Source organism: Azospirillum doebereinerae (genome assembly GCF_003989665.1).
Taxonomy (GTDB): Bacteria; Pseudomonadota; Alphaproteobacteria; order Azospirillales; family Azospirillaceae; genus Azospirillum; species Azospirillum doebereinerae.
This window is the reverse complement of the sequence record NZ_RZIJ01000007.1, coordinates 55,961-247,106: the sequence shown is the minus strand read 5'-3', so window position 1 is coordinate 247,106 and position 191,146 is coordinate 55,961. Positions and strand designations below refer to the sequence as shown.

Annotated in this window: 168 protein-coding genes and 1 riboswitch (1 of these 169 only partly in view); of the genes, 104 read left to right on the top strand and 64 right to left on the bottom strand. The window is 69.1% G+C overall.

The genetic code is table 11. The features are described from left to right. The 3 genes from EJ913_RS11680 to EJ913_RS11670 form a co-directional block, all read right to left on the bottom strand. On the bottom strand, positions 1 to 569 hold a 569-nt coding region (locus tag EJ913_RS11680), incomplete at its 3' end, for an NAD(P)/FAD-dependent oxidoreductase (RefSeq protein ID WP_185909758.1). Beyond that, on the bottom strand, positions 559 to 2,412 hold the full coding sequence (locus tag EJ913_RS11675) for a LodA/GoxA family CTQ-dependent oxidase (protein WP_126997930.1): 1,854 nt from the start codon (positions 2,410 to 2,412) through the stop codon (positions 559 to 561). The genes EJ913_RS11675 and EJ913_RS11680, both read right to left, overlap by 11 nt. Before the next feature lie 65 nt (positions 2,413 to 2,477). Continuing rightward, positions 2,478 to 3,791 carry a ferritin-like domain-containing protein gene (locus tag EJ913_RS11670; RefSeq protein ID WP_126997928.1) on the bottom strand — a complete coding sequence of 438 codons (1,314 nt, stop codon included), beginning with the start codon at positions 3,789 to 3,791 and terminating at the stop codon, positions 2,478 to 2,480. A gap of 430 nt (positions 3,792 to 4,221) precedes the next feature. Here EJ913_RS11670 and EJ913_RS11665 point away from each other — a divergent pair, with 430 nt between their 5' ends. After that, a complete protein-coding gene (locus EJ913_RS11665) occupies positions 4,222 to 6,069 on the top strand; it encodes a di-heme oxidoredictase family protein (RefSeq protein ID WP_126997926.1) in 1,848 nt (615 codons plus the stop codon). 180 nt (positions 6,070 to 6,249) lie between these two features. Here the strand turns inward: EJ913_RS11665 and EJ913_RS11660 are convergent, their stop codons facing one another. Next, positions 6,250 to 6,915, bottom strand: a complete 666-nt coding sequence (locus tag EJ913_RS11660) for a TetR/AcrR family transcriptional regulator (RefSeq protein ID WP_211098932.1) — start codon at positions 6,913 to 6,915, stop codon at positions 6,250 to 6,252. Positions 6,916 to 7,128: 213 nt separating this feature from the next. On the opposite strand from EJ913_RS11660, the gene EJ913_RS11655 reads away from it, so the two are divergent. The 9 genes from EJ913_RS11655 (at position 7,129) to EJ913_RS11615 (ending at position 15,876) form a co-directional block, all read left to right on the top strand. Then, on the top strand, positions 7,129 to 7,878 hold the full coding sequence (locus EJ913_RS11655) for a PIG-L deacetylase family protein (RefSeq protein WP_126997924.1): 750 nt from the start codon (positions 7,129 to 7,131) through the stop codon (positions 7,876 to 7,878). Further along, a complete protein-coding gene (locus EJ913_RS11650; protein WP_126997922.1) occupies positions 7,875 to 8,588 on the top strand; it encodes a 4-carboxy-4-hydroxy-2-oxoadipate aldolase/oxaloacetate decarboxylase in 714 nt (237 codons plus the stop codon). Before EJ913_RS11655 ends, EJ913_RS11650 begins: the two co-directional genes overlap by 4 nt. A gap of 67 nt (positions 8,589 to 8,655) precedes the next feature. After that, positions 8,656 to 9,843 carry an ABC transporter substrate-binding protein gene (locus EJ913_RS11645; RefSeq protein ID WP_126997920.1) on the top strand — a complete coding sequence of 396 codons (1,188 nt, stop codon included), beginning with the start codon at positions 8,656 to 8,658 and terminating at the stop codon, positions 9,841 to 9,843. A gap of 186 nt (positions 9,844 to 10,029) precedes the next feature. Next, positions 10,030 to 10,896, top strand: coding sequence for a branched-chain amino acid ABC transporter permease (locus EJ913_RS11640; RefSeq protein ID WP_244939325.1), 867 nt, complete (start codon positions 10,030 to 10,032; stop codon positions 10,894 to 10,896). Between the two features lie 21 nt (positions 10,897 to 10,917). Next, positions 10,918 to 11,943, top strand: coding sequence for a branched-chain amino acid ABC transporter permease (locus tag EJ913_RS11635; protein ID WP_211098931.1), 1,026 nt, complete (start codon positions 10,918 to 10,920; stop codon positions 11,941 to 11,943). Further along, entirely contained in the window at positions 11,943 to 12,698 is a 756-nt protein-coding gene (locus EJ913_RS11630) for an ABC transporter ATP-binding protein (RefSeq protein ID WP_126997916.1), read from the top strand. The genes EJ913_RS11635 and EJ913_RS11630 overlap by 1 nt, the downstream gene beginning before the upstream one ends. Then, positions 12,691 to 13,404, top strand: a complete 714-nt coding sequence (locus tag EJ913_RS11625) for an ABC transporter ATP-binding protein (RefSeq protein WP_126997914.1) — start codon at positions 12,691 to 12,693, stop codon at positions 13,402 to 13,404. The genes EJ913_RS11630 and EJ913_RS11625 overlap by 8 nt, the downstream gene beginning before the upstream one ends. Positions 13,405 to 13,444: 40 nt before the next feature. Beyond that, on the top strand, positions 13,445 to 14,344 hold the full coding sequence (locus EJ913_RS11620; protein ID WP_126997912.1) for a DUF1932 domain-containing protein: 900 nt from the start codon (positions 13,445 to 13,447) through the stop codon (positions 14,342 to 14,344). 224 nt (positions 14,345 to 14,568) lie between these two features. Next, complete coding sequence (locus EJ913_RS11615) at positions 14,569 to 15,876, top strand: gallate dioxygenase (protein ID WP_126997910.1); 1,308 nt, start codon at positions 14,569 to 14,571, stop codon at positions 15,874 to 15,876. A gap of 74 nt (positions 15,877 to 15,950) precedes the next feature. On the opposite strand, the gene EJ913_RS11610 is transcribed toward EJ913_RS11615, so the two are convergent. Next, entirely contained in the window at positions 15,951 to 16,841 is an 891-nt protein-coding gene (locus EJ913_RS11610; RefSeq protein ID WP_126997908.1) for a LysR substrate-binding domain-containing protein, read from the bottom strand. 468 nt (positions 16,842 to 17,309) lie between these two features. Here EJ913_RS11610 and EJ913_RS11605 point away from each other — a divergent pair, with 468 nt between their 5' ends. The 14 genes from EJ913_RS11605 to EJ913_RS11540 all read left to right on the top strand — a co-directional run bounded on the left by EJ913_RS11605 (position 17,310) and on the right by EJ913_RS11540 (position 32,576). Beyond that, the gene (locus EJ913_RS11605) at positions 17,310 to 18,482 is read left to right on the top strand and encodes a CaiB/BaiF CoA transferase family protein (RefSeq protein ID WP_244939324.1); all 1,173 of its coding nucleotides are present in this window, start codon (positions 17,310 to 17,312) and stop codon (positions 18,480 to 18,482) included. 35 nt (positions 18,483 to 18,517) lie between these two features. After that, positions 18,518 to 18,982, top strand: coding sequence for an FAS1-like dehydratase domain-containing protein (locus EJ913_RS11600; RefSeq protein ID WP_185909757.1), 465 nt, complete (start codon positions 18,518 to 18,520; stop codon positions 18,980 to 18,982). An 11-nt stretch (positions 18,983 to 18,993) separates the two neighbouring features. Beyond that, complete coding sequence (locus EJ913_RS11595; RefSeq protein ID WP_185909756.1) at positions 18,994 to 19,401, top strand: MaoC family dehydratase; 408 nt, start codon at positions 18,994 to 18,996, stop codon at positions 19,399 to 19,401. Beyond that, positions 19,398 to 21,557: an acetate--CoA ligase family protein gene (locus EJ913_RS11590; RefSeq protein ID WP_126997900.1), complete on the top strand. Its 2,160-nt coding sequence runs from the start codon at positions 19,398 to 19,400 to the stop codon at positions 21,555 to 21,557. Before EJ913_RS11595 ends, EJ913_RS11590 begins: the two co-directional genes overlap by 4 nt. A 126-nt stretch (positions 21,558 to 21,683) precedes the next feature. Further along, positions 21,684 to 23,285 carry an ABC transporter substrate-binding protein gene (locus EJ913_RS11585; RefSeq protein ID WP_185909755.1) on the top strand — a complete coding sequence of 534 codons (1,602 nt, stop codon included), beginning with the start codon at positions 21,684 to 21,686 and terminating at the stop codon, positions 23,283 to 23,285. 167 nt (positions 23,286 to 23,452) lie between these two features. Then, entirely contained in the window at positions 23,453 to 24,370 is a 918-nt protein-coding gene (locus EJ913_RS11580) for an ABC transporter permease (RefSeq protein WP_126997896.1), read from the top strand. Further along, the gene (locus EJ913_RS11575; RefSeq protein ID WP_126997894.1) at positions 24,367 to 25,272 is read left to right on the top strand and encodes an ABC transporter permease; all 906 of its coding nucleotides are present in this window, start codon (positions 24,367 to 24,369) and stop codon (positions 25,270 to 25,272) included. The genes EJ913_RS11580 and EJ913_RS11575 overlap by 4 nt, the downstream gene beginning before the upstream one ends. 2 nt (positions 25,273 to 25,274) lie before the next feature. Then, positions 25,275 to 26,255 (top strand): ABC transporter ATP-binding protein, encoded by a 981-nt coding sequence (locus EJ913_RS11570; protein ID WP_126997892.1) that lies wholly within the window; start codon positions 25,275 to 25,277, stop codon positions 26,253 to 26,255. Next, positions 26,252 to 27,280: an ABC transporter ATP-binding protein gene (locus EJ913_RS11565; RefSeq protein WP_211098930.1), complete on the top strand. Its 1,029-nt coding sequence runs from the start codon at positions 26,252 to 26,254 to the stop codon at positions 27,278 to 27,280. Before EJ913_RS11570 ends, EJ913_RS11565 begins: the two co-directional genes overlap by 4 nt. 177 nt (positions 27,281 to 27,457) lie before the next feature. Next, positions 27,458 to 28,261, top strand: coding sequence for an acetoacetate decarboxylase family protein (locus EJ913_RS11560; RefSeq protein WP_126997890.1), 804 nt, complete (start codon positions 27,458 to 27,460; stop codon positions 28,259 to 28,261). Positions 28,262 to 28,276: 15 nt separating this feature from the next. Further along, positions 28,277 to 29,686 (top strand): FAD-binding oxidoreductase, encoded by a 1,410-nt coding sequence (locus tag EJ913_RS11555; RefSeq protein WP_126997888.1) that lies wholly within the window; start codon positions 28,277 to 28,279, stop codon positions 29,684 to 29,686. A gap of 103 nt (positions 29,687 to 29,789) precedes the next feature. Beyond that, entirely contained in the window at positions 29,790 to 30,764 is a 975-nt protein-coding gene (locus tag EJ913_RS11550; protein ID WP_126997886.1) for an NAD(P)H-dependent flavin oxidoreductase, read from the top strand. A gap of 10 nt (positions 30,765 to 30,774) precedes the next feature. Next, positions 30,775 to 31,986: an alpha-hydroxy acid oxidase gene (locus tag EJ913_RS11545; RefSeq protein ID WP_126997884.1), complete on the top strand. Its 1,212-nt coding sequence runs from the start codon at positions 30,775 to 30,777 to the stop codon at positions 31,984 to 31,986. Positions 31,987 to 32,030: 44 nt separating this feature from the next. Then, positions 32,031 to 32,576: a lytic transglycosylase domain-containing protein gene (locus tag EJ913_RS11540; protein WP_244939323.1), complete on the top strand. Its 546-nt coding sequence runs from the start codon at positions 32,031 to 32,033 to the stop codon at positions 32,574 to 32,576. 16 nt (positions 32,577 to 32,592) lie between these two features. Here EJ913_RS11540 and EJ913_RS11535 read toward each other — a convergent pair whose 3' ends face one another. From EJ913_RS11535 to EJ913_RS11490, 9 genes are all read right to left on the bottom strand, one after another. After that, positions 32,593 to 32,964 carry a hypothetical protein gene (locus tag EJ913_RS11535; RefSeq protein WP_126997968.1) on the bottom strand — a complete coding sequence of 124 codons (372 nt, stop codon included), beginning with the start codon at positions 32,962 to 32,964 and terminating at the stop codon, positions 32,593 to 32,595. Between the two features lie 20 nt (positions 32,965 to 32,984). Next, positions 32,985 to 34,166, bottom strand: a complete 1,182-nt coding sequence (locus EJ913_RS11530; protein WP_126997882.1) for a type II secretion system F family protein — start codon at positions 34,164 to 34,166, stop codon at positions 32,985 to 32,987. A 22-nt stretch (positions 34,167 to 34,188) separates the two neighbouring features. Then, positions 34,189 to 35,697 carry a type II secretion system protein GspD gene (locus tag EJ913_RS11525; protein WP_126997881.1) on the bottom strand — a complete coding sequence of 503 codons (1,509 nt, stop codon included), beginning with the start codon at positions 35,695 to 35,697 and terminating at the stop codon, positions 34,189 to 34,191. After that, a complete protein-coding gene (locus EJ913_RS11520; RefSeq protein ID WP_185909754.1) occupies positions 35,685 to 36,155 on the bottom strand; it encodes a hypothetical protein in 471 nt (156 codons plus the stop codon). The genes EJ913_RS11525 and EJ913_RS11520 overlap by 13 nt, the downstream gene beginning before the upstream one ends. Before the next feature lie 347 nt (positions 36,156 to 36,502). After that, positions 36,503 to 37,225 (bottom strand): hypothetical protein, encoded by a 723-nt coding sequence (locus tag EJ913_RS11510; RefSeq protein ID WP_244939322.1) that lies wholly within the window; start codon positions 37,223 to 37,225, stop codon positions 36,503 to 36,505. Positions 37,226 to 37,393: 168 nt separating this feature from the next. Then, positions 37,394 to 37,849 (bottom strand): hypothetical protein, encoded by a 456-nt coding sequence (locus EJ913_RS11505; RefSeq protein WP_126997877.1) that lies wholly within the window; start codon positions 37,847 to 37,849, stop codon positions 37,394 to 37,396. Positions 37,850 to 37,859: 10 nt separating this feature from the next. Continuing rightward, positions 37,860 to 39,416, bottom strand: a complete 1,557-nt coding sequence (locus tag EJ913_RS11500; RefSeq protein ID WP_126997875.1) for a GspE/PulE family protein — start codon at positions 39,414 to 39,416, stop codon at positions 37,860 to 37,862. After that, positions 39,404 to 41,071, bottom strand: coding sequence for a hypothetical protein (locus EJ913_RS11495; protein WP_126997873.1), 1,668 nt, complete (start codon positions 41,069 to 41,071; stop codon positions 39,404 to 39,406). Before EJ913_RS11495 ends, EJ913_RS11500 begins: the two co-directional genes overlap by 13 nt. A 173-nt stretch (positions 41,072 to 41,244) precedes the next feature. Continuing rightward, positions 41,245 to 41,907, bottom strand: a complete 663-nt coding sequence (locus tag EJ913_RS11490) for a hypothetical protein (RefSeq protein WP_126997871.1) — start codon at positions 41,905 to 41,907, stop codon at positions 41,245 to 41,247. Positions 41,908 to 42,291: 384 nt separating this feature from the next. Here EJ913_RS11490 and EJ913_RS11485 point away from each other — a divergent pair, with 384 nt between their 5' ends. The 6 genes from EJ913_RS11485 (at position 42,292) to EJ913_RS11460 (ending at position 50,334) form a co-directional block, all read left to right on the top strand. Then, the gene (locus EJ913_RS11485) at positions 42,292 to 43,290 is read left to right on the top strand and encodes an ABC transporter substrate-binding protein (RefSeq protein ID WP_126997869.1); all 999 of its coding nucleotides are present in this window, start codon (positions 42,292 to 42,294) and stop codon (positions 43,288 to 43,290) included. Positions 43,291 to 43,297: 7 nt separating this feature from the next. Next, positions 43,298 to 44,122, top strand: a complete 825-nt coding sequence (locus EJ913_RS11480; protein ID WP_126997867.1) for an ABC transporter permease — start codon at positions 43,298 to 43,300, stop codon at positions 44,120 to 44,122. 161 nt (positions 44,123 to 44,283) lie between these two features. Continuing rightward, entirely contained in the window at positions 44,284 to 46,539 is a 2,256-nt protein-coding gene (locus EJ913_RS11475; protein WP_126997865.1) for a TonB-dependent receptor family protein, read from the top strand. A 562-nt stretch (positions 46,540 to 47,101) separates the two neighbouring features. Further along, entirely contained in the window at positions 47,102 to 47,875 is a 774-nt protein-coding gene (locus tag EJ913_RS11470) for an ABC transporter ATP-binding protein (RefSeq protein ID WP_126997863.1), read from the top strand. Further along, the gene (locus EJ913_RS11465) at positions 47,872 to 49,086 is read left to right on the top strand and encodes an NnrS family protein (protein WP_126997861.1); all 1,215 of its coding nucleotides are present in this window, start codon (positions 47,872 to 47,874) and stop codon (positions 49,084 to 49,086) included. The genes EJ913_RS11470 and EJ913_RS11465 overlap by 4 nt, the downstream gene beginning before the upstream one ends. A 48-nt stretch (positions 49,087 to 49,134) precedes the next feature. Further along, on the top strand, positions 49,135 to 50,334 hold the full coding sequence (locus tag EJ913_RS11460) for an NnrS family protein (RefSeq protein ID WP_126997859.1): 1,200 nt from the start codon (positions 49,135 to 49,137) through the stop codon (positions 50,332 to 50,334). 26 nt (positions 50,335 to 50,360) lie between these two features. Here the strand turns inward: EJ913_RS11460 and EJ913_RS11455 are convergent, their stop codons facing one another. The 10 genes from EJ913_RS11455 to EJ913_RS11410 form a co-directional block, all read right to left on the bottom strand. Next, positions 50,361 to 51,386 carry a DUF6925 family protein gene (locus EJ913_RS11455; protein WP_126997857.1) on the bottom strand — a complete coding sequence of 342 codons (1,026 nt, stop codon included), beginning with the start codon at positions 51,384 to 51,386 and terminating at the stop codon, positions 50,361 to 50,363. Beyond that, positions 51,383 to 52,177 (bottom strand): ABC transporter ATP-binding protein, encoded by a 795-nt coding sequence (locus EJ913_RS11450; protein ID WP_126997855.1) that lies wholly within the window; start codon positions 52,175 to 52,177, stop codon positions 51,383 to 51,385. The genes EJ913_RS11455 and EJ913_RS11450 overlap by 4 nt, the downstream gene beginning before the upstream one ends. Further along, the gene (locus tag EJ913_RS11445) at positions 52,177 to 53,193 is read right to left on the bottom strand and encodes a FecCD family ABC transporter permease (protein ID WP_126997853.1); all 1,017 of its coding nucleotides are present in this window, start codon (positions 53,191 to 53,193) and stop codon (positions 52,177 to 52,179) included. The genes EJ913_RS11450 and EJ913_RS11445 overlap by 1 nt, the downstream gene beginning before the upstream one ends. Further along, positions 53,190 to 54,041: an ABC transporter substrate-binding protein gene (locus EJ913_RS11440; protein WP_126997851.1), complete on the bottom strand. Its 852-nt coding sequence runs from the start codon at positions 54,039 to 54,041 to the stop codon at positions 53,190 to 53,192. Before EJ913_RS11440 ends, EJ913_RS11445 begins: the two co-directional genes overlap by 4 nt. Beyond that, positions 54,038 to 55,960, bottom strand: coding sequence for a TonB-dependent receptor plug domain-containing protein (locus EJ913_RS11435; protein WP_126997849.1), 1,923 nt, complete (start codon positions 55,958 to 55,960; stop codon positions 54,038 to 54,040). The genes EJ913_RS11440 and EJ913_RS11435 overlap by 4 nt, the downstream gene beginning before the upstream one ends. A 117-nt stretch (positions 55,961 to 56,077) precedes the next feature. After that, positions 56,078 to 56,304: riboswitch (cobalamin riboswitch) on the bottom strand. An 80-nt stretch (positions 56,305 to 56,384) separates the two neighbouring features. Further along, positions 56,385 to 58,598 carry a response regulator gene (locus tag EJ913_RS11430; RefSeq protein WP_126997847.1) on the bottom strand — a complete coding sequence of 738 codons (2,214 nt, stop codon included), beginning with the start codon at positions 58,596 to 58,598 and terminating at the stop codon, positions 56,385 to 56,387. A gap of 10 nt (positions 58,599 to 58,608) precedes the next feature. Further along, a complete protein-coding gene (locus EJ913_RS11425) occupies positions 58,609 to 58,932 on the bottom strand; it encodes a circadian clock KaiB family protein (protein WP_126997845.1) in 324 nt (107 codons plus the stop codon). Continuing rightward, a complete protein-coding gene (locus tag EJ913_RS11420) occupies positions 58,932 to 59,285 on the bottom strand; it encodes a circadian clock KaiB family protein (protein ID WP_126997843.1) in 354 nt (117 codons plus the stop codon). The genes EJ913_RS11425 and EJ913_RS11420 overlap by 1 nt, the downstream gene beginning before the upstream one ends. Next, a complete protein-coding gene (gene kaiC / locus EJ913_RS11415; RefSeq protein ID WP_244939321.1) occupies positions 59,282 to 60,982 on the bottom strand; it encodes a circadian clock protein KaiC in 1,701 nt (566 codons plus the stop codon). The genes EJ913_RS11420 and kaiC overlap by 4 nt, the downstream gene beginning before the upstream one ends. Then, positions 60,979 to 61,170: a hypothetical protein gene (locus EJ913_RS11410; protein ID WP_126997841.1), complete on the bottom strand. Its 192-nt coding sequence runs from the start codon at positions 61,168 to 61,170 to the stop codon at positions 60,979 to 60,981. Before EJ913_RS11410 ends, kaiC begins: the two co-directional genes overlap by 4 nt. Before the next feature lie 451 nt (positions 61,171 to 61,621). Here EJ913_RS11410 and EJ913_RS11405 point away from each other — a divergent pair, with 451 nt between their 5' ends. The 9 genes from EJ913_RS11405 to EJ913_RS11365 all read left to right on the top strand — a co-directional run bounded on the left by EJ913_RS11405 (position 61,622) and on the right by EJ913_RS11365 (position 71,706). Continuing rightward, positions 61,622 to 62,839, top strand: coding sequence for an ATP-dependent DNA helicase (locus tag EJ913_RS11405; RefSeq protein ID WP_126997839.1), 1,218 nt, complete (start codon positions 61,622 to 61,624; stop codon positions 62,837 to 62,839). Between the two features lie 147 nt (positions 62,840 to 62,986). Further along, complete coding sequence (locus EJ913_RS11400) at positions 62,987 to 65,344, top strand: O-linked N-acetylglucosamine transferase family protein (protein ID WP_126997837.1); 2,358 nt, start codon at positions 62,987 to 62,989, stop codon at positions 65,342 to 65,344. 55 nt (positions 65,345 to 65,399) lie between these two features. Further along, positions 65,400 to 67,538 (top strand): tetratricopeptide repeat protein, encoded by a 2,139-nt coding sequence (locus EJ913_RS11395; protein WP_126997835.1) that lies wholly within the window; start codon positions 65,400 to 65,402, stop codon positions 67,536 to 67,538. Positions 67,539 to 67,792: 254 nt separating this feature from the next. Further along, positions 67,793 to 68,236, top strand: a complete 444-nt coding sequence (locus EJ913_RS11390; protein ID WP_126997833.1) for an HMA2 domain-containing protein — start codon at positions 67,793 to 67,795, stop codon at positions 68,234 to 68,236. Positions 68,237 to 68,242: 6 nt separating this feature from the next. Continuing rightward, entirely contained in the window at positions 68,243 to 68,566 is a 324-nt protein-coding gene (locus EJ913_RS11385) for an HMA2 domain-containing protein (protein WP_126997831.1), read from the top strand. A 37-nt stretch (positions 68,567 to 68,603) separates the two neighbouring features. Continuing rightward, complete coding sequence (locus EJ913_RS11380) at positions 68,604 to 68,876, top strand: hypothetical protein (RefSeq protein ID WP_185909753.1); 273 nt, start codon at positions 68,604 to 68,606, stop codon at positions 68,874 to 68,876. Continuing rightward, positions 68,869 to 69,237 (top strand): hypothetical protein, encoded by a 369-nt coding sequence (locus EJ913_RS11375; protein WP_185909752.1) that lies wholly within the window; start codon positions 68,869 to 68,871, stop codon positions 69,235 to 69,237. The genes EJ913_RS11380 and EJ913_RS11375 overlap by 8 nt, the downstream gene beginning before the upstream one ends. Next, positions 69,209 to 69,556 carry a YtxH domain-containing protein gene (locus EJ913_RS11370; protein ID WP_126997829.1) on the top strand — a complete coding sequence of 116 codons (348 nt, stop codon included), beginning with the start codon at positions 69,209 to 69,211 and terminating at the stop codon, positions 69,554 to 69,556. The genes EJ913_RS11375 and EJ913_RS11370 overlap by 29 nt, the downstream gene beginning before the upstream one ends. Further along, complete coding sequence (locus tag EJ913_RS11365) at positions 69,553 to 71,706, top strand: heavy metal translocating P-type ATPase (protein ID WP_126997827.1); 2,154 nt, start codon at positions 69,553 to 69,555, stop codon at positions 71,704 to 71,706. The genes EJ913_RS11370 and EJ913_RS11365 overlap by 4 nt, the downstream gene beginning before the upstream one ends. Here the strand turns inward: EJ913_RS11365 and EJ913_RS11360 are convergent. From EJ913_RS11360 to galE, 5 genes are all read right to left on the bottom strand, one after another. After that, entirely contained in the window at positions 71,703 to 73,271 is a 1,569-nt protein-coding gene (locus tag EJ913_RS11360; protein WP_126997825.1) for a ribonuclease J, read from the bottom strand. The genes EJ913_RS11365 and EJ913_RS11360 overlap by 4 nt on opposite strands. A gap of 199 nt (positions 73,272 to 73,470) precedes the next feature. After that, entirely contained in the window at positions 73,471 to 75,090 is a 1,620-nt protein-coding gene (locus tag EJ913_RS11355) for an ABC-F family ATP-binding cassette domain-containing protein (RefSeq protein ID WP_126997823.1), read from the bottom strand. 126 nt (positions 75,091 to 75,216) lie between these two features. Beyond that, a complete protein-coding gene (locus EJ913_RS11350) occupies positions 75,217 to 76,425 on the bottom strand; it encodes a DUF2336 domain-containing protein (protein ID WP_244939320.1) in 1,209 nt (402 codons plus the stop codon). After that, positions 76,425 to 76,976, bottom strand: coding sequence for a MarR family winged helix-turn-helix transcriptional regulator (locus EJ913_RS11345; protein WP_126997821.1), 552 nt, complete (start codon positions 76,974 to 76,976; stop codon positions 76,425 to 76,427). Before EJ913_RS11345 ends, EJ913_RS11350 begins: the two co-directional genes overlap by 1 nt. A gap of 2 nt (positions 76,977 to 76,978) precedes the next feature. Next, complete coding sequence (gene galE / locus EJ913_RS11340; protein WP_126997819.1) at positions 76,979 to 77,992, bottom strand: UDP-glucose 4-epimerase GalE; 1,014 nt, start codon at positions 77,990 to 77,992, stop codon at positions 76,979 to 76,981. Between the two features lie 482 nt (positions 77,993 to 78,474). Between galE and EJ913_RS11335 the strand changes: the two genes are divergently transcribed. The 12 genes from EJ913_RS11335 (at position 78,475) to EJ913_RS11280 (ending at position 95,183) form a co-directional block, all read left to right on the top strand. After that, complete coding sequence (locus EJ913_RS11335; RefSeq protein ID WP_244939319.1) at positions 78,475 to 80,190, top strand: type I secretion system permease/ATPase; 1,716 nt, start codon at positions 78,475 to 78,477, stop codon at positions 80,188 to 80,190. After that, entirely contained in the window at positions 80,187 to 81,530 is a 1,344-nt protein-coding gene (locus EJ913_RS11330; protein WP_126997815.1) for an HlyD family type I secretion periplasmic adaptor subunit, read from the top strand. The genes EJ913_RS11335 and EJ913_RS11330 overlap by 4 nt, the downstream gene beginning before the upstream one ends. Positions 81,531 to 81,917: 387 nt before the next feature. Further along, positions 81,918 to 82,739 carry a calcium-binding protein gene (locus tag EJ913_RS32980; RefSeq protein WP_126997813.1) on the top strand — a complete coding sequence of 274 codons (822 nt, stop codon included), beginning with the start codon at positions 81,918 to 81,920 and terminating at the stop codon, positions 82,737 to 82,739. A gap of 120 nt (positions 82,740 to 82,859) precedes the next feature. Beyond that, the gene (locus EJ913_RS11320; protein WP_126997811.1) at positions 82,860 to 85,142 is read left to right on the top strand and encodes a glycosyltransferase; all 2,283 of its coding nucleotides are present in this window, start codon (positions 82,860 to 82,862) and stop codon (positions 85,140 to 85,142) included. Between the two features lie 4 nt (positions 85,143 to 85,146). After that, complete coding sequence (locus tag EJ913_RS11315) at positions 85,147 to 85,974, top strand: class I SAM-dependent methyltransferase (RefSeq protein WP_126997809.1); 828 nt, start codon at positions 85,147 to 85,149, stop codon at positions 85,972 to 85,974. Further along, on the top strand, positions 85,971 to 87,377 hold the full coding sequence (locus EJ913_RS11310; protein WP_238519287.1) for a glycosyltransferase family 4 protein: 1,407 nt from the start codon (positions 85,971 to 85,973) through the stop codon (positions 87,375 to 87,377). Before EJ913_RS11315 ends, EJ913_RS11310 begins: the two co-directional genes overlap by 4 nt. Beyond that, positions 87,374 to 89,572 (top strand): hypothetical protein, encoded by a 2,199-nt coding sequence (locus EJ913_RS11305; RefSeq protein ID WP_126997807.1) that lies wholly within the window; start codon positions 87,374 to 87,376, stop codon positions 89,570 to 89,572. The genes EJ913_RS11310 and EJ913_RS11305 overlap by 4 nt, the downstream gene beginning before the upstream one ends. 48 nt (positions 89,573 to 89,620) lie before the next feature. Next, positions 89,621 to 90,943, top strand: a complete 1,323-nt coding sequence (locus EJ913_RS11300; protein ID WP_126997805.1) for a glycosyltransferase family 4 protein — start codon at positions 89,621 to 89,623, stop codon at positions 90,941 to 90,943. 326 nt (positions 90,944 to 91,269) lie between these two features. Then, positions 91,270 to 92,421 carry a hypothetical protein gene (locus EJ913_RS11295; protein WP_126997803.1) on the top strand — a complete coding sequence of 384 codons (1,152 nt, stop codon included), beginning with the start codon at positions 91,270 to 91,272 and terminating at the stop codon, positions 92,419 to 92,421. 41 nt (positions 92,422 to 92,462) lie between these two features. Continuing rightward, positions 92,463 to 93,650: a polysaccharide pyruvyl transferase family protein gene (locus EJ913_RS11290; protein ID WP_126997801.1), complete on the top strand. Its 1,188-nt coding sequence runs from the start codon at positions 92,463 to 92,465 to the stop codon at positions 93,648 to 93,650. 76 nt (positions 93,651 to 93,726) lie between these two features. Further along, a complete protein-coding gene (locus EJ913_RS11285; RefSeq protein WP_126997799.1) occupies positions 93,727 to 94,524 on the top strand; it encodes a hypothetical protein in 798 nt (265 codons plus the stop codon). A gap of 260 nt (positions 94,525 to 94,784) precedes the next feature. Further along, positions 94,785 to 95,183 (top strand): YbaN family protein, encoded by a 399-nt coding sequence (locus tag EJ913_RS11280; RefSeq protein ID WP_126997797.1) that lies wholly within the window; start codon positions 94,785 to 94,787, stop codon positions 95,181 to 95,183. A gap of 59 nt (positions 95,184 to 95,242) precedes the next feature. On the opposite strand, the gene EJ913_RS31615 is transcribed toward EJ913_RS11280, so the two are convergent. Genes EJ913_RS31615 through EJ913_RS11270 form a run of 3 tightly spaced genes read right to left on the bottom strand, consistent with a single transcriptional unit; the run spans position 95,243 to position 96,301 of the window. Further along, positions 95,243 to 95,398, bottom strand: a complete 156-nt coding sequence (locus EJ913_RS31615) for a hypothetical protein (RefSeq protein ID WP_185909751.1) — start codon at positions 95,396 to 95,398, stop codon at positions 95,243 to 95,245. Beyond that, positions 95,395 to 95,703: a cytochrome C oxidase subunit IV family protein gene (locus EJ913_RS11275; protein WP_126997795.1), complete on the bottom strand. Its 309-nt coding sequence runs from the start codon at positions 95,701 to 95,703 to the stop codon at positions 95,395 to 95,397. The genes EJ913_RS31615 and EJ913_RS11275 overlap by 4 nt, the downstream gene beginning before the upstream one ends. 31 nt (positions 95,704 to 95,734) lie before the next feature. After that, positions 95,735 to 96,301 (bottom strand): cytochrome c oxidase subunit 3, encoded by a 567-nt coding sequence (locus EJ913_RS11270; RefSeq protein WP_126997793.1) that lies wholly within the window; start codon positions 96,299 to 96,301, stop codon positions 95,735 to 95,737. A 215-nt stretch (positions 96,302 to 96,516) separates the two neighbouring features. Here EJ913_RS11270 and EJ913_RS11265 point away from each other — a divergent pair, with 215 nt between their 5' ends. The 4 genes from EJ913_RS11265 to EJ913_RS11250 all read left to right on the top strand — a co-directional run bounded on the left by EJ913_RS11265 (position 96,517) and on the right by EJ913_RS11250 (position 101,124). After that, positions 96,517 to 96,969, top strand: coding sequence for a c-type cytochrome (locus EJ913_RS11265; RefSeq protein ID WP_126997791.1), 453 nt, complete (start codon positions 96,517 to 96,519; stop codon positions 96,967 to 96,969). Positions 96,970 to 96,983: 14 nt separating this feature from the next. After that, positions 96,984 to 98,333 carry a cbb3-type cytochrome c oxidase subunit I gene (locus EJ913_RS11260; RefSeq protein WP_126997789.1) on the top strand — a complete coding sequence of 450 codons (1,350 nt, stop codon included), beginning with the start codon at positions 96,984 to 96,986 and terminating at the stop codon, positions 98,331 to 98,333. A 66-nt stretch (positions 98,334 to 98,399) separates the two neighbouring features. Further along, entirely contained in the window at positions 98,400 to 99,188 is a 789-nt protein-coding gene (locus EJ913_RS11255) for a CbbQ/NirQ/NorQ/GpvN family protein (RefSeq protein ID WP_126997787.1), read from the top strand. 7 nt (positions 99,189 to 99,195) lie between these two features. Continuing rightward, positions 99,196 to 101,124, top strand: coding sequence for a nitric oxide reductase activation protein NorD (locus EJ913_RS11250; RefSeq protein ID WP_126997785.1), 1,929 nt, complete (start codon positions 99,196 to 99,198; stop codon positions 101,122 to 101,124). A 142-nt stretch (positions 101,125 to 101,266) separates the two neighbouring features. Here EJ913_RS11250 and EJ913_RS11245 read toward each other — a convergent pair whose 3' ends face one another. From EJ913_RS11245 to EJ913_RS11240, 3 genes are all read right to left on the bottom strand, one after another. Beyond that, positions 101,267 to 101,929, bottom strand: a complete 663-nt coding sequence (locus tag EJ913_RS11245) for a LuxR C-terminal-related transcriptional regulator (RefSeq protein ID WP_238519284.1) — start codon at positions 101,927 to 101,929, stop codon at positions 101,267 to 101,269. Positions 101,930 to 102,099: 170 nt separating this feature from the next. Beyond that, positions 102,100 to 102,237, bottom strand: coding sequence for a hypothetical protein (locus EJ913_RS31610; RefSeq protein ID WP_185909750.1), 138 nt, complete (start codon positions 102,235 to 102,237; stop codon positions 102,100 to 102,102). 157 nt (positions 102,238 to 102,394) lie between these two features. After that, a complete protein-coding gene (locus EJ913_RS11240; RefSeq protein WP_126997781.1) occupies positions 102,395 to 102,607 on the bottom strand; it encodes a cold-shock protein in 213 nt (70 codons plus the stop codon). A 309-nt stretch (positions 102,608 to 102,916) separates the two neighbouring features. Here EJ913_RS11240 and EJ913_RS11235 point away from each other — a divergent pair, with 309 nt between their 5' ends. From EJ913_RS11235 to EJ913_RS11200, 8 genes are all read left to right on the top strand, one after another. Beyond that, positions 102,917 to 103,108, top strand: a complete 192-nt coding sequence (locus EJ913_RS11235; RefSeq protein ID WP_211098929.1) for a hypothetical protein — start codon at positions 102,917 to 102,919, stop codon at positions 103,106 to 103,108. Beyond that, a complete protein-coding gene (locus EJ913_RS11230) occupies positions 103,078 to 103,491 on the top strand; it encodes a hypothetical protein (RefSeq protein WP_126997777.1) in 414 nt (137 codons plus the stop codon). The genes EJ913_RS11235 and EJ913_RS11230 overlap by 31 nt, the downstream gene beginning before the upstream one ends. Before the next feature lie 22 nt (positions 103,492 to 103,513). Next, positions 103,514 to 104,182 (top strand): MarR family winged helix-turn-helix transcriptional regulator, encoded by a 669-nt coding sequence (locus tag EJ913_RS11225; RefSeq protein ID WP_126997775.1) that lies wholly within the window; start codon positions 103,514 to 103,516, stop codon positions 104,180 to 104,182. A 21-nt stretch (positions 104,183 to 104,203) separates the two neighbouring features. After that, positions 104,204 to 104,920: a hypothetical protein gene (locus EJ913_RS11220; RefSeq protein WP_126997773.1), complete on the top strand. Its 717-nt coding sequence runs from the start codon at positions 104,204 to 104,206 to the stop codon at positions 104,918 to 104,920. An 89-nt stretch (positions 104,921 to 105,009) separates the two neighbouring features. After that, on the top strand, positions 105,010 to 105,558 hold the full coding sequence (locus tag EJ913_RS11215; RefSeq protein ID WP_126997771.1) for a carboxymuconolactone decarboxylase family protein: 549 nt from the start codon (positions 105,010 to 105,012) through the stop codon (positions 105,556 to 105,558). 57 nt (positions 105,559 to 105,615) lie between these two features. After that, positions 105,616 to 106,197, top strand: a complete 582-nt coding sequence (locus EJ913_RS11210) for a redoxin family protein (RefSeq protein WP_185909749.1) — start codon at positions 105,616 to 105,618, stop codon at positions 106,195 to 106,197. Next, a complete protein-coding gene (locus EJ913_RS11205; protein ID WP_126997769.1) occupies positions 106,194 to 106,904 on the top strand; it encodes a glutamine amidotransferase in 711 nt (236 codons plus the stop codon). The genes EJ913_RS11210 and EJ913_RS11205 overlap by 4 nt, the downstream gene beginning before the upstream one ends. Positions 106,905 to 107,105: 201 nt before the next feature. Then, positions 107,106 to 107,579, top strand: a complete 474-nt coding sequence (locus EJ913_RS11200; protein ID WP_126997767.1) for a VOC family protein — start codon at positions 107,106 to 107,108, stop codon at positions 107,577 to 107,579. Between the two features lie 33 nt (positions 107,580 to 107,612). Here EJ913_RS11200 and EJ913_RS11195 read toward each other — a convergent pair whose 3' ends face one another. The 17 genes from EJ913_RS11195 to EJ913_RS11115 form a co-directional block, all read right to left on the bottom strand. Continuing rightward, positions 107,613 to 109,232 carry an AMP-binding protein gene (locus tag EJ913_RS11195; protein ID WP_126997765.1) on the bottom strand — a complete coding sequence of 540 codons (1,620 nt, stop codon included), beginning with the start codon at positions 109,230 to 109,232 and terminating at the stop codon, positions 107,613 to 107,615. Positions 109,233 to 109,245: 13 nt separating this feature from the next. Next, positions 109,246 to 110,319 (bottom strand): SDR family oxidoreductase, encoded by a 1,074-nt coding sequence (locus EJ913_RS11190; protein ID WP_126997763.1) that lies wholly within the window; start codon positions 110,317 to 110,319, stop codon positions 109,246 to 109,248. Positions 110,320 to 110,346: 27 nt separating this feature from the next. Then, entirely contained in the window at positions 110,347 to 111,081 is a 735-nt protein-coding gene (locus EJ913_RS11185) for an ABC transporter ATP-binding protein (protein WP_126997761.1), read from the bottom strand. Next, positions 111,078 to 112,778 (bottom strand): branched-chain amino acid ABC transporter ATP-binding protein/permease, encoded by a 1,701-nt coding sequence (locus EJ913_RS11180; protein ID WP_126997759.1) that lies wholly within the window; start codon positions 112,776 to 112,778, stop codon positions 111,078 to 111,080. Before EJ913_RS11180 ends, EJ913_RS11185 begins: the two co-directional genes overlap by 4 nt. Before the next feature lie 15 nt (positions 112,779 to 112,793). Continuing rightward, entirely contained in the window at positions 112,794 to 113,657 is an 864-nt protein-coding gene (locus EJ913_RS11175) for a branched-chain amino acid ABC transporter permease (protein ID WP_126997757.1), read from the bottom strand. Between the two features lie 189 nt (positions 113,658 to 113,846). Beyond that, on the bottom strand, positions 113,847 to 114,992 hold the full coding sequence (locus EJ913_RS11170) for an ABC transporter substrate-binding protein (protein ID WP_126997755.1): 1,146 nt from the start codon (positions 114,990 to 114,992) through the stop codon (positions 113,847 to 113,849). Positions 114,993 to 115,086: 94 nt separating this feature from the next. Further along, positions 115,087 to 115,845: an enoyl-CoA hydratase/isomerase family protein gene (locus tag EJ913_RS11165; protein WP_244939318.1), complete on the bottom strand. Its 759-nt coding sequence runs from the start codon at positions 115,843 to 115,845 to the stop codon at positions 115,087 to 115,089. Beyond that, positions 115,842 to 116,249 carry a MaoC family dehydratase gene (locus EJ913_RS11160; RefSeq protein ID WP_238519270.1) on the bottom strand — a complete coding sequence of 136 codons (408 nt, stop codon included), beginning with the start codon at positions 116,247 to 116,249 and terminating at the stop codon, positions 115,842 to 115,844. Before EJ913_RS11160 ends, EJ913_RS11165 begins: the two co-directional genes overlap by 4 nt. Positions 116,250 to 116,251: 2 nt before the next feature. Continuing rightward, entirely contained in the window at positions 116,252 to 116,638 is a 387-nt protein-coding gene (locus tag EJ913_RS11155) for a hotdog family protein (RefSeq protein ID WP_126997753.1), read from the bottom strand. Between the two features lie 33 nt (positions 116,639 to 116,671). Further along, positions 116,672 to 117,100: a Zn-ribbon domain-containing OB-fold protein gene (locus tag EJ913_RS11150; RefSeq protein WP_126997751.1), complete on the bottom strand. Its 429-nt coding sequence runs from the start codon at positions 117,098 to 117,100 to the stop codon at positions 116,672 to 116,674. 1 nt (position 117,101) lies between these two features. Continuing rightward, entirely contained in the window at positions 117,102 to 118,262 is a 1,161-nt protein-coding gene (locus tag EJ913_RS11145) for a thiolase family protein (protein WP_185909748.1), read from the bottom strand. Continuing rightward, positions 118,259 to 119,098 (bottom strand): IclR family transcriptional regulator, encoded by an 840-nt coding sequence (locus EJ913_RS11140; RefSeq protein WP_126997749.1) that lies wholly within the window; start codon positions 119,096 to 119,098, stop codon positions 118,259 to 118,261. Before EJ913_RS11140 ends, EJ913_RS11145 begins: the two co-directional genes overlap by 4 nt. 217 nt (positions 119,099 to 119,315) lie before the next feature. After that, a complete protein-coding gene (locus EJ913_RS11135) occupies positions 119,316 to 120,482 on the bottom strand; it encodes an iron-containing alcohol dehydrogenase (RefSeq protein ID WP_126997747.1) in 1,167 nt (388 codons plus the stop codon). A gap of 53 nt (positions 120,483 to 120,535) precedes the next feature. Beyond that, on the bottom strand, positions 120,536 to 121,258 hold the full coding sequence (locus EJ913_RS11130; RefSeq protein WP_126997745.1) for an ABC transporter ATP-binding protein: 723 nt from the start codon (positions 121,256 to 121,258) through the stop codon (positions 120,536 to 120,538). Beyond that, a complete protein-coding gene (locus tag EJ913_RS11125) occupies positions 121,251 to 123,047 on the bottom strand; it encodes a branched-chain amino acid ABC transporter ATP-binding protein/permease (protein ID WP_126997743.1) in 1,797 nt (598 codons plus the stop codon). Before EJ913_RS11125 ends, EJ913_RS11130 begins: the two co-directional genes overlap by 8 nt. Positions 123,048 to 123,057: 10 nt before the next feature. After that, positions 123,058 to 123,942, bottom strand: coding sequence for a branched-chain amino acid ABC transporter permease (locus EJ913_RS11120; RefSeq protein WP_126997741.1), 885 nt, complete (start codon positions 123,940 to 123,942; stop codon positions 123,058 to 123,060). 182 nt (positions 123,943 to 124,124) lie between these two features. Then, positions 124,125 to 125,336, bottom strand: a complete 1,212-nt coding sequence (locus tag EJ913_RS11115) for an ABC transporter substrate-binding protein (protein ID WP_126997739.1) — start codon at positions 125,334 to 125,336, stop codon at positions 124,125 to 124,127. Between the two features lie 338 nt (positions 125,337 to 125,674). Here EJ913_RS11115 and EJ913_RS11110 point away from each other — a divergent pair, with 338 nt between their 5' ends. The 13 genes from EJ913_RS11110 to EJ913_RS11050 all read left to right on the top strand — a co-directional run bounded on the left by EJ913_RS11110 (position 125,675) and on the right by EJ913_RS11050 (position 139,044). Further along, entirely contained in the window at positions 125,675 to 126,673 is a 999-nt protein-coding gene (locus EJ913_RS11110) for a thiamine pyrophosphate-dependent dehydrogenase E1 component subunit alpha (protein ID WP_126997737.1), read from the top strand. A gap of 6 nt (positions 126,674 to 126,679) precedes the next feature. Beyond that, on the top strand, positions 126,680 to 127,654 hold the full coding sequence (locus EJ913_RS11105; RefSeq protein ID WP_126997735.1) for an alpha-ketoacid dehydrogenase subunit beta: 975 nt from the start codon (positions 126,680 to 126,682) through the stop codon (positions 127,652 to 127,654). A gap of 26 nt (positions 127,655 to 127,680) precedes the next feature. Beyond that, entirely contained in the window at positions 127,681 to 128,469 is a 789-nt protein-coding gene (locus tag EJ913_RS11100) for an enoyl-CoA hydratase/isomerase family protein (protein WP_126997733.1), read from the top strand. 3 nt (positions 128,470 to 128,472) lie between these two features. Continuing rightward, complete coding sequence (locus EJ913_RS11095) at positions 128,473 to 129,723, top strand: dihydrolipoamide acetyltransferase family protein (RefSeq protein WP_126997731.1); 1,251 nt, start codon at positions 128,473 to 128,475, stop codon at positions 129,721 to 129,723. Between the two features lie 18 nt (positions 129,724 to 129,741). Beyond that, a complete protein-coding gene (locus tag EJ913_RS11090) occupies positions 129,742 to 130,914 on the top strand; it encodes an acyl-CoA dehydrogenase family protein (protein ID WP_126997729.1) in 1,173 nt (390 codons plus the stop codon). A 52-nt stretch (positions 130,915 to 130,966) separates the two neighbouring features. Then, on the top strand, positions 130,967 to 132,481 hold the full coding sequence (locus EJ913_RS11085; protein ID WP_126997727.1) for an AMP-binding protein: 1,515 nt from the start codon (positions 130,967 to 130,969) through the stop codon (positions 132,479 to 132,481). Continuing rightward, entirely contained in the window at positions 132,478 to 133,842 is a 1,365-nt protein-coding gene (locus EJ913_RS11080; RefSeq protein WP_126997725.1) for an MmgE/PrpD family protein, read from the top strand. Before EJ913_RS11085 ends, EJ913_RS11080 begins: the two co-directional genes overlap by 4 nt. A gap of 73 nt (positions 133,843 to 133,915) precedes the next feature. Continuing rightward, positions 133,916 to 134,548, top strand: coding sequence for a TetR/AcrR family transcriptional regulator (locus EJ913_RS11075; RefSeq protein ID WP_238519255.1), 633 nt, complete (start codon positions 133,916 to 133,918; stop codon positions 134,546 to 134,548). 228 nt (positions 134,549 to 134,776) lie between these two features. Continuing rightward, entirely contained in the window at positions 134,777 to 135,493 is a 717-nt protein-coding gene (locus tag EJ913_RS11070; protein ID WP_185909747.1) for a class I SAM-dependent methyltransferase, read from the top strand. 239 nt (positions 135,494 to 135,732) lie between these two features. Next, the gene (locus EJ913_RS11065) at positions 135,733 to 136,524 is read left to right on the top strand and encodes a hypothetical protein (protein WP_126997720.1); all 792 of its coding nucleotides are present in this window, start codon (positions 135,733 to 135,735) and stop codon (positions 136,522 to 136,524) included. A 111-nt stretch (positions 136,525 to 136,635) separates the two neighbouring features. Beyond that, entirely contained in the window at positions 136,636 to 137,337 is a 702-nt protein-coding gene (locus EJ913_RS11060; RefSeq protein WP_126997718.1) for a WbqC family protein, read from the top strand. A 299-nt stretch (positions 137,338 to 137,636) separates the two neighbouring features. Further along, positions 137,637 to 138,221 carry a hypothetical protein gene (locus tag EJ913_RS11055; RefSeq protein ID WP_126997716.1) on the top strand — a complete coding sequence of 195 codons (585 nt, stop codon included), beginning with the start codon at positions 137,637 to 137,639 and terminating at the stop codon, positions 138,219 to 138,221. Between the two features lie 448 nt (positions 138,222 to 138,669). Next, entirely contained in the window at positions 138,670 to 139,044 is a 375-nt protein-coding gene (locus EJ913_RS11050; RefSeq protein ID WP_126997714.1) for a hypothetical protein, read from the top strand. 24 nt (positions 139,045 to 139,068) lie between these two features. On the opposite strand, the gene EJ913_RS11045 is transcribed toward EJ913_RS11050, so the two are convergent. Genes EJ913_RS11045 through EJ913_RS11035 form a run of 3 tightly spaced genes read right to left on the bottom strand, consistent with a single transcriptional unit; the run spans position 139,069 to position 142,339 of the window. Beyond that, a complete protein-coding gene (locus EJ913_RS11045) occupies positions 139,069 to 139,848 on the bottom strand; it encodes a class I SAM-dependent methyltransferase (RefSeq protein ID WP_126997712.1) in 780 nt (259 codons plus the stop codon). Continuing rightward, positions 139,845 to 140,990, bottom strand: coding sequence for a choice-of-anchor Q domain-containing protein (locus tag EJ913_RS11040; RefSeq protein ID WP_211098928.1), 1,146 nt, complete (start codon positions 140,988 to 140,990; stop codon positions 139,845 to 139,847). The genes EJ913_RS11045 and EJ913_RS11040 overlap by 4 nt, the downstream gene beginning before the upstream one ends. Beyond that, complete coding sequence (locus EJ913_RS11035; RefSeq protein WP_126997710.1) at positions 140,987 to 142,339, bottom strand: O-antigen ligase family protein; 1,353 nt, start codon at positions 142,337 to 142,339, stop codon at positions 140,987 to 140,989. Before EJ913_RS11035 ends, EJ913_RS11040 begins: the two co-directional genes overlap by 4 nt. A 272-nt stretch (positions 142,340 to 142,611) precedes the next feature. Between EJ913_RS11035 and EJ913_RS11030 the strand changes: the two genes are divergently transcribed. Further along, positions 142,612 to 143,838, top strand: a complete 1,227-nt coding sequence (locus EJ913_RS11030) for a glycosyltransferase family protein (RefSeq protein ID WP_211098927.1) — start codon at positions 142,612 to 142,614, stop codon at positions 143,836 to 143,838. A 58-nt stretch (positions 143,839 to 143,896) separates the two neighbouring features. Here the strand turns inward: EJ913_RS11030 and EJ913_RS11025 are convergent, their stop codons facing one another. Then, a complete protein-coding gene (locus EJ913_RS11025; RefSeq protein ID WP_126997708.1) occupies positions 143,897 to 146,203 on the bottom strand; it encodes a GumC family protein in 2,307 nt (768 codons plus the stop codon). Positions 146,204 to 146,568: 365 nt separating this feature from the next. Between EJ913_RS11025 and EJ913_RS11020 the strand changes: the two genes are divergently transcribed. The 9 genes from EJ913_RS11020 (at position 146,569) to EJ913_RS10980 (ending at position 157,624) form a co-directional block, all read left to right on the top strand. After that, entirely contained in the window at positions 146,569 to 147,438 is an 870-nt protein-coding gene (locus tag EJ913_RS11020) for a nucleotidyltransferase family protein (RefSeq protein WP_338019034.1), read from the top strand. A gap of 117 nt (positions 147,439 to 147,555) precedes the next feature. Continuing rightward, complete coding sequence (locus EJ913_RS11015; protein ID WP_126997704.1) at positions 147,556 to 148,716, top strand: DegT/DnrJ/EryC1/StrS family aminotransferase; 1,161 nt, start codon at positions 147,556 to 147,558, stop codon at positions 148,714 to 148,716. Continuing rightward, positions 148,713 to 149,453 (top strand): sugar transferase, encoded by a 741-nt coding sequence (locus EJ913_RS11010; protein ID WP_126997702.1) that lies wholly within the window; start codon positions 148,713 to 148,715, stop codon positions 149,451 to 149,453. Before EJ913_RS11015 ends, EJ913_RS11010 begins: the two co-directional genes overlap by 4 nt. Positions 149,454 to 149,630: 177 nt before the next feature. After that, positions 149,631 to 150,989, top strand: coding sequence for a nucleotide sugar dehydrogenase (locus tag EJ913_RS11005; RefSeq protein WP_126997700.1), 1,359 nt, complete (start codon positions 149,631 to 149,633; stop codon positions 150,987 to 150,989). After that, positions 150,986 to 152,596: a Gfo/Idh/MocA family oxidoreductase gene (locus EJ913_RS32975; RefSeq protein ID WP_126997698.1), complete on the top strand. Its 1,611-nt coding sequence runs from the start codon at positions 150,986 to 150,988 to the stop codon at positions 152,594 to 152,596. Before EJ913_RS11005 ends, EJ913_RS32975 begins: the two co-directional genes overlap by 4 nt. 25 nt (positions 152,597 to 152,621) lie before the next feature. Further along, positions 152,622 to 153,800 (top strand): DegT/DnrJ/EryC1/StrS family aminotransferase, encoded by a 1,179-nt coding sequence (locus EJ913_RS10995; protein WP_126997696.1) that lies wholly within the window; start codon positions 152,622 to 152,624, stop codon positions 153,798 to 153,800. A 31-nt stretch (positions 153,801 to 153,831) separates the two neighbouring features. Then, the gene (locus EJ913_RS10990) at positions 153,832 to 155,067 is read left to right on the top strand and encodes a glycosyltransferase family 4 protein (protein ID WP_126997694.1); all 1,236 of its coding nucleotides are present in this window, start codon (positions 153,832 to 153,834) and stop codon (positions 155,065 to 155,067) included. A 55-nt stretch (positions 155,068 to 155,122) separates the two neighbouring features. Then, on the top strand, positions 155,123 to 156,628 hold the full coding sequence (locus tag EJ913_RS10985) for a nucleotide sugar dehydrogenase (protein ID WP_126997692.1): 1,506 nt from the start codon (positions 155,123 to 155,125) through the stop codon (positions 156,626 to 156,628). A gap of 3 nt (positions 156,629 to 156,631) precedes the next feature. Next, on the top strand, positions 156,632 to 157,624 hold the full coding sequence (locus tag EJ913_RS10980; protein WP_126997690.1) for an NAD-dependent epimerase/dehydratase family protein: 993 nt from the start codon (positions 156,632 to 156,634) through the stop codon (positions 157,622 to 157,624). A 92-nt stretch (positions 157,625 to 157,716) separates the two neighbouring features. Here the strand turns inward: EJ913_RS10980 and EJ913_RS33165 are convergent, their stop codons facing one another. Further along, positions 157,717 to 159,405 (bottom strand): carbohydrate-binding domain-containing protein, encoded by a 1,689-nt coding sequence (locus EJ913_RS33165; RefSeq protein WP_126997688.1) that lies wholly within the window; start codon positions 159,403 to 159,405, stop codon positions 157,717 to 157,719. Between the two features lie 691 nt (positions 159,406 to 160,096). Between EJ913_RS33165 and EJ913_RS10970 the strand changes: the two genes are divergently transcribed. From EJ913_RS10970 to EJ913_RS10915, 11 genes are all read left to right on the top strand, one after another. Then, on the top strand, positions 160,097 to 161,224 hold the full coding sequence (locus EJ913_RS10970) for a Gfo/Idh/MocA family protein (RefSeq protein ID WP_126997686.1): 1,128 nt from the start codon (positions 160,097 to 160,099) through the stop codon (positions 161,222 to 161,224). Continuing rightward, entirely contained in the window at positions 161,221 to 162,360 is a 1,140-nt protein-coding gene (locus EJ913_RS10965; RefSeq protein ID WP_126997684.1) for a DegT/DnrJ/EryC1/StrS family aminotransferase, read from the top strand. The genes EJ913_RS10970 and EJ913_RS10965 overlap by 4 nt, the downstream gene beginning before the upstream one ends. Before the next feature lie 208 nt (positions 162,361 to 162,568). Then, on the top strand, positions 162,569 to 163,924 hold the full coding sequence (locus EJ913_RS10955; RefSeq protein WP_185909746.1) for a lipopolysaccharide biosynthesis protein: 1,356 nt from the start codon (positions 162,569 to 162,571) through the stop codon (positions 163,922 to 163,924). Positions 163,925 to 163,933: 9 nt separating this feature from the next. Continuing rightward, complete coding sequence (locus EJ913_RS10950; RefSeq protein ID WP_126997680.1) at positions 163,934 to 165,292, top strand: hypothetical protein; 1,359 nt, start codon at positions 163,934 to 163,936, stop codon at positions 165,290 to 165,292. 170 nt (positions 165,293 to 165,462) lie between these two features. After that, entirely contained in the window at positions 165,463 to 166,047 is a 585-nt protein-coding gene (gene gfa, locus EJ913_RS10945) for an S-(hydroxymethyl)glutathione synthase (protein ID WP_185909745.1), read from the top strand. Positions 166,048 to 166,291: 244 nt separating this feature from the next. Then, positions 166,292 to 166,978, top strand: a complete 687-nt coding sequence (locus tag EJ913_RS10940; protein WP_211098925.1) for an ABC transporter ATP-binding protein — start codon at positions 166,292 to 166,294, stop codon at positions 166,976 to 166,978. After that, positions 166,975 to 168,177, top strand: coding sequence for an ABC transporter substrate-binding protein (locus tag EJ913_RS10935; protein ID WP_126997678.1), 1,203 nt, complete (start codon positions 166,975 to 166,977; stop codon positions 168,175 to 168,177). Before EJ913_RS10940 ends, EJ913_RS10935 begins: the two co-directional genes overlap by 4 nt. A 31-nt stretch (positions 168,178 to 168,208) precedes the next feature. Beyond that, positions 168,209 to 169,189 carry a PQQ-dependent catabolism-associated beta-propeller protein gene (locus EJ913_RS10930; RefSeq protein ID WP_126997676.1) on the top strand — a complete coding sequence of 327 codons (981 nt, stop codon included), beginning with the start codon at positions 168,209 to 168,211 and terminating at the stop codon, positions 169,187 to 169,189. After that, positions 169,186 to 169,971 (top strand): ABC transporter ATP-binding protein, encoded by a 786-nt coding sequence (locus EJ913_RS10925; protein ID WP_342353706.1) that lies wholly within the window; start codon positions 169,186 to 169,188, stop codon positions 169,969 to 169,971. Before EJ913_RS10930 ends, EJ913_RS10925 begins: the two co-directional genes overlap by 4 nt. Then, positions 169,971 to 170,792 (top strand): ABC transporter permease, encoded by an 822-nt coding sequence (locus EJ913_RS10920; RefSeq protein ID WP_126997942.1) that lies wholly within the window; start codon positions 169,971 to 169,973, stop codon positions 170,790 to 170,792. Before EJ913_RS10925 ends, EJ913_RS10920 begins: the two co-directional genes overlap by 1 nt. A gap of 134 nt (positions 170,793 to 170,926) precedes the next feature. Further along, entirely contained in the window at positions 170,927 to 171,322 is a 396-nt protein-coding gene (locus EJ913_RS10915) for a hypothetical protein (protein ID WP_126997674.1), read from the top strand. 18 nt (positions 171,323 to 171,340) lie between these two features. Here the strand turns inward: EJ913_RS10915 and EJ913_RS10910 are convergent, their stop codons facing one another. Beyond that, complete coding sequence (locus EJ913_RS10910) at positions 171,341 to 171,838, bottom strand: DUF3280 domain-containing protein (RefSeq protein ID WP_126997672.1); 498 nt, start codon at positions 171,836 to 171,838, stop codon at positions 171,341 to 171,343. 65 nt (positions 171,839 to 171,903) lie between these two features. On the opposite strand from EJ913_RS10910, the gene EJ913_RS10905 reads away from it, so the two are divergent. Next, complete coding sequence (locus tag EJ913_RS10905; protein ID WP_126997670.1) at positions 171,904 to 172,518, top strand: hypothetical protein; 615 nt, start codon at positions 171,904 to 171,906, stop codon at positions 172,516 to 172,518. Between the two features lie 7 nt (positions 172,519 to 172,525). On the opposite strand, the gene EJ913_RS10900 is transcribed toward EJ913_RS10905, so the two are convergent. From EJ913_RS10900 to EJ913_RS10890, 3 genes are all read right to left on the bottom strand, one after another. Further along, on the bottom strand, positions 172,526 to 173,401 hold the full coding sequence (locus EJ913_RS10900) for a quinoprotein dehydrogenase-associated putative ABC transporter substrate-binding protein (protein WP_126997668.1): 876 nt from the start codon (positions 173,399 to 173,401) through the stop codon (positions 172,526 to 172,528). Positions 173,402 to 173,414: 13 nt separating this feature from the next. Next, positions 173,415 to 173,873 (bottom strand): c-type cytochrome, encoded by a 459-nt coding sequence (locus EJ913_RS10895; RefSeq protein ID WP_126997666.1) that lies wholly within the window; start codon positions 173,871 to 173,873, stop codon positions 173,415 to 173,417. A 94-nt stretch (positions 173,874 to 173,967) separates the two neighbouring features. Beyond that, positions 173,968 to 175,848 carry a methanol/ethanol family PQQ-dependent dehydrogenase gene (locus tag EJ913_RS10890; protein ID WP_126997664.1) on the bottom strand — a complete coding sequence of 627 codons (1,881 nt, stop codon included), beginning with the start codon at positions 175,846 to 175,848 and terminating at the stop codon, positions 173,968 to 173,970. Positions 175,849 to 176,365: 517 nt separating this feature from the next. Between EJ913_RS10890 and EJ913_RS10885 the strand changes: the two genes are divergently transcribed. Beyond that, on the top strand, positions 176,366 to 176,560 hold the full coding sequence (locus tag EJ913_RS10885) for a hypothetical protein (RefSeq protein ID WP_126997662.1): 195 nt from the start codon (positions 176,366 to 176,368) through the stop codon (positions 176,558 to 176,560). A gap of 33 nt (positions 176,561 to 176,593) precedes the next feature. On the opposite strand, the gene EJ913_RS10880 is transcribed toward EJ913_RS10885, so the two are convergent. Genes EJ913_RS10880 through EJ913_RS10870 form a run of 3 tightly spaced genes read right to left on the bottom strand, consistent with a single transcriptional unit; the run spans position 176,594 to position 178,730 of the window. Beyond that, complete coding sequence (locus EJ913_RS10880; RefSeq protein ID WP_126997660.1) at positions 176,594 to 177,334, bottom strand: ABC transporter permease; 741 nt, start codon at positions 177,332 to 177,334, stop codon at positions 176,594 to 176,596. A gap of 9 nt (positions 177,335 to 177,343) precedes the next feature. After that, positions 177,344 to 178,339, bottom strand: a complete 996-nt coding sequence (locus EJ913_RS10875) for an ABC transporter substrate-binding protein (protein ID WP_126997658.1) — start codon at positions 178,337 to 178,339, stop codon at positions 177,344 to 177,346. 55 nt (positions 178,340 to 178,394) lie between these two features. After that, positions 178,395 to 178,730, bottom strand: coding sequence for a hypothetical protein (locus EJ913_RS10870; protein WP_238519232.1), 336 nt, complete (start codon positions 178,728 to 178,730; stop codon positions 178,395 to 178,397). 513 nt (positions 178,731 to 179,243) lie between these two features. On the opposite strand from EJ913_RS10870, the gene EJ913_RS10865 reads away from it, so the two are divergent. The 5 genes from EJ913_RS10865 to EJ913_RS10845 form a co-directional block, all read left to right on the top strand. Further along, the gene (locus EJ913_RS10865) at positions 179,244 to 180,092 is read left to right on the top strand and encodes a hypothetical protein (protein WP_185909744.1); all 849 of its coding nucleotides are present in this window, start codon (positions 179,244 to 179,246) and stop codon (positions 180,090 to 180,092) included. An 84-nt stretch (positions 180,093 to 180,176) separates the two neighbouring features. After that, a complete protein-coding gene (locus tag EJ913_RS10860; RefSeq protein ID WP_126997654.1) occupies positions 180,177 to 184,418 on the top strand; it encodes a hypothetical protein in 4,242 nt (1,413 codons plus the stop codon). Continuing rightward, positions 184,415 to 189,070 carry a tubulin-like doman-containing protein gene (locus tag EJ913_RS10855; protein WP_126997652.1) on the top strand — a complete coding sequence of 1,552 codons (4,656 nt, stop codon included), beginning with the start codon at positions 184,415 to 184,417 and terminating at the stop codon, positions 189,068 to 189,070. Before EJ913_RS10860 ends, EJ913_RS10855 begins: the two co-directional genes overlap by 4 nt. 275 nt (positions 189,071 to 189,345) lie before the next feature. Then, the gene (locus EJ913_RS10850) at positions 189,346 to 190,845 is read left to right on the top strand and encodes a sensor histidine kinase (protein WP_126997650.1); all 1,500 of its coding nucleotides are present in this window, start codon (positions 189,346 to 189,348) and stop codon (positions 190,843 to 190,845) included. A gap of 22 nt (positions 190,846 to 190,867) precedes the next feature. Beyond that, positions 190,868 to 191,146 carry the 5' portion of a response regulator gene (locus tag EJ913_RS10845; RefSeq protein WP_126997648.1) on the top strand. Its footprint extends 138 nt past the window's final position, so 279 of the gene's 417 nt are visible here — the first part of the coding sequence; it begins with the start codon at positions 190,868 to 190,870; the stop codon falls past the right edge of the window.

Here is a 191,146-nt window from a genome sequence, read left to right as displayed (position 1 = left end):
GGCGCCCGCCGGCCGCCAGCGTCCACCACCACGCGGGCGGTCACGCTGCGCCGGCCGCCCGCGTCGCGCAGCCCGACGGTCCAGCCGCCCTCCGGCCGGCGTTCGATCCCGGCGAGGGTGGCGGGGGCCAGGAGGCGGGCGCCGCGCTCCGCCGCCGCCTCGCGCAGCCAGCGGTCGAAGCGGGCGCGGTCGAGATGCCAGCCGTGCCCGCTGCCCCGGCGCAGGAAGTCGTCGGCGCTCTCCCCGTCGCCGCTCCACAGGCTGAGATTGCCGTGGTAGGGGCGGTGGCCGAGCCGCCCGAGATCGTCCGGCAGGCCGAGCCGGGCCAGCAGCGGTCCGACGTTGGGCGTCGCCGACTCGCCGACCCGCAGCGCCGCCCGCTCCGGCGAGCCGTGGGCGGCGCGGTCGACCAGGACCACGCGCGGCACGCCGGCCGCGCGCAGGGCGAGCGCGGTGGCGGAGCCGGCCGGCCCCGCCCCCACGATCAGGACGTCCGCCGCGTCCGTGCCCGGAGGCGCGCCCGGAAGCGGGTCGCGCAACGCCTCGGGGGACAACGCTTCAGGGGACATCGGCCACCAGCGGCCGCGCCGGCTCGCCGATCCCCGCGGTGTCGCCCTGCGAGCCGGGCGTGCGGGGAAGTTGGCGCGCCACCTCGACGAAATGGGGATCGTCGGCGCTGCCGATGTTGAAGACGAAGCCGAGTTGGTCCCACAGCTTCACCATGTCCAGGTCGTCGGCGAACTGGATGTAGTCGTTGGCCTTCTGGTTGTACTCGGTGCCGATCCACGACACCTGCGGCCCCAGGGCCGGGCTGGGCTCGGCCAGAAGGGCCTTGGGCTCGGGCGGCAGATAGACGAATTCCGGCCGCTGCGCCGGCCACCACCACAGGATCCGGCCCTCGATGGGCTGCGACGAGCATTCGTTGAAGTCGGCCTGCCAGGGGACGGCCATGTAGCGGCTGATGTCGCCCGGCTCCATGCCCGCCGCCGGATCGAAGCCGAGGCTGAGCGGGCCGGACACGTCCGGCCGTGCCTTGATGCGGAAGGGGCCGTCGTAGATGGCCGGGTTGCGGGAGATCCAGGTCATCTCGATGCCCGGCGAGAAGGCGCCGCCGACGCAGTTGGCCAGCACGCCGCGGGTGACCGGATCGCCGGCGGTCCCGGCCGGTTCGACCCCCGGCTCGAACCAGCCGTCGGCCCATTGCTGGAGGAGGAAATACTGGGTGTCGGTCAAGCGCAGGTACTTCGAGGTCGCCACGGTGACGGTGCCGGGTTTCGAGGCGCCCAGCGCGTCGTCGCCGGCCAGATAGGGCATGGCGGTGGCGCCGGTGCTGGCGTTGACCAGGACGTTGTCCGCGCCGGGCGGGCGGATGATGTCGAGGATGTAGGCGCGGAAGCCGTTGAGCTTGGGATCCGGGTTGCCGAGCCTGACGAAATCGAAGCTGTGCGGCTTCGGCGGGATCGCCGCGACCCAGGGGTAGCGGGCGACTCGCTCGAAGATCGGCTTGATGTCGGTCTCGAAGAAGGGCTTGTAGCCGGTCGGCCCGGTCTTCCACATCCCGTCCGCGAACAGGTCGGGGCGGAGCCCCTGCTTGCGCACCACGACGTCGAAGATGGTGTCGTACAGCGTCACCAGATTGGGGATCTGCGGCGCGTAGGAGGGCGGTCCGACCATCACCCAGGCGCCGCCGACCTCCACGTCGGGGGGGCCGTCCTCCCCGTCCAGCAGGCTGATCCTCACCGACACCGGCCCGTCCGAGGTGTCGTCCCACCAGCCGTCGTTGTTGGCGTATTGCCCGATGTGGGGCGACGGCCTGTCCGATCCGGAATGCCCCAGCCCGCCCAGCACCAGAAGGCGCCCCTCTTCGTCGGTGCGCAGTTCGCCCAGCGTGTCGATGGGGTAGGGCTTCAGCCCCTCCGGCGGAAAGCTGCCGGCGTAGTCCGGCGGGATGGTGTCGCGCGAGAAGTGCTCGGCCGGGGCGTCGCTTCCCTCGATCGAGCGGGGGCCGGCATCGATCATCAGGGCGCGCCGATCCTCCGCGCTGGTCCGGTCGGCGTTGCGCAGCGGGTGGTTCGACGCGTAGCCGTCCTCGCCCTTCGAGGTCTGGAACTCGTACCAGCTCGACTTCTTGTTGGCGAGGTGGACGTACCAGCGGATCGAGGCCACGCCCTTGCTTTTCAACGTGACCTCCTCGGGCGGTCCGCCGTCGACGCTGCGCATCAGGCGGAAGCGCGCCGCCTGCCGGCGCAGCCGGCCTTCGTCGTCGCGGAAATCCTGCTCCCCGACGGGGCTGCCGTTGGGCAGGGTGGGCAGGGCGCCCTCCGTCTCGGGGCCGATGTAGAAGGCCGTCGGCGCGTTGCCGACGCGCGCGATGCCGATGGCGGGGACGATGGAATAGACGGTGTTGGACATGGTTTTCCCCTCGCTGTCCCGATCTGGCCGGGCTGAATGTTGCCGTTTGGGCGGTGCCGGTCGGGTTACAGCCCGAGTCCGATGGCGTCGGAACGGCTCTTCAGCGTCCGGACGCCGTCGATCACCCCGTGCAGCGCCTCCCGGTGCCTGGGGGCCGGGCCCGGCGGGGCGGGCGGCGCCACCGGGGCGACGAGCAGCGGGGGCAGCCCATGGTCGGCCAGCAGTTTGTCGAGGACCTTCAGGGCCGCGAGGAAGCTGTCGAAGCTGGCGTCCTCGACATACTCGAAGGTCGGGGCGGCGTTGGGACCGACGGACGGGTCGCCGTTCGGAAAGACGGGAAGCTGCATCAGCAGGTTGGCCAGGGTCGGCAGCTGGTTGTGCATCAGCGGCAGGGCGAGCGTGAAGTAGACGTCCGCCGCGCCGCCCCCCGCCTTGGTGAAGGAGGCCTCCAAATTCTTCAGCATCACGCTGTAGCCGACATTGAACGTCTTGACCGCCTGGAGGGCCGTGGGGTTGGTGAAATCCGACACCCGCGGGTTCGAGACGATGGGAAGCGTGTCGGGGAAGTCCGGCGCGTCGGCCACGCGCAGGAACTTGTAATAATGCGACAGCTCGTAGGGCGTGCCGAGGATCGGCCCGTAGGTGCCGTCGGTGCGGGCGCCGTAATGCTCGTAGGCGCCGTAGGGCTGCTGGGGGACCAGCGGGTGGGTCGGGTTCACCGCGCCCTCGCCCTGCTGGACGATCTGCTGGATGGCGAGCTGGGCGCTGTCCGCGTCGGTCACTTTCACGGCCTTGCCGCCGAACTTGCCGAGGTAGATGTCGGTGCGCTGCTCGGCCGACCCATTCTCGGCAAAGACCTTGTCCGCGCCGTACTGCTCGACACAGCGCTCGATGCCGTCCGACAGGGCCTTGTAGAGCTGGCCGATGGTCTGATAGTCGCTGCCCTGCGGCGGCGCGGTGAAGGGGGCGGGGGTCTCGATCGCCATGAAGACGTTGCGGAACACCGCCTGCGAGGCCCGGTACAGCCCGACATAGGGCGTGGCGGTGGTGCTGGCCGAGGGCAGATAGGCCGGGTAGACGGGCACCACGCTCCCGGTCAGCTTGGGCTGCCCGCCGATGCCGACCAGGATGTTGGCCGCCTGGTTGAGGTGGAACATCTCCTCCACCACGACGCTGCGCAGCGCCTGGTAGGCGGCCGAGCTCTTGTCGGTGATCGAATAGAGCGCCGTCAGATAGGCGGGCACCGTGGTGAATTCGACCTGGATCGCCAGCTGCGCGGCGGCGCGCAGATCCGCGAGGGTCGAAATCGGCGTGTAGGCGACCGACAGCGGGGCCGCCGCCTTCCCCTGCGCCCGCTCCAGAAGACGTTGCTCAGTCATGGTCCGCGTCCCTCCCAATCGGTGATGCCGCCCGCGCGCCGTCGTTCCGGCGCGCCGTTATGCGTCGCGTGCGACGACTATCATCAAGCAACGACCGATAATCAACGCATGAATTTCCAAATTTTAATGTACATACCATGATATTATTTTGCACACCTTGCCAAAATCATCCCAAAATTATGATTCCTATGACTGTTTTTACAGATAACAATGCAAGGAAATTTGAAAAATAATCTTTCCAAAAATCTATCCTCTTATCTATTCGGTTGATTCCCGAAAATTTCTCTCAATAATTGATGTCAACCTGTAGTTTCCGGAGTTCATATGCATGAAAATCGCTCCAATCGCCACAAGATCAATCATTGCGCTCGGAATTTTGTCGGTTTTTACCCCTGATGCGGGTGCCCAGCAAGCCAACATCACGTCGAGCGTGACCATCCCGCAGCAGGACGTGATGTCCGGCAGTGTCACGTTGCGGCGGATCGTCGAATCCGGCGCGCATTTCTTCAGCTATCCGTATTTCCCGCAGGACGGCTGGGGCGAGGGCGCGGACGGCCCGCGCGCGTGGCAGCGCAAGGCGCTCTACCCGAATTCGCCGTTCAGCCCCTACGCGACGGCGGATGGGAGCGTGCCGCCGCCGATCCCCTTCCTGCGCCTGAACGGCATCGACAGCCAGAGCTGCTACGAGTGCCACACGTCGATCGGCGCCACCGTCCAGCCCGACCTCGCCGGCGCCAACCCGCCCGGACCGGCGACCCGCACCCAGCCGGCGATCGGCGGCGCCGCCGGCATCGCCAACACCGCCTTCATCAACGGCCAGTTTCCCAACCCGCTGACCCAGTTGGTCCGCAACCCGCCGCACGTGTTCGGGACCGGCTACACCCAGGCGCTGGCCAACGAGATCACCGGGCAGCTGCTCGGGCAGCAGGCCCTTCTCGCCGACCACGCCCGCTACACGCCCGACAAGCCGGTGACCCTGCCGCTGGCGGCCAAGAACCTGTCCTTCGGCTGGCTGGGCGCCACCTACGACAGCAAGACCAAGACCGTCGTCTACGACTACAGCCGGCTGACCGGAGTCGCCCAGGACCTGGTCGTGCGTCCGTTCCAGTGGAAGGGGATCGCCTCGTCGGTCCGTCACTTCGCGGCGGCCGCGACCCAGTTCCATTTCAGCATGGAGGCGGTCGAGGTCGTCGGGGTCAACAACGACAACGACGGCGACGGGGTGATCAACGAGCTGAGCTACGGCAACATCGGCGCGCTGACCAGCTTCGTGGCGCTGACACGGCCCCCGACGGTCGAGACGCCGGCCGACTCCACCCGCAAGGCCCAGGCGACCCGCGGCGCCGCGATCTTCGCCGGCACGGCGACCGACGCCGGACTCCCGGCCGGCAGCGCCATGTGCGCGTCCTGCCACCAGCCGGTCCAGCAACTCGACCGGCCGGTGGTGACGATCGAATGGGGCACCGTGCTTGACCATCCCGATCAGGTCGGCTCCGACGCCGGAATCACGCTGCCGTCGCGCCTCCAGGGACGCGCCGGGGAGACCCGCAAGCGGACCGTCGCGGCCCCCACCCTGGTCAATCCGCTGCCCAGCACGGAACATTTGCCGGTGGTGCGCGAGGTGCGGGCCCGGCTGGCCAAGGTCTCGGCCCAGGCCGACGACGCCACCCGCAGGGGAGAGCCGGCCGCGGCGGTTGCCGCCCTTTACGACAAGGCGGTCGCCGACGCCGACACGACGGCGGTCGGCGGGCTGGAGATCAACCTGAACACGCTGGCGAGCCGGCCGACACCCTCCACGGCATGGCGAAACCTGGACGGAGGAACGCCCGGCGGCACGGCCGGCGCGTTGCCGGCCTACGCCCGCGACCGCCTGCCCTACACGGATCCGAACGCCCCCCTGGCGGTGCCGCTGTTGAGCGACCTGCGCCTCCACGACATGGGCCCCTGCCTCGCCGACATCGCGCCGCAGGCCACGGACGTGGCGACCATCGCCGTTCCGCCACAGCAATTCCTGACCCGGCCGTTGTGGGGCGTCGCCGACAGCTGGCCCTACCTGCACGACGGGCGGGCGCTCGATCTGGCGCAGGCGATCCGGTTCCACGGCGGCACCCGCCCGGCCAGCCTCGCGGCGGAATTCCCCTACCAGTGCGCCGGCAGCGAAGCCGACCCGGTGATCGACGCCTTCTACGCGTTGTCCGCCGGCGACCAGGAGGCTCTCCTCGTCTATCTGACCACCTTGCGGCTGCCGCCGTTGCCGGGAGCGGTGGTTCCGTTCTGAACGCCGCGCCCCCCCCGTGTTCGTTCCCGGTGGGCATACCCCCCGCCGGGAACGAACACGGTGTTATCCATGAGCGGTCGGGCCGTTCGCACCGGCGCGGCCCGCCGCGCATCGGGGCGCAGCGGATGCCGGTCCTGCTCCGTCCTGTGAAGTCTCCTCGAGCGGTTCAGGCTTGGCGAATCAGGCCGCCGCGCCGTCCGTCGCCGGCGCGCGGAAGGCGGCCACGGCGGCGTGGACGATCTGGGCCAGCGCCTCCTGCGTGTTCTCGCCGTCCGCCTCCCCGTCCGACAGGCGCGCCACGCGCCAGGGGTTGATCAGCGTGTAGCTGACCGCCCCCAGCAGGAAATGCGTGCGCCAGACGATGTCGGCGCGCGGCAGGTGCGGCAGGCACTCCTGAAGCGCGTCGATGAAGGCGAGGTTGATCGGGTTGAAGGTCTCCGCGATGATCTTCTGCGCCTCCTCGTGCCGCTCCGCCATCACCACGGCGCGCAGCCGGGCAAAGCGGGCGCCGCCGCCGACACTGCCGTCCGCTTCGGAAAGGGATGGCAGGATGAAGGCGCGAACGATCGCGGCAAGGCGGTCCTCGGGGTCGCGGATGCGCTGCGCCTCGTTCAGCAACTCGCTGCGCCGCCGGTTCATCGGCCCGGAATGCTGGTCGTAGATGGCGCGCAGCAGCCCGTCCTTCGACCCGAAATGGTAGCTGATGCTGCCGAGGTTGGCGCCCGAGGCCTGGGCGATCTCGCGCATCGACACCGCGCGGAAGCCGCTCTTGGAAAACAGCTCTTCCGCGGCGTCGAGAATCGCCTCCCGCATCGAGGTTTGACGTTGCGGCATCGACACGGGCACGGGCGCGACCTCCGGACAAAGCGGGAAAACCGGCGCCATCCTAGCGCGCCTTGGTCAGACGTACAAATTATTTGAACGTGTTAACGCACACTTTGGTCGTCCGTCACAATTCATGTTGACAGGAAACTGTCGCCACGCCTAGCATTTGTACAGGCGTCCAAATGAGGCGGTCGTCCAAACAACAGCCCTCACACAACAGAGCGTAGAGCGTCCATGAGCACGCAATCGCAGAAGAGCGCGCTGGTCGTCAGCGCGCATCCGGGAGACTTCGTCTGGCGGACCGGCGGCGCCGTCGCGCTGCACGTCAAGCGCGGCTACCGCGTGAAGATCGTCTGCCTGTCCTACGGCGCGCGCGGCGAGAGCCAGGGCGCCTGGAAGCAGCCCGGCGCCACGCTGGACGCGGTCAAGCGGCAGCGCCACGACGAGGCGCAGCGCGTGGCCGAACTCTTCGGCGCCGAGATCGAGTTCTTCGACACCGAGGATTACCCGCTGGATCTCAACCGCGCGATGCTCGACCGGCTGGTCGAGGTCTACCGCGAGGTCCAACCGGCCTTCGTGCTGACCCACGCCTCGGCCGATCCCTACAACTACGACCACCCGGACGCCGCCCGCTTCGCCCAGCAGGCGCGCATCGTCGCGCAAGCCGCCGGCCACGATCCGGGCGCCAAGACGCTGGGCGCCCCACCGGTCTTCCTGTTCGAGCCGCACCAGCCCGAGCAGTGCGACTTCAAGCCGAACGTGATCCTGAACATCGACGAGGTCTGGGACATCAAGCGCCAGGCCTTCGAGTTCCTGCCGGCCCAGCGTCACCTGTGGGACTACTACACCCGTGTCGCCTTGCAGCGCGGCGCCCAGGGCGGGCGCAACTCCGGGCGCAGCGCCACCTACGGCACCGCCCAGGGCATGACCTACGGCGAAGCCTACCAGCGGGTGTTCCCGATGGTGCTGGAGGAGCTGGCATGATCCCCGCCGCGAGATTGGGCGTCGTCGTCCGCACCGTCGACCGCGCCGACGCGGCGGCGGTGGAGACGCTTGGCACGCTGGGCGTGTCCACCGTGCACGAGGCGATGGGGCGACTGGGGCTGCTGAAGACCTACATGCGCCCGGTCTGGCCGGGGGCGCGGGTGGCGGGGACCGCCGTCACCGTGCTGGCCCAGCCCGGCGATAACTGGATGCTGCACGTCGCGGTGGAGCAGTGCCGGCCCGGCGACGTCCTGGTCGTCGCCGTCACCACCGACAACACCGACGGCATGTTCGGCGACCTGCTGGCGACCTCGCTGATGGCGCGCCAAGTCCGCGGGCTGGTGATCGACGCCGGGGTGCGCGACGTGGCCAGCCTCCAGGAGATGGGCTTCCCGGCCTGGGCGCGGGCGGTCTCGGCCAAGGGCACGGTCAAGGCGACTCTCGGCTCCGTCAACATCCCGGTGGTCTGCGCCGGGGCGCTGGTCAATCCCGGCGACGTGGTCGTCGCCGACGAGGACGGGGTCGTCGTGGTGCCCGCCGCCCGCGCCGCCGAGGTCGCCGCCGCCGGGTTGAAACGCTCGGCGAACGAGGAGGACAAGCGCAAGCGCCTGGCATCCGGGGAACTGGGCCTGGACATGTACGGCATGCGCCCGGCGCTGGCCGAGGCCGGGCTGGTCTACCTCGACCGCCTCGACGATCCGGGCCGCTGAGTTTGGGCCGCTAAAGCGACCTCCAAAGCTCTTTCAAAGAAAAATACCCCCTCGGGAGGAAAACGCGATGTCTCTTCGTTCCCTGATGCTCGGCACCGCCATGGCGACCGCCGCCATCCTGCCGCTCGCCGACGGCGCCGCCGCCAAGGCTTACAAGGTCGGCCTCGTGGTCTCCCTGTCCGGCCCGACCGCCTCGCTCGGCCAGCAGATCGAGCGCGGCGCCAAGCTCTACCAGTCGCTGCACAAGAACGGCCTCGGCGACGACACGGTCGAGCTGATCGTGCGCGACGACACCGGCCCCGCCCCCGACGTCGCCAAGCGTCTGGCGCAGGAGCTGGTGGTGCGCGACAAGGTCGATGTCCTGGCCGGCATCATCTTCACGCCGAACGCCAACGCCATCGCCCCCATCGCGACGCAGGCCAAGGTGCCCTTCGTCATCATGAACGCCGCCTCCTGGGCGACGACAAAGGCCTCGCCCTACATCGTCCGCGTGTCGCAGACCCTGCCGCAGATCACCGTCCCGCTCGCCCAATGGGCGGCCAAGCAGCCCGACATCAAGAGCGTCTACACCCTGGTGTCCGACTACGCGCCGGGCATCGAGGCGGAGGAGGCCTTCGCCAGCGGCCTCAAGGAGGCCGGCAAGACGGTGACCGCGTCCGTCCGCGTGCCGGTGCAGAGCCCCGACTTCGTGCCCTTCCTGCAAAAGGTGAAGGACGCCAAGCCCGACGCCCTCTACGTCTTCCTGCCCGGCGGCACCCAGTCGACCGCGCTGATGAAGGCCTACCAGAGCCTCGGGCTGAAGGAGGCCGGGGTGCGGCTGATCGGCTCCGGCGAGGTCGCGGTCGAGGACGAGCTGCCCAACATGGGCGACGCGGCGCTGGGGGTGGTGACCGGCTTCCATTACTCCACGTCGCACGACAGCAAGCTCAACGCCGATTTCGTCAAGGCGTGGCAGGCGGCCTACGGCGCCGACAGCGTGCCGACCTTCATGGGCGTCGGCGGCTATGACGGGATGGCCGCCATCCACGGCGCCATCAAGGCGCTGAAAGGCAAGTTCACCGGCGAGGCGGCGGTCGAGGCGATGCGCCACTGGAGCGCCGAGAGCCCGCGCGGCCCCATCGCCATCGACCCCGACACGCGCGACATCGTGCAGAACATCTACATCCGCCGCGTCGAGAAGGTCGACGGCGCGCTTCGCAACGTCGAGTTCGAGACCTTCGCGGCGGTGAAGGATCCGGGCAAGGCGGCGAAGTAAGGTCTCCTCGTCCTGCCCCCTCCCCATCCCTCCCCCGCTTCGCGGGAGAGGGGGCCGGAGCCTTGCGAGAGTCCAGCGGCAGTCCCCTCTCCCGCGAAGCGGGGGAGGGTTAGGGAGGGGGCCGCGTCACCGCACCCACGCCGTCCTTCATCCGTCAGCGCCCTTGCCAAATAAGGAGGCGGCCCCGTGATCACGGCTGCTCTGACCATCCTCTTCCACGGCCTCGCCTTCGCGATGGTCCTGTACATCGTCTCCGTCGGGCTCGGCATCACCATGGGCCTGATGAACTTCGCCAACCTCGCGCACGGCGCCTTCGCCGCCGCCGGCGGCTACGTCGTCGTCGTGGCGACGCGGTCGCTCGGGCTGCCCTTCTGGGTGGCGCTGCCGGCGGCCTTCGTCGTGGTGGCGCTGGCCGGGGCGGTGGTCGAGCGGCTGGTCGTCCGCACCCTCTACGGCGCGGACGAGCTGCGGCAGGTGCTGTTCTCCATCGCGCTGCTGTTCATGGCCATCGCCGGCTTCACCGCCGCCTTCGGCCCGTTGCAGCAGCAGCCGGAAATCCCCGCCGCGCTCTCCGGCCAGATCGCGCTGGGCGACGTGGAGTTCCCCTCCTACCGGGCCTTCGTCATCGCGGCCGGCGTGGCGATCCTGGCGGCGCTGTGGCTGCTGATCGGCCGCACCCGCATCGGCATGCGCATCCGCGCCGCCGTCGACAACCGCAACATGGCCGAAGCCATCGGCGTCGATACCCGGACGCTGTTCACGCTGACCTTCGCGCTGGGCACCGGCATCGCGGGGCTGGGCGGCGGGATCGGCGCCGACATCCTGTCGATCACCCCGACCTACGGGCAGGAATACCTCGTGCTGTTCCTGATCGTCGTGGCGGTCGGCGGGCTGGGGTCGATCTTCGGTCCCTTCCTGGCGGCGCTGTGCATCGGCGTGGTCGACGTGGCCGGCAAGTACCTGCTTCCGGAATTCGGCGCCTTCTTCATCTACGGCGTCGTCATCGCCATCCTTCTGGCCAAGCCCGCCGGCCTGTTCGGCGTGCGGAGCTGACCCATGTCAGGAATCGAACGCGTGAAAAGCATCTCCGCCTCCTATCCGGGCGCCGCCGCGTCCTCGACCTGGCGCGGGCTGGCGATGGGCCGGACCGGCGGCGATCTCGCCATCGCCGTCCTGCTGGGCCTGGGCGCGCTGGCCACCCTGCTGTTCGGCGAGGCCTATTGGCTGCTCGGCAGCCAAGTCGCCATCACCATGATCTTCGCGCTGTCGGTCGACCTGCTGGTCGGCTTCGCCGGGATCGTCACGCTGGGCCACGCCGTGTTCTTCGGGCTGGGCGCCTACACGGTCGGCATCGCGTCGGCCCATCTCGGCTGGACCGAGCCGCTGTCCGGCCTGCTGCTGGCGGGCGTCGTGGCGGCCCTGTTGGGCGCCGTCACCGGGGTGCTGGTGCTGCGCACGCGGGGGCTGGGCCAGTTGATGCTGACCATGGCCTTCGCCTCGCTGGTCTACGAGATCGCCAACCGGGCCAAGCCGGTGACCGGCGGCGCCGACGGGTTGCAGGGCATGGTGATCGCGCCGATCCTCGGGCTGTTCGAGTTCGACATCTTCGGCCTGACCGCCTTCCTCTACACGCTGGCGGTTCTGGTCGCGGTGGTCGGGCTGGCCGTGCTGATGACCCGCTCGCCCTACGGGCGCTCGCTGGTCGGCATCCGCGAGAACCGGGTGCGCATGCAGGCCATCGGCACCAACGTGCAGCATCGTCTGCTGTCGATCTACGTGATGTCGGCGGCGCTGGCCGGGATCGCCGGGGCGCTGCTGGCCCAGACCTCGCAGTTCGTCGGCCTGAACGTCCTGCATTTCAGCCTGTCCGGCGAGATCCTGATCATCGTCGCGCTGGGCGGCGCCGGGCGGCTGTGGGGCGCCCTGCTGGGGGCGCTGGTCTTCACCCTGTTCAAGGACCGGCTGTCGGCGCTCGACCCCGCCTACTGGTATTTCTGGCTGGGGCTGCTGCTGGCGGTGATCGTGCTGTTCGCGCCCAAGGGCCTGATCGGTCTGGTGGACCGCCTGCTGTCGATCCTGCACCGCAAGGAGAGCCTGTGATGACCGCCGCGATCCTGGAAACCCACGCCCTGCACAAGAGCTTTGGCGCCCTGACCGTGGCGCAGAACATCAACTTCTCGCTGGAGCCCGGCACCTTCGAGGCGCTGATCGGCCCCAACGGCGCCGGCAAGAGCACCTTCGTCAACCTGCTGACCGGTCTGATCCCGCCGACCTCGGGCTCCGTCATCCTCGACGGCCAGGACGTGACGGCCCTGTCCATCGAATCCCGCGTCAAGCGCGGGATGGTCCGCACCTTCCAGATCAACACGCTGTTCAACAGCCTGACGGTGGCCGAGAACGTCATCCTGGCACTGGACGAGCACCACGGCCAGGGCTGGCGCCCGCTGCCGAGCCCGTCCCGCCGCCGGATCATCCGCGAGGAGGCCTACGAGATCCTGGGCCGGCTCGGCCTCGACGCCTGGGGCAACCGCGAGGTGAAGGAGCTGCCCTACGGCCGCCAGCGCCTCGTCGAGATCGCCATCGCGCTGGCGTTGCGGCCGAAAGTTCTGCTGCTCGACGAGCCCGCCGCCGGCATCCCGTCCACGGAAACGGGCACGATCATCGAGGTGCTGGAGAGTCTGGCCAGCGACCTCGCGGTGCTGATCATCGAACACGACATGGACCTCGTTTTCCGCTTCGCCCAGCGCATCACCGTGCTGGTGCAGGGCGCGGTGCTGGCGCGCGGCACACCCGACGAGATCGCCAACAACGACACGGTCAAGGCCGTCTATCTGGGAGAGGGCATCCATGCCTGACGACCTGTCGCTGCACAAAATCCGCGCCGGCTACGGCGCCACGGTGGTGCTGGAGGATCTCAGCTTCGATCTGGCCGCCGGCAGCAAGCTGTCGATCATCGGCCGCAACGGCGTCGGCAAGACCACCCTGCTCGCCACCATCATGGGGCTGACCCGCCTGCACGCCGGCAGGATCGGCCTCGGCGACCTGGACGTCGGGGCGTTGCGGCCCAACCGGCGGGCGAAGGCCGGCTTCGGCTTCGTGCCCCAGCAGCGCGAGATCTTCCCCTCCCTGACGGTGGAGGAGAACCTGCTGGTCGGCCTGCGCCCCGGCGCCTGGACGCTGGCGCGCGTCTACGACCTGTTCCCGCGCCTGCGGGAGCGCCGCGCCAACATGGGCAACCAGCTGTCGGGCGGCGAGCAGCAGATGCTGGCCTTCGGCCGCGCCCTGCTGACCAACCCGCGCGTGCTGCTGCTCGACGAGCCCTTCGAGGGGCTGGCCCCGGTGATCGTGGAACAACTGTTCCAGGCTCTGCTGCGCCTGCGCGACGAGGACCAGCTCTCCATCATCATGGTGGAGCAGCACGCCAAGCTGGCCCTGGCCTTCGCGCCCCGCACCATGGTGATGAGCCGTGGCCGCATCGCCTTCGACGGCGACAGCGGCACCCTGATCGACGATCCCGCCCGGCTCGACGCCCTGTGCGGCATCGGCGGCGGCCTGCATTGACCGGCCCCAAGACGCCGGCCCAAGACGAGAGACTCCGATCATGACGGACGCAAACATCGCCTTCATCGGCTTCGGCGAAGCCGCCCGGGCCTTCACCAGCGGGTGGCAAACGCGCGGCCCCGTGAGCGTGGCCGCCTACGACATCCTGTTCGACGACCCCCGCCACGCCGAGGCCAAGCGCGCGGAGTGCCGGGCGCTCGGCGTGACGCCGCTGGACAGCGCCGCCGAGGCCGCCGCCTGGGCCGATCTCGTGATCTCGGCGGTGACCGCCGATCAGGTGATCGCCGCCGCCGACAGCGTGTGTCCGGGCGTCCGTCCGGGGCTGCTCTACCTCGACATCAACTCCGCCGCGCCCTTCCGCAAGGCCGAGGCGGCGGAGCGGGTGGCGGCCAGGGGCGCCGGCACCGTCGACGTGGCGGTGATGGCCCCGGTCCACCCGCGCCGCCACGAGACGCCGCTGCTGATCAGCGGCCCGGCGGCGGCCGAGGCGGCGCCGATCCTCGCCGCCCTCGGTATGAAATTCGAGGTGGTCTCCGACCGCACCGGCGACGCCTCCACCGTCAAGATGATCCGCAGCGTCGCCATCAAGGGCTTCGAGAGCGTGACGATGGAATGCGTCACCGCCGCCGTGAAGCTCGGCATCGAGGACCGCATCATCCCGTCGATCACGGCGTCGCTGTCGAACATCGACTTCGCGGCGCTGGCCGACCACGTCATGGAGCGCGTGGTCGTCCACGGCAAGCGCCGCGCCGCCGAGATGCGCGAGGTCGCCGCGACGCTGGAGCACGCCGGGGTCAGCGGCTTCCTGCCGGCGGCGACGGCCGCCCACCAGCAATGGGTGTCCGACCTGAACGTGCGGGCGCGCTTCGAGGGCGAGGTTCCGCGCAACGCCGGGCGCATCGCGCGCGAAGTGCTGAACGCCATCGCCGAGAAACAGTAAGCACGACGGTCGGCCTGCCCTGCAAGCCCTCTCCCGTCCCGGGAGAGGGAGGGGACCCGCGAAGCGGGGAGGGTGAGAGGCTATCGGGCGTGGTACGCAATCCATGCTCCGATAGCCCCTCACCCTTCCCATGCTCCGCATGGGCCCCTTCCCTCTCCCGGGACGGGAGAGGGGGAGACACGCGCCTCGACCAAAACCGCAAACAAGAACCCCAGGAGGACCACGTGGCACGCATCGTTGGGTCGATCGCGACCTCGCACACCCCGACCATCGGTTTCGCCTTCGACCGGCAGAAGCAGGACGACCCGGTCTGGGCGCCGATCTTCGCCGCCTACGAGCCGGTGCGCCAATGGCTGGACGACCAAAAGCCGGACGTCCTGTTCTTCATCTACAACGACCACGTCACCTCGTTCTTCTTCGACCACTACTCGGCCTTCGCACTGGGCATCGGCGAGTCCTACAGCGTGGCCGACGAGGGCGGCGGCGCCCGCGCCCTGCCGCCGGTCAAGGGGCACGCCAGGCTGGCGCACCACGTCGGCGCGTCGCTGATGACCGACGAGTTCGACATGTCCTTCTTCCAGGAGCGCCCCCTCGACCACGGCTGCTTCTCGCCGCTGTCGATGCTGATGCCGCACGATCCGGACTGGCCGGTCCCCATCGTGCCGCTCCAGATCGGCGTGCTGCAATTCCCCATCCCCACCGCGCGCCGCTGCTACAAGCTGGGCGAGGCACTGCGCCGGGCCATCGAGAGCTACCCGGAGGATCTCAAGGTCGTGCTGGTCGCCACCGGCGGGCTGTCGCATCAGGTCCACGGCGAGCGGGCGGGCTTCAACAACACCGCCTGGGACGCCCAGTTCCTGGAGATGATCGAGAAGGATCCGGTCGCGCTCACCCGCATGACCCATGCCGATTTCGCGCGGCTCGGCGGCATGGAGGGGGCCGAGGTCATCATGTGGCTGGTCATGCGCGGCGCCATGTCGGCGACCGTCCGCAAGATCCACCAGACCTACTACCTGCCCTCGATGACCGGCATCGCCACCGTCATCTACGAGAACGAGGCCATCGAGCCGCCGGCCGACATCCTGGCGGAACACCGCGCGCGCATGGGCCACCAATTGGCGGGCGCCGGGGCGCTGACCGGCACCTACCCCTTCACCCACGCCTCCAGCGTCAAGGCCTACCGGCTCAACCGCTTCCTGCACAAGATGATCGAACCGGCGCACCGCGCACGCTTCCTGGCCGATCCCGAAGCCGCCTTCGAGGAGGCCGCCCTGACCGACGAGGAACGCCGTCTGGTCCGCGACCGCGACTGGCGCGGGATGATCCATTACGGCGTCATCTTCTTCATGCTGGAGAAGCTGGGCGCGGTGGTCGGCACGTCCAACCTTCACATCTACGCCGCCATGCGGGGCGAGACGCTGGAGGAGTTCCAGAAGACCCGCAACGCGCCGGGCGCGCTCTATTCCGTCGCCGGAACGGACGCCCCGTCGCTCGCCTGGGACCGCAAGGCGGAACCCAGCCCGGCCGAGTAACCGCCGCCTCCGCCCGAAGCCGGCGGCGCCTCCAGCGCGTCCTTGAAGCCGGTCGGAAGCCCCGGCGTTCCCCTTCAGCGAACGGCGTCCCGGACCAGCGCCGTGAATTCCTGGGCCTGCGGCCCCATCGCCATCCGGTGCGCGAAGAGGATCTGTCCGTCGGCGGCCGGCGCGTCGATCGGGCGCTGCACCACATCGGCGATCCCGAGCCGCGCGACCAGCGACGAGTAGAGGATCGAGACCCCCAGCCCCGCCGCCACCAGACCGATCGGCGTCCAGGCGCCCCGCACCTCCTGGGCGACCGTGGGGCCGAAGCCGTGCGCGGCGCAGAGGCCGTGGACATGGCCGTAGAGTCCGGTGCCGGCCTCCCGGTCCATCATGATCATCGGCTCGCCCTTCAGCTCGGCCACCGGGATCGCGGGCAGCGCCGCCAGCCGGTGATCCTTGTGGGCGAGCAGAACCAGCCGGTCGGTCAGCACCGGCAGAGTCGCGACGTCGGACGGGATCGGCGGCAGCGGCGCCCGGATGAAGCCGACGTCCAGGCGGTTCTCCGTCATCGCGTCGATCTGCTGGCGGGTGATCATCTCCAGCAACCGGATCTCGACGCCGGGGAAGGCGTGACGGTAGCCCCGCATCACGCGGGGAAACAGCTCCATGAAGGGCACCGAGGGGGTGAAGCCGACCCGCAGAACCCCGATGGTCCCCGCCGCCGCCCGCCGCGCCATCGTCACCGAACGGTCGGCCTGGGCCAGCGTCTGCCGGGCCTCCGCCAGGAAGGTCACCCCGGCCGGGGTCAGGGCGACCTTGCGCGAACTGCGGTCCAGAAGCTGGACGTCGAGTTCGGTTTCCAGCGCCTGGATCTGCTGGCTGAGGGGCGGCTGGCTGATGCCGAGCCGCAGCGCCGCCCGGCCGAAATGCAGCTCCTCCGCGACCACGACGAAATAGCGGAGATGCCTCAGCTCCATGGCTTTACCATTCGTAAAACATATTGATCGGCTACGAAATATATATTGGACCATTCATTCAGCGGCAAGTACCGTTTCAATCAGACGGACGGGCTGGAAGGATGAAGCGGACAAAGTCCCTTGAATTTCCTGCCATTACCCCGAAACAAAACCAAGAATGAAATAAACTTTCAAGGTCAATCGGGAAACCACGCCATGAGAGAGGAAAAACCAATAGCCATATCGTTGCGTTATCTTGTAGCGGAGCCGCGTTCTGTTTTTTTGAAAAAATCTCACTGAACACATCCATTCCTTATCGAAAAAACAGGCCGGTGAACGCAGGAATTTGAAGAAATGTTCGTGAGGCAAATCATTTGCGCTTGAAAATGCGAGCGCTCGCTCCCTGACTGACGGAACGCAAGGCCGGAACCGGCAAACCTTCCCCTCCAAGAAACCCCAAAAGGCCTCGGGATGAAGCAGGAAACACCTTTGCCACTGGAAGGCATCGTCGTCGTCGCGTTCGAACACGCCGTGGCCGCCCCCATCGCCACCCGGCATCTGGCCGATCTGGGCGCGGAGGTCATCAAGATCGAACGCAAGGAGGGCGATTTCGCCCGCGACTACGATTCCTGGGTCCTCGACCAGTCCACCTATTTCGTCTGGCTCAACCGTGGGAAGCGCAGCCTGACGCTGGACGTGAAGAACCCGGCCTCCCGCGACATCCTGGAGCGGCTGCTCGCCCGCGCCGACATCCTGATCCAGAATCTGGCGCCCGGCGCCGCGACGCGGCTGGGCCTCGGCTACGACGACCTGTCGGAACGCTTCCCCCGGCTGATCGTCTGCGACATCTCCGGCTACGGCGACGAGGGGCCCTACGCCGGGAAGAAGGCCTACGACCTGCTGATCCAGGCGGAATCCGGGCTGGTCAGCATCACCGGCACGCCCGAGACGCAGGCGCGCTGCGGGCTGTCGATCGGCGATGTCTCGACCGGCATGTACGCCTATTCCGGCTGCCTCGCGGCGCTGGTGCGGCGGGGGGTCACCGGCAAGGGTGGCCGCGTCCAGGTCGCCATGCTCGACGCGCTGACCGAATGGATGTCGAACTCGCTCTACCGCGTCGGCTACGGCGGGGGCCAGCCGCCGCGCATGCTGATGGGGCACCCGGTGGTCGTGCCCTACGGCGCCTACGCCGTCGGCGACGGCACCCAGGTGATCCTGGCGGTGCAGAACGAGCGCGAGTGGAAGACCTTCTGCGAGAAGGTCCTCGACCGGCCCGATCTGGTCAAGGACCCGCGCTACGCCAGCAACAACGACCGCGTCGCCCACCGTGACGCGATCAAGCGCCTGATCGAGGAGCATTTCGCCGGCATGACCGCGCTGGACGCCGTGGCGTTGCTCGACCGCGCGGACATTGCCAACGCCCGCATCAACGACATCGAGGCGGTGTGGAACCACCCGCAGATCGCCGCGCGCGACCGTTGGCGCGAGGTCGGGACCGAGAACGGCCCGATCCGCGCGCTGCTGCCCCCGGTGCAGCTCGACGGCCCCGAGGCGGCGATGGGCGACGTGCCGCGCATCGGCCAGCACACCGGCGACGTTCTGGGCCAGCTCGGCTTCTCGGCGGCGCAGATCGAGGGCTTCCGCGCGGCCGGCGCCGTCTGAACCGGCCACAAGACATTCTGGGAATGGGAAACACCATGTCGGTCACAACCGGACACACCTATTACGACGACCTCGTCGAAGGCCACGCCTTCCCGCCCTACCAATGGACGGTCACCGACGCGGACGTGGCGGAGTTGGAGGCGTGCGTGGTCGTCGGGCCGCTGCGGACGCCGGACGGCACCGCCGTCCCCACCGCCGTCCCCACCGCCGAAACCGCCACCGAAACCGCCGGGCGCAAGCCGCTGTCGCCCTTCATGCTCAACACCTTCAAGGCGATGCGGGTCGCCATCTCGATGCCGGACGGGCTGCTGCACGCGCGGGAGACGCTGGAGTTGCACGCGCCGGCCTATCCCGGCGACCGCCTGTCGCTGACGCTGCGGGTGAAGTCCAAACACATCAAGAACGACAAGAAGTTCGTCCTGATGGAGCACGAGATCACGCGCGTGGACGACCAGCGCCCGATCATGACCGTCGACCGCCTGATCGTGTGGGTGAAGTGATGAGCGAAGCCATGACGACGACCGCCCTCCCCGCCCCCACCGTGCTGGTGGCGGACATCCCGCCGATTTCCCAGGACCAGATCAACCGGTTCGGCGCCCTGCTCGGCACCCACGGGAAGATCCACACCGACCCGGAGTTCGCCAGGAACACCCCGCTGAAGGGCGTGATCGTCCAGGGCATGCTGGTGCTGGCCCCGATCCACGAGGTGATGAGCCGCATCTTCGGGCCTGAGCGCTGGCTGGCCAACGGTCGTATCGAGACCAAGATCATCGCCTACACCCGCCCCGGCGAGGCCGGGCGCATCACCGTCGAGATCGAGCGGTCGGACGCGGCGGAGGCGTCGGGGTCCTTCACCATCGCGAAGGCGAACGGCGACAGCGTGCTGGTCGGCACCTTCCGCCTCGGGGGCGCCGCATGACGCAGGCGCCCTCCCCCGGCGTCGCGGAGACACGCGCCGCCAACCTCGTCCGCCTCTACGAGGCGTCCTCGGTCGCCGTGCTGGGCGCGTCGGACAACCGGTCCAAGGTCGGCTCCCGCCCGATCGCGCTGCTGAACAAATACGGCTTCGCCGGCCGGGTCTACCCGATCAACGCCAAGCGCGACGACATCGCGGGCCTGCGCTGCTACCCGGATCTGGCGTCGCTGCCCGAGGTGCCAGACGTGGTGGTCTTCTGCGTCCCGGCCCGCGACGTGCCGGCCGCGGTCGCCGACTGCGCGGCGCGCGGCGTGGCGGCGGCGGTCATCTACACCAGCGGCTTCGGCGAGATGGGCGAGGCCGGCCGCGCGGTGGAGGAGGAGCTGCGACGGATCGGCCATGAGACCGGGATGATCCTTTGCGGCCCGAACTGCCAGGGCACCGCCAATTTCCACAACGGTCTGGTCCTGAACTTCACCAGCGCCCTGATGGGCGAGCGCGTGCCCGCCGGCAGCATCGGCCTCGTCACCCAGAGCGGGCTGGTCGGCGGGCTGATCGTCACCGAATGCCTCAACCGGGGCCTCGGCATCGGCTATCTCAGCAGCACCGGCAACGAGGCCGGGATGACGCTGTCCGACGCCATCGGCCACATGGCCCGCGACCCCCGCATCCGCGTCGTCGCCGGCTACGTCGAGCAGGTCCGCGACATGGCGGCCTTCCGGCTGTCGGTGGAGGAGGCGCGGCGCAACGGCAAGCCGGTCATCCTGCTGAAGGTCGGCCGCAGCCCGGACGCCGCGCGCGCCGCCGCCTCGCACACCGGGTCGCTGGCCGGAGCCGCCGAGCTGTACGACGCCGCCTTCGCGGCGATGGGCGTCGTCGTCGTCGAAAGCCTGGAGGAGTTGATCGACCTCACCATGGTCTTCGCCACGGTCCGCCATCGGCCGCGCGGGTCCGGCGTCGGCGTGCTGACCAATTCGGGCGGGCTCGGCGTCTTCAGCGCCGACGAGGTGTTCCGCCAGAACCTGACGATGGCAAGTTTCAGCGACGAAACGGTGGCGCGCATCTCGGCCCGGCTGCTGGATTTCGGCGCCGCCGGCAACCCGGTGGACATCAGCACCCAGGCCTACACCGACGTCGACGCGGTGGCCGCGCACATCGAGCACATCTGCGCCGACCCGGCGGTCGACATCGTCTCGGTCACCTTCGGCCTCCAGTTCCTCAACGCCGAGCCGCTGGCCGAGCATCTGATCCGCATCGCCGGCCAAACCGACAAGCCGCTGCTGGTGTCCTGGATCTCGTCCGACGCCAAGGCGGCGCAGCGGATGCAGGAGGCCGGCGTCGGCACCTTCAGCGACCCGGCGCGGGCCTTGCGGGCGGCGCGGCGTCTCGCCGACTTCGCGGCGCTGTCCGGGGCGCCCGTGTCCGTGACGGACGGCGAGGCGTTGCGGCCGGGGCCGACCCTGGTCCGGGCGCTGGCGGAAAACCATGGCGAAATCGGCGAAGCGACGATGCTCGCGGCGCTGGCCGAGATCGGGCTTCCGGTTCCGGCGATGCGCCGCGCCGCCGGCCCGGCCGACGCGGCGGCGGCCTTCGCCGCGATGGGCTGCGCGGCGGTCGTCCTCAAGATCGACTCCCCCGACATCGCCCACAAGAGCGAGGTCGGCGGCGTCCGTCTCGACATCCGCTCGGCCGGCGACGCCGAGGCCGCCACCGTCGCCATGCTGGACGCCGTTAGGGCCTTGAAGCCGGAGGCCCGGATCGACGGGGTGATCCTGGCGGAGATGGTGCAGGGCGGGACCGAGGCCTTCATCGGCGTCAAGCGCGACCCGGTGCTGGGGCCGTTCGTCGCGGTCGGGCTGGGCGGCATCTTCGTGGAGATCCTCAAGGATGTCGTCCTGCGCCCGGCCCCGGTGTCGGTCGCGGAGGCCGAAGCGATGATCGGCCAACTCAAGGCGCTGCCCATCCTGAAGGGCGCGCGCGGCCGGCCGCCGCTGGACGTGCGGGCGCTGGCCGAGGCGGTGGCGACGGTGTCGCGGCTGGCCGCCGCCTGCCCGGCGCTGGCCGAGCTGGACCTCAACCCGGTGCTGGTGCGGGCGGAAGGGCAAGGGGTGGTGGTGCTGGATGCGCTGGCGAGCGTCGCGCCGGCGCCCCCTCCCTAACCCTCCCCCGCTGCGCGGGAGAGGGAACTCCGCCACCCTTCGACAAGCGTCCTACCCCCTCTCCCGCGCAGCGGGGGAGGGATGGGGAGGGGGCAAGAACTGAACGAAACGAGGGAGGAAACAACAATGACCGAACCCCACACCCCGAAACCGTTCCGCCGCCCATTCCGCCGCCCATTCCGCCGCCGCACGCTCGGCCTGATGGTCGCCGCGTCCTGCGCGCTGTCGGTGCTGCCGAACCTCGCGCTGGCGCAGGGCAGGAAGCCGCCGCTGACCATGGCCATCGGCATCGAGCCGCTGACGCTGGACGCCGGGCGCGTCTCCGGCGGGGCCGACTACATGTTCTTCGGCAACGTCTTCGAAGGCATCTACAGCCACGACATCGACGGCAAGCTGGTTCCCGGTCTGGCGGAAAAGGCGACGGTCAGCGCCGACGGCCTCACCTACGACGTGACGCTGCGCGCCAACGCCAAGTTCCACAACGGCGACCCGGTGACGGCCGAGGACATCCGCTTCAGCTGGGAGCGCGGCGTCGATCCCAAGATCCGCAACCCGCGCGCCAACGTCATCCTGAACAACATCACCGACGTCGAGATCGTCGACCCGCTGCACGTCAAGATCAAGTTGAAGAAGCCCGACGCCTCCTTCCTCGACAACTCCGACCAGTATTGGTACATCGTGCCGAAGACCTACATCGCCCAGGTCGGCGACGAGGAGTTCGCGCGCAAGCCGGTCGGCACCGGGCCGTTCAAGTTCGTCGAGTTCAAGGTCCGCTCGCATCTCAAGCTCGAAGGCTTCGAGCAGCATTGGGGCCGCGTCCCGGCGGTCTCCGAGGTCACGATGAAGATCGTGCCGGAGGAGCAGACCCGCCTCGCCCAGCTCCAGACCGGCGAGGTGGACATCGCCGCCGGCATCACCCCGGTGATCGCGCCGACGCTCAAACGCCTCGCCTCGGTCAAGATCGCCTCGGTCCCGACCTTCGAGAACATCGCGATCGGCATCAACGCCGCCTATTCCTCCAACCCGGATCTGAAGAAGCCGGAGGTCCGTCAGGCACTCAACCTCGCGGTCGACCGCGAGGCGCTGCTGAAGACGGTGATGCTGGGCTACGCCACCCTGTCCGGTCCCCCCTGCGCCCAGGGCGTCGAGGGCTGCACCAAGGGCAACGTCCCCGGCCCCTACGCCTACGATCCCAAGAAGGCGCGGGAGATGCTGAAGGCCGCGAACTTCGACTTCTCCAAGCCGCTGCGCTACGTGGCGCTGGCGCCCGGCCGGGCGCCGCAGAGCAAGGAGATCGGCGAGGCCGTCGCCGGCATGCTGTCCAAGGTCGGCATCAAGAGCGAGATGTCGGTGCTCGATTACGGCGCGTGGCTCGCCATGTACGGCGCCAAGGTCAAGGATCCCAACGTCGATCTCTTCTTCTCGACGCTGACCGACTACAACCCCGACCCTTCGGGCCGCATCACCCGGCTGTTCCGCACCGGCGGGGTCTTCTCCTGGTTCAACGACCCGGCGATCGACGAGAAGCTGGACCGCATCAACAACTTCGTGTCGGTCGACGAGCGCCGCGCCTTCCTGAACGGGCTGTGGACCGACCTCCACACCCAGGCGCCGCAGATCATCCTGTGGTCCACCACCACCATCTACGGCATGTCCAAGAAGATCGACTGGGAACCGTCGCACAACGTGTCCTGGCCGCTCCTGTGGAACGTGAAGAAGACGGTCTGACCGGTTTGGCCCTTCTCCCCTTGCGGGAGAAGGGTTGGGATGAGGGGTATTCCGCCTGAAGGGCGGAAAGAAAAAGGATTTGCGGCCGGCTGAGGCCGGCTCCCCTCACCCCAACCCCTCTCCCGCAAGGGGAGAGGGGCAGAGATAGTGCGGAGGAGGCCCAAGAAATGCTGCTGTTCATGTTGAAACGCCTGGGCCAGACCCTGCTCACGCTGCTGGTTCTGACCTTCATCATCTTCACGCTCGCCCGGATGACCGGCGATCCGACGCCGCTGGTCATGCCGTCGGAGGCGACCGACGAGGACCGCCAGTTCTTCCGGGAGCAATACGGCCTGGACCGGAATCTGGCGGCCCAGTACGTCATCTTCCTCAACAACGCCGCGCACGGCGATTTCGGGGTCTCCTTCCGCTTCCGGACGCCGGCCTTCGACATCGTCCGCGAAGCGGTGGGGCCGACGCTGTCGCTGGCCGGCAGCGCCATGCTGCTGGCGATCCTGATCGGCGTGCCGCTGGGCTGCGCGGCGGCGGTGCGGCGCGGCGGGCGGCTCGACCAGTTTACCAGCCTCTTCGCCAGTCTGGGTCAGGCGACGCCGACCTTCTGGGTCGGGCTGATGCTGATCGTCCTGCTGGCCATCGACTTTCCCATCTTCCCCTCCTCGGGCTACGGCACGCTCGCCCATTACGCGCTGCCGACGCTGACGCTGGGCTTCTACGCCTCCTCCTCCATCGCCCGGCTGACCCGCGCCAACATGGTGGAGACGCTGAAAAGCGACTTCGTCTACATGGAGCGGGTGCTGGGGCTGTCGGGCTGGTCGATCGTGCTGAAGCACGCGCTGCGCAACGCCTCGCTGCCCATCGTCACCTATCTCGGCCTGCAATTCGGGTTGCTGCTGGGCGGGGCGGTGGTGACGGAGCGGGTCTTCGCGTGGCCCGGCATCGGCCAGACCATCGTCGACGCGATCCTCTACCGCGACTACCCGGTGGCGCAGGCCGCCATCCTGACCACCGCCATCCTGTTCCTGACCGTCAACCTCGCCGTCGACCTGATCGTCATGGCGCTCGATCCGAGGATGCGCGACGCATGAGCAACCTCACCCTCTCCGGCCGCGAACGCTGGCATCGGATGTCCCGGCGCGTCCGCTTCCCCTGGCCGCAGGGCTTCCGGCCCGGCTTCGGCGGCTCCCTCGCCCTGCTGTTCTGCGCCGTCATGATCCTGGCCGCCGTCGCCGGCCCGGCGCTGGCCCCCTTCGACGCCAACGAGTCCGACTTCGCGGCGATCATGCTGCCGCCGGCTTGGCTGACCGACGGGCTGTGGGAGCATCCGCTGGGCACCGACCAGCTCGGCCGCGACGTATTGAGCCGCCTGATCGTCGGCACGCAGATCGCCATGATCGTCGCCATCGCCACGTCGGTCGTCGCCGGGGTGATCGGCGTCACGCTGGGGCTGATCGCCGGCTATCTCGGCGGCTGGGCCGACGCGGTGATCTCGCGCATCGTCGACGCCTTCCTGGCCCTGCCCTTCATCCTGATGGCGCTGGCCTTCATCTCGGCGCTCGGCACCGGGGTCGGCAACATCCTGCTGGTGCTGATCATGACCAACTGGGCGCCCTACGCCCGGCTGGTGCGCAGCGAGGTGGTGTCGATCAAGCGGCGCGACTTCGTGGTGCTGGCGCAGATGGCCGGCGTCTCGCGGACCAGGATCATCCTGCGCCACATCCTGCCCAACGCCGCCAACTCGATCCTGGTGCTGGCGGTGCTGGACGTCGGCCGCGCGGTCATCCTGGAATCCTCGCTGTCCTTCCTCGGCCTCGGCATCCAGCCGCCCGACGTGTCCTGGGGCCTGATGCTGGCCGACGGGCGGGCCTACATCTCCATCGCCTGGTGGCTGACCGTGCTGCCCGGCATCGCCATCGTCGCCACCGTGCTCAGCTTCAACGCCGTCGGCGAAAAGCTGCGCGTCTGGTTCGACCCGCGCGGGAATCTCTGATCATGAACCCCATCGTCGAAGTTCCCATCGTCGAAGTCCAGGATTTCGGGGTCGCCTTCGGCCTGAAGGACCGCCCGCTCCACGCCGTCCGCGGGGTGAACCTGACCGTCCGGCCGGGCGAGATCATCGGCATCGCCGGGGAATCGGGCAGCGGCAAGTCGACGCTCTGCACCGGGCTGATCCGGGCGCTGGCCCCGACCGCCAGGGTCAGCGGGCGGGTGTGCTTCGACGGCCGCTCGCTCTACGACCTGCCGATGCGCGAGGTGGCGGCGATGCACGGCCGCGACATCGCCATGGTGCTGCAGAACCCGATGACCTCGCTCGACCCGCTGTTCACCATCGGCAACCAGGTCCGCGAGGTGCTGAAGCGGCGCGGCGTGCCGGGAGCCCAAGTCCGCGAGCAGGCCATCGCCGCGCTGAAGCGGGTCCACATCACCGCGCCCGAGATGCGCGTCGGCCAGTTCCCGCATCAGCTCAGCGGCGGCATGCGCCAGCGCGTGCTGATCGCCATGGCGACCAGCGCCTCGCCCCGTCTGCTGGTCGCCGACGAGCCGACCAGCGCGCTCGACGCCACCATCCAGGACGAGATCCTGCTGCTGTTCCGCGAACTGCGCGACCGCACCAACGCCGCCGTGCTGATCGTCACCCACGAGCTGGAGGTGATCCGCCGGGTCTGCGACCGCGTGCTGGTGATGTACGCCGGCCGCATCGTCGAGCAGGGTCCGGTCTCCACCGTCTTCGCCGCCCCGCAGCATCCCTACACGCGGGCGCTTCTGGCCTCGACCCCGCGCATCGAGGGGACCGAGGTCGTCCTCACCCCCATTCCCGGTCAGGTGCCGGATCTGCGGACCCTCGGCCCCGGCTGCGCCTTCGCCGACCGCTGCCCGCACGTCGTCGATCCCTGCCGCCAGTTCAAGCCGGAGTTCCGGGACCTCGGCCCGGACCACCGCATCCTCTGCCGGCTGGAAGGAGGCGTGCAATGAGCGTCCAGACCATGACTGAAGGCGCCACCATCACGGCGACGGGCTTGCGCAAGGAGTTCACCCTCAGCCAGCGCTCGCTGTTCCGCAAGCCGCCGCGCGTGGTGGCGGTGGACGACGTGTCCTTCACCGTCGCCCCCGGCACCACGCTGGGGCTGGTCGGCGAGTCCGGCAGCGGCAAGACCACCGTCGCCCGCATGCTGCTGAAGCTGGAGACGCCCACCTCGGGCTCCCTGACGCTGAACGGCCACGACGTCCTCGGTTCCCAGACGCCGGAACAGGCGAGGACGTTCCGCCGGACCGTCCAGGCGGTGTTCCAGGACCCCTACAGCGCGCTCAGCCCGCGCCTGCGGGCCGACCGCATCGTCGGCGAGCCGCTGGAGGCCCAGGGCGTCGAGCACGCCGCCATCGACGCCCGCGTCGCCGAGCTGTTCGATCAGGTCGGGCTGGGCCGCGAGGTCCGCCACCGCTACCCGCACGAGTTCAGCGGCGGCCAGCGCCAGCGCATCGCCATCGCCCGCGCGCTTTCCACCAACCCGAAGATGCTGGTGCTGGACGAGCCGGTCTCGGCGCTGGACGTGTCGGTGCGCGCCCAGATCCTGGCGCTGCTGCGCTCGATGCAGGAAAGGCTGGGGCTGACCTACGTCTTCATCGGCCACGACCTCGCCATCGTCCGCTACCTCAGCAGCATGGTCGGGGTCATGTATTTCGGCCGCATGGTCGAGATCGGCGCCGCGTCGGACGTGCTGCGCCAGCCGCTGCACCCCTACAGCCGCCGGCTGGTCGCGGTCGCGTCCGGCGCCACGCGGCTCGGCGACCACCGCATCACCGGCGACCTGCCCAGCCCCTTGAAGCCGCCCAGCGGCTGCACCTTCCGCACCCGCTGCGTCTACGCCGACGAGCGCTGCCGCGCCGAAATTCCGCGCCTGCGCGTCGTCGGAAGCGGCCAGCAAGTCGCCTGCCACCACGTCGAGGCGATCCGCGACGGCGTCAAGCCCGAGACCGGCCCGCTGGGAGGAGACGCTTAAGCCCTTCTCCCCTTGCGGGAGAAGGGTTGGGATGAGGGGTATCGCCGCAGGCGAAGAGGAGATTTGCGCACCCCTCACCCCAACCCCTCTCCCGCAAGGGGAGAGGGGCTTTCCCCCCCGACCGACCTCCATCGATCACGGCGCCCCGGCTTCGAGCCGCGCGCCCAGGAGACCGCCATGCTCACAGGATTCAGCGTCCCGCTTTCGCCGACCGGCGGCAGCAGCCTCGCCCCGACGCCGCCCTGGCATTTCGTCGGCAACTTCCTCGTCGTCGAATACTGGGCCGACCCCGAGGCGGTGCGCGCCGTCCTGCCGCCGGGGCTGGAGCCGGGCGAGGACCCCGGCAAATGCGCCGTGTTCTTCTCCGACAACCAGTACGCCAGCGACGGCGGCCTGGAACTCGCCGACCCGGCGGTCGGCCAATACATGGAAGCCTTCATCGCCGTCAGCGCGACGTGGGAGGGCAAGCCGGCCGGCGCCTGCCCCTACATCTTCGTCGACAACGACAACTCGATGATGCGCGGCCAGATCCAGGGCATGCCCAAGCAGATCGGCACCATCCGCATGACCCGCAGCTTCGCCATCCCCAGCAAGGCGGCGCCCACCGCCGGGCAGGGCGGCCTGTTCGCCGGCACCCTCACCCACCGCGACCGCCGCCTGATCGAGGCGACGATCCGGCTGGAGGAGGAGACCGCCGAGCTGCCCAACCGCATGCTCCAGCGCATGATCAACATGCGCTACTTCCCGACGCTGACCCAGGGGCGGCAGAACCGGCCGGCGGTGCACGAGCTGGTGCGCCAGCGCGTGCGCGACACCGCCATGTCGCCGGTCTGGCGCGGGCCGGCGACGCTGGAGTTCGGCCGCTCGCCGTGGAGCGAGATCGGCGACCTCGCCCCGCTGCGGGTCGGCCACGGCTACCGCTACACCTTCGCGATGACCGTGGACGATCTGCTGACCGTCCGCGACCTGCGCCAGGACTGACCCCCGGAATCCATCATGCTCACAGTGCGAGACAGACTAATCGAGCGGCTGGGTCCGTCCGGCGTGCTGAGCGACCCGGCCGACCTGACGCCCTACGTCACCGGGCCGCGCCGCTTCACCGGCGCCTGCGGCCTCGTCGCCCGCCCCGCGACGGTGGAGGAGACGGCGGCGGTGGTCGCGCTGGCGGCGGAGCATGGCTGCCCGGTCGTCCCGCAGGGCGGCAACACCGGCCTGTGCGACGGCGCCATCCCGACCGACCCGCGCGCCATCCTGCTCAACCTCGGGCGGATGAACCGCATCCGCGCCGTCGACCCGCTGTCCTACACGATGACCGCCGAGGCCGGCGTCATCCTGGCCCACGCCCAGGCGGCGGCGGCGGACGCCGACCTGCTGTTCCCGCTCAGCCTGGGGGCCGAGGGGTCCTGCCAGATCGGCGGCAACCTCGCGACCAACGCCGGGGGCAAGTCGGTGCTGCGCTACGGCTCGGCCCGTGACCTCGTGCTGGGGCTGGAGGTGGTGCTGCCGGACGGGCGGATCTGGAACGGGCTGCGCTCCCTGCGCAAGGACAACACCGGCGGCGACCTGAAACAGCTGTTCCTCGGGTCGGAGGGCACGCTCGGAATCATCACGGCGGCGCTGCTGAAGCTCCAGCCCAGCGTCGCCGACACCGCCTGCGCCTTCGCGGCGGTGGCCGATCCGCTGGCGGCGCTGAAGCTGCTCGACCGGCTGCGCCGCCGGACGGGGGACGCCATCTCCTCCTTCGAGCTCATGAACGCCTACGCGCTGGAGGTCGCCGTCCGCCATCTGCCGGGGGCCGTGCACCCACTGTCCGAACCGGCGGCCTGGACGGTGCTGGTCGAACTGTCCTCCAGCCGGGCCGGCGGCGACCTGAACGCGCTGCTCACCGAGGCGCTGGCCGAGGCGCTGGAGGACGGGCTGGTGACCGACGCGACGCTGGCCCAGAACACGGCGCAGACGGCGGCCTTCTGGCGGCTGCGCGACGAGGGCGCGACGCTCTACTGGAAGGAGGGCGGGTTGCTGCTGCACGATCCCTCGGTCCCGCTGGCCCGCGTGCCCGACTTCATCGAGCGCGTCGAGCGTGAGGTGGGCCGCGCCGTGCCGGGCGCCCGCATCGCCTCCTTCGGGCACATCGGCGACGGCAACATCCACGTCTGCGTCAGCCAGCCCAAGGGCATGGACAAGAGGGCGTTCCTCGCCCTGCGCGGCTTGGTGCAGGATCTCGTCTACGGCGCCGCCGTCGATCTCGGCGGCAGCTTCAGCGCCGAGCACGGCATCGGCCGCCTCAAGATGGACGAACTGGTCCGCTACCGCCCGCCGGTCGAGATCGCCCTGATGACCACGCTCAAGCGGGCGCTCGACCCGGCGGGGCTGATGAATCCCGGCAAGGTTCTCGCCGCGCCCTGATCGGGCGCCGGCCGGCGCGACACCCAACGCTTCCACGACATCGAACAACCGCAACGGTTCGGACTCTCTCCGAACCGAACGCCCACCTGTGAAAGGGTCTCGGATGACACGTCCTCCGGTGTTCCAGCGCCCCCCCCTGTCGCGTCCCCTGTCCCTGCCGGTCATCGCCGCGCCGATGTTCCGCGTCTCCTACCCCGAGCTGGTGGTCGCGCAGTGCAAGGCCGGAATCATCGGCTCCTTCCCCGCCGCCAACGCCCGCCCCGAAGGCGTGCTCGACGAGTGGCTGGCCCGCATCAAGGAGGAGCTGGCCACCCACGACGCGGCGCATCCCGACAACCCGGCCGCTCCCTTCGCGGTCAACCTGGTCGTCCACAAGTCGAACGCACGGCTGGAGGAGGATCTGGCGCTCTGCGTCCGCCACGCGGTGCCGCTGATCATCACCTCGCTCGGCGCCCGGCCCGACGTCAACACGGCGGTCCACGGCTATGGCGGCACGGTCCTGCACGACGTCACCACCATCGAGCACGCCCACAAGGCGGTGGAGCGCGGCGCCGACGGGCTGATCGCGGTGGCGGCCGGGGCCGGCGGCCACGCCGGCCGCATCAACCCGTTCGCCCTGATGCAGGAGATCCGGGCGTGGTGGCGGGGGCCGCTGGTGCTGTCGGGCGCCATCGCCAACGGCCGCTCGATCCTGGCGGCGCAGGTGCTGGGCGCCGATCTCGTCTACATCGGCTCGCCCTTCATCGCGACGCGCGAGGCGGCGGTGGAGGACAGCTACAAGCAGGCGGTGGTCGCCACCACGGCCGGCGACATCGTCTACACCGACGCCTTCAGCGGCGTGAACGGCAACTACATCCGCGCCTCGATCGTCAACTCCGGGCTGGATCCCGACAATCTGGAGCATCTGCGGACCGGCGGAGTCAGCTTCCGCTCCAGCAGCAGCGGCACCGTGAAGGTCTGGCGCGACATCTGGGCCTGCGGCCAGGGGGTCGGGCTGGTCGAGGGGGTCGTCGGCGCCGCCGAACTGATCGGCCGCCTCAAGGACGAGTACCGGACCGCCCAGCGGTCCCTGTCATGAGGGCGCCGTCATGAAGAAGCGGACGCCGGCGGCGCTGAGGACCGCCGCCAGCATCGAGGATCTGCGGGCCGAAGCCCGCCGCCAAATCCCGCGCGCGCTGTTCGACTACGTCGACCGCGGCTCCTACGCCGAGCAGACCCTCCAGGCCAACCGGCGGGATCTCGACCGGCTGCTGCTGCGCCAGAGGGTGCTGGTGGACGTGTCGAAACGCAGCCTCGGCACCACGCTGCTGGGCGAGCCGGTGGCGCTGCCGATGGCGCTGGCCCCGGTCGGCCTCTGCGGCCTGCTCCACGGCGACGGCGAGATCCACGCCTGCCGGGCGGCGCAGGCGGCGGGGATCCCCTTCACGCTCAGCACCCTGTCCATCGCCTCGATCGAGGACGTGGCGGCGGCGGTGGAGAAGCCCTTCTGGTTCCAGCTCTACATGTGGCGCGACCGTGGCGTCACCCGCTCGTTGATCGAGCGCGCCATCGCCGCGAAATGCAGCGCGCTGGTGGTCACCGTCGATCTCCAGGCGCTCGCCCAGCGCCACGCCGACATCCGCAACGGCCTGACCGTGCCGCCGCGCGTCACCCTGCGCAACGCGCTGGAGATCGCGCTGCGCCCGCGCTGGGCGCTGGGCGTCCTGCGCGGCAAGCGCCGCACCTTCGGCAACCTCGCCGGCCATGTCCCCGACGCCGACGGCGTGAACGGGTTGACGCGCTGGAGCAACGGCCAGTTCGATCCCGGCCTGAGCTGGGCGGATCTCGACTGGATTCGCGGCGTCTGGCCGGGCAAACTGATCGTCAAGGGCATCCTCAACCCGGACGACGCGGCGCTGGCGGCGCAGGCCGGGGCGTCCGCCATCGTCGTCTCCAACCACGGCGGTCGGCAATTGGACGGCACCTGCTCGACCATCGCCGCCCTGCCGCCCATCCGCGACCGGGTCGGCGACACTGCGGAACTGATCGTCGACGGCGGGATCCGCTCCGGCCAGGACGTCCTGCGCGGGCTGGCGGCGGGCGCGCGGGCCTGCATGGTCGGCCGCGCCTTCGTCTACGGGCTTGCGGCGGCCGGACAGGCGGGAGTCGCGCGGGCGATCCGCATCCTCGGCCGGGAACTCGACGTGTCCATGGCGCTCTGCGGCGTGGCCCGAGCCGCCGACATCGACCGCCGCCATCTCATGAGCCCGACGCCCCCCGATGGCCGGCCCGGCGCGGTGCGCGCATTAAGACAATGTTAGGCGGGATCGTATCTCCTGCGACGCAAACGGGTTGGAGTGGAAGGGTGCGGGCGATCGACGCCGGACGGGGGGGACCGACACGGTCCGGGCTGCGGCGCGGGGCGCTGAAGGCCGGCGCGCTGCTGCTGGCCCTGGCGACGGCCGGAACCGCCCTGCCGGCGCTCGCCGGCCGCTCTCCCAAGGGCATCGACGCGGTTCCGCCGCTCTGCCTGGATTACGCGGCCGAGGAATGGGGCGTTCCGGCCGACGCGCTGCGGCTGATCCTGGCGGTGGAACAGGGAACCCCCGGCGCCTGCTCGGCCAACACCAACGGAACCGAGGATTGCGGGCCGGGCCAGATCAACACCATCTGGTTCTCCGTCATCGCCGCCGGCCGCGTGCCGCCCGCGTCGATCCGGCAGGCGCTGACCAACGACGCCTGCTACAACATCCGGGTGACCGCCTGGATACTGCGGCGGGAGATCGACGCCGTGGGTTGGGACCGTTTCTGGACGGCGGTCGGCAACTACCACAGCCGCACGCCGGAGCTTCACGCGAAGTATCTGCGGCGCATCGTCGAGGCGGCCAAGGCCCTGTCCATCCAGCCGTGACGCGGGCGCCCCAAAGTCAGGAGCCCGCGCGCCGCAGTTCCATCCGCATGGCGACCTTGCCGTCGGCGCCGCAGCCCTTGCCCATGCAGAAATAGGCCATCTCCATCCCCGGACAGAAGGCCAGCAGGCCCGAGGCGTCGGTCAGCGCGGTGCGCTGGTCGGCCGTGTCCGGCACCGCGAGGATCAGCCCCTCGGCGGTCGGCGCCACCGCGCCGCCGATCCGGCGGGCGGCGGCGAAACAGGCCGCCTCCGCCTGCCCGCCGCCCTCGGCGACCGCATCGGCCAACAACAGGCCGCGGACATGCAGGGCCACCCCGGCGCCGCCGAAGAGCGCGCCCAGGACCAGCAGGGCGATGCAGGTGACGCGGAGTGTGCCGGGTTCGAACATGGCGGACAAAATGGCAGGCTCTAGAAGGGCTGTCGTGCGATTTGTTCGGAAAGCTGGAGGATCGGGATGATGGTCAGGCCGAACAGCACGATGCCGGCGACGCTCACCACCAGCACCGACAGCCCGCGCAGGACCGGCTCCGTCACCGCCACCGCGTGGAGGTAGAGGTCGCGGTGCTGCTCGGCCAACGCCGCGAGGCTCTGCGCCAGCTCGACCCGGTTCTCGGCGGCGGCCAGCGCGGCGCGGTCGGTGCCGTGCACGCCGCGCATCGCGTCGGTCCAGGGCTGGCCCAGGGTGATCGCCCGCGTCGCCGCGTCGAGGTCGGCGCGCAGCGCGCCCGGCGGAGCACCCTCGGCGGTCAGCCGCAGCGCGCGGTCGATCGGCACGCCGCCGCCGACCAGCAGGGCCAACTCGCGGAAGGTGACGTGGTTCTGCACGCCCAGCGCCAGATCGCGGTAGAACGGCACGCCCAGGATCAGCCGGTCGATCCGTCGCGGCGCCAGCCGCCGGCCGGCGGTGGCGAGCCCGGCCAGAAGCGCCACGACGGCCAGCAGCACCGCGACCAGCCCGGTCGTCAGGTCGGACAGCAGATAGACCCAGCCGACGTCGACCTCCTGCCCCGCCCGCTTGAACACGTCGGTGTCGAGCAGCAGCGGCGTCAGGAAGACCGAGGTTCCGACCATCACCGCCCCCGCCATCACCGCGTAGAGCACGGCGAGCATCAGGCCGGACCGGAACTCCTGCCGGGCGCCGGCGATCTGGCGTTCGAAATTGGCGGCGCTGCGCAACGCCGCCGAGGTGCCCTCGCCGAAACCGCCGGCGCGGACCAGCGCCACCAGATTGGGCGGGAAGTCGCGCGGCAGGCGCTGCATCGCGGCCGCCAGATCGTCGCCCAGCTCGACCGCGTCGGCCATCCGCTCCGCCGTGCGCCGGATGCGCCCGCGAAAGGCGGCGGCGATGCGGCGCAGCGCCTCCGCCAGCCCGACGCGGGAATCCAGCATCGCCGCCAGCCGGATGAACAGGATGTGCCGCTCGTTGCGGTCGAGCGGGCGGCCCCAGCCGCCGATCCTCCGGCGCCGCCGCACGGCCAGGATGCGGCCCCGGCCACTCAGGGAATCGCGGGCGGCCGGCGCGCTGGCGGCCTCGACCTCCACGCTGCGCACGCGTCCGTCGGCGATCAGCCGGACCTCGAACCACGCCATGGCGGGGCGGCCCCCTTTTCCGTCAGTTCGCCGTTTCGCGGAAGACGGTCACGGTCGGCCGCAGGATCAGGAACAGGGCGTCCTTGTTGATGTCCTGCGCCCGCTTGCCGATGCCCTCCTCGATCACGCCGCGCGTCGCCGTCGGCTGGTTGCCGCTGAAGCCCCGGCTGTCGGTCTGCAGGCCGCCCAGCACGACGGTGCTGCCGGCGACCACCCGGACGATGTCGTTCAACGCCTGCTCCTGCGTCACCGGCTGGGTCAGGATGCCCACCTGGTTGCCGGCGTTCAGGTCGCGGAACTCGATCAGGTTGTTCAGCAGCAGGTTGAGGTCGACGGTGACGATCCGGGTGTCGGCGTCGTAATGCGGCGTCAGCTTGATGGTCAGGCCGGTCTGCACCGTCCCGGTCTGCGCCGACCCGACGACGCCCGGCGCGTTCAGGTTGGTGGCGGAGTTGCCGGCGGTGGACGCGACGCCCAGCCCGCTGACGGCGGTGACGCCGACGCCGGTCACGTAGGGGATGGTCTGGCCGCTGCGCAGCGTCACCTCGGCGCCGGACAGGGTGTGGACCTCGACGTTCTGGCGGGTGTCGGTGTTGCCGAACTTCGACAGGAAGGCGATGGCGCCGGCGACGTTGAAGGCGCCGCTGACCCCCAGCAGGGTGGCGGGCTTGACGACGTCGAAGGACAGCGGCTGTTGGGCGGTCGCGCTCACGACCGACCCGTTGCTCGTGACGACCGTGCCGGTCGAGGTGGTTGTCGTCGTGCCGTTCGACAGCCGGTTGAATTGCAGGGCCAGCGCGTTCCAGTCGAAGCCGCTGGCCGACTGGTCGGTCAGGCCCAGGCTGACGACCGCGAGTTGGATGCGCACCATCGCCATGTTGCGGTGCAGGCGGTCGACGTAGGGCTGGATCACCTCGCGGTAGACCGTCGGCGAGGCGGAGAAGACGACCTGCCCGCCGCGCAGCGACTGCGTGATGTCGGTGGCGCCCAGCGTCTTCAGGTCGCTCATCACCGAATCGATGACCGCCTGGTTCTGCGGGACGGTGAAGGCGAAGCGGTCGCGGTTGCTGAGGAACAGCGTCCCGTTCTGCCACCAGGCGACCACCCCCATGCCGGTCTCCAGCACGCCGGCCAGATCGGTGAAGCTGCCCGAGAAGGACTGCATCGGCAGCGTCTGCCGCAGCATGGCCGGGCCGTCGGTGCCCTCGAAGCGGGTCGCCACCGGCACGCCGGAATAGGCCATCATGCTGGACAGCCGCTCCAGCGTGTTCTCGCCGGACGGGAAGCTGACGGAGATGCGCCGCGCGGCGAGGCTCGCCGGCAGGGATTCGCGCAGGGAGTGGGCCACCAGCATGCCGCGGCTGACCGGCACCTCGGTCACCGCCGGGGAGGGATCCTGGGTCAGCGTCTGCCGGGCCTGGGCCACCACCGTTTCGCGCGGCGGCAGGTTGCCCACCTCCGGCAACGAACAGGCCGACAGCCCGAGAACGGCGAAAGCCGTGGAGAGCCGGAAGCGGGTCAGCGCGCGCATGAGGAGGGTCCGCCGGGTGACGCCGGGAAGGCGCGCGGATCGATCAGGAAGGGCGTTCCCGAGCGGTCCTGGAAGAAGGCGCGGCCGTCGAGGCAGCCGACGAAGGTGGCGCCGGCCGGGACCAGCTCGGCGCCGTTCAGGTTGGGCAGCGGAGGCAGGCGGGGGGCGTTGCCGCCGGGGCCGGTCGGCGGCCTTCCGGAGGCCGCGCCGCCGGTCGCCGCCATGCGGCGGGCCATCGCGTCGTCCACCGCGCGGGGCAGTGCGCCGTCGCGGGCCTTGCCGTCGAAGGCGTCGATCACCGTCTTGGCCAAGCGCTCCTCCAGACCGGAGACGGCGTTGTCGATGCGCTGCTGAATCCGGGCCTCCAGATGGTCCTGGCGTTCCTTGGGCGACAGGAAGGGGCTTTCCTCCGCCGTGGCCACCGCCAGGGGGGACGCGATGAGAAGCGCGGCGGCCATGCACGCCCGCAGCCTCCGCCGGATCATCGCACCGGCCCTCCGCTCGTCCATCGCATCCGCCCGCACAGCCTGACCATCGGCGGCAGTTAGCCAGAGAATTCGTAAAGCAATGGTGATTGGGGCGCGGTGGAGTGATCGGGGAACGAGTCTCTCCGCTGGAAGGGAGCCCTTCTCCCCTTGCGGGGCGAATCCCGGAGGACGCCAAAGGCGTCCGATGGGTTCGCGGGTTGGGATGAGGGGTATTTCGCCGAAGGCGGAAAGGTTTGCGGCCCCCTCACCCCAACCCCTCTCCCTCAAGGGGAGAGGGGCTTCAAGGACTGGCTTTATGACGCGGTCGTTTGCAGCGTTCATCTTGCCGTCGCGGTCTCGATGGTCCAGCGGCCGTCGCGGAATTCCAGCTTGCTGACGTAGCTGTCCGGCCCGATGGTCGCCAGCGCCTTTTCCCATTGGCGGTGCGGCATCTGGTCCACCGTCAGCAACTGCGGGCGCGGCACGCGGTGGGGCGACCAGTAATACAGCCCGCCCCCCGTGGTCAGCAGGCCGAGCCCGGCGGCGAAGCCGACCGCCGACAGCGCCAGGGGCACCGACACCGGGGTGGAGACCCGCCGCATGCGCCGCGTCGGCCGGATGGTGCGCAGCCGCACCTGGTCGGGCGTCACCCAGGGCGGAATCACCAGCCCATAGGCGCGTCCGTCGACCTTGGCGGTCGGCCGCATCGCCGCCATCTGGAGCTGGACCTGCCGGCTCTTCGCCTCCGGCAGCAACCCGCCGACCGGCCGGCCGTTGCGCACCGTCAGTTCGAACACCCGGCGGCCGGACGGCACCAGCGCGATGCCGCCGGGGTTGGCGTCCAGTTCGGTCACGAGGTCGGGCAGGAAGGATCGGCCGGGGCCGCCCTCGTGAACCTCGTAGAGATAGCCCGTCCACAGCGGCTCGACGGCGTACCAGCAGCGCTCGGAGGTCTTGAGGGTGCGCCGGGCAAAGGACCGCGCGTAGGCCAGCGCGTCGCGGCGCTCGACGCCCTCCAGGAAGCCGTACAGAACATTGGCCGCGAGCCCGCTGTCGCCCAAGAAAGACCCTGCCTTTCGATCCCGCTCCCCAAAAAGGGGTAGCCCGCGTCCGCCGACAATACTCCGAACAGCCGAGTATTGGCAGCTGTTTATGGCGGGGTCCAGGCCCCGGTCAACAGCAAAAGCCGGGACAACGGCCGGGCTTCCGCTGTTCCGATCCTTGTCAACTCACGGCGTCGTTCTCTGCATCCACAAGGTGGCGGCGATGGTACCTTCCGGCGGCCCGCCGGCGCCGCCGCAGCTCCGCGTCACGTCGTAGAGCCCCTGCGGCCGGCGCGTGGCCAACGCGGTCAGCGCCTGTTTCACCGGATCCCGTGACAGCGGCCCGGACAGGCAGAACCACACCCCCGCCGCCTCGACCCCGTAGGACCAGGACAGCCCCGCCACGGCGGCCGGCGGGCTGCCATAGGCGGGGAACAGCGCCGCCTGCCACGCCTCGGCGGCGGGGGCGGTCGCCCCGCCGGCCTGCCGGCTGCGGAAGGCGCTTTCGAGCGTCGAGAAACCGGCGTCGGCCTGGGAGGCGAGGCGGGTGCCCGTCGCGGCGTTGGGGTTGACGTACTGGATGCCGCCCGCCACCGCCATGGCCATCAGCGCGACCGCGAGCACCGCCTGGATGATGTTCATTGGCGGGGCTTCATTGGCGCGGAGACTTCGGCGCCGGTTTCACCGGCGGTTGCGGCACCGGCATGCGCGGCTCCATGCCCGACGCCTCGCTGCCGAAGACCCGGCGCAACTCCGCCGCCGTGGTCAGGCCGGCGTGGAACTTGGCGACGGCGTCGTCGAACAGGGTGGGCCAATTCCGCCCGCCCTTGGCGGCGGCGACCACGGCGGCGGAATCGTCGAAGACCGCGCATTCGCTGATCGCGGTCCGCCCGGCATAGCCGCCGCCGCCGCAGGCGGGGCAGCCGGCGCCATGGCAGTCCTGGCAGGTGGTGCGGATCAGCGACTGCACCATGACGCCACGCAGCAGGCCCTTGATGTCGTGGGGGGGCACGCCCAGATGGCGCAGCCGGTCGATGGCGCCGTTGACCGAGCCGGTGTGCAGCGTGGTCAGCACCATGTGGCCGGTGTCGGCGGCGCGGACGGCGATCTGCGCCGTCTCCTCGTCGCGCACCTCGCCCAGCACGATCACGTCGGGGTCGGCGCGCATGAAGGTGCGGACAACGCGGGCGAAGTCGAGCTTCACCGCCGGGTTGACGTTGACTTGGCCCGTGTAGGCCATGCGGTATTCCACCGGATCCTCGATGCTGTAGATCGCCCGGCCCAGCCGGTCCATCTCGCGCACGGTGGCGGTCAGGGTGGTGGATTTGCCCGACCCCGTCGGGCCGCAGACCAGACAGAGCCCATGCCGGCGGTCGACGCTGCGCCGCCACTCGGCCACCCGGCTCAGGCCCAGCGTGTCGAGGTTGGGCTGCACCCGCTCGGCGTCGAGCAGGCGCAGCACGATGATCTCGCCGTCCACCGAGGGCACGGTGGTGACGCGCAGATCGACCGGCCGCCCCTGGTGCTCGACCTCGAAGCGGCCCTCCTGCGGCAGCCGCCGCTCGGCCAGATCCATGCCCGAGCGGTCCTTGATGCGGGCGGCCATGGTCGCTGCCGGGGCCGCCGCCGTCTCGTCCATCAGCCGGCGGATGCCGTCCACGCGCAGGAAGACGCTGCAGGTCTTGCGGCGCGGGACGATGTGGATGTCCGACGCCCCGGCCTCGATCGCGCGGGCGACCAGCTGTCCGACCGGGTCGCCGTCCTCCTCCCCGTTCTGGCTGCGGCGGACGCGGTCGAGGAACTCGTCGTACTGGTCGGGGACGAAGGCGCTGAACTGGATCGCCTTGCCGGGGTAGTAGGCGGCGATCACCCGCTCCGCCACCGATTCCTCGTGCAGCGTGGCGACCTGGACGGTCTCGGCGTTGAGGCCGGTGACGATGATCGCGTGGCGCTCCAGCAGGGGCAGCGGGATCGGCGTGCCGCCCATGGCGGTCGGCGTTTCCAGCGCCGTCTCGTGGCTGACCTGGGCCTCGTTGAGGTCGGCGCGGGCGAGGAAACCGTTGCGCACCAGGATGGCGCCCAGCGATTCGCCGGTCACCCGCTGCTCGGCCAGCGCCGCGTCGAGGATGCCGCGCGTCACCAGCCCCTTGCGCAGCAGATAGCCGGCCAGTTCCTCGCGGAACGCCGACGAGGGTTTCAGGACCGGCATGTCCAGCTCGCGCGGTTGGCGATGGCGGCGGCGGCCGGGACGCCCGCCAAAGGGGCGCCTCCTACGGCGCTTCCCCCGGCGATCAGGCGGCTGGCCTCGCTCTGGGTGGCCGGCTGGGCGAACAGGGCGCCCTGCGCGCAGCGGCCGCCCGGCGCCGACCAGACCTGGCTGTTGGGATCGGCGATGGCGTGCGACCCGCCGAGGTCGAGGACCCCGGCGCTACCCGGCCGCGCCGCCGGACCGCCGATGACCGAGGCTTTCATCTCCAGTTGACCGTTCTCCACCACCACCCCGAAGGGCGTCCCGTTGTCCATGGCGACGTCGGTGCGGTCGAGGATGGCCTGCCCACCGCCGCTGCGCATCGCCGCCATCGGCAACCCCCGGCCACGGACCTGAAGGAGCGGTCGCCGGGTCTCCGCCGTGAAGGTGACGGCGGCGCCCAGCGTGGAGACCAGCGCGCTGCGCCCGGCGCCGACCGTCGCGTCCACCACCGCGTCGCGGAACAGCGCGCTGCCGCCGTCCACCAGCACCCCGTCGCCGCCGGGCGCCGACAGCGCCAACCGCCCGCCGGCCACGTCCAGCCGCGCGTGCGCCACCCGCAGGGCGGCGATCCGGCCGGTGACGATGGCGTTGTTGCCGGCGAAGGTCAGCTGCGTGCCGGGCAGCGCCTCCACCGGCATCTCGAAGGCGACGTTCTCGACCCGCGCGTCGGTCGGCAGGCGCAGGGCCATGTCGGGCGGAGTCGTCGCCAGCACCACGCCCGCGCTCTCCCCCTTCAGCACCAGCCGCAGCGCCCGCCCGCCGCCGCCCGGCGGATCGGCGGCCAGCGCCTGGACCAGCGCCGCCGGGATTTCGTGGCGGCCGGGGGCCAGCCGCAGCACCATGGTCGCCGGCCGGGTCGCCTGCCAGTGGCCGAGCGCCGCCGTCAGCGCCATGGCGTCCGCCGGAGTCGTGCCGCTGGCGTCGCCCAGCGCGGCCGGCGCCACGTAGCGGGTGACCGTCGCCGAGGCGGCCAGCGCCGCCAGATCGGCCGAGGCGCCACGGGTGACGGCGACGGCGCTGCCCTCGGCGGCGGCGATCTGGCCGTCCTTGAAGCTCAGGGTGGCGCAGTCGGGCAAGGCGGTGGAGCCGATGGCCGGCGCCACGATGGCCGCCACCACCCCGGCGCGGGCCAGCTCCGCCGGGGCGGCGGGGGCGGCGGCGACGTAGGCCCGGCCGCCGCTCGCGGCCCCCGCCGGCCACGCGGCGGTGCGCGTCTGCGCCGCCGCGCGGTCGGCCGAGGGCGCGAAGACGCAATAGCCGTAGACGGCGCCCCACGGCGTCCGGGTGCCGGGCAGCAGCCAGCGCGGCAGGGTGCCCGCCGGCTGCGCGGCCTCCGCCTTGGCGGGCGCCTTGGTGTTCGATGCTTGCGTCTTGGCGGCCTGCCTTCCAGCCGGCTGCACCGGTGGATCCTCGGGGGCCGGCGGGCTGGCGACCCCGTCGTTGTCGAGCGTGCGCAGGTTGGCCTCCACCAGGGCGGCGAGCCGGTGCATCTCGGCGGCGCTGCGCTGGGCCTGGCTGACGCGGTTGGAGGCGTCGACCATGGTGTAGGCGGTGTATCCGGTGGTCGCCACCAGCGAAATGGCCATGATCGTCATCAGGATCAGCGAGGTCATGGCGCGAATCGTCCCTGCGGCGGAAGCCTGTCGGCGCGCACTCTACCCCGTTGGGGGGCGTGGAACCAATCCTGGCGGCAATGGTGCGCCCGCATCAAATAGGCGACCGCCGGAAACGCGATCGCCCCGGCCGCAAGGACCGGGGCGATGGCGTCGGACGTCGATGGCGTCGCTTAGAACTTGTAGTAGGCCACGTATTTGTTGGCGTCGCCCGCAGCGCCGGCAACGTTGTTCAGCGTCAGACCGGTCGCCGTGGTCATCTGGACGCAGCCGAACTTATAGCCGGTGAAGGCCGCGATGAAGTTGGCCTGACTCGCCGCCAACAGGTTCAGGCCGGTGCCGGGCACCGCCAGCGTGCCAGTGGCGGTGATCTGGCCACCGGCGCGGGCGATTTCCGTGCACTGCGACAGGGCGGTGCTGGCCAGCACCAGGAAAACGCCGCCGTTGGCGAAGTTGGTGTTTCCGGTCAGGCCGCTCGCCGTGGCGGGGTTCGTGAGGTCGAGCGCGATGGTGGTGGTGGCGCCGCCTCCCCAGGTGGAGGCGATTGTGGGTGCCGTCGGCACGGCGGCGAGGAAGCCGGTGTTGATGAGGTCCGTTTGCGTCGCCGCACCGCTCATGGTCGGAAAGGTTGCGCCGGCTGCGCCGAACGTGGTCGTGTTGCCGTTGGAGGCGTAGAGCGTCCAGGCCGCGTCGACCTGCGACAGCGACTGGACGATGCCGACGGCGGCGGCCTTCGGGCCTGCGGTCGTGAACGCCGAGCCGACATAGAACACACCTGCGGCGCCCATCACGGCCGTGAGGGCGACGGAAATGATGACGGTCAAAATATTGAACATATGAGCCTCTTAAAATGTCGGCACGCCGTTTTCCCGGCTGGGCGCAGAAAGGCTCCGCCCCCGGATCGCCCGGAGACTTTTTGGAGTCTGATCATCCTGATTCCCACGATTGACGATTTCAGTGGAAAACCATTTATGAGTCGTTAATTTCGAATTGCCGCTAATTTAGGCTCGAATGCCGGAATGGAGATTTCCAAGGAAAGCGGACAATCGCCGGACAGTTTGCGCTCGCACAAAAAGCCCGCCGCCGGGCCATGATCTTCTGACGGCGGTCGTGTGCGGGTCGCCGCGCGCGACGGGTTTCCACCCGCAAGCGTCGTCCAGCCAGCCAGAGAGCCAGCGAGGAAACGCGCGCCCGCGTCCCCTTGCCGCACAGGTCCGCCCATGCCCCGCCTCACCCGCCGCGCCACGCTCGCGGGCCTCGCCGCCGCCCTGACGCTTCCCGCCTTCCGGACATCGTCGTCAGCCACGGTAAGAGCGGCGCCCTTGCCCGAGCTGACCCTGTGGGGGCCGCCGGCCGGCCCCTCGATCACGCTGGTCCACGCCATTGCCTCGGGCCTGACGCGGCCGGTCGCCGACAAGGTCGTCTTCAAGGCGTGGCGCACCCCCGACGAGCTGCGCGCCGGCCTGACGTCGGGCACCATGCAGGCCTTCGTGCTGCCGACCCAGTCCGCCGCCAACCTGTTCAACAAGGGGCTGGGCGTCCGGCTGGTCAACGTGATGACCAACGGGCTGCTCCATCTGCTGTCGGCCGACCCGTCGCTGACCTCGGTCGCCGCGCTGAAGGGCCGCTCGGTCGCGGTGCCCTTCCGCAACGACACGCCCGAGCTGGTGTTCCGCCGCCTGCTGGCGGCGGAGCGGCTGACGCCCGACGCAGACGTCGGCCTCCAGTTCGCCGGCACGCCGATGGAGGCGATCCAGCTTCTCCTCACCGGCCGGGCCGACGCCGCCCTGCTGCCCGAGCCGGCGGCCTCGGCCGCCATCCTGCGCGCGGGCCAAGCGGGCAAGACGGTCACGCGCGTCCTCGACATCCAGAAGGCCTGGGGCGCCGCCACCGGCCTCGGCACGGTCCTGCCGCAGGCCGGGCTCGGCGTCACCGGTGCTTTCCTGGCCGATCACGCCCCCGCCGTCGAGGCGCTGCACGCCGCGCTGGCCGCCGCGACCGCCTCGGTCAACGCCGACCCGGCGCGGGCGGCCAGCGACGCGGCTGCGCCGCTCAGCCTGCCCTGGCCGGTGATCGAGCAGGCGATCCCCCATTCCAACCTCGTCGCGCTCCGCGCCGTCTCCGCGCGGGAGTCGCTGGAATCCCTGTTCCGCGCGGTGTCGGAGTTCGATCCCAAGATCATCGGCGGGGCGCTGCCCGCGCCAGACTTCTACCTTTAGGCGCGGCATGACGACGGTGATCGTGAGGGTGGTTCTCGACCGGCTGGGCCGGGTCGGGCAGTTCCTGTGGTCGGGCTGGGCCGGGCTGGCCGGGCTGGCGCTGTTCGCCGCGCTCTGGCAGGCCGGGCATGAGCGCTACGGCGACTTCATCCTGCCCGCCCCGCTGGCGACGCTGTCCGCCGGGCTGACCATCGCCGCCGACCCCGCCGCCTGGGCGCTGGCCGGGCAGACCACGCTGCGCGCGGTCGAGGGCTTCGCGCTGGCGGGGACCGTCGGCGCGCTCGGCGGCCTGGCCGCCGGCTATTCGGCGGCGACGATGCGGCTGGCCCGTCCGATCCTGACCCTGCTGCTGGGCGTGCCGCCCATCGCCTGGATCGTGCTGGCGATGATCTGGTTCGGCTCCACCGACGGGACCATCATCACCACGGTGCTGGTCGCCGCCACCCCCGTGGTGTTCGTCGGCGTCGCCGAGGGCGCCGTCACCCGCGACCGGGGGCTGGACGACATGGCCCGCGCCTTCGGCGCCGGCCCGCTCGCCCGGCTGACCACGCTGGGCCTGCGCCACGTCGCCGCCTTCCTGTTCCCGGCGCTGACGGTGGCGCTCGGCTCGGCGTTCAAGGTGGCGGTGATGGCGGAGCTTCTCGCCAACACCGGCGGCATCGGCGGGGCGCTGGCGACCGCCCGCGCCAACCTGGACGTCGCCGAGGCGCTGGCCTGGGTGCTGATCGCGGTGGCCGGGCTGATCCTGGTCGAATACACGCTGGTCCACCCGATCCGCTCCGAGTTCGAGCGCTGGCGCAACGCCGCCCGCCCCTGGGGCGTCAAGCGATGACCGCGCCCGCTTCGCGGCCGGTGGAAAAATCGACGGTGTACCCTTCTTTTCCGTCCCGGACTTGACCCCGGACAAACAGGACGCCGGAAAGACCGATAGAGTGCGGGTGACTATCATTCGCAAAAATATCGGCGAACGGCCGTTTCGGGGGACCAACCATCATGACACCACGGGGACAGGCCACCACCACCCGCGACACCACCCTCCTGCTGGCCGGTCTGGCCGTAGCCGGTCTGGCCGCCGCGACGCCGGACCCGGCCCGCGCCCAGTCGGCCGCGCCGGGGGCCGCCGTCCTGCTCGACGCCGTCACCGTCGAGGGCCGCGGCGACGGCGCCGAGGCGACCGCCCGCAAGCGGCTGGAGGCGATCCCCGGCGGCACCGCCCTGGTGGTGGACGAGGATCTGGCGGGCAAGGCCAACGTCACCGTCTCCGACGCGCTGGCCGGGGTGCCGGGCGTCGTGGTGCAGAACTTCTTCGGCGGCAACGACCAGCCGCGCATCCAAATTCGCGGCTCCGGGCTTCAGCAGAACCCGGTGGAGCGCGGCATCCTGGCCCTGCAGAACGGCCTGCCGCTGAACCGGGCCGACGGCTCCTACATCGTCGGGCTGGCCAACCCGCGCCAAGCGGAACTCACCGAGATCTATCGCGGCTACACCGCCAACCGGCTGGGCGCCAGCGTGCTGGGTGGGGCGATCAATTTCGTCTCCCCCACCGGGTCGTCGGCGCCGGGCGTCCGGTTGGGCGTCGAGGGCGGCAGCTTCGGGCAGCTCAACACCACCGCGCAGGCCGGCGGCCGGGCCGGAAACCTCGACGGGCTGATCCAGTTCCAGCGCAGCCGGCGCGACGGCTTCCGCGATTACAACAGCTCCGAGCGCACCGGATTCGACGCCAACGTCGGCGCCACCCTGTCGGACACCGTCAGCACCCGCTTCTTCGCCGGCTACACCGACCTGCCCTTCGACGTCGCCGGCCCGCTGACCCGCCAGCTTCTGAACGCGCGCCCGGAATCGGTCTTCACCGGCCCCACCCTGGTCAACGGCGTCGCCACCAATCCGGGACCGAACGTCGTCCGCGACCGGCCGCAGCGCGAGGCCAGGCAGTTCCGCGTCGGCAACCGCACCACGGCCACCTTCGGGTCGCATCTGCTCGACGTGGCGCTGGGCTACACCCACACCGACGACCGCTTCCGCTTCCCGGTCTCGTCCGGCATCCGCAAGACCGAGGGCGGCGACGTGACCGCCGTGGCGCGCTACGCTTACAACCCCGATTCCAACCAGCCCCTGCCGCTGTTCGAGACGACCGTGCGCTACGTGATCGGCTCGGCCGACCGCGAGGACTACCTGAACGTCGCCGGCAGCCAGGGCGCCCTGTTCGGGCGCAGCCGAATGGACGCCAGCACGCTGGCGCTGCACAGCGGCTTCAACGTGCCGCTGGGCGCCGGAGTCACCCTGTCCCCGGCGGTGACGATCACCCACGCCACGCGCGAGAACGACGACACCTTCGGTGCGGCGCGGCGGCCGACCATCGCCTTCAACCCGGCCAACCCGCGCGTGGCGCTGCCGGCCGGCTCGATCCCGACGGTCGGCACCGGCTACGACCGCGACTACACCGGAGTCAGCCCCAGCCTGGGCGCGACCTGGAAGCCGCACCCAGACCACACCCTCTTCGCCGCCGTCAGCCGCAACTTCGAGCCGCCGACCCACGACGACCTGATCGCCACGATCAACGGCACGCCCAACAGCAGCGCCGGGCGCCCCAACCCGGCCCAACCCGCCTTCATCTCCGCCGCCTACCGCACGCCCGACCTGAAGGCGCAGACGGCGACCACCGTCGAAGCCGGTTGGCGCGGCCGTCTGGGCGTCGTCGCGGTCGACGCCGGGACCTACTATTCCTGGGTCAAGAACGAGTTGCTGAGCCTGCGCGACGTCACCGGCGTCTCGCTGGGCGCGGTGAACGCCGACCAGACACGGCATTTCGGCGTCGATCTCGGGCTGACGGCCAACCTGACCGACAGGCTGAGCGGCCGGCTCGCCTACACCTTCCAGGATTTCCGCTTCCACGACGACCCGGTGCGCGGCGGCAACCGGCTGGCCGGCGCGCCGCGCCACGTGATCAACGCCTCGGCGCGCTACGACGTGACGCCCGCGCTGTCGGTGCAGGCGGAGGTCGACTGGTACCCCGGCAAGACCCCCGTGGACAACATGAACACCGTCCACACCAGCGGCTACGCCACCGTGGACCTGCGCACCACCTACGCCGTCACCGAGCGCGTCAGCGTCTACGGCGAGGCGCGCAACATCTTCGACAAGACCTACGCCTCCTCGACGCTGATCGTCGATCAGGCCTCGGCCACCCAGGCGGTCTACCTGCCGGGCGACGGCCGGGCCTTCTACGCCGGTTTGAAGGTGAACTTCTGAGAGTCCTGACGGAACGGAGAATCCCCCCTCTCCCCTGAGGAGAGGGCAATCGCCTATGACGGCAACAAAGCCCTCTCCCGTCCCGGGAGAGGGAGGGGACCCGCAAAGCGGGGAGGGTGAGGGGCTATCGGGCGTGGTACTTAGTCCATGTTCCGATAGCCCCTCACCCTTCCCACCGCTGCGCGGCGGGCCCCGAGGTCGCTCGCAAGCCTCGCGACCGCGCTTCGCCTATGATCGCCTTCGGCGTTCATCCGGCCTGCGGCCGTCGGCTTCACGCCCTCTCCCGGGGCGGGAGAGGGAGACAATTCGCCGAAACGTCCCATGTTTAAGAACAAATTCCTATATCATGACATCAACCGTTCCCGCCCTCTACGGAGCCCCGCCATGCCCCCCGACACGCCCATCCTTCCGGCCCCGGCCCGGCGCATGAGCCGATGGAACATGGAACGCAACCCGGAACACTGTTCCACGGTGTTTCAAACGTTCCAAACGTTCCACTCCCCGTCCCGCGCGGACGCCTCCCCGCCGAACACGCACCCAGCCTGATGAAAGCCTCCCCGCCATGACCCAGGACCCGACCCACGCCGCCCCCTCCCTGACGCTGTCCGGCGTCGGCCACGCCTATCTCGGGCGCACGGTGCTCGACGCGGTCGAGCTGACGCTGGCGGTGGGCGAGGTGGCGGCGCTCGTCGGACCGTCGGGCTGCGGCAAGAGCACGCTGGCCCACATCGCCGCCGGGGTGGTGGAACCGTCGCGCGGCCGGGTCGCGCGCGGCTACCGCCGCCACGGCATGGTGTTCCAGGACCCGCGCCTGCTGCCCTGGGCGACGGCGCGCGCCAACATCGCCTACCCGCTGCGCCTTCACGGACTGCCCCGCCGGGAACGGCGGGAGCGGGCGGAGGAGGCCGCCCGGCGGGTGGCGCTCGACCCCGCCGACCTCGACAAGTTCCCCATCGAGCTGTCGGGCGGCATGCGCCAGCGCGCGGCCATCGCGCGGGCGCTGGCGATCGACCCCGACTTCGTCTATTTCGACGAGCCCTTCACCGCGCTCGACGTGGCCTTGAAGCGCCGCATGCAGGATCTGGTGATCGAGGCGGCGCGCGCGGCGCGCTTCGGCGCCCTGTTCATCACCCACGACCTGATGGAGGCGGTCCGCATCGCCCACCGCGTCGTGGTGATGGACGTGCACGGGCGCGGCATCGCCGGCTCGCGCGCCGTTCCGGGCGAACCGGGCGGGCGCGACGACGGCGCCCTCTACCGGCTGGTCGCCGGCTTCCTCGCCGACGATCCGCTGTTCCGCCACATCCACGACGTCGACGAAAGGCGGACCCCATGACGGCCCTGACCCTCGGCAAACCCGCCCCGACCCTCTTCGCCATCCTCGGCGACGAGGGGCTGCGGCTGTTCTTCCCGCTGGCGGCGCTGCACGCCGCGCTGTGGCCGGTTTTGTGGGCGGTGGTCAACGGCTTCGCCCTGCCCGGCGACGGCGCGATCCCGCCGGGTCTGTGGCACGCGCACGAGATGCTGTTCGGATCCTTCGGCGCGGCGGTGATCGGCTTCATCACCACGGCGATCCCGGAATGGACCGACACGAAGCGGCTCCAGGGCCGCCCCCTGTTCGCGCTGGCCGCGCTGTGGGGAATCGGGCGGCTCGCCGGGCTGATCGGCGCCGACGGATCGGCCATGGTCGCGACCGTCGCCGACACCGCGTGGCTCGCCGCCCTGCCCCTCTACGTCGCGGCGGTGGCGTGGCGCAAGCGCACCACTAGGCTGTCCGGCGTGCTGCTGTGGCTGACCGCGCTGGCGGTGGCCGGGACCGTGGTCCACGCCGCCTTCGTCCTCGGCGCCGTGGAGCTGGCGCAGGCCGGGCTGCACGCCGCCGGTCTGGTGCTGCTCGGCCTGCTGGGCCTCGTGCTGGCGCGCATCGCGGTGCCCGTCACCAACCTCGTCCTCGATCCCGGCGAGACCAGCTCGCCCTACCGGCCGCACCCCGGCCGGATCAATCTGGCGCCCGGTCTGGTCGCCGTCGCGCTGATCGGCGAGATCGCCGGGGTGTCGCCGGCGGTGGGCGCCTGGCTGACCATCGCCGCCGGAGCCGCCTTCCTCGACCGGGTCGCCGAATCCTTCATCGGCCGTTCCTTCTTCCGCGCCGAGATCCTGGCGCTGGCCGGGTCGAGCCTGCTGGCGGGAAGCGGTCTGCTGCTGGTCGGCGCCGCGCGGCTGGGCGCGCCCTTCCCCGAGACGCCGGCCCTGCATCTGGCGCTGATGGGGGGCTTGGGCCTCGGCGTGCTGGCGGTCTTCGCCATCGCCGGGCTGTTCCACACCGGCCGCAGCCTCCCCCTGCCGGGCGCGGCGCGGGCGGCGCTCCTTCTGCTGGTCGCGGCGGCGCTGCTGCGGGTCCTGCCGGAGCTGGGCGTCCTGCCGCCGCTGCCCGGATCGCCGCACGCGCTGGCGGCGCTGGCCTGGGCGGCGGCCTTCCTGCTCTGGCTCAAGACCTATTGGCCGTACCTGTCGAGGCCCCGTGTGGCCGAGGCCGATGTTTGTTGACTCTTCACAATGCCGACCCAAAGCGACGACCGCGAAAGGCAAGCCACGATGAAGCCCACCACCATGGAGCGCTCCCGCAACTGGACCGGACCGGCCGTCCTCAGCTTCGGCTTCCGGCCGTTCTTCTTCTGCGGGGCGCTCTACGCCGCCGGGCTGATCGCCGTCTGGGTGCCGTGGTTCCTCGGCTTCATCAATCCGGACACGGCCTTCTCCCCCGTCGCGTGGCACGCCCACGAGCTGCTGTTCGGCTATGTGCCGGCCATCGTCGCCGGCTTCCTGATGACGGCGGTGCCGAACTGGACCGGGCGCCTGCCGGTGGTCGGCTGGCCGCTGGCCGCGCTGTTCGCGGCCTGGGCCGCCGGGCGGCTGGGCGTCGCCGGCTCGACCGCGCTGGGGCCGCTGGCGACCGCGCTGGTCACGCTGCTGTTTCCGGTCGCGCTCGCCGCCGTGATGGGGCGGGAGATCGTCGCCGGCAGGAACTGGCGCAACCTGAAGGTCCTCGGCGTCCTCTTCGTCCTGATCGGCGCGCAGAGCCTCTTCCATTGGGAGCTGTGGCGCTTCGGGCAGAGCACCCACGGCGCGCGCCTCGCGGTCGCGACGACGGTGACGCTGATCATGCTGGTCGGCGGTCGCATCATCCCCAGCTTCACCGGGAACTGGTTGAAGAAGCAGGGCGCCGCGCGGCTGCCCGCCCCCTTCTCCCGCTTCGACCAAGTGGCGGTGGGCCTCGGCGTCCTCGCCCTGGCCGGCTGGGTCGCGCGGGACGCCGGACTTGTCGACGAGCGCCTGACCGGCGCCCTGCTGCTGGTTGCCGGAATCGCGCAGGCGGTCCGGCTGGCGCGCTGGCAACCGCACCGCACGCTGGCCGAGCCGCTCGTCCTCGTCCTCCACGTCGCCTACGCCTTCATCCCGGCCGGCTTCCTGCTGGCGGGCTGGGCCTCGGTCGCCGGCAGCGTGGCCCATGGCAGCGCCGCGCTCCACGCCTGGACGGCGGGGGCCATCGGCGGCATGACGCTGGCGGTGATGACCCGCGCCACGCTCGGCCACACCGGGCGGGCGCTCGTCGCCTCCTGGCCCACCATCGCGATCTACGCCGCCGTGACGGTCGCGGCCGGGGCGCGGATCGCCGCCGCGCTGGCCCCGCAGCGGACCATGCTGCTGATGCCGCTGGCCGGGGTGGCGTGGATCGTCGCCTTTCTGCTGTTCGGCGTGGTTTACGGCCGCATGCTGCTGACCGCCCGGCGATGACCGCCCGAACGAGCCCCGCCACCCCGTCAATGCGCCGGGCGAGCCTCCTCGCCGCCGGCGGCGTCGGGCCGGTCGAAGCGGCCGACCCAATCCGCGAGCCGGGGCAGACCGGGGGACAGGGTCGCGGCCTGCCGGACGGCGACGCGGACGGCCAGGCGTTGCGCCCGGTCGAGCGCCGCGTCGTCGATGGGCGGGTCGTTCCGGTGCAGCGCCTCCAGGACCGCGCGCTTCAGGCCGACCAGCGCCGGAACGCCGTGGCGCTCCAGAAGGGCCTGGAAGGCGGCGTGGCGGCCCCGGTCGAACGGGATCGGCCGGCCGTTGCCGTCCTTCGCCGGGTGCGGCGGGAACAGGTGGACGACCGGAACCCAGCCATCGGGAATGGGGGCGGTGGCGGCGTGGGTGCGGCCGGCGGCCAGCAGACGGGGCAGGACGTGGGTGTGCGGCCCTTCCGGGCTGGCGCCGCCGGGCGGCGGGATCGGCTGGCCGACCTCGATCCGGCCGACACGGCCAAGGAAGACGCGGGTGGGACTCAGCTCCGGCATGGCGCGGCCCAACGGGTTTTCGGGATCGAACAGAGCCCGCCCGACCCCGGCGCGCAGCCGCTCCACCACGCGCGGGTCGGCCGAGCGGACGCAGGCGTCGGTCTGCGGCAGCCCAAGGCCGATGTCGAACAGAACGCCGTCCCGGTCCTCGGGCGCGAGGGCGTCGGCGTCCGGTCCCAGCTCGGTCACGACCCCGCGTCCGCTCATGGCGCAGGCGTCGGCGGGCAGGCAGAGGGCCACGGCCTGGCTCCAGCCGGTTCCGGCGGCGGTCTCGTAGGCGACCGGGCGCACCGCCGGATCGAACCGCAACCGCAGGCCGCCGCGCGCCGTCCGGGCCTCCAGCCGCGCGCCGTCGTCGCCGAGCCGCACCGGCTCGTCGGCGTCGCGCAGGAACTCGGCGACGGCGCCGAAGGAGCCGAGGCTCCAGGCGGTCGCCGGATCGGCGACGGCCTCGCGCAGCAGCGCCGCAACCTCGGACGGATCATGGGTGGGAGGAAGGGCGTCGGTCATCGGGCGGGTTCCCCTTGAGTGGAAAGCGCGGTCCAGGGCAGCAGGAAGGGCCGGTCGCCGACCCGGCCGCGATGGGCGGCGATGCCGTAGGCGTCGCGCAGGTTGGCGTCGGTGAGCGTCTGGTCGGGCGGCCCGTCGGCCAGGACGGCGCCGTCCGACAGCAGGATCAGCCGGTCGCAGAAGCGGGCGGCGAGCGTCAGGTCGTGCAGCACGGCGACGACTCCGGTGCCGCTCCGGGCCGCGTCGCGCAGCAGGGCCATCGTCTCCAGCTGGTGGCGCGGGTCGAGCGCCGCGACCGGCTCGTCGGCCAGCAGCAGGGCGGCCTCGGTGGCGAGCGTGCGGGCCAGCAGCACCCGCATCCGCTCGCCGCCCGACAGGGTGCCGACGATCCGCCGCCGCAGGTGCAGCGTGTCGGTCCTCGCCAGCGCGCGCTCCACCGCCGCCCGGTCGGCCGCCGTGACGCCGCCCAGCATCCCCCGGTGCGGCAGGCGGCCCAGCATCGCCAGCGCCTCGGCCCGCAGCGGCCAATGCACCGGCCCGTCCTGCGCCAGATAGGCGATGCGCCGGGCCAGGGCGCGCCGGCCGAGGCGGGCGGCGTCGGCGCCGTCGAAGGCGACGGTCCCGGCGGCGGGCGGGGCAAGCCCGGCGAGGATGCGCAGCAAAGTGGTCTTGCCGGCGCCGTTCGGGCCGATCAGCCCGACGAACGCGCCCGCCTGGAGGTTGAGCGTCACATCGGACAGGACGCGGCGCCCGCCGGCCGAGGCCGTGATTCCGGTGGCGTCGATGCGCATCACGGCTCCTCCCGGCGCAACCGCCAGATCAAGGCAATCAGGAAGGGCGCGCCGATCAGCGCGGTGACGACGCCGAGCTTCAGTTCCGGCCGCGTCGGCAGCAGGCGGACCGCGATGTCGGCGGCCAGCGTCAACGACGCCCCCGCCAGCCCGCTGACCGGCAGCAGCCGGCCCGGACGGGCGCCGACCAGCGGGCGCAGCAGATGCGGCCCCACCAGCCCGACGAAGCCGACCGCCCCCGTCACCGACACCGCGCTCCCCACCGCCAGGGCGGCCCCGGCGATCAGCCGCACCCGCAGCGCCGCGAGGTTGAAGCCCAGGCTGCGCGCGGTGTCCTCCCCCAGCGTCAGGGCGTCGAGCGCGCGGGCGCCCGACAGGGTCAGCGCCCAGCCGGCCAGCATCGGCGGCAGCACCAGCCAGAGCTGGTCGGTGCTACGGTCGGCCAGCGACCCCATCAGCCAGAAGACGATCTCCAGCGCGGCGTAGGGGTTGGGCGCGAGGTTGAGCGCCAGCGCGGTCAGCGACCCGGCGAGGCTGTTGATGGCGATGCCGCCGATCACCAGCGTCGTGGTGCCGGCCCCGCGCGCCGCCATCACGTTCAGCAGCAGCGCCGCCGCGGCGGCGCCGGCCATCCCGCCGAGCGGCAGGGCGAGGGCGACCGTCGCCGACAGGCCGCTGTAGAAGACGACCACCGCCCCCAGCGCGGCGGCGCTCGACACGCCGACGAGGCCCGGTTCGGCCAGGGGATTGCGCAGCCAGCCCTGCATCGCCGCCCCGGTCAGGCCAAGGCTGAACCCGACCAGCAGGCCGAGCGCCGCGCGCGGAATCCGCAACTCGGCCAGCACCAGCGCCGGCAGGGTGGCGCGACCGCCCAGCAGATCCCCGAAGGCGGCGCCGAGATCGAAGGGGACGTAGCCGATGGCGACGGAGGCGAGGCCCAGCGCCAGGGTCAGCACGGCCAAGCCGGCGACCAGCGCGGCGTAGGGGATGCGCTCGTCCAGGGGAAGCCGGCTCATGGCGCGGCTTCCCGGCCGACGGCCAGCAATTCGGCGGCCTCGGCGATCTGCGGGCCGGCGCAGGTCCACAGCCGCGAGGGAAGGGACACCACGCGCACACGCGTCGCCAGCGCCGCCACGGCCGGGTGGTGGAGCACCGCGTGGGCCAGCGACGGCGGCGCGTCGGGCGCGGCGTCGACGATCAGCCGCTCGGCGCCGCCGAGGATGATGGCCTCCAGCGGCAAGGCGCCCTGGCTGCCCAGCGGCAGCCGGTCCGCGAGGTTGTCCAGCCCGGCGCGGGTCAGGATCGTGTCGACCAGCGAACCGGAGCCGGCGACGAAGCCGTTCGGACGCAGCACGACGGCGGTCGGACGTTGCCCTTGCGCAAGGGCATCGAGGGCGTCGAGGGCGTCCAGGCGGGCGGTCATGCCGGCGATCAGCGCCTCGCCGCGCTCCGGCTCGCCGACCGCATGGGCGAGCTGGCGGATCTGCTCCGCCACCGCCTCCACCGTCTGGGGGACGTCCAGCTCCAGCAGGGGAATGTCGAGCCGCTTCAGCAGCCCGACCGTCGTCCGCGTCGTGTATTTCCCGGCGACGACGAGGTCGGGCCGCTGCGGCACGATCTCCTCCGCCAGCCCCCGGTTGACCGGGACCGCCGCCGCCAGCGCCGCCACGTTGGAGCCGCGCGGGTCGCGCGCCAGCCACGTCACCGAGGCGATGCGCTGGGGCTCGACCAGCCGCAGCAGCAGCTCGTCGGCGCAGAGGTTCAGCGACGCGATCCGTTGCGTCTTTGCCGGCGCGTCCCCGGCCAGCGCCGCCCCCCCCGCGAGCGGGAGGACGGCGAGGATCCGCAGAAGCCAACGCCTCACAGCGACAGCCGCAACCCGACATAGCCGGCGCGGCCCGGCGTGCCGTAGGTCCAAACCTCCTGGTAATGGCGGTCGAACAGGTTCTCGACCCGGCCGAAGACGTCCACCTGTTCCGTCAGCTTGTAGGAACCCGACAGATTGACCAGCGTGTAGGGCGCCAGATTGACGACTTGCCGGTTGTAGAACGCGTCGTAGGCCCAGTCGCTGGTCCGGCCGTTGTAGACGATCCCGAGATTGGCGTTCGCCCGGTCGTCGAGGAAGCGGTAGTTGACGTTCAGGCTGGCCAGCTGCTTGGGCCGGCGCACCAGCTCGTTGCCGCTCGAATCCACCCCGTCGGTCAACGTGTAGGAGCCGCGCAGCAGCAGCCCGTCCACCGGCTCGACCGACAGCCCAAGCTCGGCGCCCCGGACACGCGCCTCGCCGGGCAGGTTGATGGCGCTGGTCCCGGTTCCGGTGATCTGGTCGCGGATGCGCTGGTTGAACCAGGTCGCGTCCACCGAGGCCCGCTTGCCCCAAAGCGGCTGGTCGAAGCCGGCGTCCCAGCCGCGCCCCTTCTCCGGCTTCAGGTTCGGGTTGCCCCGGAAGGTCGCGGTGTAGCCGTACAGCTCGAACAGGGTCGGGTTCTTCACCCCGGTGCCGTAGGAGGCGCGCAGCTTGGTGTCGGTGGCCTCGACCAGATAGGCCGCGGTGGTCCGCCAGGTGGTGGCGTCGCGGAACAGATCGTTGTCGTCGTGGCGGACGCTGCCGGTCAGGGTCAGCCGGTCGAACAGCCCGAGCTTGTACTGGCCGACCAGCCCGGTCGTGCCGATGGAGCGGTCGAAATTGGCGAAGCTGCTCTTGCTGATCGCCTTCTCGTCCTCATGCTCGATCGCGGCGGTCAGCACATGCTCGGCCGGGCCGGTGTTCAGGGTCAGGTTGGTCTGGTAGTCGGCCTTGGTCTTGCGACCCTCGTAGCGGCTGGTGACCAGCTTGGCGGAATTGCGGTAGTCGCGCTGCTGGTTGCCGTAGGACAGGCCGACGATGTGCTCCCACCGGCCCTCGAAGAAAGCGGCCTTGCCCTGGACCCGGCCGAAATACTGCTCCCCGGTGGTGTCGGTGCCACTGTCCACCGCACCGCGCCCGCCGACGAAGTCGTCGCTGTCGGTGCGGAAGCGGGTGTAGCGGCCGACGACGCCGATCTCGCTGTTCCCGGTCGGGCGGACGGCGAAGTTGCCGGCGAGCGTGCCGTTGCGGTAGCCGTCCTTCTCGGGGTTGCCGCGCCGCTTGTCGGCGACCGAGACGCCGTCGCTGAACACGCCCTGCCCGCTGACCGACAGGTCGTAGCGGTCGTTTCCGGTGGCGAGCGAGGCGCGGCCGGCGGCGGTTCCGAAGGAGCCGCCCTCCACCGCCGCCTTGACCGCGAGCGGTCCCTTGCCGCGTCTGGTCACGATGTTGACGACGCCGCCGACCGCGTCGGAGCCATAGAGCGCGCTCTGCGGACCGCGCAGGACCTCGACCCGCTCGACGTCGCCGGCCAGCAGATTGGCGAAGTCGTATTCGGAGCCGGAGGACGGATCGTTCATCTCGATCCCGTCAACGATCACCAGCGTCTGGTTGCCCTCCGATCCGCGGATGCGGATCTGGGTCAGTGACCCCATCGGGCCGGTGCGGTTGACGGCGACGCCCGGCACTTCGCGCAGCGCGTCGGACAGGATCCGGGTCTGGCGCCGCTCCAGCTCCTCGCCGGTGATGACGGTCAGGGCGCTGCCGGTCTCCGCCGCTGGGGTGGCGACGCGGTTGGCCGTGACCGACAGCGGCGGCAGCGCCAGGAGGGTGCTTCGGGCCGCCTCCTGGGCCAGGACGGGAACGGGCAGGAAAGCGCCACCCAGGACGAGGGCGAACGGAAGGGTCCGGAACGGACGGTTGGCATGATCGGGCATTGGGGACCTCGGGCGGGACGCCGGTGGCACGTCACCGCGAACCAAGTCCCGCCGGTGTCTCCGCGAACGGAGTCCCGGCCTGACGACCTCCGGTGCACCCCGCCCGAACGCGTTCGCGTGTGACCACGACTGACGGCAGGTCTCCTGGCTCGCGGGTTATCGTCGCTCCGTCGCCTTCCCAGGACCCGAGATCCCAGTGGCTTATCGACGGACGACTCGCCGCTTACAGTTGCGGGGGCAGCCTCGGCATGGATTCCGGCGTCGGCGCCTGTCCAGCGCCGCCGCGAATTCGCACCGTGTTCCCTTTTCAGCCCTTGCGGGCAACCGTCGGGCGGAAAGCTAGGGGCAGGGCGCGAACGGGTCAACTCTTTTGAGGGGCCGGTCGGACGATCGCCGAATGAACCCTTCCCGGCGGGACGGCTCCCTAACGACGCCGAGGCGCCGGCAGCACATGCGTCAGCATGCCGGTCAACTGGCTGACCCCGTAGGGCTTGGCGAGCGTCGGCGCCCCCATATGCGGTTCCGGATGCGAGGCGGCTCCGTAGCCGGTGGCGAACACGAAGGGGATCCCGCGCGCGGCCAGAAGGTCGGCGACGGGGTAGGAATGCACGCCGGCGAGGCTCACGTCCAGAAGCGCCGCGTCGAACGGCTCGCTCCGGGCCATCGACAACGCTTCGTCGAGCGTCGACGCCGGCCCGACCACCGCATAGCCCAGATCGTCCAGCATCGCCTCGACCGCCATCGCCACCAGCGTCTCGTCCTCGACCAGCAGGACGCGCGGCCTCGACGGCTCCGCATCGGGCGCCTCGTCGGCCGCCTCGTCGGCCGCCGGGGCCGCGACGTCCGGCGCGGACGAAGCGGGAGCGCAGGACGGAAGGCGCGGCCGCTGGCCAAGGGCATGGTGGATCGCCCCCGCCAGTTCCTCGTGGCGATAAGGCTTGCGGAGGACGGGAAACTCCATTTCCAGCACCGGGTCCCGCACCCGGTTCCCAGCGGTGAAGCCCGAGGTCAGAAGGATGGACACGTCCGGGTGCCGCTGACGCACCACGCGGGCCAGATCGATGCCGTTCATGCCGTGCGGCATCACCACGTCGGAGAACAGCAGATCGATGGCCGCGTTCTCCGCCAGCACCGCCAGCGCCGCCGTGCCGCTGTCCGCGTCGATCACGGTGTAGCCCGACGCCTCCACGAGCTGCACCACCAGCCGCCGCACGTCCTCGTCGTCCTCCACCACCAGCACCGTGCCCTGCCCGTTCTCCATCAACGGGACGGGCGGCACCGGCACCGGTTCGACCGCGTCCTGCGGCGCGGCCCACGGCAGATGCAGGGTGACGCGGGTGCCCTGCCCCGGAACGCTGCGCAAGGTGACGAAGCCCCCCGATTGGCGGACGAAGCCGTAGATCATGCTCAAGCCCAGGCCGGAGCCCTTGCCGACGTCCTTGGTGGTAAAGAAGGGCTCGAACGCCCGCTCCATGGTGTCGGCGTCCATGCCATGTCCCGAATCCCCGACCGACACCGCCACATATCGGCCGGGATGCGCGTCCGGAATTCCGAACGCCACGCTTTCGTCCAAGGTGACGTTTTCCGTGACGATCCTCACACATCCCCCCTCGGGCATGGCGTCCCGGGCGTTGATGGCGAGGTTGAGCAGCGCGTTCTCGAACTGATGCGGATCGATCCGGCAATGCCAAAGCTCCGCCGCCTCGACCAGTTCCACCACGATGGCGGCGCCGACCGCGTGCCGCACCAGCGGCACCAAGGCCGGCAGCAGGGTGTGGATGTCGAGGACCTGGGGCTGGAGATTCTGCCGGCGCGAGAAGGCCAGGAGTTGCTTGGTCAACTGCGCGCCCCGTTCGGCGGCGCCCATGGCCTGGGTGAGGAGCGGCACCACCCGCTCCTCCGCGCCCAGCCGCCCCCTGGCCAGTTCGAGGTTGCCGGTGATGATCATCAGCAGATTGTTGAAGTCGTGGGCGATGCCGCCGGTGAGCTGCCCCACCGCCTCCATCTTCTGGGCTTGGCGGAGCTTCGCCTCGGCGCGCTCGCGCTCCGCGATCTCGGCGACCAGCCGGGCGTTGGTCTCGGCAAGCTCGTGGTTGCGCCGCCGCTGCTGGGTGAGGTCGGTAACGACACCGCACAGGATCCGCTCCTCCATCCCCGGCAGCACGGCGAAGGACAGATGGACCGGCACCCGGAGGTCGCCCGCCGCCATCAGCGTGAACTCGCCCCGTCCCCCGTCCTCGGTGCTGCCGGACAGCAACCAGGCAAAGGTCGCGCGATCCTCGGCGGGCACGAAGCGGGTGAAGGCGCCGCCAACGATCCGCTCCTGCGGCGTTTCGAGCAGGGTGGCGAGCCGCTGGTTGCAGTAGAGCACGACACCGCTGGCGTTCAGGGTCACCGCCCCTTCCTGCATCTGCTCGATCAGCACCCGGTAGGGCCGGTCGGCGTTCTCCAGCGTGTAGACCTGATGCCCCTCCGCGCTGGCGACGACGACGGCATCGACCTCGCCGTTGCGGATGGCGTCGATGGTGTCCTCGGCCTCGCGCAGCCGGGCTTGCGCCTCCGTCAGCTCGCGACGGAGGTCTTCGAGGATTCCATCGGCGGCGGCGCTGGGGGGGGCGGCGCTGGGACCTGGGAGCATGATGGGAATGTCACGCGCTGGGAGGGAGTGGGTGCGGCTGGATCTCCAACCCGGCCAGGACCTTTTCGGTGTCCGAAAGATCGCCGACGACCCGCCGCAACGGCAGCGGCAGAAGCTTGACCAGCGTCGGCGCGGCGATGATCTGCTGATCGACCGCCGCCACCGGATTCTGGTAGATGTCGATCACCTCCAGATCGTAGCGCCCGTCCAGATGCGTGGCGCAGATGCGGCGCATGTTCTCGATCGCCCGCGTCGAGCGGGGCGTCGAGCCCGTCACATAGAGCCGCAAGGTATAGCGGGGGGCGGTGTGATCGTATCCCGGGCCATCGGTCATCACATCTCCTGGCGGCGGATGTCGAGACCGACAAGAACGCGTTCCGTGTTGGATAGGTTGCCGATGATTCGTTTCAGCGGCTGCGGCAAATGGCGCACCAGGGTCGGGATGGCGATGATCTGGTCGCCCTCGGCCAATTGCGGATTCACCAGCAGATCGATCACCTCGATGGTGTAACGGCCGGCCAGATGCTCCTCGCAGATCCGCTTGAGGTTGGCGATGGCCGTCAGCGACTTCGCGGTTTGCCCGGCCACGTAGAGCCGCAGGCTGTAGTGCCCATCGGGAGAACCGGTGTCGGGGAACGCCCTTGCTTCGGCAAGAGCCACGGGAGACGGCTTGTCGGCGCCGCTCATTCCGCCGCTCCCCGGATCACCGCCATCGCGTCACGGTCCTGTTCGAGCGACTGCTCCCACGACGTCGCCTGCTCGTCCAGCCGCTCCAACTCCGCCGCCTCGGCGTCCAGCGCCGCCCGCAATTCGGCGACCTGCCGTTCGGTGGAGAGCCGCTTGCGCTCGAAATCGCGGCGGCGCTGTTCGGTCGCCCGCTGGCGCCGCATCGTCTCGGCCCGTTCTCGGGCCTCCTCGGCCAGCCGCGCCGACCCGGTCATCACCCCGCCCGAACCCAGATAGGGCTCGATCAGCACGACCCCCTGCCCGGTCAGGCGGTACTCGCGGATCTGATTGGAATGGCCCATGCCGCGCGCCTTCAACACGTAGAGGCCACGGTTGCGCTCCCCGGTCTCCTCGATGCAGCGCAGCGAAATCCAGGCGTCCATCAGCGAGGACACCATGTGATCGGCATCGGTCATCGGGCCCGACGCCGTCAGTCCGGTGAACAAGGCGGTGATGCCGTCCTCCTTGAGGATGTCGATCAGCCGCAGCAACGCCGCCTGGATCTCCGAGGAAGGGCCGTGGAAGGCGGAGATGGGGTCGATCACCACGGCGGTCGGCCGGAACCGCCGCACGTCGCGGACCATGCGCGCCAGATGCATCTCGAAGCCGAACAGGCTGGGACGGGCCGATTCGATCCGCAGCAGCCCGGCGTCCAGATGGGGTCTCAGATCGAGCCCGACGGAGCGGACGTTGCGGATGAGCTGGGAGGGCGATTCCTCGAAGGTGAAGAGCAGGCAGCGCTCGCCGCGCCGGCAGGTCGCGCTGGCGAACTGCGCGCCGAAGATGGTCTTGCCGGTCCCGGAACCGCCGGTGACCAGAACGCTCGACCCCCGGTAGAAGCCGCCGGCGCCGAGCATGGCGTCGAGGCCGGGGACGCCGCTCGACACCGGTTCGTCCGAGGTCTTGTGGGCAAGGCCGGCCGAGGTGATCGGCACGACGCTGATGCCTTGCTCGTCGATGAGGAAGGGGTACTCGTTGGTGCCGTGGGACGAGCCACGGTACTTGACGATGCGCAGCCGCCGGGTGGTGATCTGCTCCTCGACCCGGTTGTCGAGCAGGATCACGCAGTCGGAGACATACTCCTCCAGCCCCTGTCGGGTGAGCTGCCCCTCCCCGCGCTCGCCGGTGATGACCGCGGTGACGCCCTGGTCCTTGAGCCAGCCGAACAGCCGCCGCAGCTCGGCGCGCAGGATGCCCGTGTCGGTGAAGCCCGAGAACAGCGCCTCCACCGTGTCCAGAACGACCCGCTTGGCGCCCACGCTCTTGATGGCGTAACCGAGGCGGACGAACAGGCCTTCCAGGTCGTACTCGCCGTTCTCCTCGATCTCGCTGCGCTCGACCCGGACATGGTCGATCGCCAGCTTGCGGGCGGCGACGAGCGCCGGCACGTCGACGCCGAGCGAGGCGACGTTGGCGGTCAGATCCTCGGCCCGCTCCTCGAAGCTCATGAACACGCCGGGCTCGTCGAAGCGGACGGCGCCGTTGACCAGGAAGGTCATGGCGAACAGCGTCTTGCCGCAGCCGGCGGCGCCGCACACCAGCGTCGGCCGCCCCTGGGGCAGGCCGCCCAGCGTGATGTCGTCGAACCCTTCGATGCCGCTCGGGGTCTTGGGAAGAGAATGCGGGGCGCTGTCCAGCGCCATGGCGGTTTCGGTCATCGCGGCTCGGACACCTTGGTCTTGATCAGGGCGTGGTTGGCGACCGCGTTGGAAAGCGGCTTTTCGCGAAACCCGTGTGCGGGCACGGTCTCGCCCGGGTTGTCGAGGAGACGATCTTCCCACTTGGCACAGCACCATGCCGCGGCAAGCAAGGCCGGCTCGATCCGCATCGTGGCCAGCGTTTTCATGATCGAACGCCTCCTTTAGAAAGAGGGAAACGCTACACCGCTTCAATGCGCATAGCAACACACCGTAAGAGCAATAGCCAATCCTTGGGGCAGGATCGAGCGACCTTCCCGATACGAGAATCTTGCAGTACCCGCCAATTTTTTTCGTTTTGTCAATATGGACGAGAGCCCTACCTCGCCGGAAATCAGGCATCGTTTCTCATATTGCCGATGTTTCTTCACTGGGCGCCTTCCCTCGACTTCGATTTAATCTATGTGAATGTCTGAATAGATTTTTGTGACTCCTTACAGGGTTGCCTGTGAAGCGCTTCCCAGCCGCCCATGCGAATCCCGGCCGACGGTATCGGACGCGCGTTGCTAAGGTTTTCCCTTTCGGCGATGGCCTCTGGACCGGGGCTGGAGGAGCAAAGTAGGGTGCGCCTCCATCCGCGTTTCCATTCCGGTTGAGTCCATGCCTTCCGACACGCCGACCGACGAGCAGCATCGCGCCATCCAGGCGATCGACGCCTGGTATGCGGATGACCAGGCCCCGCAGGTTTTCTGGCTTGCCGGCGAAGCCGGAACGGGGAAGAGCAAGACCACGGCCTTCGTGCTCGAACATCTGCAGGAACGCCGCCGGCTGAAGGATTACGTGGTCGGCTCGCCGACCGGGAAGGCGGCGCAGGTGCTGCGCCAGAAGGGGATCGACAGCGCGGCGACGCTGCACTCGCTGCTCTACGCCCCGCGCAAGGATGGGGACACGGGCGAGCTGTACTTCGCCCGCCGGGCCGACGGCCCCCTGGCCGAGGCCGATCTCATCGTCTGCGACGAGGGCTCGATGGTCGGCGACGACGTGGCGCGCGATCTTCTCCGGACGGAGAAGAAGATCCTGGTGATCGCCGACGACTACCAGCTGCCGCCGGTGTCCGGCCAAGGCATGTTCACCGGCGGGGAACCCGATTTCCGCCTGACCGAGCCGCACCGCACCGCGCGGGAGAGCCCGGTCATCCGCTTGGCCCATCTGCTGCGCCAGCAGCAACTGCCCCGGCGGTTCGGCTCGGTCGGCAAGGTGCACGTCCTCCCCTTGGAGCGCGGCACCCAGTCCCTGGTGATGCGACCCTCGTCGCAGGCGATCTGCGGCACCCACCGTGTCCGCACCACCTACACGAAAAGGATGCGGTCTCTCCTTGGGCATGAATCCGTCATGCCGCAGGCGGGCGAGCGCGTCATCTGCCGGCGCAACCAGAAGGACGAGGGGCTCTTCAACGGGATGATCGGCTCCATGACACGGGCGGCCACCGAAGCGCGCGGCCGGGACGCCGGGTTGTGGTCCTTGGGCGTGCAGATGGAGGACGAGGTCCGGTCGCGCAGCAAGCTGATCGTGCATCCCTGGATGTTCCAGGCGCACTACACTGACGGAACGGTCCAGCCGCGCGTGGGGAAGGACATCCAGATGTATGATTGGGCGTGGCTGATCACCTGCCACGCCTCCCAGGGGTCGGAATTTCCCTCGGTCACCGTGATCGACGATTCGGCGGCGTTCCGGGAACACAGATGGCGGTGGCTGTACACGGCCGTGACGCGGTCGCGCGACGAGCTGGTGCTCCTCCTTCGCAACACCGAACTCGGCGGGCCGTGGCGGCTTCCCGTCTTCGGGGACGAACTCCCTTCCAGCCCCTCGTCCCGCTAGGGATGGGGCGGGCCGTTCCGTATCGATCCTTTCCACCTGGGGCAGGACCGGAGAAGGCGGCGGGCGCGGCATCCCCGTTTCACCTCCTCCCCCGGCGTCTGTTATCGTCCCTCGCACGACACCAGCCCGAGATCAGGACAGGAACGCATGGCCAGCATCGACGAGGCGTTCGCACTGGCCACGCGCCACCATGACGGCGGCGCCCTGGACAAGGCGGAACTCCTGTACGGGCGCATCCTGGCCGCCGCCCCCCGCCATGCCCACGCCCGCCACCGGCTCGGGCTTCTGAAGGCGCAGACCGGCCGCTCCCTTGAGGGCGAGCGGGACGTCGCCGCCGCCGTCGCGCTCGGCGGCCGAAACGCGGCGTTCCACCGCGACCTCGCCACGCTGCGGCTGGCGCGCGGAGCCGGCTCGGAAGCGTTGGCCGCCTTCGGCTGGGCGCTGGCGTTGCAGCCGGACCAGTCGGTCGCCGCGACCGCCGCCGACCTCGCCGCCCGGCTGGCCGACGAGGCCGCCGACCGGGGCGACAGCCGCGCGGCGTTCGGCCTCTACCGTCGGGCCGTCGCGCTCGCCCCCGGCCATGCGATGGCGGCCTACAACCACGCCGTCACCCTGCGCGATGCCGGCGCCACGGCCGATGCCACCGCCGGCTTCGGCCATGTCCAGCGGCTGCGGCCGGATCTGGCGCCGGTCTATGGGAGCCTGGGCGAGCTTCTGCGGCAGTCCGGGCGGACGGTTCAGGCGATCCGCGCTTTCCGTTGCGCCGTCGTCCTGAATCCCGCCGACGCCGGCGCGTTGGGAGGGCTCGGCGCCGCCCGGCTCGACGCCGGGCAGGTGACGGATGCCCTGACCTGCCTGCGCCATGCCCTGACGATCCACCCGGACGATCCGGGAATGGCGGCGCTGCTGGCGAGCGGGTTTCTCGCCCTGGCCGGACGCGCCTTCGCCGCCGCCGCCTGGAATCCGGCGGAGGACGCGTTGCGGCGGACGCTGGCGCTCCTGCCGAACGAGCCCGCCGCCTGGACCAGCCTCGGCGCGGTGCGGCAGGAACGGGGCATGCTGCCGGTGGCGATCCAGATGCACCGCCGGGCGATCACCCTCGATCCCGGCGGCGCCGACGGGCAGGCGCAATCCAACCTGGGTGTGGCCCTGATGGGCGACGGCTCGCTGGCCGAGGCGGCCGACGCGTTGCGGCTGGCGCGGACGCTGCGCCCCACCGATCCGCTGACCGCCTCCAACCTGCTGTTCAGCCTGTGCTTCAACGCCGGCGAGCCGCTGGAGACAGTCTTCGCGGAGCATTGCCGCTATGGCCGGGACTTCGCCCGCCCGGCCCTTCTCCACGCAACGCCGCGCGCCGACGAGGCCGGACGCCGGCTGCGCGTCGGCTATCTGTCGCCCGACTTCCGCCGCTACCCCGGCCCGGCCTTCCACTATCTGCTGCCGCTGTTCGAGAACCACGACCCCGCCGGCTTCGACATCCGCGGCTATCACGACCACTCTTCCAACGACGCGGTGACCGGACAGTTCCAGGCGCTGGCCGGCGGCTGGACCGAAGTCCATGCCCTGGACGAGGCCGCGCTGGCCGAGACGATCCGCCGCGACGGCATCGACATCCTGGTCGATTGCGCCGGACACATGGCCGGAAACCGGCTGCCGCTGTTCGCCCGCAAGCCGGCGCCGCTCCAGATCAGCTACCCGCTCTACCCCAACACGACCGGGCTGCCGGCGATGGATTACCGGATCAGCGACCGCCATTTCTCGCCGCCTTGGGCCGACGCCCTGCACAGCGAGGCGCTGATCCGCCTTCCCGACGCCCATGTCTGCTACCGCCCGGCCCCCTCCCAATTCGTTCCGCCGGTGGAATCGCCATGGCGCGCCGGCAACCCCTTCACCTTCGCCTCCTTCAACACGCTGGCCAAACTGACGCCGCCGACGGTGGCGGCCTGGGCCGAAATCCTGCGGGCGGTGCCCGACAGCCGGCTGATGCTGAAATGGCGCGGGCTGGCGAGCGCGGGGATGAGCGGCCGGGTGCTGGACGCCTTCGCCGCCGCCGGCATCCCGGCGGAGCGCATCGCCCTGCGCTCCCCGACGCCGGACCCTTACGAGGATTACCGGCTGGTCGATCTGTGCCTCGACCCGCTCTTCGCCAACGGCGGCACGACCACCTGCGACGCGCTGTGGATGGGCGTGCCGGTGCTCACCCTGTGCGGCCGGGCGCCCTTCTCGCGGGTCGGGCTCTGTCACCTGACCACGGTCGGGCTGGAGGAACTGGTCACCCACCGGGTCGACGACTACGTCGCCACCGCCATCCGGCTCTCGACCAAGCGGGACAGGCTGGAGGCGATGCGCGCCGGGCTGCGCGCGCGGACCGGCGGCTCCGCGCTGATGGACGCGCCGCGCTACGTCCGCCACTTGGAAGCCGCTTACCGTCTCGTCTGGAAACGGCGTTGCGACGGGTTGCCGCCGGCCCCGCTGCGGCTATCCCCGGACGGCGCGCCCGCCTGATCCCGTCGCCGCCCTCCCCTGCCCCGCGACTTGTCCCGCCAAAGGTCCGCCCGTCATGGCCACGCTTCAGGAAGCCTTGCGTCTCGCCTTCGAGCATCACCGGAACGGACGCGCCGGCGAGGCGGGGATCCTGTGCGACCGCATCCTCCAGGCCGTCCCCCGCAACGCGGCGGCGTTGCGTCTGCGCGGCGCCCTGCTGGCCGGTTCCGGACAGCCGGAGGAGGCGTTGGCCCATTTCGCCAAGGCCCTGCGGATCGAGCCGGCCGACGCCGCCGGCCGCTGCGGCCACGCCGCCGCGCTGGATGGGCTCGGCCGGGCCGGCGAGGCGGAACGGGGCTATCGCCGCGCCGCCGCGCTGGATCCGGCGCACGCCCCGGCATGGTTCGGGCTGGGCGGGGCGCTGCGCCGGTGCGGCGATCCCGACCGCGCCCTGGCGGCCTTCGCCAGAGCCGTCGCCAGCGATCCGGCGCTGACCGCCGCGCGCGCCGCGCACGATGCCCTGCGGGCGGACATCCAGCTCATCGACGCCCGCCTCGCCGAGGCCCACGACCGCTTGAGCGGCGGCGGCAAGGACGCGCCGGCCGGTTTCCGTGCCATCGTCCGGGATGCTCCCGGCCATGCCAAGGCCCGTTTCTCACTGGGCTTCGCCCTGGCAGCGGCTGGGCGGTTCAGCGAGGCCGACCGCGCCTATCGCGTCGCCATCGCGTTGGGGCCACAGACTCCCCTGCCCTATCTGCTGCTCGCCGACCAGCTCCAGCAGCGGGCCCAACTCTTCAGCCCGGCCGCCGCGCTGTTCGGTCGGGCGGCGGTCCTGGCCCCCGATGACGCGACGGCCCAGGCCGGGCTGGGCGACGCGCTGTTCAACGCCGGCCGGCTGGCGGACGCCCTGCCGGCGATGCGCCGGGTCGTCGCGCTGACCCCCGGCGACGCCGAGGCCCACGACACTCTGCTCTTCTCCATGCTGGCTTTGCCCGCCACCAGCAACGGCTCGCTGGCCGCCGAGGTCGAGCGCTTCCGGCAACGGCATGGCCACGCCCTTCCCGTGGCTCCCCACGCCAACGACCGCGATCCCGAGCGGATCCTGCGGGTCGGTTACGTCTCCGGCGCCATCCGGGAGGATCACAACATCCTCTATTTCCTGGAGCCGCTGCTGACCGGCCACGACCGGCGGCGGGTGGAGGTCCATGTCTACGCCGACACCGACTACGCCGATCCGGCGCAGGCTCGCATGGGCCGGCTGACGGAGCATCGCCACAGCCTGCTCGGGCTGGACGACGCCCAAGCCGCCCGCCGCATCCGCGACGACGGCGTCGACATCCTGGTCAGCCTGCTGGGGCGCGGATCGATGCTGCCGCGGACCGGCGTCTTCCGGCATCGCCCCGCCCCGGTGCAGGTCGCCTTCCACCATGTGATGACCAGCGCCGACGAGGCGATGGACTATTGGCTGACCGACCCCGTCGCCCACCCCCCCGGCAGCACGGAGCCCTTCGTCGAGCGTTTGGTCCGCCTGCCGCGCTATTGCCAGTACCGGCCTCCGGCCGACGCGCCGGAGACGGTGGCCCCTCCCCTCCGCCGCAACGGCGTCCCGACCTTCGGCTGCTTCACCAGCCGCTGGAAGATCAGCGACCCGACCATCGATGCGTGGGGCCGCATCCTGAACGCCGTTCCCGGCTCCCGCCTGCTGCTGAAGGGCCAGGGCCTTGCGGAGCCGTCGATCCAGGCCTTCTACCGCCGCAGGCTGGCCGAGGTCGGCGTGACGCCCGAACGGCTGCTGTTCCGCCCCTTCACCCCCGGCCGGGACAACCATCTGGCGGTCTACAACGAGGTGGACGTCGCGCTCGACACCCATCCCTACGCCTACGGCAACACCGCCTTCGAGGCGTTGTGGATGGGCGTCCCGGTGGTCACCTTGGCCGGCGACCGCTTCGCCAGCCGCATGGCCGCGTCGATCCTGGACGCCGCCGGGCTGGAGGGCTGGATCACCGGGACCCCCGACGCCTTCGTCGCCCGGACCGTGGCGCTGGCCCGCGACGGCGCCGCCCTGGATTCCTGGCGCCGCACCGCCCGCGCGCATCTGTCGGCCTCGCGGATTTGCCAAGCGCCCGCCTACGCCCGTCACGTCGAGCGGGCCTATCGTTGGATGTGGCGCCGCTGGTGCCGGGGGCTGCCCGCCAAGGAGACCGTCCCCCAATGATCGCTCAACCAAGCGTTTGGGATCCCTGCCGAAGCAGGCGCGGGATTTTTCGATTCTGAAGCGATGGCGCGGTTTCATTCGTTATATGCGCGGACGTGACGCAGGCTTGAGCGTGGCGGCTTGGCTTGACCGCATTTTTTCAAGGGTCTAGCGTCTGCGGCCGGAGCAATTCTCGCGTTTCCCCGCAAGGGTTGCGGACGGGAATCGGCTGGCGCCCACGCCAGCCGGCGCGTTTTGCAATTGGGTGCACCGCTATGCCCGTCTCTTGGACCGTCTCCCGCCTGCCCGGCCGCCTGCGCCTGCGCCATCCAACGTTGCGTCAGGCAGCACGCAACGAGGCCTTGCAGGCGACGCTGCGCGGCTGGGACGGCGTTCTGTCGGTGACGGGCAACCCCGCCACCGGCAGTGTCCTGATCCATTACGATCCTGCGCGGATCCCCCCGGTAGACATGGAGGCTCGCGTCGCCGCGACGCTGGGAGCGCCGGACGCCGGGAAAGCGGAGGAAGCGGCGAAGAAGCCTGCCGCCTTCGCCCCCCGCAAACTCAACCGCGCGGCCAAGATCGGCATGCTCGGCAGCCTGTCGGGAACGCTGCTGGCGCTCGCCGTCGGCAAGAAGCTGCACGCCGCGTTCGGCGTCGCGCATCTGGCCTTTCTGACGGTCCATCTGGCCACCCACCGCAAGCAACTGCTCCGCTGATCCATCATGACCGACCCGCATCCGCTGCTCCGCTTCGTCAGCCTGTTGAGCATCGCCCACCATATTCCCGGCCGCATCCGGCTGAAGCTGGCGGCGAAGGACACCGATCTGGCCGATGCCATCGCCCAGGCGAAACGCTTCGGCCGGCTCGTCACCGAGGCGCCGGGCATCCGGTCCGTCAACGTCAACCTGCTGGCGCGGTCCTGCGTCGTCGAATACGACGCCGACCGGATTCCACCGGCAGCCTGGGGGGATCTGTTGGCCGGCACGCCCTCGGACGCCGCCGAACGTCTGCTGCGGGCACTCACCCCTCCCGCCGGGGCCGCCTGAAGGCCGGACGACGCCGCTTCACACAAGGAGATACGCCGTGCTTCCCGTGCTCACATTCGCGTCCGGCCTGATCGCCGGCATCGTCGGCGTCCAGTGGCTGAAGAAGACCAAGCTTGCGGATGAGGGCGCCGCCGCCCGCCTGGACAAGACCCAGGCCGGCCTGCGGCGGGCGGCGGTGAGCGGCTTGGCGGCGATGGAGACATCCTCCGCCGGCCTGCGCGCCAAGCTCACCCCGGCCGAGGCGACCGCCGAGGCCCCTCCGGTGGAACCCGCCGAACCGGCGGTGCCGGGCCGAGATCAGGATGCCTAAGCGCCGCAAGGCGGCGCGCCCCGACGCCCTCGCCTACGTCTTCGCGCGCGGCTTCGTCGCCACGGCGCTGCTGACCGCCGTGCAGGACCGCTCCACGGCGACTCCCCGCCGCGTCCTGCACCGCGCGATCCAGGGTGGCGCGGCGTTGGCGGCGGGCACGGCGGCGGCCGATGCCCTGGCCCAGCGTCGCTACGGCATCGCTCTGGCCGCCGCGACCGTCGGTGCCGCCGCCGTGTTGGCGGCGGAGAATCTGCTGGATCACCCGACGAATCCCCCGGCATCGGATCCCCTGGCGGATCCGCACCCCCCGAACGACGACAAGGAGACCGGTCTTGGCCAAGAAATCGCGCAAGAAGGATAAGAAAGCGCGGCAACGGATGGAGGCCTGGAACGCTCAGGCTCAATCCTTCAACGGCCAGGGCTTCGGCCGGGCGGCGGGCGGCGGTCTGTTCGACGGGCTGTCGCGGCTGTTGCCGGCGGGGCGTTCGGAGCAGTTCCTGCTGGGCGCCGCGATCGGCGCCGCCGCCGCCTATGTGCTGTCCGACGACGAGCTGCGCGGCAAGCTCATCAAGTCTGGGCTGTCGCTCTATTCCGGGATCATGGGCGGTCTCGAAGAGATGAAGGAGCAGGTCGCCGACATCCAGGCGGAAATGGGCGCCGCGCCGGACGGGCCGGCGTGAGCCTCGGCGGCTGGTTGCGGACGGTGGACATCGTCCACCGCACGGCGGGGCCGGAATGGGGACGGGTGCGGCTGCGCTACCGGACCAACCCGGAATCGCCCGGCGCCCCGGAAGGGCTGCAACCGGCCGCCGCCCTGTTGCCGGGGGTCACCAGCGCACGGGTCAATCCACGCGCGCGCTCGGTGATCCTCGCCTACGATCCGGCGGTCACCGACGCCGACCGCCTGCGGGCGGCGCTGGCCGCGTTGGACGCACCCGCCGCCGCCAGCGCCATTGCCACGGAACCGGTCGGCGGCCGGTCGGCGGTCATCGCCAGCGCGGCGACGCTGCTGGGCAGCGGGCTGCTGCCGCGTCCCCTGCGCTTCCCCCTCGCCATGGCCGGGGCGGCGCCGCTGCTCAGGCACGCCCTGGCCGAGTATGGCAGCGCCGGGGTCACCTCCCACGTGCTGGAGGGGATGGCGATCGCCATTTCGCTGGCGCGCGCCGACTACACCGCCGCCAACACCACCACCTTCATGCTGGTTCTGGGCGAGCATCTGGAAGAGTCCATCGCCCGCCGCTCCGATCACCTGCTCAAGCATTTGCTGCGTCCGTCCTGCGACGAGATCTGGGTGATGCGGGGCGATGACGAGGTGCTGGTGCCGGCCGCCGAGGTCGTTGCCGGCGACACGGTGGTCGCGGGGGCGGGGGCGGTCGTTCCGGTCGACGGCACCGTTCTGGCGGGCGAGGCCATGGTCAACGAAGCGGCGATGACCGGTGAAAGCGTCTCGGTGGTGAAGACGCGCGGCGCCAAGGTGCTGTCCGGAACGCTGGTTGAGGAGGGCCGGCTGTCGATCTACGCGGAGCAGGTGGGCACCGGCACGGCGGCGGCGCGGATCGCCGAGTATGTCGAGCAATCCCTGCTCGCCAAGAGCCAGGCGCAGTTGGAGGCCTCCCGCCTCGCCGACCGGCTGGTGCCCACGGTGCTGCGGCTGGCCGGCGCCTCCTATCTGGTGTCCGGCGACTGGCTGCGCGCCGCGTCGGTCCTTCAGGCCGACTATTCCTGCGCGCTGAAGCTGGCGACGCCGGTGGCCTTCAAATCGGCGATGTACGGGGCCGGGCAGTCAGGCATCCTGGTCAAGGGGGCCGGGGCGCTGGAACGGTTGGCCGAGGCCGACACCTTCGTCTTCGACAAGACCGGCACCCTGACCACCGGCTCCCTGATGGTGACGGATTCGGTCGTCTTCGACGCGGCCTACACGCCCGAAGACCTCATCGCGCTGGCCGCCTCGGTGGAGGAGCACTACTTCCACCCGCTGGCGCTGGCCGTGGTGAACGCCGCCCGCGCCCTGGACAGCCACCATTTCGACCACCAGGAGGTCGAGTTCATCGTCGCCCACGGCGTCGCCAGCGTCATCGACGGCAAGCGGATCGTCGTCGGATCGCGGCATTTCGTGCAGGAGGACGAGGGCATCGACATCGAGCCCCACCGCGACGTGGTCGATGGCCTGTACCGCCAGGGCAAGACCCTGCTGTACATCGGCTACGGCGGCGTGCTGCTCGGCATCCTCGCGCTGAAGGACAGCGTGCGGGACAACAGCGCCGCCACGATCCGCCGCCTGCGGGCGCTGGGGGTGAAACGCATTCTGCTGTTGACCGGCGACCACATGGAGCGGGCGGCCGAGCTGGGGGAACAGTTGGGCCTGGACGCCGTCCACGCCGAACTGCTGCCGGAGGACAAGGCGCGGATCATCGCGGATCTCGGCCGCGAGGGCGCCCGCATCGCCTTCGTCGGCGACGGCATCAACGACGCGCCGGCGCTGGCCGGGGCGCATGTCGGCATTGCCATGCAGAAAGGGGCGGACATCGCCCGGCTGACGGCGGACGTCGCCCTGCTGGAGGACGACATCGAAAAGGTGGCGGACGCCAAGGCCATCGCCGACGCGGCCATGGCGCTGATCGCCACCAACTACCGGCTGACCGTGGGCGTGAACACCGGCATCCTCGCCGCCGCCGCGCTTGGGTTGCTGTCGCCCATTGCCACCTCGGTGCTGCACAACGGCGCCACCATCGGCATCCTGCTGAACGCCCTGCGCCGACGCCGCCCGCAACGTGAGGGCGCGATGCCGAGCCAGACCGAAGCCCGACATCGCAGCCGGGATCGGGCCTAGCTGGCGAGCGACAGCGACGCGCTGGCGCGGACCGCGTGGGCGGCGCCCTCGACGTCCTCGGCGGGACCGCCCCAGGCGATCAGCGTCCGCCCGTCGTTGGCAAGGCGCGCGGGCTCGATGCGGCCGACCACCGAGGTGCCCTCGCGGGCCAGACGGAAGATGTCGCCGTCCTCCGGGATCAAGGCCCGCTCGACGCCGCAGCTGCGGGCCAGCCGGGCGTGAGCCTCCAGATGCTCGATCGTGCCGTGGACCGGCACCGCGAAGCGCGGGCGAACCAGATCGTACATGCGGCGCAGATCGTCCCGCTTCGGATGGCCCGAGACATGGACCGGCGCGTCGGCCGGAGTCACCACGTCGACGCCCATCCCACGCAGGTGTTCCTGCACGTCGGCAAGCGCCACCTCGTTGCCGGGAATGGAACGGGCGGAGAAGATGGCCGTGTCGCCACGCTCCAGCCACAGGTCGCGGTGCTCGTTTCGGGCCAGGCGGCTGAGCGCCGCCCGCTCCTCGCCCTGGCTGCCGGTGCACAGCAACACCAGGTTGCGCCGGGGCATCCAGGAGGCCTCCGCCATGCTGGCGAAGTTCGGACGGCCCTTCATGTAGCCGCAGGCGCGCGCAGCCTTTTCCATGCGCACCATCGACCGGCCGACCAGAACCACCTTGCGGTCGTGGGCCGCGGCGGCTTCGAGAACCGCCGTCATCCGCGCGACGTTGCTGGCGAAGCCGGTGACCGCGATGGCCCCCTTGCGGCCGGCGAAGGCATCGATCAGGCCGGCGCGGGCGTCGGCCTCGGAGCCGGTCGCACCGTCCACATTGGCGTTGGTGCTGTCGCACAGCATCGCCAGCACGCCCTCGTCGCCGAGGCGCTTCAGCGCGTTGATGTCCGTTTTCTGGCCGACCAGCGGGTTGGGGTCGAACTTCCAGTCGCCGGTGTGCAGCACCGTGCCGGCCGGCGTGTGGATCGCCAGCGACACCGGTTCGGGAATGGAATGGGTCACCGCGATGGTCTGGATCCGGAAGGGGCCGAGCGACAGCGTGTCGCCGATGTCGAACTCGCGGATGCGCACCTTGCTCAGAGTGCCGGCTTCCTTCATGCGCTCGCGGATCACGTGGGCGGCGAAGGGGCTGGCGTGGATCGGGCAGCGCAGGCCCGGCCACAGGTGGTGGATGGCGCCGATGTGGTCTTCATGCGCGTGGGTGACGACCAGCCCGACGACGTCGTCCATCCGGTCCAGGATGAAGGCCGGGTCGGCCATCAGGGAGTCGATGCCCGGCGCGTCGTCGCCCAGGAAGGCGACGCCGGCATCGACGATCAGCCATTTCCCGGCATGGCCGTACAGCGCCATGTTCATGCCGATGCGCGAGCAACCGCCCAACGGCAGAAACAGGATTTCGTCGGTGCCCGGAACCGGGCCGGACGCCGGACGGCGACCGTCGCGAGCCTGCGCTCCCGGCGTGACCGGCCCGCCGTCATCCGGCTTGCGGTCGGGGGGAGAAAGACGCGCTCGCTGCTGGCTGGCGCGATGCTTCGGCGCTGAACGGCGCCGCTTCGTTTCAAAAGTCATTATCCTCTTGTCTTCTCAAATCCGGCATTCGACGCTGCCGGACCGGCGTGCATCGCCCATGGATGCGGATGTTGGTCGTCCTCCACGGCGAGGCAAGAGGAAAATGTACGTCAATTCCTTCTCTTGCAGTAAAAATTTTCCGTTCGAGGCATTATTTCGCCAACATCAGGAAAATGTCACCCCGCCCCAGACCGTCCGATCAGCTGTGCAGCCCGGGCGCTTCCTGCCCGGTGCGCGCCACATATTCCGTATAGCCGCCGCCATACTGGTGAATGCCCTCCGGCGTCAGTTCCAGCACCCGGTTGGACAGCGTCGCCAGGAAATGCCGGTCGTGCGACACGAACAGCATGGTGCCCTCGTAGGCCGCCAGCGCCATGATCAGCATCTGCTTGGTGTCGAGATCCAGATGGTTGGTCGGCTCGTCGAGCACCAGGAAGTTCGGCGGGTTGTAGAGCATGGTCGCCATCACGAGCCGGGCCTTCTCGCCACCGGACAGGACGCGGCACTTCTTTTCCACATCGTCGCCGGAGAAGCCGAAGCAACCGGCAAGCGCCCGGAGCGAACCCTGCCCCGCCTGCGGGAAGGAGCCCTCCAGGGACTCGAACACGGTCCTGTCGCCGTCGAGAAGCTCCATCGCATGCTGGGAGAAATAGCCCATCTTCACGCTGCCGCCGACCGTGACGGTCCCGGCATCCGGCTCGGTCGAGCCTGCCACCAGCTTCAGAAGCGTCGATTTTCCCGCGCCGTTGACGCCCATGACGCACCAGCGCTCCTTGCGGCGGATGGTGAGATCGAGCCCCTCGTAGATGGTCCGGCCGCCGTAACCCTTGTGCACGTTTTTCAGCACCGCGACGTCCTCGCCCGAGCGCGGCGCCGGCGGGAAGTCGAAGGACACGACTTGGCGGCGCCTGGGCGGCTCGAAGCGCTCGATCTTGTCCAGCTTCTTCACCCGGCTTTGAACCTGGCTGGCGTGCGAGGCGCGGGCCTTGAAGCGCTCGATGAATTTCAGCTCCTTCGCCAGCATGGCCTGCTGCCGTTCGAACTGGGCTTCCTGCTGCTTCTCCTTCAACGCCCGCTGGCGCTCGTAGAACGCGTAGTCGCCGGAATAGCTGGTCAGCGATCCCCCGTCGATCTCGACGATCTTCGTGACGATCCGGTTCATGAACTCGCGGTCGTGCGAGGTCATCAGCAGAGCGCCTTCGTAGCCCTTCAGGAATCCTTCCAGCCAGATCAGGCTTTCGATGTCCAGATGGTTGCTCGGCTCGTCGAGGAGCATGGCGTCGGGCCGCATGAGCAGGATGCGACCGAGCGCCACGCGCATCTTCCAGCCGCCCGACAAGGCCCCGACGTCCGTGTCCATCATCTCCTGGCTGAAACTGAGTCCGGCGAGCACTTCGCGCGCCCGCCCCTCCAGCTCGTAGCCGCCCAATTCGTCGAAACGCGCCTGCACCTCGCCGTAGCGCTCGATGATCGCGTCCATGTCGGCGCGGTCGGGGTCGCACATGGCCTCTTCGAGGCTCGCCAGCTCCGCCGCCACGGTGCTGACCGGCCCGGCGCCGTTCATCACCTCCGCAACCGCGCTGCGGCCGGACATTTCGCCGACATCCTGATTGAAATAGCCGATCGAGACCTGCTTCTCGACCGCCACCTGGCCCGTGTCGGGCAACTCCTCGCCCGTCATCATCCGGAACAACGTCGTCTTGCCGGCACCGTTGGGACCGACGAGACCGACCTTTTCACCCCGGTTCAGCGCCGCGGAGGCTTCCAGGAAAAGGATTCGGTGACTGTTCTGCTTGCTGATGTTTTCGAGGCGGATCATGTGCGACTGGGTTCCCGTGGCGTGCTTGGCCCCTTATGCCACAGGATGCGCGACGGGATAGAGTCCTGATCGATCTTCTGGCGAAAACGTCCACGGCGCGGACGGGGCCGTCCGGCGGCGTTCCCCTCACGGCACCATGCGTACTGGGACGAAGGGAAGCCCGGCCTGATCGAGCGCGCGGTCGATCACCTCGTCGGATTTCTGCTCGAACAGTTGCAGCAACAGGTCGTCCACCCGCCAGTCGTTGGTCGGGGTGCAGGCGGTGAACAGTTCGCCGATGACCTCGGCCTGAAAATCCTCACGGCCCGCCTCGGCACCGTCGTAGCCCATCCGCTTGGCGACGCCGACCGCGACCTGGAAGGGCGGCAGCAGGCCGCCCGCGATCTTCGCCCGCTTCAGCAGCGCCGCCATCCCGAGTTCCCCGTCGTCCCAGGCCAGAGCCTGCGCGTTCCCGGTGGGGATCGCGGCCCGCGCCGCCATCCCGGCGGTGAACAGCGCGAGGTCGCCCGCGCACAGCGCGCGGAACAACAGGGCGGCGGTCAGGCGCCCGTTGGCGTGCAGCCACTGGATCACGCTGTCGACGTCGTCGGCCCCGCGCAGGACCGGGCGCAGCAGGCGCATGGTTGCGGCCTCCCGCCCGCGCTGGATCAGCCGCTCGACCAACTCGGGCGACAGGCCGTGCGCGCGGGTCAGGGTGGCGCGCACCGAATCCGACACGAAGGCGATCATGCGTTCGACCACCGCCAGCGACAGGCCGGGGCGGGCAGCGGCGGCCTCGCTGACCATGCGGACGCGGCCGAAGCGGTCGAGCGCGCGGTGCAGCGCCGGCTCGGGCACCTCAGCCCCGCCGTTGCGCAGCAGGGCGGTCACCGCGATCACGTTGCCGCGCTCCACGATGGCGCCCGACACCCGCGCCGACACGGTGGAGCGGCGGGCGACGGCCAGATGCTTGCCGGCGTCCGGGCTGGACAGCACGTCGAGCAGCAAATCGTCGGTCAGGCTGGCCGCGTCGCGCAGGATCGGGAAGGCCACCCGGCCCACGTCGCGGACCAGCCGCTCGGCCAGATCCTCGGTCAGCAGCGGGCTGTTGCGGAGCTGCCAGGCGACCGCCTCGCGCACGGCGGTCTGGGCGTCGCCGGCGAAGCAGTGCACCACCTCGATGGCGAGCGACCGTTCGGCCGGGCTGAGCGCGCCGGCCTCCAGGTCGTCGAACAGCTTGCGCATCGTCTCGATGCGCGTCTCGGCGGACGGCGAGGCCAGCAGGCGCTCGACGTCCTGGAACGACAGGGAGGTCCGGTTCGCCGTCGGGTCCATGATGTTCTCCGCGTTCGCCATCAGTCGAAGTCCAGGCTGGAGTAGCGCACCATGTCGCCCCACACGCGGTCGAGCCGGCGCAGCGTGCGGTAGGCCGCCTTCAGTTCGCCGATCTCGGCGTCGTTGCGCACCAGGGCTTCGGCCTGGATCTGCTCCAGCCGGGTCAGCTCGGCCCGCAGCGCACGCCCCTTGTCGGTCAGTTGCAGGCGCGCGGTGCGCCGGTCGCGCGGGCTGGCGGCGCGGTTGATGTAGCCGGCGTCGACCAGGATCTTCAGGCTGTAGGAGGCGTTTGAGCCCAGGTAGTAGCCGCGCTCCATCAGGTCGCGCACCGACAGGTCGTCCTCGCCGATCAGCATGATCATCAGCGCCTGCACCGGCCCGATGTCCTCGACGCCCTGCTTGAGCAGGCCGACGCGGACGACGTCGAGGTAGCGGCGGTGCATGCGCTCGATCAGCCGGGCAAGCCCGTGGTAGTCGGCGAGGTCGAGGCTTTCCCCCGGCTGCTCGGAACCCGATTGCTCGGGGGAGGCGCCGTCGTCCCAGCGTGGGGTGCTCGTCGCGGGTCCGGTCATTCCTATTCGGCCGCCTTCGCCAGGGTCCGGTAACCTTGCGGGTGGGCGCAGCGCCATGCCCAGGCACCGCCGATGATGGCGTCGAGACCGGGGAAGCGCGGCTGCCAGCCGAGGTCGCGGCGGATCCGCTCCGACGACGCGATCAGCACCGGCAGGTCGCCCGGACGGCGCGGGCCGACCACCACCGGGACGCGGTTGCCGGTGATGCGCTCCACCGCGTCGATCACCTCGCGCACGCTGTAGCCGGTGCCGTTGCCCAGATTGTAGCGGACGCTGCGCTCCTCCAGCGCGTCCAGCACGCGCAGATGCGCGTCGGCCAGATCGCAGACGTGGATGTAGTCGCGCACGCAGGTGCCGTCCGGCGTCGCGTAGTCGTCACCGAAGATCTCGATGTGCGGGCGTTTTCCCGCCGCCGCGTCCAGCACCAGCGGGATCAGGTGGGTTTCCGGGCTGTGGTCCTCGCCGATGCGGCCGTTGGGGTGCGCGCCGGCCGCGTTGAAGTAGCGCAGGCAGGCCGAGCGCAGGCCGTGGCAGCGGTCGGCCCAGTGCAGCGCGCGTTCGATCATGAACTTCGATTCGCCGTAGGGGCTGCCGGGGTCGATCGCCTCGTCCTCGTCGATCGGCATGCGGCTGGGCGAGCCGAACAGGTTGGCGGTGGAGGAGAAGACCAGCTTGCGCACCCCGGCCTCGACCGTCGCGCGGATCAGGTTCAGCGAGGTGACCGTGTTGCCGTGCAGGTAGGCGTGCGGGTCGCGCATCGATTCGCCGACCACCGACAGCGCGGCGAAATGGAACACCGCGTCGAAGCGCCACTGGGCGAACACGCGGGCCAGCGCTTCGGGATCGGCGAGGTCGGCCTGGACGAAGGCGGCCTCGGGCGGGACGGCCGCCGCGTGGCCTTGGCGCAGGTTGTCGAAGACCACGACGCGATGGCCGCGATCCAGCAGTTCCGCCACGCAATGACTGCCGACGTAACCGGCGCCGCCGGTCACGAGAATGGTCTTTGGGTTCGTCATCGGAGGGAATCCTCGAAACGTTTTCGGGAGGCACGGGCGGAGGGAAAGAGTGGCGGTCCGGTGTCCGGACCTGCATCGCGTCGCAGCATGCCGATTGAAAGGGGTTCTGACCAGATGGGTGAAACATCCATGCCTAAAGCGGTAAAACCTTCGGCGAAGCCTAATTTTTCCTTTTTCTGCCAATGGCTTGGAAAGCGGCGTCTACCCCTTTCGAGTGGGATCGAAGGGGGAGGCGCCGAAACTTGTCACACGTCTTTAAAAAGTGTTCGACGTAAGCGTAGCCGATACGGAGTCCGGCAACGCCCGTCCCACGTCCGGATTTCCCCCGCTTGGGTTTCACGACCCCGTTCCGGTTTCACCGGCATCCGGACCGTTTCCCCCCGACCGCCCGAACACAGCGTCCCCAGACACGGCGATTCGATGAAATCCCGGCCTGCGGACCGACCACCGAAGGAGCGATGATGAGTTCTGCGGATCGGCCCTTGCTGACCCAGGCTTACCGGAAGATCGGGCAGGGGCTTCTCCTGGCCGGCGTTCTGAGCCTGTTCGTGAACGTCCTGATGCTGGTGGTCCCCCTCTACACGATGCAGGTCTACGACCGCGTGATGAGCAGCCGCAGCCTGGAAACGCTGACGATGCTGGCGATCATCGCGGTGGGCGGGCTGGCGCTGTACGGCGTGCTCGACTTCATCCGCGCCCGCGCCTTCCTGGTGACCGGGGCGGTGGTGGCCCACCGCTTCAACGTCCCGGCGCTGGAGGCCTCCATCGTCGACGCGCTGGGCGGCGGCACGCGCAACGCCGGCCAGACGATGCGCGACCTCAACGACCTGCGCGCCTTCATGACCAGCAGCGCCGTGACCGCCCCGCTGGAGCTGGCCTGGGCGCCGATCTTCCTGGTGATCCTGTTCCTGCTGCACCCGGTCTACGGCTGGGTCGCCATCGGGTCGGCGGTGCTGCTGTCGGTCATGGGCGTGCTGACCGACGCGCTGACCCGCCGCCCGCTGGCCCAAGCCAACGAGGCCTCGGCCCGAGTCTTCGCCGACATCGCCGGCACCGTGCGCCACGCCGAGGCGATCGAGGCGATGGGCATGCTGCCGGCGCTGGCGCGGCGCTGGCAGACGGCGCAGACCGGCTCGGCCTCGCTGATCGACCGGGGCGCCACGGTGTCGCGCGCCATGGCCTCGGCCTCGCGGTCGCTGCGGCTGATGCTCCAGGTCGGGGTCATTGCGGCCGGCGCCACGCTGGTGATCGACAACACGGTGTCCCCCGGCAGCATGATGGCGGCCAGCCTGATCACCGGGCGGCTGCTCCAGCCCTTCGAGCAGTTGGTGGACGGCTGGCGCCAGTGGATCAAGGCGCTGGAGGCCCACCGCCGCATCCGCGACCTGCTGAACGGCGGCGGGACGCAGCGCGCGACCATGCCGCTGCCGCCGCCGCAGGGCGACCTCAAGGTGGACCGCGTCACCCATGTGCCGGCCGGGCTGAACCGCCCGGTGCTGCGCGGCGTCTCCTTCTCCGTCGCGGCGGGGGAGGTGCTGGGCGTCATCGGCCCGTCGGGCGCCGGCAAGTCGACGCTGGCCCGCCTGCTGGTCGGGGTGTGGCAGCCGACGGCCGGCGGCATCTTCCTCGACGGCACCAGCACCTTCCTGTGGGAACGGGAAAGCTTCGGCAAATACGTGGGTTACGTGCCGCAGTCGGTCGCGCTGCTCGACGGCACCATCGGTGAGAACATCGCGCGCATGGCCGACGCCGACCCGGCGGAGATCGTGCGCGCCGCCCGGCTGGCCGGCGTCCACGAGATGATCGGCCGGCTGCCCTTCGGCTACGACACGGCCGTGGGCGAGAACGCCTTCGCCCTGTCCGGCGGGCAGCGCCAGCGGATCGCGCTGGCCCGCGCGCTGTTCGGCCGCCCGCGCCTGCTGGTGCTGGACGAGCCCAACTCCAACCTCGACCACGAGGGGGAACAGGCGCTGCTGCACGCCATCGGCAAGGCGCGCGCCGAGGGCACCACCGTGGTGATGATCGCGCACCGCCCCTCCATCGTGTCGGCCGCCGACAAGCTGGTGGTGCTGAAGGACGGCGCGGTCGAGCATTTCGGCGCGCGCGCCGACGTGCTGAAACTGGTGCAGACCGGCGTTCCGGCCGGCGTCACGCGCCTTGTCCGCACCGGAACCGCCCGCACGGGAGACCAACGATGAGCAACGCAGCCCCCCCGGCGGTTTGGGCGCCGGTTCTGGACGCCGTGCCGGTCGAGCCCTCGCTGCGCGGCACCGCGCTGGCCGGCGCGCTGGCCGTGGTCGTCGGCTTCGGCGGCTTCCTCACCTGGGGATTCACCGCCAGCCTCGACAGCGCGGCGCTGGCCGCCGGCACCGTGATGGTGGAGAGCCATCGCAAGACCGTCTCGCATCTGGAGGGCGGCATCCTGCGCGACCTGCTGGTCAAGGACGGCGACACGGTGGAGGCGGGGCAGGTGTTGCTGCGCCTCGATTCGACGCAGAGCCAGGCCGTGGTCTCGCAGGTCCAGGGCCAATACTGGACGGCGCTGGCGCGGCTGGCGCGGCTGCGGGCGGAGCAGGCCGACGCCGCCAAGCCGGCCTTCGCCGCCGCCCTGGTCGCCGCCGCGCGCGACAACCCGGTCGCCGCCGAGGCGCTGTCGGTGGAGGAGCGGCTGTTCGCCTCGCGCCGCGACAGCTACGAGGGGCAGCTCGCCATCCAGCGCAAGCGGATCTCCCAGCTCCGCGACGAGATCGTCGCGCTGGAGGCCCAGCGCGCCGCGACCGCCGACCGGCTGCGCTACACCGAGGACGAGCAGCGCATCGTCGAGGGGCTGCTCGCCAAGGGCTACGAGCGCAAGCCCCGCCTGCTCGACCTCCAGCGCAACGTGGCCGACTCCCGTGGCCGGCTGGGGGAGCTTCAGGCCAACAAATCCAAGGCGGAACAGGGCATTGCCGCCGCCGAGCTGGAGATGATCAACCTCGGCAACACCCGCCGCTCCGAGGTGTCCGTCGAGCTGCAAAGCGTCCAGGCGACCGTGTCGGACCTGTCGGAGCGCTTGCGCGGCGCCGACGACGTGCTGCTGCGCCAGGCCGTCACGGCGCCACAGGCGGGGCGGGTCACGGGCTTGCGCTACTACACGCCGGGCGGGGTGATTCCGGGCGGGATGGGCATCCTCGACATCGTGCCGCAGGACGACGTGATGATCGTCGAGGCGCGGGTGTCGCCGAACGACGTGCAGAACGTGGAGACCGGCGGCAAGGCGATGGTGCGGCTGACCGGCTTCCGCCAGCGCGCGGTGCCGCCGGTGGCGGGCACGGTGATCGCGCTGTCGGCCGACCAGCTTCAGGACGAGCGGACCGGCGCGCCCTATTTCGCCGCGCGGATCAGCCTGGACGCGGCGATGCTGAAGAGTTTGCCGCATGTCGAGCTGCACCCCGGCATGCCGGCCGAGGTGATGATCCACGGCCACCCCCGCAAGGCCATCGACTATTTCCTGACTCCGCTGACCGACGGCCTGCACCGCGCGTTCCGGGAGAGTTGAGGGCAAGTCTCCGTCAACGCCACGCCGTCGGGACGGGGCCGGTGCATCGCGCACCGGCCCCTTTGTTTTTCAAGGCTTCAAAGCCGTCCGGTCCGGTGGTTGGCGCCATCGCGCCGTCGAATTTCGTGCGCCAAGCCAACAAAATTTGAAAATAAAAATAGAACGAAATTCGAAAGACTTCAATAACACAGTCTTTTTGAAAATAAATCCAATGTCTTTGTCTGTGAGATTCTGCGGTCAGGACTCAGTTTTTTCTTTTGAACGCCTCCGTTTTATCACAGGATCAAGCGCAGGGATTTGGTTACACCGAAAGAGACAGCTCGCGAATTCGAGTTAGGCCGCTCAAGTGGCCGGGTCCAAACACTTCCTCAAAGGAGACATAAACAAATGGCTACGGTTCCTGGGGGCACCTATGACGATCTTCATTTCGGCACCAACAAGGGCGATCTGCTCGACGGCGGGGTTGGGGACGACACGCTGTTCGGCGGCAACGGCAACGACACGCTTCTGGGGGGCGACGGGCGCGACGCCCTGTTCGGCGGCAACGGCCATGACATGGTGCATGGCGGCAGCGGGGCCGACCTGCTGACCGGCGGCAACGGCGCGGACATCCTCGACGGCGGCGACGGCGACGACATCATCCTGGGCGGCAACGGCGACGACACCCTGCTGGGCGGGCGCGGCCGCGACATCCTCGACGGCGGCAAGGGCGACGACGTGCTGTCGGGCGGCGACGGCGACGACATCCTGACCGGCGGGGCCGGCGACGACACGCTGTCGGGCGGCGGCCACAACGACATCCTTGACGGCGGCAAGGGCGACGACTACCTGCGCGGCGGCACCGGCGACGACATCCTGAAGGGCGGCGAGGGCGACGATTTCCTGGCCGGCGACGACGGCAACGACCGCCTGGAAGGCGGCAAGGGCGACGACATCCTGTCCGGCGGCCAGGGCCACGACGTCTTCATCTTCTCCGGCGGCGGCGGCCAGGACGTGGTCCTGGACTTCAAGGCGGGCGAGGACGTGCTGCAGATCGCCCGCAACATCAACGGGCTGAAGGTGACCGACGCCGCCGATCTGGCCGCCCGCGTCACCGACCAGCACGGCGACGCGGTGATCGATCTGGGCAACGGCGACAGCATCACGCTGAAGGGCGTGTCGGCCGACGACGTGCACCACCACCCCAACGACTTCTTCGTCATCCACTGAGCGGCCTCCGCCCGCTGAGTGTCCATCCAGGGAAGGACCGGTGGCGCGCCGCGCCGCCGGTCTCTTCCCGAACCGCCCACCCCCGAACCGCCCACCCCCGAAACGCAGGGACCGCCGCTGATGACCGTACTCGCCGTCCTGCCGACTTCGGCCTCGATCGCTCCCGCGCAGGGCCTCGCGCTGGGACGGCGTTTCCTGCTCGTGTCCTGGAACGCGGATGGGAACGCGGATGACGCCACCGGCCCGATCACGCCCAGCGCCGACGCCGAGCTGATCCGCCCGCCCTTCACCACGCTGAGCCTGCGCACCGACTGGGGCGGGCGGCGGGTGCTGGCGATCCTGCGGGCGCCGCGCGACCCGCTGGCCCCGGTCCATTTCGTCGCGCAGAACCGCGTGATCGCGGAGCTGCGGGCCGGAAGCGGAACGGCCGAGCTGGATCCGGCGGGGCTGCTGGGCGGGCTGGACGCGGTGGCGCGGCTGCGCGTCGTGCGCTTCCTCTTCGATTTCGCCTGCTCCACCCCGATCCTGCGCGGCGACGCCGGTTTCGCCGCGCTGTGCCGCCGGCTGGTGCTGGAGCTGTCGCCGGCCCCCTCGCCGCTGGCGATCCGGGCGGCGGCGGGCGGCGACCTGCTGCTGTGCTCCGGCGCGCTGTCGCCGCGCTTCGGCGACGTGACCGGCGTCGTGGTGGTCGCGCCCGGCGCCGTGGGGCCGGCGCCCTTCGACGCCTGCGTCGGCAACGACGCCGCCCGGCGGGGGCGCGCGACGCTCGACCTGCTGATCGACCGGGCGCTCTGCGCGCCGGGCAACCTGCTGGTGGTGCTGGGCGTCAACGGCGTCGCCTGCCGCCGCTTCCCGGCGCCGCCGGCCCGGCTGCCGACCCTGACCGAGCATCTGGCGGTCCAGCGCGACGCGGCCCCGGCGCTGCGCCACTACCTGCTGCGCAGCCTCGCCCAGCGCGGCCGGGCCGACGCCTCGGCCGCCTCGGCGGTCGACGAGGCGCAGGCGCTGGCGCCGCTGCCCCGGCGGCAGGTGGCCGACGCCAAGCGCCCGATCGGCGCCGCGCTCGACCTCGCGATTCCGCTGGCGGACGGCGGGCTGTTCCTGGCCGGCTGGATCCACGACCCGCACGGGCTGGCCGGCGGGCTGACGGTGCAGACGCCGTTCGGCGGCGAGCGCCGGCTCGACCGTTTCGCCCACCGCTTCCCGCGCGACGACGTCGCCAAGCTCTACGGCGGCAGCGGGCTCGACCGCAGCGGCTTCGTCGCCTACCTGCCGGGCGCGCCGGAAGGGGCGGCGGCGCTCCAGGTCAGCGCCGAGCTGCATCTGGTCTCCGGCGGCGCGATCCGCTTGGTGCCGCCGCCGCGCCCGCGCGGGCAGGCCGAGGCGCGGGCCGCCGTGCTGGGCAGCCTGCCGCCGCGCTTCGCGACGCGGGAGCTGCTGGAGCGCGTCATCGCCCCGGCGGTGGCGCCGCTGCACGCCGCCCATCTGGCGACCCGCGCCGCGCCGGAACTGGTGGTCTTCGGCGAACGGCTTTCCAAGCCGGCGGTGTCGGTCATCATCCCGCTCTACCGGACGCTGGAGTTCCTGCGCTTCCAGCTCGCCAGCTTCGCCACCGATCCGGCGATGGCCGGGGCCGAGCTGATCTTCGTGCTCGACAGCCCGGAGCAGCGCGACGAGGTGGTGCATCTGCTGCGCGGCTTCCATGGGCTCTACGGGCTGCCGATGGTGCTGCTGGTGCAGTCCGCCAATTTCGGCTATTCGGCCGCCAACAACGCCGGGGTCGCCGACGCCCGCGCGCCCCGGCTGCTGTTCCTGAACTCCGACGTCATCCCCGACCGCGCCGGCTGGCTGACGGCGCTGGTGGCGGCGCTCGACGCGCAAGCCGGCGTCGGCGCTGTGGGGCCGAAGCTGCTGTTCGACGACGACAGCCTCCAGCACGCCGGGCTCTACTTCGAGCGCGACCTCCAGGGCCACTGGTACAATCATCATTACTTCAAGGGCCTGCCGCGCGACTTCGGCCCGGCCGGGCTGCCGCGCGCGGTTCCCGGCGTGACCGGCGCCTGCCTGCTGACGACGCGCGCCGCCTACGAGACGGCCGGCGGCTTCTGCGAGGATTACGTCATCGGCGATTTCGAGGATTCGGATCTCTGCCTGCGCATCCGCGGCGCTGGGCTCGGCATCCGCTACGTTCCCTCGGTCGAGCTTTACCATCTGGAGCGCCGCTCGATCGGCCGGCACCAGGGCTACACCCGGGGCGTCGCCTCCGAATACAACCGCTGGCTCCACTCCATCCGCTGGGACGCGCGCATGGCCGAACTGATGGCCCAGCCGTGGGAGGCCGACGCCTTGACCGTCTCTCACCCCCCCGTGACCGGGCGGAAGCGCCAAGGGAAGAACAGGTGATCCGATGAACGCGATTCTGCCCAAGCCCCAGCTCGCCGTCCTGCGCCGCCAGACCGACCCGCGCCTGGAATGGCTCTGCGCCCACATCGCCCGCAACCGCTTCCTGCCGGTCCCGCCGCAGGAGCGGCAGTTCATCGGCGACGGCGACTTCCGCGCCATCGGCGCCGAGTTCCTGCGCCACTTCGTGCGGCTGGGGGCCTTGCGCCCCGACCACCGCGTGCTGGAGATCGGCTGCGGCATCGGCCGCATGGCGCTGCCGCTGACCCAGTATCTCGACTCCGCCTACGACGGCATCGACATCGTCCCCGACGGCATCCGCTGGTGCGCCGAGACGATCACCCCGGCCTACCCGTCCTTCCGCTTCCACCACCTCGACGTCGCCAACGGGCTGTACAACCCCGATGGGCGGCTGGACGGCGGCACCACGGCCCTGCCCTTCGCAGCCGGCGGCTACGACTTCGCGATCCTGACCTCGGTCGTCACCCATCTGCGGATCGCGGAGACCGCACGCTACGCGGCGGAGATCGCCCGCGTGCTGAAGCCGGGCGGGCGCTGCTTCCTCAGCCTGTTCCTGGTCGACGGGCGGGCGCGGGAGGGCATGGCCAAGGGTGTTGCGCGCCCGGCCTTCCCCGACGCCCCCGGACCCGAGCTGCTGGCCGACCCCGCCAACCCCAACGCCGCCGTCGCCTACGACGAGGCCTTCCTGCTCGACCTGTTCGCGGCGCAGGGCCTGCGCCCGGCCCGGCCGATCCTGCACGGGCATTGGAGCGGCCGCGCCGAGGCCGAGAACTTCCAGGATCTGCTGGTCCTTCAGAAGGGAGACGCCCGTTGAGCCGTTCCGCGAACCGCCGCCTGCCGCCCCTGGTCTCCGCCCCGGCGCCCTCCGCCCCCATGTCATCCGCCCCCATGTCATCCGCCGCGCGGGCGCCCCGCGTCCTGCTGATCGCCCACAACCACCCGAGCCTGCATCCGGGCGGCACCGAGATCGTCGCGCACGACCTGTTCGGCGGGCTGAAGGCGGCGGGCGCCGAGGCCCTGTTCCTCGCCTGCACCAACGACACCCACCGCGCGCCCCGCCCCGGCACCGGGTTCCAGACGCTGGGCCGCAGCGCCGACGAGGTGCTGCTGTGGGCCGGTCACTTCGACCATTTCCACCAGAGCCAGATCGACCTGCACGGCCTCGTCCCCGATCTGGCGAATCTGCTGCGCGCCTTCCGGCCCGACATCGTCCACATCCACCACACCCTGCTGCTGGGGGTGGAGATGCTGTTCCTGATCCGCCGCGTCTGCCCGGCCGCGAAGATCGTCTACACGCTGCACGACTACTACCCGATCTGCGCCAACGACGGGCAGATGGTCACGGCCGGCAGCAAGGCGCTCTGCACCGGCGCCTCGCCCGACGCCTGCCACCGCTGCTTCCCCGACCGCCCGGCCGACCAGTTCCTGCTGCGCGAGAAGCACATCAAGGCGATGTTCGGCCTCGTCGACCGCTTCCTGGCGCCCAGCCGCTTCCTGCGCGACCGCTACGTCGCCTGGGGCCTCGCGCCCGAGCGCATCCAGGTGATGGCGAACAGCCGGCCGGCGGCGGCGGCGGCCCCGCCGCGCGCGCTGGCCGAGGGCGGGCGGCGCGACGCCTTCGCCTATTTCGGCAACCTGAACCCGTTCAAGGGCGTCACCGTGGCGCTCGACGCGGCGGCGCGGCTCGCCCGCCAGGGGCTGGCGCCGTCGCTGGCCGTGCATGGCGGCAGCCTCTACCAGACCGACGCCTTCCGCCAGCGCGTCGCCGACGGGTTCGAGGCGGCGCGCGGCGTCGCCACCGCCCACGGCCCCTACCGGCGCGAGGAGATGCCGTCCCTGATGGCCGCCGCCGACTGGGTGGTGATGCCGTCCGTCTGGTGGGAGAACGCGCCGCTGGTGATCCAGGAGGCGTTCCAGCACGGCCGCCCGGTGATCTGCAGCGGCATCGGCGGCATGGCCGAGGCGGTGCGCGACGGCGTGGACGGGCTGCACGTCCGTCCCGGCGACGCCGCCGACCTCGCCCGCGTGATGACCCGCGCGATGACCGAGCCCGGCCTGTGGGACCGCCTGTCCGCCAACATCCCGGCCGTCCGCACCACCGAGGAGGCCGCCGCCAAGCACATCGTCCTCTACGACGAACTGATGACCGGCGGGCTCCGCGCCGCCACCCCGAATCTCCGCGCCCCAAATCTCCAGGCTGGGAGTGCCATCCGATGAAGGACCGCGCCGCCAAGGCCGACATCACCGCCGCCGTCCTGCTGGACGAGGACACGCTGGTGCTGTTCGGCGCCATCGACCAGCCCTTGCCGGCCGACGGCGTGGTGCTGCTGGACGGCACCGTCGAGGGGCGCTTCACCGGCGGCTGCTGGACGGACGGGGAGGGCGAGGGCTGGTTCCTCGGCGCCATCCAGGTGGACGGGCTTGTCCACATGCGCCCGTCGCGCATCGAGATCCTGGACGCGGACGGCAAGCGGCTGGCGCTGCCGCGCCTGTCCAACGTCCGCACCAACCCCGCGCATCTGGTCACCGCGCTGAAGGGGAACCAGCCGGACGCGCTGGCCGCCGCGCTCGACTTCGCCTGCACGCTGATGCCGCCCAACGCGGCGGGAGAAACCGCGCCGTCCGACCGCCGGCTGCGGCTGCTGGCCGGGCTGGCGCAGGAGGCGTCGCGGCCGGACGGCTTCGTCGAGGTGCTCGGCCGCTTTCGCGACGGCGCCCTGATGGTCCAGGGCTGGTCGCGCGGCTTCCCCTGCGGCGAGCGGCCGGTGGTGGTCGAGACCGAGGGGCTGCGGCTCCACGCGTGCGCCGCCGCCGCCTTCCACCGGGCGGACCTGCCGGGCGACGCGTCGGGGTTGCTGGCGGTGCTGGACGGTTCGGTGGCGGCGCCCGCCGCGATCCGCCGCATCCACTACCGCGCCGCCGACGGCTGGCGCCATCTGGCGCTCTTCGAGCAGCGCACGATCCTGGGCGACGGCGTGGCGACGGCCCACGCCCGCGACATGCTGGGCGGCCTTCAGGACGACGCCGCCCGCCGCGCGGTGACCCGCGCCTTCGCCCGCTACAACGGGGTGGAGACGGTGTCGCGGCTGGACGCGCCGGTCCGCATCGGGCTGGACATGGCCCTGCGGGTGCCGGGCGCCGGGCTGTTCGTCTGCGGCTGGCTGCTCGACCCGGCGGGGCTGGTGCGGGCGGTGACGCTGAAAGGCCCCGGCCTCTGCGCCCGGCTGGACGGCGAGTGGACGCGCAGCGCCCGCCGCGACGTGTCGGACGCCTTCGCCGGCGATCCGCTCTTCGCCGGCCGGTTGCTTCCCGGCCGCGACGCCCACGGCTTCACCGCCTTCGCCGCCGAGCCGGCGGGGCTGCCGGCGGCGGCGGAGTTCCATCTGGAGCTGACGCTGGAGGAGGGCGTGGCCTTCCTGCCGCTGCCCTGCCAGCCGCCGTCGTCGGATGCGCTGCGCCGCATGCTGGGGGCGGTCAACCCGGACAGCCCGTCGATCGAGCGCATCGTCGCCACCCATCTCGGACCGATGCTGCGCGCGGCTGGCGCCGCGCCGCGCGACCCGGCCGCCGCGACCCTCCACCCGATGGGGCGGACGGTGAAGGCCCCGCGCGTCTCGGTCATCCTGCCGGTCACCGACGGGCGCGAGGACATCGACCTGAACCTCGCCCGGCTGGCCAACGACCCCGACTTCGCCGAGGCCGAGCTGCTGGTCGCGGCCGGCGGCGGCGCGCACGAACGGCTGGCCGGCATGGTGCGGCAGGCCGCCGCCTTCTACCGCCTGTCGGTCGGCTTCGTCGCCGCGCCCGCCGCCGGCGATCCGTTCGAGGCCATCGCCGCCGCCCTGCCGCACGCGCGGGCCGAGCGGGTGCTGCTGCTGTCGCCGTCGGTGCTGCCGACCGAACGCGGCTGGCTGTCGGCGCTGGAGCGCGCGGTGCGCAAGCCGGTGGCCGGCAACGTCGCCACTCTTCCCATGGAGCCGGTGATGGTCAGTCCGACCCTGCTCTACGAGGACCATTCGATCCGCTTCGCCGGCATCGTCGCGGTGGCGGGGCCGGACGGCGCCGTCACCTACGAGCGCCGCTTCGCCGGTTACCCGCGCGACTGGCTGAAGGAGCGTGACCCGGCGGCGGTCGACGCGGCGGCGGCGGACTGCGCGCTGCTGCCGCGCGAGCTTCTGGCCCGCGCGCTGGCCGGCGGCGGCCGTTACCTGGGCGCCGGTCCCAAGGGGCTGGACCTGTCCTTGCGGGTCCGCGCGGCCGGCGGCGCCTGCCTGTGGCTGCCGGGGGTGCGGCTGGTGGCGGTGGACGAGAAGACGCCCGAGGACCACGACCCCCGCTGGCGCCGGATGAGCGCGCTGGTGGACCGGTGGAGCTTCGCCGAGAACTGGCCGGCCGCCGTCGTCGCCGCCTGACATTCCGACCGATCCCATCAACCTTCCAGACGGACGAGCGGCCACGACATGAGCCAGACCAAACGCGCCCTGATCATCAGCCATGGCCACCCCTCCTTCTCGCTGGGCGGGGCGGAGGTCGCCTCCTACAACCTGCATCTGGGCCTGCACGATCTGCCGGGCTGGGAGAGCCATTACCTCGCCCGCGTCGCTCCGCCCATCGCGCAGCACGGCGATTCCGCCCTGATGGCCTTGCGCCAGAAGGAGCGGGAGGTGCTGTACTACGCCAACGACTACGACCATTTCCGCCTGTCGAACCGCAACCTGCCGGGGCTGGAGAAGGACTTCGTCCGCTACGTCCGCGACCTCCAGCCCGACGTGGTGAATTTCCACCACGTGCTGGGCCTCGGCGTCGAGACGATCCAGGCGGTGCGCCACGCCCTGCCGCGCGTGCCGATCGTCGTGACCTTCCACGAGTATCTGTCGATCTGCCACCACCACGGCCAGATGGTGAAGACCAGCCGCAACGCGCTGTGCTACCGCTCCAGCCCGGCCGACTGCGCCGGCTGCTTCCCGCACATCGGCGAGGCGGAGTTCTTCAAGCGCGAGCTGTTCCTCAAGACCTTCCTGGAGCAGGCCGATTTCTACGTCAGCCCGTCCAACTTCCTGATCGACCGCTACGTCGACTGGGGGCTGCCGCGCGGGAAGTTCCGCATGATCGAGAACGGCCTGACCGTGGAGGGCATCGCCCCGCCCCGGCCGCTGGCGCGCGGCGGCCGGCGCAACCGCTTCGCCTTCTTCGGCCAGCTCACCGAGTTCAAGGGCGCCCATGTGATGGTCGAGGCGGTCTCCCGCATTTCCGACAAGGCCTGGGGGGAGGACGGCGCGCTGATGATCTTCGGCGGCAACCTGGAACGCCAGCCCGAGGCCTATCAGAAGCGCTTCAACGACGCGGTGGAGAAGGCCGGCGACCGGGTCCGCTTCTACGGCAGCTACCGCTCGGCCGAACTGCCGGGGCTGATGAAGGACGTCGACTGGACGATCATTCCGTCGATCTGGTGGGAGAACTCCCCGGTCGTCATCCAGGAGGCCTTCCTGCACGGCCGCCCGATCCTCGCCAGCAACATCGGCGGCATGGCCGAAAAGGTGACGCACGGCGTCGACGGCCTGCATTTCCGCAACGGCAGCGTCGAGGATCTGGTGGACCGCATGACCGAGGCGCTGACCACCCCGGATCTGTGGGACCGCCTGCGCCAGCGCATCCGCCGCCCGATCGACCGCGCCGAGTGCGCGCGCCAGCACGCGGGAGTCTACGAGGCGCTGATCGCCGCTGGAACCGGCACGTCCTCGGCGGCCGCCATGCCCGAGCGCGCCGTGGCGCAGCGGTGCTGACGACGATGTCGGTATTCAGCGAAGTTCCCTCCCCCGCTCAGCGGTTACGGCATGTACGCATTTCGCGTTTACGAACAAGAAACACCCTTCAGGGCCGAACAGCCCTTCTCCCCTTGCGGGAGAAGGGTTGGGATGAGGGGTTTTCGCCGAAGGCGAAGACGAGATTTGCGCCCCCTCACCCCAACCCCTCTCCCGCAAGGGGAGAGGGGCTTTGCTCAGCAATGAGGCGCGTGTCTCGCTGCCCGTGCGAGATGTGTGCAAGCGATAGCGCCCAGCGGGGGAGTGGCAGGGTGGGGGCACGTGCAGCCGGACTTGCCCAACTCTGCTTGGCTGCTCTCCTCACGCTGGCGTTGCCCACCCAAGCCGCCGAACTGCGGGTCGCCGTGCCGGCGGGCGCCCGCCCGGAGACGGTGTTCGACTGGAACGGCCAAGCCTGCGAGGGCTGGGACGTGCCCGACGCGCCGGCCCGCGCCTGGCGCGGCGTGGACGGCACCGTGCATCTGCTGGCCGCCCACACCACGGCCCGCGCGTTGACCGGCCCCTCGCTCGACCGGGTGGCGCCGGATTGCAAGGTGGTGTTCGAGTCCGGCCGCAACGACGATCCCGGCCGCTACGACGACCGGGGCTGGCTCGCCGCGCCCTACACGACCGACGGCCGCGTTGTCTACGCGCTGGTCCACAACGAGTATCACGGGCACGAGCGCCGCGCGCTCTGCCCGGTCGGCGGCTACGCCGCCTGCTGGTGGAACAGCGTCACGCTGGCGGTGTCCACGGACGGCGGGGCGCGGTTCCGCGCCGCCGGCTACGTCGCCGGCATCCCCTACCGCTTCCGTGGCGACCTCGGCCACCGCGCCGGGCTGTTCGGTCCCAGCAACATCGTGGAGAAGGACGGCTGGTACTACGCCACCGCCTTCGCCGAGGAAACGGGCGCGCAGAAGCGCGGGGTCTGCCTGATGCGAACGCGCGACCTCGCGGCCCCCGGCTCCTGGCGGGGCTGGGACGGGCGGGGCTTCACCGTCCGCTTCCTCGATCCCTACGCGGAGCCGGGGGAAAACCCGGCCGGGCATGTCTGCGCGCCGCTGCCCGCCGGCCGGCTGCCCTTCACCGTGACCAGCCTCGTCCGCCACGCGCCCACCGGGCTCTACGTCGCGGCGATGGCCGGGCGGCGGACCGAGACGCCGGGGGTGCCGCCGGTGTCCGGGGTGTGGGTGTCGAGTTCCGCCGACCTGCTGTCCTGGTCGCCGCCGCGTCTGGCCTGGGCCGCGCCGCTGATGACCGATCCCGACCGCTGCGGCGCCGCCGAGACCGTCTATTACCCGTCGATCCTCGATCCCGACAGCCCGTCGCGGAACTTCGAGGACACCGACGATACCGCCTTCCTCTATCTGACGCGCCTGCGGATGAAGGGCTGCGCGCCCACCACCCAGCGCGATCTGATCCGCGTGCCGATCCGTCTCGACCCGGTCGCCGACCGGTGAGCCCTCATCCTTTCCGCCGCCCCATTTCCGGGAGAACAGCCGTGGCCAACATTCTCGTTATGATTCCTTCGGGCGAAGTCTACGATCACGACTGTGTGCGCTGGTACAACCACAGCGACGTGCAGGGCAGCATTAACCACTACCACAACATCGGCGACGCCTTCGTCTACGATTCCTCGCTGAAGCTGCTGACCTACGACCGGCTCGACGTGGTCGAGATCCGCGAGTTCAAGCAGGAGCTGGTCGACCGCGCCAACGCCGAATACGACTACGTGTTCCTGCGCGGCTCGAACTACATCCACGATTCGATCAACTGGCCGGCCGGGACCGAGAAGGTGCTGTCCAAGCTGCGCATCCCGGTGATCGCCTTCGGCGTCGGCGCCCAGGCGCCGGCCACCGGCAAGCTGGAGCTGTCGGAGGAGAGCAAGCGCATCTGGCGCATGTTCGCCGACAAGTCGACCAGCATCGGCGTGCGCGGCGCCTACACCGCCGAGGTGCTGTGGGATCTGGGCATCAAGAACACCCGCATCGTCGGCTGCCCGACCGCCTTCCGCAACCGCGACCCGGAGCTACGCATCGACCTGCCGGCGCTCGACAGCGTGCGCAAGGTCGGCATCACCATGCGGCGCGAGGTGTCGCGGCACTACTCGCCCGACGTCCGCACCTATCTGGAACGCCACCGCGACTTCGTGAAGGACATGTCGCGCCGCTTCGACACCGTGCTGATGATGCAGGGCGAGGTCGAGGAGAAGAAGCTGATGTGGGGCACGGAGGAGCAGAAGGCCGAGGCGTGGCAGCAGCTCCACGACAGCGACTGGCTGAAGAACTGGTATTTCGACGAGGAGATGGATTCGCTGTACCGTTCGCGCCTGTGGTACTCGGACGTCGTGTCCGACTACGAGAATCTCGTGCGGTCGAAGGATTTGGTGCTGGGCTACCGCCTGCACGGCAACCTGATGGCACTGTCGAACGGAACGCCGTCGGTCTATTTCAGCTACGACAGCCGCACCGCCGAGTTCGCGGAGACCTTCGCGATCCCCTGCTACAACGTCTATTCCGGCAAGCCCTTCGTGCTGGAGGATTATTGGGAGCAGTCGCGCTTCGAGGCGTTCAACCGCACCTACTACGCGCGCTACCGCGACATGCGCGAGTTCCTGGACGAGAACTACATTCCCCACCGCATGCCGAGCCCGACCGCCCGCAAGGCGGTGGAGCGCAAGGCGGCCTGAGGCCGGCGCTCTTGAAAGCCCTTCTCCCGCAAGAGGAGAAGGGCTTCATGCCCCACCCCCAACTGGAGACGAGGCCATGCCCGCCACCGTGGTCGATCTGCGCAGCGCCGCTCCGCAGCCTGACGAGACCGCCGCCGCCGAGACCGCCGCCGCGATCGAGGGGCACATCGACGCCGTCCAGGATGGCCGCGTCTACGGCTGGGCCTGGGACCGCACCCATCCCGACGACCGGCTGGAGGTGGAGCTTCGGCTGGAGCGCGACGGCGGCCCACCGCTGCCGTTGGGACGCGTTGTCGCCGACCGGCCGCGCGCCGATCTCGCCGACAACCGCATCGGCGACGGCGCCCACGCCTTCGAGGCGGAGATCATCCTGCCGCCGGACGCCGCGCCGGGCTGCGTCAACGCCGTTCTCCGCTCCCCCACCACCGGCGCGACGGAGGTCCTCACCCAGCCGAACGCGGAGGAGCAGCGCTTCGACCAATTGCTGACGCCTCATCTCCAGCGGATCGCCGAGCGGATCGATGCGGTGCGACGCGATCAGCGCCAGCTCGCCGCCGCGCAGCAGACGGTCGGACGCCTGCTGCGCGATCTGAACGAGGGAATCGCCGCCGCCCGCAACGACACCGCCCGAACCGGCACCACCCAGGCCGACCGGCAGGAAGCGCTGGCCGAGAGCCTGCGCGACGTGACGGAGCGGGTCGGCAGCCTCGAAGTGTTCCTGATCCGCATGGATTCGACCCTGCGCGGCTTCGACAGCGCCATCGCCAACAACGGAACGAAATCGGGCGGCCTGCCGATGCTGCCGCTGATCAGCGCTGCGGCCGGCGCCTTTCTTGCCACGCTGTCGGGAATCGCCCTGTTCCATTGGATGTGAGAATCGTACGCACATTTTTCCGCAGGAAGGCACGCTCGCACATGCGGGGCTGCATCGACTGGGAGCTGGAAGCTGGTCGCGCAGCTCAAGCACGACGGCACCCACCGCTTCCGCGTGATCTGACACCAGCGGCAGGCGATCTCACTCGACCCATCCGCTGAATTGCCCCCACACGCCGGGACCGCCGTGGAAACGCGTGCAAGACATCCGACCGGCGTCTACGGTGGGCGGGGAACCAAGGGGCGGACAGGAGAAGCGGCGTGGGACGCAGGCGACGGTTGATCTGGTTGCTGGTCGGCCATGGAGCGGTCGGCTTGGCCACGGTCGGTGCGTTTCTGCCCCTGCTGCCCACCGTTCCGTTCCTTCTGGTCGCTGCCTGGGCCTACGCCCGAGGGAATCCCGAACTGCGCGAGCGCATGCGCAACGACGCCCGGTTCGGACCGGTCATCCGGGATTGGCAGGACCGTGGCGCGATCCCACTCAAGGCCAAGGTCATGGCCGTCGCCGGGATGGCCTTCGGCTTCGGCGTCCTGGCCCTGTCGTCGCCGGGCGTGGCGGTGCTCGGCGGTGCCGGCTTGGTCATGGCGGTCGGGGGCGCCTACGTCGTTTCGCGCCCTGCCCCGCCATCCGCCGACCGCGTCCGCCAGTTGGAGCGGTGATGGCGGCGCGAAGCCCGGCCATCGTGCGCCCAAATCCTGCGGTCGAGGCCATGCCCCGTTCACTGCGTCAGGAACAGCGACGCCGACACGGCCAGCGTCGCGGCGATCACGGTCAGCAGCCCGGCACGCCCGAGCGCGCGCTGGCGATGCAACGCCACGGCGAGGCCGATCACGGCGCCGGCGGTCAGCAGCAGGCCGAACTTCACCTCGTTCATCGCGCGCCTCCGGCCGGACCGATCCAGCCGAGCGAGCCGGCGGCGTAGATCAACAGGATCGCGCCGCACAGCGCGACCAGATAGCCCGACAGCAGGACCCGCCACGCCATCCCGGCGCGGTCGAGTTCCAGGTAATGCAACAGGATTTCCCGCCCCTTCGCCACCGCCAGGGCCAGCAGGGCGGCGGCCCCGGCAACTCCCACCCCCGCTCCGGAACCATCCCCGCCGTGACGGGCGAGCAGCAGCGTGACCGCCGACAGACCGAGCAGGATCAGCCAGGACACGGCAAGCCGGTCAAGCCTCATCGTCGCGTTCCCTTCATCGAATGCGCCCTTTTCATCGAATGAGATAAACCAGCGGGTAGAGGATCACCCAGATCAGGTCGACCATGTGCCAGAAGGCGGCGCCCGTCTCCAGGTTCTCCACGCTGGGCCAGCGCGCGACGATGGCCAGCACCACGATTCCCATGACGACGTGCAGCGCGTGGAAGCCGGTCAGCAGGAAATAGAGCGTGAAGAACCCACCGCTGTCGATCGACAGCCCGGCCCCCAGCGTCGCCGCGTACTCCACCGCCTTGACCGCCAGGAAGACCGAACCGACCGCCGCCGCGCCCAGCATCGCCGCCCGCGCGCCCGCGATCCGCCCCCGCCGCCCGGCGGCGACGCCGCGCGCGGCGATGAAGCCGCTGGTGATAAGCACCATCGTGTTGACCGCGCCCAGCGGGCCGTTCAGATGCGCCTGCCCCGACCCGAAGGCGACGGGGTCGAGCGCCCGCGCGACGGAAAAGCCGAGGAAGGCCACGCCGAAGACCGCCAGTTCGCCCAGGATCAGGATCCACATCATCAAGTTGCCAGGCAGGCCGGAAAACCCGTCCTCCCGGCCGTCCAGCGCAGGCCCGTCCATCCCGTCCCATCCCGATAGCCGGCCGCCAGGGTAGGATGGCGGCGGCGGCGCTGGCTTGACCGTGGTCAAGGAATGACCGCCCAAAACACTCAATTATTGCTTCGACCCGTGGCGGACGACACGACGGCGACCGGTTTTCCGGCGCCGCGCGTCGCGTTCCCTCCGCACCGACACTCGCTGATTTCCGCCCACCGATTTCCAGGGAAGCCCGAGCGATGACCGAACGCTTCACAAAGGCGGCCGCGCGCAACATCTTTTACGGCGGATCGCTGTTCTTCTTCGCGACCTTCGTCGCGTTGACCGCGCTCAGCCACCTCTACATCGTCAACACCAGCACCGACAAGGCGGGGCTCAACGACGCCGTCGCCCGTGGCAAGCATGTGTGGGAGAAGAACGCCTGCATCAATTGCCACACCATCCTGGGCGAGGGCGCCTATTTCGCGCCGGAACTCGGCAACGTCTGGAAGCGCTACGGCGGCGACAAGGACCATGACGGCGCCGTGACCGCGCTCAAGGGCTGGATGGCGGCACAGCCGTCCGGCATCCAGGGTCGCCGCCAGATGCCGCAGTTCAACCTGACCGAACAAGAGGTCGAGGATCTGGCGGCCTTCCTGGAATGGACCAGCCGGATCAACACCCAGAACTGGCCGCCCAAGCTGTCGGGCTGAGGAGACTTGCCACCATGAAATACGAATCGCAAAAAGTCGCCCTCTGGTACTTCGCGGCGGCGATGGGCCTGTTCGCGGTGCAGATCCTGGTCGGGCTGCTGGCCGGCGCCGTCTACGTGATGCCCAACCTGCTGTCGGAGTTGGTGCCCTTCAACATCATCCGGATGATCCACACCAACGCGCTGATCGTCTGGCTGCTGATCGGCTTCTTCGGCGCCGCCTACTACCTGATCCCGGAGGAGGCGGAGACCGAGCTGCACAGTCCGACGCTGGCGCTGGTCCAACTCGGCCTGTTCGTCTTCGGGGCGCTGGCCGCCGTCGTCGGCTATCTCTTCCGCATCTACGAGGGGCGGGAGTTCCTGGAGCAACCGACCTGGATCAAGGCCGCCATCGTCGTCGTCGCGCTGATGTTCCTCTACAACATCACGCTGACCCTCATCAAAGGACGCCGCACGGTCATCACCAACATCCTGCTGGTGGGCATGTGGGGCATCGCGATCTTCTTCCTGTTCTCCTTCTACAACCCGTCCAACCTGGCGCTGGACAAGATGTACTGGTGGTACGTCGTCCATCTGTGGGTCGAGGGCGTGTGGGAGCTGGTGCTGGCCTCGATCCTCGCCTTCCTGATGATCAAGATGACCGGCGTCGACCGCGAGATCGTCGAGAAGTGGCTCTACGCCATCGTCGGGCTGGCGCTGTTCAGCGGCATCCTGGGCACCGGCCACCATTACTACTGGATCGGCACGCCGGGCTACTGGCAGTGGATCGGCTCGATCTTCTCGGCCCTTGAGGTGGCGCCCTTCTTCACCATGGTCGTGTTCGCCTTCATGATGGTGTGGAAAAGCGGGCGGCGGCACCCGAACAAGGCGGCGATGCTGTGGTCGCTCGGCTGCTCGGTCTTCGCCTTCTTCGGCGCCGGGGTCTGGGGCTTCCTGCACACGCTGGCCCCGATCAACTACTACACCCACGGCACCCAGGTGACGGCGGCGCACGGGCACCTCGCCTTCTTCGGCGCCTACGCCATGATCAACTTCGCCATCATCACCTACGCGATGCCGTATCTGCGCGGCCGCCAGCCCTACAACCAGCTCCTCAACATGTGGAGCTTCTGGCTGATGTGCGGCGGCATGGCCTTCATGACCTTCGTGCTGACCGTGGCCGGCGTCGTGCAGACCCATCTCCAGCGCGTGCTGGGCATGGACTACATGGAGGTGCAGGAGCAGATCGCCCTGTTCTACTGGATGCGCCTGGGGGCGGGCGTCATCGTGGGCGTCGGCGTCGTGCTGTTCCTCTACTCCATCTTCGGCCCGGCGCGGGAGGAGCGTCCCGCGTCCATCCCGACCAACTACCAACCCGCCGAATAAGAGGTCCCCTCGGCCCCCGTCCGCATCGCGGGCGGGGGTCCTCTTTTTTTTCCTGGAGTTTCCCCAATGCCGCTCGACGCCGCTCTTCCCTTCTACCAGCCGGTCGCCGACGAGGTGGCGCTGTTCGAGCACGCCTTCCAGCACCGGCTGCCGCTGCTGCTGAAGGGGCCGACCGGCTGCGGCAAGACGCGCTTCGTGACGCATATGGCGGCCAAGCTGGGGCGCCCGCTGCACACTGTGTCCTGCCACGACGACCTGACCGCCGCCGACCTGACCGGGCGGTACCTGCTCAAGGGAGGCGACACCGTGTGGACCGACGGGCCGCTGACCCGCGCCGTGCGCGAGGGCGCCATCTGCTACCTCGACGAGGTGGTGGAAGCGCGCAAGGACGTCACCGTCGTGCTGCACCCGCTGACCGACGACCGCCGCATCCTGCCGCTGGAGCGCACCGGCGAGACGCTGGAGGCACCGCCGGACTTCATGCTGGTGGTGTCCTACAACCCCGGCTACCAGAACATCCTGAAGACGCTGAAGCCCAGCACCCGCCAGCGCTTCCTCGCCGTCGAATTCGACTTCCCCAAGCCCGAGCTCGAAATCCCCATCGTCGCCACGGAAAGCGGCCTGCCCGAATCCCGCGTCGTCCCGCTGGTCCGCCTCGCCAACGCGCTGCGCGCGCTCAAGGGGCAGGATCTGGAGGAGGGCGTCTCGACCCGCCTGCTGATCTACTGCGCCACCCTGATCCGCTCGGGCATGAAGCCGGAGCGCGCGATCCGCGCCGCTTTGATCGAGCCGCTGACCGACGATCCCGACATCCGCGCCGGGCTGCTGCGCGTCGCCGACGTCACGCTGGGCTGACCCCGCCATGCTGGAGCTGTTCGAGCCGGAAGAGACCGTCGGCCGCCTGTGGCACCGCCTGATCGGCGGGCGGTCGAGCTATCCCAACCATCCGGACGCGGCGGTGACGCTGGAGGCGATGCGGCCGCGCCTGTCGGTCTTCTTCCGCGCGCTGGGCGGCGACCGGGGCGTGCGGCTGAACGCCGCCGCCGCCAAGGTTTCGGGGCACCGGCTGCCGCTGCTCGACCGCATCGGGCTCGGCGCCGAACGTGTGGAACGGGCCACGCTGGACGGCGACACGCTCCAGCTTCCGGCGGCCATCGCGCTGTTTCCCGAAGCCCGGTTGAACGAACATCTCTACGAGTGGCTCGCCGCTTACTTCGCCCACATCGAACCGGCTTCGCCTCCGTCCGATCCTTTGCAGGCCGACGTCCAGGCGCTGCGCGTCGCCGCCCGCACCACCGCGCGGACCCTGGCCTGCTGGCCAGGATTGCGGATCCTCCACGCGGAGTTGGCCGGCGCCATGGCTGTCCTGCGCCCGGCCCGCCGCCTGCCGCCCGCCGAGGCCATGGTGGAGCGGACGGCGCTGGTGCTGCTCGGTGGGGGCCCGGCCGAAGGCGACGCGGCGCGCATGCTGGACTTCGGCTCCGCCCTGGACGGCTTCGTCGCCCCTCATGGTTATGGTCGGATGCTGCCGGTGCCCCTGTGGGGAGTGGCGACGCCGGCGGCGGACACGCCCTCCCCCGCCCTCGACGACGGACCCGCCGAGGGTGCCGCCGCCCAGGACGGCGACGGGCGCCGCCGCAAGGCGACCCGGCGGGCCACCGACCAGACGCAGCGCGACGACCCGCTGATCCTGAATCGTTTCGAGAAGATCCTCGGCCTCGCCGAAATGCTGAACATCCCGCGCGCCGTGGACGACGACGACGCGGACAACGCCCGCAAGGCCGCCGACGACATGGACGAGATCGCCGTCGGCGCGCACAAGCGCCGGGCGGCGACCACGCTGAAGCTCGACCTCGACTTGGCCCCCCCGGCCATCGACGCCACGCCGCTGAACGCCGTGCTGACCTACCCGGAATGGGACCATCGCCGCCACGCCCACCATCCCCACCATTGCCGGGTGATCACCGAAACCGCCCCGGCGGACGGCGAAGGCGGGGGGGAGGCGTGGGAACCCGACGCGGCGGCGCTGCGCCGCATCCGGCAGGTGCGCCGCCAGTTCGAGGCGCTTCGCCCGCGCCGCATGCTGTTCACCGGCCAGAGCGACGGCGACGACCTGGACCTCGCGGCGCTGGTGCGCAGCCGCGCCGACCTGCGCGCCGGAGGCGCCGGCAGCGACCGCGTCCACCAGCAGACGCGCAGCGCCGCGCGCGATCTGGCGGTCGCCGTTCTGGTCGACGGCTCGCTGTCCACCGACGGCTGGGTCGACGGCCGCCGCGTGCTGGACGTGGAGAAGGAGGCGCTGCTGGCGCTGACCCACGGCCTGACCGCCTGCGGCGACGACCACGCGCTCTACGCCTTCACCTCCAAGCGGCGGGACTGGGTGCGGGTGCAGACGTTGAAGGGCTTCGACGAGCCCCTGGGCGCCACCGTGACCCGGCGCATCGGCGCCTTGAAGCCCGGCTACTACACCCGCATGGGCGCCGCCATCCGGCACGCCGCCGCCCGGCTCACGCAACGGCCGAACCGACACCGGCTGCTGATCCTGTTGTCGGACGGCAAACCGAACGACGTCGACCATTACGAAGGCCGCTACGGCATCGAGGACACGCGCCAAGCGGTCCGAGAGGCCCGCAAGGATGGCTTGGCGGTGTTCGCCATCACCGTGGACGCGCAGGCGCGCGACTACATCCCCTACCTGTTCGGACGAGGCGCCTACGCGATCTTCCCGCAGATATCCCACCTGACCAAGGCGTTGCCGGCGCTCTACCGGCAGGTCGCCGGGACGGTGTGATCCACGGCGCCCGACGCTTCGGCGCCGCGTCGGGCAGCGCCAGGATGGCGGTGGAAAAGGCCATGGCCGGGTTGGCGCCGATGAGCGCCTTCGCCCGGCTCGCTGTGGACAGTGTGAAACCGAAGACGAGGTCGGGTGCCGCTCACGCGACCCGATCGACAAGGGCGCCGCCGTCCACTTCGGCAAAGCCGTTGTTGAGTCCCCAGATGGCCGCCTGGGTGCGGTTCGTCGCGTCGATCTTGCGCAGCAGGCTCTTGAGGTGCACCTTGACCGTCGCCTCGGTGATGCTGAGATGCCGGGCGATCAGCTTGTTGCTGTCGCCAACGAGAAGGCAGCGCAGAATCTGTCCCTCCCGTTTCGACACTCCCTTCCGGAAGGCCGGCATCTGGTCCTCCTTGCCATACAGGCGGCCGCTGATTATCAGAGCCGCCAAATGGCTTGGGAACACCTTCTCGCCCATCATGACCAGCCGCAGGGATTGGAGCAACACGTCCCGCGATATGTCCTTCATCAGGAAGCCATCCGCGCCGGCATCGATGGCGTTGGTCAGCGCCTCGCCGTCCAGCGTCTCGGTGAGCAGAACCAGACGCGCCTCCGGGCATCTGTCCTTGAAGGCCCGGATCGCTTCGGCGGGGGCCCCCATGCCACTCGGATCGATCAGGATAAGCTGCAATGGATTGTTGTTTGGAACAGCCAAGAGCGCATCCTTCACCGAAGATGACTCAATGACGATCTGAAAACTCTGATCGGCAAACAATGCCTTCAGGCCTTGGCGAAACAAATTGTTTCCATCAATCAGCGCCACGGATGCGTATTCCACTATCACCACTCCTACCGTATAAGAAAATCAGTGTATTCCTCCAAAGTGTTCATTACGCGCACTCATCGGAGATGTTTGACCATAAACCGGATCGGCGCGCTTGGACGCGGAGGGGTGGTGCCGGGGCCGCCTGCACGATGGCCGCGCGGGCGACATCATCCCTTCTTACGGGCAGGCTTCTCGCTGGCGGTCTCCTTCTTGTTCAGGAAAGCCGCCACCGACACGGCGGCGACCGGCTTGGCCGATTTCGGCTTGCGGATTTCACGGTTGCCGCGTTTCTGTTCCTTGGCCATGGCTTTGGTGTCCTTCGGCATCCGGTCAACGGATGCGCTGGGGTGGGAAAACAAAAGGCCTCGCAACCGTTCTTCGGTGCGAGGCCCAGTTGGCCGAACGTGTGCCGAACAGCGTGCCAGCGGTTCGGGACGAAGCCCGGAACCGCCGGAAGCATGGTCAGTCGAGAGACTTCAGATTGTCGGCGGACATCTTCCCGCTGCGCTGGTCGGAGACCAGCTCGAAACCCAGCTTCTGGCCCTCGCGCAGATCGCTCAAGCCCGCCCGCTCGACCGCGCTGATGTGGACGAAGGCATCACTGCCCCCGTTGTCCGGCGCGATGAAACCAAAGCCCTTTTGGGCGTTGAACCATTTCACGGTTCCCGTCGTCATGGAAACCTCCTTTTTCAAACATGGATTTGGCTTGCCCGCGTTACCGTCGGGCCGTCGAATTCGCATTTTCAGGTGATCATATTCGTCGACTTGTCCGCGCTTCACTGCGCTGTTTCAAGTCGTATGGCCGTCTATCGACCTGCGGAAGATGGAGTTTTTCTTATGAAAACGCAAGGCCTATTCTATTGTTTAGTTAATAATTAAAACCCAAACCTGGAAAGTTATTTTTCCGTGCCCGGCTCGCCCAACCGGGAGATCGATTGCATGACAGGAAGCATCCCGACAATGGCGGGGTGTGCTTTGAAAGGCATGATCCGGCCGGAGGCCATCGCCGACGCCATCGGCATCGTCACTTGGCCGACCATCGTCCGGCTGCTTCGTGCCGAGACCCGAGCCCTGAGCAGCAAGGACTTCATCGTCACCGCGCGCGGCATGGACTATGACCACGCCCGTATCATCCTGGCCAAGCCATGCTGCCGATCCTCATTACCTTCTCGGTGATGGTCGCCTCGGCGACCCTGATGGAGACAGCCTTGTCCTTCATGGAACTGGGTGATTCGAACACCGTCAGTTGGGGCCGCGTGATCGGGGCCGGGCGTGAATTGCTGCGCACCGCCTGGGAACTGACCACCCTACCCGGCCTGTTGATCGTGGTGACGGTGTTGGCGCTCAAGCTGATCGGCGACGGGCTGCTCGGCACATGGGCGTCGCTGCCGACAGGGAAGTCCGCCGCCACCCAGCACCGCGACGTCGGTGTAAGCCAGCGCGGCCAGCCGTCCAGCGGCCCTGGGGGCCAGCGCGCCGTCCAGTACCATGATCGGTCCAAGGTTCACCGAGGACGTCCCAAAATGCCGCGGCCAATTTTCAGGGCTTGCTTTCAATAGGACTCCTATATATAAATCGCTCATGGAAACGCCGAAGAACCCCACCGAGCTCAGTCACCGCATCCGCGAAGGCCTGTCCCGTGTCGCGATGGCCATGCGGATCGACGACTGGCGCCGCTCGAAGGCGACCGGCCTGAACCCGACCCAGCTGTCGATCCTCGACTTGCTCGAGGGACGGGCGGGTGGGATGGGCGTGAAGGACATCGCGGCCCAGCTCGGTGTCGCGCAACCCACGGCCACGGATTCGATCGCCGCCCTGGAGCGCAAGGGGTTCGTCCTCAAGCGCGGCACGGAGGGCGACCGCCGGGCCGTCAACGTGGACATCGCGGCGGAGGGCCGGTCCGCGCTTCAGGCCGACGGCGCGGCGCGAAGCAGCGCCGAGCAGGCCGTCGAGGCTTTGCCCATCGACGAGCAGCAGGACCTGCTGGTCACCCTGGTGAAGATGATCCGGCACCTCCAGTCGCTCGACGTCATTCCCATCCAACGCATGTGCACGACCTGCCGGTATTTCGCGCCGTTCGTGCACGCCGATGCGGCCCATCCGCATCACTGCCATTTCGTGAACGCGGCCTTCGGGCAACGGGACCTCCGTATCGATTGCCGCGAGCATGAAACCGCCGATCCCGCGTCACGGGCAGCCACCTGGGACGCGTTCCGACAGGGATCGGCCTCACCCCCTCCAGGCTCCTGAGAAGAAAGGACACCAACCCGAATGATTGGAAGATTCGCAGCCGGCGCGCTTCTCGCCGGAACGGCATCGCTTTGGCTGACGGCCGCCGCCGCCCATTCGATCACACCGGGACCGGCGCAGAACGTGCCGGCCCCCTTCGACATCATCGAGACGACCATCGTGACCGAGGGCGACTCCGCCGTCTTCACGACCCGCGTCCGCGGCGAGGCGGGGTCGGAAAAGCCCGGCGCCACCGGCAATTTCGAAGGCTCCGGGGTTTACGCCTATGTCTGGCCGACCTCGCTCGACAGCGGCGCGATCGGCTTCGAGACGAAGCAGGGCATCGTCGCGCTGGCCGTCACCTTCCACCCCGATTTCGACGACGCGGCGAAGGGCGCCAGGAACCGGGACGTCTGGCACCCGCACTGGGTGGTGCTGACCAAGGACGCGGCGTGCGGCGGCGGCCTCAAGGTCATCGACATTCCCGAAGGCAAGAAGCCGAAGGTTCCGGAAACCTGGCCGGGCGTTCCCCTGCTGATCGACAGCCCGGACTATCCGACGAGCCTCAAGGGCGACGCCGTGCAGGTCAGGATTCCGTTGTCGCTCATCGGCGGCATCGTGGGCGCGTCCTACGACGGGGTCACGGCCGGCCTCAGGGTCAATGGCAACCTCCACGCGCCGCTGCTGTGCGTCAGCGACGTCTTCAAGATCGCCTCGGGCGACCTCAGCCTTCCCGGCAAGGTCATGGCCCCCAAGTAACGTCGCCCAAGCGACGATTCGGCGCGGGTCCGCCGACAGCCATCGGCGAACCCGCATATCCCCCCTCCAGGCAAACAGAGAGTAAGGACATGACCAGAATTACCCTGATCGACCCGGCCGACGCAACGGGGCAGACGGCGGAACAGCTCGCCCAGATCAAGGCGGCCTTCGGCATGGTGCCGAACATGTTCAAGGCGGTGGCGAATTCGCCCTCGGCCCTGGCCAGCCTGTGGGGCGCGTTCGGCGCGCTCGGCAATGACCGCCTCGGCGCCAAGCTCGGCGAACAGGTCGCAGTGGCCATCGCCGACCGCAACGACTGCCGCTATTGCCTCGCCGCCCACACCGGCCTCGGCCGCAAGGCCGGCGCTACCGCGCAGGAGATGGCCGACGCGCAGGCCGGCCGCTCGGCCGATCCGCGCACGGCCGCCGCGCTCGCCTTTGCGCTTGCGGTCGTCGACAAGCGCGCCGGCGTGCCGGCGTCCGATGTCGAGTCCCTGCGCAAGGCCGGCTTCGACGACGAAGAGATCGTCGAGTTGATCGCCCACGTCGCGCTCAACCTCTTCACCAATTACGTCAACGTCGCCTTGGACGTCCCTCTCGACTTTCCGGCCGTGAAGCTGACACGCGCCACGGCGTAGCACCGGAAGGGCGGACCGGGCCCCCTGGTCCGCCCGACCTGTCCAGGGAGAGAACACATGTCCACGACAACCGCGCCACTCCCGCCGGAACTGGCGGTGAGCGAATGGTTCAACACGGCGGCCCCGCTGACTCTCGCCGCGCTCCGGGGGCGTCCGGTCCTCCTTCACAGCTTCCAGCTTCTGTGCCCCGGCTGCGTCGGCCAGTCCATCCCGCAGATCCAGCGCATCGAGCGTGTCTTCGGTCACACCGATCTTCAGGTCATCGGCATCCACACCGTGTTCGAACACCATGCGGCGATGACGCCCGTGACGCTCAAGGCCTTTCTTCACGAGTACCGAGTCACGCACCCGGTAGGCGTCGATCGCGCGGACGGGGCGTCCGACGTTCCGGTGACGATGCGGCGGTTCGGTTGGCGCGGCACGCCGTCGTCGGTGTTGATCGGCCGCGACGGTTCCATCCTCCATCAGACGTTCGGCGTGGAGGACGACATCGCAATCGGCGCGCGGATCGCCATGGCGCTCTCCGCCCCGCTGCCGGACCGCGCGACAGCCCGTCCGGCGGCGGACGGCCAAGGCTGCGCCGATGGCCTGTGCAAGCCCCCCACATCGCCGGAAAACCCCATACGAGAGGAATCATGAACAAGACGGCCCTCGTGCTGCGGCACGTCCATTTCGAAGACCTCGGCTCCTTCGCGGCACCGTTGCGGGAAGCCGGATACGACATCCGGTATTGCGACGCCGGCGAACCGGACTTCTGCGCGGGCGATCCGCGCGATGCCGATCTGCTGATCGTCCTGGGCGGCCCCATCGGCGTGTACGAAGACGCCGCCTACCCGTTCATCCTGGCCGAACGCGCGTTCATCCGGTCGCGGCTGGAGGCCGGTCGACCGACCTTGGGCGTCTGCCTCGGCGCCCAGCTCATCGCCGCCGCGCTGGGGGCGACGGTGTTTCCATCCGGCATCAAGGAGATCGGTTTCTCGCCCTTGACGCTGACGGCGTCCGGCGAGGGCGGCCCTTTGCGTCGTCTCGCCGGCCTGCCCGTCCTGCATTGGCACGGCGACACCTACACCTTGCCCGAAGGCGCCGAACATCTGGCATCGAGCGCCCGGATCGCGCAGCAGGCCTTTTCGCGCGGCCGCCATGTCCTGGCGCTCCAGTTCCACCCGGAAGTGGACGCGGACCACAGGTTCGAGCGTTGGCTCGTGGGCCATGCGGCCGAACTCTCGGCCGCCGGAATCGACCCGAATTCCCTGCGTGACGACGCGCGCCGCCATGGTCCGCCCCTTCGCTCGGCGGCACGGGCCATGATCGCCGAGTGGTTGGAGGGCCTTGAAACCGGCGGATGATCGGTGTCGATGGGGGACCTCCCGGCCGACCTTATTCCATGAACAAGGTGTGTGCGGGCAATGGGATTCATGGCGCCGCACCGGACTTCGACCGAATTGGCCCCTTCCGGGGTGGCGAAGCGCGCGTGGGCCACCCAACTGAGAAGACAGCGGATGGGGGACTCAAAGCCGGGATTTGGCTGCAAAGCGAAAGGAGACGTCATGGCAAAGAACACGGTCTGCCTTTGGTACGACAGGGACGCCGAGGCGGCGGCCCGCTTCTACGCCGCGACCTTTCCCGACAGCGCGGTGCGGGCCGTGCACCGTGCACCGGCCGACTACCCGTCCGGCAAGGCGGGCGACGTGCTGACGGTCGAGTTCACCGTTGCCGGGGTCGCGTGTCTCGGCCTCAACGGCGGCCCCGCGTTCAAGCACAGCGAAGCCTTCTCGTTCCAGATCGCCACCGACGACCAGGACGAGACCGACCGCTACTGGACCGCCATCGTCGGCAACGGCGGCCAGGAAAGCGCGTGCGGCTGGTGCAAGGACGCGTGGGGCGTCTCCTGGCAGATCACGCCGCGCGTGTTGACCGAGGCGCTGGCGGCCGGCGGCGATGAAGCGAAACGCGCATTCGAGGCGATGATGGGCATGACGAAGATCGACGTCGCCGCGATCGAGGCGGCGCGGCGCGGCTGACCGTGGACGCCGAGAACGGCCGCCTCGTCGCCGTCATCGGGGTCGGTCTTCCCGAGGGTGGGGGCCTCCGGACACCGGCGCCTCGCGATCCCACACGCCGTCGTTCGGCAGGGCGCGCAGCTTGTGGCGCTCCACCTCGCGCTTGGTCACGGAGCGCGGGAATTCCTCCACGAAGGCGATGAAGCGCGGGATCTTGAAGGCCGCCATACGGCCCTCGCACCAAGCGGCGATGGCGGCGGGCACCACCTCGCAGCCGGGGTCGCGGATGACGAAGGCCTTCACCTCCTCCTCGCCCTTTTCCGACGGCGCGCCGACCACCACCACCTCGCGCACGCCGGGGCAATGGCTGAGCACGCTTTCCACCTCGTAGGCCGAGATGTTCTCGCCCCGGCGGCGCAGCCAATGGGCCTGCCGGCCGGTGAAGAACAGGAAGCCGTCCTCGTCGAGATGGCCGAGATCCCCCGTGTGCAGCCACAGGTTCGACAGGCATTCCAGCGTGCGTTCCGGCGCGTTGAAATAGCCCGACATGAAGATGTCCGGGTAGCGCGGGCGCAGCGCGATCTGGCCGCTGACGCCGGGTGGCATCGGCTGGTCGCCGTCGTCCAGAATGGCGACCTCGGCCCAGCCATGGGTCAGGCCGTTGGCACGCGGCTTGGGCGAATCCATCCGGTTGTTGACGATCAGCACGCCCCCGGTCTCGGTCAGCGAATAGACGTTGACGAAACCGGCGCCGAACCGCTCGACGAAGCGTTCCGACACGGCGGGCGGGATCTGCCCAGTCACACCGAGCGAGACGCGCACCCGGTGGTCGCGGTCGCCCGGCCCCTCCGGTTGCTCGGTCAGCACGGTGACCATGGTGCCGATCAGATCGACGATGGTGGCCCCGGTCTCCCGCGCGCGCGCCCAGAAATTGCTGCCACTGAAACGGCGGTCGATGACGGTCGGGATGTCGGCGACCATCGGCCCGACCACACCCAGCATCAGCCCGCCGACGTGGAACAGCGTCAGGATCGAGTAATGCACGTCGTCCGGCTTGGTCTCGAACGCCTCGACGTAGCGCATCCCCGCAGCGATCCAGGCGAAATGCGGCAGCAGGGCGCCCTTGGGCAGACCGGTGGTGCCGCCGGTGTAGATGATCACCGCCGGATCGCCGCCGGACACCTCCACCGCCGGCAACGCCGTTCCCGGTTCCAGCAATTCGGCGAAGGCGGGCCGGCGTCCCCCCTCCTCCACCTGATACACGCGCATCGGCGGCAGCCGGTCCTCGACATCCGCAACGCGCTCCGCCAGTTCCGCGTCCACCACCAGCACGGCGGGCGCGGCGTTGGTCAGGGTGTGGACGAGATCCTCGCCGACCAGCCCGGCGTTCAGCGGCACCCAGATCGCCCCCAGCTTGCCGGCGGCGACCCAGGTCACGAGATGCTCGGGCGCGTTGCGCAGGAAGCAGGCGATCCGGTCGCCCCGGCCCACCCCCAGCCGGTGCAGGTTGGCGGCCACCAGGGAGGACTCCGCGTCCAGTTCCCGGTAGCTCATCGCCCTCCCGGCGACGGTCAGCCGGGGGGCGTCCCCGTGCTGCGCCGCGCGGGCCGCGACCAGCGCCGGCAGGGTTTCCCACTGCACCGGAACGCCGTGAACGCTGCGCTTGGTCGTCATGCGAACGCCCTCCTCATTCCGGCAGGATGCGCCGCTTCTGCAGCTCCCGCAGCAGATCGACAAACATTTCTTCGGAGTCCACGCACTCGTGGAAGCCCAGCTTGCGCGCCTTGATCGTGCTCATGTGGTGCGGGTTGGGACGCTGGCCGTAACCGAACAGGAAGTCGGCGAACTGCCAGGACGGCACCACCTCGCCGTACTTGTAGGGTTTCAGTTCGTGCTTGGCGACGACGCGGTCCCAGATCGGCTCGTTCTGCGGCATGATGCGGGCCAGCGAGAAGGGTTGCGCGGGCTCAAGCTCCATACCGAACAGCTCCGCCACCTTGGGGAACACGTTCTCCCAGACGTAGACGTCGCCGTTGGCGATGTTGAAGACTTGGTTGGCGCATTGCGGGCTGGTGCCGGCCCATTCGGCGGCCTTGGCGATCAGCCGCGCGTCGGTCGCCTCGCCGATGCGCGACGCCCCGCCGGGGAAGCGCAGCGGCAGGCCGTATTCGCGCGACACGGCGGCGAAGACGCCGATGGCGGTGATGATGTTCAGCGGGCTGCCGACCGCGAGGCCGCAGACGATCTGCGGGCGCAGCACGCTCCAGCTCCACTCCTTGCCCTGCTGGCGTTCGCTGATCCAGTCCTGCTGGTCGTAGTAGAAGTTCGGGCGCATGTAGCGCTTGTCGCTCTCGCGCGCCGGCTGGCGGAAGGGACCGAGATGGCCGCCGTACGCCTTGGTGCCCTGAAGCAGCGTGACGTGGCGCAGGTTGGGCGACACCGCCTCGACGTTCTCCACCACGTTCCTGAGCATGGCAAGGTTGGTCTCGACATGGTCCCATTCCGACCAGCCGCGCGTCACGTCGGGTTTTTCATAGACGGCGGTGTAGCAGATGTTGGTGACGCCCTTGATCTCGCGCAGCTTGCGGCAGTCGTCGGGGTTGCGCAGGTCGATGGCCGCCCATTCGGCCGTGGTCTCGAAATCGGGGGTGCGGCGCGACACGCCGCAGACGTCCCAGTCGGGCGACGCCTCGAAATGTTCCAGCATCGGGCGGCCGACGGTGCCGAGAGCGCCGACGATCAGCATCTTCTGACGGGCCATGAAGTCGATCCTTGTGTGGGAAGTTTCTTAGAAAAGGGTCATCAGGTATTGACGGTCGCCCAGCGGTTCGGGCGCGCCCTCGTAGATCTTGCGGCCGGTGCGCAGCACGGTGACGCTCTGCGCGATGGGCAGGGCGTGGACGACGTTCTGCTCGACCATCAGCACGGCCATGCGCAGCGCCCGGTTCACCTCGGCGATGGCCTCCATGACGCGCTGGACGAGGTTGGGGGCGAGGCCGATGGACGGCTCGTCGAGGATCATCACGTCGGGCCGGTGCATCAGCGCCATACCCATGGCCAGCATCTGCTGCTGCCCGCCCGACATGGTGCCGGCGATCTGCCCGGCGCGCTCGCGCAGGATCGGGAACAGGTCCATCACCGCGTCGCGGTTGGTCTTCGTGGCGGCCGGGTCGTCGGCGGTGTAGGCACCGAGTTCCAGGTTCTCGCGCACGGTGAGCGAGCGGAAGATGCCGTGCCCCTGCGGGACCAGCGCGATCCCCGCCTTGACGTTGTCGGCGCAACGCCGCTTGGTGATCTCCTCGCCCCGGTAGCGGACGCTGCCGGAGGACGGCCGGATCAGCCCGAAGACCGAGCGCACCAGCGTCGTCTTGCCGGCCCCGTTGTGGCCCAGCAGCACGCGGATCTCGCCGGCCCGCACCGTCAGGTCCACGTCGTGGACCACCGCCCGCTTGCCGTAGCCGGCGCTCAGGCCGCGCACCTCAAGCAGCGGTTCGGCGATCGGCATCGTGTGTATCGCGCTCATCCGAAATACCTCTCGGCCAGTTCGCGGTCGCGCATCAGCGTGTCCGGCGGTCCCTTGGTCAGCACGCGGCCCTCGTCGATGAAGACGATCTCGTCGCAGACGCCGCGGATGACCTCCAGATTGTGCTCGATGATGCAGATGGCCTTGTTGGCGCGGGCGAGGTCGCGCAGTACCCCGCAGATGCGCTCCACCGTGCCGGTGTCGAGGCCCGACAGCGGCTCGTCGAGCAGCAGCACGTCGGCCCCGGTCGCCAGCAGCCGGGCGATGACCAGCAGCTTCTCCTCGGCGTAGGACAGGTTGGCGGCGACCTCGTCGGCCTTGGCGAGCAGCCCGACGAAGGAGGCGATCTCCAGCGCGCGGGCGACGTTCTCGCGCTCGGCGCGGCGGACGAGGCCGGGCCGGAGGTACACGTCGAGGAGGTTGTCACCCGGCTGGCGCGGCAGCGAGACCAGGATGTTCTCGACGACGCTGAGCTTGGTGAACAGCTTCAGGTCCTGGAAGGAGCGCGCCAGCCCGGCGGTGACCACCTCGTGCGGCTTCAGTTTGGTCAGGTCACGGCCATGGTAGAGGATGCTGCCGCCGGTCGGGCGCAGGAAGCCCGACAGCAGATTGAAGGCCGTCGTCTTGCCGGCGCCGTTGGGGCCGATCAGCCCGACGATCTCGCCGCGCCGAAGGTCGATGGTCAGGTCTTTGACCGCCTTGATGCCGCCGAAGCTCTTGGCCAGCGCCTTGGCGGAGACCACCACCTCGCCCGGCGCGCCCTCGGCGCGGACCACGGCCGAGACCGGGCCGTTGGCGGGGACCGTCGGCAGCACCGCGCCGGTCGGCGGGCGGAACACCGTCTCGGGGAACAGCCCCTCCGGGCGCAGCCGCAGGATGACGATCAGGACCACGCCGTAGATCACCTGCCGCACCATGTCGGCGATGTCGCCCGGCACATGGACGAACTTCAGCCCCTCGGGCAGCAGCACCAGGATCGCCGCGCCGGCCAGCGAGCCCCACAGATTGCCCATGCCGCCGAGGATCACCATGGCGAGGATGAGGATGGTCTCCTCGATGGTGAAGGATTCCGGGTTGACGAAGGCGATGTAGTGGGCGACCAGCGATCCGGCGACGGACGCCAGCCCGGCCGACAGCGCGAAGACCACCAGCTTCATGCGGACGAGGTTCTTGCCGACCGCCTGGGCCGCCGCCTCGTTCTCGCGCATGGCGCGCAGCGAGCGGCCGAAGGGTGAGGCGCCGAGCCTCCAGGCGACGGCGCAGCACAGCGCCGCCATCACCGCCGCCAGCGGCAGGAAGGCCACCGGGTTGTTCAGGGGGGTGCCGAACAGCGAGACCGGGGGGATGCCGGGGATGCCGTCCGGCCCGCCGGTCAGCGGCTTGCTGTTCATCAGCACGTCGATGGTGATGGCTTGGAGCGCCAGCGTGATGACGACCAGATAATGGCTGCCCACCCGCATGGCGGGGAAGGCGACCAGCAGGCCGATGGCGGCGGTGACCACCATACCGGCCAGCATCGTGAATGGGAAGCCGATGCCGAGCTTCGTCGCCAGGATGCCGGCGGCGTAGGCGCCGCTGGCGTAGAAGGTGGCGTGCGCCAAGGCGAAGATGCCGCCGAAGCCGATCAGCAGGTTGAAGGAGGTCGCCAGGATGCCGTAGAGGCAGACCATGACGAGGACGTGGGCAAGGTATTCCATGGGGATCGGGCCTCCTCACGCCCGCCGGACGATGCCGGACGGCCGGGCCAGCAGAAACCCGAACAGCACGACGAAGACGATGGTGTTCTGCCACTCGGTCGGGATTTGCCACATCCCCAGGCTCTGCACGAAGGCGAGCAGGAAGCCGGCGATGACGGCGCCGCGCAGCGAGCCGACCCCGCCGACGATCACCGCGACGAAGGCGACGAAGACGGCGCCGAAGCCCATGTTGGGGTTCAAGCCGTCGCGCAGCAGCACCAGCGACCCGGCCACCGCCGACACCGCCGAGCCCAGCGCGAAGACCAGGATGGACAGCCGCTTGGTGTCGATGCCGATGACGGTCGCCATCTCGCGGTTGTCGGCCATGGCGCGGATGGCCTTGCCGTAGCGGCTGGCCCGCAGGAACAGCGCGATGCCGCAGCCGACCAGCAGCGCCGCCAGCACCTGCCCCACCTGCACCGTGGTGAAGAAGGCGTCGCCGACGAAGTGGACGTCGTAGGCGACGCTGTCGACCGTCTTGACGTCGGTGCCGAAGACGATGCCGATCAGGTTCTTGAGGACGATGAACAGGCCGAGCGAGGCGACCAGCACAACGAAGGGCGGGCTGCCGCCGATCTCGAACGGCCGGTAGATGAACAGGTAGCTCGCCACCCCGAACGCCGCCGTGGCGGCGACGCCGAGGATCACCGCCGCCCAGAAGGGCAGACCGGCCAGCGCCACCAGCGCCCAGACGATGTAGGCACCGACCGCGTAGACCGGCCCGTAGGCGAAATGCACGACCCCGGTGGTGCCGAAGATCAACGCGAAGCCCATCGCCAGCAGGGCGAAATGCGCGCCGTTGAACAGGCCGTTCAGGGTCAGTTGAATGAGCAAATCCATGGGATGGGCTCCTGTTTTTCCCTCTCCCGCCCCGGGAGAGGGAGGGGACCTGCCGCGCAGCGGTGGGGAGGGTGAGGGGCTATCGGGTGTGGTACGCAATCCATGTCCACATAGCCCCTCACCCTTCCCGCTTTCGCGGGCCCCTTCCCTCTCCCGGGGCGGGAGAGGGAGATCGTGCCGGACGGCCGATCACTCGGCGGACGTGAACTTCACGAACTTCGGCTCGCCGTTCTCCAGGCGGAAGACCGCCACCGGCTTCTGCGCGACGCCGTTCTTCCGGAAGGTCAGCGTCTTGCCGTAGACGCTGTCGAAGGTCGGGTTTTCCCACAGCGCCTGCACCAGACGCTCGCCGGTGTAGTAGTCGCCGCCCTTGGCCTTCGACCGCCGGATCAGCTCGGCGATCACGTAGACGCCCTCGTAGTAGTTGGCGGCGTAGAAGTCCGGCATGTCGCCGAACTTCGCCTTGTAGGCCTCGGCGAATCGCTTGGACCACGGGTTCTCGTCGGTGGCGGCAAAGTAATCGGTGACGACCTCGACGCCCTCGGCATGCTTGCCGGCGACCTTGCTGTCCTCGGCGGTCCATTCCATGCAGTAGACCGGCTGCTTCATGCCCAGCTCGCGCAGGCGCTTGACCGCCAGACCGGCCTGCGGGGTCGTCGGCCAGTTGGCGATGGCGTCGGGCTGCGAGGCGCGCAGCTTGGCGACCTGGGTGTCGATGTTGGCGGCGTCGGCCTGGAACTGCTCGGCGGCGACCATCTTCAGGCCCATCCCTTCCCACGCCTTGGTCGTGGCGGCGATGGTCGCGTCGCCGAACTCCGACTTGATGGCGATTTGGGCGAGCTTCTTGGCGCCCTGGTCCGCCGCGCGGTGGGCGATGCCGCCGGCCAGATCGGACGCCATCGAGCGGATGTTGAACATGTAGGGCGAGGTGCCGACCGTCTGCGCGCTGACCCCGCCGCCGTTCAGCATCAGGATCTTCTTCTGGTCGCCGATCGGCATGGTGGCGAGCGTCACCGTGGAGAAGGACGGCAGCACCGCCTTCACCCCCTCCACGTCGATCAGCCGGTTCATCCCGGCGACGGCGGCCTGGGCGCTTCCGCTCTTGTGGTCCTCGACGACCAATTGCAGCTTGGTGCCGTCGATGCCGCCCTTGGCGTTGATCTCGTCCACCGCGAGCTGCGCGCCGCCGCTCATCACCTTGCCGTAATGGGGCGAGGCGCCGGTCATCGCGAAGATGCCGCCGATCTTGTAGACCTCCGGATCGGCGGCCATGGCGCCGCCGGCGGCGAAGACACTGCCCAGCAGCAAGGCGGCGAACACGCTGTTCTTCGACATCGTTCCCTCCCAGGAATTCATTGTTGGGGGTGGCGCGGTCCCGTTGACGGGACTCGTTGTCGTTTCGAAGCCCGCGTAGCGGCGGGCGGTATCGTCAGCGGGCGAAGGACAGCCCGGCCAGAAGCCGCCGCACGGAGGGGGCGGCGTGGTTCTCGGCCAGCAGCGGGGCCAGCCGGCGGGTCTTCTCCGCCATCGACGGGCGGTACTCCATGCGCAGGATGCGGCGGCCGATGACCAGCGCGTCCACCCGCTCGCGGTAATGGGCGACGCGCGCCTCCACCGCCCCGGCGAAGCCCTCGGCCGGCAGAATCTCGGTCAGGAAGCCAAAGCCGTAGGCCTCGGCCGCGCTCAGCATCCGACCGCCGGCGCAGATCTGGAAGGCGAGCGCCGCCGGCAGCCGCTCGGTCAGCGCCGCGTGGACGAAGGCCGGGTAGAGGCCGAAACGCATCTCCGGAAAGCCGAACTGCACGCTGTCGGCGCCCAGCACCAGATCGCTGAGGCACGCCACGATGCAGCCCGCCCCCAGCGTGCGCCCGTGCACCACGCTGACGACCGGCACCGCCGATCCGTGCAGCGCCTGCATCGCGGCGCGCAGCGCCTCCTCCTGCGCGGCGAAGGCTTCGGCCCCGCGCCCCATCTCGGCCACGTCTCCGCCGGCGCAGAAGCCGCGCGGGCCGGCACCGTCGATCGCCACCATCACGGCCCCGGCGCGGGGAGCGCTCTCGACCGCCTCGGTCAGCGCCAGCAGCATGGCGGTGTCGAGCGCGTTGATTTTCTCCGGCCGGTTCAGCGTGATCCGACGGAGGTCGCCCTCGTCGCGGACGAGCACCACCGACGTCATGGCCGCCGTCATGATACCGCCCTCCCCTGCGCCGGATGCGACAGGCGGCCGGCGATCACGGTCTCGCCGTGCTGGTTGGCGATCCACACGTCGTAGCCGTCGCCGTCTTCGCGCCGCTGCCCGCCGGCCGTCACCACGTCGTCCTCGCGCACCGGGCGCAGGAAACGGATATCGAGCGTCGCGTCGGACACCGCCGCCTCGCCCAGGCTGGCGCGCACCGACTGCCACAGCAGGTTCACCGACAGCAGGCCGTGGGCGATGATGCCCTTCATCGGCGTCTTCGCCGCGAAGTCGGGGTCGAGGTGGATCGGGTTGAAATCGTCGGTCAGCTCGGCGTAGAGCCGGATCGCCGCGCGGTCGATGCGCTTGGAGACGGGGGCCAGGCTGTCGTGCTGCATCAGGGTCGCGTCGGTCATGGTCAGGCCGCCCACAGCACGGTCATCCGGCCACGGAAGCAGGGGGTGCCGTCCTCCCCCAGAGTCTCGGTGTCGAAATGGACCCAGCGGCGGTCACGCTTCAGCTCCTTGCCGGCGCAGGCGATGGTCGTGGTCAGCCGCTCCCCCAGCGCTGGCCGGCGCAGCATCTCGTAATGTTGCGAGCCGTGGACGTTCCCCGGCGGGCGCGGCGTCACCAGATCGGAATAGGCCCGCATCGAGGCCACCGCGATCATGCCGGCGGGCATCCGCCCGTCCTCCGGCGCGTCGTCGGGGTAGAGGCTGGTCCAGCGCGCCAGCAGCGCGTCGGACAGGTGAAGCTCCTGGGCGCCGAAAGCGGCGCCCACGGGAATGGTGTCGAACAGGTGCATGGATGGCCCTCCCAAGGGGGTTCAGTCCAGGGTTCACTCAAGAAGGGGACGGACCTGCGGCAAGGCGCCGCCGCCGGCCATCGGCTCGAAAACGACGCGGACCCGCAGATCGATGCGGGCGTCCGCCGGCGGGCAGTCGCGCAAGGCTGCCATCAGGCGGAAGCCTTCGTCGAAATCGACCAGCGCGAGGATGTAGGGCACGTCGGCCTTGAAGGCCGGGGTCGGCGCCCGGTGGACGATGGTGTGGCTGTGGACGGTGCCGAGACCGGCGGAACGCTCCGTCACCGGCCCGTCGGCCCGGCAGGAGACGCAAAAGGGCCGGGGCGGGAATTGGACGTGGCCGCAGGCGGTGCAACGCTGGAAGGTCAGCACCCCCTGCGCGCAGGCGTCCCAGAAGGCGCGCGTGTCGGCGGTAATCAGCGGGGCCGGCTTCGCGGGCGATGGATCGGTGGTCGCGGTCATCTTACGCCCTCCCCAGGATCAGCGAGCAATGCGCCGACAGGATGCCGCCGTCGCCATGGACGAAGGCGGTTTCCGCCCCCGCCACCTGACGCCGGTCGGCCTCGCCGCGCAGTTGCCGCACCGCCTCGACGATGTGGAACATGCCCCCGGCGGCGCCGGAATGGGCGTAGGACAGCAGCCCGCCATGGGTGTTGCAGGGCAGGGTTCCGTCCAGATCCAGCGCGCCGTCGAGGATCGCCGGACCGGCCTCCCCCTTCGGGAAGAAGCCGATGGATTCCAGCTCGGCCAGCAGGGTGATGGTGAAGCTGTCGTAGATCTCGGCCACGTCGATGTCGGACGGCGTTAGCCCAGCCATGGCGAAGGCCTGCGCCGCCGATTGCCGGCAACCGAAATCGGTCAGCGACGGCATGGCGAAGACGTGCTCGTGCGTGTTCATCTGCCCGTAGCCGAGGATCGACACCGCACGGTCGCTGCGGTCGGCGGCGGCATCGACGGCGCTGACCACGACGGCGGCCCCACCGTCCGACACGAGGCAGCAATCGAACAGGCGCAACGGGTCTGCGATCATGCGGGCGGACAGCGCCTGCTCCATGGTCAGCGGGTCGCGGGCCTGGGCGTTGGGATGGCGGTGGGCGTGGCCGCGCTGGGTGACGGCAATGGCGGCGAGCTGCCGGGCGAAGTCGTCGGGGGCGGTGCCGCGCTCGTGCATCCAGCGCCGGGCGACCAGCGCGTAGGCCGCCGGGATGGACATCCCGTAGGGGCGTTCGAACTGTGGGTGCCCGACCTCGGCCAGCGCAGCGACGGCCCCGCCCCGCCCCAGCCCACTCAGCCGGTTGTCGGCGCAGACCGCCAGCACGTTGCGGCAGATCCCCGCCCGCACCAAGGCGGCGGCCTGCATCACCAGCGCGCAGGCGGTCGCCCCGCCGGCCTGGACGGCGGCGCTGTAGGACGGCGCGATGCCGAAATACTCGTTGAAGACCGACGACAGCATCAGATGCGGCTCGGCCAGCGAATAGGCGCAGAGCACGCCGTCGACGTCGCTCGGCCGGAGATTCGCGTCGGCCAGCGCGGCGGCCGCCGCCTCGGCGTGGAGCGCCATGCAGCTGACGCCCTCCAGCCGGCCGACGGCGGTATCGGCGACCCCGGCGATGACCGGCTTCATCGGGCGTTCTCCCGCTGGTGGTGAGGGGGAGAGGAGGCGCGAAAGGTCCCGGCCAACTGCCGGCCGATCCGCCGCGTGGTGTCGCGCAGGTCGGCGGCCATCGCCGCAACCCGCTCGTCGGAGAACTGCGCGGTCAGCCCGACCGCCGACAGCGCCAGGAACGGCGTGCCCCCGGCGTCGAGGATCGGGCTGGACACCGTCGTCACGCCACGCGTGAAGCCGTCGCGGTCCACCGCGTAACCGGCGACGCGCGCCTCCTCCACCTCGGCCAGGAACTGCTCGAAGGGGGGCGGGTTGTCCTGACGGATGGCGGCGTACTGACGCTTCATCGTGTCGGGCGAAAAGCCGGCGTGCGCCGCCATGCAGCGGCCGAGCGCGCCGACCAGCAGCGGCAGGCGGTGGCCGATGCGCATGTGGATCTGGATGGTCGAGGTCGTCTCCGCCCGGTCCACCAGCATGACGCGGGCGTCGCTGACCCGCAGCCATGCCGTCATCGGCGTCTGCCACGCCTGGGCCAGCCGCTCCAGCTCCGGGTGGATCAGCCGGGTGTAGCCGACCTGATCAAGGGCGCTGCCCGCCAGTTCCACCAGCCCGGCGCCCAGCCGGTAGGCCTTGCCGGCCTCCTCGAACTGGACGACGCGCTCGGCGACCAGGGTCTTGAGGATGTTGAAGCAGGTGCTGGGGTTCAGCCCCAGCGCGCGGGCGGTCTGGATGCTCGACACGGCGCCGTCCTGGGACGCCAGATAGCGCAGGATCGCCAGCGCACTGACCACCGCGCCGACCGGTTTGCCGGCATTGAGCGTCGAAATGTCCCGGTCCCGATCGTCTGCGTGCATGGCGCGCTTCCAATCTCTATAGAGAATTCTATTTTCTATGAAGATTGTGATTGCTCATAGTTTGGTAGTCAAACAAATAGTTTGTTTTGAGGATTGCTTGAAACGCATACCCCCATAGTCATTTCACAAGGCTGGTCCCAAAACGACGAAAGGCCCCGCCGGGCAGGCGGGGCCTTTCGCATCACGTACCGACCGAAGAGACAGGGAGGCGGGCTGTTTACCAAGCCAGTTCCAAGATTTCCCGGATGTCGGCCTCGCCGGTGATCGGGCGCGGGTTGCTGCGCACCATCATGTTCTGCATGGCCCCGGCGGCGATGGCGGCGAAATGCTCGCGCGTCACCCCAACCGCGCGCAGGCTGCCCGGCTGCCCCAGGTCGCGCACCAGACTGGCGACCGCCGCCGCCGCGTTGCCGTCCTCGCGCCCCAAGGCCCGCGCCACCAGCGCCTGACGCTCGGCGTTCACCGGATGGTTCCAGCGCAGCACGCTGGGCAGCATGACGCAGGAGCAATGGCCGTGCGGCACGTTGGCGACCGCGCCCAGCTGATGGCCGATGCCGTGGCTGGCTCCCCATTCCACCCGACCCAGCCCGGTCGAGGCCAGCCAGACGCCGAGCTGGCTGTCCAACCGGGCTTCGAGGTTGCCCGGCTCGGCTTGGTTGACGCGCAGGGAGCGCGCCAGCATGCCCAGCCCGTGCAGGCACGTCGCGTCGGTGAAGGGCTGCGGCTTGCGCGAACACACCGTCTCCACCGCGTGGTCGACGGCACGGATGCCGGTGGACAGCCACAGCCGGTCCGGCGTGTGGATTGTCACGGCAGGGTCGAGGATGACCACCTGACCGCCGATGTGCCGACCGGTGTAGAGGTCCTTCACCCGGCGTGTCACGTCGGTGGCGCCGCCGAGGTTGGAGAACTCGGCCCCCGACAGGGTGGTCGGCACGATGATCTGACGCAGCGGCGGGTCCTTCACCGCCGGGACGATGCGGCTGCCGTCCTCGGCGACGCGAATGCGCACGGTGTCGAAGCCGGCTTCGTCCCGGATGCCCTCGGCCAGCGCCACCAGCGCCACCTTCACCGTGTCCATCGGCGTGCCGCCGCCGACCGTGACGATCAGGTCCGGCTCAAGCCGCCGCACCTCGTCCGTCAAGGCGAGGACGGAGGCGCGGGGCACATGCTCGACGCAGGAATCGAACACCCCGATGCAACGGGTGCCCAGCGCGTCGCGGATGGCGGAGACCACGCCGGTCGAGCGGCTCAGGGTTCGGCTCGCCACGATCAGCAGGCGGCTCTTGCCCAGTCGGGCGGCGGTCTCCGCCACGGCCTCGGCCGCCGGACGGCCATAGATGACGCGGTCCTGCGCCAGGAACTCGTAGACGCCCGATTGCATGGCCGTTTCCTCCCCGGTTTTTGTTGGCTTCAGTGTAGACCGATTGCCCTCACTCATCCGCCCAGATAAGCCGCCGACAGCGTCGGATCGGCGGCGAGCGCGGCGGCCTCCCCGCTGCGCACCACCTGCCCGCGCCGCAGAACGCAGCCGGCGTGCGCCACGCGCAGCGCGATGGCCGCCACCTGCTCGCACAGGATGATCGTGGTCCGGCGCTCGCGGCAGACCGATTCGATGAAGCCGAAGATCTGCTGCACGATGACCGGCGCCAGCCCCAGCGACGGCTCGTCGAGCAGGAGGTAGCGCGGCTCGTGGATCAGCGCCGCCGACAGGATCACCATCTGCTGCTGCCCGCCCGACAGCATGCCGGCGGGGGTGTTGCGCCGCGCCGTCAGCATCGGGAACTGCTCGTAGACCCGGTCGGCCACCGTCTTGAAGCCGCCGCCCCGGTTGCGGAAATCCCAGGCGACCCGCAAATTCTCCTCCACCGACATGCGGTGGAACAGCCGGCGCCCCTCCAGCGCGTGGGACAGGCCGCGCCGCGCCCGCTCGTGCGGGGACAGTTTGGTGATGTCCTCGCCGTCGAGCGTGATGCGGCCGGCCGAGGCCGGGGCCAGCCCGGAGATCGCCTTCATCAGCGAGGATTTGCCGGCCCCGTTGGCGCCGAGGATCGCGGTGATGGTCCCCGGCTCGGCCCGCAGCGAGACGCCGCGCACCGCCTGGACCGGGCCGTAACGGACTTCGAGGCCCTGGATTTCCAAGCCTGTCTGGTCAGGCATGAACGCTCTCCCCCGGATGGGTTTCGGTGCCGAGATAGGCGGCGACCACGGCCGGGTCGCGGTACATGCCGGCCATGCCGCCCTGGTAGATGACCTTCCCGCTGTCCAGCACGACGACGCGGTCGACCAGTTCGTTGAGGAAGTCCATGTGGTGCTCGATCAGGATCACGCCGACGCCCTGCGCCTTGAGGTGGCGAATCAGCCCGCCCAGCTTGTGCAACTCGCCTTCCGACAAGCCGGCGGCGGGCTCGTCGAGCATGACGAGGCGCGGGTTCGCCAGGATCACGCGCGACAGTTCGGTCATGCGCTGGTCGCCGTAGGGCAGATCGCGCACCGGCGTGTCGGCGAGGTGCGACAGCCCGGCCATCGCCAGGATCGCTTCGGCCCGGCCCAGCATTTCGGCGTCCTCGCGCAGCGCGCCCGGCAGGTTCAGCGCCGCCGCCAGCGGGTTCTGTTGGTAGAGCCGGTGCCCGCCGAGCAGCACGTTCTCCCGCACCGTGAAGGACGGCACCAGACGCGGATCCTGGAAGGTCCGCAGCACGCCGCGCCGCGCCACCGCGTGGTCCGGCAACCCGGTGAGGGTGCCGTCGTCGAAGCGCACGACGCCGTCGCCCGGCCGGTAGATGCCGCTGATGATGTTGACCAGCGTGCTCTTGCCCGAGCCGTTCGGCCCGACCAGCCCGAGGATCTCGCCGGCCCCCAGCGTCACCGACGCGTTGTCCAGCGCGCGCAGACCGAGGAAGCTGATGGACACGCCCTCGGCGCTCAACAGCGGGCCGGTTCCGGTCGCGGTGTAAGGGACCGGCGGCGGGGGCGGCAGCGCCTCCACGTCCTTGGAGAAGCGCGGGCGCGGCAGCAGCAGACCGGCCAGACCGCGCGGCAGCAGCACGAAGGACAGCAGCAGGATCAGGCCGTAGACCATGAACTGGTACTCGGCGAAGACCTGGAGCTTTTCCGGCAGGTAGGTGAAGACGATGGCGCCCAGCACCGGCCCGGTCAGCGTGCCGAGCCCGCCGACCACCGCCATCACCAGCGCCTCGACCGAACGGTGCAGGCCAAAGGTCTCCGGCCCCAGATAGCCGACGAGATGCGCGTAGAAGCCGCCCGCCAATCCCGCCAGCGCCGCGCTGAGGGTGTAGGCGTTGCGCTTGGTCGCCGCGCGGGGGACGCCGATGCTGCCGGCGGCGACCTCGCTGACGTGGATGGCGAAGAAGGCGCGGCCGTAGGGGCTGGTGATGAAGTTCCGCAGCAGCCACACCACCCCGGCGACCACCGCCAGCGTGATCTGGAAATAGGCGACCGGGTCGATCCGCCAGCCGAACAGCATCAGCGTGCGCAAGCTTGGCGACGGCACGCCGCTCAAGCCCACGACGCCGCCGGTCAGCGAGGTCCACTCGCGCACCACCTCGTAGAAGATCATGCCGAAGCCGAGCGTCATCATGGCGAGGTAGAACTCGCGCACCCGCCCGGCGGCGAAGGACAGCAGCCAGCCGCCGGCCCCGCCCATCACCGCCCCGGCGACCAGCGCCAGCGGTAGGGGAAGCCCGAGATTCTTCATCAGCAGGGCGGAGCCATAGGCGCCGATGCCGAGAAAGCCCGCATGCCCCAGCGAGATCTGACCGGCGACGCCGGTCAGCACGTTGATGCTCTGGGCCAGCAGGACGTTGACCAGAAGGAAGGACCAGATCTGCACGGTGGAGCCGCTGGCGAATTCCGCCGCGACGCCGAGCGCCACGAGCAGCGCCGCGACCACCGGAGTCCGGGTGAGAAACGTGAGGGAGTTCCGCATCGCTGGCGCCTTACACTTTCGTGAATTCCTTGCGGCCGAACAGGCCCTGCGGGCGGATGGCGAGGATCACCATCAGGATGGCGAAGGCCATCCCATGTTCGGCCGCGGTGGAGACGTAGCCGCCGACCAGCTTCTCGATGACGCCGAGCGACACCCCGCCGACCAGCGCGCCGGCCGTGTTGCCCATGCCGCCGAACACCGCCGCGACGAAGCCCAGCACCATCAGGTTGAAGCCGAAGCCGGGATCGACCGTGCCGGTGATCTGGGCGACCATCACCCCGGCGATGCCGGCCAGCACGCCGCTGGCGACGAAGGACAGCACGATCACCCGGCGCACCGGGATGCCGGCCAGCGCCGCCGCGTCGGCGTCGTGCGACACCGCCCGCACCGCGCGTCCCCAGGCCGAGCGGCGCAGGAACAGCTCCATCGCCACCATCAGCGTCAGCGACAGGCCCAGCACCGCGAGGTACTGCGAGGACACCTGGACACCGGCCAGATCGACGAAGTCCAGGCTGTCGAAGACCAGCGAGGGAAAGGCGATGGCCTGCGAGCCGAAGACGGTCGAGACGAAGCCCTGGAGGAAGATTCCCAGCCCAAGCGTCGAGACCACCCAGCCCATGCTGTCGCCGGCCTTGAGCAGCGGGCGGATGGCGATCCGCTCCGCCACGATCATCAGCCCGCCGGCCAGCAGCACGCCGAGCAGCACCGCGAACGCGATCGGCATCCCCGCCCCCAGCAGCGCCACCGTGGCGACCGAGGCGGTCATCAGCAGCGACCCCTGACCGAAATTCAGCGTGCGCGTGGTCCAGAAGGTCAGCGACAGCCCCATGGCGATGAGCGCGTAGACCGCGCCGACGCAGACCCCGGAGAAGATGAGTTGCAGCACGAAATGCATGGCGTCGTCCTTGTCTGTCCCTCTCCCGCCCCGGGAGAGGGAGGGGACCCATGCGGCAGCATGGGGAGGGTGAGGGTCTATCGGGCGTGGGACTGAATCCATGTTCCGATAGCCCCTCACCCTTCCCACCGCTGCGCGGCGGGCCCCTTCCCTCTCCCGGGGGGCGGGAGAGGGAAACCCCGTCACTCCTTGACGATCTTCAGCGCGATCTTGTCGGCGGCCTTGGCGTACTCGAACATCGCCACGTCCTCGGGCGCGATGGCGTGGTGCTTGGCGGGGGAGAAGCTGTAGGTCGCGTTTACCCCGCGCAGGCCCTGGATGCCCTCGATGGCCGTGGCGATGGCCTTGGGGTCGGTCGAGTTGGCGCGCTTGATGCCCTCGAACAGCACGTCGGCGGCGTCGTAGGCGTTGCTGACCGACAGCGACATGAAGATCTGCGGGCGCTGCGGGTCGTTGCCCCACCAGCGGTCGGCGCCGTATTTCGCCTTGTAGGCGTCGGCGAAGCCCTGCGCCGCCGGGTTCAGCGTGTCCTCGCCGAAGACGTAGACCATCGACCCGCGCGTGCCGACCACCAGATCGCCAGCCGCCTCCTGATAGGGGATCGACAGCGCGCCGTTCGAGGCCACCAGCGGCACCTTGTAGTTCAGCCGCGCCATGGTGCGGCGGATCACCGCCAGATCGGCGCCCAGCCCGACGCAGACCACAACGTCGGCCCCGGCCCGTTGCAGGCGGGCGATCTGCGCCGTCACGTCCTGGGTGCGCTGGTTGTAGGATTCGACCGCCACCGGGGCGATCGACCCGGCCGCCACCAGTTCCTTGTCGATCATGTCCGCGCCGGACATGCCGTAGGCGGTGGATTCGTGGACCAGGCCGGGCATCTTGAAATGCTTGGCGACGTAGCGGGCGAGCACCGTCGATTCGACGTCGTTCTGGAGCGCGAAGGAGAAGACGTTCGGGCGCGGCTTGCCGGGCGTCGGGTAGGTGACGGTCGGGGTCTGCGCCACCGGGTTCATGTAGGGGCGCCCGTCGGCGGCGGCCATCTCGATCACCGCCAGGGTTGGGCCGCTGCCAGCCGGACCGATGATGCCGACCAGATCCTTGTTGTCGAGCAGGCGGCGCATGTTCTGCACCGCGCGGTCGGGAACGAGCTGGTCGTCGAGCAGCATCGCCAGCTCGACCTTCTTCCCGTTGATGCCACCCTTGGCGTTCCACTTTTCGATGGCGAGCTCGACGCCGCGCCGCCCGCCCTCGCCGTATTCGTTGTAGGGGCCGGTGAGGGCCGAGGTCATGCCGATCTTGATGCTGTCCTGCGCGGCGGCGGTGCCGACCGAGAGGGCGATGGTGGCGGTCAGGGCGGCGGCCCCGATCAGGCCGATGACGGAACGGCGGTGCATGGCGGTCCTTCCTCCCAGAAATGAACTATGAGTCATTTTTCATGGAGAATGTATCTTGGGCGAACTGTGGGTGCAACGGCATAATTGAAGAATTTGCGGCTGCCCCCTCCCTCACCCTCCCCCGCCGCGCGGGAGAGGGAACTGCCGCAACTTCGCAAAACACAGTCTCTATAAGGATCAGCAGCCTGCACATCCCCCTCTCCCGCGCAGCGGGGGAGGGTTGGGGAGGGGCAATCGCAAGCTCCTAAAAACAGCCGCTTGACTGAAACATGAATCGTAGTTCATTGTTTGCTCAACAAGCGGAGCATCTCCGCGACAAGACGCGAAGGGAGGCACCCATGCCGTCATCCGCCCCACGCAACGACCCCTTCCCGCCCGACCGGCTGCTGGCGCTCCACCGCACCATGCAGTTGATCCGCGCAACCGAGACCACCCTGTCCAAGCTGTTCGCCGACAGCGAGATCCCCGGCTTCATCCACCTCAGCGTCGGGCAGGAAGCCGTGGCCGCCGGGGTGATCGGGGCGCTGGCCCCCCAGGACACCTTCGCCACCACCCATCGCGGCCACGGCCATGTGCTGGCGCGCGGCGTGGCGCTCGACCTCTTCTTCAAGGAGATCATGGGGCGGGCCGGCGGCATCTGCGGCGGGCGCGGCGGCTCCATGCACGTCGCCGACCTGACGCTCGGCGTGCTGGGGGCCAACGGCATCGTCGGCGCCGGGCTGCCGCTCGCCACCGGCAGCGCGCTGGCCCACCAGACGCGGCGCAGCGGCGGCGTCGCGGTCGCCTTCTTCGGCGACGGCGCCATGGCGGAGGGCGCGCTGCACGAATGCCTGAACATGGCGGCGCTGTGGCGGCTGCCAATGGTCTTCGTCTGCGAGAACAACGGCTGGTCGGAATTCTCGCCGACCTCGCGCCAGTTCGCCGCGACGCTCGACAAGCTCGGCGCCGCCTTCGGCATCCCGCACCGCCAAGTCGATGGCAACGACCTCGCCGCCGTGGCGCAGGCCGCGACCGAGGTGGTGGAGGCCGCGCGCAGCGATGGCCCGCGCATTCTGGAATGCATCACCACCCGCTGGCACGGCCATTTCGAGGGCGACCCGCAGCGCTACCGCAACGCCGACGAGATCGCCGGCCTGCCGGAGAACGACCCGCTGCGCCGCTCCGCCGAGGCGCTGCTCGCCGCCGGGATCGAGGAACAGGATCTGGCCGCCCTGGTCGCCTCGGTGGATTCCGACATCGCCGTCGCGCTGGAGGCCGCCCGCGCCGACGCCCTGCCCGACTTCGATGCCGCCTTCCGCGACGTCTACACGCCAACCACGCTCACCGCCGGGGCCTGAAGTCTCATGTCGAAGCCGTTGCGCTATGTGAACGCCATCGCCCAGGCCCTGTCCGACGCGATGGCGGCGGACCCCTCGGTGATGCTCTTCGGCGAGGACGTCGCCGCCGCCGGCGGTCCGTTCAAGGCGACCCGTGGTCTGCTCGACACCCACGGGCCGGAGCGGGTGCGCGACACGCCGATCTCCGAGGCCTCCATCGTCGGCGCCGCCGTCGGCGCCGCGCTGACCGGGATGCGGCCGGTGGTCGAGATCATGTTCATGGATTTCGTGGCGCTCGCCATGGACGCCGTCGTCAATCAGGCGGCCAAGGCGCGCTTCATGTTCGGCGGGCAGTGCAGCGTGCCGATGGTGCTGCGCACGCCGCACGGCGGGGGCCTGAACGCCGGGCCGCAGCATTCGCAATGCCTGGAGGCGTGGTTCGCCCACATCCCCGGCCTGCGCGTCGTCTGCCCGGCCACCGTCGCCGACGCCTATTCCCTGCTGCGCGCGTCCATCGAGGCGCCCGACCCGGTGGTGTTCGTCGAGAACAAGGCGCTCTACGCGCTCCAGGGCGACCTCGACGTCGACGCCCCGCGCGGCATCGGCAAGGCCAGGATCGACCGGCCGGGCCGCCACGCCACCATCGTCACCTACGGCGCCACGCTCTACGCCGCCCGCGCCGCCGCCGACCGGCTGGCGCAGGACGGCGTCGAGGCGGAGATCGTCGACCTGCGCTGGATCCAGCCCTGGGACGAGGAGGCCGTCTTCGCCTCGGTCGCCAAGACCCACCGGGTGGTGATCGCGCACGAGGCGGTGCAGGCCTTCGGCGTCGGCGCGGAGATCGCCGCGCGCATCGCGTCGGACCTGTTCGACGAGTTGGACGCCCCGGTGCTGCGCGTGGGCGCGCCCTTCATGCCCATCCCCTTCGCGAAATCGCTCGAAGCGGCCTATCTGCCCGACGCCGACCGGATCGTCGCGGCGGTCAAGGACACGCTCGCCTGACGGCCCCACGGGAGGAAACGACCATCATGACCGACAACACCGCCATCCTGACGACCCGCGACGGCGCCGTGGGGACCATCACCATCAACCGCCCGGACACGCTCAACGCGCTGAACATCCCGACGCTGCTGGAACTGGAACGGGCGCTGACCGAACTGGAGGCCGACGACGGCGTCCACGTCATCGTCGTGACCGGGGCCGGGGAACGCGCTTTCGTGGCCGGCGGCGACATCGCCGACCTCGACAGCCGCCAGGGGCTGGCCCATTACCTGGACTTCGCCGAGGTCATCCACCGGGTGTTCCGCCGCTTCGAGACCTGCGACAAGCCGACCGTCGCCGCCGTCAACGGCTGGGCGTTGGGCGGCGGGACGGAACTGCTGCTGTCGCTCGACGTCCGCATCGCCGCCGAGACCGCCAAGTTCGGCCTGCCCGAGATCAACCTCGGCCTGTTCCCCGGCGCCGGCGGTACCCAGCGCATCCTGCGCCAGATCCCGTCCTGCCGGGCGCGTGAGCTGGTCTTCACCGGCGACCAATTCACCGCCGCCGAGGCCGTGGCCTGGGGCCTGATCAACCGCGCCGTGCCCAAGGCCGATCTGATGGCCGAAGCGATGGCAACCGCCACCAAGATCGCCGCCAAGTCGCCGCTGATCCTCAAGATGATCAAGCGCACGCTGCGCCACGGCGCGGAGATGCCGCTGGGCGCGGCGCTGGCCTACGAGCAGGCGATGATCGGGCTGGTGCTCGACACCGAGGATTCGCACGAGGGGTGCCGCGCCTTCCTGGAGAAGCGCAAGGCCGCCTTCACGGGGCGCTGACCGATGGTCCGTGATCTGGTGATGCCCAAGCTGGGGCTGACGATGACCGAGGGGGTGCTCGCCGAATGGCGGGTGTCTCCCGGCCAGCCCTTCAAGACCGGCGACGTGCTGGTCGTGGTCGAAACCGACAAGATCGCCTCGGAGGTCGAGGCCGACAGCGACGGCGTGCTGATCGAAACCACCATCCCCGTCGGCGAGACGGTGGCGGTCGGCACCCCCATCGCCCGCTGGTCGGCGGACGGCTCGGGCGCGGCACCCGCGCCGGTGAACGGCACGGCCTCGCCGGCGGTCGAAGCTCCCGCGCCACCCGCGAAGGCCGCTCCGAAGACCGGCCCCCTGCCCGCCCCGCTCCGCGACGGCGAGCGCGTCCTCTCGACGCCGCTGGCCCGCCGCCGCGCCCAGGATCTCGGCGTCGATCTCACGACCCTCACCGGCAGCGGCCCACGCGGCCGCATCAAGATGGCCGACGTCGAGGCGGCGGCGCAGCGACCGGTATCCACGCCGGCCCCGGTGTCGGAACCGGCCCTCTCCCCCGTCGCCGCACTGGCGGGCGAGCGCTCGAAGCCCACCACCATGCAGGCGACCATCGCCCGCCGCCTGACCGCCGCCAAGCGCGACGTGCCGCATTTCTACCTCGCCGCCGAGGCCGAGGTGTCGGAGTTGATGGCCCTGCGCGAAAAGCTGAACGCCGACGCCGAACCGGGCAGCCCCCGCGTCTCGATGACCCATCTTGTGCTGGCCGCCGTCGGCCGGGCGCTCGCCGCGACGCCGGATGTGGACCGCGTGTGGGACGATTCCACCCCCGGCGGCGAGATCCTGTCGCTCGGCCGGGGCGACATCGGCATGGCGGTGGACACCCCGCGCGGGCTGGTCGCCCCGGTGCTGCGGGGGGGGGCCCGTCTGCCGCTCGACCGGCTGGCGCGCGACGCGGCGGCGCTGACCGAGCGCGCCCGCAATGGCCGGCTGAGCGCGGAGGATTTCGAGGGCGGCGCCATCACCGTGTCGAACGCCGGCATGCACAACGTCACCTTCATGACCTCGATCATCAACCCCGGCCAGTCGAGCATCCTCGGCGTCGGCAGCGTCCGGTCGGTGTTCCGCCCCGACGAGTCGGGCGCCCCGGTGCTGAAACGTGAACTCGGCCTCGTCCTGTCGGCCGACCACCGGCTGTTCGACGGCGTCGCCGCGCTGGCCTTCCTCAACCGCATCATCGCCGGGCTGGAGCGGCCGTTGCGCCTGCTTCGCACCGCCTGACCTGGAAAAGAGACTCCCATGGATTTCCAGCTTTCCGAAGAACAGCGCCTGATGATCGAGACGGCGTCGCGCGTCGGCGCCGAGTTCGGCCTCGACTACTGGCGCGAGCAGGACGCAAAGAAGAGCTTCCCCACCGAGGCCTGGGAAGGGATCTGCGCGGCCGGCCTCGGCGGCGTCTCCCTGCCCGAGGAGTATGGCGGCTCGGGCCTGGGCATGCTCGACATGGCGCTGGTGATCGAGGCGCTGTCGGCGGCCGGCGGCGGCGCCACGCTCGCCCAGCTGTTCATGATCAACCCGATCTTCGGCGGCGTGGCGCTGGCGAAGTACGGCACGCAAAAGCAGAAGGACGCGATGCTGCCCGCCCTGATCGAGGGCAAGCTGAACTTCTGCATGGCGCTGACCGAGCCGAACGCCGGCTCCAACAGCCTGGAGATCCGGACCTTCGCCCACGCCGACGGCGACGGCTGGCGCCTGAAGGGCCAGAAGATCTGGATCACCGCCGTGCCCGACGCCCACAAGATGCTGGTCGTCGCCCGCACCACCCGGTTGGAGGAGGCTGGGCGCCGCACCGCCGGCATCAGCCTGTTCCTGATCGACGTGGACCGCGCGGGACTGACCCATCAGGCCATCGACAAGGTAGGCACCCACACGCTGGCGTCGAGCACGGTGTTTTTCGACGACGTGCGGGTCGAGCCGGACGAGTTGATCGGCACGCTCGACCAAGGCTGGCACCAACTGCTCGACGTGCTGAACACCGAGCGGATCGTCACCACCGCCGGTCTGGTCGGCGCCGGCACCCTGGCGATCCGGCTGGGCGTCGATTACGCCAAGGACCGCAAGGTGTTCGGCGACAAGCCGGTGGCCTCCTACCAGGGCGTCCAGTTCCCGCTGGCCCAGGCCCACGCCGAGCTGCAATGCGCCCGGCTGATGAACCTGAAGGCCGCGACGCTGTGCGACCAGGGCCAGCCCTACGGCAGCGAGGCCAACATCGCCAAGCTGATCGCCGCGCAAGCCGCCGGACAGGCCATCGAGCGCTCGATGCAGGCGATGGGCGGCATGGGCTACGCCAAGGAATACCACGTCGAGCGGCTGTGGCGCGACGCGCGGCTGTTCCGCTTCGCGCCGGTGTCGGAAGAGATGGTGCTGAACTTCATCGCCATGCACGATCTCGGCATGCCGAAATCCTATTGAGCGAAGCCGGCGGACAACGCCGGACGCACAGATTCCGAGGGAGGGTGACAACGTGGTGAATCTCAGCGCCTTCATCCGCTTCCACGCGCTGCGCACGCCGGACCGGCTGGCGCTGGTCTACGGCGACCAGCGGATCACCTACGCCGGGTTCCTCGACCGCATCGAACGCATGGCCGGCTTCCTGCACGGACGCGGCGTGCGCGAGGGCGAGGTGGTGGCGGTGCTGATGAAGAACAGCGCGGCCTTCCTGGAGATCGCCTTCGCGGCCAGCCACATCGGCGCGGTGTTCCTGCCGATCAACTACCGGCTGGCCGCCGCCGAGGTGTCCTTCATCACCGGCAACGCCGGGGCGGTGCTGGTCTTCGCCGACACCGAACTGGCGGCGGCGGTGGAGGGCGACCCGCGCGCCGTGCTGGTGGATACGGCGGCCCAGTCGGACGGGCGCGTCCTTGCCGGAACCGCGGGTCCGATGCCGCCGATGCGGGTGCGCGGCACGCAGGATCTGTTCCGGCTGATGTACACCTCGGGCACCACCGACCACCCCAAGGGGGTCATGCATTCCTACGAGAACTTCTATTGGAAATGCATGGACCACGTGACGGCGCTGGGGCTGTCGGCGCAGGACCGGCTGCTGGCGGTCGGGCCGATGTACCATGTCGGCGCCTTCGACCTGCCGGGCGTGGCGGTGCTGTGGCAGGGCGGCATGATCTGCGTCCTGCGCGACTTCGACCCCGACGCCGTGCTGGCCGCCATCGAGCGGGAAAAGCTGACCGGCGCGTGGTTCGCCCCCGTCATGGTCGGCCGCGTGCTGTCCCATCCGGAGCGCGGGCGCTACGACGTCTCCAGCCTGAAATGGGCGGTCGGCGGCGGCGAGCGCACCCCCGAACAGCGCATCCGCGACTTCACCGGCCTGTTCGCCAACGCGCGTTACGTCGACGGCTACGGCCTGACCGAGAGCTGCAGCGGCGACACCCTGATGGAGGCCGGCCGCGAGATCGAGAAGATCGGCTCGACCGGCCGGGCGCTCGCCCATGTCGAGATCACGATCCGCGACGAAGCCGGCACCGCGCTTCCTCCTGGCGAGGCGGGCGAAATCTGCCTGCGCGGCCCGAAGATCACCAAGGGCTACTGGAAGGATCCGGAAAAGACCGCGCGCAGCTTCTTCGGCGACTGGTTCCGCACCGGCGACGTCGGCTATCTGGATGCGGACGGCTTCCTGTTCCTGACCGACCGCAAGAAGGACATGATCATCAGCGGCGGCGAGAACATCGCCTCCTCGGAGATCGAGCGCGTCATTTTCCTGCTGCCGCAGGTCGTCGAGGTCGCCGTCATCGCCGTCCCCGACGAGCGCTGGGGCGAGGTGCCCGCCGCCGTGGTCGTCCTGAAGGAGGGCGAGAGCCTGGACGCCGAGGCGCTGGACCGCCACTGCCGCCAACACCTCGCCAGCTTCAAGGTCCCCAAGCGCCTGCTGGTCCGCGAGGCCCTGCCGCGCAACCCGTCCGGCAAGGTGCTGAAGCGGATCCTGCGCGACGAACTCATCCCCGCCTCGCAGGAGGACACGCCGTGACCGCTCCCGACACCCTGGCCTCCGCCATCGCCCGTTTCGTCGCCGGTCTGACCCTGGACGGCCTGCCGCCCGACGTGGTGGAGAAGGCGCGGGTCTGCCTGCTGAACGGCTACGGCATCGCGCTCGGCGGGCACGACACGCCCTACGCTCCGGTGGCGCGGGCGGCGGCGCTGGCCTTGCACGGCGAGCGGCACGACGGCGCCACCATGCTGGGCGATGGACGCCTCACCAGCGTGCCCGGCGCGGCCTTGGCCGGGTCGGCGCTGTTCCACGGCCGCGCCCAGGAGGACACCTGCGGCGCCGCCCACATCGGCGCGATCCTGATCCCGCTGCTGACCGCCATGGTCGAGGCCGGAGAGGGGCCGGTGGAGCGCCTGCTGCCGGCCTTGGTCGCCGGCTACGAGGCCGGCGGGCTGCTGGAAACCGCCTATTCGCCGCTGACCACGCCGGCCGGGCTGCGCGCCTCGCCGCTCTACGGCACCGTCGCGGCGGCGGCGGCGGCGGCCTATCTGCTGGATCTGCCCGAGGACCGCATCGCGGCGGCGCTCGCCAACGCCGCGTCCTTCACCGGCGGGCTCCTGCAATCCTTCGACGACGGCACCGACGAGTGGCGCTATCAGGTCGGCGTCGCCGCCGTCAACGGGCTGACGGCGGCGCAGTTGGCGGCGAACGGCTCCGTCTCCGCCCCACGAGCGTTCGAGGGGCGGACCGGCTTCGTCCGCGCCTTCGCCCGCACCGGCTGCGACGTGGCGGCGCTGAGCGCAAAGCTTGGAACGGTCTGGTCGATCCGCCGCGTCACTTTCAAGCCCTACCCGGTCTGCGCCTTCAACCAGACGCCGGTCACCGCCGCCTTGGCCCTGCGGGACGAGTTGGCAGGCCGCGCCGTCCGCGCCGTGACCGTGCGCATGAACCCCTTCGAGACCGGCTACGCCGGGATGGATTTCAAGGGGCCGTTCGCCAGCATTTCCGGCACGCTGATGAGCATCCCGTTCTGCATCGCGCTGACGCTGCTGCGCGGCGTGCCGACCATGCGGACGATGACCCGCTACGACGACGCGGCGGTCAACGCCCTGGTCACCCGCGTCGATCTGATCGCGGACAAGAGCGTCGCCCGCCTGTGCTGCGCCATCGAGGCGACGCTGGAGGACGGCACGGTCCTGACCCGGCGGCAGGACATGACAACCGACGATTTCTCCTTCTCCTGGGACGAGGTCGCCGCGCTGGTCCGCCGCATCGGGGGCGAAACCGGGGTGCCGGCCGAGGCCTACGACCGGATCGAAGGCTTCGCCCGCGCCCTGCCCCGCGCGGACATCGCCGAACCCTTGGCCGCCTTCGCCTGTTTGCCGAAGGCGGCGCGCTAGTTTTTCTCGTCAAGCGGTCGGAGTCCGTCTAAATCCGGACTTACAAGCAAAGGCGGACACAGGTATGGCGGGCATGGCGACGGGTCGGACGGCGGTGGGGAAGAAGACCAGGATGCAGCGGTCGGAGGAGGTCCGGGACACGCTGTTCCAGGCCGCCGCCGAGGTTGTCGGCGAGTACGGCTACATCGACGCCTCGATCACCCGGATCACCCAGCGGGCCAATCTGGCGCAGGGGACCTTTTACAACTACTTCGCCTCGCGCCAGGAGATCTTCGACGAGCTGCTGCCGGTGCTGGGCGCCAAGATGCTGGCCCACATCCGCCAGCAGGCCGGCGGCGCCAAGACCTTCCTGGAAAAGGAGGAGCTGTCGTTCCGCGCCTTCTTCTCCTTCCTCAAGCGGATGCCCTATTTCCTACGCATCCTGAACGAGGCGGAGATCTTCGCGCCCAAGGCGCACCGCCAGCATTTCCGCAACATCACCGCCGGCTACCTGCGGTTCCTCCAGAACGCCCGCAAGAACGGCGAGATCGCCGCGCTGACCGACGAGGCGCTGGAGCCGCTGGTCTACATGCTGATCGCCAGCCGGGGCTATCTCGCCCTGCGCTACACCGACGAGAATGGGGTGGTCAACCTGCCGGAGGAGGCGGTGACGGTCTATCTCCAGCTTCTGGGCGATGGGCTGACCCAACGGGCTCCCAAAGGCTGAACAGGCTGGTCGATTTCACCAGCGTGGAAACCTGCCCAGCCGGACCGGGCCACCTCGCCGCAATAAAGTCGCATAACAAAGGGAATGCCATGTCTTTCGCATTCACCTTCGGAAAGTGAATGCACTCCTTATGCACTGCGCGCTCCTGATTTTGCGCCGGACATTGCCGGACGCTGCCGCGTTATCCTGACGATGCATAAGACAGGCGCCAGAGACAGGAAGGTCACGATGCTTTCCGTAAAAATTCCGAAACCAATGGAACACATCTCAATAAATAAATTTTTCGATCTCGGCCGATCCCTGAACAACTGGGGTTCCCGGGCCGCGCATGAAGAGAAATTGTCCTGGAGGTATTTGGAGGCAGGCTCGCGCATTCTCGATGTCGCCTGTGGCATCGGCAACTTCATCAGTGTCCATCCAAACAAAACCGTTGGAATCGACATCAACGAAGAAAGCATCAAGCATTGTCGGACACGCGGATACGATGCCCGCCTGGGCAACGCCCTGGACCTGCCGTTCGATGACAACATCTTCGATGGCGTCCACTCCGCACATGTTATGCATGCGTTCAGTTCGCAGCAGGCGATCCGCTATCTCTCGGAACTCATCCGTGTCGTGCGCCCTCAAGGCACCATCGTCATTTCAAATCTCTGCGACCCGGAGACCATCTTCAATTACCCCGAGGTGTCGAGACCTTACCCTCCAGAAGCCCTGTTTCGTATGCTCCATGCGTCGACGAGCCCGAAATCAAGGGTGGGAACGGAAATCGCCGGGGCCAGATTCCATGCGATCCACTTTCGCCGCCCTCCCCTTGTCCAGTTCCGGTTCGTCGGATCGGAGTGGATGTGGCATGCGGCCACTGTGCTGAATTCTTTGCAATACGGTTGCCATCTTCGCAAAGCCTGGGCTTTTGAGGGCTACACCATCGTCCTGACAAAAAATTGACGGCTCGACAGGCACGGGAAGATTTTTTCCATCGGGCTGGACCAGCACCGCTCCCTCAATTGTCTTTTCGGAAACAACCGATCCCGCTCCTTGATCGTCAGAATCAAAAATGTTATGCTATTGCCGAAATCGCCCATAATAAGAAAATGAAATATGGAAGGGCGATGTTGGTGAACGCAAACCGGCGTTCCGATGACTTCGGCGATGTGAGACGGCAATCGACTGAACGGGATCCGATCATGAGCAAACCACAGGGCTATCCTCCATGCGCAACGATGCTGAGGGCGCTGGACCGCACCGCTTTCGGAGAGGAGACGTTTCGAGGCATTCTTTCCAATGCTCTTGACAGAGGTTACCGCTTTGCCAGATTCGATGATCCAGACTTCCTATCTGAACAAGGCGACTCCCCCGTTCTCTATATCCGCCACGATGTGGATATTTCGCCAAACATGGCTTTTCGCCTTGGAAAGATTGAAAATGAATGGAACATCTCCAGTAACTTTTTCTTTCAATTCGATGCGGAAACCTATTCTTTCTTCGGATCGGACACACTGACCATTGTTCGCGCCTTAAGGAACATGGGGCATTGCGTCGGCCTGCACATCGATGAGCGTTTGCTGGGCTCCGACAAGCACGCCATCCGGCGCACCTTTGACTGGGTGAACGAGCACATCGTCACGATCGATCCCGTGGTCAGCTTCCACCGCCCGACTCCGGCGGTGCTCGGCCGGCGTTATGAAGGCTTCTTGAGCACCTATGACGACCGCGTGTTCGACATCAAGTGCTACTTGTCCGACTCCCGCCGGAGCTTGGCTTTCCACGAGACCTTGACGGAGTGGATCAAGGATGGCCGGCCACGGATCCAGTTGCTGCTGCATCCGGAATGGTGGTGCGAGGTTTCCTGCATGGACGAATTTTGGGACCTGTTGAGCAGCCGCCGGGCTGACCAGCTTCGTCGCTATATGCTCGACAACTTCCCGAAGGTGTTCAGCGGGATTGTGAACCACGAGAACGGAACCCACAAAATATAGGCCCGTGGGTCATTCGGCCTGTCATCGCGGCCACGTGACCTGCCGCTCGCGGGAACATCCACGCGCCAGCCGGGGAAACGTCGGGATCCGCAACGGACAGGGAAACGCGCCATGAAAATCGCCATCCACCAACCGAATTATTTTCCATGGCTTGGCTATTTTGCCAAGATGGCGCAATCCGATGTTTTCATCTTTCTTGATGATGCGCAGTTGCCGCAAGGCCGCAGCTATGTCCACCGGACAAGGATCCTCGCGGACGGTGGCGGCTTTTGGATGTCCGCCCCCGTCCGGCGAGAGCGTCTCCAGGCGATCAGGGACGTGCGTTTCGCCGAGGACGGTTGGCGCCGACGTCATCGGGCCATGCTGTTTCACACCTATCGGCAGGCGCCTTTCTTCGAACCGGTCATGGCTCTGTTGGACCCCCTCTTCTCGCTGGAGACCGACAGCCTCAGCCGCTTCAACATGCACGCGGTGTCTCGGCTGGCCGATTACCTGGACATACCCTGCCGCTGTGAGGTCGCCAGCTCCTACGGCGTGACGTCGAACAGCGACGACCGCTTGATCGACCTCGTCCGGGCGGTGGGAGGCGCCGTCTACATCTCCGGCGAAGGCGGACAGAATTACCAGCACATTGGAAAATTCGAGGCGGCCGGCATCGAGCTTCGCGTGTGCTCGTACAAGCCCAGACCATATCCGCAAGTCCAGAACGGATTCGTCGCCGGCCTCAGCGTCCTGGACGCACTGTTCAATCTCGGCCCCGACGCACGGCACCAGTTGACCTACGCAGCCGAGGAAACCTGCCCGTCCGTCTGATCGAAACGCTGATTTTTCTTTGCCAAAGGATTTTGGCAATGGAAAAGAAGATGGCTTGCCATCCAGTTTTGTGTCATCTGACGAGATGGGTCATCCACATCCGACCGGTTCGAAACGCTGGGGTAAGACGATTGCGCGCAAGCATTCCTCCGATGGCCCCGCCAGGGAGTTCTTAAGCGTGTACGCTCGATTCCCATATGTGAAGAACCGAGAGGGAGGAGTGACTGCCGGAGCGGTGCACCCCGATGTCGCGCGACGGATCGTCGGGGTTTGATAACTTTCCTTGGACTTCGAGAACGATGGCAAAGCGACAGGAAAAGGGAAAGATCCCGCATACGGAATGGCCGGAGATCCGGACACGCTACGCGGCGGGCGAATCGCTCGCAAGCATCGCCCGGACCTACGGCTGCACCGGACCGGCCATCCGCTACATCGTCAACCGCCCGACGCAGGCGGACGGAGCGTCCGACGTCACCCCCCCGGCCCCGCCGCCAGCCAGTCCCGCTGTCGAGCCCCCAGAAACGGCGAGGCGGGCGGACGCGACCGGCGGAGGGCCGGCGACCAAAACCGAAACGCCCGCCGCCGCACAGGCTGACCGCCCCCACAGCGTGCCGGGTGACCGAGCCGGAACGGTCAGCATCGACGCCGACCTGCGTTGGCGCGTCAGCAGTGAAATTGCATCGTTTCTGACTGTTTTCGATTCTTTCCTGATGGAAAGCTCCTCGGAAAGCTACGACGATCTGCTTGGCGCGACCGATCGTCTGATGCGGGTCGCTGCCCGAATCCGGATCGAACTGGAACGCTCCCGCACGTCTCATCAGCGTGTCGAACCGGAACCGCCACCGCGCCCCTCGGTCCGCCGGGCGCGTTCCCGGGTCACTTGAACCTCGAAAAAGTTGCGTACGGATCGGCGATGACAAAGCCAACGGGAGGTTCCGGGCCTGAGCGGGAGACGGAACCGCCTGCGCGCTATCTCAATCGAAATGGCTAGAATAAAATATTAGCAAATCGGAATGGCTAAATAGAACGCGCAACCCTCATCCGTCCGCTGAAATATTATTCCGTATTGCGAACTGTTCTTCTCTCAAACATTTCAATAAGCTGTTGCAGCGTGAAGGCATTACAGACCAGCATAAATGTTATTTTTCTGTCAATATAACTGCATTTATTCATTGAAAACTATGGGAGATTCTTTGAATTACCTCAGTAAAACTTATGGATGCGTTTAAATAACCAAAGAAAACGACGGCAATGCCTATGATCATACTTTTCGATTGATGCCCACGGATCGCCTAGGAATGAAAAGATCAATGCGGTTCCGGAGACCAGGTGATGCACATCAACGATTCGATGCGGACCGCGCGCGGCGCTTCCAACCCCATCGGCCCCGGCGGCTTGGTGAACGCTTGTTTGCGTGGCGTTTCCGTGGCGGAAGCCGAGCAGATTCTTGCCAAGGTTTGGCAACGCATTGAGGAGCATGGCGCCGAGACTCCGAACCTGCGGTTCGATTTCGGACGCGACGGGCAGATCGACATCGGATTTTCCTTTCCCAACCCGACCATTGCCGCTCTTATCCTGGGCGACCTGACCTCCTCCGGTTTTCCCGGCCTTCAGAAGGAAACCGCGCGAACGGGCCATGAGCGCAACGGCTACAGGGAAATGGCGGGCCTCGGCGGCCACCGCTGCGGCCCGCCCGACTGGTCATAGACGGGACGGGCAACCCGCCGTCCGCTACCGACACGCCGTGGTGGGACGGGCGGCCAAGGCCGGTCGCGTCGTGCGCTGGCCGTCTTTCCGGATCACCGTTGCGATGACCGCACGGTCGTTGATTCCGGCGTGGCGCAGCAGAAGCCGGTCGATCCCATGGATGGCGTCGTTCACGGCCTCCAGCGCTTGCCAGTCACGGGAGAACAGGAAGCGCAAGGCGCCGATGTTCAGGAATCCAAATCCCCGCGTTTCAAAGGAAAGCCCGGAAAAAGCCCTTTGGATGTCCGCCTGCGTGAAATAGGTCCAACGATTCCGACCGGCCCCGAACGTCCGGGAAAGCTTGGCGAAGGGCGCGACGCGGCCATTGTCGATGGTCAGGATGACGCCGCCGTCCGTAAGATGGTCCATGAGTCCGTCGATCACCGCCCGCACATTTTCGCTTTCGTCGCCTCGGCAGATGCCGCCCAGGACCGATTTCAAGACGATGATGTCGTAGACGCCCCGGACCGCGTGGATGTCCACCTCGATCACCGAAATGCCCCCGATGCCATGCCTTTCCGAAACGACGCGCAACTGGCCGCTTTCGACGTCCTGCCTCGCCTGTCCGTAATAGGAGCAGGAGACGGTCGCCCCAAGCTTGGCAAAGGCCGGAGCAAGGCACGAATACTTGCCGGCTCCGATCTCCAGCACCGTCCGGCCGTGCAGGTCGTCCGGCACGGCCGACAACGCGAAGGCCACCGCATCGGCCCAGGTCCGCCGGTTCCAGCCGCAGCAGTCTTCGATGAGAGGACGAAGATCGTTCATTGGGCCCTTCCGGATGTCGCTGGTTGCCTTATCGAGGACTGTCGGTCCGACGCCTCACGGCTTTCCGCCACGCGTTCATGAGCGCCGACGTCGATGCTTTTTCCCTGTGGTCGCGGCACGCCACGGACGTCCGTTGCCGGCGCGCTCTCGGAGATGCCGGCATCGACCGCCGGCGAGCCTGCGGTGAGACGGTAGTCGCCGCCGCCCAGCTTCCGGTAGTTCACGAATCCCGGATCGGCGCCGATCGAACCGGACGCCTTCCCGGTCCGCAGCCGCCAGTCCGAACGGTTGCCGTAGACCAGATTGTTCGAATAGCTGTTGTGGAAACCGAGCTCGCCATGCTCCTCGATGCCCTTGCGGTTGTCGTAGACGATGTTGTTCGATACCTGCGAATGATCGTGCGGAGCGTCGCCATGGTAATGGTCGCCGGCCCCGATCATGATTCCGGCACCGCGCGCCTGGAACACCGTGTTGTTGACGATGATCAGATCGGTCGCATCGTGCCAGCTGGTGACGCCGTCGCCGGCGATCTGGTAGACGAGGTTGTTCTGCACCAGCCCGCTGGTCGCCATGTAGACGCCGTGCACCAGCCCGCTGCTTCGTTTGGCCGGTCCGATGTCGTAGACCTCGTTGCCGATCACCGTCATGTTGGTGCCGCCGGCCCAGCCGTCGGCCATGATGCCGGCGCCGCCTTGGCCGGTGTCGGCCACCTTCATCGCCGCCGTGCTGCGGGCGATGTCGTGCACCTTCATGTTCCGCACCACCGAATTCGATCCGGCGGTGTACAGGCCGAACAGCCAGGGCTTGCCGCCTCCGGCCACGCTGCCGTCGATCTCGAAACCGTCGATGACGACGTTGGAGCCACGGTTGTCCCACGCCTCGTGGCCGCCGCCGGAACCCGGCACGATCCTGGCGCCCCACTTCACGTCCGAGACGTAGCGGATCGGTGCGTTCACCGTGCCGCTGGCCGTGGTCTGGAAACCGCCACGGTAGGTGCCTGGCGCCACATGCACCGTGGTGCCGGGTCTGGCGACCTGCGAGGCCTTCAGGATGCTCTGGAACGGCCGATCGACGGTCCCGGGGTTGGAGTCCGAACCCTTGGCCGAGGAAACATGCAAGGCGACAATCAGTTCGGCCATCATGCCGCCCTCCCTTGCCCTGATAGGGCGGATCGGTCCGAATGGCGCAGCCCGATGGCGAGCGCCAGCAAGGCGAAGTAGATCCGGTTGTCTCCCAGATAGCCCTCCACGCTGAGGTGGGAGACGAAGTCGGTGACGAACTTCAGCACGATGGCCATGTCGATCCAGCCGCAAACCGGATCCCGGACAACCCGGAAACAGACGAAAAGGGCGATGATCTGGGTGGGGATGAACAGCACGGCCCCCACCAGCCCCATCTCCATCAGCACCTCCAGCAGCAGATTGTGCGGGTAGTCCAGCACGCTGTACTGGAGGCGGAACTCTCCCATGCCCCATCCGAACAAAGGCTGCTCCAGCCAGCGCCGGAACGCCAGATCCCGCCCGGCGGACCGCACGTCGAGCGACGAGGTGCTCTCGTTGGAGAGTTGCAGGGACAGGCGTTCGATCGTGTAGAGCTCCTCGGAGGCTGCGGCGAAGCCCTTGACGGCCACCAGCGCCCCGTAGCCCACCCAGGCCAGGACGGCCAGCACCAGCAGCAGCAGGGCGAGCCGCCGAACACCCGCCCCCAGACGGCGGAGGTTCAGGAACAGCGCCGCTCCCGCCAGCGGGATGCCCAGCAACGAAAAGACGAGAGGCCCACGGGCGCCGATGAACGCCAGCAGGAAGAGCGACGCGACCCCGCCGGCGATCCCCGCGGCCAGCCACCGGCGCGGCCCGTAAACGGTCAGCGCAAGGCAGCCGTAGAACACGTAGGCGGCGTGGGTGCCGTATTCGAGGTAGTTGTTGCCCCGGATGCGCCCGGTGTTCTCCAACTCGTAGATGTCGATGCCCACGACCCAGCGGAAATAAGCGTAGTAGAGCAGAAGCGCGCCGCTGAACGCGATCATCAGCAGCACCATCCGCTCCCGCCGCTCCTGTTCCTGCGCCAGTACGCTGGCCAGGAAATAGCCGCTGACGCTGACCATGACGAAGCGCCACGCCTTGTCGACGTTCTTCGGTTCCAGGCTCGACCAATAGACGCTGACGAAACCATAGGCGCAGAAGGCCAGCATGAGCAGGCCGGGCGCGTCCAGCGGCATCGGCTTCAGTTGACCCATGGCGCATTTGTGGACGATGAGGCCAAGCGTCAGGACGAAGAACAGCAGCGTCGGATCGACGGGAAAGCTTTGGAATTCGGGCAGCGCCTTGTAGCGCCCGGCGACGAGGAACAGAATGAAGCTCGTCTCGATGGAGAACAGGACATCGAGGACGCCGAACCGCTGGCCGCTGCGACGTTCGGGGCCAAGTTCGGGGCCGAACGTGCGATCCCCAAGACCTTGATCCCCAACCCTCTGGTTCAACGGCACGTGCATCGTCGTATCCGCTCCTCCGGTCAACCGACCGGGCACCGTGCATTTTCATTATCTTATTGATACCCGATCGCAAACAAAAGGCCATCGCGAAAAAGGATCGGCCGGGAAGCGCCGCCCCACCCCGAAAGCAGGCAGGGAATGGCACTTCTGGGAAACGTGCAGGCCTTTTTGCACCTTTCAACAACACTTCTTACCGCAGTAGGGTAAGACAACACGTCCGCGCCCGGCACCGGGCCGCCGGGACGCTTCCAGAAAATGGGGGGAACGATCCCATGCCCGACAGACACCCGCAGCCGGCCGGCATCGCGGTCGCCCACCTGACGACCACGCACACCGCCGACGATGCCCGCGTTTTCACCAAGGAATGCCTGAGCCTGGCTCGCGGCGGATACGACGTGTCGCTGGTTATTCCCGACAACCGCTTCGTCACCGCGGACGGCCGGCCGGTGCGGCGCCAGGACGTGGACATCGTGGCGTTGGCGCGGAAGGACGGCTTGGTCAAGCGCCTGCGGTCGACGATGCCGGCGCTGGTGCTCCGGGCGCTGAGGCTCAAGGCCGGCGTCTATCACATCCACGATCCCGAGCTGATCCCCGGCGGCCTCCTGCTGCGCCTGCTCGGCAAGCGGGTGATCTACGACGTGCACGAGGATCTGCCGCGCGACATCCTGACCCGCACCTGGCTCCCCCCGGCCCTGCGCCCTGGCATCGCGGCGGTCGCCGAGGCAGTGGAATGGATCGCCGGCCGGGCGATGTCCGGGGTGGTCGCCGCCACGCCGACCATCGCCCGGCGCTTTCCGCGCCACAAGACCGTGCTGGTGCAGAACTTCGCGCTGTTCGGCGAATTCGCGGACGGCAGTGGGGACGGCCCGGCCATCCCCTTCGCCGAACGCGGTGGGGTGGCGTTCGCCGGCTCCATCTGCGCCGACCGTTGCGCCGTCGAGATGATCGACGCCGTGGAACGGGTCACCGGCACGCCCCAGGCGCGCCTCCTGTTGGCCGGCCCCATCGAAAGCGCGGGGTTGAGGGAGCGCATGCAGGCGCGGCCGGGATGGGCGCGGGTCGATTACCGGGGCCAGACCGACCGTGCCGGCGTGCAGCGCCTGCTGGCCGAAAGCCGCGTCGGCCTCGCCCTCTACTACCCGACCCAGAACTATCTGGATACGCAGCCGGTCAAGCTCTTCGAATACATGGCCGCCGGCATCCCGGTGATCACGGCCGACTTCCCCTATCATCGCGGCATCGTCGAGGGGCATGGCTGCGGCCTGTGCGTGCCGCCGACCGACCTCGACGCCGTCGCCACGGCCATCCAGTGGGTCTTCGACCACCCCGGCGAGGCCGAGGCCATGGGACGGCGCGGCCGCGAGGCCGTGCTGGCCCATTACAACTGGGTCAACGAGGAACGGGAGTTGATGCGTCTCTACAACCGGATCGCCCCGACGCCGGCCCAGACGTGCTTGCCGGCGGAACTGGTCTGCGGCGAGACGAAGAGCCGCTCCTGAGCCCTTCTTTCGCCGATTCCTCGAAAACGCCCCTTTCCGGCTCTGGAAAGGGGCGTTTTCATGGGTTTGACGCGACGCGGGAATGGTATTTGCGGAAACCGGGCGAGAAAAGGTCGGAATCGGCGTAGCCGTAGAGTTTGTACTTCCGGCCATCGACCTGCGACAGGACGATGCCGTCCACCGGCACCCGGTCGTCGGACAGCTGTTGCAACGCCGTCATGAAGGTGGAGATCGGCGTGGACCGCCAGCGCACCATCATCAGCGTCATGTCGGCCAGCCGCGCCAGGATGTGCGTGTCGACGACCGCAAGAACCGGCGGCGTGTCGATGATCACCGTGTCGTAATAGCGCGTCAGATCGTCGATCAGTTCCTGCATGCGCGGCGATTGCAGGATGTCGGACGCAGCCTCCCGGCTCTGCCCGGCCGTGATGACGTCGGCGCCCGACACGGTGTCCGGCTGGACGACGGCGTCCAGGCCGCACCCTTCGACGACGTATTCCCCCAGCCCCGGTCCCCGTTTCAGCCCCAGGACGCGGTGCACCGTGGGGGCGCGCAGATCGGCGTCGACGAGAACCGTCCGGCGTCCCGACAACGCCAGCATGCGGGCCAGCGATGTGGCCGCGCTGCTCTTGCCCTCGTCGGAAACGGAGGAGGTGAACAGCAGCACCTTGGCCGGTGCCGGCCCGGCCAGCCCGGTGCGCACCGCGATGGCCCGCAGATGTTCGAGGAACAGCGGATCGTCCCGCTCCAGCACCTGCTCGGCCGGGGGGCGGCGGGACCAGCGGCGGCCCCGGATCACCGGCAGGGTGCCGACGATGCGCACCGGGGTCACGCGTCGGATCTGCGACAGGCTCTGGACCGTGCCGTCGGCGCGTTCCAGCAGCACGGCCAAGAGGATTCCGGCACCGGCCGCCACGACGAAGGCGGTCGCCATCATGGCCAGCGTCGGCGGGTGGCTGGGCGCGTTCGGCACCACCGCCGGCGAGATCACCTGCGTTTCCGGCCCGTGCAGCCTCAGGTAGTCGATCTGGGCGATGGCGTTGTTGCGCCGGGTTTCCAATTGCGGCAGCAAGGTGCGCTTGGCCTCCACGTTGCGTTCCATGACGCGGAGTTCGACCTCGGACTGGTTGGCCTTGGTCGTCTGGACCTTCAACTGCTCGACCTGCTGACGCAGCCCGTCCTCGTTGGCCTTGGCGATGGCGACGGCGTTCAGGCGGGCGTTCTGGATCTTGTTCGTCTCGGCGGCCAGCCGCGCGCGCAGGTCGCGCAGTTCGCTACGCGCCGCGATCATCGTCGGGTGGCTGTCGCTGTAGCGCAAGGACAGCTGTCCCACGCGGGCCGTGGCGTAGGCCAGCGCCTCCTGAAGGCGCTGAATCAGGGGGGAGTTCAGAACCTGCGCCGTGGAATCCAGGCCGGACTCCTGGGTGGAACCGCGCGTCGTTCCGGCTTCCGCAAATTGGGACTCGGCGCGCAGCCGCTCCGCCGTGAGGCCGATCAGCTGCCGGTTCAGCTCCGCCATGCGGTCGGCCAGCACCTTGATGTTGGAATCCGAATCGAGGCCGAGCGCGATGCGCTGCTCCTCCAGCCGGCGCTCGGAATCGCGGATCTCGCGGTTCAGGTCGTCAATCTCCTGCTTGAGGTTGGCGGCCAGAGTTTCCGCCGACTCCACGTCCTGGTCGCGCTTCTGCGCGATGAACCGGTCCGCGATCCGGTTGGCGATCAGCGCCGCCCGCTCCGGATTCTCCGACAGGAAGCGGATGCCGATCATGCGGGAGGCGTCGCCGCCGCCGATCTGTACGCGCGCCAGGAAACGGGTGATGATCTCGTCGCGCAAACGGTCCGGCGGCAGGGCCGGCGGGATCAACGACGGAAGCTTCGGCACCATGCCCGGCGGAAGATAAGCCATGGCGGGCTTGAGCGCGTGGTCGAGAGCGGCCACCCCCTCTTGGGCCGCCTTGCGCAGGGTCGAGGGCGGCCGCAGGGCCGGATTGAACTCGGGCAGCCGGTCGAGTTGGAGGGAGTCGACGACGCTTTGCGCCAGCGCGCGCGAACGGACGATGGCGACCTCGTTCTTGCGGGCCATCTCCTCCGACGGCGGCAACGCGCCGGCCTGGGTCGTGGCGCCCACCCAACTCAGTTCGCGCGGGTTGAACATGATGCCGGCCTCGGCCTCGTACAGCGGAGTCATCAGCCGCGAAACCAGGAACGTCGCCGCCAGCGCCGCCAGAATGAGAAAGCCGATCAGGACGCGGCGGCGTTTCAGCGCGGCGATGGTGTTGATCTCCCCACGCGTGACGGCTCCCTCGTGGAGGATGCGTGGAACCGGATTGCGGGTGTCGGCGCGCACAACCTCGAACTGATCCATATCCCTTCCCTTTCACGATGCCGCAAAAGCTGCGGCGCCGGTCGGCGGAGACAGCGGAAGCGCGCCGCCGGGCATCTTCTTTTCTTACGTATTTGAACCGGCTCACGGATCGGCCCGGCCGGCGCGCGACATGGGAAACCGCACGCGGCTTTCCCTTATCAGAAGGATGACACAGCATAAAATTTCGAAACCCGCGCTGTAAATGTATAAGGCGGATATCTCCGTATGGTCAGACCCGGCGATGGGTCCGCATCTGCCGGGAACGCCTCGCGTTCCGCGCCCCGCCGACCCCCGGCCTACCCCCATCTTTCCGCCGTCGCAGGCACTCTTATTTTCCATCCCGCACAGTCTTCCGTTATGTTTACATGAGATGGAAAGATAACATAACGTTCATTCGTCGCCTCGCGGGCACGCAAAACCCTGCAGGCTGTTCGAATCGGGGCGCCGGCAAAACGGCCCCTTCGCAACACACGATGCGCAAAAAGACCGTTCGCGGCCGCCAATGGGAGGATCGGATGAAGGGAGTGATTCAATGCGGGGGAAAAGGCATGCGACTGCGGCCCTACACGATGGTGCTGCCCAAACCCCTCATGCCCGTCGGGTCCAAGCCCGTTCTTGAGCTTCTGCTGAAATGGCTTCGCCGCAACGGCGTCAAGGAGGTCTACGTGACCACCGGCTACCTCGGCCACCTGATCCGCACGGTGTGCAGCGACGGCCACCAGTGGGGCATGCACATCCACTACACCGAGGAAGTCGAACCGCTGGGCACGGTGGGCGCGCTGCGACTTCTGCGCGAGGAGCTGGACGAGACCTTCCTCGTCATCAACGGCGACGTCCTGACCGACCTCAACCTCGACGCCTTCGCCGACCACCACCGCCGGCAGAACAAGCTGCTGACCATCGCGACCGCCAAGCGGACCATCCAGACCGACTTCGGCATCATCGAGGAGACGAACAACCACGTCACCCGTTTCCAGGAAAAGCCGACCCTGTCGCATCTGGTCAGCATGGGCGTCTACTGCATGGAGCCGGACGTCCTGTCCTACATCCCGGACGGCGTGCCGTTCGGCTTCGACAACCTCATGTCCTGCATGATGGCCGCGCGCGAGCCCATCGCCACCTTCCAGCACGGCGGGCTGTGGCTCGACATCGGCCGCGTCGACGACTTCCAGAAGGTGCAGGAGATGACGTGGGACGAGCAGTGGTCGGCGTTCGAAACGCGCGCCGTCGCGTAGGCCGTCCGTCCCCTCCTCCACACGCCCCTCCCCGAAAGCCATGCTGGACACAGCGCGCCCGCCCCGAACCGGAGGGCGCGAACACGGCATGGACGACCTCCGCACTGGAGTTGCGCCATGCTGCTGGTTTCCGAACCGATCCTCGGCGACGAGGAAAAGGCCGCGCTCGCCGCCGTCGTGGACGATGGCTGGATCACCATGGGCGACCGCGTGCGCAGGCTGGAGCAGGCGTTCGCCCAGGCGCACGGCCAGCCGGACGCCGTGGCGGTGAGTTCCTGCACGGCCGGCCTCCATCTCGCGCTCGCCGCCCTTGGGCTGGGGCCGGGGGACGAGGTGCTGGTGCCGTCGATGACCTTCGTGGCGACCGCCAACAGCGTTCTCCATGTCGGGGCGACCCCTGTCTTCGTCGACATCGAGGGGCTGGATCTGCCGCTGATGTCGCTGTCGGACGCCGCCGCCAAACGCACCGGGCGCACCAGGGCGGTGATCCTCGTGCATTACGCCGGTTACCTTCCCGACCGCGAGCGATGGCGGGCCTTCGCCCAGGCGCACGGGTTGATCCTGATCGAGGACGCGGCGCACGCGGCCGGCGTGACGGGCGCCGGCGCCATCGGCGACGCCGCCGTCTTCAGCTTCTACGGCAACAAGAACATGACGACGGCCGAAGGCGGCATGGTGACCGCCCGCGATCCCGCCACGCTGGAGCGCATCCGGCTGCTGCGCGCCCATGGGATGACCAGCGGCACGCAACAGCGGCTGACCGGGCACGCCAGCGGCTACGACGTCACGGCGCTCGGCTTCAACTATCGGATGGACGAGTTCCGGGCGGCCATCGGGCTGGTGCAGCTCGCCCGGCTTCCGGCCTGGAACGCCAAGCGGCAGGCGCTGGCGGCGCGTTACCACCGCAGTCTGGAACGCGGCGGGCTGGAACGCGGCGGCTCCGGGATCGTCCTGCCCTTTCCCGAACCGCGCCCGTCGGCCAACCACATCATGCCCGTGCTGTTGCCGGCGGACGCCGACCGGACGCGCGTGATGCAGGCCCTGCGCGCCCGCGACATCCAGACCAGCGTCCATTACGCGCCGGTTCACCGCTTCACGCTCTACCGCGAACGCTGTCCGGGGGTGAGCCTTCCCCTGACCGAGGAATTCGCGCGCCGGACCTTGAGTCTGCCGCTGCACCCCAGGATGGACGACGGCGACGTGGACGCGGTGACGCGCGCCCTTGCGCAGGCGCTGGTCCAGGCACGGCCCGTCCCATGCGAGGAAACACCCCCATGAGCAGCGACTTCCAAACCGCCCTGCCCGCCGCCAACCTGAACGCGGCCCTGCGGCGCCTGTTCGACGTGACGGTGGCGCTGGCGGGCATGCTTCTTTTCTTGGTGTTCCTGGCGCCGGTGGTGCTGGCCATCCATCTGGACTCCCCCGGCCCGATCCTGTTTTCGCAGGTTCGCCTGGGGCAGCACGGGCGGCCGTTCCGCCTGTACAAGTTCCGCAAGTTCCACCACGGCCGCCGTGCCCAAACCGGGACGCTCGCCGTGACGCTGAAGGACGACGACCGCATGACGCGGGTCGGCCGCATCCTCGAACGCACCAAGATCGACGAGGTGCCGCAGCTCTGGAACGTGCTGCGCGGCGACATGGCGGTCGTCGGCCCGCGCCCGGAAACGCAGGACTTCGCGGATTGCTTCGAGGGTCCCTACCAAGCGGTTCTCGACCACAAGCCCGGCATCTTCGGCCCGAACCAGCTCTATTTCCGCAACGAATGCACGCTCTACCCGAAGAACGCCGACCCGCACGACTTCTACCGCAAGGTCCTCTTCCCGGCGAAGGCGCGCAACGACCTGGACTATTTTCCGCGCCGCAGCTTCGGGCAGGACATCGGCTGGATCCTTCGCGGCCTGCTGGGCCTGATCGGCATCGGCCTGCCCCATGGGAAGCCCCCCGGACAGCCATCGGCTCCGGTGCGGCTGGGTCGTTTGAGGAACGCGCCGGATCGCCCGTCCCTGCCGGAGTAACGGCTGGAACAGCCGGTCGCCGCAGCTTTTCCTTTCTTTTCAGCCGACGTCACACGCGCCGGCACAACCTCATGCGCCAGAACAAGGGGGAACACGATGTACGAGCTGGACAGCTCAACGGGCGATCTCGCAGACCCGCGCCGGTCCTGGTCGCCGGGGCTCAAGCCGCCGGATGCCATGCGGGGGGACGACGCGCAGGGGTTCGACATCGGCGGGCTGCTGGATCGCTTCCAGAACCGCGACGCGACGGTGGCGGTCATCGGCCTCGGCTACGTCGGCCTGCCCCTGTCGCTGGCCGCCTGCAAGGCGGGATACCGCATCGTCGGCTACGACATCGACGCGACGACGGTGTCCCGCCTGAACAGCGGGCTCAGCCCGCTGAACCACATCGGCAACGGCCGCATCGGCGACGCGGTGGACGCCGGACGCTTCGTCGCGACGATGGACAGCGCGCGCTTCGTCGAGGCCGACGCGATCCTGATCTGCGTGCCGACCCCGCTCGGCCCCCATCACGAACCCGACCTCTCCTTCGTGGAGGCGTCGGCGCGCAGCATCGCTCCCCATCTGCGCCCCGGCCAGCTCGTGGTGCTGGAATCCACCACCTACCCCGGCACCACGCGCGACGTGGTCAAGCCGATCCTCGAGGAGGGCGGCTTGCGGTCCGGCGTCGACTTCTTCCTGGCCTATTCGCCCGAGCGCGAGGATCCCGGCAATCCGGACTTCGACACGGCGCGCATCCCCAAGGTCGTGGCCGGCGACGGACACTCCGCGCTGCGCCTGGCGGTGGCGCTCTACGGCCAGTTCGTGGCCGCGACCGTGCCGGTCACCTCGATGGAAACCGCCGAGGCGGTGAAGCTGACCGAGAACATCTTCCGCTCGGTCAACATCGCGCTCGTGAACGAGTTGAAGATCGTCTACGACCGGCTCGGCATCGACATCTGGGAGGTGATCGAGGCGGCGAAATCCAAGCCCTTCGGTTTCATGCCCTTCTACCCCGGACCGGGGCTGGGCGGCCACTGCATCCCCATCGACCCCTTCTACCTGACCTGGAAGGCGCGCGAGCTCGGCATCTGCACCCGCTTCATCGAGCTGGCGGGCGAGGTCAACGCCAACATGCCGGCCTACGTCCTGCACCGCCTGAGGGAGGAACTCGACCGCCGCTTCCGCAAGGGGCTGTCGGGCGCCCGCATCCTGGTGGTCGGCATCGCCTACAAGAAGGACGTCTCCGACATGCGCGAGAGCCCGGCCCTGACGATCATGGACCTGCTGGACGCCGCCGGGGCCGAGGTCGATTACTTCGACCCGTTCTTTCCCGTGATCCCGCCGACACGCCAGCACGCCGGCCTCACCGGCAAGACATCCGTGCCCCTCGACCGCCACGCGCTGGCCCGCTACGACGCGGCGATGATCCTCACCGACCACACCGACGTCGATTACGCCAAGCTGCTGCGCGGATCGAAGCTGGTGGTCGACACGCGCAACGTCGTCGGTTCCCGGCAGTTGCCGGACCTCCGCAACGTGGTGGTGAAGGCATGACGACGATCCGAACCGAGCCGGCGATCCCCCGCGTGGCGGTGGTGGGCTGCGGCTATTGGGGCATCAACCTCGTCCGCAATTTCCACGCGCTGGGCGCGCTGGACGCGATCAGCGAGGCCGACCCGGTCCGGGCCGCCGAGCTGTCCCGGCAGTTCGGCGTGCCCGCCCTGCCCTTCGAGGCCGTCCTCGCCTCCCCCGGCATCGACGCGGTGGTGCTGGCGACCCCGGCCGAGACGCACGCGGCCCTGGCGCTGCGCGGCATCGACGCCGGCAAGCACGTCTTCGTCGAGAAACCCCTCGCCCTGTCGCCGGAGGACGCCGAGCGCGTCCGCCAGGCGGCCGTGGCGCGGAACCGCGTCGTCATGGTCGGGCATCTGCTGCACTACCACCCGGCCTTCCTGCGGCTGAAACAGCTCGTCGCCGAGGGCGGGCTCGGGCGGCTGCGCTACGTCTATTCCAACCGCCTCAACCTCGGCAAATTCCGCCGCAAGGAGGACGTGTTCTGGAGCTTCGCGCCCCACGACATCTCCATGATCCTGGCGCTCGCCGGCGACACGCCCGACAGCGTCCACGCCACCGGGCACAGCTATCTGTACAACGGCGTCGCCGACGTCACCACGACGCAGATGACCTTCGCCAACGGCATCGACGCCCACATCTTCGTCTCCTGGCTGCACCCCTACAAGGAGCAGAAGCTGGTCGTGGTCGGCGATTCCGGCATGGCGGTGTTCGACGATTCCCGCCCTTGGGCGGAAAAGCTCGTCCACTACCCGCACCGGGTCGCCTGGCGCGACGGCCTGCCGGAGCCGGCCAGGGCCGAGGCCGTCCCCATCGAGGTCGCGCCAGCCGAGCCGCTGCGCCTGGAATGCCAGCATTTCCTGGACTGCGTCCGCGAGGGCAAGCGGCCGCGCACCGACGTGACCGAGGGCATCGCCGTGCTGGGCGTGCTCGACGCCGCCCGCCGCTCCCTGACCTCCGGCCGGCGCGCCGGCCTCAAAACCGAAGGCGCCAAGCCCGCGCCGTTCTTCGCGCACCCCACCGCCTGCATCGACGAGGGCGCGTCGGTCGGCGCCGGAACGAAGATCTGGTGCTTCAGCCACATCCTGAAGGACACGACGATCGGGCGCGACTGCATCGTCGGCCAGAACGTGATGATCGGCCCCGACGTCGCGGTCGGCGACCGCTGCAAGATCCAGAACAACGTCAGCCTCTATCCCGGCGTCACGCTGGAGGACGGGGTGTTCTGCGGCCCGTCCTGCGTCTTCACCAACGTCAACAACCCGCGCGCGGAGATCGAGCGGAAGTCGGAGTTCCGCCCCACCCCGGTCGGGCGCGGCGCCACCATCGGCGCCAACGCGACCGTCGTCTGCGGCCACAGCTTGGGCGCCTACTGCTTCGTCGCGGCCGGCGCGGTGGTGACGCGGGACGTGCCGCCGCACGCGCTGGTGGCCGGCAACCCCGCCCGCCAGATCGGCTGGGTCAGCCACGCCGGGGAGCGGCTGGGCGACGATCTGGTCTGCCCGCGCACCGGCACCCGCTACCGCATCGACGTCCGGGGCCAACTGGTCGAAGCCATCGCGATGGCCGAAGCCGCCGCCATCGGCTGAAAAACGGCTGAAAGGAAAACACGGCATGAGCCATCCCGCATCCACGCACCGCGCGCCCCCGCACCGCCCGGTCGATCTCCTCGATCTCGCCCGGCAGCAGCGGGGCATCCGCGCGCGGATCGACGCCGCCATCGCCCGCGTCCTCGACCAGGGCCATTACGTCATGGGTCCCGAGGTGGCGGAGCTGGAACGGCGGCTCTCCGCCTTCTGCGGCGCCCGCCACACCGTCTCCTGCGCCAACGGGACCGACGCCCTGGTGCTGGCGCTGATGGCCCTGGGGTTGAAGCGCGGCGAGGCCGTCGTCGTCCCCAGCTTCACCTTCTGCGCCACGGCGGAGGCGGTCTGCGCGCTGGGCGGCGTGCCGGTCTTCGCCGACGTGGCGGAGGACAATTTCACCCTCGACCCGGCCAGCCTGAAACGCGCCGTCACGACGGCCCGCGACCATGGCCTGACGCTGGCCGGCGTCGTCACCGTGGACCTGTTCGGCCAGCCCGCCGATTACGACGCCATCGAGCCGGTTGTGCGCGAGAACGGCCTCTGGCTGGTCTGCGACGCGGCGCAGGCCTTCGGCGCCGTGCACCGGGAACGGCCCGTCGGGACCATCGGCGACGTCACGACCACCAGCTTCTTTCCGAGCAAGCCGCTGGGCTGCTACGGCGACGGCGGCGCGCTGTTCACCGCCGACGAGGAGACGGCCGCGACCCTGCGGTCGCTGCGCGTCCACGGCCAGGGCACGGACAAGTACGACAACGTCCGCATCGGGGTGAACAGCCGTCTCGACACGCTCCAGGCCGCGATCCTGCTGGAGAAGCTGACCGTCTTCCCCATGGAGCTCGACGCCCGCGCCGCCGTCGCCGACCGCTACGACGCCCTGCTGCCGGCCGAGCTGGCGCGTCCCGCCTTGTTGCCCGGCGCCACCTCCGCCTGGGCACAATACACGGTGCGGAGCGGCGCGCGGGACTGGACGATGGCGCGGCTGAAGGAGCGCGGCGTGTCCTCGGCCGTCTACTACGCCCGGCCGCTGCACCGGCAGGCCGCCTACCGGCACTACCCGCTGGCCGGCGGCGCGCTGCCGGCGACCGACCGTCTGGCCGCCACGGTGCTGAGCCTGCCCATGCACCCCTACCTGACGGAAGAGGAGCTGCTGCACGTCGCCGCCAGCCTGACCGACCATCCCGACACGGCGCGGGCCGCGGCGGAATGACCGGCTTTCCCATTCCCCCGGTGCGAACGGCATGAACATCCTGATCATCAACCACTACGCGGGTTCCGACCGCCTGGGCATGGAATACCGTCCCTTCTACCTCGGCCGCGAATGGGTCGGGGACGGGCACGCCGTGACCGTGGTGGGGGCGAGCTTCTCGCATCTGCGCCAGACCCAGCCCGACGTCGGCGCCGACCACGACGTGACCGTGGAGGACGGCGTGCGCTTCCGCTGGCTGCGCACCGGCCCCTACCAGGGCAACGGCGCCGGCCGGGTCGCCAACATGCTGACCTTCGTGGGCAAGCTCATCGCCCACGCGCACCGCGTCGCGCGGGAGGAGAGGCCGGACGTCGTCATCTGCTCCTCCACCTACCCGCTCGACATCTACGCGGGCGCGCGGATCGCGCGGCTGGCGGGGGCGCGGCTGGTGTTCGAGGTGCACGATCTGTGGCCGCTGACGCCGATGCTGCTCGGCGGCTACTCGCCGCGGCATCCCTACATCCGGCTGCTCCAGGCGGCGGAGGACTACGCCTGCCGCAACGCCGACCTCGTGGTGTCGATCCTGCCCGACACCTGCGGCTACATGGAAAGCCGGGGGCTGGACCCGTCGAAGTTCGTCCATGTCCCGAACGGCATCCCGATCGCGGCGCTGCGCGCCGCCACCCCGGACCAGTTGCCGCCCGCCATCGCCGACCGCATCGCGCGGGAGCGGGAGCGGGGCCGCTTCCTGGTCGGCTACGCCGGTGGCTTCAACCCCTCCAACGCCATCGACACCCTCCTGGAGGCCGCGAGGCTGCTGGCCGGGAGCCCTGTGTCCTTCCTGCTGGTCGGCGGCGGTTCGACCGCGCGGGAGATCCAGGCCAAGGCCGAGCGGATGGGCCTCGACAGCGTCCACATGTTCGGGCCGATCCCCAAGCCGCTGGTGCCGCGCTTCCTGTCGGAGATGGACACGCTGGCCATGCCCTGGCACCGCAGCCCGCTCTACCGCTTCGGCGTGTCGCCGAACAAGATGTTCGACTACATGCTGGCCGGACGGCCGATCGTCCAGTCCTGCGACGCCAGCAACGATCTGGTCGCGGAGGCGCAATGCGGCATCACCGTCGCGCCCGAGGATCCGGCGGCCTACGCCGAGGCCTGCCTCCATCTGTCCCGCCTGCCCCCGTCCGATCGCGCCCGGCTGGGAGAGAACGGGCGCCGCTTCGTCCGGCAACACCACGATTACCGGCTCCTCGCGTCCCGCTTCATGGACGCGCTGGCGTCGCCCTGACCGAACCGCACCCGTCAACGACGCCCGCGAGCCAGCGAGCCAAAGGGGAAGCCCCATGAACGACTGCATCACAGAAGCGGACGCCTTGGAAAGTCGTGTGGACATCGGCCGGCCGGTCGTCTGTGTGCAAGGGCTTGGCTTCGTCGGTTCGGCCATGGCCATCGCCGTCGCCAACGCGCGTGGGCGCGACAACGACCGCCTGAACTCACCCGTTCGGCGAGCGGCTGTTGAGATCGCCAACGTGCAGGTGCGGGGCGGCGGCGAGGCTCCGCCGCTCTACTCGGTGATCGGCGTCGATCTGCCGAACGAGGCCGGACGGCATCGCGTGAACTGCATCCGGCGGGGCCAGATGCCCTTTTCCAGCGGCGACCCGAGGATGGACGAGGCGCTGGCCCGCGCCCACGCCGCCGGCAACCTGACCGCCACCGACGATCCGGACGCCTTCCGGCTAGCCGACATCGTCCTGGTCGACATCAACCTGGACATCGACTGGTCGGCGCCGCAGCCGGAGGTCCGCTTCGGACCGCTGGAGCGCGCCATGGACGATCTCGGAGCCCGGCTGCGTCCGGGCGCATTGGTCATCGTCGAAACGACCGTCCCGCCCGGCACCTGCGAGCGGGTCATCGCTCCGCGCCTCGCCGCGGCGCTGGAGGCGCGCGGGCTGCCGCCGGAGTCCATCCGGCTCGCCCATTCCTACGAACGGGTCATGCCCGGCGCGCAGTATTACAGCTCCATCGTCGATTACTGGCGGGTCTACGCCGGGCTGACCGTGGAGGCCGCCGACCTCTGCGAGCGCTTCCTCGCCAGCGTCATCGACGTGGAGTCCTACCCGCTGACCCGTCTGGGCTCGACCACCGCGTCGGAAACGGCGAAGGTGCTGGAGAACGCCTACCGCGCGACGACCATCGCCTTCATGGAGGAATGGGGCCGCTTCGCCGAGGCCGTCGGCATCGACCTGTTCGAGATCGTCGGCGCCATCCGCAAGCGCCCGACCCACGCCAACATGCGCCAGCCCGGCTTCGGCGTCGGCGGCTATTGCCTGACCAAGGACCCGCTGTTCGGCGCGGTGGCGGCGCGCACGCTGTTCGGCCGCCCCGACCTGATGTTTCCCTTCTCGTCGCAAGCGGTCCGCACCAACAACGCCATGCCGCTGGTGGCGCTGGACAAGCTGCGCGAGCGGTCCGGCGGCGCGCTGGCGGGGCGGCGGATCCTGCTGCTGGGCATCAGCTACCGCGAGGACGTCGGCGACACCCGCTATGCGCCGTCCCAGATCTTCGTGGAGGCCGCCGAGCGGGAGGGCGCCATGGTGACGGCGCACGACCCGCTGATGTCCCATTGGCCGGAACTCGACCGCCCCGTGCTGGACGCGCTGCCGGACGCCGGGCGCTTCGACGCCGTCGTCTTCACCCAACCGTCCGAGGCCTACCGCCGGCTGGACGTCGCCGGCTGGCTGGCCGGAGCGGCGGTGGACGTGGTCGACGCCAACAACGTCCTGACGGACGGCCAGCGCCGCCGGTTGCAGCGCCTCGGCCTGGACGTCGTCAGCGTCGGACGGGGGTGACCCATGCGCAAAATTCTCGTGACCGGCGCCGCCGGCTTCATCGGATACCACCTCGCCCGCCGGCTGGCCGACCAGGGCCACGCGGTCGATCTGCTCGACAACCACGCGCGCGGCGTGCGCGACGCCGCCTTGAGCGATCTGGCCCGCCGGCCGAACGTCCGGACGATCGAGGCCGACCTGACCGAGCCCGCCCTTGCGGAGAGGCTGGACACGGATTACGGCCTGATCGTCCATCTGGCGGCGATCATCGGCGTGGCCCAGGTGCGGTCCCGCCCCTATCAGGTGCTGACCGCCAACGTCGCCATGGTGCAGACCGCCCTGGCTCTGGCCCGTCGGCAGACGGATTTGGGCCGCTTCCTGTTCGCGTCCACCAGCGAGATCTACGCGGGCACGCTCCAGGCCTTCGGCATTCCCGTGCCGACGCCGGAGACCACCCCGTTGACCGCCGGCGACCTGAGCGAGCCGCGCACCACCTACATGCTCTCGAAGCTCTACGGCGAGGCGATGTGCCGGTTTTCCGGCGTGCCCTTCACCATCGTCCGTTTCCACAACGTCTATGGGCCGCGCATGGGGCGCTCGCACGTCGTGCCCCAGCTTCTGGAAAAGGCCCACCGGCTGCCCGCCGGGGCGGCGCTGGGGGTGGCCAGCGCCGGCCACCGCCGCTCCTTCTGCTACGTCGACGACGCGGTCGAGTATCTGACCCGCATGGCGGCGTTGCCGGCCTGCGCCGGCGAGGTCTTCAACATCGGGACGCAGGAGCCGGAACTGCCGATCGGCGCGGTGGCCAGGGTCATCCTCGACGCGGTCGGGCGCGACAACCCGGTCGAGCCGCTGCCGGACACCCCCGGCTCCCCCAACCGCCGCGCCCCGGACATGGGAAAGGCCATCGCGGCGACCGGCTACCGGTCGCGGATCGACCTGCCGGACGGGGTGCGCCGAACCTACGCCTGGTACCGCGACCACGTCTTCGAGGCCGTCGAGGATTGCGCGCTATGACGCAATCCCCGCCCTGTCCTCCGACAGGCCGGCGGGCGCCGGAAAGACCGCTTTCCAGACGCCCGCCGGTTTCACCCGCCCATCGTCGCCGCTCAGGCGGCGTCGAGGTGCAGCGGATCGACCCAGTGCATGGCGGCGAGGCCGTGGAGATCCGCCGCGCCCGCCGCGTGATCGGCCAACGCGACCGGCTCCGCGAAGGACGAGACGCCGCCCGTCCCCTGCGCGACGACGTGCTGGTAGACGTCGAGGTCGCCGCTCTCGACCGACAACGACGCCGCCTTGGCCGCCACCGTGCCGGCGAAGAGCGACTTGTTGGCGTTGACGACCAGCGTGCCGTTCCACCACATGTGGGTCTGGCCGGCCGCCACGTCCTTGCCGTCGAGCGCGCCCTTGTCGTAGGTCACGGTCGACGCGGTGGGGGCGACGGAGGAGCCGTTGATGGTCACCTTGTCGACGATCAGGGTGCGGTCCTGCCCCTTCACGACGGCGTCGTTGTCGTACTGGATCTGCACCTTGTGCGCCTGGTCGGCCGACACGTCGGCGGTGAAGGCGAAGTCCTTGGCGCTGGTGCCGACCGTGGCCTCGCCGATCTTCTTGCCGTCGACCAGCAGGTTGAAGTGCGCGTTCTTGCCGCCCGCCGCGACGCCGTGCGCGTTGACGACGATCTTGGCCGCGCTGCTCGTGGACACCGGGGTCGTCGTGACCGGCGGCGTCGTCGCGGAGGTCGACCCGTACTCGTAGGCGCCGACGTCCACGGCGCCCTGGCGGGCGTTGCCGTCCAGATCCACCGTCGGGGCGCCCGAGGAGGTCCCGGCGTTGACCGCCGGCGAGCCGGCGCTCAGGTGGTAGTTGCCGCCGCCGTCGCTGTCGTAGTTCATGAACTTGGGATCGGCGGAGATGGTGCTGGCGGCCTTCCCGTTCTTCATCAACAGGTTCGAATCGTTCCCGTAGACGAGATTGTTCGAATAGGTGTTGTGCGTGCCGAGCGTGCCGTACTCCTCGATGCCCTTGGCGTTGTCGTAGATGATGTTGTTCGCCACCTTCGTGTAATCGTGCGAGGGCGTGCCGTGGTACTGGCCGCCGCCGCCGATCATGATGCCGGCGCCGTTCGCCTGGAACACCGTGTTGTTCATGATCGTCAGGTTGGTCGCGTCGTGCCAGGTGGTGATGCCGTCGCCGACGACCTGATGGATGAGGTTGTTCTTCACCTCGCCGGTGGTCGACATGTAGACGCCGTGCACCAGGCTGCTGCTCTGGCCGGCCGGTCCGATGTCGTAGACCTCGTTGCCGATCACCTTCATGTTGGTGCCGCCGGCCCAGCCGTCGGCCATGATGCCGGCGCCGCCCTGGCCGGTGTTGGCCACACTCATCGCCGCCGACGTGGTGGCGATGTCGTGCACCTTCATGTTCTGCACCACCGAGTTCGACCCGGCGGTGTACAGGCCGAACAGCCAGGGCTTACCGCCCCCGGCCACGCTGCCGTCGATCTCGAAGCCGTCGATGACGACGTTGGAACCCCGGTTGTCCCACGCCTCGTAGTCGCCGCCCGAGGACGGCGGCACGATCTTGGCGCCCCACTTCACATCCGAGACGTAGCGGATCGGCGCATCGGCGGTGCCGCTGGCCGAAGTTTGGAAGCCGCCGCTGTAGGTGCCCGACGCGACATGCACCGTGGTGCCGGCGCCGGCGGCCTGAGAGGCCTTCAGAATGGTCTTGAAGGGGGAGCCGGCGGTCCCGGAGTTGGAATCCGAACCGGTGGTCGAGACGTAAAGATCAGCCATAAATTCAGTCACTTCTGTTGTGTGCCACATGGCAAGGCAAGAGAACGAGCCTTCGGGCACGCCGGAGCGGCCCGTCAGGGGTCCCGTGGGACGCCGTAGGAAGTGGTGCGGACAGAGCACCGTTGGGTGCATCCGCTCCAAGGCTCGAACGAGATTGCCATCCATCGCCAAGTACATACCGCCAGCACTGAAGATCGACCTTGATTCTCATCCGGATCGATCCCCAATGTGTCGGGATCCCTTGAATCATGTAAAAGAACAGGAGGTGCAACCTCTGTGGAGTCCTCTTCCATGATTAAACAGAAACCTGAGATTGCCATGGCCTCGACTGTCTAAATTGTCGAAACCGGACGGCACCAGGCGCCCTGTTCTGTTCGTGAACATATGACAAGTCGTCGAGGCGAAAGTCGGACATGTTTGGGGATAATTTTAAGCATCTTGCATCATTTCGGCCGCCTGTTGCCGTCACGCCACAGAATCACCCTGCGCGGTGACCGGTTGGGGAGATCCGGCGGCGGCTCCCCGCCGGAAGCGGACAAGGACGGATGTTCCCCCTTCGGCGGCCCCGTCCCTCCAATCCCTTCTTTCTCTTTCGGCACCCCTTCTTTTCCATTCTCTACGCCAACTTCTTATGTTTTCCAAAAAACAAAACATCGTAACATCACCTCGTAACGCGATCGGAGGACGGCGGATGACGGCATTTGCACTGGTCGGATGCGGACGCATTGCCAAGCGGCACGCAGACCTTCTAGCCGGCGGGCAGATCAAGGGCGCCACCCTGGCGGCCGTGGCGGAGGTCAAGGACGACCGCCTCCGCAACTTCACGCGGGAATACGGGGTTCCGGGCTACGCCGACTACCACGCCATGATGGAGGCGATGGGCGACCGGATCGACGTCGTCAGCGTCCTGACGGAAAGCGGCAACCACGCGCGCCACACCATCGACCTCGCCCGCTACGGCAAGCACGTCGTCGTCGAGAAGCCGATGGCGCTGACGCTGCCCGACGCCGAGGCGATGATCCGCGCCTGCGATTCCGCGAACGTGAAGCTGTTCGTCGTCAAGCAGAACCGCTGCAACCTGCCGGTCGTCCGCCTGCGCCAAGCCGTCGCGGCCGGCCGGTTCGGCAAGATCGTCATGGGCACGGTGCGGGTCCGCTGGTCGCGGCCGCAGGCCTATTACGACCAGGATCCGTGGCGCGGCACCCTGGCGATGGACGGCGGCGTCTTCGCCAACCAGGCGAGTCACCACGTCGACCTGCTGGAATGGCTGCTCGGCGAGCCCGACACCGTCTTCGCCAAGGCGCGCACCGCGCTGGTCGACATTGAGGCGGAGGACACCGGCGTCGCCCTCATCACGTTCGCCAGCGGCGCCATCGGCGTGGTCGAGGCCACGACGGCGGTCCGGCCGAAGGACCTGGAGGGTTCCATCTCCATCCTGGGCGAACGCGGCACCGTGGAGATCGGCGGCTTCGCCGTGAACGAGATGAAGACCTGGAACTTCGTGGACCAGGGGCCGGAGGACGAGGCCGTCCTGCGCGAATGCCGCGAGACGCCACCGGACGTCTACGGCTTCGGGCACAAGCATTACCTGAACAACGTGGTGGACAGCATCCAGCACGGCGGCCGCGCCCTGGTGGATGGGCTGGAGGGCTACAAATCGCTGGTCCTGCTGTCGGCGATCTACGAATCCATCGCGCAGGAACAGGAGGTCCGGCTGCGCTTCCGGCCCCGCATCTCGCGGCTGGGGCTGGAGCGGCCCGTTGCGCCGCCCGTCCTGCTGCCGCCGGTCCGCCGGCTGGTGGGAGTGCCGGCGGCATGAGCGGCGCGACCACCCTCCAGCGCGTCCCCTTCGTGAACCTCGCGCGGCAGATCGAGCGTTTGCGCCCCGAACTGGTCGCCGCCTTCGAGGCGGTGCTGGACGACCGGGCCTTCATCAAGGGACCGCACGTCGCCGCCTTCGAGGCGGCCTTCGCGAAGGCCCTCGGCGTTCCGCACGCCGTCGGCTGCGCGAACGGCACGGCCGCCCTGTCGCTCGCCCTGGAGGCGGCCGGCATCGGCCCCGGCGACGAGGTGATCGTCCCGTCGCTCACCTTCATCGCCACGGGCGAGGCGGTCTGCCACGTCGGCGCCACCCCGGTGTTCTGCGACATCGATCCGGACAGCTACACGCTGGATCCCGAAGACCTGCTGCGGCGGCTGACCCCCCGCACGCGCGCGGTCGTTCCGGTGCATCTCTACGGCACCCCGGCCGACATGGGCGCCATCCTGGCCATCGCCGCCGACCACCGGCTGGTGGTGATCGAGGACTGCGCGCAGGCGCATCTCGCCACCTACCACGGGCGGACGGTCGGCACCCTCGGCACGGCCGGCGGGTTCAGTTTCTTCCCCGGCAAGAATCTGGGAGCGCTGGGGGACGCCGGCATGGTGACCACCTCGGATCCGGATCTGGCGGAGAGCGTCGTCAAGCTCGCGGACCACGGGCGCCTGTCGAAATACGAACACGACCGGATCGGCCACAACCAAAGGCTCGACGGCTTGCAGGCGGCGCTGCTGACCGTGAAGCTGCCCCATCTGGCGGAATGGACCGAACGCCGCCGCCGCATCGCCCGCTACTACGACGCGCGGCTGCGGCCCGCCGGCATCAAGACCATCGTCCCGCCGGCCGGTGCCGACCCGGTCCATCACCTGTACGTGATCGAAGTGGACGACCGCCCGGCGGTGGTGGCCAGGCTGGCGGCGTCGGGGGTGGAGACGGGGGTGCATTACCCCATCCCCCTCCATCTCCAGCCGGCCTTCCGAGGGCGGCACGGGTACGAACGCCTGCCGAACGCGGAACGGGCCGCCGCGCGCGTCCTCAGCCTGCCCATCTGCGGCGAGATCACCGTGGAGGAGGCGGCCTGGGTGTGCGACCGCGTCCTCGACACGCTCCACCCGACGGGCCGCCGAGGCGGTTAGGAAGCTGTTCATGTGCGCGGACTTGGCCCTTCTCCCCTTGTGGGAGAAGGGTTGGGATGAGGGGTATTCGCCGCAGGCGAAAGACGATTTGCGACCCCTCACCCCAACCCCTCTCCCGCAAGGGGAGAGGGGCTAAGTCCACGCCTATGGGGGCGACTGAGGTTCCATGGGGCGGCGGGCGCGGGCCGAAGGAAGCATGATGCGGCAGGTGAACAGAGAGACGGACCGGACGGCGCGGGTGCGCGGCATCGTCCGGCGCAACGGGGCGTTCATCGGACACGCCGTCGCCGACGTGATCAGCATCTCGGGGGCGGTCGGGCTGGGACAGTTGCTCGCCTTCATGGCGGCTCCGCTGCTGACCCGGCTCTACAGCCCGGAATCCCTCGGCCACTTCGCGCTCCTGAACGCGCTGGTGAACATCCTGCTGCCGCTAGTCGTGCTGCGCCTCAACATGGCCCTGCCGCTGCCGCAGCAGGACGCCGTCGCCCGCGAACTCCTGGTTCTCTGCCTGGCGGTGGTCGCCGTCTCGGTCCCCACGCTCACCCTGCTGGGCACCCTGGCCCAACCGGTGCTGGCGGGCTGGATGGACGTGTCCGCCGCCGACGTCTGGCTGCTGGCGGCGGCCCTGACGGTCACCGGCCTGCATGAGACGGCGCTGAGCTGGCTGGTGCGCCACCGCGCCTTCGCGCAGGTGGCCGGGGTGCGCTTCGTCACGCTGCTGGGGGTCGCGGGCTGCCAGACCGCCTTCGGGCTGCTCCATCCCCACGCGTCCAGCCTGCTGCTCGGCTACGCCGCCGGCTACGCGCTGGGCTTCCTGCGCGGCCTGTGGTCGTTCCGCCGGGACGTCCTGCCCGGCTTTCGCGGCGTCACCCTGGACCGGCTGCGGCGTCTGGCGGTGGAGTATTACCGGTTCCCCCTGATCTCGACCCCGTCGAGCATGGTCAGCGCGGTGAGCAGCCAGATCCCCAGCCTCGTCCTGCCGTCGCTCTACGGGCTGGCCGTGACGGGGCAGTGGTCGCTGGCCCAGCGCGTGCTCTGGCAACCCGCCTCGCTGGTCGGGCAGGCGGTGAACCACGTCTTCTGGGGCAACGCGGCGCGGCTTCAGACCGAGGATCCCAAGCGGCTGTGGCAATTGTTCCTGTGCCTCAACGCCGGGCTGTTCGCGCTGATGACGCCGGGGCTGGTCCTGGTCTGGTTCGGCGGCGAACTGTTCGGACTGGTCTTCGGGGCGAACTGGGAGCAGGCCGGGACGTTCGCCGGGGTCATCCTGCTGTCCCACGTCGTCGGCCTCGGGGCGCACGGCACGGAAAGCCTGCACATCTACCGTTTGAACCACTGGATGGCCGGCTGGGAGGCCGCGCGGCTGCTCCTCGTCACCGGCGCGCTCGCCGCCGCGTGGCGGCTGGAGTTGTCGGCGCTGGGCTGCGTCGCCGGGCTGACCCTGGCCCAGGTCGTCGCCAACGTCGGCCTGTTCACGCTCAACGCGGTCGCCATCCGGCGCATCCGGGCGCGGGCGGAGCCGGCCGGCGCCCGGACCGCCCCCCAGCCCAGCCCGACGCGGTGAGGCCGGGGCATGCGCGCCGGAGTCCTCACGGTCGGCATCACGCCGTCCCACCCCGCCCCCCTCGCCGGCTTCACCGCCCGGCGGGGAGACTTCACCCGGATCGACACGCCGCTCGAAGCGAATCTCGCGGCCTTCGCCGACCGCGACGGGCAACCCGTGGTGCTGGGAAGCGTGGACACGCTCTTCGTCGGCCCGTCGGTCCGCACGGCCATTGCCGAGGCCGCCGGGATCCCGGCGCGGCGGCTGGTCCTGGTGGCGACCCACACCCACAACGCGCCGTCCCTGGCCCCGGAGATCCCCCGGCTCGGTCCCTACGATCCCGCCTATGGCGACATGGTCGTCCAACGGATCGGCGAGGCCGTGCGGCGCCTGATCGCGCGGCCGGGGCCGGCGCTGTCCGTGGGCCATGCCCGGCGGCACGCGCCCTTCAACGTCAACCGCCGCCGCCCCGCCTGGGTTCTCGACTATTCGGCTCTGCGCCACGAAAGGCGGCTGCGCTTCGGCAAGGTGATCGCGATGGCCCCGCACCGCGACGGAACGGTCGATCCGACGCTGCGCTGCATCGTCCTGCGCGACGCGGCCTCGGCCGTGCGGGCGGTGATCTGGTCCTTCCCCTGCCACGCCAACCGCTATCCCCGTCCGGACCACGTCTCGGCCGATTTTCCCGGACTGGTGCGGAACCGCCTGCGCGCCGTCTTCGGAGAGGCGTGCGCCGTGCTGTATCTTCCGGGCCTTGCCGGTTCGGCCATTCCCGACATTCCCTTCGCGGCCCCGCGCTCCCTGCGCGACCTCGTCGGGCAGATGCTGCCGTTCAACCCGGTCCTGCCGTCGTTCACGCTGGAAAGCTACCGGGCCTGGGGCGAGGCGCTGTCGCAGGTCGCCCTGGCCTGTGCCGGCGCCGCCGGGGCGGTGAACGGCGGCGCGGCCGTGACCCATCGCAGCGCCCGCTCCCCTCGCGTCTTCGTCGGGGACGGCGCGGGCGGATGCCCGGACATCGCCCTGGATTTCGTGCGCCTGGATTTCGGGGAGACCTGCGGCGTGGTCGCCATGACGGGGGAGATGGTCGGCGAATGGTCGCCCATCCTCCAACCGCTGCTGCCCGAGGGGTGGATCGCGACCGGCTATCTCGCGGGTCCCAGCCTGTACGTTCCGACCGACCGGCTCGTCCGCGAGGGCGGTTACGAAGCCGACCGCTTCCGCCAGGTGTTCGGCCTCCCCGGCGGCTTCGTCGCCGGGCTGGTTCCGATCGTCCGGCGATCCCTGGACGACCTTTCGCGTGTGGACACCGGGTTCGCAGCCACGCCCGATTGGGCTGAACGTCCCCCCTCTGCCCCATGCGAAGCGCCTGACGCTCCCTGGAAAGCCTGACCCGGATGGCTCACCCTGAAGCCGCTTCTCCGCGCCGTCCACCATTGCGGACCAGCCCGGCAGCCTCGTTCCGCCGGGGAGCCGCCAAGCTCCCCCGGACACCCCGCACCGAAGGGCATGATTGATGACGCGTGCACGCCGCCAAAATCTTGCAAATTGGAGGAAACGACATGGCGAACACCATCGGGATCAAGATCCACCCGGCCGTTGACGACGGCGTCAAACCGGGAGACGCGAATTTTGCCGGTGGCCGGCTGCACTGCAAGTGCACGCAGAACCCGGTCGAGGTTTCGATCAAGAGCAACACCGCGCACAACCATGTGTGCGGCTGCACGAAATGCTGGAAGCCGGCCGGCTCGCTGTTTTCCATGGTGGCCGTCGTCCCAAGGGACAAGCTCGAGGTCACGGCGAACGCCGACAAGCTTCAGGTCGTGGACCCCTCGGCGACCATCCAGCGCCACGCCTGCCGCGAGTGCGGCGTCCACATGTACGGCCGGATCGAGAACAGGAACCATCCCTTCCACGGCCTCGACTTCGTCCACACCGAGCTGTCGGACAAGAGCGGGTGGAGCGCGCCGGAATTCGCCGCGTTCGTCTCCTCGATCATCGAATCCGGCGCTCCCCCTGAAAACATGCCGGCCGTCCGCGCGCGCCTGCGGGAGTTGGGGCTGGAGCCTTACGACTGCCTGTCGCCGCCCCTGATGGACGCCATCGCGGCCCATGTGGCCAAGAGCAAGGGCGCACAGGCTGCGTAAGAGCATCGGAACGGCGATCATCCGTTCGGGACGTGGCGCGGGTACCGCTGCGATGCCATAGTTGCAAAGGCGTCGCAAAAGGAACGGCGTCGCAGTGGCGGATGATCGCCCGATGATCGAATGCCTTTCAGAAACCAAAGGCGCGGCACCCCTGGGTCGGCCAGCCGGAACCGGTTCCGGCCCCCTGTCGGTCGACATCCGGTCCAAGCGGTTTCCCGGCCAGGGAAAAGCGGCGGCGCGCCGCGTGTTCGAAGACTTCCGGCTCACCCTGCCGGCGGGCCGCTTCCACGCGATCCTCGGGCCGTCGGGCTGCGGCAAGACCACGCTGCTGAACATCGTCGCCGGGCTCGACCGGGACTTCCAGGGGAGCGTCCTCCTGCCGGGAACGGAGGAGGGCGGCCCTGAGCCGGTGCTGGGATACGTGTTCCAGAATCCGCTCCTGCTGCCGTGGCGCACGGTCGCCGAGAACCTCGCCCTCGTCCTGCACGGCCGGCCGGACCGGGACGAGCGGGTCGCCCGATGGCTGCGCGAGGTCGGCCTGGACGGGCAAGGCGCCGTGTACCCGCCGCGCCTGTCGGTCGGCATGAGCCGCCGCGCGGCGCTGGCGCGGGCCTTCGCGGTCGAGCCGGGCCTGCTGCTGATGGACGAGGCCTTCGCCTCGCTCGACGACGCGACCGCCCGGCCGTTGCGACGCCTGCTGACCCGCATCCTGCGCGCCCACCCGACCACGGTGCTGTTCGTCACTCATGATTTGCGCGAGGCGATCACGCTGGCCGACCGCCTCCTGTTCCTGTCGCGGCCGCCCACCCGGCTGCTGCTCGACCTCCCGGTGGCGTTGAGCGACGAGGACAGGGCCGACGAGGACCGGATCGACGCCTTCCGGTCGGCGTTGCGGCGCGAGCACGCGGCGGCACTGGAGGGCGTGGCATGACGGCGCTTCGCCGGCTGGCCGTCGCCTGCGCGCTTCTGCTCGCCGGTTCCGCCTGGGGGGGCGCCGGGGCCGCCGACCCGCTGACGATCCGCATCGGCTACCTGACCCGTGCGGAGGAACCGAGGATTCCCCTCACCTTCCTCGAACCGGTGGTGGAGGACGAAGGGGTGCAGGGCGCGCGCCTCGCCGTCGTCGACAACGACACGACCGGGCGCTTCCTCAACCAGCGCTTCGAACTGGTGGAGGCGACGGTCCCGGAGGGCGAAGGCGTCGAGGGGGCGGTGCGCGGCCTCGCCGCCCAGGGCATCCGGTTGCTCGTCGCCGATCTGCGGGCCGACGCCCTGCTGGCCGCCGCCGCGCTTCCCGACGCGCGCGCGATGCTGATCCTCAACGCCCGCGCGCCCGACGACGAACTGCGCAACGAACTTTGCCGCGCCAACCTGCTGCACACGGCGCCCAGCCGGCGGATGCTGGCCGACGCGCTGGCGCAGTATCTGGCGCTGCGGCGCTGGTCGAACTGGATGCTGGTGGTCGGCCGCGCGCCGGAGGACGCCGCCTTCGCCGAGGCCTTGCGCCGCGCCGCCAAACGCTATGGCGCCCGCATCGTCGAGGAGAAGATCTGGAGCTTCGAGGACGCCAACCGCCGGGTGGACACCGGCCACGTCACCCTTCAGTCGGAAATCCCCGTCTTCACCCAGGGACGCGACCACGACGTGGTGGTGGTCGCCGACGAGGCGGACGCGTTCGGCGAGTATCTCGCCTACCGCACCTGGCTGCCCCGGCCGGTGGTCGGCACCCACGGGCTGGTGCCGACCGCGTGGTCGCGGGTGCACGAGCAATGGGGGGCCACGCAACTGCACAGCCGTTTCGAGCGGCAGGCCGGACGCTGGATGCGCCCCCGCGACTACGCGGCCTGGATCGCCGTCCGCGCGGTGGGCGAGGCGGCGACGCGCACCAACTCGGCCGATCCGGCGGTGCTGGCGGCCTACATCCGTGGGCCGGACTTCACCCTGCCGGCGTTCAAGGGACAGGGGTTGAGCTTCCGCCCGTGGGACGGCCAGCTGCGCCAGCCCGTGCTGCTCGCCGGGCCGCGCACGCTGGTGTCGGTGTCGCCGCAACCCGGATTCCTGCACCAGTTCTCGGAGCTCGACACGCTGGGCGACGACCAGCCGGAGACCAAATGCAGCGGACGCGGATAACCGCGCCGGACACCGAAGGGAGGATGTGCACATGCCGATCGTCAAGGGAGCCGCGCTGGCGGCGCTGGGGTTCGCCCTCGCGCTGCCGGGCCCGGAACCGGCGCGGGCCGACACCGTGTTCGTGTCCAACGAAAAGAGCAACACCGTCTCCGTCGTGGATGGGGAGAAGCTGGCGGTGGTGGCCACCATCAAGGTCGGGCGGCGCCCGCGCGGCATCACCTTCAACCAGGACATGACCCGCGTCTACGTCTGCGTGGGGGACGACAACCGGGTCGACGTGATCGACGTGGCGACGCTGAAGGTGGTGGACCGCCTGCCTTCCGGCCCCGACCCGGAGCTGTTCGTGCTGGAGCCGCAGGGCCGCCTGCTCTACGTCGCCAACGAGGACGACAACAAGGTGTCGGTGGTGGACACCGCCGCCAAGAAGATCATTGGGGAAATCCAGGTCGGCGTCGAGCCGGAGGGCATGGGCATCAGCCCGGACGGCAAGATCCTGGTGAACACCTCCGAAACCACGAACATGGCGCATTTCATCGACACCGCCTCGCACACGATCACCGACAACGTGCTGGTGGACGCCCGCCCGCGCGTGGCGCGCTTCACCGCCGACGGGCGCTTCGTCTGGGTGTCGGCCGAGATCGGCGGGACGGTCAGCGTCATCGACCTCGGCACCCGGAAGGTCGTCCACAAGATCCGCTTCGCCGTCCAGGGTGTCCCGCGCGAATCGATCCAGGCGGTCGGCATCCAGATGACGCGCGACGGCAAACGGGCCTTCGTGGCGCTCGGCCCGGCCAACCGGGTGGCCGAGATCGACGCCGAGACCTACGAGGTCAAGCGCTACCACCTCGTCGGCCAGCGCGTCTGGAATCTGGCGCTGTCGCCGGACGAGAAGCGCCTCTACACGACGAACGGAGTCAGCAACGACGTGTCGGTGCTGGACATGGAGCGCGGCCGGGTCATCAAGTCGGTGGCGGTGGGTGGCGCGCCGTGGGGCGTGATCGTCAAGCCGTGACGGACGGCGGCGCGGGGATGGCGGTTCCGGCGGAGGTTCCGGTCCTGGAGGTTGAGGGGTTGAGCCACCGCTTCGGGGAGCGCAAGGCGCTGGACGGCGTGTCCTTCGCCATTCCGGCCGGGCGCTTCGTCGCTCTGCTGGGGCTGAACGGCGCGGGAAAGACCACGCTGTTCTCGCTGATCACCCGGCTTTACAACAACCAGACGGGCGGCATCCGCGTGTTCGGAGTCGACATGCGCCGGCATCCCGCGCGGGCGCTGGCGCGGATCGGCGTGGTGTTCCAGCAGCCGACCCTCGACCCCGACCTCACCGTCCTGCAGAACCTGCGCTACCACGGCGGGCTGCACGGTCTGTCCTCGAAACGGATCACCGAAAGCACCCGCGAGGAGTTGACCCGCATCGGTCTCGCCGACCGCGCGGACGAGCGGGTGCGCAGCCTGTCCGGCGGGCAGCGGCGGCGGGTGGAGATCGCCCGTGCCCTGCTGCACCGCCCGGACCTGCTGCTGCTCGACGAGCCGACCGTGGGACTGGACATCGAGCTGCGCCGACAGGTTCTCGACCATGTGCACGCGCTCTGCCGGGAACGCGGGCTCGCCGTGCTGTGGGCGACGCATCTGATCGACGAGGCGTGGGCCGACGACGGGGTCGTGGTGCTGCACCGTGGACGGGTGCTCGCCGCCGGGCCTGTGGCGGAACTGCGCGCCGAAGCCGACGGCGTGTCCCTGGGGGAGGCGTTCGGCCGGCTGACGGCCGCGGCGGCGCCGCGCGGGGGGGCTCCATGATGACCGCGCCGATCTGGGGCCGCTGCCTGCGCGCCATCGTGGTGCGCGAGGGGCTGCGCTTCGTGCACCAGCGCGAGCGCTTCTTCGCGGCGCTGGTGCGCCCGCTGGTCTGGCTCGGCATCTTCGCGGTCGGCTTCCGCGCGGTGCTCGGCCTGTCGATCATCCCGCCCTACGAGACCTACATCCTCTACGAGGAGTACGTCGTGCCGGGGCTGATCGGCATGATCCAGCTCTTCAACGGCATGCAGAGTTCGCTGTCCATGGTCTACGACCGGGAGATGGGCAGCATGAAGACCCTGCTGGTCAGCCCGCTGCCGCGCTGGTACCTGCTGGTCTGCAAGCTGCTGGCCGGCGTGCTGGTGTCGGTCGTCCAGGCCTATGTCTTCCTCGCCGTGGCGTGGTTCTGGGACGTGCGGCCGCCGCCGCTCGGCTACGTCGCGGCGCTGCCGGCGCTGCTGCTCGGCGGGTTGATGCTGGGGGCGCTCGGCCTGCTGCTCTCCTCCTTCATCAAGCAGTTGGAGAACTTCGCCGGGGTGATGAACTTCGTCATCTTCCCGATGTTCTTCGCCTCCTCCGCCCTCTACCCGATCTGGCGCATCCGCGAGGGCAGCCCGGTCCTGGCGTGGGTCGCCGAACTCAACCCGTTCACCCACGCGGTCGAACTGATCCGCTTCGCCCTGTACCTGGACGTGAACGCGACGGCGGTGCTGGTGGTGGCGGGCTGTCTGGCGCTGTTCCTGGGCGGGGCGATCCTGGCCTACGACCCCGGACGCGGCTTCTGGGCGCGCCGGGCCGGGCCGGCGGAACAGGGCGGAGGCTGACGGGGATCGCAGGATGGGGATCAACGGCCCCGACGCCTGTTGAACGTCCATCGAGGTTTCGCGCGCGGGCGGCGCCAGTCCGCATCACGAACAAGACGCCGAACCTCCCAACACCCTATTTGGAGGAACGTCCCATGAGGACTCAACGCAACGCATTCCTCGCGTCCGCCCTGGCTTTCGGGCTGCTCGTCGCGGCCGGTCCGGCGCTGGCCCAGTCGTCGCCCTCCGGCACCATGGGGGGCGCCACCGGGGGCACCATGAATTCCGGCACGACGGGCGCGCAGGGCTCCACCTCGACGACCGGGACGCTGCCGGACAACTCGCTGGCCGGGCAGCGGCAGGGCGCCATGACCGGCGGCAAGACCCCGCAGACCGGAGACCAGGGCGCGTCCCCCGGCACGTCCGGCTCGTCCTCCGCCCCGACCGGCGCGTTGCCGGACAACTCGCTGGCCGGGCAGCGGCAGGGCGTGATGGACGGCGGCTCCGTCACCCAGGGCGGCAGCGGCTCCACCACCCCGCAACCGAAGTAAGGAGGGTCGCTCCCGCGATCACGGCGGCGGGGCCAGAAGACGGTGACGCAGCAGCCATTCGACGCCGTGCCGCCATGACCGCTCGTTGTCGCCCCGGATGTCCGCGACGCCCACGGCGACGGGCTGTCCGTCGCCGGTGCCGCGCAGCACGATCTCCATGGTGAGGATCAGGGTGCTGGTCTTGTGGACGACGCCCGTCGCCACGATCCCGGCGCCCTCCCTCCGCCCCAGATCGACCTCGCAGCCGTTGCAGGAGCGCACCGACGCGGGCAGCGCGGCGGCGATGGCGGAGTCGCGGGCCAGCGTCACCGCGTAGCGGCCCGACGCCGCCAAGCCGTCGCGCAGCACGCCGGTCATCCGCTCCAGCCGCCCGGCGTGGTCGGGATGCGCGCCCTCGCCGCTGGTGTCGAGGATTTCCAGGTCGAACAGCAGCAGCCGCGCCGGCGGCTCGGCCGACGCGGCGGAAACCGCGAAAAGAAAAACCGCCAGCGCCGCGGCAAGCGCCCATCCCCTCATCGGTTCCGCCTCCCACCCGAAAGAGAAACTAGCCAAGGACGCCGGTTCTTCGCCACTCTCACAGCATGTCCCCCCGACTGACCCTGCCCCTTCTCGGCCTGACCTGCCTGACATGGGCGCTGGCCGCGCCGCCCGCCGCCACGGCGGCCGGGCGCGACCCGGATTGGCCCTGCGTCCAGATTTTGGTGCCGACCTTGTCCCCCGGCCAGATCTGGGCCGGCGACCCGGTCGAGGGGAAGGAGGGCGCGTGGCGGGACGTTCCCGGCCTGGAGCCCGTTCTGAAGCAGGCGCTCGACCGTTCGGCCGACGAAGACCGGACCGAGGCGGCCATCGGCCGTTTTGCCGACACGCTGAGCGCCCAGCGCAACGAGGTCCTCACTGTCCTGTTCGCCGCCGTGTTCGACGCGCTCAACCGCGAGCGCGGCGAGACCATCGGCGCGATCCAGCGCTACGCCCGCCAGCAGCACGCCCTGCTCGACCGCATCGACGAAGGGCTGACCCGCCTGCGGGAGCTTCCGCAGACCTCTCCCGAGGCGGAGGCGCTGGCGGCCGACATCGCGTGGCAGCGGCGGATCCTCGACGAACGGCGGCGCTACCAGAGCGCCATGTGCGACCAGCCGGTGCGGTTGGAGCAGCGGCTCGGCCGTCTCGCCCGCGCCATCGCCGCTCATCTGGACTGACGCCCCGTCAGTTGGCCGTCCGGGACCCCGCCGGCTCCTTGGCCGCCGTCTTGAGGGTGCCGTCGGGAGCGACCAGCGGAACGTGGTAGCGCAGCAGGATGCCGTCGATGTCGGCCTGCCGCCGCGCGATGAAGCCGTTGAGCCAGTGCTTCCACTCCGGCTCGTCGGCCCGAATGCCCATGGAGATGTCGAATTGCAGGTGGGACACCGCCGCCTCCTTCACCAGGGGAACGACGGTCAGCGGTTCCGCCCGCCGGGCCGCGTGATAGCCGGCGATCGGCCCCCAGATCACCGCCGCGTCGGTCCGCCCGCTCGCCACGTCGTCGATGGCGTCCTTGGCCGGGTTGTTCGCGCGCGTGTCGGTGTTGAGCTGGTAGGGCTCGGTCTTGGTGAGGCCGTAGCGGCGCATGAGGGTGGCGGCCGGCGTCCGCTCGACGATGCCGATGCGGGCTTCCCTCAACGACGGATCCGCCAAGCTTTCGGCCCGGATTCCTGACGCGGTCCGGTAGACCAGGGCGTAGACGGTCCGGTAATAGGGGTTGGTGTTCTGCATCTGCTCTTCGCCCGAGGCCGTGCCCATGACCAGATCGCACTGCCGGGCGCGGAGCGTGTTCCGCACGAACCCGATGGTCTGCGGCCACCAGAAATAGACCACCGGCCGTTGGAGATCCTCGCCGATCAGGCGGGCGATCTCGTTCTCGAACCCCTCCAGCCGGTCGTTGGAGAAGGGCAGCAGATTGGCGTCCGCGCAGATCCGCACGGCCTCGCGGCCATCGACTCCGATGGCGGCCTCGATGGCGGTCGCCGGATGGACGGACAGGGTGACGGCCAGCGCGACGAAGGCCACGGCGGCCGAGCTCCGCAACCGGAGGAAAACCGTCATGACGCCTCCCCCCTCAACCGCCCAGCCGTTGCGGGCGCCCGCCGGGCAGCGCGCCGTCGGCGCGGGCCTTGAGGTAGCGGTAGATGTCGTCCAGATGCATCACGACGTTCGGATCCAGCCCGAAGGACGGCATCACCTTGTCCCCGGTGGCGCCCTGATTCTGGCGGCCGTTGATCACGACCTCCTTGAACTGGTCGTAATCCAGGCGTTTCAGCGAATCCACCAGCGGCGGCGCGAAGGACGACCCGCTGGCGTCGAAGCCATGGCAGGTGTGGCAGACGGAATGGAAGCGGCGGAAGCCGTTGTAGGTGCCCTTGTCCACCTGCCCGTCCCTGACGATGTAGGTCGGCACCCCGTCCGGGCCGGCCGGGGCGTCGTCGTCCGCCGCGACCGGTCCGATGGCCACGGCGCCCGACAGGGCGCCCGACAGGACCAGGGCAAGAAACACGCGAAGTCTGGTGTTCGTGGTCATCGGGATCCTCGCCGGACCGGAGCCCCTTGACCGGAGCCCCCTGGAAGAAACGAAAGCCCCCGGCCTTTCAAAAAGCCGGGGGCTCCCGCGTGTCTCACTTCTGGTCGGGAACGTGGAAGACCGTCAGCACGCCGCCGAGCTGGGTGTACTCGCCCAGCGACGCGTGGGCGCCGACGGCGCCCAGGCCGGCGGTCGCCACCGTGCCGGGCCGATGGCCGGGATGCACGGCCTCGTGCCACGCGTTCGCCCCGCTTTCCTGGGTCAGCCCCGCCGCCAGACCGATCCCGGCCCAGCCGCCGACCCCCGACAGCACGGCGATGTACTGCTTGCCGCCCTGGGTGTAGGTGTTGATGTTGCCGATGATGCCGGACGGCGTCTTGAACCGCCACAGCTCCTTCCCGTCCTTCATGTCGACGGCGATGATGTAGCCTTCCAGCGTGCCGTAATAGGCGACGCCGCCCTTGGTGGTGAGCGCGCCGCTCCACACCGCGAAGCGCTCCGGCCGCGACCAGACGATCTTGCCCGCCGCCGCGTCCCACGCGATGAAGTTGCCCATCCCGCCATGCGAGTTCGGCGTCGGGTACATCGACACGGTCGACCCGACATAGGCCTGGCCCGCCGTGTACGCCACCGAGAACGGCTCGTAATCCATGCAGATGTGGTTGGTCGGCACGTAGAACAGCCCGGTGTCCGGCGAGAAGGACGCCGGCTGCTGGTCCTTGGTGCCCAGCGCCGCCGGGCAGACCGCCGTCGAGTTCTTGTCCTCGCCGTTGGCGAAGGTGCTGTACTTGTCGACGACCTTCGGCCGCCCGGTTGTCATGTCGACCTCGCTCGCCCAGTTGACGGTCGGGTCGTATTTCTGGGCGACCAGCAACTCGCCCGTCGCCCGGTCGATGGTGTAGGCGAAGCCGTTGCGGTCGAAGTTGACCAGAACCTTGCGGGGCTGGCCGTTGACGTTGATGTTGGCCAGGATGTTCTCGTTGACGCCGTCGAAGTCCCATTCGTCGAAGGGCGTCTTCTGGTAAACCCATTTCGCGTCGCCGGTGTCGGGGTCGCGCGCGAAGATGGTCATCGACCATTTGTTGTCGCTCTTGTTCCGATCCTTGTCGACCGCGCGCTGGGTCGGGTTCCAGGAACCGGGATTGCCGGTGCCGTAATAGATCAGGTTCAGCTCGGGATCGTAGGTGTACCAGCCCCAGGTGGTCCCGCCGCCGCGCTTCCATTCGTCGCCCGGCCATGTGCTGACGCCCAGATCCTTCTGCCCGAGCGGCTTGCCCATCATCATGGTCTTGGCCGGGTCGATCTTGACGTCGGCGTCGGGACCGGTCGAGAAGGCCCGCCACAGCATCTTGCCGCTGGTCGTATCGTAGGCGGTCAGGTGGCCGCGCACCCCGAACTCGCCGCCGCTGATGCCGACGAACACCTTGTCCTTCACCACCAGCGGCGCGGCGGTCAGCGATTCGCCCTTGGTGTGGTCGCCGTTCTTGGCCTTCCAAAGCTCCTTCCCGCTGGCCGCGTCCAGCGCGACCAGCGTGTTGTCCGCCTGCGCCAGGAAGAGCTTCCCGTCCGCGACGGCGACGCCGCGGTTGACGGTGTCGCAGCACATGATCGGAATGACGTTGGGATCCTGGACCGATTCATACTTCCAGAGAATGCGGCCCGGATTCTTCAGATCGAGCGCGAAAACCTTGTTCGGAAACGGGGTGTGAATGTACATCACGTCCCCGATGACGATCGGCCCCCCTTCGTGACCGCGCAGGACGCCGGTCGAGAAGGTCCAGGCGACCTGGAGATTCTTGACGTTGTCCGTGGTGATCTGGTTGAGCGGGCTGTAGCGCTGGCCGGCGTAGTTGCCGAGCTGCGACGCCCAGTTGTTCGGATCCGACTGGTTTTTCATGACGCTGTCGTTGGCATGCGCGGACCCGGCGGCCAGGATGGCAGCCAGGGCCAGCGCCCATCGGGACAAGGCCTCCATGCGTTCCCTCCCAATTGTTGGCGCTTAACGCTATCGGAAGGCCGATGGGTCTGGATGCGGAACAGCATTCACAGCACCAAGTCGCGTTTCCGCTCGGATCGCTGCACGCCAATTTAAGGAATTAAGAACTCAACCCTATATTAACAAAGAGTCATCGTCAAGAGCCGCTTATGTAAAGGCCATGCCATCGAATACAGATGTCATCTTCGATTTCAGGCATAACCCTATTAGGTGGTAATATAGCCTTCATGTTTAGTCCGATTCAGAAATGAATATACTGAACACCGGAATATCTCTATTGCATCGCAACATCTTAAGGTCCCGCCAGAAATGCCAAGCGCCAAGTTCAAGCATGGCGAATTTCGTCCAGGAACAGTTTCCTTCAATATTCAGATTCTCATCGATGGACATTTTGGCTGAATGAATGTTATTTCAAAAGTGGACAGGCTCACCAAAACAGATGCGGAGCGCTGTTCACAGTCAGTGATTGTTTTAATCTCTTGAGACATGGTGATGCATGTTCGAACTGGTTCTGGTTGTATGCTTGATGTCGAACCCGGAAGAGTGTTCGATCGAGCGCCCGGCTTTCTCTTCCAAATTCTCGAATGTGATGTCCTGCACGCGCAACGGTTACGTCAGTGCGGTGCAATGGGAAATGGATCATCCGAACTGGCGCGTGCGGCGTTGGCGGTGCCAGCAGCCGGAGACGTGACGGGAGCCGGGACGCCCCACCGGTTCGGCGCGGCTAACGCCGCCAGCGCCCCACGCGCCGGTCCAGCGGCTGCAGCACGGCAAGCTCGATCGCCAGCACCACCGCGATGAAGGCGAAGGTGTAGGCCAGGATGACGGTCACGTCGAAGAGTTGGAAATACAGATTGATCTGGAATCCGACGCCGTCGCTGCGCCCCAGCAGTTCGACCACGAGAACGATCTTCCAGATCAGCGCCAGCCCCGTCCGGGCCGCCGCCAGGACGTACGGGGCGAGCTGAGGCAACACCACGTGCCGCAGCGTGCGCAGGGTCCCCAACCGGTACACCCGCGCGACGTCGAGAAAATCCCGGTCGAGGGTCCGCGCGCCTTCCCGCAGGATCACCGCGACGTTGGGGATCTTGTTGATCGACACGGCGAGGATGGCGGTCGCCTCCACCATCCCGAACCAGACGAAGCACAGGATGATGACCACCAGCGCCGGCAGGTTCAGGAACAGCACCAGCCAGCCGTCGAACAGACGGTCCAGCACCGTCGAACGGCCGAGCGCGATGCCGATCGCGGTGCCGACCGCCATGGACGCCACGAAGCTCGCCGCCACCCGCCTCAGCGTCACCGCCAGATGATGGGGCAGTTCGCCGCTCGCCACACCGCGCAGGATCGCGTCGAGCACATCCGACGGCGGCGGCAGCAGGCGGCTGCCGGCGGTGTCGGCGGCAAGCTGCCAGCACGCCAGCAGCAAGAGCAACGACAGCCCGCGCTGCGCGGCTTTCATCATGGGCGGCGCTCAGCGGGAGTCGGGAATGGACGCGTCGGGCCAGAAGGTGCCTTCGGCCAACCGCCCGGCCTCCCCCACCAGAGCGGGACCGCCCAGTTCCGCGACGATCCCGAAAAGCGCGGCGGCGGCGTCCTTCTCCGCTTGCCCCCAGCGCGAGGGAATGCCGGCGCGGTAGCCGTCGCGCAAGGCCGCGAACACGCGCTCGTCCTCCGCGCGCATGAGCGGCCGCAGCGGCTCCCACGCGTCGTCCGAGGCGCGCAGCGTCTCCTTGGCCTGCAAGGTGGCGCGGAAGAAGGCGGCGACCGCGTCGGCGTGCTCCCGACCCCAGTCGTCGCGAAAGACATAGCCGAGCGCCGGCGTCTCGCCCGCCACGCCGAGCCGGGCCGCAACCTGGTCGACGTCGAGCAGACGCCGGTGCGTCCGTGGGTCCAGCCGCGCCGCGAAAGGCCAGTAGTTCAGCACCGCGTCGAGTTGCCCGGCGCTCATCTGCTGATTGAGCAGCGGGGGAGCCGCGAACACCGGCTGCGCGTCCCGCGCCGGATCGAAGCCGTGCTCCTTGATGGCGAGGGCGCGAAGCAGCAGCCAGTTCTTGTCCAGCGGACCGCCGGCCACGCCGATCCGGCGGCCGCGCAGGTCGGCCAAGGAGGCCAGCGGCGCGTCCCGTCCGACGATCAGCGATCCGACCGAGGTCGAGAACGGGAGGAAGGCGAGGCGCGTCCCGTCGTTGCGCTGACGGCTCGTCCAAATCCAGTCGGTGACGATCAGGTCGACGGTGCCGCTCATCAGCGCGATCTTCCCGGCCTCCGGGTTGGCAAGCTCGATCACCCGCAGATCCAGACCGGCCGAGGCGGCGAAGCCATGACGCCCGATGGTGTCGACCTCCCAACCGGCCGTGCCGAACGTCACCAGCCCGAGACGCAGGGGCGTGGGGTCCGCGGCCTGGGCCGCGTCGGACGACAGGACGGCCAGCGCCAAGCAGGCCGCGTGCATCCATTCGCGAAGCATCGACGTCACCCCCTTGCAGCCGGGCCCTTGCAGGAACTTGGCGATGACGAGGCACTCAGAAACATTTGAGGTCCGCGGCGACCTGGATCTGCCGGAACTCCTCCTGAAGATCCTTGATCCACGCCGCCCCCCGCACGAGCGAGGCGCGTTCGCCCGGCGCGTCCTGCATGACGCGGGCGGTTTCGACGGCCACATACTTGTCGTAGGGAAAGCGGGCCGCAATCTCGTCGACGCTGCAGGAGCATTTGCGCATCGCTTCCTGACTCTGGCCGTTGGCCGCCATGCAGCCCAGGACGTAATCGACGCGCGCGGCGGTCGGGTATCCATCCTCGGCCCGCGCGTCGCCGGCGGCAATCAGGCAAAGCGCGAACAGGACCGCAGGCTTGCTCATGACATCCCTCCAAGCGTGTCGTTGGGGAGTCCATGGTCATTCTGCGGCATCACAGCCGGCACGCTCAAGCGCCCTTTCGCAGAGGCCCGACCGAGCGGCGCCAGCAAAGGCAACCGGACCGACAACGGCAGGCTCAAAAAGTCGGGATCATGCCAGAGGTATTTGGTTCACACCCGCGACACGATCCCGCCGGCTATGGAAGGCGTTGCATGCAAAAAAGGGCACGTTATTAGAAACTACAACCCTCATGCTTTCGGGAAAGGAGAAAAAGCGTTTTTTGAGGGAAATATCTGTATTCTTTAAAGCTATAGAGAAATTTATTTTTTAAGCATCAGCTGCAAAAAATACTTCAGATAAACCAAAATATTTATAATATATTCACACGGATTTATGTCGTTAAATAAGAATAATTATTGCCTCAGTCAAAACATCATACATTGGCATGCAATATAATTACTTGTATTTTTAAAATAATTTGTCATTATGACCATAAAATTTTTCATGGTTTGGCCCATGGACACCTCAAACATTGCCGCATCGTCCTCATCGCCTGTTGCCAAGCTCCCTCCCACGAGAGCTTTTGGTTTTACCGCCGACCTGTCCAACCAAATCGACGATGTTTCGGCGTCTCAGTCATTCGTGTTGGTCAGCGGGCTGAGGGACAGCGGAGCGGACGATGTGATCCAAGCCTTGGCCGAAAAGCACGGATCACACAGCGCCAAAAAAAATTATATATCCAATTTACGTAAAAATGTCATTGAGACGGATTTAAACAATGGGGTCTTGATTGTGTTGCATGACATCGAAAAAATTGACAATAATTCTCAAAATATTCTGTATAAGTTTTGCATGGGTGATCTTAATCAGTCTAATTCATTTATCATAGCGCATTGCAATGACATAAAATTTCTCGAATATCCTGATAAATTTCTTCCTAATCTTCTTGCAATTCTTTCCACTCGACACGTTCAAGTGCCGCTCCTCCACACACGTCACGACGCTCTCAAGGCGCTGGTCACTCACTACCTTGAGGCGGAACGCTTGCCGCACAGCTTCGCTCTTGAAGTCTTCGCGCTGCTGGAGGTGCTGAAATGGCCGTCCAGCAAGGAGGACTTGCGGCAACTCGTGAGGTCCGTCGCCTCCGGCCCCCCGGCGGCGAACGGCGTCTACACCGCCCAGGCCGTTGCCCGAACGCTGGTCAACTCCCGGCTGGGCTGGAGGGATTCGGGGAGATACAGCACACCGCCACCTTCGTGCATCAAACGGTTCATGGCCCTGGTCGAAGACGTGGACGTCGTCGCCCGGTTGCTCGGCTGCACGTCCACCACGATTCAGATGCAACTCAAGAAACCGCGACGCTGACGTCTCGCGCAGACAGCACGGAGTTTCATGCCCATGTCATCGCACGGATGGATCCGCGGGAGTCTTCCGCGGCGCTGCTTCGCCATGCTGACGATCCTGACGGCGATGGCCTTCTGGACGCCCCTGGCCGAAGCCCAGGATCTCCCGCCCATCGATCTGCATGTCTACATCGACGGCTCCGGCTCGGTCTTCAATCCGAGGAACGAAGCCTCGCCGCACAAGACCATCGTCGCGATGATCAAGGGGTTGGTCGACGAGCCCGTCGGTTCCGGCGATCGGGCGATGCCCTTGATCCGGGTGGGCAGCCGGATCACCGTCTCCACCTTCGGCGGCGCGACGGTCAGGGACAAATACGCGCTGACCGTCAACAGCGCGCGCGCCGAACTGGCCGCGTCCCTCGACCGCCTTCTGGACGAAAGCGATGCGGTGAAGACCACGGATTTCGGTCCGCTGTTCGAGAGCATCAAAAAGAGCGCCGCCGAGTGGTCGCGCTCGGACGGCCATCTGCACATGGTCCTCATCGCCAGCGACTTCATCCAGGAAGAGGCGGAAAAGCTGCGCCCCTCGCGGAAGAGGGCGCCCGGCAACGCGAAGGCCGATGTCTGCGACTATCTGAGCTTTCCGACCGGAGCGCACCAGACCCGCCTGCGCGCGCCGCTGGGCGATCTCGCGACCTTCGTGAACCAGTTCAACGGCGACCGGGAGAGCGGCTACCCGGTCGTGTTCATCGGCCTGAGAGTCGCCCCCGCCGTCACCCGGAACCCGGCCTACGACGCCTGCGTCGCGCGCGCCTTCAACGAGCGCTGGACCCTGAAGGCGATGGAGAACGCCCCGCTCTCCATCGAGACGGTCGATTTCGACCTCTACAAGCAGCAGCTCTCGGGATTCGTCAAGCGCCTCAACCAGATCGTCGAGGACGCCACCGGAAACGGCCTCAGGATCGACGAGAAGGCAAGCCTGTGCTTTCGCGATCCGGCGCAGAAGACCGTCGGCTGCACCCTCGGCGTCGTCAACGGAACCGACCGGCCGATCTCGCTGGAAGGCTTCAACTTCCACCGCGACCGGAACGATTCGAAGGCGGGGGGCGCCCAGGAAAGCCGCCTTCCCCGCCCTCCTCTCGTCCTGCCGCGCGAGCAGCGCAAGGTCGAAGTGGAGTTGACCGGCGCGGACGCCGCCCCCTTCATGGCCATGTTCAGCATCCCGGTCAGCGTGTCCAACCGCGGCAACACCCGGCCGGTCAAGGCGTTCATCAAGGCGTACGAGGACACCCCCCCGCAGGTGACGGGGAAAGTCACCGCCAAGCGCTTCGCCGCCGACAAGCCCTACCGGCTCACCCTGCCTCTGGCCAACGAAAGCGGCAAGAGACGGAAGCCCATCCAGGTCGCCTTTTCCAGCTCCCCCGACGGCGGCGCCGATCTGGGCCAGATCTTCGCGCCCCAGACCGACTTCCTGGACACCGGCGCCAAGGTGGAGCTTCCGCCCCTGACGCTCGAATCCTCGGACCTCACCAGCGCCCTCGACGAAGGACGGCCCGTGTACATGACGCTGCGGTCGGAGGACGAAAGGGGAAATTCGGCCTGGGCCAAGCCGGTGTCCATGGACGCGACTCGCTACGGCGCGGCGATCGTCACCGACATCACCGCCATCTCGTCGAACGGCCGGGAGTGGTCGCTCCAGGTCGGGATGCGCAGCCCGGATCCGTCGGTGCGCACCGTGACCGACCTTGAAATCTACTACGGCGACGACAAGCGTCTGCTGGACACCCTCTCCACCTCCGCCATCGTCAAGGCCGCCCAGGCCAGCACGTCCTTTCCCTTCCCGGCGTCGCCGGTGGTGGCGGAAGCGCTGGCCGAAGGCCGCCCCCTGATGGGAGCGATCAGGGACAGCCTGTCCGGCAAGCTTTCCGACCGCGTCGCCATCACGCGCCAGCGGCCGGAACGCATGCTGCTGAAGCCGGTGTCGGCACGGGTGGACGGAAACGACGGCGAGCTTCTCGACCTGCGCATCGGCGTGGCCAACGAAGGGCATTTCAACGGCCGCCTCAGCGCGTTGCGCCTCAACGCCGCCGGCGGCGAAGCCAGCCCGGTCAAGATCGCGCTCGGCTCCCAATCCGTCATGATCCCGCGCCTGCCGCAGGGCGGCCGCGCCGCTCCCTTCGAGATCCGCGTCCCCGTGCCGTTCAAGGATCTGGGGGAACTGGCGGAACGGCGCCCGCTCGCGCTCAAGCTCGTCGATCAGGACGGGCTGGAAAGCCAGGAAGCCATCCCCATCGAGAACATGCCCGGCAAGCAGCCGCTCCGGGTGGGGGACGCGCATTTCGGGGCCGGCGGGCCGAACCAGTCCATCGCCCTCATCGCCACGGTCCGCAACCCGGCGTCGAGCCGCTCGACCATACAGGCCGTGCGCTTCGGCGCCGATGGCGCCGCCGGCGGCGTCGAGGTCAAGTTGCAGTCGCCTCAAGCCGTCGAAGGTTCCGTGCCGGGCGGCAAACCGGCCGAAGCCAGGCTCGTCCTGCCCATACCCGAAAGTCTCCTCCCCACCATCAACCCGGCGCTCCGGCAGACCGCCCTGCTGGTCGAGGCCGGGCAGGACCGGAACGCCCAGCCTGAAAGCTTCCCCGTCACCGCGTTGGACCGCGTGTCCCTGGAGCTCAAGAACGGCACCATCAGCCAGGGCAAGCTCGTTCTCGATCTGTACAATGAATCCGACCACACCTTGTATTTCCAGGAGGCTTGGCTCGCCACCTCCGCTCTCGACTCCACCTCCACCCCTCTGAAGGCAAAGCCGCTGACCCCCACGCCGGTGCCGGGCAAGCAGACGAGAAGCGTGGAGGTTCTCTTGGAGCCGGATCACAACCGGGTCCTGAAAAAGCCCGACGCCGGTCTCGACGCGCAGCCCAGGACGGTCTGGGTGTGCGCCCGCTCGCAACTGGAGGAGACCCAGACCCCGCCGACCTGCGCGGTCGGAGCCGGGAGGTTGGTGACGATCCCGCTTCCTTCCCCGGTCAGGCTGTCCCTCAGCCCGGATCCGCTCGAGCAGATCCCCAAAGGCTCCACCGCGATCAACCTGCGGCTCGTCAACACCGGCACGGTCCCCAACCGCGTGACGGCCGTGGATCTGTGGACCCGCGACGTTTCCCGCCGGCTGGGGACGGTCTTGCTGCAAGAGGAAAAGACGGTCCAGCCGACGACCGGCACAACCGGGGGAAAGCCGGCCCTGGGCGAGGAGGCGAAGACCCAGGCGCTGCCCGATCCCCTGTTCAACGCCGCCTACGGCCAGCAGTCCTTGCTGCTCTGTCCGTTCGACGAGACGTCCCGGCCGGGCGTGCCCCCCAACGCGCCGGACACCAACTGCGGTCCGCTGAAAATGGACAGCTTCGAGTTCACCGTGCAGGACAGCCTGATCCAGCGCGTGCAGATCGGCAACCCGCCCTACACGGTCGTCCGCGCCACGGTCAAGGTGAAGCGCCAGCGCCAAAGCGCGCTGGAGAACATGGCCTTCTACGCGGATCTGCGACCCTCGGACGATTCGCAGGCGCACAGGGTCGAAGTCCTGCGGCCGGAAATCCTGATGGGCCTCGAAACGGAACTGCTTCTGGGCTGGTACCTGGAAGGTGACATCACGGTCAAGAATCCCACCATCCAGTTCGGTTCCACCACCCTTCACGTCAAGGAAGCGACGCGCAAGCACCCGCTCACCGTCGAGCCCATCGAGATCTGGATGAACGCCGGTTTGGCCATGATAACGGCCGTCGTTGCGATGGCGGTCTTCTTCATCATCGTCCTGCTGATGTATTTTGGAAACATCAACCACTTCAGTCTGTCCGCCGTAAAGGACGTGATCGTGAACCTCCCCGAACTCGTGAAGAAAGGTCGGGCATGGATAAACATGATAGAGAGTTTTTCCCCCAGCATTGTCGCGCTGATCGGGGCTATTTTATTAACGAATTACTCTGTGATTTCCCATGGCATCATCGGATACGGCTACAGCCAGGGCACCATCTTCATCGGTCTCGGCATCGCCGCTGCCTCCATCGTGCTGGTCTTCCTCGAATATCACCTCATTGTGACGTGGAGGGCGGCGGTGCTGGTTCATAAGGCCAGCGGCTACGTCGAGTACCCGCGCTTCATCGCGCGGCGCTTCTGCCGTGGCTTCCTGCCGACGGCCATGGGGACCGTCGTGCTGGTGGTCGCGCTGGGCTGGGCGGTCAGCAATTGGCTGTCGCCGTTCAACCCGAAGAACGCCCCCTACAACAACAAGACCCAGGCCTCTCCGCCGGCCCCGCCGGCGCTGCAGAGCGCGCGCCTTCCCGGAGATGCCCAATGAGCCCCATCGACAGCCGGCCTGCTTCCGACAAGACCTACGGCCCGGCCCTGTTCATCGGCCTGGGCGGAACCGGCGTGCGGACGCTGCGGTTCATGCGCTGGCTCGCCACCAGCGGCGGCGACACCGCCCTGGCCGCGGCGATGAGGGACAACCTGATCCAATTGCTGGCCTTCGACATCGACAGCACCTCCGACGACGAGGCGCAGATCGACACCCATGTGCTGCCGACGCCGAGCGGCGGGCAGGATGGCTGGAGCGCCCAGACACGACGGCTGCCGCGCCTGGAAAAGGCGTTCCAGTTCATCCCGACCGAGGGGGTCGGCAACACCCTCAACACGCTCCTGCAAACCGGGCACAACCGGGCGCGGGAGGTCAAGGACAAGGGCACCTGGGCCTATTTCGACTGGCTCCCCGAGGCGGACCAGGAAACGCTGGGCCTGCTCGGGTCCGGACAGAAGGGAACCAAGGGCGCCAGCCAGCGCCGCCCGCTCGGCCGGATCGGCCTTTGCAACGAGGTCAAGGAGATCCTCGAAAAGCTGAAGACCGCCGCCCAGAAGGTCGCCTTCAGCCTGGACGAAGGGGTGGAGACGAACAAGACGCTCAACGTCCATCTGGTCTGCTCGCTGGCGGGGGGCACGGGGGCGGGCATGTTCTGGGACATCGCCTTCCTGCTGCGCGACTTCGTCCCGAACTGCTCGATCTCGGCGTCCTTTCTGCTGGCCGAGCCCTTCGTCAACACCTCCGCCTCCGGGCGAGTCCTGCCGAACTGCTACGCCGCCCTCAAGGAACTGAAGGCGTACAAGAACTGGTCCATTCCGCCGACCGAACGCCTGAGCGTCCTCTACCAACTCGGGCCGAACGGTTATTCGTTGGATCGGACGGCGGGCGCCCCCAGCGCCTTCGACAACGTCTTCCTGTACGGCGCCTTCAAGCCGGCGGGCGGGACCTCCAACGACGCCAACATCACGACCACGTTGACCGACACGAGCTGCCTGCGCATGGCCGAGACCCTGGTCGCCCAGCGGCGCAGGGACGTGCGGCGGGTGCTCGACAGCAGCGGGCGCAACGCCGACACCGACAGCGATTCGCTGAAATCGGAAAGGGCGCGCGAGTATGTCTTCTCCACCGCCTCGGTCATCCGGCTGGACCTCGGGGATCCCGACCGGGTCACGCGCGGGTTGCAGGCGGCCCTGTTCCGGCGTTTCCAGGAACGGGCCGGGGGAAACCTCACCCCTTTCGTCTCCCGCGCCGCCCTGCTGTCGCAGTTGTCCGTCCACTGGGATCCCGAAGGGAAACGGGTCCGGCAGGAGCCGACGCTGTTCAAGGCCTGGATCGCCCACGTCAAGGCCAGCCGCGAAGACATGCAGCGCGCCTCCCTGATCCGGCAGGAACAGATCATCGCCCGCATCCGCGAGGAGGCCCCCGGATTGAGGGAGCTGGACCACGCGCCGGCCGAGCGGATGGACAAGGCGCGCAGACTGTACGACCTGCTGGACGAGGAGATCCGAAACGCGTGGCGGGCCGAGTTGCAGGCCCGCGTCGGCGCCGGCCCATCGGACGCGCCCCGAGGCGTCACCCGCGTGATGCTGTTCGAAAAGGATCTCAAGGTCCACTGGCTCCATTTCACCAAGGCCCTCGATGCCCTTGCGACGACGGTGAAGGAATCGCTGATGCTGCTCGACCCCCGCGCCGAGCGGTGGGCGCGGGACACCGTCAAGGAACTGGAGGAATGGCCGGAGACGGAGGACGCGGCTGGGCAGGCCAGGATCATGGACATGCCGCCGTCCCTGTTCCAGATGCGGGTCGAGTTGGGTCTCTACACGGAGGCCGAGTCCGGCGTGCTGAGAAGGCTTCAGGAGCGCTGGCGGGGCGGCCCCATCGACGCCATGTTCAAGGGACTGTGCAACGCGGTCGCCGTGACGCTGGACCAGCACAAACCGGGCGCCCTCCCGGACCACGTGCTGGAAGACGCGGGCTGGGAAAGCATGGTGAGCGGCTTCGTGCGCCGGAACCGCCGCCCGGTCGCCGACGCGCTGCACCATCTGCTGTCGGTCCATGAACACAATCTGGGGCTGCTGCGTGAGCGCGGCCAGCGCATCGAGGACGCCGCGGTCGCGGCGGTGGGATCGGCTTACTTCCAGGCGGACCACATCCACCAAGTGACGTCGGAAGCGCTGGCCCCGCTCATCGGCGAGTTGCTGGGAACGCGACGACCGTTGTCGACCAATCCGGAGCGCCGGAAGCTGCTGGGGAACGGCTTGGCGGAGATCGCCAAACGGCGGGCGGGACGGTGGGCGAAGGCGTGGGGGCCGACGGACGGGGAATCGATTCTGGCCGCCGACCGCGAACGCTGGGGCGAGTTCCTGGTCCTGTTGGAGAGGCATCTCCGGGTGGACAAGGCGGACGATGCCACAGAGGACGCCGCCGAGACCCTTCCCGCCCGGTCCTCGCTGGCCGAACGGCTCGCGGTGGCTTTCGACGAGCATTGGCTGGGCTCCGCGAAGCCCGACGTGCTGCGCCACGAGCCGAGCTTCGACAACGCCCTGCGGGCGATCCACCTTCTGCCGGACACCTTCTCGGCCTATTGGCTGGAGCAGCCGGCCTTCCTGCTCCGCCGCCTGGGCGGAGCGAAGGGCGTGGCCGACCTGATCAAGCGCTGCCGCAGCACGGTCTTCGAACCGAGCAAGGACTTGAAGTCCATCCAGCTCGACCGCCTCGTCATCGCGCTGCCCCGCATCGACGACACGGCCGGGCCCACACACGCCAACGCCGTCGAGGCCGAGCTGCGGACGGCCTTCACCCAGGCCGCGACGTCCATCATGAAATGCGACCCGATCTTCACGGACACCAGCAGCAAGTTGCCGCTGATCTATTTCGAGGAGCTGTACCATTCCGGCCAATCCATTGCCGGCATCGAGACCTACGACAAGCACTACCGACAGATCCCGCTGGCGCAGCGGCCGCTGCTGCATTTCCATCGCGGCGCCGATCTGCTGGACGGGCTGGTCCCGACGGGGGGATCACAGGTGGCGGTGCTGTGCGGGAACGACGGCTGCACGTACAATCTGGCCGGCCAGACCGGGCTTCTGCACTGCCCCAAATGCCATGGTCCGCTCCTCAACCGCTGCGGCAATCCGGGCTGCGAGGCGGACGATCTGCGCACGCAGCTCAACCCGCCGGTGCCGGGGAAGGACGGCACGGCCGAACCGTCCCACTGCCCGCACCCCGATTGCCACAGGCGCCTTCTGACCTACTGGTGGCAATGCCAGCATCCCGAGCATTGCGAGGACGCGCAGCACCGCCCCCTGTGGCAGCCGACGACCGACAACGAGTGCCGCTTCTGCATGGAGGAATACCGGGCCGGCACGCGCCCCTACCTCGACGTCTGCCGGTGCAACGACAAGGCTCCCCTGCCCTGTCCGGGCTGCCTCGCCGTGGGGAAGGAGGACAGGCGCATGGTTCCGTCCAACCTCATCGGGCTCTTCCGGGACGGCCTGCACCCGTCCCACGCCAAGAGGATCGCGGAGGCCCTGCGAACCGCGAAGCCCCCGCTGCTGATCGACGAATGCCTCCAGAAGACGGGGGCGCCGCACATGATGTTTCCGACCCTGACGTTCGAGCGGAACGGCCGGCTCCTGCGGCGCTCGGTGCACCGCAACGGGGCGGTCTTCCGAAACGACGAGGCGGCGGTATCGACGCGCCACACCTGCTTCCACTGCGCCCACCCCATCCATGTCCCGCCGAGCCGCCTGCGCCTGACGGAACCGATCGGCTGCCCGCGCTGCCTGCGGCAACTGCACGAATGCGTGTACTGCTCCCCCAAGGACAGCGTGCTGTTCCAGCCCCTGCGGCCGGAGGGCGGGGAACCGCGCTGCCCGCGTTGCACCAACCTGTTCGTCCGGGAGCTTCAGGCGTTTCACATCGACGCGGACAAAGGGCTGGAGCGGCCGGCCTTTTGCGTGAACCTCTTCGCCTGCCGCGCCGGAAGCCGGCCCTGGGGCACCAGCAGCGAGCTGAGCCGCGGCCACTGCCGCTGCTGCGACGACGCACAGGCCGGAGTGCGCTTCAGGCTGCGCCCCCGCAAGGACCTGCAAGCCAGCCTCGACCGCTGCCCGATCTGCCGAATCCTGCTGGGAAGCGTGGAGGATGAAGCCATCGTCAGGGACAGCGCCGGCGGCACGCTGGAGCATTTCGCCAAATACCCCTCCGAAGCTCTTGAGGAAACGTGCGAGATCTGCGCCACCCACCCGATCGCCGTGCTGAAATGGATGGTGAAGACCGGGTATTTCGATGCGGCGGCGCGGTCGAAGGCCGAGGAGAGGAGCGCCTCGACGCGGTTCGAGAGCATGGCGAAAGGAAACTACAACATCCCGGCGATCCCGGCCGCCCAGGGCATCGAGATCCTGATGTCCATCAAGGACGAGCCGGACGACCGCCAGTTGTACGAACTGGTCGACCGCCACATCACGCAAGCCAACCGCCTTTCCCGTTCCGAATGGACCCTGGTGGAGGTGCGGGCCGATCTTGCCCGTCTTTTCGTGGGAAGATCGCCGAACGCGCATGTGCCCATCGCCCGGCTGGAAACCCTGATCGACATCCATCGGACGTGGCATGAAGGACGCCAGCCGGCATCGTCCGACACACCGCTCTGATGCGAGGCTCGCGGCGGCGGCGCCCCTCGGCCAGCCGATCGCCGGGACCCGGCAACACTCCGCCATGCGGTTGGGGGTGGGCCGCCCCCTGGCGGCCGCGTGGCGGAGCGGTCCGGCTTGGAAGCCGTCAAGCGGAGGCCGGCGAAGCCGAAGTACGCCATCATGCCCGACGAAAGGCATCTCCAGGGTGTTTTCCCCAGTTTCCTGTTGCCTGATCGCGACGCTCCATTAGCATCCGGTTCCACTCTTCCTCTCGCCTGGGTTGATGTTCCGCGATGCCTGTCTCCAGCACCACCGTCACCCGCCGAACCCTGCTGATGCTGCTCGCCGGCGCCCTGACGCTGCTGGCGATCGTCGCGATGTCGGGCTGGCTGGCGGAAAGCACGCGGCGCTACTCCCAGGCCGTCGCGCGAATGACCGAGATCCGGGTCGTGGCGGGAAATCTTCTCAGCCAGCTCCAGGATGCCGAGATCGGTCAGCGCGGCTACCTCCTCACCGGGGACCGCCATTATCTCCAGCCCTACGAAAACGCGCGCAACGCGGTCGGGGGCACGGTTGCCCGGCTGCGCCGCGTCAACGAGGGGGAGGCCGGCACAGCCGGAGTCGTCGACCGCATCGGCTCCCTCGCCGTGGCCAAGCTGGAGGAGCTGGAGCAGACCATCGCGCTGTCGGAGGCCGGGCGCAAGGACGAGGCGCTGGCCATCGTGCGCACCGACCGTGGGATGCGGCTGATGGACGAGGCCCGGCGCTCGCTGGCGGACCTGATCGGCCAGGCCGATGCCCAGCTCGACGCGCAGGTCACCGCCATGGGCGAGCAGGCCAGCCTGTCGCGCTGGGTGGCCACGCTGGGCACCCTGTTCATCCTGCTGGTGGTGGGCGGGGCGGTGGGAATCGTGCTGCGCTACACCCGCGAACTCGTGCAGGCGCAACGCGCGATCCAGATCCTCAACGGCACCCTGGAGCAGCGCGTGTCCGAACGCACCGTCGACCTGCAACGGGCCAACGACGAGATCCAGCGTTTCGCCTACATCGTCAGCCACGATCTGCGCGCGCCGCTGGTGAACGTGATGGGGTTCACCAGCGAGTTCCAGGAAGGGCTGGCGAGCGTGCGCGCCCATCTCGACCGCCAGCCGGCGGAGCAGGACGACGCGGTGGCGTCGGAGGCCAAGCGGGCGATGGCCGAGGATCTGCCGGAGGCCATCGGCTTCATCCGCGCCTCGACGACGAAGATGGACCGCCTCATCAACGCCATCCTCACCCTGTCGCGCCAGGGCCGCCGCACGTTGACGCCCGAACCGGTCTCCATGCAGGAGCTGCTGGAAAACACGGTGGCCAGCGTCCGCCACCAGGCCAGCGAACTGCGCTGCGCCATCGACGTCGCGTCCCCCCTGCCCTCCCTCGTGTCCGACCGGCTGGCCCTGGAGCAGATTTTCGGCAACCTGATCGACAACGCGGTCAAGTATCTCGACCCGGTGCGGCCCGGCCGCATCTCGGTTCGCGGGCGGGCCGATGGAAACGGTCTGGTCTTCGAGGTGGCGGACAACGGGCGCGGCATCGCGCCACAGGACCGCGAACGCATCTTCGAGCTGTTCCGCCGGGCCGGCGTTCAGGACCGTCCGGGGGAGGGCATCGGGCTGGCGCATGTCCGGGCGCTGGTCCGGCGCCTCCAGGGCGACGTCACCGTCGATTCCACGCCTGGACAGGGCAGCGTCTTTCGCATAACCCTTCCAAAAATCCTGACTCTGTCCCCGGAGACGCCCGCTCATGAAGCGTGATCCACAAACGGTTTGCATCGTCATGATCGAGGACGACGAGGGGCACGCCCGGCTGATCGAGAAGAACATCCGCCGGGCCGGCGTGACCAACGAGATCATCCCCTTCACCGACGGCACCAGCGCGCTGGCCTATCTGTTCGGCGCGGACGGATCCGGCCAGGCCAGCGCGGGTCGGGCTCACCTCATCCTGCTCGACCTGAACCTGCCGGACATGACCGGGGTCGACATCCTCGCCAAGGTCAAGGCCAACCCGCACACCAAGCGATTCCCGGTGGTGGTGCTGACGACCACCGACGACCGT

Coding starts and splice junctions, on each gene's coding strand:
- EJ913_RS11205 (WP_126997769.1), top strand. CDS start 106,194: ATGAACAAGACGGCCCTCGTGCTGCGGCACGTCCATTTCGAAGACCTC.
- EJ913_RS11100 (WP_126997733.1), top strand. CDS start 127,681: ATGACCGACAACACCGCCATCCTGACGACCCGCGACGGCGCCGTGGGG.
- EJ913_RS11575 (WP_126997894.1), top strand. CDS start 24,367: ATGAGCAACCTCACCCTCTCCGGCCGCGAACGCTGGCATCGGATGTCC.
- EJ913_RS11620 (WP_126997912.1), top strand. CDS start 13,445: ATGACGGACGCAAACATCGCCTTCATCGGCTTCGGCGAAGCCGCCCGG.
- EJ913_RS11020 (WP_338019034.1), top strand. CDS start 146,569: ATGAGATGGAAAGATAACATAACGTTCATTCGTCGCCTCGCGGGCACG.
- EJ913_RS11170 (WP_126997755.1), bottom strand. CDS start 114,992: ATGTCGAAGAACAGCGTGTTCGCCGCCTTGCTGCTGGGCAGTGTCTTC.
- EJ913_RS10985 (WP_126997692.1), top strand. CDS start 155,123: ATGAACGACTGCATCACAGAAGCGGACGCCTTGGAAAGTCGTGTGGAC.
- EJ913_RS10880 (WP_126997660.1), bottom strand. CDS start 177,334: ATGATGAAAGCCGCGCAGCGCGGGCTGTCGTTGCTCTTGCTGCTGGCG.
- EJ913_RS11090 (WP_126997729.1), top strand. CDS start 129,742: ATGGATTTCCAGCTTTCCGAAGAACAGCGCCTGATGATCGAGACGGCG.
- EJ913_RS11105 (WP_126997735.1), top strand. CDS start 126,680: ATGTCGAAGCCGTTGCGCTATGTGAACGCCATCGCCCAGGCCCTGTCC.
- EJ913_RS11480 (WP_126997867.1), top strand. CDS start 43,298: ATGACGACGGTGATCGTGAGGGTGGTTCTCGACCGGCTGGGCCGGGTC.
- EJ913_RS10860 (WP_126997654.1), top strand. CDS start 180,177: ATGCTGACGATCCTGACGGCGATGGCCTTCTGGACGCCCCTGGCCGAA.
- EJ913_RS10905 (WP_126997670.1), top strand. CDS start 171,904: ATGTCCCCCCGACTGACCCTGCCCCTTCTCGGCCTGACCTGCCTGACA.
- EJ913_RS11495 (WP_126997873.1), bottom strand. CDS start 41,071: ATGACCTCGCTGATCCTGATGACGATCATGGCCATTTCGCTGGTGGCG.
- EJ913_RS11460 (WP_126997859.1), top strand. CDS start 49,135: ATGAAGCCCACCACCATGGAGCGCTCCCGCAACTGGACCGGACCGGCC.
- EJ913_RS11200 (WP_126997767.1), top strand. CDS start 107,106: ATGGCAAAGAACACGGTCTGCCTTTGGTACGACAGGGACGCCGAGGCG.
- EJ913_RS10995 (WP_126997696.1), top strand. CDS start 152,622: ATGAGCCATCCCGCATCCACGCACCGCGCGCCCCCGCACCGCCCGGTC.
- EJ913_RS11490 (WP_126997871.1), bottom strand. CDS start 41,907: ATGTTCAATATTTTGACCGTCATCATTTCCGTCGCCCTCACGGCCGTG.
- EJ913_RS11670 (WP_126997928.1), bottom strand. CDS start 3,791: ATGACTGAGCAACGTCTTCTGGAGCGGGCGCAGGGGAAGGCGGCGGCC.
- EJ913_RS11195 (WP_126997765.1), bottom strand. CDS start 109,232: ATGACGACCAAGCGCAGCGTTCACGGCGTTCCGGTGCAGTGGGAAACC.
- EJ913_RS11505 (WP_126997877.1), bottom strand. CDS start 37,849: ATGAACATCATCCAGGCGGTGCTCGCGGTCGCGCTGATGGCCATGGCG.
- EJ913_RS10935 (WP_126997678.1), top strand. CDS start 166,975: ATGACGGCGCTTCGCCGGCTGGCCGTCGCCTGCGCGCTTCTGCTCGCC.
- EJ913_RS10870 (WP_238519232.1), bottom strand. CDS start 178,730: ATGAGCAAGCCTGCGGTCCTGTTCGCGCTTTGCCTGATTGCCGCCGGC.
- EJ913_RS11270 (WP_126997793.1), bottom strand. CDS start 96,301: ATGGACGGGCCTGCGCTGGACGGCCGGGAGGACGGGTTTTCCGGCCTG.
- EJ913_RS11130 (WP_126997745.1), bottom strand. CDS start 121,258: ATGCCTGACCAGACAGGCTTGGAAATCCAGGGCCTCGAAGTCCGTTAC.
- EJ913_RS11400 (WP_126997837.1), top strand. CDS start 62,987: ATGGCCAGCATCGACGAGGCGTTCGCACTGGCCACGCGCCACCATGAC.
- EJ913_RS11265 (WP_126997791.1), top strand. CDS start 96,517: ATGACCGAACGCTTCACAAAGGCGGCCGCGCGCAACATCTTTTACGGC.
- EJ913_RS11675 (WP_126997930.1), bottom strand. CDS start 2,412: ATGTCCAACACCGTCTATTCCATCGTCCCCGCCATCGGCATCGCGCGC.
- EJ913_RS10850 (WP_126997650.1), top strand. CDS start 189,346: ATGCCTGTCTCCAGCACCACCGTCACCCGCCGAACCCTGCTGATGCTG.
- EJ913_RS11150 (WP_126997751.1), bottom strand. CDS start 117,100: ATGACCGCGACCACCGATCCATCGCCCGCGAAGCCGGCCCCGCTGATT.
- EJ913_RS11580 (WP_126997896.1), top strand. CDS start 23,453: ATGCTGCTGTTCATGTTGAAACGCCTGGGCCAGACCCTGCTCACGCTG.
- EJ913_RS10885 (WP_126997662.1), top strand. CDS start 176,366: ATGTTCGAACTGGTTCTGGTTGTATGCTTGATGTCGAACCCGGAAGAG.
- EJ913_RS10865 (WP_185909744.1), top strand. CDS start 179,244: ATGGACACCTCAAACATTGCCGCATCGTCCTCATCGCCTGTTGCCAAG.
- EJ913_RS11275 (WP_126997795.1), bottom strand. CDS start 95,703: ATGAGGCTTGACCGGCTTGCCGTGTCCTGGCTGATCCTGCTCGGTCTG.
- EJ913_RS11350 (WP_244939320.1), bottom strand. CDS start 76,425: ATGGCGAACGCGGAGAACATCATGGACCCGACGGCGAACCGGACCTCC.
- EJ913_RS11450 (WP_126997855.1), bottom strand. CDS start 52,177: ATGCGCATCGACGCCACCGGAATCACGGCCTCGGCCGGCGGGCGCCGC.
- EJ913_RS11235 (WP_211098929.1), top strand. CDS start 102,917: ATGATCCGGCCGGAGGCCATCGCCGACGCCATCGGCATCGTCACTTGG.
- EJ913_RS11165 (WP_244939318.1), bottom strand. CDS start 115,845: ATGACGGCGGCCATGACGTCGGTGGTGCTCGTCCGCGACGAGGGCGAC.
- EJ913_RS10875 (WP_126997658.1), bottom strand. CDS start 178,339: ATGCTTCGCGAATGGATGCACGCGGCCTGCTTGGCGCTGGCCGTCCTG.
- EJ913_RS11330 (WP_126997815.1), top strand. CDS start 80,187: ATGAGCAACGCAGCCCCCCCGGCGGTTTGGGCGCCGGTTCTGGACGCC.
- EJ913_RS11005 (WP_126997700.1), top strand. CDS start 149,631: ATGCGGGGGGACGACGCGCAGGGGTTCGACATCGGCGGGCTGCTGGAT.
- EJ913_RS10920 (WP_126997942.1), top strand. CDS start 169,971: ATGACCGCGCCGATCTGGGGCCGCTGCCTGCGCGCCATCGTGGTGCGC.
- EJ913_RS11250 (WP_126997785.1), top strand. CDS start 99,196: ATGCTGGAGCTGTTCGAGCCGGAAGAGACCGTCGGCCGCCTGTGGCAC.
- EJ913_RS11590 (WP_126997900.1), top strand. CDS start 19,398: ATGACGCAGGCGCCCTCCCCCGGCGTCGCGGAGACACGCGCCGCCAAC.
- EJ913_RS10910 (WP_126997672.1), bottom strand. CDS start 171,838: ATGAGGGGATGGGCGCTTGCCGCGGCGCTGGCGGTTTTTCTTTTCGCG.
- EJ913_RS11525 (WP_126997881.1), bottom strand. CDS start 35,697: ATGCGCGCGCTGACCCGCTTCCGGCTCTCCACGGCTTTCGCCGTTCTC.
- EJ913_RS11305 (WP_126997807.1), top strand. CDS start 87,374: ATGAAGGACCGCGCCGCCAAGGCCGACATCACCGCCGCCGTCCTGCTG.
- EJ913_RS11065 (WP_126997720.1), top strand. CDS start 135,733: ATGAGCAAACCACAGGGCTATCCTCCATGCGCAACGATGCTGAGGGCG.
- EJ913_RS11190 (WP_126997763.1), bottom strand. CDS start 110,319: ATGGCCCGTCAGAAGATGCTGATCGTCGGCGCTCTCGGCACCGTCGGC.
- EJ913_RS11345 (WP_126997821.1), bottom strand. CDS start 76,976: ATGACCGGACCCGCGACGAGCACCCCACGCTGGGACGACGGCGCCTCC.
- EJ913_RS11145 (WP_185909748.1), bottom strand. CDS start 118,262: ATGAAGCCGGTCATCGCCGGGGTCGCCGATACCGCCGTCGGCCGGCTG.
- EJ913_RS11180 (WP_126997759.1), bottom strand. CDS start 112,778: ATGGAATACCTTGCCCACGTCCTCGTCATGGTCTGCCTCTACGGCATC.
- EJ913_RS11595 (WP_185909756.1), top strand. CDS start 18,994: ATGACGACGACCGCCCTCCCCGCCCCCACCGTGCTGGTGGCGGACATC.
- EJ913_RS10980 (WP_126997690.1), top strand. CDS start 156,632: ATGCGCAAAATTCTCGTGACCGGCGCCGCCGGCTTCATCGGATACCAC.
- EJ913_RS31615 (WP_185909751.1), bottom strand. CDS start 95,398: ATGAACGAGGTGAAGTTCGGCCTGCTGCTGACCGCCGGCGCCGTGATC.
- EJ913_RS11520 (WP_185909754.1), bottom strand. CDS start 36,155: ATGGCCGCCGCGCTTCTCATCGCGTCCCCCCTGGCGGTGGCCACGGCG.
- EJ913_RS11465 (WP_126997861.1), top strand. CDS start 47,872: ATGACGGCCCTGACCCTCGGCAAACCCGCCCCGACCCTCTTCGCCATC.
- EJ913_RS11120 (WP_126997741.1), bottom strand. CDS start 123,942: ATGCATTTCGTGCTGCAACTCATCTTCTCCGGGGTCTGCGTCGGCGCG.
- EJ913_RS11435 (WP_126997849.1), bottom strand. CDS start 55,960: ATGCCCGATCATGCCAACCGTCCGTTCCGGACCCTTCCGTTCGCCCTC.
- EJ913_RS11210 (WP_185909749.1), top strand. CDS start 105,616: ATGTCCACGACAACCGCGCCACTCCCGCCGGAACTGGCGGTGAGCGAA.
- EJ913_RS10950 (WP_126997680.1), top strand. CDS start 163,934: ATGCGCGCCGGAGTCCTCACGGTCGGCATCACGCCGTCCCACCCCGCC.
- EJ913_RS10990 (WP_126997694.1), top strand. CDS start 153,832: ATGAACATCCTGATCATCAACCACTACGCGGGTTCCGACCGCCTGGGC.
- EJ913_RS11500 (WP_126997875.1), bottom strand. CDS start 39,416: ATGCCGGTCCTGAAACCCTCGTCGGCGTTCCGCGAGGAACTGGCCGGC.
- EJ913_RS11420 (WP_126997843.1), bottom strand. CDS start 59,285: ATGAGCGGCGCCGACAAGCCGTCTCCCGTGGCTCTTGCCGAAGCAAGG.
- EJ913_RS11375 (WP_185909752.1), top strand. CDS start 68,869: ATGCCTAAGCGCCGCAAGGCGGCGCGCCCCGACGCCCTCGCCTACGTC.
- EJ913_RS11320 (WP_126997811.1), top strand. CDS start 82,860: ATGACCGTACTCGCCGTCCTGCCGACTTCGGCCTCGATCGCTCCCGCG.
- EJ913_RS11030 (WP_211098927.1), top strand. CDS start 142,612: ATGCCCGACAGACACCCGCAGCCGGCCGGCATCGCGGTCGCCCACCTG.
- EJ913_RS11075 (WP_238519255.1), top strand. CDS start 133,916: ATGGCGACGGGTCGGACGGCGGTGGGGAAGAAGACCAGGATGCAGCGG.
- EJ913_RS11630 (WP_126997916.1), top strand. CDS start 11,943: ATGACCGCCGCGATCCTGGAAACCCACGCCCTGCACAAGAGCTTTGGC.
- EJ913_RS11385 (WP_126997831.1), top strand. CDS start 68,243: ATGACCGACCCGCATCCGCTGCTCCGCTTCGTCAGCCTGTTGAGCATC.
- EJ913_RS11430 (WP_126997847.1), bottom strand. CDS start 58,598: ATGCTCCCAGGTCCCAGCGCCGCCCCCCCCAGCGCCGCCGCCGATGGA.
- EJ913_RS32980 (WP_126997813.1), top strand. CDS start 81,918: ATGGCTACGGTTCCTGGGGGCACCTATGACGATCTTCATTTCGGCACC.
- EJ913_RS11040 (WP_211098928.1), bottom strand. CDS start 140,990: ATGATGGCCGAACTGATTGTCGCCTTGCATGTTTCCTCGGCCAAGGGT.
- EJ913_RS11220 (WP_126997773.1), top strand. CDS start 104,204: ATGATTGGAAGATTCGCAGCCGGCGCGCTTCTCGCCGGAACGGCATCG.
- EJ913_RS11215 (WP_126997771.1), top strand. CDS start 105,010: ATGACCAGAATTACCCTGATCGACCCGGCCGACGCAACGGGGCAGACG.
- EJ913_RS11485 (WP_126997869.1), top strand. CDS start 42,292: ATGCCCCGCCTCACCCGCCGCGCCACGCTCGCGGGCCTCGCCGCCGCC.
- EJ913_RS11285 (WP_126997799.1), top strand. CDS start 93,727: ATGCCCGCCACCGTGGTCGATCTGCGCAGCGCCGCTCCGCAGCCTGAC.
- EJ913_RS11160 (WP_238519270.1), bottom strand. CDS start 116,249: ATGACCGACGCGACCCTGATGCAGCACGACAGCCTGGCCCCCGTCTCC.
- EJ913_RS11390 (WP_126997833.1), top strand. CDS start 67,793: ATGCCCGTCTCTTGGACCGTCTCCCGCCTGCCCGGCCGCCTGCGCCTG.
- EJ913_RS10915 (WP_126997674.1), top strand. CDS start 170,927: ATGAGGACTCAACGCAACGCATTCCTCGCGTCCGCCCTGGCTTTCGGG.
- EJ913_RS10930 (WP_126997676.1), top strand. CDS start 168,209: ATGCCGATCGTCAAGGGAGCCGCGCTGGCGGCGCTGGGGTTCGCCCTC.
- EJ913_RS10855 (WP_126997652.1), top strand. CDS start 184,415: ATGAGCCCCATCGACAGCCGGCCTGCTTCCGACAAGACCTACGGCCCG.
- EJ913_RS11530 (WP_126997882.1), bottom strand. CDS start 34,166: ATGGCGTGGTTCGAGGTCCGGCTGATCGCCGACGGACGCGTGCGCAGC.
- EJ913_RS11600 (WP_185909757.1), top strand. CDS start 18,518: ATGTCGGTCACAACCGGACACACCTATTACGACGACCTCGTCGAAGGC.
- EJ913_RS33165 (WP_126997688.1), bottom strand. CDS start 159,405: ATGGCTGATCTTTACGTCTCGACCACCGGTTCGGATTCCAACTCCGGG.
- EJ913_RS11010 (WP_126997702.1), top strand. CDS start 148,713: ATGAGCAGCGACTTCCAAACCGCCCTGCCCGCCGCCAACCTGAACGCG.
- EJ913_RS11315 (WP_126997809.1), top strand. CDS start 85,147: ATGAACGCGATTCTGCCCAAGCCCCAGCTCGCCGTCCTGCGCCGCCAG.
- EJ913_RS11610 (WP_126997908.1), bottom strand. CDS start 16,841: ATGGAGCTGAGGCATCTCCGCTATTTCGTCGTGGTCGCGGAGGAGCTG.
- galE (WP_126997819.1), bottom strand. CDS start 77,992: ATGACGAACCCAAAGACCATTCTCGTGACCGGCGGCGCCGGTTACGTC.
- EJ913_RS11045 (WP_126997712.1), bottom strand. CDS start 139,848: ATGAACGATCTTCGTCCTCTCATCGAAGACTGCTGCGGCTGGAACCGG.
- EJ913_RS11255 (WP_126997787.1), top strand. CDS start 98,400: ATGCCGCTCGACGCCGCTCTTCCCTTCTACCAGCCGGTCGCCGACGAG.
- EJ913_RS11550 (WP_126997886.1), top strand. CDS start 29,790: ATGACACGTCCTCCGGTGTTCCAGCGCCCCCCCCTGTCGCGTCCCCTG.
- EJ913_RS11470 (WP_126997863.1), top strand. CDS start 47,102: ATGACCCAGGACCCGACCCACGCCGCCCCCTCCCTGACGCTGTCCGGC.
- EJ913_RS11175 (WP_126997757.1), bottom strand. CDS start 113,657: ATGGATTTGCTCATTCAACTGACCCTGAACGGCCTGTTCAACGGCGCG.
- EJ913_RS11395 (WP_126997835.1), top strand. CDS start 65,400: ATGGCCACGCTTCAGGAAGCCTTGCGTCTCGCCTTCGAGCATCACCGG.
- EJ913_RS11035 (WP_126997710.1), bottom strand. CDS start 142,339: ATGCACGTGCCGTTGAACCAGAGGGTTGGGGATCAAGGTCTTGGGGAT.
- EJ913_RS11240 (WP_126997781.1), bottom strand. CDS start 102,607: ATGACGACGGGAACCGTGAAATGGTTCAACGCCCAAAAGGGCTTTGGT.
- EJ913_RS11560 (WP_126997890.1), top strand. CDS start 27,458: ATGCTCACAGGATTCAGCGTCCCGCTTTCGCCGACCGGCGGCAGCAGC.
- EJ913_RS11625 (WP_126997914.1), top strand. CDS start 12,691: ATGCCTGACGACCTGTCGCTGCACAAAATCCGCGCCGGCTACGGCGCC.
- EJ913_RS11125 (WP_126997743.1), bottom strand. CDS start 123,047: ATGCGGAACTCCCTCACGTTTCTCACCCGGACTCCGGTGGTCGCGGCG.
- EJ913_RS10970 (WP_126997686.1), top strand. CDS start 160,097: ATGACGGCATTTGCACTGGTCGGATGCGGACGCATTGCCAAGCGGCAC.
- EJ913_RS11645 (WP_126997920.1), top strand. CDS start 8,656: ATGTCTCTTCGTTCCCTGATGCTCGGCACCGCCATGGCGACCGCCGCC.
- EJ913_RS11410 (WP_126997841.1), bottom strand. CDS start 61,170: ATGAAAACGCTGGCCACGATGCGGATCGAGCCGGCCTTGCTTGCCGCG.
- EJ913_RS11650 (WP_126997922.1), top strand. CDS start 7,875: ATGATCCCCGCCGCGAGATTGGGCGTCGTCGTCCGCACCGTCGACCGC.
- EJ913_RS11360 (WP_126997825.1), bottom strand. CDS start 73,271: ATGACTTTTGAAACGAAGCGGCGCCGTTCAGCGCCGAAGCATCGCGCC.
- EJ913_RS11570 (WP_126997892.1), top strand. CDS start 25,275: ATGAACCCCATCGTCGAAGTTCCCATCGTCGAAGTCCAGGATTTCGGG.
- EJ913_RS11135 (WP_126997747.1), bottom strand. CDS start 120,482: ATGCAATCGGGCGTCTACGAGTTCCTGGCGCAGGACCGCGTCATCTAT.
- EJ913_RS11655 (WP_126997924.1), top strand. CDS start 7,129: ATGAGCACGCAATCGCAGAAGAGCGCGCTGGTCGTCAGCGCGCATCCG.
- EJ913_RS11095 (WP_126997731.1), top strand. CDS start 128,473: ATGGTCCGTGATCTGGTGATGCCCAAGCTGGGGCTGACGATGACCGAG.
- EJ913_RS11070 (WP_185909747.1), top strand. CDS start 134,777: ATGCTTTCCGTAAAAATTCCGAAACCAATGGAACACATCTCAATAAAT.
- EJ913_RS11230 (WP_126997777.1), top strand. CDS start 103,078: ATGCTGCCGATCCTCATTACCTTCTCGGTGATGGTCGCCTCGGCGACC.
- EJ913_RS11535 (WP_126997968.1), bottom strand. CDS start 32,964: ATGTTCGAACCCGGCACACTCCGCGTCACCTGCATCGCCCTGCTGGTC.
- EJ913_RS11585 (WP_185909755.1), top strand. CDS start 21,684: ATGACCGAACCCCACACCCCGAAACCGTTCCGCCGCCCATTCCGCCGC.
- EJ913_RS11115 (WP_126997739.1), bottom strand. CDS start 125,336: ATGCACCGCCGTTCCGTCATCGGCCTGATCGGGGCCGCCGCCCTGACC.
- EJ913_RS11060 (WP_126997718.1), top strand. CDS start 136,636: ATGAAAATCGCCATCCACCAACCGAATTATTTTCCATGGCTTGGCTAT.
- EJ913_RS11155 (WP_126997753.1), bottom strand. CDS start 116,638: ATGCACCTGTTCGACACCATTCCCGTGGGCGCCGCTTTCGGCGCCCAG.
- EJ913_RS11260 (WP_126997789.1), top strand. CDS start 96,984: ATGAAATACGAATCGCAAAAAGTCGCCCTCTGGTACTTCGCGGCGGCG.
- EJ913_RS31610 (WP_185909750.1), bottom strand. CDS start 102,237: ATGGCCAAGGAACAGAAACGCGGCAACCGTGAAATCCGCAAGCCGAAA.
- EJ913_RS11055 (WP_126997716.1), top strand. CDS start 137,637: ATGGCAAAGCGACAGGAAAAGGGAAAGATCCCGCATACGGAATGGCCG.
- EJ913_RS11015 (WP_126997704.1), top strand. CDS start 147,556: ATGCTGCTGGTTTCCGAACCGATCCTCGGCGACGAGGAAAAGGCCGCG.
- EJ913_RS11140 (WP_126997749.1), bottom strand. CDS start 119,098: ATGCACGCAGACGATCGGGACCGGGACATTTCGACGCTCAATGCCGGC.
- EJ913_RS32975 (WP_126997698.1), top strand. CDS start 150,986: ATGACGACGATCCGAACCGAGCCGGCGATCCCCCGCGTGGCGGTGGTG.
- kaiC (WP_244939321.1), bottom strand. CDS start 60,982: ATGACCGAAACCGCCATGGCGCTGGACAGCGCCCCGCATTCTCTTCCC.
- EJ913_RS11025 (WP_126997708.1), bottom strand. CDS start 146,203: ATGGATCAGTTCGAGGTTGTGCGCGCCGACACCCGCAATCCGGTTCCA.
- EJ913_RS11355 (WP_126997823.1), bottom strand. CDS start 75,090: ATGATCCGCCTCGAAAACATCAGCAAGCAGAACAGTCACCGAATCCTT.
- EJ913_RS11445 (WP_126997853.1), bottom strand. CDS start 53,193: ATGAGCCGGCTTCCCCTGGACGAGCGCATCCCCTACGCCGCGCTGGTC.
- EJ913_RS10900 (WP_126997668.1), bottom strand. CDS start 173,401: ATGACGGTTTTCCTCCGGTTGCGGAGCTCGGCCGCCGTGGCCTTCGTC.
- EJ913_RS10895 (WP_126997666.1), bottom strand. CDS start 173,873: ATGACCACGAACACCAGACTTCGCGTGTTTCTTGCCCTGGTCCTGTCG.
- EJ913_RS11050 (WP_126997714.1), top strand. CDS start 138,670: ATGCACATCAACGATTCGATGCGGACCGCGCGCGGCGCTTCCAACCCC.
- EJ913_RS11110 (WP_126997737.1), top strand. CDS start 125,675: ATGCCGTCATCCGCCCCACGCAACGACCCCTTCCCGCCCGACCGGCTG.
- EJ913_RS10965 (WP_126997684.1), top strand. CDS start 161,221: ATGAGCGGCGCGACCACCCTCCAGCGCGTCCCCTTCGTGAACCTCGCG.
- EJ913_RS11185 (WP_126997761.1), bottom strand. CDS start 111,081: ATGAGCGCGATACACACGATGCCGATCGCCGAACCGCTGCTTGAGGTG.
- EJ913_RS11225 (WP_126997775.1), top strand. CDS start 103,514: ATGGAAACGCCGAAGAACCCCACCGAGCTCAGTCACCGCATCCGCGAA.
- EJ913_RS11425 (WP_126997845.1), bottom strand. CDS start 58,932: ATGACCGATGGCCCGGGATACGATCACACCGCCCCCCGCTATACCTTG.
- EJ913_RS11300 (WP_126997805.1), top strand. CDS start 89,621: ATGAGCCAGACCAAACGCGCCCTGATCATCAGCCATGGCCACCCCTCC.
- EJ913_RS11545 (WP_126997884.1), top strand. CDS start 30,775: ATGAAGAAGCGGACGCCGGCGGCGCTGAGGACCGCCGCCAGCATCGAG.
- EJ913_RS11455 (WP_126997857.1), bottom strand. CDS start 51,386: ATGACCGACGCCCTTCCTCCCACCCATGATCCGTCCGAGGTTGCGGCG.
- gfa (WP_185909745.1), top strand. CDS start 165,463: ATGGCGAACACCATCGGGATCAAGATCCACCCGGCCGTTGACGACGGC.
- EJ913_RS11405 (WP_126997839.1), top strand. CDS start 61,622: ATGCCTTCCGACACGCCGACCGACGAGCAGCATCGCGCCATCCAGGCG.
- EJ913_RS11555 (WP_126997888.1), top strand. CDS start 28,277: ATGCTCACAGTGCGAGACAGACTAATCGAGCGGCTGGGTCCGTCCGGC.
- EJ913_RS11475 (WP_126997865.1), top strand. CDS start 44,284: ATGACACCACGGGGACAGGCCACCACCACCCGCGACACCACCCTCCTG.
- EJ913_RS11565 (WP_211098930.1), top strand. CDS start 26,252: ATGAGCGTCCAGACCATGACTGAAGGCGCCACCATCACGGCGACGGGC.
- EJ913_RS10890 (WP_126997664.1), bottom strand. CDS start 175,848: ATGGAGGCCTTGTCCCGATGGGCGCTGGCCCTGGCTGCCATCCTGGCC.